The sequence below is a fragment of the Aeromonas sp. sif0611 genome, assembly GCF_019218845.1.
In the GTDB taxonomy this organism is placed as follows: Bacteria; Pseudomonadota; Gammaproteobacteria; order Enterobacterales; family Aeromonadaceae; genus Aeromonas; species Aeromonas media.
In genome coordinates this window covers 115343-346028 of the sequence record NZ_JAHUWU010000001.1, presented here as the reverse complement: position 1 = coordinate 346028, position 230686 = coordinate 115343, and the positions used below count along the sequence as shown (strand labels likewise).

General features: G+C 61.7%; 197 protein-coding genes, 6 tRNA genes, 2 other RNA genes and 1 pseudogene (2 of these 206 cut by a window edge). 133 read left to right on the top strand and 73 right to left on the bottom strand.

Going from position 1 to position 230686, the window contains the following annotated elements:
- From KW824_RS01515 to purF, 6 genes are all read left to right on the top strand, one after another.
- On the top strand, positions 1-2387 hold the 3' portion of the coding sequence (locus tag KW824_RS01515; RefSeq protein WP_218408680.1) for a DNA translocase FtsK. Its footprint begins 121 nt before the window's first position; the window shows 2387 of its 2508 coding nt (coding positions 122-2508); the start codon falls outside the window, past its left edge; its stop codon occupies positions 2385-2387.
- A 69-nt stretch (positions 2388-2456) separates the two neighbouring features.
- Positions 2457-3065 carry an outer membrane lipoprotein chaperone LolA gene (gene lolA, locus KW824_RS01510; protein WP_042650317.1) on the top strand — a complete coding sequence of 203 codons (609 nt, stop codon included), beginning with the start codon at positions 2457-2459 and terminating at the stop codon, positions 3063-3065.
- Positions 3066-3140: 75 nt separating this feature from the next.
- Complete coding sequence (locus KW824_RS01505) at positions 3141-4478, top strand: replication-associated recombination protein A (protein ID WP_218408679.1); 1338 nt, start codon at positions 3141-3143, stop codon at positions 4476-4478.
- Between the two features lie 288 nt (positions 4479-4766).
- Positions 4767-6062 (top strand): serine--tRNA ligase, encoded by a 1296-nt coding sequence (gene serS / locus KW824_RS01500; RefSeq protein ID WP_005325374.1) that lies wholly within the window; start codon positions 4767-4769, stop codon positions 6060-6062.
- A 188-nt stretch (positions 6063-6250) separates the two neighbouring features.
- Positions 6251-6742: a CvpA family protein gene (locus tag KW824_RS01495; RefSeq protein ID WP_005325372.1), complete on the top strand. Its 492-nt coding sequence runs from the start codon at positions 6251-6253 to the stop codon at positions 6740-6742.
- Positions 6743-6760: 18 nt separating this feature from the next.
- On the top strand, positions 6761-8281 hold the full coding sequence (purF, locus tag KW824_RS01490) for an amidophosphoribosyltransferase (protein WP_005325371.1): 1521 nt from the start codon (positions 6761-6763) through the stop codon (positions 8279-8281).
- Positions 8282-8370: 89 nt separating this feature from the next.
- Here purF and KW824_RS01485 read toward each other — a convergent pair whose 3' ends face one another.
- Together KW824_RS01485 and ascF are read right to left on the bottom strand one after the other, a co-directional pair.
- The gene (locus KW824_RS01485; protein WP_256351220.1) at positions 8371-9801 is read right to left on the bottom strand and encodes a 6-phospho-beta-glucosidase; all 1431 of its coding nucleotides are present in this window, start codon (positions 9799-9801) and stop codon (positions 8371-8373) included.
- Between the two features lie 33 nt (positions 9802-9834).
- Entirely contained in the window at positions 9835-11289 is a 1455-nt protein-coding gene (gene ascF / locus KW824_RS01480) for a PTS cellobiose/arbutin/salicin transporter subunit IIBC (RefSeq protein WP_218408678.1), read from the bottom strand.
- Between the two features lie 250 nt (positions 11290-11539).
- On the opposite strand from ascF, the gene KW824_RS01475 reads away from it, so the two are divergent.
- A complete protein-coding gene (locus KW824_RS01475) occupies positions 11540-12553 on the top strand; it encodes a LacI family DNA-binding transcriptional regulator (RefSeq protein WP_305730008.1) in 1014 nt (337 codons plus the stop codon).
- Between the two features lie 118 nt (positions 12554-12671).
- Positions 12672-13430: a tRNA-(ms[2]io[6]A)-hydroxylase gene (locus KW824_RS01470; RefSeq protein WP_042650321.1), complete on the top strand. Its 759-nt coding sequence runs from the start codon at positions 12672-12674 to the stop codon at positions 13428-13430.
- A gap of 145 nt (positions 13431-13575) precedes the next feature.
- On the opposite strand, the gene KW824_RS01465 is transcribed toward KW824_RS01470, so the two are convergent.
- From KW824_RS01465 to pspF, 6 genes are all read right to left on the bottom strand, one after another.
- Positions 13576-14361, bottom strand: coding sequence for an ATP-binding cassette domain-containing protein (locus KW824_RS01465; RefSeq protein WP_182310592.1), 786 nt, complete (start codon positions 14359-14361; stop codon positions 13576-13578).
- 235 nt (positions 14362-14596) lie between these two features.
- Positions 14597-15595 carry an oligopeptide/dipeptide ABC transporter ATP-binding protein gene (locus KW824_RS01460; RefSeq protein WP_005325353.1) on the bottom strand — a complete coding sequence of 333 codons (999 nt, stop codon included), beginning with the start codon at positions 15593-15595 and terminating at the stop codon, positions 14597-14599.
- Positions 15596-15715: 120 nt separating this feature from the next.
- Positions 15716-16609: an ABC transporter permease subunit gene (locus tag KW824_RS01455; protein ID WP_005325348.1), complete on the bottom strand. Its 894-nt coding sequence runs from the start codon at positions 16607-16609 to the stop codon at positions 15716-15718.
- 44 nt (positions 16610-16653) lie between these two features.
- The gene (locus KW824_RS01450; RefSeq protein WP_005325346.1) at positions 16654-17613 is read right to left on the bottom strand and encodes an ABC transporter permease subunit; all 960 of its coding nucleotides are present in this window, start codon (positions 17611-17613) and stop codon (positions 16654-16656) included.
- A 76-nt stretch (positions 17614-17689) separates the two neighbouring features.
- On the bottom strand, positions 17690-19285 hold the full coding sequence (gene sapA / locus KW824_RS01445) for an ABC transporter substrate-binding protein SapA (RefSeq protein ID WP_041205887.1): 1596 nt from the start codon (positions 19283-19285) through the stop codon (positions 17690-17692).
- A 160-nt stretch (positions 19286-19445) separates the two neighbouring features.
- Positions 19446-20489: a phage shock protein operon transcriptional activator gene (pspF, locus tag KW824_RS01440; RefSeq protein ID WP_218408677.1), complete on the bottom strand. Its 1044-nt coding sequence runs from the start codon at positions 20487-20489 to the stop codon at positions 19446-19448.
- 195 nt (positions 20490-20684) lie between these two features.
- Between pspF and pspA the strand changes: the two genes are divergently transcribed.
- The 12 genes from pspA (at position 20685) to hutW (ending at position 31791) form a co-directional block, all read left to right on the top strand.
- Positions 20685-21365, top strand: a complete 681-nt coding sequence (gene pspA / locus KW824_RS01435) for a phage shock protein PspA (protein ID WP_041205885.1) — start codon at positions 20685-20687, stop codon at positions 21363-21365.
- 3 nt (positions 21366-21368) lie between these two features.
- The gene (gene pspB / locus KW824_RS01430) at positions 21369-21605 is read left to right on the top strand and encodes an envelope stress response membrane protein PspB (RefSeq protein WP_161507256.1); all 237 of its coding nucleotides are present in this window, start codon (positions 21369-21371) and stop codon (positions 21603-21605) included.
- Complete coding sequence (pspC, locus tag KW824_RS01425) at positions 21602-22006, top strand: envelope stress response membrane protein PspC (RefSeq protein ID WP_218408676.1); 405 nt, start codon at positions 21602-21604, stop codon at positions 22004-22006. The genes pspB and pspC overlap by 4 nt, the downstream gene beginning before the upstream one ends.
- Positions 22007-22083: 77 nt before the next feature.
- A complete protein-coding gene (locus KW824_RS01420) occupies positions 22084-23490 on the top strand; it encodes a YcjX family protein (RefSeq protein WP_218408675.1) in 1407 nt (468 codons plus the stop codon).
- Positions 23491-23520: 30 nt separating this feature from the next.
- On the top strand, positions 23521-24552 hold the full coding sequence (locus KW824_RS01415) for a YcjF family protein (protein ID WP_218408674.1): 1032 nt from the start codon (positions 23521-23523) through the stop codon (positions 24550-24552).
- A 220-nt stretch (positions 24553-24772) separates the two neighbouring features.
- Complete coding sequence (gene phhA, locus KW824_RS01410) at positions 24773-25567, top strand: phenylalanine 4-monooxygenase (RefSeq protein WP_218408673.1); 795 nt, start codon at positions 24773-24775, stop codon at positions 25565-25567.
- Positions 25568-25615: 48 nt separating this feature from the next.
- The gene (locus KW824_RS01405; protein ID WP_161507251.1) at positions 25616-25954 is read left to right on the top strand and encodes a 4a-hydroxytetrahydrobiopterin dehydratase; all 339 of its coding nucleotides are present in this window, start codon (positions 25616-25618) and stop codon (positions 25952-25954) included.
- A gap of 146 nt (positions 25955-26100) precedes the next feature.
- Positions 26101-27648, top strand: a complete 1548-nt coding sequence (gene tyrR, locus KW824_RS01400) for a transcriptional regulator TyrR (protein ID WP_042650408.1) — start codon at positions 26101-26103, stop codon at positions 27646-27648.
- Between the two features lie 228 nt (positions 27649-27876).
- On the top strand, positions 27877-28392 hold the full coding sequence (locus tag KW824_RS01395; RefSeq protein WP_256351219.1) for a YfiR family protein: 516 nt from the start codon (positions 27877-27879) through the stop codon (positions 28390-28392).
- Positions 28389-29630 carry a diguanylate cyclase domain-containing protein gene (locus KW824_RS01390; RefSeq protein WP_218408671.1) on the top strand — a complete coding sequence of 414 codons (1242 nt, stop codon included), beginning with the start codon at positions 28389-28391 and terminating at the stop codon, positions 29628-29630. Before KW824_RS01395 ends, KW824_RS01390 begins: the two co-directional genes overlap by 4 nt.
- Before the next feature lie 28 nt (positions 29631-29658).
- On the top strand, positions 29659-30147 hold the full coding sequence (locus KW824_RS01385) for an OmpA family protein (RefSeq protein WP_218408670.1): 489 nt from the start codon (positions 29659-29661) through the stop codon (positions 30145-30147).
- A gap of 270 nt (positions 30148-30417) precedes the next feature.
- Entirely contained in the window at positions 30418-31791 is a 1374-nt protein-coding gene (gene hutW / locus KW824_RS01380) for a heme anaerobic degradation radical SAM methyltransferase ChuW/HutW (RefSeq protein ID WP_218408669.1), read from the top strand.
- A 54-nt stretch (positions 31792-31845) separates the two neighbouring features.
- On the opposite strand, the gene xseA is transcribed toward hutW, so the two are convergent.
- Together xseA and KW824_RS01370 are read right to left on the bottom strand one after the other, a co-directional pair.
- On the bottom strand, positions 31846-33210 hold the full coding sequence (gene xseA / locus KW824_RS01375; protein ID WP_218408668.1) for an exodeoxyribonuclease VII large subunit: 1365 nt from the start codon (positions 33208-33210) through the stop codon (positions 31846-31848).
- Positions 33211-33371: 161 nt separating this feature from the next.
- Positions 33372-34286 carry a DMT family transporter gene (locus tag KW824_RS01370; protein WP_218408667.1) on the bottom strand — a complete coding sequence of 305 codons (915 nt, stop codon included), beginning with the start codon at positions 34284-34286 and terminating at the stop codon, positions 33372-33374.
- 383 nt (positions 34287-34669) lie between these two features.
- On the opposite strand from KW824_RS01370, the gene KW824_RS01365 reads away from it, so the two are divergent.
- From KW824_RS01365 to KW824_RS01340, 6 genes are all read left to right on the top strand, one after another.
- The gene (locus KW824_RS01365; protein ID WP_256351218.1) at positions 34670-37876 is read left to right on the top strand and encodes an alpha-amylase family glycosyl hydrolase; all 3207 of its coding nucleotides are present in this window, start codon (positions 34670-34672) and stop codon (positions 37874-37876) included.
- A gap of 630 nt (positions 37877-38506) precedes the next feature.
- Complete coding sequence (locus KW824_RS01360; protein ID WP_218408666.1) at positions 38507-39142, top strand: YitT family protein; 636 nt, start codon at positions 38507-38509, stop codon at positions 39140-39142.
- Positions 39143-39417: 275 nt separating this feature from the next.
- A complete protein-coding gene (guaB, locus tag KW824_RS01355) occupies positions 39418-40881 on the top strand; it encodes an IMP dehydrogenase (protein ID WP_042650401.1) in 1464 nt (487 codons plus the stop codon).
- An 84-nt stretch (positions 40882-40965) separates the two neighbouring features.
- The gene (gene guaA, locus KW824_RS01350) at positions 40966-42555 is read left to right on the top strand and encodes a glutamine-hydrolyzing GMP synthase (protein WP_218408665.1); all 1590 of its coding nucleotides are present in this window, start codon (positions 40966-40968) and stop codon (positions 42553-42555) included.
- Between the two features lie 393 nt (positions 42556-42948).
- Positions 42949-43221: a hypothetical protein gene (locus KW824_RS01345; RefSeq protein WP_010633780.1), complete on the top strand. Its 273-nt coding sequence runs from the start codon at positions 42949-42951 to the stop codon at positions 43219-43221.
- 576 nt (positions 43222-43797) lie between these two features.
- Positions 43798-47451, top strand: a complete 3654-nt coding sequence (locus KW824_RS01340) for an ATP-binding protein (protein ID WP_256351217.1) — start codon at positions 43798-43800, stop codon at positions 47449-47451.
- Between the two features lie 28 nt (positions 47452-47479).
- Here KW824_RS01340 and KW824_RS01335 read toward each other — a convergent pair.
- A pseudogene (locus KW824_RS01335) lies at positions 47480-47873 on the bottom strand (methylated-DNA--[protein]-cysteine S-methyltransferase); the annotation flags it as partial.
- A 184-nt stretch (positions 47874-48057) separates the two neighbouring features.
- Between KW824_RS01335 and KW824_RS01330 the strand changes: the two are divergent.
- Together KW824_RS01330 and KW824_RS01325 are read left to right on the top strand one after the other, a co-directional pair.
- Positions 48058-49419 (top strand): leucine-rich repeat-containing protein kinase family protein, encoded by a 1362-nt coding sequence (locus KW824_RS01330; protein WP_218408664.1) that lies wholly within the window; start codon positions 48058-48060, stop codon positions 49417-49419.
- Positions 49420-49536: 117 nt separating this feature from the next.
- Positions 49537-50184, top strand: coding sequence for a thiopurine S-methyltransferase (locus KW824_RS01325; protein WP_218408663.1), 648 nt, complete (start codon positions 49537-49539; stop codon positions 50182-50184).
- Between the two features lie 300 nt (positions 50185-50484).
- Here the strand turns inward: KW824_RS01325 and KW824_RS01320 are convergent, their stop codons facing one another.
- The gene (locus KW824_RS01320) at positions 50485-53259 is read right to left on the bottom strand and encodes an insulinase family protein (RefSeq protein ID WP_218408662.1); all 2775 of its coding nucleotides are present in this window, start codon (positions 53257-53259) and stop codon (positions 50485-50487) included.
- Positions 53260-53421: 162 nt separating this feature from the next.
- Here KW824_RS01320 and sixA point away from each other — a divergent pair, with 162 nt between their 5' ends.
- The 3 genes from sixA to KW824_RS01305 all read left to right on the top strand — a co-directional run bounded on the left by sixA (position 53422) and on the right by KW824_RS01305 (position 55348).
- Positions 53422-53889, top strand: a complete 468-nt coding sequence (sixA, locus tag KW824_RS01315; RefSeq protein WP_218408661.1) for a phosphohistidine phosphatase SixA — start codon at positions 53422-53424, stop codon at positions 53887-53889.
- A gap of 133 nt (positions 53890-54022) precedes the next feature.
- The gene (locus tag KW824_RS01310; protein ID WP_005324080.1) at positions 54023-54229 is read left to right on the top strand and encodes a DUF1107 domain-containing protein; all 207 of its coding nucleotides are present in this window, start codon (positions 54023-54025) and stop codon (positions 54227-54229) included.
- Positions 54230-54427: 198 nt separating this feature from the next.
- Positions 54428-55348: a DMT family transporter gene (locus KW824_RS01305; protein ID WP_218408660.1), complete on the top strand. Its 921-nt coding sequence runs from the start codon at positions 54428-54430 to the stop codon at positions 55346-55348.
- Between the two features lie 49 nt (positions 55349-55397).
- Here KW824_RS01305 and KW824_RS01300 read toward each other — a convergent pair whose 3' ends face one another.
- Positions 55398-57014, bottom strand: a complete 1617-nt coding sequence (locus KW824_RS01300) for a peptide ABC transporter substrate-binding protein (RefSeq protein WP_218408659.1) — start codon at positions 57012-57014, stop codon at positions 55398-55400.
- 372 nt (positions 57015-57386) lie between these two features.
- Here KW824_RS01300 and fbp point away from each other — a divergent pair, with 372 nt between their 5' ends.
- Positions 57387-58421: a class 1 fructose-bisphosphatase gene (fbp, locus tag KW824_RS01295; RefSeq protein WP_042650393.1), complete on the top strand. Its 1035-nt coding sequence runs from the start codon at positions 57387-57389 to the stop codon at positions 58419-58421.
- 78 nt (positions 58422-58499) lie between these two features.
- On the opposite strand, the gene mfd is transcribed toward fbp, so the two are convergent.
- Positions 58500-61952 carry a transcription-repair coupling factor gene (mfd, locus tag KW824_RS01290; RefSeq protein ID WP_218409066.1) on the bottom strand — a complete coding sequence of 1151 codons (3453 nt, stop codon included), beginning with the start codon at positions 61950-61952 and terminating at the stop codon, positions 58500-58502.
- A 40-nt stretch (positions 61953-61992) separates the two neighbouring features.
- Positions 61993-62568 (bottom strand): PilZ domain-containing protein, encoded by a 576-nt coding sequence (locus KW824_RS01285; protein WP_218408658.1) that lies wholly within the window; start codon positions 62566-62568, stop codon positions 61993-61995.
- Between the two features lie 312 nt (positions 62569-62880).
- On the opposite strand from KW824_RS01285, the gene KW824_RS01280 reads away from it, so the two are divergent.
- From KW824_RS01280 to lolE, 3 genes are all read left to right on the top strand, one after another.
- Positions 62881-64116 carry a lipoprotein-releasing ABC transporter permease subunit gene (locus KW824_RS01280; protein WP_218408657.1) on the top strand — a complete coding sequence of 412 codons (1236 nt, stop codon included), beginning with the start codon at positions 62881-62883 and terminating at the stop codon, positions 64114-64116.
- Positions 64117-64213: 97 nt separating this feature from the next.
- The gene (lolD, locus tag KW824_RS01275; RefSeq protein WP_005324094.1) at positions 64214-64912 is read left to right on the top strand and encodes a lipoprotein-releasing ABC transporter ATP-binding protein LolD; all 699 of its coding nucleotides are present in this window, start codon (positions 64214-64216) and stop codon (positions 64910-64912) included.
- On the top strand, positions 64912-66153 hold the full coding sequence (gene lolE, locus KW824_RS01270; RefSeq protein ID WP_218408656.1) for a lipoprotein-releasing ABC transporter permease subunit LolE: 1242 nt from the start codon (positions 64912-64914) through the stop codon (positions 66151-66153). The genes lolD and lolE overlap by 1 nt, the downstream gene beginning before the upstream one ends.
- 100 nt (positions 66154-66253) lie before the next feature.
- On the opposite strand, the gene yfbR is transcribed toward lolE, so the two are convergent.
- Together yfbR and KW824_RS01260 are read right to left on the bottom strand one after the other, a co-directional pair.
- Complete coding sequence (gene yfbR / locus KW824_RS01265; RefSeq protein WP_218408655.1) at positions 66254-66844, bottom strand: 5'-deoxynucleotidase; 591 nt, start codon at positions 66842-66844, stop codon at positions 66254-66256.
- A 90-nt stretch (positions 66845-66934) separates the two neighbouring features.
- Positions 66935-67369 (bottom strand): YccF domain-containing protein, encoded by a 435-nt coding sequence (locus KW824_RS01260; RefSeq protein WP_041205872.1) that lies wholly within the window; start codon positions 67367-67369, stop codon positions 66935-66937.
- Between the two features lie 429 nt (positions 67370-67798).
- Between KW824_RS01260 and tig the strand changes: the two genes are divergently transcribed.
- From tig to ppiD, 6 genes are all read left to right on the top strand, one after another.
- A complete protein-coding gene (gene tig / locus KW824_RS01255; RefSeq protein ID WP_042650384.1) occupies positions 67799-69109 on the top strand; it encodes a trigger factor in 1311 nt (436 codons plus the stop codon).
- 86 nt (positions 69110-69195) lie between these two features.
- The gene (gene clpP / locus KW824_RS01250) at positions 69196-69819 is read left to right on the top strand and encodes an ATP-dependent Clp endopeptidase proteolytic subunit ClpP (protein WP_005324106.1); all 624 of its coding nucleotides are present in this window, start codon (positions 69196-69198) and stop codon (positions 69817-69819) included.
- A 70-nt stretch (positions 69820-69889) separates the two neighbouring features.
- Entirely contained in the window at positions 69890-71164 is a 1275-nt protein-coding gene (clpX, locus tag KW824_RS01245; RefSeq protein ID WP_005324108.1) for an ATP-dependent protease ATP-binding subunit ClpX, read from the top strand.
- A 140-nt stretch (positions 71165-71304) separates the two neighbouring features.
- Positions 71305-73659 carry an endopeptidase La gene (gene lon, locus KW824_RS01240; RefSeq protein WP_005324110.1) on the top strand — a complete coding sequence of 785 codons (2355 nt, stop codon included), beginning with the start codon at positions 71305-71307 and terminating at the stop codon, positions 73657-73659.
- Between the two features lie 240 nt (positions 73660-73899).
- Positions 73900-74172: a nucleoid-associated protein HU-beta gene (gene hupB / locus KW824_RS01235; protein ID WP_005315375.1), complete on the top strand. Its 273-nt coding sequence runs from the start codon at positions 73900-73902 to the stop codon at positions 74170-74172.
- 149 nt (positions 74173-74321) lie between these two features.
- Entirely contained in the window at positions 74322-76235 is a 1914-nt protein-coding gene (gene ppiD, locus KW824_RS01230) for a peptidylprolyl isomerase (RefSeq protein ID WP_218408654.1), read from the top strand.
- 275 nt (positions 76236-76510) lie between these two features.
- On the opposite strand, the gene KW824_RS01225 is transcribed toward ppiD, so the two are convergent.
- From KW824_RS01225 to KW824_RS01205, 5 genes are all read right to left on the bottom strand, one after another.
- On the bottom strand, positions 76511-78103 hold the full coding sequence (locus KW824_RS01225) for an ABC-F family ATPase (RefSeq protein WP_218408653.1): 1593 nt from the start codon (positions 78101-78103) through the stop codon (positions 76511-76513).
- A 211-nt stretch (positions 78104-78314) separates the two neighbouring features.
- Positions 78315-79970, bottom strand: coding sequence for a cation acetate symporter (locus tag KW824_RS01220; protein ID WP_218408652.1), 1656 nt, complete (start codon positions 79968-79970; stop codon positions 78315-78317).
- Positions 79967-80278, bottom strand: a complete 312-nt coding sequence (locus tag KW824_RS01215) for a DUF485 domain-containing protein (RefSeq protein WP_218408651.1) — start codon at positions 80276-80278, stop codon at positions 79967-79969. The genes KW824_RS01220 and KW824_RS01215 overlap by 4 nt, the downstream gene beginning before the upstream one ends.
- 107 nt (positions 80279-80385) lie before the next feature.
- On the bottom strand, positions 80386-81012 hold the full coding sequence (locus KW824_RS01210) for a 3'-5' exonuclease (protein WP_218408650.1): 627 nt from the start codon (positions 81010-81012) through the stop codon (positions 80386-80388).
- Positions 81013-81014: 2 nt separating this feature from the next.
- A complete protein-coding gene (locus KW824_RS01205; RefSeq protein WP_218408649.1) occupies positions 81015-82802 on the bottom strand; it encodes a putative nucleotidyltransferase substrate binding domain-containing protein in 1788 nt (595 codons plus the stop codon).
- A gap of 159 nt (positions 82803-82961) precedes the next feature.
- On the opposite strand from KW824_RS01205, the gene KW824_RS01200 reads away from it, so the two are divergent.
- Positions 82962-83768: a crotonase/enoyl-CoA hydratase family protein gene (locus KW824_RS01200; RefSeq protein ID WP_218408648.1), complete on the top strand. Its 807-nt coding sequence runs from the start codon at positions 82962-82964 to the stop codon at positions 83766-83768.
- A 69-nt stretch (positions 83769-83837) separates the two neighbouring features.
- Here the strand turns inward: KW824_RS01200 and KW824_RS01195 are convergent, their stop codons facing one another.
- Positions 83838-85337, bottom strand: coding sequence for a sodium:alanine symporter family protein (locus KW824_RS01195; RefSeq protein WP_041205868.1), 1500 nt, complete (start codon positions 85335-85337; stop codon positions 83838-83840).
- A gap of 306 nt (positions 85338-85643) precedes the next feature.
- Here KW824_RS01195 and KW824_RS01190 point away from each other — a divergent pair, with 306 nt between their 5' ends.
- Both KW824_RS01190 and KW824_RS01185 read left to right on the top strand, forming a co-directional pair.
- Complete coding sequence (locus KW824_RS01190) at positions 85644-86075, top strand: GNAT family N-acetyltransferase (protein ID WP_218408647.1); 432 nt, start codon at positions 85644-85646, stop codon at positions 86073-86075.
- Positions 86076-86094: 19 nt separating this feature from the next.
- Positions 86095-86904, top strand: a complete 810-nt coding sequence (locus KW824_RS01185) for a M90 family metallopeptidase (protein WP_218408646.1) — start codon at positions 86095-86097, stop codon at positions 86902-86904.
- A gap of 78 nt (positions 86905-86982) precedes the next feature.
- Here KW824_RS01185 and KW824_RS01180 read toward each other — a convergent pair whose 3' ends face one another.
- The 9 genes from KW824_RS01180 to KW824_RS01145 form a co-directional block, all read right to left on the bottom strand.
- The gene (locus KW824_RS01180) at positions 86983-87579 is read right to left on the bottom strand and encodes an acetate uptake transporter (protein ID WP_218408645.1); all 597 of its coding nucleotides are present in this window, start codon (positions 87577-87579) and stop codon (positions 86983-86985) included.
- 764 nt (positions 87580-88343) lie between these two features.
- Positions 88344-91247: a DUF748 domain-containing protein gene (locus KW824_RS01175; protein WP_218408644.1), complete on the bottom strand. Its 2904-nt coding sequence runs from the start codon at positions 91245-91247 to the stop codon at positions 88344-88346.
- Positions 91248-91515: 268 nt separating this feature from the next.
- Positions 91516-91929 (bottom strand): MerR family DNA-binding transcriptional regulator, encoded by a 414-nt coding sequence (locus KW824_RS01170; protein WP_041206952.1) that lies wholly within the window; start codon positions 91927-91929, stop codon positions 91516-91518.
- Positions 91930-92001: 72 nt separating this feature from the next.
- Positions 92002-92973: a hydroxymethylglutaryl-CoA lyase gene (locus KW824_RS01165; RefSeq protein ID WP_218408643.1), complete on the bottom strand. Its 972-nt coding sequence runs from the start codon at positions 92971-92973 to the stop codon at positions 92002-92004.
- Positions 92970-94931 (bottom strand): biotin carboxylase N-terminal domain-containing protein, encoded by a 1962-nt coding sequence (locus KW824_RS01160; RefSeq protein WP_218408642.1) that lies wholly within the window; start codon positions 94929-94931, stop codon positions 92970-92972. Before KW824_RS01160 ends, KW824_RS01165 begins: the two co-directional genes overlap by 4 nt.
- A complete protein-coding gene (locus KW824_RS20920; protein WP_256351215.1) occupies positions 94928-95062 on the bottom strand; it encodes a hypothetical protein in 135 nt (44 codons plus the stop codon). Before KW824_RS20920 ends, KW824_RS01160 begins: the two co-directional genes overlap by 4 nt.
- On the bottom strand, positions 95059-95913 hold the full coding sequence (locus KW824_RS01155; RefSeq protein ID WP_218408641.1) for an enoyl-CoA hydratase-related protein: 855 nt from the start codon (positions 95911-95913) through the stop codon (positions 95059-95061). The genes KW824_RS20920 and KW824_RS01155 overlap by 4 nt, the downstream gene beginning before the upstream one ends.
- A gap of 10 nt (positions 95914-95923) precedes the next feature.
- Positions 95924-97558 carry a carboxyl transferase domain-containing protein gene (locus KW824_RS01150; RefSeq protein WP_218408640.1) on the bottom strand — a complete coding sequence of 545 codons (1635 nt, stop codon included), beginning with the start codon at positions 97556-97558 and terminating at the stop codon, positions 95924-95926.
- Positions 97559-97613: 55 nt separating this feature from the next.
- Positions 97614-98762 (bottom strand): isovaleryl-CoA dehydrogenase, encoded by a 1149-nt coding sequence (locus tag KW824_RS01145; protein WP_218408639.1) that lies wholly within the window; start codon positions 98760-98762, stop codon positions 97614-97616.
- A 276-nt stretch (positions 98763-99038) separates the two neighbouring features.
- Here KW824_RS01145 and KW824_RS01140 point away from each other — a divergent pair, with 276 nt between their 5' ends.
- From KW824_RS01140 to KW824_RS01090, 11 genes are all read left to right on the top strand, one after another.
- Entirely contained in the window at positions 99039-100550 is a 1512-nt protein-coding gene (locus KW824_RS01140; RefSeq protein WP_218408638.1) for a CoA-acylating methylmalonate-semialdehyde dehydrogenase, read from the top strand.
- A gap of 80 nt (positions 100551-100630) precedes the next feature.
- Positions 100631-101788, top strand: a complete 1158-nt coding sequence (locus tag KW824_RS01135; protein WP_218408637.1) for an acyl-CoA dehydrogenase family protein — start codon at positions 100631-100633, stop codon at positions 101786-101788.
- A 115-nt stretch (positions 101789-101903) separates the two neighbouring features.
- The gene (locus KW824_RS01130) at positions 101904-102701 is read left to right on the top strand and encodes an enoyl-CoA hydratase (RefSeq protein WP_218408636.1); all 798 of its coding nucleotides are present in this window, start codon (positions 101904-101906) and stop codon (positions 102699-102701) included.
- On the top strand, positions 102694-103794 hold the full coding sequence (locus tag KW824_RS01125; RefSeq protein WP_218408635.1) for an enoyl-CoA hydratase/isomerase family protein: 1101 nt from the start codon (positions 102694-102696) through the stop codon (positions 103792-103794). Before KW824_RS01130 ends, KW824_RS01125 begins: the two co-directional genes overlap by 8 nt.
- A gap of 72 nt (positions 103795-103866) precedes the next feature.
- On the top strand, positions 103867-104787 hold the full coding sequence (mmsB, locus tag KW824_RS01120; protein ID WP_218408634.1) for a 3-hydroxyisobutyrate dehydrogenase: 921 nt from the start codon (positions 103867-103869) through the stop codon (positions 104785-104787).
- A 61-nt stretch (positions 104788-104848) separates the two neighbouring features.
- Positions 104849-105610, top strand: coding sequence for an SDR family oxidoreductase (locus KW824_RS01115; protein WP_182310621.1), 762 nt, complete (start codon positions 104849-104851; stop codon positions 105608-105610).
- Positions 105611-105997: 387 nt separating this feature from the next.
- On the top strand, positions 105998-107434 hold the full coding sequence (gene arcD / locus KW824_RS01110; protein ID WP_218408633.1) for an arginine-ornithine antiporter: 1437 nt from the start codon (positions 105998-106000) through the stop codon (positions 107432-107434).
- Between the two features lie 92 nt (positions 107435-107526).
- Positions 107527-108315, top strand: coding sequence for a sulfite exporter TauE/SafE family protein (locus KW824_RS01105; protein WP_043130725.1), 789 nt, complete (start codon positions 107527-107529; stop codon positions 108313-108315).
- Positions 108316-108417: 102 nt separating this feature from the next.
- An RNA gene (gene ffs / locus KW824_RS01100) (signal recognition particle sRNA small type) lies at positions 108418-108514 on the top strand.
- 97 nt (positions 108515-108611) lie between these two features.
- Positions 108612-109772, top strand: a complete 1161-nt coding sequence (locus tag KW824_RS01095; RefSeq protein ID WP_218408632.1) for a site-specific integrase — start codon at positions 108612-108614, stop codon at positions 109770-109772.
- 89 nt (positions 109773-109861) lie between these two features.
- Positions 109862-110707 (top strand): OST-HTH/LOTUS domain-containing protein, encoded by an 846-nt coding sequence (locus KW824_RS01090; RefSeq protein WP_218408631.1) that lies wholly within the window; start codon positions 109862-109864, stop codon positions 110705-110707.
- A gap of 31 nt (positions 110708-110738) precedes the next feature.
- Here KW824_RS01090 and KW824_RS01085 read toward each other — a convergent pair whose 3' ends face one another.
- Entirely contained in the window at positions 110739-111116 is a 378-nt protein-coding gene (locus tag KW824_RS01085) for a DUF2513 domain-containing protein (RefSeq protein WP_218408630.1), read from the bottom strand.
- A 2-nt stretch (positions 111117-111118) separates the two neighbouring features.
- Positions 111119-111445, bottom strand: a complete 327-nt coding sequence (locus tag KW824_RS01080) for a hypothetical protein (RefSeq protein WP_218408629.1) — start codon at positions 111443-111445, stop codon at positions 111119-111121.
- Positions 111446-112022: 577 nt separating this feature from the next.
- On the opposite strand from KW824_RS01080, the gene KW824_RS01075 reads away from it, so the two are divergent.
- The 7 genes from KW824_RS01075 to ffs (KW824_RS01045) all read left to right on the top strand — a co-directional run bounded on the left by KW824_RS01075 (position 112023) and on the right by ffs (KW824_RS01045) (position 117201).
- Positions 112023-112235, top strand: coding sequence for an Hha/YmoA family nucleoid-associated regulatory protein (locus KW824_RS01075; protein ID WP_010673871.1), 213 nt, complete (start codon positions 112023-112025; stop codon positions 112233-112235).
- Between the two features lie 13 nt (positions 112236-112248).
- Positions 112249-112821, top strand: coding sequence for a recombinase family protein (locus KW824_RS01070; RefSeq protein WP_218408628.1), 573 nt, complete (start codon positions 112249-112251; stop codon positions 112819-112821).
- Positions 112822-113811: 990 nt separating this feature from the next.
- A complete protein-coding gene (locus tag KW824_RS01065; protein WP_218408627.1) occupies positions 113812-114717 on the top strand; it encodes a ParB N-terminal domain-containing protein in 906 nt (301 codons plus the stop codon).
- 307 nt (positions 114718-115024) lie between these two features.
- Positions 115025-115693 (top strand): KilA-N domain-containing protein, encoded by a 669-nt coding sequence (locus KW824_RS01060; RefSeq protein ID WP_218408626.1) that lies wholly within the window; start codon positions 115025-115027, stop codon positions 115691-115693.
- 143 nt (positions 115694-115836) lie between these two features.
- A complete protein-coding gene (locus KW824_RS01055; protein ID WP_218408625.1) occupies positions 115837-116109 on the top strand; it encodes a hypothetical protein in 273 nt (90 codons plus the stop codon).
- A gap of 86 nt (positions 116110-116195) precedes the next feature.
- On the top strand, positions 116196-116780 hold the full coding sequence (locus KW824_RS01050; protein WP_218408624.1) for a hypothetical protein: 585 nt from the start codon (positions 116196-116198) through the stop codon (positions 116778-116780).
- Positions 116781-117107: 327 nt separating this feature from the next.
- An RNA gene (gene ffs / locus KW824_RS01045) (signal recognition particle sRNA small type) lies at positions 117108-117201 on the top strand.
- 353 nt (positions 117202-117554) lie between these two features.
- On the opposite strand, the gene yjfF is transcribed toward ffs (KW824_RS01045), so the two are convergent.
- The 5 genes from yjfF to KW824_RS01020 form a co-directional block, all read right to left on the bottom strand.
- The gene (gene yjfF, locus KW824_RS01040; protein ID WP_043129726.1) at positions 117555-118565 is read right to left on the bottom strand and encodes a galactofuranose ABC transporter, permease protein YjfF; all 1011 of its coding nucleotides are present in this window, start codon (positions 118563-118565) and stop codon (positions 117555-117557) included.
- Positions 118558-119580 (bottom strand): galactofuranose ABC transporter, ATP-binding protein YtfT, encoded by a 1023-nt coding sequence (ytfT, locus tag KW824_RS01035; RefSeq protein ID WP_218408623.1) that lies wholly within the window; start codon positions 119578-119580, stop codon positions 118558-118560. The genes yjfF and ytfT overlap by 8 nt, the downstream gene beginning before the upstream one ends.
- Before the next feature lies 1 nt (position 119581).
- On the bottom strand, positions 119582-121090 hold the full coding sequence (locus KW824_RS01030; protein WP_218408622.1) for a sugar ABC transporter ATP-binding protein: 1509 nt from the start codon (positions 121088-121090) through the stop codon (positions 119582-119584).
- Positions 121091-121179: 89 nt separating this feature from the next.
- The gene (gene ytfQ, locus KW824_RS01025) at positions 121180-122139 is read right to left on the bottom strand and encodes a galactofuranose ABC transporter, galactofuranose-binding protein YtfQ (RefSeq protein WP_182785553.1); all 960 of its coding nucleotides are present in this window, start codon (positions 122137-122139) and stop codon (positions 121180-121182) included.
- Positions 122140-122499: 360 nt separating this feature from the next.
- A complete protein-coding gene (locus KW824_RS01020) occupies positions 122500-123414 on the bottom strand; it encodes a LysR family transcriptional regulator (RefSeq protein ID WP_218408621.1) in 915 nt (304 codons plus the stop codon).
- Positions 123415-123544: 130 nt separating this feature from the next.
- Here KW824_RS01020 and KW824_RS01015 point away from each other — a divergent pair, with 130 nt between their 5' ends.
- Entirely contained in the window at positions 123545-124396 is an 852-nt protein-coding gene (locus KW824_RS01015) for a type 1 glutamine amidotransferase domain-containing protein (RefSeq protein WP_218408620.1), read from the top strand.
- A gap of 62 nt (positions 124397-124458) precedes the next feature.
- Here KW824_RS01015 and KW824_RS01010 read toward each other — a convergent pair whose 3' ends face one another.
- Complete coding sequence (locus KW824_RS01010) at positions 124459-125337, bottom strand: LysR family transcriptional regulator (RefSeq protein WP_218408619.1); 879 nt, start codon at positions 125335-125337, stop codon at positions 124459-124461.
- 159 nt (positions 125338-125496) lie between these two features.
- Between KW824_RS01010 and fdhD the strand changes: the two genes are divergently transcribed.
- From fdhD to KW824_RS00995, 3 genes are all read left to right on the top strand, one after another.
- A complete protein-coding gene (gene fdhD, locus KW824_RS01005) occupies positions 125497-126282 on the top strand; it encodes a formate dehydrogenase accessory sulfurtransferase FdhD (RefSeq protein ID WP_218408618.1) in 786 nt (261 codons plus the stop codon).
- Entirely contained in the window at positions 126266-128563 is a 2298-nt protein-coding gene (locus KW824_RS01000; protein WP_218408617.1) for an FdhF/YdeP family oxidoreductase, read from the top strand. Before fdhD ends, KW824_RS01000 begins: the two co-directional genes overlap by 17 nt.
- Before the next feature lie 262 nt (positions 128564-128825).
- Positions 128826-129953 (top strand): hypothetical protein, encoded by a 1128-nt coding sequence (locus tag KW824_RS00995; RefSeq protein WP_256351214.1) that lies wholly within the window; start codon positions 128826-128828, stop codon positions 129951-129953.
- A 12-nt stretch (positions 129954-129965) separates the two neighbouring features.
- Here the strand turns inward: KW824_RS00995 and KW824_RS00990 are convergent, their stop codons facing one another.
- Both KW824_RS00990 and KW824_RS00985 read right to left on the bottom strand, forming a co-directional pair.
- Positions 129966-131540 carry a sensor domain-containing diguanylate cyclase gene (locus KW824_RS00990; RefSeq protein WP_218408616.1) on the bottom strand — a complete coding sequence of 525 codons (1575 nt, stop codon included), beginning with the start codon at positions 131538-131540 and terminating at the stop codon, positions 129966-129968.
- Between the two features lie 134 nt (positions 131541-131674).
- Positions 131675-132577 (bottom strand): LysR family transcriptional regulator, encoded by a 903-nt coding sequence (locus tag KW824_RS00985; protein WP_218408615.1) that lies wholly within the window; start codon positions 132575-132577, stop codon positions 131675-131677.
- A 158-nt stretch (positions 132578-132735) separates the two neighbouring features.
- Here KW824_RS00985 and KW824_RS00980 point away from each other — a divergent pair, with 158 nt between their 5' ends.
- Positions 132736-134169, top strand: coding sequence for a glycoside hydrolase family 1 protein (locus KW824_RS00980; RefSeq protein ID WP_218408614.1), 1434 nt, complete (start codon positions 132736-132738; stop codon positions 134167-134169).
- Between the two features lie 88 nt (positions 134170-134257).
- Here KW824_RS00980 and KW824_RS00975 read toward each other — a convergent pair whose 3' ends face one another.
- A complete protein-coding gene (locus KW824_RS00975; RefSeq protein ID WP_218408613.1) occupies positions 134258-135016 on the bottom strand; it encodes an SDR family NAD(P)-dependent oxidoreductase in 759 nt (252 codons plus the stop codon).
- Between the two features lie 124 nt (positions 135017-135140).
- Between KW824_RS00975 and KW824_RS00970 the strand changes: the two genes are divergently transcribed.
- On the top strand, positions 135141-136064 hold the full coding sequence (locus KW824_RS00970; RefSeq protein WP_218408612.1) for a LysR family transcriptional regulator: 924 nt from the start codon (positions 135141-135143) through the stop codon (positions 136062-136064).
- Here the strand turns inward: KW824_RS00970 and KW824_RS00965 are convergent.
- Entirely contained in the window at positions 136044-137054 is a 1011-nt protein-coding gene (locus KW824_RS00965; RefSeq protein WP_005332060.1) for an AraC family transcriptional regulator, read from the bottom strand. The two genes, KW824_RS00970 and KW824_RS00965, sit on opposite strands and share 21 nt — an antisense overlap.
- 231 nt (positions 137055-137285) lie before the next feature.
- Between KW824_RS00965 and KW824_RS00960 the strand changes: the two genes are divergently transcribed.
- Both KW824_RS00960 and KW824_RS00955 read left to right on the top strand, forming a co-directional pair.
- The gene (locus tag KW824_RS00960; RefSeq protein WP_218408611.1) at positions 137286-139322 is read left to right on the top strand and encodes a glycoside hydrolase family 3 protein; all 2037 of its coding nucleotides are present in this window, start codon (positions 137286-137288) and stop codon (positions 139320-139322) included.
- Positions 139323-139823: 501 nt separating this feature from the next.
- A complete protein-coding gene (locus KW824_RS00955; protein WP_218408610.1) occupies positions 139824-140870 on the top strand; it encodes a sensor domain-containing diguanylate cyclase in 1047 nt (348 codons plus the stop codon).
- A 750-nt stretch (positions 140871-141620) separates the two neighbouring features.
- Here KW824_RS00955 and KW824_RS00950 read toward each other — a convergent pair.
- The 3 genes from KW824_RS00950 to KW824_RS00940 form a co-directional block, all read right to left on the bottom strand.
- Positions 141621-142127 carry a GNAT family N-acetyltransferase gene (locus KW824_RS00950; protein WP_171273875.1) on the bottom strand — a complete coding sequence of 169 codons (507 nt, stop codon included), beginning with the start codon at positions 142125-142127 and terminating at the stop codon, positions 141621-141623.
- A 101-nt stretch (positions 142128-142228) separates the two neighbouring features.
- A complete protein-coding gene (locus KW824_RS00945; protein WP_218408609.1) occupies positions 142229-142621 on the bottom strand; it encodes an NUDIX domain-containing protein in 393 nt (130 codons plus the stop codon).
- Entirely contained in the window at positions 142618-143190 is a 573-nt protein-coding gene (locus KW824_RS00940; protein ID WP_218408608.1) for a class IV adenylate cyclase, read from the bottom strand. Before KW824_RS00940 ends, KW824_RS00945 begins: the two co-directional genes overlap by 4 nt.
- Before the next feature lie 270 nt (positions 143191-143460).
- On the opposite strand from KW824_RS00940, the gene KW824_RS00935 reads away from it, so the two are divergent.
- The 4 genes from KW824_RS00935 (at position 143461) to KW824_RS00920 (ending at position 145757) form a co-directional block, all read left to right on the top strand.
- Positions 143461-144306: a DUF5718 family protein gene (locus tag KW824_RS00935; protein ID WP_005329304.1), complete on the top strand. Its 846-nt coding sequence runs from the start codon at positions 143461-143463 to the stop codon at positions 144304-144306.
- Positions 144307-144440: 134 nt separating this feature from the next.
- A complete protein-coding gene (locus KW824_RS00930; RefSeq protein WP_041206947.1) occupies positions 144441-144773 on the top strand; it encodes a YnfA family protein in 333 nt (110 codons plus the stop codon).
- Between the two features lie 38 nt (positions 144774-144811).
- Positions 144812-145267 (top strand): GNAT family N-acetyltransferase, encoded by a 456-nt coding sequence (locus KW824_RS00925; protein ID WP_218408607.1) that lies wholly within the window; start codon positions 144812-144814, stop codon positions 145265-145267.
- A gap of 49 nt (positions 145268-145316) precedes the next feature.
- Positions 145317-145757: an acetyltransferase gene (locus tag KW824_RS00920; protein ID WP_218408606.1), complete on the top strand. Its 441-nt coding sequence runs from the start codon at positions 145317-145319 to the stop codon at positions 145755-145757.
- A gap of 69 nt (positions 145758-145826) precedes the next feature.
- Here KW824_RS00920 and KW824_RS00915 read toward each other — a convergent pair whose 3' ends face one another.
- Positions 145827-147227 (bottom strand): DEAD/DEAH box helicase, encoded by a 1401-nt coding sequence (locus KW824_RS00915; protein WP_218408605.1) that lies wholly within the window; start codon positions 147225-147227, stop codon positions 145827-145829.
- Positions 147228-147500: 273 nt separating this feature from the next.
- Positions 147501-147977, bottom strand: coding sequence for a glutathione peroxidase (locus KW824_RS00910; RefSeq protein WP_218408604.1), 477 nt, complete (start codon positions 147975-147977; stop codon positions 147501-147503).
- 201 nt (positions 147978-148178) lie between these two features.
- Here KW824_RS00910 and KW824_RS00905 point away from each other — a divergent pair, with 201 nt between their 5' ends.
- Together KW824_RS00905 and KW824_RS00900 are read left to right on the top strand one after the other, a co-directional pair.
- A complete protein-coding gene (locus KW824_RS00905) occupies positions 148179-148787 on the top strand; it encodes a 2OG-Fe(II) oxygenase (protein ID WP_043129757.1) in 609 nt (202 codons plus the stop codon).
- A 212-nt stretch (positions 148788-148999) separates the two neighbouring features.
- Positions 149000-149986, top strand: coding sequence for a D-alanine--D-alanine ligase (locus tag KW824_RS00900; protein WP_139751622.1), 987 nt, complete (start codon positions 149000-149002; stop codon positions 149984-149986).
- A 174-nt stretch (positions 149987-150160) separates the two neighbouring features.
- Here the strand turns inward: KW824_RS00900 and KW824_RS00895 are convergent, their stop codons facing one another.
- Complete coding sequence (locus KW824_RS00895) at positions 150161-150589, bottom strand: VOC family protein (RefSeq protein WP_139751619.1); 429 nt, start codon at positions 150587-150589, stop codon at positions 150161-150163.
- 182 nt (positions 150590-150771) lie between these two features.
- On the opposite strand from KW824_RS00895, the gene KW824_RS00890 reads away from it, so the two are divergent.
- Together KW824_RS00890 and KW824_RS00885 are read left to right on the top strand one after the other, a co-directional pair.
- Positions 150772-151536 (top strand): tRNA-uridine aminocarboxypropyltransferase, encoded by a 765-nt coding sequence (locus tag KW824_RS00890; protein ID WP_182785538.1) that lies wholly within the window; start codon positions 150772-150774, stop codon positions 151534-151536.
- 300 nt (positions 151537-151836) lie between these two features.
- The gene (locus tag KW824_RS00885) at positions 151837-152616 is read left to right on the top strand and encodes a TSUP family transporter (protein ID WP_005329325.1); all 780 of its coding nucleotides are present in this window, start codon (positions 151837-151839) and stop codon (positions 152614-152616) included.
- A 7-nt stretch (positions 152617-152623) separates the two neighbouring features.
- Here the strand turns inward: KW824_RS00885 and KW824_RS00880 are convergent, their stop codons facing one another.
- On the bottom strand, positions 152624-153556 hold the full coding sequence (locus tag KW824_RS00880) for a LysR family transcriptional regulator (protein WP_218408603.1): 933 nt from the start codon (positions 153554-153556) through the stop codon (positions 152624-152626).
- A gap of 52 nt (positions 153557-153608) precedes the next feature.
- Positions 153609-154526: a DMT family transporter gene (locus KW824_RS00875; RefSeq protein ID WP_218408602.1), complete on the bottom strand. Its 918-nt coding sequence runs from the start codon at positions 154524-154526 to the stop codon at positions 153609-153611.
- 157 nt (positions 154527-154683) lie between these two features.
- On the opposite strand from KW824_RS00875, the gene KW824_RS00870 reads away from it, so the two are divergent.
- The 11 genes from KW824_RS00870 (at position 154684) to yjjG (ending at position 161872) form a co-directional block, all read left to right on the top strand.
- A complete protein-coding gene (locus tag KW824_RS00870) occupies positions 154684-155571 on the top strand; it encodes a helix-turn-helix domain-containing protein (protein WP_201035098.1) in 888 nt (295 codons plus the stop codon).
- 261 nt (positions 155572-155832) lie between these two features.
- Complete coding sequence (locus KW824_RS00865; RefSeq protein WP_042648114.1) at positions 155833-157467, top strand: ATP-dependent endonuclease; 1635 nt, start codon at positions 155833-155835, stop codon at positions 157465-157467.
- A gap of 102 nt (positions 157468-157569) precedes the next feature.
- A complete protein-coding gene (locus KW824_RS00860; RefSeq protein ID WP_218408601.1) occupies positions 157570-158289 on the top strand; it encodes a hypothetical protein in 720 nt (239 codons plus the stop codon).
- Between the two features lie 268 nt (positions 158290-158557).
- Positions 158558-158634: transfer RNA gene (locus KW824_RS00855), tRNA-Met, on the top strand.
- A 92-nt stretch (positions 158635-158726) separates the two neighbouring features.
- Positions 158727-158803 (top strand) — tRNA-Met (locus KW824_RS00850).
- Positions 158804-158905: 102 nt separating this feature from the next.
- Positions 158906-158982 (top strand) — tRNA-Met (locus KW824_RS00845).
- A gap of 102 nt (positions 158983-159084) precedes the next feature.
- Positions 159085-159161, top strand: a tRNA-Met gene (locus KW824_RS00840).
- 109 nt (positions 159162-159270) lie between these two features.
- Positions 159271-159346 (top strand) — tRNA-Met (locus tag KW824_RS00835).
- 110 nt (positions 159347-159456) lie between these two features.
- Positions 159457-159533: transfer RNA gene (locus KW824_RS00830), tRNA-Met, on the top strand.
- A gap of 144 nt (positions 159534-159677) precedes the next feature.
- Complete coding sequence (locus KW824_RS00825) at positions 159678-161162, top strand: leucyl aminopeptidase family protein (protein WP_218408600.1); 1485 nt, start codon at positions 159678-159680, stop codon at positions 161160-161162.
- Between the two features lie 29 nt (positions 161163-161191).
- Entirely contained in the window at positions 161192-161872 is a 681-nt protein-coding gene (yjjG, locus tag KW824_RS00820) for a pyrimidine 5'-nucleotidase (protein WP_218408599.1), read from the top strand.
- 71 nt (positions 161873-161943) lie between these two features.
- Here the strand turns inward: yjjG and KW824_RS00815 are convergent, their stop codons facing one another.
- The 4 genes from KW824_RS00815 to elyC all read right to left on the bottom strand — a co-directional run bounded on the left by KW824_RS00815 (position 161944) and on the right by elyC (position 167183).
- Positions 161944-163200: an amidohydrolase gene (locus KW824_RS00815; protein WP_218408598.1), complete on the bottom strand. Its 1257-nt coding sequence runs from the start codon at positions 163198-163200 to the stop codon at positions 161944-161946.
- A gap of 1211 nt (positions 163201-164411) precedes the next feature.
- Positions 164412-165383, bottom strand: coding sequence for a 6-phosphofructokinase (pfkA, locus tag KW824_RS00810; RefSeq protein ID WP_005326082.1), 972 nt, complete (start codon positions 165381-165383; stop codon positions 164412-164414).
- 138 nt (positions 165384-165521) lie between these two features.
- The gene (gene tpiA, locus KW824_RS00805; RefSeq protein ID WP_042650052.1) at positions 165522-166277 is read right to left on the bottom strand and encodes a triose-phosphate isomerase; all 756 of its coding nucleotides are present in this window, start codon (positions 166275-166277) and stop codon (positions 165522-165524) included.
- 135 nt (positions 166278-166412) lie between these two features.
- Entirely contained in the window at positions 166413-167183 is a 771-nt protein-coding gene (gene elyC, locus KW824_RS00800; protein WP_218409064.1) for an envelope biogenesis factor ElyC, read from the bottom strand.
- 338 nt (positions 167184-167521) lie between these two features.
- Here elyC and KW824_RS00795 point away from each other — a divergent pair, with 338 nt between their 5' ends.
- The 12 genes from KW824_RS00795 to KW824_RS00740 all read left to right on the top strand — a co-directional run bounded on the left by KW824_RS00795 (position 167522) and on the right by KW824_RS00740 (position 179850).
- Complete coding sequence (locus KW824_RS00795) at positions 167522-167989, top strand: type VI secretion system PAAR protein (RefSeq protein WP_218408597.1); 468 nt, start codon at positions 167522-167524, stop codon at positions 167987-167989.
- Between the two features lie 10 nt (positions 167990-167999).
- Positions 168000-168980: an S-type pyocin domain-containing protein gene (locus KW824_RS00790; protein WP_218408596.1), complete on the top strand. Its 981-nt coding sequence runs from the start codon at positions 168000-168002 to the stop codon at positions 168978-168980.
- On the top strand, positions 168977-169471 hold the full coding sequence (locus tag KW824_RS00785; protein WP_218408595.1) for a DUF6392 family protein: 495 nt from the start codon (positions 168977-168979) through the stop codon (positions 169469-169471). The genes KW824_RS00790 and KW824_RS00785 overlap by 4 nt, the downstream gene beginning before the upstream one ends.
- 190 nt (positions 169472-169661) lie before the next feature.
- The gene (locus tag KW824_RS00780; RefSeq protein WP_218408594.1) at positions 169662-169922 is read left to right on the top strand and encodes a hypothetical protein; all 261 of its coding nucleotides are present in this window, start codon (positions 169662-169664) and stop codon (positions 169920-169922) included.
- 112 nt (positions 169923-170034) lie between these two features.
- Positions 170035-170811 (top strand): tRNA uridine 5-oxyacetic acid(34) methyltransferase CmoM, encoded by a 777-nt coding sequence (cmoM, locus tag KW824_RS00775; RefSeq protein ID WP_218408593.1) that lies wholly within the window; start codon positions 170035-170037, stop codon positions 170809-170811.
- 115 nt (positions 170812-170926) lie between these two features.
- The gene (mukF, locus tag KW824_RS00770) at positions 170927-172246 is read left to right on the top strand and encodes a chromosome partition protein MukF (protein ID WP_218408592.1); all 1320 of its coding nucleotides are present in this window, start codon (positions 170927-170929) and stop codon (positions 172244-172246) included.
- On the top strand, positions 172227-172964 hold the full coding sequence (gene mukE, locus KW824_RS00765) for a chromosome partition protein MukE (protein WP_041205837.1): 738 nt from the start codon (positions 172227-172229) through the stop codon (positions 172962-172964). Before mukF ends, mukE begins: the two co-directional genes overlap by 20 nt.
- 45 nt (positions 172965-173009) lie before the next feature.
- Positions 173010-177437, top strand: coding sequence for a chromosome partition protein MukB (mukB, locus tag KW824_RS00760; protein WP_218408591.1), 4428 nt, complete (start codon positions 173010-173012; stop codon positions 177435-177437).
- A 170-nt stretch (positions 177438-177607) separates the two neighbouring features.
- Positions 177608-177997: a septal ring lytic transglycosylase RlpA family protein gene (locus KW824_RS00755; RefSeq protein ID WP_201035091.1), complete on the top strand. Its 390-nt coding sequence runs from the start codon at positions 177608-177610 to the stop codon at positions 177995-177997.
- Between the two features lie 191 nt (positions 177998-178188).
- Positions 178189-178689, top strand: coding sequence for a cupin domain-containing protein (locus tag KW824_RS00750; RefSeq protein WP_218408590.1), 501 nt, complete (start codon positions 178189-178191; stop codon positions 178687-178689).
- Between the two features lie 7 nt (positions 178690-178696).
- Positions 178697-179164 carry a GNAT family N-acetyltransferase gene (locus KW824_RS00745; protein ID WP_218408589.1) on the top strand — a complete coding sequence of 156 codons (468 nt, stop codon included), beginning with the start codon at positions 178697-178699 and terminating at the stop codon, positions 179162-179164.
- A gap of 194 nt (positions 179165-179358) precedes the next feature.
- Entirely contained in the window at positions 179359-179850 is a 492-nt protein-coding gene (locus tag KW824_RS00740; RefSeq protein WP_218408588.1) for a histidine phosphatase family protein, read from the top strand.
- Between the two features lie 115 nt (positions 179851-179965).
- Here the strand turns inward: KW824_RS00740 and KW824_RS00735 are convergent, their stop codons facing one another.
- Together KW824_RS00735 and KW824_RS00730 are read right to left on the bottom strand one after the other, a co-directional pair.
- Positions 179966-180556 (bottom strand): hypothetical protein, encoded by a 591-nt coding sequence (locus tag KW824_RS00735; protein ID WP_218408587.1) that lies wholly within the window; start codon positions 180554-180556, stop codon positions 179966-179968.
- 184 nt (positions 180557-180740) lie between these two features.
- A complete protein-coding gene (locus KW824_RS00730; RefSeq protein WP_005326065.1) occupies positions 180741-180944 on the bottom strand; it encodes a hypothetical protein in 204 nt (67 codons plus the stop codon).
- A gap of 203 nt (positions 180945-181147) precedes the next feature.
- Here KW824_RS00730 and KW824_RS00725 point away from each other — a divergent pair, with 203 nt between their 5' ends.
- Both KW824_RS00725 and KW824_RS00720 read left to right on the top strand, forming a co-directional pair.
- Positions 181148-182017 (top strand): PhzF family phenazine biosynthesis protein, encoded by an 870-nt coding sequence (locus KW824_RS00725; RefSeq protein ID WP_218408586.1) that lies wholly within the window; start codon positions 181148-181150, stop codon positions 182015-182017.
- Between the two features lie 50 nt (positions 182018-182067).
- Entirely contained in the window at positions 182068-183051 is a 984-nt protein-coding gene (locus KW824_RS00720) for a Wadjet anti-phage system protein JetD domain-containing protein (protein ID WP_218408585.1), read from the top strand.
- A gap of 104 nt (positions 183052-183155) precedes the next feature.
- Here the strand turns inward: KW824_RS00720 and KW824_RS00715 are convergent, their stop codons facing one another.
- Positions 183156-183791, bottom strand: a complete 636-nt coding sequence (locus tag KW824_RS00715; protein WP_005326056.1) for a LysE family translocator — start codon at positions 183789-183791, stop codon at positions 183156-183158.
- Positions 183792-184393: 602 nt separating this feature from the next.
- Positions 184394-184972 carry an alkylphosphonate utilization protein gene (locus tag KW824_RS00710; RefSeq protein ID WP_218408584.1) on the bottom strand — a complete coding sequence of 193 codons (579 nt, stop codon included), beginning with the start codon at positions 184970-184972 and terminating at the stop codon, positions 184394-184396.
- A gap of 190 nt (positions 184973-185162) precedes the next feature.
- Here KW824_RS00710 and KW824_RS00705 point away from each other — a divergent pair, with 190 nt between their 5' ends.
- From KW824_RS00705 to KW824_RS00675, 8 genes are all read left to right on the top strand, one after another.
- Positions 185163-186356 (top strand): methyltransferase, encoded by a 1194-nt coding sequence (locus KW824_RS00705; protein WP_218408583.1) that lies wholly within the window; start codon positions 185163-185165, stop codon positions 186354-186356.
- A gap of 161 nt (positions 186357-186517) precedes the next feature.
- Positions 186518-187963, top strand: coding sequence for a chitinase (locus KW824_RS00700; protein WP_218408582.1), 1446 nt, complete (start codon positions 186518-186520; stop codon positions 187961-187963).
- 141 nt (positions 187964-188104) lie between these two features.
- Positions 188105-188326 (top strand): VOC family protein, encoded by a 222-nt coding sequence (locus KW824_RS20915; RefSeq protein ID WP_256351210.1) that lies wholly within the window; start codon positions 188105-188107, stop codon positions 188324-188326.
- Between the two features lie 18 nt (positions 188327-188344).
- Positions 188345-188470 (top strand): hypothetical protein, encoded by a 126-nt coding sequence (locus tag KW824_RS20910; RefSeq protein ID WP_256351209.1) that lies wholly within the window; start codon positions 188345-188347, stop codon positions 188468-188470.
- 152 nt (positions 188471-188622) lie between these two features.
- The gene (locus KW824_RS00690) at positions 188623-189021 is read left to right on the top strand and encodes a GFA family protein (protein ID WP_218408581.1); all 399 of its coding nucleotides are present in this window, start codon (positions 188623-188625) and stop codon (positions 189019-189021) included.
- 30 nt (positions 189022-189051) lie between these two features.
- Positions 189052-189261: a DUF4287 domain-containing protein gene (locus KW824_RS00685; protein WP_218408580.1), complete on the top strand. Its 210-nt coding sequence runs from the start codon at positions 189052-189054 to the stop codon at positions 189259-189261.
- Positions 189262-189334: 73 nt separating this feature from the next.
- Complete coding sequence (locus tag KW824_RS00680) at positions 189335-189934, top strand: histidine phosphatase family protein (RefSeq protein ID WP_218408579.1); 600 nt, start codon at positions 189335-189337, stop codon at positions 189932-189934.
- A gap of 131 nt (positions 189935-190065) precedes the next feature.
- Positions 190066-190476, top strand: coding sequence for an SRPBCC family protein (locus KW824_RS00675; RefSeq protein WP_218408578.1), 411 nt, complete (start codon positions 190066-190068; stop codon positions 190474-190476).
- Positions 190477-190516: 40 nt separating this feature from the next.
- Here the strand turns inward: KW824_RS00675 and smrB are convergent, their stop codons facing one another.
- Complete coding sequence (smrB, locus tag KW824_RS00670; protein ID WP_042650147.1) at positions 190517-191041, bottom strand: endonuclease SmrB; 525 nt, start codon at positions 191039-191041, stop codon at positions 190517-190519.
- Positions 191042-191106: 65 nt separating this feature from the next.
- Between smrB and prmB the strand changes: the two genes are divergently transcribed.
- Together prmB and aroC are read left to right on the top strand one after the other, a co-directional pair.
- Complete coding sequence (prmB, locus tag KW824_RS00665) at positions 191107-192042, top strand: 50S ribosomal protein L3 N(5)-glutamine methyltransferase (protein ID WP_041206945.1); 936 nt, start codon at positions 191107-191109, stop codon at positions 192040-192042.
- 16 nt (positions 192043-192058) lie between these two features.
- Positions 192059-193147: a chorismate synthase gene (gene aroC, locus KW824_RS00660; protein WP_042650148.1), complete on the top strand. Its 1089-nt coding sequence runs from the start codon at positions 192059-192061 to the stop codon at positions 193145-193147.
- Positions 193148-193235: 88 nt separating this feature from the next.
- Here the strand turns inward: aroC and KW824_RS00655 are convergent, their stop codons facing one another.
- The gene (locus KW824_RS00655) at positions 193236-194048 is read right to left on the bottom strand and encodes a substrate-binding periplasmic protein (protein WP_371316586.1); all 813 of its coding nucleotides are present in this window, start codon (positions 194046-194048) and stop codon (positions 193236-193238) included.
- Positions 194049-194361: 313 nt separating this feature from the next.
- Here KW824_RS00655 and KW824_RS00650 point away from each other — a divergent pair, with 313 nt between their 5' ends.
- Positions 194362-195762 (top strand): DEAD/DEAH box helicase, encoded by a 1401-nt coding sequence (locus KW824_RS00650; protein ID WP_005326024.1) that lies wholly within the window; start codon positions 194362-194364, stop codon positions 195760-195762.
- A 94-nt stretch (positions 195763-195856) separates the two neighbouring features.
- Here KW824_RS00650 and KW824_RS00645 read toward each other — a convergent pair whose 3' ends face one another.
- The 3 genes from KW824_RS00645 to cra form a co-directional block, all read right to left on the bottom strand.
- Entirely contained in the window at positions 195857-196243 is a 387-nt protein-coding gene (locus KW824_RS00645) for an MAPEG family protein (protein ID WP_042650149.1), read from the bottom strand.
- 194 nt (positions 196244-196437) lie between these two features.
- Positions 196438-197631: an aromatic amino acid transport family protein gene (locus KW824_RS00640; protein WP_043131751.1), complete on the bottom strand. Its 1194-nt coding sequence runs from the start codon at positions 197629-197631 to the stop codon at positions 196438-196440.
- A 303-nt stretch (positions 197632-197934) separates the two neighbouring features.
- Entirely contained in the window at positions 197935-198933 is a 999-nt protein-coding gene (gene cra, locus KW824_RS00635; protein WP_218408577.1) for a catabolite repressor/activator, read from the bottom strand.
- 306 nt (positions 198934-199239) lie between these two features.
- Here cra and fruB point away from each other — a divergent pair, with 306 nt between their 5' ends.
- The 3 genes from fruB to fruA are packed head-to-tail and all read left to right on the top strand — an operon-like array spanning position 199240 to position 203062.
- A complete protein-coding gene (gene fruB, locus KW824_RS00630; protein ID WP_218408576.1) occupies positions 199240-200340 on the top strand; it encodes a fused PTS fructose transporter subunit IIA/HPr protein in 1101 nt (366 codons plus the stop codon).
- Positions 200340-201329 (top strand): 1-phosphofructokinase, encoded by a 990-nt coding sequence (gene pfkB / locus KW824_RS00625; RefSeq protein WP_218408575.1) that lies wholly within the window; start codon positions 200340-200342, stop codon positions 201327-201329. Before fruB ends, pfkB begins: the two co-directional genes overlap by 1 nt.
- Positions 201326-203062 carry a PTS fructose transporter subunit IIBC gene (gene fruA / locus KW824_RS00620; RefSeq protein WP_218408574.1) on the top strand — a complete coding sequence of 579 codons (1737 nt, stop codon included), beginning with the start codon at positions 201326-201328 and terminating at the stop codon, positions 203060-203062. Before pfkB ends, fruA begins: the two co-directional genes overlap by 4 nt.
- An 80-nt stretch (positions 203063-203142) precedes the next feature.
- Here the strand turns inward: fruA and KW824_RS00615 are convergent, their stop codons facing one another.
- Complete coding sequence (locus KW824_RS00615; protein WP_171273840.1) at positions 203143-203394, bottom strand: DUF1289 domain-containing protein; 252 nt, start codon at positions 203392-203394, stop codon at positions 203143-203145.
- A 150-nt stretch (positions 203395-203544) separates the two neighbouring features.
- Here KW824_RS00615 and mltA point away from each other — a divergent pair, with 150 nt between their 5' ends.
- A complete protein-coding gene (gene mltA / locus KW824_RS00610) occupies positions 203545-204696 on the top strand; it encodes a murein transglycosylase A (RefSeq protein ID WP_043131764.1) in 1152 nt (383 codons plus the stop codon).
- Positions 204697-204816: 120 nt separating this feature from the next.
- Here the strand turns inward: mltA and yfaE are convergent, their stop codons facing one another.
- The 5 genes from yfaE to ubiG form a co-directional block, all read right to left on the bottom strand.
- Positions 204817-205137: a class I ribonucleotide reductase maintenance protein YfaE gene (yfaE, locus tag KW824_RS00605; RefSeq protein WP_041205821.1), complete on the bottom strand. Its 321-nt coding sequence runs from the start codon at positions 205135-205137 to the stop codon at positions 204817-204819.
- Positions 205134-206267 (bottom strand): class Ia ribonucleoside-diphosphate reductase subunit beta, encoded by a 1134-nt coding sequence (gene nrdB, locus KW824_RS00600; protein ID WP_041205819.1) that lies wholly within the window; start codon positions 206265-206267, stop codon positions 205134-205136. The genes yfaE and nrdB overlap by 4 nt, the downstream gene beginning before the upstream one ends.
- An 83-nt stretch (positions 206268-206350) precedes the next feature.
- Entirely contained in the window at positions 206351-208618 is a 2268-nt protein-coding gene (gene nrdA, locus KW824_RS00595; RefSeq protein ID WP_005329715.1) for a class 1a ribonucleoside-diphosphate reductase subunit alpha, read from the bottom strand.
- Between the two features lie 539 nt (positions 208619-209157).
- Positions 209158-209841, bottom strand: a complete 684-nt coding sequence (locus tag KW824_RS00590; RefSeq protein WP_218408573.1) for an HAD family hydrolase — start codon at positions 209839-209841, stop codon at positions 209158-209160.
- Complete coding sequence (gene ubiG, locus KW824_RS00585) at positions 209841-210557, bottom strand: bifunctional 2-polyprenyl-6-hydroxyphenol methylase/3-demethylubiquinol 3-O-methyltransferase UbiG (protein WP_042650158.1); 717 nt, start codon at positions 210555-210557, stop codon at positions 209841-209843. Before ubiG ends, KW824_RS00590 begins: the two co-directional genes overlap by 1 nt.
- Positions 210558-210756: 199 nt before the next feature.
- Here ubiG and gyrA point away from each other — a divergent pair, with 199 nt between their 5' ends.
- Together gyrA and KW824_RS00575 are read left to right on the top strand one after the other, a co-directional pair.
- On the top strand, positions 210757-213546 hold the full coding sequence (gene gyrA / locus KW824_RS00580) for a DNA topoisomerase (ATP-hydrolyzing) subunit A (RefSeq protein WP_218408572.1): 2790 nt from the start codon (positions 210757-210759) through the stop codon (positions 213544-213546).
- Positions 213547-213815: 269 nt separating this feature from the next.
- Complete coding sequence (locus KW824_RS00575; RefSeq protein WP_218408571.1) at positions 213816-213986, top strand: hypothetical protein; 171 nt, start codon at positions 213816-213818, stop codon at positions 213984-213986.
- 78 nt (positions 213987-214064) lie between these two features.
- On the opposite strand, the gene KW824_RS00570 is transcribed toward KW824_RS00575, so the two are convergent.
- Positions 214065-215120, bottom strand: coding sequence for a PA0069 family radical SAM protein (locus tag KW824_RS00570; RefSeq protein ID WP_218408570.1), 1056 nt, complete (start codon positions 215118-215120; stop codon positions 214065-214067).
- A gap of 175 nt (positions 215121-215295) precedes the next feature.
- Between KW824_RS00570 and KW824_RS00565 the strand changes: the two genes are divergently transcribed.
- A complete protein-coding gene (locus KW824_RS00565) occupies positions 215296-215886 on the top strand; it encodes a tetratricopeptide repeat protein (protein WP_005329705.1) in 591 nt (196 codons plus the stop codon).
- A 4-nt stretch (positions 215887-215890) separates the two neighbouring features.
- Here KW824_RS00565 and KW824_RS00560 read toward each other — a convergent pair whose 3' ends face one another.
- Positions 215891-216103, bottom strand: a complete 213-nt coding sequence (locus tag KW824_RS00560) for a hypothetical protein (RefSeq protein WP_218408569.1) — start codon at positions 216101-216103, stop codon at positions 215891-215893.
- A 355-nt stretch (positions 216104-216458) separates the two neighbouring features.
- Here KW824_RS00560 and thrS point away from each other — a divergent pair, with 355 nt between their 5' ends.
- The 12 genes from thrS to KW824_RS00500 all read left to right on the top strand — a co-directional run.
- The gene (gene thrS, locus KW824_RS00555) at positions 216459-218387 is read left to right on the top strand and encodes a threonine--tRNA ligase (protein ID WP_218408568.1); all 1929 of its coding nucleotides are present in this window, start codon (positions 216459-216461) and stop codon (positions 218385-218387) included.
- 21 nt (positions 218388-218408) lie between these two features.
- Entirely contained in the window at positions 218409-218939 is a 531-nt protein-coding gene (gene infC / locus KW824_RS00550) for a translation initiation factor IF-3 (protein WP_205597183.1), read from the top strand.
- Positions 218940-219024: 85 nt separating this feature from the next.
- The gene (gene rpmI, locus KW824_RS00545; RefSeq protein ID WP_005315535.1) at positions 219025-219222 is read left to right on the top strand and encodes a 50S ribosomal protein L35; all 198 of its coding nucleotides are present in this window, start codon (positions 219025-219027) and stop codon (positions 219220-219222) included.
- A 14-nt stretch (positions 219223-219236) separates the two neighbouring features.
- Positions 219237-219593, top strand: coding sequence for a 50S ribosomal protein L20 (gene rplT, locus KW824_RS00540; protein WP_010674800.1), 357 nt, complete (start codon positions 219237-219239; stop codon positions 219591-219593).
- A 324-nt stretch (positions 219594-219917) separates the two neighbouring features.
- The gene (gene pheS, locus KW824_RS00535) at positions 219918-220901 is read left to right on the top strand and encodes a phenylalanine--tRNA ligase subunit alpha (RefSeq protein ID WP_005329694.1); all 984 of its coding nucleotides are present in this window, start codon (positions 219918-219920) and stop codon (positions 220899-220901) included.
- A gap of 12 nt (positions 220902-220913) precedes the next feature.
- Positions 220914-223301: a phenylalanine--tRNA ligase subunit beta gene (gene pheT / locus KW824_RS00530; protein WP_005329693.1), complete on the top strand. Its 2388-nt coding sequence runs from the start codon at positions 220914-220916 to the stop codon at positions 223299-223301.
- Positions 223302-223304: 3 nt separating this feature from the next.
- Positions 223305-223601, top strand: coding sequence for an integration host factor subunit alpha (ihfA, locus tag KW824_RS00525; protein ID WP_005300715.1), 297 nt, complete (start codon positions 223305-223307; stop codon positions 223599-223601).
- Positions 223602-223655: 54 nt separating this feature from the next.
- Positions 223656-227582 carry a response regulator gene (locus tag KW824_RS00520; RefSeq protein WP_218409062.1) on the top strand — a complete coding sequence of 1309 codons (3927 nt, stop codon included), beginning with the start codon at positions 223656-223658 and terminating at the stop codon, positions 227580-227582.
- Between the two features lies 1 nt (position 227583).
- Complete coding sequence (locus tag KW824_RS00515; protein WP_043131789.1) at positions 227584-228828, top strand: response regulator; 1245 nt, start codon at positions 227584-227586, stop codon at positions 228826-228828.
- A 3-nt stretch (positions 228829-228831) separates the two neighbouring features.
- Positions 228832-229446, top strand: coding sequence for a GNAT family N-acetyltransferase (locus tag KW824_RS00510; protein WP_218408567.1), 615 nt, complete (start codon positions 228832-228834; stop codon positions 229444-229446).
- A gap of 72 nt (positions 229447-229518) precedes the next feature.
- On the top strand, positions 229519-230292 hold the full coding sequence (gene cobB, locus KW824_RS00505; protein ID WP_171273835.1) for a Sir2 family NAD+-dependent deacetylase: 774 nt from the start codon (positions 229519-229521) through the stop codon (positions 230290-230292).
- A gap of 86 nt (positions 230293-230378) precedes the next feature.
- Positions 230379-230686: the 5' portion of a hypothetical protein gene (locus tag KW824_RS00500; RefSeq protein WP_218408566.1), read on the top strand. The gene runs 175 nt beyond the window's last position; 308 of the gene's 483 nt are visible here — the first part of the coding sequence; its start codon is at positions 230379-230381; its stop codon lies beyond the right edge, outside the window.

Sequence of the window (230686 nt, the reverse complement as noted above, 5' to 3'; positions counted from 1 at the left end):
CCGATCCCGGTTGGTCCCAAACCTCCTGGCAGGGAGAGGTGAAGAACCTCGCGGGCAGCGCCGGTGCCTGGCTCGCCGACATCACCATGTTCACCTTCGGGGCCTTCTCCTATCTGGTGCCCCCCTTGGTGGTACTGCTCGGCTGGAGCCTGTTCTGGCGCCCGAGCCGGCTGCTGGAGGTGGACTATCTCACCCTCTCGGTGCGCATCATCGGCTTTGTCCTGACGGTGCTCGGGATGTCCGCCATCGCCAGCATGAACTTCAATGACTTGCAGAATTTCTCCGCAGGCGGCCTAGTGGGGGACGTGATCGCCTCCGCCGTGGTGCCCCTGTTTGGCGGGGTCGGGGCCAACCTGATGCTGCTCTGCTTCGTGGCCACCGGCATCACCCTGTTCACCGGCTGGTCCTGGCTCACCATAGTCGAGCGGATCGGGGCCACCTGCACCGGCAGCGTCAGCGCCATCTACCATTTCCCGACAACCCTGGGTCGCTGGCTGACAGGCGGCTGGCGCCAGCCCCGTTTTGAGGGGCCGGATCCCCTGCTGGAAGGGGGTGTGGGCGCTCTCGATCTCGACGACGAAGAGGACGAGCCCCATAGCAGCTGGACGCGCAACCCCAAGGCCAAGGGGAGCCAGAAGTCAAAATCTGACGAATGGCTGCCGGAGCTCGATGACGACACCTTCCAGTTCGATCCGCAATTCGATGATGAAGAGGACGAGCCGGCGCCCGTGGCCAGACCCAAGCGCGCCGCCGTTGCCAATGCCCGCCGTCAGCCGGCCCTGGCCGATGACGGGGATGACGAACTCGATCTGCCCTGGGCAGAAGGGGAGGAAACTGCCGCCGCGCCTGCGGTGGCCGCACCGGTCAAGCCCAAGCGCCGTCCCCAGCCCGCCATGGCGCCGCTGCCGAGCATAGAGCTGCTCGACCGCCCGCCCGCCAAGACTCAGATGATGAGCAAGGACGAGCTGGACCGCATGGGCCGGCTGGTGGAGGCGAAACTCGCCGACTACAACGTGCAGGCAAAGGTGGTCGGCGTCTATCCGGGCCCCGTCATCACCCGCTTCGAGCTGGATCTGGCGCCGGGCATGAAGGCGAGCAAGATCACCAACCTCTCCCGGGATCTCGCCCGTTCCCTCTCCGCCAGCAGTGTGCGGGTGGTGGAGGTTATCCCGGGCAAGACCTTTGTCGGCATCGAGCTGCCCAACCGGGTGCGCCAGACCGTCTACCTGCGTGAGACCCTGGACTGCGAGGCCTTCTCTGGCAGCCACAATCCGCTGACCATGGGGCTGGGGCAGGACATCGCGGGGGAACCCGTGGTGGTGAACCTGGCCAAGATGCCTCACCTGCTGGTGGCCGGTACCACGGGCTCGGGCAAGTCGGTGGGGGTCAACACCATGATCATCTCCATGCTCTACAAGTCGACGCCGGACGATCTGCGCTTCATCATGATCGACCCCAAGATGCTGGAGCTCTCTGTCTACGAAGGTATCCCCCACCTGCTGACCGAGGTGGTCACCGACATGAAGGATGCCGCCAACGCCCTGCGCTGGTGCGTCGGCGAGATGGAGCGTCGCTACAAGCTGATGTCCGCGGTCGGGGTGCGCAACCTCAAGGGTTACAACGACAAGGTGCTGGCCGCGGCCGCCGAGGGCGAGCCCCTGCGGGATCCCTTGTGGCGTCCGGGTGACTCCATGGATCAGATGCCGCCTGAGCTGGAAAAACTGCCCCACATAGTGGTGGTGGTGGACGAATTCGCCGACATGATGATGATCGTCGGCAAGAAGGTGGAAGAGCTCATCGCCCGTATCGCCCAGAAGGCGCGGGCAGCCGGTATTCACCTCATTCTCGCGACCCAGCGCCCCTCTGTGGATGTCATCACCGGCCTCATCAAGGCCAACATCCCGACCCGGATCTCTTTCCAAGTGTCGAGCAAGATCGACTCCCGCACCATCCTGGATCAGGGCGGCGCCGAATCCCTGCTCGGCATGGGGGACATGCTCTACATGCCCGCCGGCACCTCCAACCCGACCCGGGTCCACGGCGCCTTCGTCGATGACCACGAGGTGCACAAGGTGGTGGCGGACTGGAAACTGCGCGGCGAGCCGAACTACATCGAGGAGATCCTCTCCGGTGAGTCGGATGGCGAGGGCGGTGGCGGCGAGTACAGCGGCGGTGGTGACGAGGAGCTGGATCCCTTGTTCGACGAGGCGGTCGCCTTCGTGGTGGAATCCCGCCGTGGCTCGACCTCCAGCGTGCAGCGCAAGTTCAAGATTGGTTACAACCGGGCGGCCCGTCTCATCGAGCAGATGGAAAACCAGGGCATCGTCAGCTCTCCGGGGGGCAACGGCCAGCGCGATGTGCTGGCACCGCCCCCGGTGCGTGATTAAGCCTTCATATCATCTTGGCCATGTCTGCGGACATGGCCTTTTATCTGACCCTCTTCAACGGGAATCGCGATGAAAAAAGCATTATTGATGGGTTCTGTACTGTTGCTTGCCAGCAGCCAGGTGTGGGCCGATGCGGCCAGCGATCTCAAGCAGAAGCTGACGGGTGTCAGCCTGTTTTCGGCCAAGTTTGCCCAGACCGTCTATGACAGCAAGGGCAAGGAGCTGCAGAAGGCGAGCGGCACCCTGCTGGTGCAGCGCCCCAACCGCTTCAACTGGCACACCACGACCCCGGACGAGAGCCTGATCGTGGCGGACGGCAAGGATGTGTGGGTCTATGACCCCTTCGTCGAGCAGGTCACCGCCCTCAAGATGAAGGATGCGGTACTCAACACCCCCTTCGTGCTCATCGCCGGCAACGATGTCGGGCTCTGGAAGAACTACGACGTGACCCAGGAAGGGGACGTCTACACAGTCACCAGCCGCAACAAGGACGAGCTGATCGCCTCCTTCCGCATCACCTTCGACCGTCAGAACAATATCAGCCGGTTCGACGTGAAAGAGGCTCAGGGGCAGTGGAGCGAATTCACCTTGAGCAGCTTCAACCGCAAGCCGGTGCTCAAGGGTAACGAGTTTGTGTTCAAGACGCCTGCGGGGGTCGCACTGGACGATCAGCGCTGATGAGCAGGCGGTCGCTGGATTTCTCGTCAGCCCGTCTGTCAACGGCGGCGGGCGTGATGCTGGGGGTCAATACAGATGAGTAACCTCTTATTGGATTTCTCGTCGGACTTTCGTCCGCTGGCGGCCAGGATGCGGCCGCAGGACCTGGATCAGTACATAGGCCAGCAGCACATCCTGGGGGCTGACAAGCCCCTGCGCAAGGCGATCCTGGCGGGGCACTGCCACTCCATGATCCTGTGGGGACCGCCCGGCACCGGCAAGACCACGCTGGCCGAGCTGATGGCCCACTACTGCCAGGCGGAGGTGGAGCGGCTCTCCGCGGTCACCTCCGGCATCAAGGAGATCCGGGCCGCCATCGACAAGGCGAAGGAGAACAGCTGGCGCGGGGTGCGTACCATCCTCTTCGTGGACGAGGTGCACCGCTTCAACAAGAGCCAGCAGGATGTGTTCCTGCCCCACATCGAAGACGGCACCATCACCTTCATCGGCGCCACCACCGAAAATCCCTCGTTCGAACTCAACAACGCACTGCTTTCCCGGGCCCGGGTCTACCTGCTCAAACGGCTGGAGGAGGAGGACATCCTCGCCATGCTCGATCAGGCGATGACAGACCCCCGTGGCCTCAACGATCCGAGTCTCACCTTTGCCCCCGGCGTCAAAGCGGCGCTGGCCAAAGCCGTGGATGGGGACGGGCGCAAGTCCCTCAACTACCTGGAGCTCTTGGCCGACATGGCCGAGGCCAATGGGACAGGGGAGAGGGTGATCGACAGCGCCCTGCTCGCCGCCGTGGTGGGGGAGCATGTGGCACGCTTTGACAAGGGCGGGGATCACTTCTACGACCTCATCTCGGCGGTGCACAAGTCCATTCGCGGCTCGGCGCCGGATGCGGCCCTCTACTGGTATGCCCGCATGGTAAGCGCCGGTTGCGATCCCCTCTACGTCGCCCGCCGCTTGCTGGCGATTGCCTCGGAAGATGTGGGCAATGCCGATCCCCGTGCCATGCAGGTGGCGCTGTCTGCCTGGGACTGTTTCCACCGCATAGGTCCGGCGGAAGGGGAGCGGGCCATCGCCCAGGCCATCGTTTACCTCGCCTGCGCCCCCAAGAGCAATGCGGTCTACACCGCCTGGAAGGCGGCGCTCAATGACGCCAAAAACCTGCCGGACTTCGAGGTGCCGCCGCACCTGCGCAACGCCCCTACCAAGCTGATGAGCGAGCTCGGCTATGGCGCCGAGTACCGCTACGCCCACGACGAGCCCGGCGCCTATGCCGCCGGCGAGGAGTACTTCCCACCAGAATTGGCCGGCAAGCACTACTACCAGCCCACCGATCGGGGCCTCGAGAAGCAGATCGCCCAGAAGCTCGATTACCTGCGCGAGCTGGACCGGCAGAGCCCGCGTCAAAGAGACAAGTAAAGGCACGTTGTCCGGGCAGCATGGCGATCCCTCGGATCGGCGAAGATAAGCCTGCTGATGCCGTCAAACTTGGCAAAAACGACAGCAATACGCCCTGTTCGGGCGGGGGGGCGGTCTGCTACACTGCCCCTCTGACCCCGCTTGTCTTGGCCTTGCACCATCTTCTTGATTTAGAAGGCCCGATTCCGAAGACATAGGGGTGCGCCAACCGATGTTAACTTCCGGATCTGTTTTCTCGCCAGGGCGGATGACCCAGGCCCAGATCCCATTAAAAAAAGTAGGTAAACCATGCTGGATCCCAAATATCTGCGCAGCGATATCGAAGAAGCTGCCGCTCGTCTGGCGACACGTGGCTACGCGCTGGACGTAGCGGCTGTCAATGCTCTGGAAGAGAAACGCAAGGATCTGCAGTCCCGTACCCAGGAGCTGCAGGCCGAGCGCAACGCCCGCTCCAAGTCCATCGGTGAGGCTGCCCGTCGCGGCGAAGATGTGGCTCCGCTCAAGGCCGAAGTGACCAAGATCAACGACGAGCTGGAGACCAGCAAGGTCGAGCTCGAGGCCCTGCTGGCCGACATCAAGGCCATCTCAGACGCCATCCCCAACCTGCCGAGCGACACCACCCCGGTGGGCCGCGACGAGAACGACAACGTGGAAGTGCGTCGCTGGGGCACCCCGCGCGAGTTCAGCTTCCCGGTGCGCGATCACATCGATCTGGGTGAAGCGGCCAAGGGCGTGGACTTCAAGAACGGCGTCAAGCTCTCCGGTGCCCGCTTCGTGGTGATGAAGGGTCAGATTGCCCGCCTGCACCGCGCGCTGGCCCAGTTCATGCTGGACCTGCACACCCTGCAGCACGGCTACACCGAATGCTACGTGCCCTATCTGGTCAACCCGGATAGCCTGTACGGCACCGGCCAGCTGCCGAAATTCTCTCAGGATCTGTTCAACACAGGTATCGAGGGCGAAGGGGAAGACGAAGGCAAGGTGCGCAAGTTCTCCCTCATTCCTACCTCCGAAGTGCCGCTCACCAACATGGCCCGCGACGAGATTTTCGATGAGCAGGAACTGCCCATCAAGATGACCGCCCACAGCCCCTGCTTCCGCTCCGAAGCCGGCTCTTATGGTCGTGACACCCGCGGTCTCATCCGCATGCACCAGTTCGACAAGGTCGAGATGGTCCAGCTGGTGCACCCGGAGAAGTCCTGGGATGCGCTGGAAGAGATGGTGGGTCACGCCGAGAAGGTGCTGCAACTGCTGGAGCTTCCGTATCGCGTGATGGCGCTCTGTACCGGTGACATGGGCTTCTGCGCCGCCAAGACCTACGATCTGGAAGTGTGGCTGCCGGCCCAGAACACCTACCGCGAGATCTCCTCCGTCTCCAACTGCACCGACTTCCAGGCGCGCCGCATGCAGGCCCGCGTGCGTGTCGACGGCAAGCCGCAACTGCTGCACACCCTGAACGGCTCCGGCCTGGCGGTAGGGCGCACCCTGGTGGCGGTGATCGAGAACTACCAGCAGGAAGACGGCCGTATCGCCATCCCGGCGGCGCTGCAGTCCTACATGGGTGGCCTGACTCACATCGGCTAAGTCCCTCTTGCTCAGCACAACGCCATGGCCATGCCATGGCGTTGTGCATTTGGGCGCCAGTCGCCCCCTCGGCAGGGGACGAGAGCGGTCTCCTTCGGCGCTCCATTGAACCTTTAACACATTTTTATCAAGCATTGCGCAATCGTTTTTGTTAGACTGCGCCGCAATTTCGCAGGACATCTTTTTCTATGGTCTGGATTGATTACGCCATCATCGGCATCGTCGGTTTTTCTGCCCTCATCAGCCTGGTGCGCGGCTTCCTGAAGGAAGCCATGTCCCTCGTCACCTGGTTCGTCGCCTTTTTTATTGCCAGCCATTTCTATCCGGATCTCGCCGTCTACTTCACCTCCTTCTCCGACGCCATGGTGCGCAACGGCCTCGCCATCGCCGCCCTGTTCGTGGCGACCCTGATCCTGGGGAGCGTGGTCAACTACGTGGTGGGCCTGCTGGTGGAAAAGACGGGACTCTCCGGCACCGACAGAGTGTTGGGGGTCTGTTTTGGCGCCATTCGCGGGGTACTGATCGTCAGTGCCCTGCTGTTTTTCATGGATACCTTCACCAGCCTCTCCCAGAGCGACTGGTGGGTGGCGTCCAAACTGGTTCCCGAGTTCAAGCCGGTGATCCAGTGGTTTTTCGGGTTCATGCTGAACTCGTCCAGTTTTCTTCAACAGGTACAGTGACTTCGAGGTAGCAAAGACATGTGCGGTATTGTCGGTATAGTTGGCACCACCCCCGTCAATCAGGCCCTCTACGACGCCTTGACGGTGTTGCAGCACAGGGGACAGGATGCCGCCGGGATCGTGACCATTGATAGTGGAAACTTCCGGCAACGCAAGGCCAACGGCCTGGTGAAGGATGTGTTTGAAGTGCGCCACATGCAGCGACTGAAGGGGCATATCGGCATAGGACATGTCAGATATCCCACCGCAGGCAGCTCCAGTGCCGCTGAAGCCCAACCTTTTTACGTGAACTCTCCCTACGGCATGGTGCTGGCCCATAACGGCAACCTCACCAACGCCAAGGATCTCAAGGAGCAGCAGTTCAAGGTGGCTCGCCGCCACATCAACACCACCTCGGATTCCGAAGTGCTGCTGAACGTGCTGGCCCACGAGCTGGATCTGTGCGACAAGATGGCGCTGCGGCCGGAAGACATCTTCTCTGCGGTGCGCAAGGTGCACCAGCAGATCCGCGGCGCCTATGCGGTGGTCTCGCTGGTGATTGGCCACGGTCTCATCGGCTTCCGCGATCCCAACGGCATCCGCCCGCTGATCCTGGGTCGTCGCGCTGACGAGCAGGGCCAGGTGGAGTACATGCTCGCCTCCGAGAGCGTGGCGCTTGACGCCATCGGCTTCGAGACGGTGCGTGACGTCGCTCCGGGCGAGGCCATCTACATCACAGAGCAGGGCCAGCTCTTCTCCGAGCAGTGTGCGGAAAACCCGCAGATGAGCTCCTGCATCTTCGAGTACGTCTACTTCGCCCGCCCCGATTCGTGCATCGACAAGGTCTCCGTCTATGCCGCCCGTCTCAACATGGGCCGCAAGCTGGGCAAGAAGATTGCACGGGAGTGGGAAGATCTCGACGTGGACGTGGTCATCCCCATCCCCGAGACCTCCTGTGACGTGGCGCTGGAAATCGCCCATACCCTGGGCCTGCCTTACCGTCAGGGCTTCGTGAAGAACCGCTACATAGGTCGTACCTTCATCATGCCGGGCCAGACCCAGCGCAAGAAGTCGGTGCGTCGCAAGCTCAACGCCATCAGCTCCGAATTCAAGGGCAAGAAGGTGTTGCTGGTGGATGACTCCATCGTCCGTGGCACCACCTCCGAGCAGATCATCCAGATGGCCCGTGAAGCAGGGGCGGCCAAGGTCTACTTCGCCTCGGCGGCACCGGAAATCCGCTTCCCCAACGTCTACGGCATCGACATGCCCACCGCCAACGAGCTGATCGCCCACGGCCGTGAAGTGGAAGAGGTGTGCAAGCTGATTGGCGCCGATGGTCTGATCTTCCAGGATCTGGAAGATCTGGAAGAGGCGGTGCGGGAGATCAACCCCGAGCTGCGCCACTTCGAGACCTCGGTGTTCAATGGCCACTACGTGACCTCGGACGTGGATCAGGGTTATCTGGACCACCTGAACGCCCTGCGCAGCGACGACAACAAGGCGGTGCGCGAGTGGCAGGAAGGAACCAGCAACCTGGAGATCTTCAACGAAGGCAGTTAAACGTTTTCTGATTGCCATCGTGATGAACAACAGGGGGGCCTAGGCCCCCCTGTTGCATTGATGCTCTTCCCGCCAGTAAGGGGAGGCCCTCAGGCCAGATCTTCCCCGTTGCTGGCGATGACCTTCTGGTACCACCAGAACGACTTCTTGCGCCTGCGCGCCAGGGTGCCCTGGCCAGCATCGTCCCTGTCCACGTGGACGAAGCCGTAGCGCTTGCTCATCTCGCCGGTGGAGGCGGAAACGAGATCGATGCAGCCCCAGCTGGTGTAGCCCAAGAGCGGTACCCCGTCTTCAATGGCATCCCCCATGGCGCGGATGTGCGCGCGCAGGTAGTCGATGCGATAGTCGTCCTCTATCTCGCCATCGGCGTTGATCTCGTCCACGGCTCCCAGGCCGTTCTCCACCAGGAACAGGGGTTTCTGGTAGCGATCGTACAGGCTGTTCATGGTGATGCGAAGGCCGAGCGGGTCTATGCCCCAGCCCCACTGGCTCACTTCGATGTGGGGGTTTCGCAGGGATTTGACCACGTTGGCGGCGCTGGTGTTGCCCGCGTTCATGTCGGCCGAGGCGCAGCGGGAGGCGTAGTAGCTGAAGGAGACGAAATCGACGGTGTGCTTCAGAACCTCATCATCCTCCGGCGCCTTGACGAGCTGGATCCCCTTCTCGCGAAACACCCGGGCCGCATAGGCCGGGTAGGCGCCTCTCGCCTGCACGTCGATGAACAGCAGGTTCTCCCGCTCCTTTTGCAGCGCGGCCCAGACATCTTCCGGCTTGCAGGAGTAGGGGTAGAAGCTGCCCCCCGCCAGCATGCAGCCCACCTGGTTGGCCGGGTTCACCTCGTGGGCAATTCGGGTCGCCAGGGCGCTCGCGACCAGCTCGTGGTGGGCGGCCTGATATTTGACCTGCTCCTGGTGCTCCCCTTCCTCGAACACCAGTCCGGCGCCGGAGAAGGGGCTGTGCAGCAGGATGTTGATCTCGTTGAAGGTGAGCCAGTACTTCACCAGGCCGTCGAATTGTTCGAAGCAGGTGCGGGCATAGCGGGTGAAAAAGTCCACCATCTGGCGGTTGCGCCAGGAGCCGTACTCCACCACCAGGTGCATGGGCACGTCGAAGTGGCACAGGGTCACCAGGGGCTCGATGTTGTACTTTCTGCACTCCTCGAATAGCGCCCGGTAGAAGGCGATGCCCTCGGGGTTGGGTTCTTTCTCGTCACCCCTGGGGTAGAGCCGGCTCCAGGCGATGGAGGTGCGAAACACGGTGAAGCCCATCTCTGCCATCAGGGCGATGTCTTCCTTGTAGCGGTGGTAGAAATCTATGGCCTCGTGGCTTGGGTAGAACTCGTCATCCCGCAGGATGAAGCGCTTCTCCTGGCCAAGCTTGACCGCCATGCGGTTGGCGCCATGGGGGATCATGTCGACCGTGGTCAGTCCTTTGCCCCCCTCGCGATGGCCGCCTTCCGCCTGGTTGGCGGCCAGGGCGCCGCCCCAGAGGAAATCCTGGGGAAATCTGGTTATCGCCATTGGTTACCTCTTGTCATGTCGGATGATATGAATTCACAGGCTGGCGGCCGGCTGGCCCGGCATGGCCGCGTCGGCCCGGGCTGGCGTCTGGGAAGACTGCTCCTGCACAGGTATGTCTTCAAAGCCCATCACCAGGGTCAGCACGAAGGAGAGCACCACGGAGAGCGCCATCACGGCGAACACCCAGGCGATGCTCATGGGGTTGGCCGGATCGAAGAACTGCACGCTGGTGAAGAGCCCGGGGGCCGCCATGGAGTGGCTGGCGAGCCCGGCCATGCCCGCGACGGCGCCGCAGATGAAACCGCTGATGAGGCTGGCGATGAGGGGGCGCTTCAATCGCAGGGCGACGCCGTAGAGGGCGGGTTCGGAGATCCCCGCCATGATGGCGGAGGCGGCCGCCGCCAGCGCAGTCTGGCGCAGCTCGGGGTTTTTGGTGCGCCAGGCGACGGCCAGGGAGGAGCCGCCGAGGGAGAGGTTGGCGCCTATCTCGGAGGGCATCACCATGCCTTCCTTGCCGGTCTCGGCGATGGTCTGAATGATGGTCGGGGTGAAGACGCGGTGCATGCCGGTCATCACCAACAGGGGCCAGAGCGCGCCCATGATGGCCACCGACAGCCAGCCGAGGTAGTCGTGAACCGTGTAGACCAGGCCCGAGATGGCGGTGCCAATCCAGATGCCGATGGGGCCGATGAGCAGGATGGCGAGTGGCGCCGCGATCAGCACTATCAGCATGGGCTTCAAGAAGTTCTTGGTCACCGCCGGGGTGATGCGATCGACCCAGCGCTCTATGTAGGAGAGGCACCAGGTCATGACCAGGGCCGGGATCACTGTGTAGGTGTATTTCACCGCGGTGACCGGGATCAGGGCGAAGGTCACCTGTTCCCCCTCGGCGGCCCTGGCCATCAGCTCGATGAAGCTGGGGTGCACCAGCACGCCGGCGATGGCGATGGCGAGCGACATATTGGTCTTGAACTTGGCGGCGGCGGAGGCAGCCACCATCAGGGGCAGGAAGAAGAAGGCGCCGTCACCGGCCACCGTGAGTATGGTGAGGGTCGAGGAGCCTTTCTCCAGCACGCCGGTCATCTCCAGCACCATGGCCAGCAGCTTGAGCATGGAGCCGCCGATGATGGCCGGGATGAGCGGCGACATGGTGCCGATCAGGGCGTCGAGGACGGCGGCGCCCATGCGCCGCAGGCTGAAACCTGGCTTGGCCGCTGGCACGTCTCCCTGTGCGCCTTCCGGCAACTGGGCAAGCACCTCGCGATAGGCGTGGGAGACCATGTTGCCGATGATCACCTGGCACTGGTTATCACTGCTGACCACCCCAAGTACCCCGGCAGTGGCCTTGAGCATTGGACTGTCCACCAGGGTGGGGTCTTGCAGCACGAAGCGCAGGCGCGTCATGCAGTGGGTCACGGCGACTATGTTGCCGGTTCCGCCGAGGGCCGTGATGACCTTGCCGGCCAGGGCCGCGTAGTTCTTTGACATCTAGTCGTATCCTTTTTACCAAATGAGGCCTGTCTAACCCCATCACTGACGACGGGAAGAACGGGAATGAAACTGCATTGTGGAACCGGTTCCACATAGCATGCGCAGTTTCATGCTCACAGACAAGACGGTCGCACCGCCATTGTGCAGAAGCGTGAATGGGATCACTGAAAGGGGGGGCCTGCGCCCATTCTCGTTAGCACAAGCGGGTCCCGTGCAGTACACTGCGGCCCGTCGAGAAGAGGGGAAGATGATGACGACTATGCTGGAGGTGGCGAAGCGGGCAGGGGTGTCGAAGGCGACTGTCTCCCGGGTGCTGTCGGGCAATGGCTATACCAGTCAGGAGACCCGGGATCGGGTGTTCCAGGCCATAGAGGAGAGCGGCTATCGCCCCAACCTGCTGGCCAGGCAGCTGGCCACCAAAAACACCCAGACCCTGGGGCTGGTGGTGACCAACACCCTCTATCACGGCGTCTATTTCAGCGAGTTGCTCTCCCACGCGGCGCGGCTGACCGAAGATCGGGGCCGCCAGCTGATCCTGGCCGACGGCAAGCACAGCGCCGAGGAGGAGCGACAGGCCATCCAGTACCTGCTCGACTCCCGCTGTGACGGCGTCATCATCTACCCGCGTTTTCTCAGCGTCGAGGAGATGGACGAGCTCATCGAGCAGCACTCCCAGCCCATCATGGTGCTCAACCGGCGGCTGCGGCGCCACCCGGCGCACTGCGTCTACTCCGATCAGCAGGCTGCCGCCGCGGCCGTGGTAGACAGGCTGGTCGGGATGGGGCACAGCGACATCGCCTTCATCACAGGCTCGGCGGATTCGCCGACTGGCATGGAGCGCCTCGCTGGCTACCGCGAGGCCCTTGCCCGGCACGGCATTCCCGTGCAAGAGGCGCTGATCGCCCCCGGCAAGTGGACCCCCGCCTGCGGCGCGGCCGCCGTCTCGACCCTGCTGGCGCGCGGGATGAGTTTCACTGCCCTGATCGCCAGCAACGATGACATGGCGATCGGTGCCATCAAGCAGTTGCACGAGTGCGGCGTGTCGGTGCCGGAGCAGGTCTCTGTGGTGGGGTTCGACGACATCGCCCTGGCTCCTTACGTCATTCCGTCGCTGGCCAGCGTCAAGATGCCGGTGACCGAGATGATCCAGGAGACCATCAACCGGTTGATCACCATGGTGGAGGAGGGGGAGCCCGAGGCGCTGCCCTCTTTCAGTGGCAAGCTGGTCCGGCGCGATTCCCTCAAGCGCCTGCTGGAGTGAGGCCGCCTCTGTGCTGGGCAGGCGGGGCGGGATCCGTTAGCATGGGCCCCCTTCGCGGGCCTCGCCCGCCGCATCAATATATGCCAATCAAGACCAACCAGAGAGTGCAAGAGTTCAGATGGATGACCTGCTAGCCCCCGTGCGCCAATTTCTGCATTGTGAGACCCCGGATGAGTGGGTGGAGATGGCGCGGGATCCCGCCCAATTGCCGACCCTGCTCATCGACCACGCCAACTGCGAGAACAAGGCCGCCCTGACGGCCCACAGCCTGGTTCGCCGCTACTGCCTGCCCAAGGAGAAGCGCCACCTGCTGCCCAAGCTCGAATTTTATCGTGAGCTGGATGCCATCCCAGAGAAGGCCGAGATCCTCGGCAAACGCACCATGGGCGAGTCCGACAGAAGCGTGTTCGCCGAGCTCGAGCGCAACCCCCTGCTGTTCCCCATGGTGCGGCTCATTCAAGAAGAGCTGCACCACTTCGAGCAGGTGCTGGAGATAATGCAGGCCCGCGGCATCCCCTACGGCCCCGTCACCGCCTCCCGCTATGCCCGCAGCCTGCTGGCCCACGTGCGCACCTACGAGCCGGCGGCCGTGGTGGACAAGATGATCATCGGCGCCTACATAGAGGCGCGCTCCTGCGAGCGCTTTGCGAAGATTGCCCCTCACCTGGACGAGGAGCTGGGCCGCTTCTATGTCTCCCTGCTGCGATCGGAGGCGCGCCACTACCAGGACTATCTGGCACTGGCCGAGCAATATGCCGGGGAGGATATCAGCGAGCGGATCGCCTTCTTTGGTCGTCTCGAAGCCGAACTTATCTGCTCACCGGACCCGCAATTCAGGTTCCATAGCGGCCTGCCTGTCAGATCTGACAGTTGTTGAGCCCAGAGGGGCTGCCTACTATCTCGGTGTTCCTACTACGAGCGACGCAATCACTTTTTTGAGCGCAATCCCCCGGCGACTGATGTGACATCAGGCCGGGTTTTTTTATGCCCGGCCCATGGGCTGGAGGGGGAACGGCTGGGGATCAGCGGCGGTATTCGTTGTTGTAGTTCTGGATGAGGCGGCGGGTCACGTCGTGCTGGGGATCGGCGAAGACCCGCAAGGTCTTGCCGCGCTCCACCACCCGGCCCTCGTGCATCACCAGCACCTCGTCGCTGATGTGGCTGACGATGCCCAGATCGTTGGCCACCAGCACATAGCTCAGCCCCATGGTCTCCTGCATCTCCAGCAGCAGGTTGATGATCTGGGAGCGCACCGAGATGTCCAGGGTGGAGAGTGCCTCATCCGCGACCACGATTTTCGGGTTGAGGATAAGCGCACGCGCCAACCCCACCCGCTGCTGCTGACCGGCGGAGAGCATCTGGGGATAGAAGAGGGCGTGATCCGCCAGCATGCCCACCATGCGCAGGGTCTGGATCACCTTCTCCCGACGCTCCTCCTCGCTCAGGGCCGTGTTGAGGCGCAGCGGCGTCTCCAGGATCTGGCCGACCCGAATTTTTCGGTTGAGCGAGGTATTGGGGTCCTGGAAGATCATCCGCAGCAGCTTGCAGCGGGTCTGATAGTCACCGTGGATCAGGGGCTGCCCCTCGATGGCGATCTCGCCGCCGCTCGGCTCTATCATGCCGGCCAGGATCCGCGCCAGCGTGCTCTTTCCCGAGCCCGCCTCTCCGACGATGGCCAGGGTCTGGCCCACCCCGAGATCAAACGACAGGGGCTTGATGGCCTCCACCGCCTGGCGCCTGAACAGGCCGGTGCGGTTCTGATAGGTCTTGCACAGGCCCCTGACCTGCAACAGGGCGGGTTCGATCACAGGCTGGGCTCCTTCATGACGACATTCACGTTCAGGCTCATTTCTTTGGCTCTTCCATGTTCAGCGGGAAGTGGCAGCTGGGGCATGGATGTCCCTTGGCCTTGCTGATTGGGCATGGGCTGGTGATGACTCGGGTTCATTTCTTCGGTTCTTCCATGTTCAAGGGGAAGTGGCAGTTTAGAAATGGATGTCCCTTGGCCTTGCTGATTGGGCATGGGCTGGTGATGACTCGGGCTCATTTCTTCGGCTCTTCCATGTTCAAGGGGAAGTGGCAGCTAAATTGGTGTCCCTTTACCTTGCTCATCAGCGGGGTCTGCACGCACTGCTTCTGGGCATAGGGACAGCGGGGGCCGAGGCGGCAGCCGATGGGCAGGTGCTGCAGGGGGGGGATCACCCCGGGCAGGGTCTCGAGCCGGGACTTGTGACGCACCAGCTTGTCGAAGTCGGGAATGGACTTGAGCAGGGCGTCCGTATAGGGGTGACGGGGGGATTCGAGGATCTGATCCCGGGTGCCCACTTCCACCATCTGGCCGCAGTACATGATGTTGATGGTGTCGGTCAGGTTGGCGATGGCGGCGATGTCGTTGCTGATGATGAGGATGGTGGTGTTGCCCAGCTTGTTCATCTTGTCCAGCAGCCGCAGGATCTGGGAGTGGGTGGTGGACTCCATGGCGCTGGTGGGCTCATCCGCCACCAGCAGCCGCGGCTGGTTGGCGATGGCCATGGCGATCATCACCTTCTGGCACATGCCATCCGACAGCTCGTGGGGATAGGCCCGCATCACCTTGCGGTGATCCTTGACCCCGACCCGGTGCAAGAGGGCGATGGCCCGCTTCTTGCGCCACTGGAAGCGCTGCCAGAACTTGCCGGCGAAGGCGCTGGTGGGGATGGCCTCTTCCAGCTGGGTGCCTATCTCCTCGGAGGGGTCGAGACAGCTGATGGGGTCCTGGAAGATCATGGCAATCTCCCGGCCCATGATGCGGCGCCGCTCCTTGGGGGCCATGGTCAGCAGGTCCATGTCGTTGAAGCGCATCCGGTCGGCGCGCACCGTCCAGTTGTCCTTCTGGATGCCGACGATCACCTTGGCTACCAGGCTCTTGCCCGAGCCCGATTCTCCTACCAGGCCGCGGATCTCCCCCTCGTTCAGGGTCAGGCTGACCCTGTCCACCGCCTTGACCTTACCCTGGGGGGTGTCGATCTCTATGGTCAGATTGCGTATATCAAGCAAGGGCATGATGATTTCCCCCTTTTAACGGCGCGAGGGTGACTGTATCGGCTCGTGACGGCAGGGCCTGAACGCTGTACCGGCGTGAACCCGGAACCATGAGGCTGCCTCTCTTCAATGATACCCCCATCAGTCGTTCCCCTCTTTAAGCGCTTCGCGAATGCCTTCACCCACCAGGTTGGTCACCAGCACGCTGAACAGAATGGCCATGCCCGGCAGGGTCACTGTCCAGGGGGCCAGATAGATGAGATCGCTCGAATCCGCCAGCATGGCGCCCCACTCCGGCTGGGGTGACTGGGCCCCGAGGCCGAGGAAACCCACCGCCGAGATATCCAGGATGGCGGCAGAGAGGGTACGGGTGGTCTGGGTCACCAGGGTTTCCACTATGTTCGGCAGTATGGCCAGACGCATGATCCGCAAGGGGGGGGAGCCGTCGAGGCGGCTCGCGATGATGTACTCCTTCTGCATCTCGGCGTGGACGGCGTTGTAGGTCGCCCGGATGAAAGGCGGTATCAACGCCAGCGTGATGGCGATCAGGGTGTTGAACAGCCCCGGCCCCAGGATGGCGACCACTATGATGGCCAGCAGCAGGGAGGGGATGGAGAGCAGGGTATCGAGCAGGTGATGGAGCACGCTCGACTTCACCCCCTTGCTCATGCCGCCGAGGATGCCGATGGCGGAGCCGACGAGGAGCGCTATCACCACTACCAGCAAGGCGTTGCCGAAGGTGAGGCGGGCCCCCACCACCAGGCGGGAGAGGATGTCGCGGCCCAGATCGTCGGTGCCGAGGAAGTAGTCAATGTTCCCCGTGCTGGCCCAGGAGGGGGCCAGCAGCAGGCGGCCGCTGTGCTGATCATCGATGCCGTAGGGCACCACCAAGGGGCCCACCAGGGTGATGAGCAGCAGCAGGCCGAAGCACCAGAGCCCCCCCATGGCCAGTGGATTGCGGCGATAGGAGGCCCAGGTCTGCTCCAGAGGGGAGAGGATCTTGAGCTCCGGATAGATGTTCGATTTATCGTGCATGATGCAGGCTCCAGCCCTGGCCCCAGTTCAGGCAATAAGCGAGTTCAGTCTTGTTTTGCATAGAGTTCTTTGCGTCGTGCCGGATACATGATGGTGGTCAGCAACTCGGTGCTGACGCTGATGAAGATGACGAAGCTGGCCACCACCAGGAAGGCGCCGCGGATGGCGGCATAGTCCTGCAGCGCTATGCTGCTCACCAGCCAGCGGCCGATCCCGGGCCAGTCGAACACCACCTCGGTGATCATGGCGGAGGTGAGCACGCTGCCGAGCTGCAGGCCGAGCAGCGGCAACACCGGCGGCAGGGCATTCTTGAGGCCGTGGCGCCAGACGATCTGGCGGCGGGAGAGGCCGCGGCTGGCGGCGGCCTTGATGTAGTTCTGCTTCATCACGTCGATGAGAGAGCTGCGCACGTGGCGGATCACCTCTGTGGTGGGCACCACGGCCAGCACCAGAGACGGCAGCACCAGGTGACGTAGGGCGTCATGCAGCGCCGCCTCGCGCCAGGGCTCCTGGCTCATCAGCACGTCGACGATGGCGATCCCCGTGATGGAGGGGACGTCGTAGAGCAGACTGATCTGACCCGAAGAGGGCAGCCAGCCGAGATCCAGGGAGAAGAACATCACCATCAGCAGCGCCAGCCAGAAGACGGGCACGGCGTAGCCGATGAGGCCGGCGGCCATGATGGAGAGATCCAGGCCGCGCCCTTGATAGAGGGCCGCCAGGGTCCCGAGCGGGATCCCCACCAGCAGCGAGATGGCAAAGGCCGCGAGACAGAGGGTCAGGGTCGCCGGGAAGTAGTGGCGGATCTCGTCCAGCACCGGCAGGCCGGAGACGCTGGAGAGGCCGAAATCCCCTTCGACGATGCGCTGCAGGAAGTCCGGGTAGCCGTGCCAGAAGTCCAGCACCTGGCCGATGAGGCGAAACTCCAGCAGGTAGGCCCCCAGCGTCAGCACCAGCAGGGTGATCACCAGCAGGGTGATGCGGCGCAGAATATAAAAAAACATGCTTATGCCTCCGTGCCGGGCTGCGTCGATGGGAAGGGAGGCCAGATGCCACCTGTGGGATGGATGTCAGCCATGTTCACTCCCGATGGGCCTGGTTGAAGGTGGTGCCGCCAAAGGGCATGAGGGTCAGCCCCTGGATGTCGCTGCGGCTCACCTGGGTGCGCAGGGCATGGGCCAGCGGGATGAGCGGCAACTGTTCGTTGAGCAGCGACTGGGCATAGTAATAGTTGCGCAAGCGGAACGCGAGTTGCGGGGTGGTTACCGCATCGTCCAGCAGTTGATCGAAGGCGGGGCTGCACCAGCGGCTGTAGTTGTTGCCCCGCTCGACGGCGGCGCAGCTCAGCAACTGGCGGAAGAAGTTGTCCGGGTCCGCGTTGTCGGCGATCCAGCCGGAGAGCAGGCTGTCATATTGTCCCTTGGCGAGCCGGGTCTCGATGACCGGCCAGGCCTGCTGCACTATCTTGAGCTTCACCCCTATCTTGGCGAGATCGCTGCGCATCAGCTGGGCGGTCTTGAGGCCGTCCGGGTTGTAAGGGCGGGCACCGGGCTGCACCAGTACCTGCATCTCGAACCCGTTCGGGTAGCCGGCATCCCTGAGCAGCTGACGGGCGAGCGTCAGGTCTGGCTTGCGCTGGGTCAGGGAGGGGTTGTAGCCCCAGGAGAGCGGCGGCAGCAGGCTGGCGGCAGGCTGGCCGGTCTCGAAATAGACCGCCTGAAGCAGGTTTTGCACGTTGATGGCGCTGGCCAGCGCCTGGCGCACCTGCACCTTGTTGAAGGGGGCCTTGCGGGTGTTGAGGGCGAGGAAGGCGACGTTCATGCCCGACTGTACCGACAGGTTGAGGTGAGCGTCCCTGTCGATCACCGACAGCTGGCTGGCGGAGGGGGTGCTCATCACGTCACACTCGCCGGTCAACAGCTTGGCGAGCCGCTTGGACGACTTGGGGGTGATGTCGTAGATGAGCTGCTCAATCTTCGCCTCGCCGCCCCAGTAGCCGGGGTGGCGCAGGTAGCGCACGAACTCGTTGTGACGGTACTCCTTGAAGCTGAAGGGCCCGGTACCGATGGGTTGGCTGTCCAGCAGCTCGGGGGTGCCGGCCTTGTCCATCTGCTCGCCATATTCGGCCGAGAGCACGATGGCGTAGTCGCTGGCCAGGGTCGCGAGGAAGGAGGCATCCGGCCGGTTCAGCTCGAACACCACCTCATGGGGGCCCTTCTTGTAGACCCGCTTGATGAGGCTGGTCAGCCCCAGGCTGTGAAAATAGGGGTACTCGCCACCCGAGATGCGGTGGAAGGGATGCTGTTCGTCCAGCAGGCGATGATAGGTGAACAACACGTCGTCGGCGTTGAAATGGCGTGTCGGATTGAACCAGGGGGTGTGATGGAAGGTCACGCCCTTGCGCAGGGTCAGGGTATAGGAGAGGCCATCTTCGCTGCTGCGCCAGTGGGTGGCGAGGCCCCCCTCGATGCTGAGGGTATTGGCATTGACCTCGAGCAGGCGATCGTAGAGCGGGCGGGCGCTGGCATCCAGGGTCGCCTCGGCATTGGCAAGCTGCGGGTTGAAGGATCTGGGCGCCCCGTCGGCACAATAGATGAGCCCGGTCCTGGAGGCATCGTCTTGTTTCTGACAGCCGGTGACCAGTACCAGGAGACCGAGCAGCAGTGGTGTGAGCATTCTCATGTTGGAACCATGTTTTCAGACAGAGTTGCCCGCCAGAGGGCGAGCGCGTTGCGGGATCCTGCCGGGCAGGGACTCCCATCGGGATGTGCGAACATCCCGTTCGTCAATTCCCTCGAGCAGCTGGCATTGGCTCCTGAAGGGGGATGGCTCGGGGTCAGTCGTTGTCCGCATTGCCATTGTTGTCATCCCCGTCGAGCAGCTGGTATTTACGCAGCATGCCCCTGAACTGGTGGTAGCTCAGGGTCAGCAATTGGGCGGCTTTGCGCTGATTATACTGGGATTGCTGCATCGCTTGCTTGAGTAAATTAATCTCGTATTCCGCGACCACTCCCTTGAGATCCAGCGGCAGGCTGATGGCCTGGGGGCCGCTTGTCGAGGCCGCCTCGCTGGCGACCGGGGACGGGGTGCCGGTCCGGGGGCGCCAGGGGGAGTCGAAGGGGTTGATCACCAGCTCAGAGAGCGGCAACTGCGGATTACCCTGACGATACAGGCTGCGCTCCACCACGTTCTTGAGCTCCCGCACGTTGCCGGGCCAGGGGTAGTCTTGCAACAACTGGGTCGCCTTGCGGGAGAAGCCGGCAAACAGCGGATACCCCAGCTCCCGGGTCATGCCGTGGGCGAAGTGCTCCGCCAGCATCAGTATGTCCTCCCGTCGCTCCCGCAGCGGGGGCAGGGTGATGACGTCGAAGGCCAGCCGGTCCAGCAGATCGTGACGAAACTGTCCCCGGGCCGCCAGCTGCGGCAGATCCTCGTTGGTGGCGCACACCAGGCGCACATCTACCTTGAGCGCCTTGGCACCGCCGACGCGCTCGAATTCACCGTACTCGATGACCCGCAGCAGCTTCTCCTGCACCCGGGCGCTGGTGGTGGCCAGCTCGTCGAGGAACAGGGTGCCGCCATCGGCTCGTTCGAACCGGCCCTGATGACGCTTGGCGGCGCCGGTGAAGGAGCCCGCCTCGTGGCCGAACAGCTCGGTTTCCAGCAGGCTCTCGCTCAAGGTGGCGCAGTTGATGGTGACAAAGCTTTGATCCCAGCGATCCGAGAGATAATGTAGGCGGTGGGCGATGAGCTCCTTGCCGGTCCCCCGCTCGCCGATAATAAGCACAGGTTTGCGCAGGGGGGCGAGTCGCGAGGTCTGCTCGATGATTTCTAGAAACGCGTTGGACTCACCCAACAGACTTTCCGTGGCCGTGGTCATCCTGATCCCTGTTCGTTGAAAAATCTGGTTAATCTTACCAAAAGTTGGTTATTTTTATCATCTCTTGTTCCGGGCATCTTGAAACTCATGGAGAGTGCCCATATAAATCAACAAGTTAATTATTGTTCCAGATTGGCACACAAGTTGCCATTGTCAATGGAGAAACAACCCAATGCCCATCACAGGAGTAGAACCATGAGTATTTTTTCCCGCCTGGCCGACATCATCAATTCCAATCTGACGTCCCTGCTCGACAAGGCCGAGGATCCCCAGAAGATGGTGCGCCTGATCATCCAGGAGATGGAAGATGAACTGGTGAAGGAGCGCTCCAACCTGGCCCGCTTCCTCGCCAACCAGAAAGAGATCGGCCGTCAGGTCAGCCGCCATCAGGAGCGGGTGAACGAATGGCAGGCCAAGGCCGAGCTGGCCCTGACCAAGGGGCGCGAGGATCTGGCCCGTGCCGCCCTCATAGAGAAGAACAAGCAGAGCGAGCTGGCCGAGGCGCTCTATCGCGAGCAGCAGGCTGTGGACAGCGGCATCGACAAGCTGGGCGACGAGATCCGCCAGCTGGAAGCCAAGCTCGAAGACGCCCGTGCCCGCCAGAAGGCGATGGCCATTCGCAGCGAAGCGGCCAGCAGCCGCCTGAACGTGCAAAGCCAGGTGGCCCGTGGCGACAGCCAGGCCGTGGTCAGCAAGTTCGAGCGCATGGAGCGTCGCATCGACGAGATGGAAGCCCGTGCCGATCTGGGACAGTCCGACAAGGCCCTGGCCCAGCAGTTTGCCGAGCTGGAAGCGGACGATCAGATCAGCAAAGAGCTCGAGGCCATGCGCCAGAAGCTGGGTCAAGGTGATACCACGCCGAAACAGGGGGAGTAACAGATGGAAGATCTGCTGGGTGTATTGATGGTTCCCATGGTGGTCTTCATGGTGGTGGTGGCCCCCATCTGGCTGGTGCTGCACTACCGCGCAAAGGGACGCATTGGCGCCGGTCTTGCCGATGACGAGCGTGAACAGCTGCAGGGGCTGCTGGTGCGTGCCGAGAAGATGCAGGAGCGGGTCGGCGCCCTGGAGTCGATTCTGGATGCGGAAGTGCCGGGCTGGAGGAACAAGGTATGACACAGTGGAGCAAAGAGGGGCGCAACCTCTATCGTGATCCCCAGCGCGGCAAGATAGCCGGCGTCTGCGCCGGCCTTGCCGACTACTTCGGAGTGGAGACCTGGATAGTGCGGCTGCTGGCCATCAGCGGCCTCATCTTCGCCGGTTTCATCACCTTCACCGCCTACGTTGCCGCCTGGTTTCTGCTCGACAAGAAGCCAGTTACCCTCTACGCCCAGGAGGATGCCGATTTTGCCGAGGTGCGCATGAAGGCGCGCAGCTGGCAGGCCGGTGTCACTCCCCATCAGGCGCTCGGTCGCATCGCCCAGGAGCTCGACGCGCTCGAGCCTAGGGTGCAGCGCCTCGAGAAGCTGGTGACCTCCAAGGAGTTCACCCTGCAGCGCGAGTTCAGCAGGCTGTAAGTGCCGCAAGGGCTGCGGGGCCATGGCCCCGGCCCTTATCCTCATGGTTCGGCTGTGACAGGAGAAAAAGACCCGCCTTGATACGCAACAAACTCGAACAGTCATGGTCTGTGCTGCAGCACAAGGCCTTTGAGGTGGTGAACCGGGCTCGGGATCGCCACATCCGGCTGGCGGTCACCGGCCTGTCGCGCAGCGGCAAGACTGCCTTCATCACGGCGCTGGTGAACCAGCTGGAGCACGCCGCCATCGACGGCCGTCTACCCCTGTGGGATGCCCATCGTCAGGGGCGGATCCTCGGCGCCCGCCGGGTTCCCCAGCAAAACGCTCACATCCCCACCTTTCCCTACGAGCGGGGCCTCGATGCCCTGTTTGGTGATCCCCCCGCCTGGCCAGAGCCGACCCGTGGGGTGGCCGAAGTGCGCCTGGAAATCCGCTACCGCACCCGCCATCCCTTGCGCCGGCACCTGGGGGAGATCTCCACCCTCTATGTGGATCTGGTGGACTACCCAGGCGAGTGGCTGCTGGACTTGCCGCTGCTGGATCTGAGCTACGAGCAGTGGAGCGAGCAGGTGGCAACCCAGTTGCGTCGCCCCGAGCTGCAGGCCCTGGCCGCCGACTGGCTGGCCCCCGGCTGGCAGGCCGAGCAAGCCTTCGAGGAGCGGCCGGCGAGCGAGTTGGCGGCACGTTACACCGACTATCTGCATGCCTGCAAGCAGGAGCTCGGGCTGCACCTCATCCAGCCGGGCCGTTTCGTGCTGCCGGGGGAGTATGCCGGGGCGCCGCTGCTGCAATTCGTGCCCTGGGTGTGGGACAAGCCAGCCCGGGAGCCCGCCGATGGCACCCTCTACGCCACCTTCAAGCAGCGATTCGAGCAGTACAAGCAGCATCTGGTGCAAGGCTTTTACGAGCAGCACTTCGCAGGCTTCGATCGCCAGATAGTGCTGGTGGACTGCCTGGCGCCCCTCAACGCCGGGGCCGCCAGCTTTGGCGACATGCAGCAGGCCATCGACCGCATCATGGAGAGCTTCGCCTATGGCAAGAGCAACTGGTGGCGCCGGCTGTTCTCTCCACGCATCGACAAGCTGTTGTTCGTGGCGAGCAAGGCCGATCACGTCACCCCGGAGCAGCACGGGCCCCTGGTCTCCCTGCTCCAGCATCTGGTGAGCAGCGGCCGGGGTCAGGCCCGCTTCGAGGGGATAGAGACCGAATGCCTGGCGCTGGCCGCCATCAAGGCCACCGAGGTGGGCAAGGGGGTCGCCAATGGTCGCGAGTTCCCGGCCATTCGCGGCACCAGTCTCGCCGGGGAGCCGCTCTTGCTCTTCCCGGGGGAGGTGCCACCCCATATTCCACCCGCTCAGTGGTGGAGCACCCAGGGCTTCGATTTTCAGGCATTTCGCCCGCTGCCCATGAGCGCCCATCAGGCGCTGCCCCATATCCGGTTGGACGCGGCACTGGAGTTCTTGCTCGGGGATCACCTCGAATAACCGGCGCCGCACCAAGGAGCAGACAACAAAATGAACGATCAGACAACACAGAAGGTGCCGCTGCAAGGCAAGGTGATCCTGGAGCCGACCCTGTCGGTGGCGAGCGAGACGCCGCCCCCGGCACCGGCCCAGCGGCTGGAAGAGGAGAGCTTCGAGCGACTCGAGGCGCTGGACGAGCTCACCGAGGTCGAACCCGCGCTCACTGTCAGGCCTCGCCGTCGTCATCGCCTGCTGGCCTGGGGGTTGGGGGCGGTCGGTCTGCTCTCCCTGGGCCAGTTTGGCGCCTTTCTCTACGACCAGTTTCTCACCACCCCGCTCTGGGGCGGCGCCTGGCTGCTGGCTTCGGGCCTGGTGGCGGTAGGCACGGCCGGCGTGGTCGGGCGCGAGTGGCTGCGGCTGCGCACCCTCAAGCGGCGCCAGGATGTGCGCTCAAGGGCCGAAGATCTGCTCGCCCATCAGGGGGTGGGGCAGGGGCAGGCATTCTGCGAGGCCCTGGCCGAAAAGAGCGGCGACAAGGGGCGGGAGGGATATAACAACTGGCTGGCCCAGCTCGACGAGAGCCACAGCGATCGGGAGGTGCTGACCCTCTACAGCCAGCTGGTGCTGGGGGAGCGGGATAAACTCGCCCAGGCCCGGGTCGCCAAGTGGTCGGGGGAGGCCGCCGTGCTGGTAGCCCTGAGCCCGCTCGCCACCGTCGACATGATGCTGATGCTCTGGCGCAACCTGCGGATGATCGAGGACATCGCCGATGTCTACGCCATCGAGCTCGGCTACTGGAGCCGCATTCGCCTCATCCGTCAGGTGTTTCGCAACATGCTTTATGCTGGCGCCACCGAGCTGGTGACCGAGGTGGGGATGGATCTGCTGGGGGCTGAGCTGACCGCCAAGCTCTCCGCCCGTGCGGCGCAAGGGGCGGGGGCCGGCCTGCTCACCGCTCGCCTTGGGCTGCGCACCATAGAGGCGTGCCGCCCGCTGCCCTGGTGTGCGGACGAGAAACCCAGGCTCGGGGAGCTGCGCAAGCGGCTTGTCGGCCAGCTGGCGGGCTATCTTCGCAAGTCATAGTGCCATTCAAGGGCGGGGATCACCCTGCTTGATCTCTCCATGTGCGGGCTATTTGCGCCACCACAGCGCCCCGGGAAAGCAGATCTGGATGTCACAAATTATTTACATCTGTGGCAGGCAGCCGACCTCGGGGTCGGCTGCTTTTTTGCTGGGCAAGCCGTTACAGTGATCCTGAAGAGCAACGACAAGGAGCCTCTAGGGGCGGGAGATGGCAGGGATCATGGCAAGTAGCTACACAGCACACCAACCGGACGAGCAGGGCGTCATCCACTACTCGGAGGAAGAGCAGGGGACCTGGCAGATCCTGATCGCGCGCCAGCTCGCGGCGCTCGAGGGCAAGGCCTGCGACGCATACCGGGCGGGGCTGGCTCGGCTCGCACTGCCTCGGGATCGCATCCCGCAACTGGGGGAGATCAACGCCGCCCTGACCCCCGTCACCGGCTGGTCGGTGGCCGCCGTGCCTGCCCTCATATCCTTCGATCGCTTCTTTGCCCTGCTCGCTGATCGCCAGTTTCCGGTGGCCACCTTCATCCGCCGCCGTGACGAGCTCGACTACCTGCAGGAGCCCGATATCTTCCACGAGATCTTCGGCCACTGCGCCATGCTGACCAACCCCGCCTTTGCCCACTTCACCCACCTCTATGGCCAGCTCGGACTCAACGCCAGCAAGGAGGATAGGGTCTATCTGGCGCGGCTCTACTGGTTCACCGTGGAGTTCGGGCTGGTGCAGGAGGGCGATGACCTGCGCATCTACGGCGGCGGCATCCTCTCCTCCATCGGCGAGACCGCCTATGCGCTTTCCGGGCAGCCGGTGCTGCAACCCTTCGATCTGCTGGAGGTGCTGCGCACTCCTTATCGCATCGACATCATGCAGCCCACCTATTTCGTGTTGCCGAACCTGGCGTGTCTCTACCGTCTGGGGCCACAGGAGATCATGGCGGCGGTGGCCGAGGCCCGTCGCCTCGGCCTGCGTCCGCCCCGTTTTTCCCCGGCCCCTGGCCGGCAGGCGAGCTGAACCCGTTTTCAACCCATTCCACAACATGATTGATGAAAGGAGTCCCGAATGTCTGAACTGGCAACCCAACGGTGCGAAGCGTGCCGCGCCGATGCCCCCAGGGTGACCGAGCAGGAGCTGAGCGAGCTGATGCACGCCATCCCCGACTGGCAGCCCCTGGTGGTGAACGGCGAGCTGCAACTGAGGCGCGAATTTGCCTTTCGCAACTTCAAGGAGGCGCTGGCCTTCACCAACCGGTTGGGGGAGCTGGCGGAGGCCGAGTTCCACCACCCGGCGATCCTGACCGAGTGGGGCAAGGTGACAGTGAGCTGGTGGACCCACAAGATAGGCGGCCTGCACCGCAATGACTTCATCATGGCGGCACGTACCGACGAGCTGCTGAGCTGAGATTCCGCGCCTCTGCATCCCCATTGAGAGGGGCTGCCCGGTGAAAACGGGGCAGGCCCGCATTTTTATGGGGGAGCGCTCGCACTGGCGGGATCGAGTCTGTATCATCCGGCTATTCAGAATGTTAGCTAGGAAGTGTGTGCCGAATGCGTCTTGAAGTCAGCTGTGAAGACCGTCTGGGCCTGACCCGGGAACTGCTCGACCGACTGGTGGAGCACAACATCGATCTGCGCGGCATCGAAATCGATACCTCAGGCATCATCTATCTCAATTTCCCCGAGCTGGAGTTTCGCGATTTCCAGCATCTGATGCCGGAGATCCGCCGCATTCCCGGCGTCTATGACGTCAAGACCATCCCCTACATGCCCTCCGAGCGAGAGCATCACGAGATAGAGGCCCTGCTCAAGGCGCTGCCGGATCTGGTCTTCTCCCTCGACAGCAAGGGACGGGTGACCCAGGCCAACCAGGCCGCCCTCACGACCCTGGCGCTGCCGCCGGAAGAGGTGCGCGGGGTGGCGCTCGCCTCCCTGGTCAAGGGTTTCTCCTTCGCCCGCTGGCTGGAGGCGAGCGAGATCAAGCCCCAGACCTGCAAACTCAGCCTCGGCGGTGAGGAGTACCTCGGCGATCTGATGCCGCTGTTCGTGGCAGAAGAGAAGGGCAAGCAAGCCTTGGCCGGCGCCGTGGTGGTGCTCAAATCCGCCCGCCGGGTCGGCATGCACTTCAGCGCGCTCCATGCGGTGGAGGTGGGAGGCTTCGAACACCTGCAGGCCGAGAGCCAGAAGATGAAAGAGGTGCTGGCCCAGGCCGCGAAACTCGCAATGCAGGATGCCCCCCTGCTCATCGTCGGCGAGACCGGCACCGGCAAGGAGCTGCTGGCCCGTGCCTGCCATGGCGCCAGCCTGAGATCCAGCCACCCCTTCATGGCTCTGAACTGCGCCGCCATGCCGGACAACGTGGCCGAGAGCGAGCTGTTTGGCTACGCCCCCGGCGCCTTTGGCAACAACACCGAGGGCAAGCGCGGGGTGCTGGAGCTGGCGAGCGGCGGCACCCTGATGCTGGACGAGATCGGCGACATGTCCCCCCATCTGCAGACCAAGTTCCTGCGGGTGCTGCAAGACGGGGTCTTTCGCCGGGTCGGGGACGAGCAGGAGGTGAGGGTCAACGTGCGCTTCATCTGCACCACCCAGAAGCAGTTGCTGGATCTGGTGCACGAGGGCAAGTTCCGGGAAGATCTCTACTACCGCCTCAATGTGCTGAGTCTGGCGCTGCCGCCGCTGCGCGAGCGCAAGGCGGACATCATGGCGCTGGCCCAGCAGTTCGTCTCCCGCTTCGCGATCGAGTTGCAGCGCCCGCGCCCGCGCTTTACCCGCAACATGGCAGAATACCTGACCGCCTACCGCTGGCCCGGCAACGTGCGCCAGCTGCGCAACTGCCTCTACCGGGCCATGACCCTGCTGGAAGGGGACGAACTCGGCCCCGAGCACGTTGACTTGCCGGTGGCGGCGGATGCCATGCCGCTCATCGACGAGTGGTTCGAAGGGGGGCTCGACGAGGCGGTGAAGCGCTTCGAGAGCCGGCTGCTGGAGCGGCTCTACCCGGCCTTCCCCTCTACCCGCCAACTGGCCAAGCGGCTCGGGGTCTCCCACACCGCCATCGCCAATAAGCTGCGCGAATACGGGATTGGTAAAAAGTAACTCCGAAGGCGGTGTGCACCCAGGACGCCCCTCCTGGTGTGGGCGGCCGCCATCGCTGCGACGCCAGATGACGCAGCCGGTGTGTGTCCGGATGGGGAGCCGCCGCGCGGCTGGTAAGCTCGGTGCGACTCCTCTCTGGCACTCCCTTCATGGGCGTCGGCCCATCCCGGTACCGACGTGGATTTAAGCGCGGGCATCATGCAGTTGTTTTGTTTCATCCGGATTTCCATGTGGTTGCTGCCACTGTGTTGCATGCTGGCACTGGCCAACGTGGCGATGGCCGCGACCTCGGCCGAGATCCGCAGCGACATGGTGCGTCAAACCGTGCTCGATATCCTCAGCTACACCCGTTGGCCCAGCGAGCCTGCCACACTGCGGCTCTGTGTCGCCGCGCCCACGGCATATGCGGCGTCGCTGCTGACCATCAGACAACAGGCCAATGGTCGCCCGGTCGATGTGCATCGCTACGAGCTCGACGACGAGGCGTTGTTTCGGCGCTGCGATGTGATCTATCTGGGAGTGCTGACCCCCGAGCAACGCCTCGCCCTGTTCGAGCGTCTGCATGGTCACGCCATCCTCAGCATCAGCGAGCAGAGCCGCGAGTGCATCGCCGATGCGGTGTTCTGTCTGCAGGCAGGGGAGCGGGTGCGCTTTCGGGTCAACCTGGATGCGCTGGCCCGCAGCGGCGTGCGGGTGCACCCGGCCGTGCTGAAGCTCGCCAGGGCGGATGAGGACGCGCGATGACAATCAATCACGCAAACCCTCGACTCACGCTGCGACAGAGCCTGGGGCGTACCCACATGATGATCTCCCTGACCGCCGTCTGCATGGCGGGCCTCTTCCTGACCATCACGGCGCTGCTGGCCCTGCGCCTCTATGCGGATCACAACCTCAAGCTGGTGGCGCGTGCCATCAGCTACACCACGGAGGCGGCCGTGGTGTTCGATGACAAGGATGCGGCCAAGGATGCCCTGGAGACTATCACCTCCCGGGAGGACATCGCCAGCGCCAGTATTCTGCTGCCCGACGGTCAGGTGCTGGCGAGCTGGCGGCGGGACATCACGACCCCCTGGACCAGCCTGGAACAGCAGTTGGCCCGCTTGATCCTGCCGGGGCCGGTGGAGCTCTCCATGGTGCGGGAGAACAAGGAGATTGCCCGGGTCCACCTGGTCGGTCACGGACAATACCTGTTGCGCTTTCTCTTGCAGACCCTGATGGCGACCCTGGTGTGCCTGTTGCTCAGCATCCTGGGGGCGCTCTATGTGGCGCGCCGGATGCAGCGTTCCATCACGGCACCCCTCAAGGCCCTGACCGAGGTTGCCTACAACGTCAGCCGCCAGCGTGCTCTCAAGCAGCGAGTACCGGCGGCCAACATCGCCGAACTGCACGCGCTCGGGGAAGACTTCAATTCCCTGCTCGACGAGCTGGAGGCCTGGCAGGCTCACCAGAAGCGGGAGAATGCCAGCCTGCTGCACCAGGCGACCCATGACCCTCTCACCGGTCTGCCCAACCGGGCGCTGTTCGAGGCGCGGCTGGAGCAAGCCATTCAGGCAGGACACACCCGGCATGAGCGGTTTGCCCTGCTCTATCTGGATTGCGACCGTTTCAAGCAGATCAATGACAACCTGGGCCATGCCATAGGTGACGAGGTGCTCATCGCGCTGGCGCGGCGGGTGCAGCATCAGCTCAGGCCCATGGATCTGGTGTGTCGATTGGGAGGGGATGAATTTGTCATCCTGCTCTCTCCGGTGCATCAGGAGAGTGAGGTACACGAGGTGATGATGCGGATCCAGCAGGCGATGACCACTCCTGTGGTCTTGAGCGATGGCCGCCATCTGCAGATAGGGGTGAGCGTCGGCTCCGCCCTCTACCCCGAACAGGGGGGGACGGCAGAAGCCCTGTTGCAATTCGCCGACGGTGCCATGTATGAATCCAAACGACAACGCAGGGAGGGTACCGGAGACCATAAGACAACCACTTGAAATTGAAAATAATGAAAGGACGAGAACAATGACTTTTTTCAACCTGATGAGAGCGGGTCTGTTCGCGCTCTTGCTCGGTGGTCTGGCGGCTTGCCAGAGCGCGCCCAAGGGCCTCACCGAGCAGCAGATCGCCGCACTCAAGGAGCAGGGGTTTCACCTGACCGACGAGGGCTGGACCCTGGATATCTCCAACAAGGTGCTCTTTGCCAACAACGTTGGGGCTCTCAATCCCGGCACCCGCCAGGTGGTGGAAGCCTTGGGCAGGGCCCTGATTGAGGTGGGTCTGAACCGGGCCCGGGTGGACGGTCACACCGACTCCACCGGCGAGGCGGCCTACAACCAGCAGCTCTCGTTGAAACGGGCCCAGTCCGTGGCCGAGGTGCTGGCATCTGTGGGCATGCCTGCGGCCAACCTGGACATCCGTGGACGCGGGGAAGAGGCGCCCATCGCCGATAACGGCACCGCCGCCGGGCGGGCGGAGAACCGCCGGGTCGCCATCATCATAGACAACGGCTGATCGGCCAACGCCCTGCATCAACTGCTATCATCCGGTTTTCCGGATCCCTTCGTTCGTTAGCCCGAATGCGTGTGTGCCACCACTCTCCCGCCGGAGAGTGGCTCTCTTCCTGCCACTCCTGCTGCGTGCTCTCGCTTTACATGCTCTCTCGTACCCAGATAGCGGGGGCGATGACGCCCTCTCAATGTCCCTGACTTGATCCAGCACAACACGGAGCTCAACTGATATTCGTTATCATTTGCATTATTTCCAGACGGTAACCTGCCAGTGATGACGCCACTATTCACCCCGACCATGACGGGGCTCGCCACCCCGGATCCCCTGAAGTTCGCCTTTGGTACCAAGACCTCGGCCCATGCCAGCCGGGGCGGCGCAGCCCCCTTGACGCTGGACGACCACGGCTGGCGAGCCTGGTGGCAGCGGCCGAGCGAGGCTCAGGAGCGGGCGATCTATATTCATGTTCCCTTCTGCCGCAAGCGCTGCAGCTTCTGCAACTTCTTCGAAAACGGCGCCAACCCGGCGCGCATGAGCCATTACATGGCGGCCCTGTGCGACGACCTGCAACGGGCCGCCGAGTCGCCCTTTGGCCAGAGCCGCCCCTTCTCGGCCATCTACGTGGGGGGCGGCACCCCGACCGACATGGCGGCGGCGGATCTGGGGCGACTGGCCAGGGCCATTCGCACCTTCCCCTTGACCCCGGATGCGGAACTGACCCTGGAGGGGCGGCTCAACGGTTTTGATGATGAGAAGTGGCAGACGGCCCTGGCGGGGGGCTTCAACCGCTTCTCGTTCGGGGTGCAGAGCTTCAACACAGAGGTACGCCAGCAGGCGGCCCGTTTCGACGACAGGGAGACACTGCTCGCCCGGCTGGGGGAGCTGACCCGGGATGACGCAGCCGTCATAGTGGCGGATCTCATCTTCGGCCTGCCGGGGCAGGATGATGCCCTGTGGCGCCAGGACATCGCGGACGTGATGGCCAGCGGTGTGCACGGGGTGGATCTCTACCAGCTCATCTCCATGCAGGGCACCAATCTGGATCGGGCGCAGGAGAAGGGCCGGCTCGGCTGGTGCGCCGATGGCCAGCAGCGGGCGGCCATGTATGCCTATGGCGCCCACACCCTGGAGCAGGGGGGCTGGCAGCGGCTCTCCTGCAGCCACTGGCGGCGCAGCGACGCCGAGCAGAGCCGCTACAACCAGATGGCCAAGCGCGGCGCCGAGATCCTCCCCTTCGGCGCGGGGGCGGGGGGCAACATCCATGGCCACGGTCTCATGTATGGCCGGGATCTGGCAGCCTGGCACGAGGCGCTGGCGGCCGGTCTGCGTGCCCCCGGCATGGTGATGAGGCCCAACCCCAACGCGCCCGTCGATGGCCTGCTGCGCGGTGGCCTCGATACCGGCTGGCTGGCCCTCGGGCGCTTGCCGTCCTCCTTGCGGACGCATCTGTTGCCGCTCTTTGAACGCTGGCAACAGCACGGCCTGGCCGAGCTGACCGGGGAGACACTGGCGCTGACCCTGGCGGGGCGCTTCTGGAACGTCAATCTGCAGGCGGGTCTGTTCGAGTATCTGCAGTCAAATCCCATGGGAGGGGAGGCGGCAACCCTCGCCGCTCATCCGGGCGGGGCCCGGCATCACTCGCGGGTGTAGTGGGCAGGGAGCAAAACGAGAAAGGAAAGGGGGCCGCTTGAAGGCCCCTTTTCGTCATGGATTGTGCACTTCCTCCACCCGCACCCGCAGGCTGCCCTCGGCGAGCGTGGTGACCAGTTGCTGGCCCGGGCTCACCTGGGCGGCGCGGCTGATGACCTCGCCACTGGGGGTACGGGTGATGGAGTAACCCCGCCCCAGGGTGGCCAGCGGGCTTATCCCGTCGAGGCGCGCACTCAGCATGGCGAGGCGGTGGGCGGCGAGATCCTGGCGCTTGTTCATCAGGGTATGGAGCCGCTCTTGTGCCAGCTGGTGACGACGCTTGCCAGCGGCCAGCAGTTTTTCCGGGCTCCTGGCCTGCAAGCGCAGTTCTAGGTTTGCAAGGCGCCGCTCCCCCTGATGCAGGCGCAGATTGAGCAGTTGCTGCAGGCGGCCGGACAACTCGTCCAGACGCTGGGACTGCTGCTCCAGTCGGCGCTTGGGGTCCTGATGGTCGAGCCGCTTTTGCAGCAGCACGAAGCCGTGGCGGGCGGCGGTCTGGCGCCGGGAGATGGCCTGCACCAGGCGCTGCTTGAGATGCACCAGGCGCTGGGCGCGGGCGCTCCTGTCCGGTGCTACCAGCTCGGCGGCGGCGGAGGGGGTGGGGGCGCGCAGATCAGCGGCGAAGTCGCTGATGGTGACGTCCACCTCGTGGCCCACGGCGCTCACCACCGGAATGGTGGAGTGGGCAATGGCGCGGGCCACCGCCTCCTCGTTGAAGCACCAGAGATCTTCCAGCGATCCGCCGCCGCGCCCGACGATGAGCACATCCACCTCGGCGCGGCGGTTGGCAAGAGTGATGGCCGCGACGATCTGGCCGATGGCGGCGCTGCCCTGCACCTGAGTCGGATAGATGAAGACCGGGAGATCCGGGGCGCGGCGCCCCAGCACCGTCAGCATGTCGTGCAGGGCGGCGCCGGTGGCCGAGGTGACCAGCCCCACGGCGCGCGGCTCGCGGGGGAGCGGGCGCTTGCGGCCCTCGTCGAACAGCCCCTCGGCGCCGAGGCGGCGCTTGAGCTCCTCGAAGCGCAGGGCCAGCATGCCGTCCCCGGCGGGTTGCATGGATTCGATGATGAGCTGGTAGTCGCCCCGGGGCTCATAGAGGGAGACCCGCGCCTGCACCAGCACCTGCATGCCATCTTGCGGCCGGAACGGCACTCGGCGGTTGTTGCCCTTGAACATGGCGCAGCGCACCTGGGCTGAGATGTCCTTGAGGGAGAAGTACCAGTGGCCCGAGCTTGGCATCGCCAGGTTGGAAAGCTCCCCAGTCAGCCACACCAGCCCCAGATCCTGCTCCAGTATCATGCGCACGGCGCTGTTGAGGCGGGTGACGGTGAAGATTTGCTGCTGCCTGCTCTGGCTGGATTCGTCGAGGTGGTTCAAGGCTGGCCCTGCTGCTGTGTCCGCCGGGGCGGGGAGAAAACGATGGGGCATATCTTACCCCAGTTCAGCCCATCCGCCGAGTCCGTGTCTGTGGCAGCAGCGGCATCTGGCACCAGTTTGGCTGTGTCAGACGCCGAGCCATGGGGTCCGGCAGACGGCAGTTAGCTCTGTGGCTGCGCCTTGGCCGGTTTGGCGGCTTTGCTCGGGCTCACCACCAGCCAGACCGCGAGACAGACGATGGCGCCGCCCGCCACGAAGCCGCCGGTGAGGGTCTCGCCGAGCACCAGATAGCCCCACAGTATGCCAAAGGGCGGGATCAGGAAGGTGACCGTCAGGGAGCGCAGGGGCCCGATATCGGCGATCAGCCTGAAGTAGATCAGATAGGCGAGGGCGGTGCAGATGAAGCCGACCGCCAGCACGCTGGCCCAGACGTCAGGCTGGGCCCAGTTGACGGTGGGGCCTGTCACCAGGGTGTAGCCGAAGAAGGGAAGCAGGAAGAGGCAGGCACCGAGCTGGCTGCCAAAGGCCACCAGCTTGGCGTCGAGGCCCCCCCGCTCACTGATCCAGCGCCGGGTGAGGAAGCCGGCGCAGCCATAGCAGGCGGTGGCGATGAGGCAGGCCAGCACGCCGATGGCCAGCTGACCGCTCAGGTCGACCTCCCCCGTAGTGGTGATGAGCCCTATGCCCATCAGCCCCAGCATGACGCCGCTCCACTTGCGCAAGGTCAGCGTCTCGTTGAAGAAGGAGAAGCCGATGAGGGCCCCCATCAGCGGTGTGGTGGCGTTGAGGATGGCGGAATAACCGGCGGGCAGCCAGAGCGCGGCGATGGCGTACATCAGGAAGGGCACGCCCGAGTTGATGATGCCGAGCACCATGATGGACTTGAGCTTGCCCTGAAACAACATGGGAGTGCGCAGCAGCAACAGCATGGCGGCGAGCCCGACCAGGGCGAAAAAGACCCGCAGGAAGGTGGTGTTGACCGAGCCGAAGGCGGGCGCGGCGATGCGCATGAACAGGAAGCTGGCGCCCCAGATGGCCGCCAGCGCCAGCAGCCGCACGTAATCCGATGTTCTCATCTTCTCTCCCTGAATGAACCGCCCTGCTGCCCGAGATGGCAAGGGGCCTTGCATCATGGCGGCAAGCGTCCCCAATGGCAACGGCCCAGAGCAGTAGGAAAGGCGCTGATAAGGTTCCCCGATGTGACCGCCACGGGCGGCGCGTCTATATCCTCCGGGTGGGGGACTTCCCCTTCACTCCCATACAAAGAAATGAAAGCGCTATCAATCACATACAGCCAATGGCGAGGTCGACATCGGTCACATTTTGCGCGTGTTGGCCATGAGTCGGTCACTCGGGACTCTAGACTGGTCGGGCTCATCCGAAGGCGGGACGTTGCGGATGGGGGAATGCCTGGGTACACAGGCGTCACACACAAAACAATGAAAATAAAGGACTATCAATGGCTAGATGGATACTCGCGGCCGGATTGTTGGGAACCCTGATCACGGCGCCGAGCACGGCGGCGGAATGGTTCTTCCGGGGCACCGCGAATGGATGGGCGGCGACCGCCATGACGTCGACGGACGGCGTCAACTTTGATACCTGCCAGCGCTTCGTGAGCGGGGACGCCAGCGGCGGCCCGCGCTTTAAAATCGACCGATACGGCAACTGGCAGCAGAGCTACCCGAGCGCCGACTACGCGGTCACTGCCAATACCTCCTATCAGATCCGCATCCATGCCGGCACCCAGGCCATCACCACCACGGCGGTGGCGAGTTGCGAGGCCGCAGGGTTTGCCAGCACGCTGCCGCAGCTCAATGTGCGCGGCACCTTCAATGGCTGGGCCAGCCTGCCCATGACGCTGGTGGCGGATCACCTGTGGCAGGCCGACGCCTACATGGATGGCAAGACCAACCAGCGGCTCAAGTTTGATCAGGCGGGGGACTGGGCCATCAACTTCGGCGACAGCAACGCCGATGGCGTGCTCGAGCGCAGCGGCGGCGACATCCTCTGGAGTGGCACCGGCAATGTTCGCTTCCAGGTCAACGACCAGACCCAGGTCTACAGCATCACGGCGCTCGGGGACGACAACCAGCCCCCCATCGCTGTCATCACCCCGGGGGGCATCCTGAATGTCGCTGTGGGGGATGCCGTGACCTTGAGCGGCAGCGACTCCACGGATCCCGACGGCCAGATAGCGAGCTATCTGTGGAGCAGCGGTGAGACCACGGAGAGTATCAGCGTCAACACAGCTCAGGCGGGCACCTTCACCTATGGCCTGACGGTCACCGACGATCAGGGGGCAAGGAGCAGCAGCAGCGTGAGCCTGGTGGTTGCCGCCGCCCAGACCGGCGGCAGCTGGTATTTCCGCGGCACCCCCAACAACTGGGGTCTGACCGCCATGACCAGCGAGGATGGAGTGACCTTCTGTACCGAGCAGACCTTTGGCAGCAGCAACCCCCGCTTCAAGATTGACCGCAAGGGGGACTGGACCGAGGCTTACCCGGCCCAGGACTACAAGGTGAGCGCCAACACCAGTTACCGCATCTGCTTCGACAACCAGGACAAGACGCTGGAGGCGGCACCGCTCGCCGGCGCCGACAATCAGGCGCCCACTGTGACCGCCACCCCGGCCCCGGGCAGCTATGTGGATAGCCAGTCCATCACCCTGGGAGTGAGCGACGATAACGACAGCGCCCCCGCCGTTCATTTCACCACGGACGGCAGCACCCCCACCACGGCATCCCCCCTCTACGCCGGTCAGGCCATTCTCGCCAGCGACAAGGGCAGCGGCACCGATCTGGTGATCCGCACCCTCGCCATCGACGCCAGCGGCAATCAAGGGGTGCAGAGCTTCAGCTATCAGATTGGCGAGACCCCGGTGGCGAGCGGCGATTTTCGCGCCGAGAGCATCTACTTCCTGCTGACCGCCCGTTTCTACGATGGGGATGGGAGCAACAACTACTACAATCGGGACCGCTACAAGGCGGGGGATCCTCACTGGCGTGGCGACTTCAAGGGGCTCATCGAGAAGCTCGACTACATCAAGGATCTCGGCTTCACCGCCATTTGGGTGACGCCGCCGGTGGAGAACCGCTCCGGCCTCGACTACCACGGCTATCACGCCTACGACTTCTACCGGGTCGATCCCCGTCTGGAGTCGCCGGGGGCCGGTTATCGCGAGTTCATCCAGGCTGCCCACGCCAAGGGGCTCAAGGTAATACAGGATGTGGTGATCAACCATTCGAGCCAGTACGGCCTGCGCGGGAAGACCTGGATCGATCGCCTGCCGGTCAAGTACTACGTGCCGGCAGGCTCCAGCCAGGGACTCATCAACAACGGCCCCTATCAGGGCAACCTCGGGGACTACGCCAGCGCCAACCGCTGTGACGACGACAACCCGGCGGCCCCCGACTGGTACAAGGCCCGCTGCCAGTCCGATCCGGTGGGCACCCAGCCCCTGGTGGACCCCAAGACCGGCGCCACAGTGCCGAGCGCAGGCTACAACCCGAACCGCTTCTTCGGCATCGACGCCCAGACCCTGGATCCCAGCTGGTATCACCTGGACGGCTTCATGTCAGGCGGCGACTGGGAGAGCCCGCTCGCCCTGCAGCGCAAGCACATGGCGGGGGATTGCATCGATCTCGCCACCGGCAACCAGAACGTCAAGGATTACCTCAACGGCGCCATCCACCAGTACCTCGACATGGGGGTCGACGCCATTCGCATCGATACCTTGAAGCACATCGAGCGGGACGAGCTGCTGACCTATGTCCACGATTGGCAGGCCCACAAGCCGGGGCTGTTCGTCTTTGGCGAGAACCTGGTCAAGGGCACCGGCTGGGGCTCTGAGCTGGCCAATGACAACGCCTCGGCGGTGATCCGCCCCTGGTGGTATACCCGCACCACGGCCAACCCGGCGGATCCCCGCGCAGGGGGTGATTCCGGCCTCTCGGTGCTGGACTTCTCCCTCTTCTCCACCTTCCGTGACAACGTCACCAAGGGGAGCTTTGGCGGGGTGGGGGGGATCTTTGGGATGGACTGGGTCTATGGCGATGCCACCAAGCTCATCACCTTCTTCCAGAACCACGACGTGGGGCCGGACAACGACTTCAAGTACCGCTACGGCGGGGAAGAGGGCAATGCGGCCATGACCTACAACCTGCTCTGGACGGCGCGGGGCATCCCGACCCTCTACTACGGGGAGGAGGTGATGTTCCAGGCCGGCAAGCCGCAAGACATCGACGGGGCCACCATGACGGTGGATCAGACCGGTCGCGCCTACTACGGCGACGTACTAGATAACCCGGCCACGCCGAGCCACCCGCTCTATCAGCACATCAAGCGCCTGAACCAGATCCGCAAGGCGGTGCCCGCCCTGCAGAAGGCGCCCATGAGCCAGGTGAACGAGTGGGGGAGCGGCATCAGCTTCGTGCGCGACCTGAGCGCTCAAGGCAGCTACGCCGCCGTGGGCCTCGCGGCCAACTCGGCCCAGCAGATAAGCCTGAGCGGCCTGAAGAACGGCACCTACAGGGACGCGGTAACCGGCGCGAGCCAGAGCGTCAGCAACGGCAGCCTGAGCTTCCAGGTGCCCGCCTACTCGGCGCGAGTCTGGGTGTTGAACGGCCCGGGCAAGGTGGGGATTGACGGCAAATACCTCAAATAAGGGAAGCCTGTCATGGTGTGCAGCGAGTCGGCCTTGGGGCCGACTTTTTTATGGCACCGAGGCGTGAAGCGGGGGATGAAGGTAGGTGCATCCCACCCTGGTCGCGCTGGGGGAGGCAAGCCCAGGGCCCAGAATTGCACGTCTTTGGTGCGTTTGCCCCGATGTGGTGCATTTCCTTGTTGTTTGCTCTTGAGCCCAATCCCGCAGAAACATGCCGTATCACCCCCATGGCTCCCTCCTGATGGGCATCTTACATGCTTTAAAGTGGCATTTAATCGGCATGATCCACCGAATAAACGGGTTAATCAGGAATGACCGCGACATGTTTTTGAGTGGATTGGGTAAACATGCTGATCCAGCAGGGTAGCCCATCCCCGGATTGGTATGTTCCATCTGTTTCTTGATGGCTATACGGAATTTAAATTCGATTTTTGATGGTATCTCGGACTCTTGTTTTGATTGGCGCTCTTTTTGCTGTGACTTGTCATGCCCATGATGGCGATGTCAGGGGCAGGGGGCCGCAAGGTCGGGGGTTGGTGTCAGCAGGCTGAATGCACCGCCGCCATCCGTGCCGGAGCGGCCTGGTTTTCGGGCAAGGGACGCCACAATCAATTCGTGTTAAGGAGTCATATGGAAGGTGAAATGACCATGCAGCCACTCTCTGTGGACAAGGGGCTGGCCCACAGCCTCAAGGACGATGTCTACGGCATGGTGCTTGGCGTCATGTTTATCGCAGTCGGCCTCAATCTGCTCAAGTGCGCCGGCATGATCACCGGCGGCATCGCGGGCATAGCCCTGCTGCTCGCCCATGTCAGCAGCCTGCCCATAGGGGTGCTCTTCTTCCTGGTCAACCTGCCCTTCCTGGTGTTTGGCTATGTCACCATGGGGCGGGCCTTCATGGTCAAGACGCTGATCGTCAACGTCGCCCTCTCGGCCGCCACCCAGGCGGTGCCGCTGCTCTTGACGGTGAGCTATGTCCATCCCCTGTTTTCGGCCCTGGTGGGGGGCACCTTCCTCGGCATGGGGGTCTTGTCCCTGGCCCGCCACAACGCCTCGGTGGGGGGCATAGGCGTGGTGACGCTCTGGCTGCAAAGGCGCACCGGCATCAATGAGGGAAAGAGCCAGATGGTGCTCGATGTGCTGGTGTTTGCGCTCTCCCTGCTCACCCTGCCGCTCTCTCTGCTGCTCTGGTCTACCTTAAGCGCACTCGCCATGAACGCCATGCTGATGAACTGGCACAAACCCGGTCGCTACCAGGGGGGCTGAGTGGTGGCCCCCTGCGGGGCGCGGGGGAGGGGAATTGTTAAAAAGTGACCCGAGGGGCGCTTCACCGGCATTTGGCTGCCAACGGCAAAAAAGATCATCTTGTCGCGAAAAAAGGCATGGTTACGCCTGAATTTATTGGTTTTTTGCCCCGTTGGTCGTATTAAATCGGGCTACGCCATAAAAAATTCAAAAAACTTCTTTACCACTGGCCAATGCATGAGTAAAATTTGTCGGCAATATTTTACACCCCCACTCCTCAACGGTGAGATATTGCCATGCTCAGGATTGCCAAAGAAGCGCTGACCTTCGACGATGTACTGTTGGTTCCAGCACACTCCACTGTTCTTCCGAATACCGCCGACCTGCGTACCAAGCTCACGTCTGCTATCTCCCTGAATATCCCGATGATTTCCGCTGCCATGGACACAGTGACCGAAGCCCGTCTGGCTATCGCACTGGCCCAGGAAGGCGGTATCGGCTTCATTCACAAGAACATGTCCATCGAGCAGCAGGCTGCCGAAGTGCGCAAGGTCAAGAAGTACGAGAGCGGCGTGGTCTCCGACCCCGTCACCGTACGCCCTGACATGACCATCGCCCAGATCAAGGAGCTGAGCCACAAGAACGGTTTCGCCGGTTACCCCGTGGTGACTGACGGCAACCAGCTGGTGGGCATCATCACCGGCCGTGATGTGCGCTTCGTGATCGATCTCTCCCAGACCGTTGAACAGATCATGACCCAGAAGGATCGTCTGGTCACCGTGCGTGAAGGAGCCCCTCGCGAAGAGGTGGTTGCCCTGATGCAGAAGCACCGTATCGAGAAGGTGCTGGTGGTGAACGCCGATTTCAAACTCAAGGGCATGATCACCGTTAAAGATTTCCAGAAAGCCGAACGCAAGCCGAACGCCTGTAAAGACGAGCGCGGCCGTCTGCGGGTCGGTGCCGCCGTCGGTGCCGGTGCCGGTAACGAAGAGCGCGTCGCCGCCCTGGTGGAAGCCGGTGTGGACGTGCTGCTGATTGACTCCTCCCATGGCCACTCCCAGGGCGTGCTGGATCGCATCAAGGCGACCCGTGATGCCTATCCTGACCTGCAAATCATCGGCGGCAACGTCGCCACCGCCGCTGGCGCCAAGGCGCTGGCCGCCGCCGGCGTCAATGCCGTCAAGGTCGGTATCGGCCCGGGCTCCATCTGTACTACCCGTATCGTGACCGGCGTGGGTGTGCCCCAGATCACCGCCATCTCCGACGCCGTCGACGCCCTGGAAGGCACTGGTATCCCGGTGATTGCCGATGGCGGCATCCGCTTCTCCGGTGACGTGGCCAAGGCCATCGCCGCCGGCGCAAGCTGCGTCATGGTGGGCTCCATGTTCGCCGGTACCGAAGAGGCACCGGGCGAGATCGAGCTCTACCAGGGCCGCTCCTTCAAGTCCTACCGCGGCATGGGCTCCCTGGGCGCCATGTCCAAGGGCTCCAGCGATCGCTACTTCCAGACCGACAACGCCGCCGATAAGCTGGTACCGGAAGGGATCGAAGGACGCGTGCCGTACAAGGGCCGCCTCAAAGAGATCATCCATCAGCAGATGGGTGGCCTGCGCTCCTCCATGGGCCTGACCGGCAGCGCCACCATAGACGACATGCGCACCAAGGCCGAGTTCGTGCGCATCTCGGGCGCCGGGATGAAAGAGTCCCACGTTCACGACGTGACCATCACCAAAGAAGCCCCCAACTACCGGATGGGCTGATAAAACGGGGCCCTGCGCCCCGTTTTTCCACCATTTTTTTATCCCATGCTTTTTGTGACAACATCAGCCTGATGCAGGAATAAAATGACTAAAGACATTCACGCCCACCGTATCCTTATCCTGGATTTTGGTTCCCAGTACACCCAGCTCATCGCCCGTCGCGTCCGTGAAATCGGCGTCTACTGCGAGCTGTGGGCCTGGGACGTAACCGAAGAGCAGATCCGCGAGTTCAATCCGAGCGGCATCATCCTCTCCGGCGGCCCGGAATCCGTGACCGAGGCGGGCAGCCCGCGCGCCCCCGAGTACGTGTTCAATGCCGGCGTGCCGGTGTTCGGCATCTGCTACGGCATGCAGACCATGTCCGAGCAGCTCGGCGGCAAGGTGCAGTCCTCCAACCTGCGTGAATTTGGTTATGCCCAGGTCGAAGTGCTGGGCCACTCCGGCAAGACCAGCGCCTTGCTGCGCAACATCGAAGACGCGATCAAAGACAACGGCCATGCTCTGCTGGACGTCTGGATGAGCCACGGCGACAAGGTCACCGAGATCCCGGCTGGCTTCACCACCATAGCCCAGACCGCGACTTGCCCCCATGCGGCCATGGCCGATGAGGCCCGTCGCTTCTACGGCGTGCAGTTCCACCCGGAAGTGACCCACACCCGCCAGGGTGCCCGCATGCTGGAGCACTTTGTCAAAGAGATCTGCGGCTGCGAATGCCTCTGGACCCCGGCCACCATCATCGACGACGCCGTTGTCCGCATCCGCGAGCAGGTGGGTGACGACGAGGTGATCCTGGGCCTCTCCGGCGGCGTGGACTCCTCCGTGGTTGCCATGCTGGTGCACCGCGCCATCGGTGATCGCCTCACCTGCGTCTTCGTGGACAACGGCCTGCTGCGCCTGAACGAAGGCACCCAGGTCATGGAGATGTTTGGCGATCACTTCGGCCTCAAGATCGTCAAGGTCGATGCCGAAGAGCGCTTCCTGTCAGCTCTCGCGGGCATCGACGAGCCGGAAGCCAAGCGCAAGACCATAGGTCGCGTCTTTGTGGAAGTGTTCGACGACGAAGCCAAGAAGCTCAAAAACGCCAAGTGGCTGGCGCAGGGCACCATCTACCCGGACGTCATCGAATCCGCTGCCAGCAAGACCGGCAAGGCCCACGTCATCAAGTCCCACCACAACGTCGGCGGCCTGCCGGAAGAGATGAAGATGGGTCTGGTGGAGCCGCTGCGCGAGCTGTTCAAGGACGAAGTGCGCCGTGTCGGCCTCGAACTCGGTCTGCCCTACGACATGCTCTACCGTCACCCCTTCCCGGGTCCGGGTCTGGGCGTGCGCGTGCTTGGCGAAGTGAAGAAAGAGTACTGCGATCTGCTGCGCAAGGCCGATGCGGTCTTTATCGAAGAGCTGCGCAAAGCCGACCTCTACAACCAGGTCAGCCAGGCGTTCGCCGTCTTCCTGCCGGTGCGCTCTGTTGGCGTCATGGGCGATGGCCGCAAATATGACTGGGTCATTGCGCTGCGCGCCGTCGAGACTATCGACTTCATGACCGCCCACTGGGCCCACCTGCCGTACGACTTCCTCGGCCACGTGTCGAATCGCATCATCAACGAGATCAACGGTATCTCCCGCGTGGTGTACGACGTCTCCGGCAAGCCGCCTGCAACCATTGAGTGGGAATAAAAGGTGTGGGAATAAGCGGCTAACGCCTCTCCCTGCGAACACGCAAAACTGTCAAAAAGGCGCCCTTGAGGCGCCTTTTCTTTTTCCAATCGTTTGCGCCCCACATCTTCGTTTTCCGAGCAGCTTTTTCACCGCTTTGCCCCTGTCATATGTGACAGGGGCATTTTCACTATCCCGCACCAGGTTCTCTCATGCCAATTGAGACCATTATCATCAGGCGCTCATGGCAAGGGGGAGGGCTGACTCACGAGCTGACAGCTGCGCAAACTGCCCATCGTCATCACGTCAAAGGGCAGTGATGACACCCCGGTGGAGTCCGGACACCACTTGAATCAACGGGGCGGAACCCGAACAGCCAAACGAGTAGGGACAAGAGATCACGGAGGGTTTGTTATGTCAGAACAAGCAGTGCTGTTGGGCGGATGGACTGCCTACCACAAGCTGAGCGCCAAGGATCAGGCGGTATTCAACCAGGCGCTGGAAGGATTTGTCGGGGTGCAGTACACCCCCTTTGAAGTCTCCACCCAGGTCGTCGCCGGCACCAACTACCGTTTCAAATGCAAAACCACGGTGCCGCTGCCCAACCCCATCCACGGAGAAGCCGTGGTGCAGATCTTCCAGTCCCTGGATGGGTCGGCCCATATCACCTCCATCACCCCGATCTGATTGGGTGGTGGGGCTAGGTGGGGAGGGGGAATAGCCCCTAACCGGTTCGACCCACATCTCAGTGATAAGAAAGACGCCTTAGGGCGTCTTTTCTTTTTCTATGGCTAGCAAGAACGTTGCCCTCAAAGCTGGACGCAACTGCGACTTGTAGATGCAATGATTCCGTCCTCGAAAGGTATTTAGCCCGATCTTCGGGCGTGGGCGAGTAATTTTTTGCCGGTCCTGGAAGGTCTTTCCCCATCCTGTCATCCGCTTTGTGGGTCTCCTTGTCTCGCCCAACGGAACGGACGAGCTGCCGCACACGGCATATCCCTATGCCACCTGCGGCTAAGCCACTGCGCTCGACTCGGCGGTTTGTAGGGGATCAATATCCTATCCATCAATGGCAAGGATGAGCTCGAACAATGGAAAGATGGGTGTCCCAATATCTTGTCTTGCAGCAATAAGCTTGTAAACAGTGTGTAGTTCAGTTGAAATGAATGAACTTCAGGGGGCGACTACCGAACTCCGACAATAGGGCATCATTAGAAATGGGCGGTAGCATGACCAAAGGTGAATTGAAAAAGTGGCGTTTGTATGTTTCCGTTTTTTAAGGGGGCGTTAATTCCGTATCATATGATAAAGACAATCACTTCTCTAACACGCAGGCTTGCTAATCGCCTTGATAGCGTAGTGTCTTGGCTGGAAAGTAAAGACCGCTCCGCCAACACTCCATCTAGGTTCGTGGACCTTGCGCCAACTGATGAGGCAGACAAGACGGGCGTGTATTCCGAAGCGATTCTGTTTGCTACAAACAATACGAAGGTCTCCAACATTGCTCTAACTGGCCCTTATGGCTCAGGAAAGAGTAGTATTATCCAATCCTTCTTACTGAAATATCGGCGGCCTGCGCTTCATATTTCTTTGGCTTCGTTCGTTCCCGAGACCGATTCGGAGGGAGGGAAGGTGAGCCGCCAAGAGATTGAGAGGAGTATTCTGCAACAGATGCTGTATGGGGCTGATGCAAACAGACTTCCGCTATCACGATTTAAAAGAATTCAGTCTCCAAGTGCATTGGCTATATTTAAATCTCTCTTCATAATGCTTGGTATTTTCTCGCTTTGGTACGTTATTCATCAGCGAGAATATATTGTAAGTGGCACTTACTTCACTCCATTCGAAATAAGCAATGGCATAAACATTGCCATATTTACTCTCGCAGTAGTATTTTTCTGGAGGGCGCTGCATCATTTTTATGTTGCTAGCTTCGGACTGTCACTAAAAAGCATCTCGTTAAAAGACATTGAAATAAAGCCAGCATGCGATGACCAAACCTCCATACTAAATAGGCACCTAGATGAAATTGTCTATTTTTTCCAATCAACAAATTACGATCTTGTGATTATTGAAGATCTAGACCGATTTGACAACGCAGATATCTTTGTAACGCTGCGTGAAATTAATAGCCTAGTGAACGAGAATGCTGGTGTAAAGCGCACCATCAGATTCCTCTACGCCCTGCGCGACGACATGTTTGTCAATACAGATAGAACAAAATTCTTCGAATTCATTATACCTGTCATACCGATCATTAACACATCGAATGCGATTGATATGGTATTGGCGCAAGGAAAGAGACTTGATCTAGATGGGCGTCTTGATCGGCAATTTCTGAGAGAGGTATCACGATATCTGAATGATCTTAGGTTGATTCAGAATATATTTAATGAATACGCTATTTATGTGGCTAATTTGGAGGCCGATGGAGAAAATCTTCTTGATGCTAATAAACTTCTCGCGGTCTTGATCTATAAGAATGTCTATCCAAGGGACTTTGAGAAGCTACACCGTGGCACAGGCAATCTTACTGAAATATTGAGCCTGAAAGATAAGTTAATTGAGTTAGGTGAAGCCGCCTATAGGGCTGAAATTACTGAAATCGAAAGGCAGTTTGAATTTTTCGAGCGACAAACACCTTCTAACCTAAGAGAGTTACGGCAAATATATGCTATGACTCTGGTAGAGAAGCTTCCGGCGAATGCAGCGAGCGTCAGTAATAATCAGCAAGTTTGGATTGAACTTCCTAATTTGGCCAGCAACGATGCATTCGAACAGTTGATAGATGCTTCACGTATATACTACCACACCAATAATGGTTACTCCCAAGCAATCAATATTTCAACATTACAAAGTGAAGTGGACTCTCAGAGATCCTATCTGCAACGCAAAGTGGAAATTGAAGGAAAGTCGATTGATTTTAGGAACAAAGGCTTGCACCGGATATACGACTTAAAATCAAAAATTGCAACGCTTCGCACAACGAAGCTCCATGAGCTGTTGCGCTTGGGTACCGATAATGTGCAGAATGTCTTCGATAATTTCGGAGAAAACGGGGAGCTTGCCCGTTTCCTTATATTGGAAGGCCATCTCGATGATACCTACTACCAATACACGTCACTCTTTCACTCAGGCCGCTTGTCACCTAATGATAATAAGTACCTGATTCAGATACGAGCATTTACCCCCCCCGTTCCAGTTTTTCCAATCGATAATCCACATGAAGTTATTGCAGCGATGCGAGATGAGGACTTCCGGCAAAACTATATCTTGAACGTTAAACTAGTTGATTGTCTCCTGAGCGATCTGGGTCGTTACCACAACCAGCTGCAGAAGCTTTTCGGGTTCCTTTCAACAGAGTTCGAGAGCTGCGAAGAATTTTTTGATATTTATTACTCGAGTGGCCACGATGTTGTAGGGCTACTTTCGGGGCTGGCCAATTTTTGGAAGGGTCTTGTCCCTGCAGCCATTGAGAGTACCAATAATATTTCCCACATAAACAAACTAGTTTCTAGCCTACCTGAAAGGCAGCTCGAAAACCTGGCAAAGGTTTTCGAAGAACTACCTTTATTTGTTTCGGGTAACCTCCTCGAAATTTTGATCAATTCACCTGAACTTGCACCAGAACGTCTTGTATGTCTTGGCTTTGATGTCAAAAATCTGGCCGCAATCAAAGAACATTTTGAGATTGTACGCGCTATGTTCGAGAAGGGGCGCTTCGAACTTACAATCGCCAATCTGGAGTACATCTATCAAGCCATTTTGGGAGAGAACGATCTCGAGCAGCTACGTGAGAGAAACTTTACAGCTATACGTTCGACGAATAACACAACCTTAATGACGCGGATCGAACACGATTTCGAACGCTACCTACATGATATCCTTGTGGTGCTTGAAGGGAATTCAAAGGAGGATGCCTCGGCTATTCTTGCCGTTATGCAGCATGAAGGACTTGATCAGGATGATCTACTGAAATTTCTTGGACGACAGACGACCTTGTTGCCAACGTTAGCGGATGTTCCAGAGATATTGCAGGCAACACTGTTCAAGTTAGGTTTGATCGAGCCAACTTGGTTGAACTGTCTATCTTTTATAGAAAGTAAAGAATTCGTGGCGGAGAGTTTAACAGGGTATCTTGACCGAGATACTGTCCGTACAGCTATCCTGAAACAGCCTATTCCTAGTGATGTTGATTCACAGAAACTGTGTCGCTTCCTCTTCAATGCCGGCTCTCTGTCTGACTCCGCCTATAAAGAATATATTCATGCTCTACCAAAGCCGTGCACAAAACTACCAGAAGGTTTTGCACCTGCAAAGCTTCGCATTCTGATTGATGAAGGTAAAATCATTTTCAGTAATGAGAGTCTTGATGCATTCGCTGGTAACAACGAGCTACAGGTTTTATTTGTAGCCGTAAACATCGATACATACCTTGAAGAGCCAGACGAGTTCGCTCTCGATGATGATTTTAGAGAAAATCTTCTTCTCGCTGAAATTGATAATAAAGCCAAGCTTAGGATTATTGATTTGATGAATCTGGAGGTACTTGTCAACCACCCTGAACGGTCGGCTCTCATCGGTCAAATTATTAACAGTACTGATGCCAACCTATCCAATATTAATAGTGGTGTTGCTCAATCCTTAGTCATTAACTCCATGCCTATTACGACGAAAATTTCACTCTTTAATAAATATCATTCTCTTATGACGGATGGTGAAGTACGTTTTGTCTTGGCAACTCTACCGAAGCCATATTCTGAAATAAAAGTCGGATATAATACTCCGGTATTGAAAAAAACTCCTGAGAATCAGGCTCTAGTCATATGGCTTGACTCAAGAAACATTATCTCGTCTTGGCGTGAGAACCCTATCTTCACTGACGAGATAAGAGTGAATCTTTATAGGCGCTTATAAGAGAAAAGGCTGATTGTAGAATCGGGTGCTACTCATACCTCGCCGCTTCCCAGGCGTGTATCGCCTGCTTGCGGGTCTCGCCCCAGTAATAGCCGCCAAGTTTGCCGTTTTGCTGGATGACTCTGTGGCAGGGGATCATCAAGGCGACGGGGTTGGCGCCCACCGCCAGCCCCACGGCGCGGGCGGCCTTGGGGTTGCCGATGGCGTTTGCCACCTGGGCGTAGCTCACCACCCTGGCTGGCGGGATCTCGAGCAGCGCCCGCCAGACGCTGATCTGAAAGTTGGTGCCACTTATATGCAGGGAAATTGAGCGAATCGGCGCCTTTGCTTTGCTAGAACATCTGGTTGATCCGCGTTTATGTACGTGACAGATCCTTTTGCAGCAGGGCCTTGGACCATCTGATCTGCAATTGCATCAGTGGCTTGCCAAGGCCCGCGTGCCATCAATCTTGGGTGACACGTTCGTGTGGCGATGCGGCGACCATCTGTAACAAAAGGGGCGATCTCTGGCATCAGTTCTTTATAATGCCCCTCCTTTGTGGCCGCCGGGCGAATGCTCGGCGGCGCCGTTGGCCGCGAGCCGACCACCCCGATAGAGACGATCCCATGCATACCCTGGAACAGCTGCGCGCAGGCGAACTCTGCGGCGCCCGCCACCTCAAACTTGCTGAAAACCTGACGGTGTTCCCCCCAGAGATCCTGAGCCTGAAAGAGACGCTGGAGGTGCTGGATCTCACCGGCAACGATCTGGATCGACTCCCTGACGAGCTGGCCGAATTCACCAGGCTGCGCATTATCTTCTGCTCCGAGAACCGCTTCACCGAGCTGCCCGAGGTGCTGGGGCGCTGCCCTGCACTCACCATGGTGGGGTTCAAGGCCAACCGGATCGCCACGGTTCCCGCCGCGTCACTGCCTGCGGGGCTGCGCTGGTTGATCCTGACTGACAACGCCATCGAACGGCTGCCGGACGAGCTGGGGCAGTGCGCCGCTCTGCAAAAGCTGATGCTCTCTGGCAACCGCCTGCGCGAGCTGCCGGCGAGCCTTGCCAACTGCCAGCGTTTGGAGCTGTTGCGCATCGCCGCCAACCGGCTGGCGGCGCTTCCCGACTGGCTGCTCGATTTGCCGCGCCTCGCCTGGCTGGCCTATGCAGGCAACCCCTTTAGCGACGAGCAGGAGCGCCGACTCGGCGAGACGACAGCCGCGGCCGAGATCCCCTGGCAGGCGTTGACGCTGGGGGAGCCACTGGGGCAGGGGGCGTCCGGGGTAATCCACAGCGCAGCACTGCGCTCCGATGAGGGGACGCAGGGGGTGGCAGTCAAGCTCTTCAAGGGGGTCATGACCAGCGATGGCCTGCCTCGCTGCGAGATGGCGGTGTCGCTCGCCGCAGGCAGGCATCCCAATCTCATCGGGGTGGCGGGCCGAGTCAGCGGCCACCCCTCTGGCATGCCGGCCCTGGTGATGACGCTGATAGACCCCGGGTTTGTCAACCTGGCGGGGCCGCCGAGCCTGGACTCCTGCACCCGGGATGTCTATCCGGCGGATCTGACCTTCACCCCGGCCGCGCTGCTTGCCATGGCACAGGGGGTGGCAAGCGCCGCGCTGCATCTGCACGGGCGGGGCATCCTGCACGGGGATCTCTACGCCCACAACCTGCTGCACTCTCTGCTGCACTCTGTTCAGGAACAGGGCCGGGTGCTGCTCGGGGATTTCGGCGCCGCCTCCTGTTATGACGGCGACGACCGCGAGCGGGCTGCCCGGCTCGAACGCCTGGAGGTCAGGGCCTTTGGCTGCCTGCTGGAGGAGCTGCTGACGCGCTGCCATCCCAGGGACGAGGCGCTTGGGGCGCTCCATTCACTGGCCGACGCGTGTCTGTTGGAGACTGTGTTGCAGCGCCCCTCGTTTGCACAGATTGCTGCCCGGATAGACGCCGTGGCCACCACCATGGCGGCTGAGCCCGCCTGCGCCTGAGTGCGGTCGGCTGGACGTCATCGGACCCTCGCTCCCTGTGCAGTGGACAACAAGGCTTGCGCCGTCCCGATGAAGTTGTGATATTGATGCATCAATGCAGATGACGAGAGGAAGATGATGGAAGCGGCGTTTTGGCATCAGAAGTGGAAAGAGAACCGGATTGGCTTTCATCAGGCAGATTTCAACCGCTGGCTGCAATCCTGGTGGTCGGCGCAGCAGCAGGGTGAGCCCGTGCTGGTGCCCCTGTGCGGCAAGTCCCGCGACCTGCTCTGGCTGAGCGGTCAGGGGCATCCGGTGGATGGTTTCGAGCTCTCCGAGCTCGCCATTACCCAGTTTTTTGACGAGAACAATCTGAGTGTAGAGACAAGCGAGGTGGGCCCTTATCGGTGTCACCGGCACGACGACCTGCGCATCTATCAGGGGGATTTCTTCGCCGCCCCCGAGCTTGGCCGCCGCTACCGGCTCGCCTATGACAGAGCCGCCCTCATCGCCCTGCCGACGGCCATGCGCCGCCAGTATGCGACCCTGATGAGCCGCCTTATCGAGGCGGGGGGGCAGGTGCTGCTGGTGACGCTCGAGTATCAGCCGGAGCAGCAGGTGCAGCCGCCGTTCTCGGTGGGAGAGATGGAGGTGCGCACCCTGTTCGAGCGCGATTTTAGCGTGGAGGTGCTGGGGCGCGCCGCCGAGCTGGATCACCCCAGGGTGCTCTCGGGGCAGCTCTCCTATTTCGATGAGGTGGCCTATCGCCTGATCCGTCGTGGCTGAGGTGACTGCGTGATCCCGCCACTGAAGAGGAAAAGCGCGCTTCTTTACCTCCTTTGACATAGATCAACGTGACAAATCGGGGGAATGCCTAAGATGAGGCTGTTTCTCAATCACTGCAGGTGTCGACCGATACGCTCTGGTTTGAACCATTCGGCCGTTCATCGACTCAGTGTCTGATTTTCACGCTCATGTTCACTTTTGGCGGCTCTGGTCGCAATTGACTATGGTTTTTCCAGCCGACCCTCAGGGGTCGGCTTTTTATTGCCCGCAATCTGCCGTGGGGAGGGAGTCGAGGCCTGATCAGGCCTCGAAGGTGGCGGCATTGAGCCGGAAGGCCCGGGGATCGTCGATGAACTGGCCGGTGATCCGCTCGTCGTGCTCGTGGCCCAGGCCATAGCTGCAGAGGATCAATCGATCCGAGGTGCGTGAGCGCAACTGGGTGATAAAGCGCACCAGATCGGCGCGGCTGAGTCTGCCCACCTCCTCGCGCACCCGTTCGCGCTGATCGAAGCCGAGATCCTTGTTGCCTATGCTGACCCAGAGCCGCTGGCCGCGGCTGCGCAAGTTGGCATCCCGCTCGCTGAGCTGGGCCTGCAGCCCCGCCTTGCTGTCCTGCCACTGCTGCTCGGTGAACTCCAGCATGGCCAGCGGGAAGAGATCGATGAACTCCTCCACCGCATCCAGCAGGATCTGCGGCCCCGCCACCGGCGACTGTATATAGAAGATGAGGCCGGGGTGGCGATTGAGGGGCAGGTTGCCGGCCCCCACCACGTAACCGAGCTGCTGGCGGGTGCGCAGCTCGTGGAAGAAGGTGGAGGACATGATGTGGTTGGCCAGGGTGAAGCAGGCGAGATCCCGCGCCCGGGTGGTGCGGGACTGGTAATAGACCAGCAGCGCCGAGTCTTCGTGTTCACACCCCTGCTCGCGAATGAGGGTGCCTCTGTCCTGAATGGAGATGAGGGGGCGGCGGGTCTCGGCACTGGGCTGGCTGCTGACGCCGAGGTGACGCTCCAGCAGGGCGGCCAGTTCAAGCGCCTCGGCGGCGGTCCAGTCGCCGTGCACCAGGGTCTCTATGTGCACCTCGGCAAAGAGCCGGGTGACGAAGTCGGGCATCTCGTCGAGTGCTATGGTGCGCAGGTGGCGCAGCAGTTGCTCGAACGGCGGGTTGTTCGGTTGCAGCAAACTGGTGAGCTGGTTGAACAGCTGGGAGATGGGCCTGGTCTTGGACTGGTTCTCCCAGTTGCGGATGAGCTGCTCCTTGATTTCGCTGAAGCGGGCCGGATCCGGGTAGCCCAGGGTACGGTTGCCGAGGATCATGTCGAGCAGCAGCGGCAACTTGTCGGCAAAGCCGCTCAGGTTGATGGTAAAGCCCCCCTGATGGGCATAGATCTGGTAGCCGAGCCCGGCGAGCTCGGCCGGGTAGGTGAGGGCATTGAGGTGATCCGTGAGCAGCTCCACCGCAAGCCTGGCCATGGCGATGTGGCGCGGGCTTCTGACCGCATGCTCGCTGTCGATGGAGATATAGAGGCTCCCCTTGGGCACCCCAAACAGGTGCTCGTGCAGATGCCAGAGCCGAAAACCGGGGCGGTCGACCAGACAGGCCGGCATGTCGGCGCTGAGGGCCGGCGTTCTGGCATCGAGGCGGCTGCTGATAAAGGGGTTGGGAGAGGGCAGGTGCAAGGCGGGATCCGGCTCGCTCTGCTGCCAGCGGATCTTCTCCGCCTCGGTGATGCTCTGGACGCTGTAGGGGGTCTGATACCAGCGGGCGAGGCGATCCGTGCTCACCTCCGGCGCCTGTATGGTCACCCGCAGGTTGTGGGGGGTCAGCTTGGCGAGGAAGCGCCGGATCAGGGGCTCATCGTACTCGCGCATCATGTAGTCGCCGTGGATCAGATCGTCCGGGGCATAGCTGAACAGGTTGAGCACGAGACCCGAGACGGTGTCGAGCGCCCGGCCCCGCTCCTGGAAGCGGAAGGCGGATTCCAGCACGCTGCGCTTCTCGTCATAACGCCAGGCCTGCAGGCCATCGCGTTCGATGAGCTTCAGGTAGCCGAACAGGTCGGCGATGATGTCGTCCACATGGGCAAGCCCGAGGGGAGTCAGGCCGAAGCTCACCCCAAAGTCCTTGAAGTTGGCACCGCTGATGCCACCTCCGGCGGCGAGCTGGTTGACCCAGCCTCTTGCCTTCAGCAGAGAGAGCAGGCTGCCTTCCCCTTCGTAGCCGATGAGGTGGCTCAGGAAGGTGAGGGGTTTCTTGTCGTAGAGCGCATCCACGCTCGGCAGCGGGAAGGTCAGCGCCAGTTTGCGGGTCTCCTTGACCGGGGCTATCTGGATGCGGATGCCGAGATCATCGAGCCGGTAGAGGGGGGCCGAGAGGGCAGGAGGCCCCAGGCGGCGATCCAGAATGGTGCCAAAGAAGCGATCACACCAGCCGAGCTGGGTTTCAATGGATGCCGGAGAGATCATCACCAGCGCCATGCGATCCGCACTATAGTGCGTTTCGTAGAACGCAATGAGGTCGGAGCGCAGATCCCGGCCGGGCAGGTCTGCCAACGTATCCAGGTTGCCGACCGAGAACTTGGAGAAGGGGTGGGCCGGATTGACCGTCTCCTTGTGCACCTGATAGCTGCGGCGCACGTCGTCTTGCAACTTGAGGCGGTATTCGGAGTCGACCGCGTTGCGCTCCTTGTCGACCCACTCGGGGGCGAAGGTGGGGCAGATGAAGAACTGGGAGAAGCGATCCAGCCCCGCTTCGAAGAAGCCGTTGTCGATGTCGAAGAAGAAGTTGGTGAACTCGGTGCCGGTCCAGGCGTTGTTGCTGCCCCCATGGCGGCTCATGAACTGCTGGTACTCGCCGGGTTTGGGATAAGTACGAGTACCGAGGAACAGCATATGCTCAAGGAAATGGGCCATGCCCTGGCGATCGACTGGGTCATCGAAGTGGCCGGTGTTGACAGCCAGGGAGGCGGCCGATTTATCGGTCTCGGGATCGCAGATCAACAAGACCCTGAGCCGGTTTGCCAGCTCCAGATAGTGATACCGCCGATGGTCGTTGGGACTGGCATATGGGCTCATTGGGGAGTGACTCGCGGTGAATTTATTTGAATTTAAACATGATTATCGACCCCGCTATCTCACGAGGCAAACCCTTTTCTGAGAGGTAGCGCAATTGTTTCCCCCTGCATGGCGGGGTAAGATCCCCCCGCTATTTAAACAGGCCCCCTGGGCGAGGTTGTAATGAAAATCTACATCATGCGTCATGGCCAGGCTGGCATGAACGCAAAGACTGATGAACAGCGTCCACTGACCGAGCAAGGCATCGAAGAGTCCATCCACATGGCGGGCTGGTTGGCCCCTCAGCTGACAGGCTCTCTGAGCCTGGTGATCCACAGCAACTACCTGCGTGCCAGACAGACCTGGCAGGCCATCTCTGCCGAGCTGCCCGAGGCCCTGAAGGTCGAGGAGAGCGGCGAGATCACCCCCTACGGGGATCCGGCTTTCGTGGCGAGTTATCTCACCGCGCTGTCGGCGACCCACGACAATATCCTGATGGTCAGTCACCTGCCTCTGGTCGGGTATCTGGTGCAAAGTCTCTGCCCGGCGGCAGGTGCGCCCATGTTTGCCACCTCGGGTCTGGCTTGTATCGAGTGGCAAGATGGCAAGGGGGTCTTGCTCTGGCTGGAAGGACCGCATACAATACGATAAAAGTTAATAAAAAGTTACAGATTGGTTTTTTGGGGAAGAGAGAGTCGATTTTTCCGGTTTTTTATACAAATTTAACGGAATTATCTCGCATAAGCTGCTGTCATACGGATACAACTGCAAGAGGTTGCAAACGATGAGAGTGTTCAAGAAGTACCTGCCACTGATGGTGGCAAAGCATGTCAAAACCTTCTTCAAGGGACGGATCTACATCCACGGCAGGGGGCGCTTCGATTTCCAGTCGGGCCTGCTGATGATGCCACTGCAAGCCGATATTCCCCATCGTCAGACGGTGCTCGAAGTCAACGAGTTGATATCGAGGCTGCACATGGATGCCGCTTGAGTTGCATCAGCATGGCCATCTCCCCCTCATGCCCGCCCTGTGCGGGCATGATTGTATCTGGGGCTGAGTGAAGCAGTTTGAGCCCGTTCAAGTCGATTTCCGGATGAGGTTGTCGCGCCCCGCATCAGTGCGCTTGCTTATCCTGTTTGCCTCTCTATACTCCCGCGAAATATCCGCCCCCTTTCTCTGGACATAGCGATGCCCCTTGCCTTTCTGTTCCCCTTCTCCTGCATGGCCATCTGGGCCGGCAACGGCATCGTCAGCAAGCTGGCGGTGGGGGTGCTCTCGCCGGCCGCTCTGGCCTGGTCCCGCTGGATGGTGGCGGCCCTGGTACTGACTCCTTTCCTCGCGCGGCGGGCCTGGCGCATGCGTGACCAGCTGCGGGCCGGTTTCTCCCGGCTGGCCATGCTGGCCCTGCTCGGCATGGTGTTGAACCAGACCTTCGGTTACTACGCGGCCCAGACCCTGGGGGCCACCGAGATCGGGCTGATGATGGGGCTGACCCCGCTGATGACGGTGCTGCTCAGCATCTGGCTGCTGCGCGAGCGCCCCACCTGGGGCGCACTGATAGGCGGTGTCATTTCCATCCTGGGGCTGGCCATCTTGCTGGGGCAGGGGGACCCGACCCGCTTGTTCACCCAGGGTATTCATATCGGCTCCGTCTACATGCTGCTCTCGGCGGCCACCTATGCGCTCTACAGCGTGCTGCTCAAGCGTTGGGATCTGGGGCTCGACAACTGGTCCATGCTCTACGGCCAGGTGCTCTGCAGCCTGCTGTTCCTCACCCCCTTCTACCTGCTGGTGGATGGTAAATGGCCGGATGGCAGCGCGCTCTGGCTCATCCTCTATGCGGGGATCCCGACCTCGGCCCTCTCACCCTGGCTCTGGATGCAGGGGATAGCCCTGCTGGGGGCCAGCCGCACCGCCATCTTCATGAACCTGTTGCCGGTGATGACGGCGGCGCTGGCCATCAGCTGGCTGGGGGAGCGGCTCACCAGTTATCACCTGATTGGTGGCGGCATGACACTGCTTGGCGTGCTGCTGGCGCAGCTGCTGGTCAAACCGGTGATGGTGCGGCGGCGGGCCCGGCTCGCGATGGCCACCTGCCGGGAAGATTAAAAAGAAAGACCGCCGAAAGGCGGTCTTTTTGTATGCGGGATAGCGAACCTTATTGCGCGGTCAGATAGAGGTCTTTCGAGTAGACCAGATCCTGCGGGTTCTGATAGGGGTAGCCCTTGATGTTGGGCTTGAGCAGGCGGGATTTGACGTAGAAGTAGACCGGAGCGATGGGGGCCTCCGCATCGATCAGGGCTTCGGCCTGTTGATAGAGCCGGTTGCGCTCGGCCGGATCTCTGGCGTCATGGGCCTTGGCCAGCAGGGCGTCATACTGCTTGTTGAACCACTTGCCGCTGTTGGCGCTGCTGCTGGAGGTCATGATGTCGAGGAAGGTGGAAGCATCGTTGTAATCCCCGTTCCAGGCGTAGCGGCTGACCCCGAAGTCTCCCTCGTTGAGGGCCGATACCATGGTCTTCCACTCCATGTTGTTGAGCTTGGCCTGGACGCCCAGGTTGTGCTTCCACATGGAGGAGATGGCCAGCGCTATCTTCTTGTGTCCCTCGTTGGTGTTGTAGAGGATATCCACGTCCAGGGGCTTGCCCGGGCCGTAGCCGGCCTCGCTCAGCAGCGCCTTGGCCTGGGTGATCCGCTCCTCTTTGCTCATCAGCTCGCTCGCCGGGCGCTTGAGTTCGAAGCCGTCCACAATGGGCGGTGTCAGGCTGAAGGCAGAGAGCTGGCCCTGTCCCAGGATCTTCTCGGTGATGGTGTCCCTGTCGATGGCAAGAGACAGCGCCTTGCGTACCTTGGGGTTATCGAACGGTTTGCGCTGGGTATTGAACACGTAGTAGTAGGTGGCCAGGGTCGGTACGCTCACCAGCTCCTGCGGACTCTGCTGCTTGAGCTGCTTGTACTGCTCCAGCGGATAGCTGGTGTAGTGCAGCTCGCCGGCGCGATAGCGGTTGTAGGCGGCAGTGTCGGAGACTATCTCCAGATAGAGCACCTTGTTTAGCACCGTATGCTGGTTGTCCCAGTAATAGGGGTTGCGCTCGGAGATGAGACGCTCGTTGGGAGTCCACTCCTTGAGCACGAAGGCGCCGTTGGAGACGATGTTGCCCGGCTTGACCCACTCATGTCCGAACTTCTCTATGGTCGCCCTGGGGGCCGGGAAGGTGGTGTAGTGGGAGAGGGTCTTCAGGAAGAAGGGCACCGGGTTCTTCAATGTGATCTGCAGGGTATGGGCGTCGAGTGCCTTGATGCCCAGCGCATCCGGGCTCTTCTTGCCCTGCACCACGTCACTGGCGTTGGTGACACCGGTCAGCTCGATGAACCAGGCATAGTTGGAGGCATTCTTGGGGTCCGCTGCCCGCTGCCAGCCATAGACGTAATCGGCTGCCGTCACCGGCTCGCCGTTGGACCACTTGGCATCGGGTCTCAGTTTGAAGGTGTAGACGGTGCCCGTGGGATCGAGCTCGTAGCTCAGGGCGCCGGCAGGCTGCAACTTGCCGTCGCCATCCAGGGTGTAGAGCCCCTCGAACAGATCGTTGACGATGTCGCTGCCTGCGGTCTCTTCCACCATCTGGGGGTCGATGGAGGCGGGTTCGGTGCCGATGTTGCGGATGAAGGTTTGCTGTTCTGCTGGCAGCAGCTTGGTACCGGCCGGTACCTGGGCCGCCAGCGCGGGGAGCGCGAGCAGGGCGGCAACCGCACCGGCAATGAGAGTCCTTTTCATTGAATATCCTTATGTTTTTTTGCTTCCAAAGCCAGAGCAGTGTGCGGGATTGATGGTGAGATCTCAAGAGGGGGACCGACTGGCATTGCGAGGCGGATGCCGGATGGGGAAGAGTGGAGACAGGAAGTGTGAAGTAGCATTCTCGTCACGAATTAACATGATGAAAGACGCCAATCGAAGCCCTTTTTTCAGCGCCGCATGTCGTACTGACGGGGTTTTCTGGTGATTTATACGCCGGCTTAATTCGCTGCAAAAACAAAAAACAGGCGTTACATTGGGTTACAAAATAACGCTGCCGAGGATCGGCACTTTTTTTGCCGACACTTGCAAACGTTTTCAACGGCCAACGGAAACGATCTTAAAGGAACAAGAATGCGAAACATGATCACCATGGGCGAGTTCATCGTCAAGAAACAGGCGGACTACCCTACCGCGACCGGCGAGCTGACCTCCTTGCTCAGCTCCATTCGCCTGGCCGCCAAGGTGGTGAACCGGGAGATCAACAAGGCGGGGCTGGCGGACATCATCGGTTCCATGGGGGCCGAAAACGTGCAGGGGGAGGTGCAGCAGAAGCTGGACGTCTACGCCAACGAGCGCTTCAAGGCGGCGTTGGAGGCCCGTGGCGAAGTGTGCGGCATGGCGTCCGAGGAGGAGGAGGACTTCGTCTCCTTCGATTCCGAGCTCTCCCGCCACTCCAAGTATGTGGTGCTGATCGATCCGCTCGACGGCTCTTCCAACATCGACGTCAACGTCTCGGTCGGGACCATCTTCTCCATCTATCGCCGGGTCAGCAAGCCGGGCGCCGGGGTGACCCTGGAGGACTTCCTGCAGCCGGGCAACCGTCAGGTGGCCGCCGGTTATGTTGTCTACGGCTCCTCCACCATGCTGGTCTACACCACGGGCTTTGGGGTCAACGGCTTTACCTACGACCCTTCCATCGGCTGCTTCTGCCTCTCCCACGAGAACATCCGCATTCCGGAGGAGGGCAAGATCTACTCCATCAACGAGGGCAACTACATCAAGTTCCCGGACGGGGTGAAGAAATACCTGAAATATTGCCAGGAGCGGGACGAGGCGACCCACAGGCCCTACACCTCCCGCTACATCGGCTCCCTGGTGTCGGATTTCCACCGCAATCTGCTCAAGGGCGGCATCTACATCTATCCGTCCGGCACCAACTCCCCGAACGGCAAGCTACGCCTGCTCTACGAGTGCAACCCCATGGCCTTCCTGGTGGAGCAGGCCGGTGGCAAGGCGTCCGACGGCTTTGGTCGCATCATGGATATCCAGCCCACGGCGCTGCACCAGCGTACCCCCTATTTCGTGGGCTCCACCAAGATGGTGGAGCGGGCCGAGGCCTTCATGCGGGAATTCTCCGCCCACGAGGATCCGGCCCGTCAGGGGTGATGCCAGGCGTGTCGCGGCGATAGCCACATAAAAAACGGGAGCCGATATGGCTCCCGTTTTGTTTGGCGCTCCTAGCCACTAGAGGCTGTGGCTGGCGAGATCCGTCAGCAGGGCATCCACCAGTTTCAGCCGCATGGCCCTGTCCTGGTTCGGCACCTGGAAGCGCAATCGGGTGGGTCCATCCATTTTATAGATACGTGGCTGCTCGGAGAGCAGTTTTACCAGATAGGTCGGGTTGACCTTGGTTTCCTGGGTGAAGTCCAGGTAGCCGCCGCGATCGCTCATCTCCACCCGGCGAATACCCAGGGCCGTGGCGCGCTGGCGGAAGGCCGCGATCTCCATCAGCGTCTTGGTCGGCTCTGGCAGCAGGCCGAAGCGATCGATGAGCTCCACCTTCAGCTCGCGCAGCTCCTGCTCGTCCACCGCGCTGGCGATGCGCTTGTACATGGACAGACGCATGTTGACGTCCGGGATGTAGTCGTCCGGCAACAGCGCCGGCAGGCGCAGCTCCACCTCGGTGTGCTGGCTCATCAGCTGTTCGAGCGACGGCTCCTTGCCGTGTTTGAGCGCCTCCACCGCCTGCTCCAGCATCTCCATGTAGAGGGTGAAGCCCACCGATTCGATCTGGCCGCTCTGATCGTCGCCGAGCAGCTCGCCCGCGCCCCGGATCTCCAGATCATGGGTGGCGAGCGCAAAACCGGCGCCGAGATCTTCGAGCGACGCGATCGCCTCCAGCCGCTTGGCCGCATCCTTGGTCATCAGCTTGGGATGGGGGGTGAGCAGATAGGCATAGGCCTGGTGGTGGGAACGGCCGACCCGGCCCCGCAACTGGTGCAACTGGGCCAGCCCCAGGTGATCCGCCCTGTCCATGATGATGGTGTTGGCGCTCGGCACGTCGATGCCGGTCTCTATGATGGTAGTGCACACCAGCAGGTTGAAGCGCTGGTGGTAGAAGTCCGACATGATGCGCTCAAGGTCGCGTTCGCGCATCTGGCCGTGGGCGATGCCGATGCGTGCCTCCGGCACCAGCTCCGCGAGATCGCTTGCGCACTTCTCTATGCTCTCCACGTCATTGTGCAGGTAGTAGACCTGACCGCCGCGCTTCAATTCCCGCAGCACCGCCTCGCGCACCACCGCTGGCTCGTGCTGGCGCACGAAGGTCTTGATGGCGAGCCGCTTGGCGGGCGGGGTAGCGATGATGGAGAGATCCCGCATGCCGGACATCGCCATGTTGAGGGTGCGCGGGATAGGTGTTGCCGTGAGCGTGAGGATATCCACGTCGGCGCGCAGCGCCTTGATCTTCTCCTTCTGGCGTACCCCGAATCTGTGCTCCTCGTCGACGATGAGCAGCCCCAGATCCTTGAAGGTGAGGTCGGAGCCGAGCAGCTTGTGGGTGCCAATGATGATGTCTACCTTGCCATCGGCCAGCTCCTTCAAGACGCTGGTTTGCTCCTTGGCGGAGCGGAAGCGGCTCAGCACCTCCACCCGCACCGGCCAGTTGGCGAAGCGATCGCGGAAGTTGTCGTAGTGCTGCTGGGCCAGCAGGGTGGTGGGCACCAGCACGGCCACTTGCTTGCCGCCGTGCACCGCCACGAAGGCCGCCCGCATGGCCACTTCTGTCTTGCCAAAGCCCACATCGCCGCACACCAGCCGGTCCATGCTCTTGGCCTGGCACATGTCCCCCAGCACCGCATTGATGGCATTGAGTTGATCCTCGGTCTCCTCGAACGGGAAGCTGGCGGCAAACTGGCGGTAGCTCTCCTTGTCGTGCTTGAAGGCAAAGCCGGCCCGGGCCGCGCGTATGGCATAGACGTCGAGTAGCTCGGCCGCCACGTCGCGCACCTTCTCCGCCGCCTTGCGCCGTGCCTTGACCCAGGCCTCGCCGCCGAGCTTGTGGCTGGGGGGGTTATCGGAACCCGTGTAACGGCTGATGAGGTGGAGGTTGGTGACCGGCACGAACAGCTTGTCGCCACCGGCGTATTCCAGGGTGAGGAACTCGGTGGGCAGGCCGCCGGCATCCAGGGTCTCGAGCCCGAGATAACGGCCGACCCCGTGATCCAGATGCACCACCGGCTGGCCCTGGGTCAGCTCGCCGAGGTTTCTGATCACCGCATCCGAGCTCAGGTTCTTGCTCTTCTCCCGCTGCCGCTTGCTTCTGATCTTGCCGCCGAGCAGCTCGGTCTCTGTGATGAGGGCCAGGGCCTCTGCCCCAGCGGGTTCCAGCAGGAAGCCCCGCTCCAGCGGGCTGACCAGCAGGCCATGGCGCGCCTTGCTCCCGACGAACTCATCGAGGGAGGCGAACTCCTTGGGTTGTAGCTTGATCCGCGCGAGCAGATCGCCTAGCCCCTCGCGCCGCCCCTCGGACTCCACCGCGAACAGGGTGCGGCCGGCAAAGCCTTGCAGGAACTGGCTGAGGGCCAGCAGGGGCTGCTCCTTGCTGTGATCGAGCTGCAAGTCGGGCAGGGGGGCGATGGGCAAGTCGTGCTGGCCCGTGCCGCCGTCGGTGGCGGCCTCCTGCAGGCGCACGGCGCCGTACTGACCAAGGGCCGCAAACAGCTGCTCCACCGGCAGGTAAATTTGCTGGGGAGGCAGCAGGGGGCGGGTATTGTCCCAGCGCCTGTCTTCATAGCGCTGGCCTATGTCGTTCCAGAAGCGCTGGGCCGCCGGGTAGATCTCCCCCACGGTGAGCAGCAGGGTGTTGTCTGGCAGGTAGTCAAACAGGCTGGCGGTCTGGCTGAAGAAGAGCGGCAGATAGTATTCGATGCCGGCGGGCCAGCGCCCCTTGCTCACCTCCTGATAGACGGAACCCTCGGCGCGCGACAGCTCGAACTGCTCGCGGAACTGACCGCGAAACAGCTCGATGGCGGCCTCGTCGGTGGGAAATTCCCGGGCGGGCAACAGGCTCACCGACTTGACCGGCTCGCTGGAGCGCTGGCTCTCGGGATCGAACGGGCGGATGGAGTCCACTTCGTCGTCGAAGAAGTCGATGCGATAGGGCCGGTTGCTGCCCATGGGGAAGAGATCCAGCAGGGAGCCGCGGGCGGCGAACTCGCCGTGCTCCAGCACCTGCTCCACCGCCACATAGCCCGCCTCGGCCAGCCGCCCCCGCAACTGTTGCAGGTTGAGGCGCTGGCCGCTGGTCACCATCAGGCTGTATTTGTCGAGATAGGCCTGGGGCGCGGTGCGCAGCATCAGGGTAGAGATGGGCACGATCAGCACGCCGCTGCTCATCTGCGGCAGCCTGTAGAGGGTCTCGAGGCGCTGGGAGATGATGTCCTGGTGGGGGGAGAAGGTGTCGTAGGGCAGGGTTTCCCAGTCCGGGAACATCAGCACCGGGCAGCCTTGGTCGGCCAGCAGGTACTGCAACTCCTGTTCGAGGCGCAGGGCACTCGGGGTATCGGCAGTCACCAGCAGGACGGGGCGGTTGGCCTCCCGGGTGAGGCGGGCGGCAACCAGCGCCAGGCTGCTGCCGACCAGCTGGCCCAGGGTCAATTTCTGGCCCGCTTTGGCGGGCAAGGCGGGGAGTTTCATTGGCATCGTTCGATTCTTTTAACGTTGACGTTGGCTGTGATTAGCGCTGACGCTCTTGGGCACGCAGTTTGAGCTGCTTGGATTGCACATGCAGACTGGCACGCACCAGCAGCTCCCTGTCATCCTCGCGGATCCGCACATAGTCGAGCACCACATGGGTGCCATGCTCGCCGGGCTCCCGCTGCTTGACTTCGCCATAGCAGTAGACGGCGGAGGCCTCTTCCCGCAGGAAGATCTTGAGCCGCACTATCTGGTGCAACTGCGGCGGCTCGCCGTGACTCTGGCGTGGGTGCAGGTAGGTGAGCTGGCCGGCGCCAAAGCGCAGGGTGTGGAAGCGATGTTCGGGGTGATCCTGCGCCGCCAGCACGAAGCCCATGATCATGTCGATCTTGCGGGACTGCTGGTTGATGATCTCCACCAGATCGTGCATTGACTCGTTCTGGTTGCGCAGCAGGCGGCTGCTCACCAGGTCGATGGAGGTGATGGCGGAGGCGATGCGAAAGGGCTCGGGCAGCTCGGCGTCAAGGGCCTCCAGCGTCGGCAGGTGAAAGTCGGCCGGCATGGGGATCACATTGACCGGCGTGGCATGGGTGACGCTGAAGAACTGTTCCTGCATGGAGGCTATCCCTTGTTGTCATAGACGATTTTTTATAGGCACTGTTGACCTTGCCCCGCCGCGGCGTCCCCGGCCTGGTGCGAGACGCCATCTCCAGCCGTCCCTGGGGCTCTCCCGTCACTGTGGGGGCGCAACATGGCGGCGGGGGCCTGCGCATTGGGTTAAACATGGCACCATGGGCTGCCTCTTGGGCTCAGGGGAATGGGCCATTGCGCCAGCTCCGGCGTCATCTGCTGCGGCAACGCGGCTTGCGTTGAGGCGTCAACAGACCCTATTATCCGGCATCTTATTTTGTTGGCAACGTAGATATCCTTGAAGACTGGACTTTTTCAGCCACTCTCGCTGGCCATAGGCCTGCGTTATGCAGGCTCGCGACGCAGTAACCGCTTCGTCTCCTTTATCTCCCTGTTTTCCACCTTTGGCATCGCCATCGGGGTTGCTGCCCTGATGGTGGTCATTTCGGTGATGAACGGGTTCGAGGGGCAGCTCAAGGGGCGCATTCTCGGGGTGATCCCCCACGTGGTGGTGACCAATCCGGCGGGGCGCATCGATACCCATCCGCCCGGTCTGCCCGATCTCGACAAGCTGCCCCACGTGGTGGCCACGGCCCCCATGCTCGACAGCGAAGGCATGTTGCAAAGCCCGGGCCAGCTCACCGGGGTGAGCGTGCAGGGGATAGATCCGGCCCGCTGGCCCAAGGATGACATCCTCCATGCCCAGATGCTGGGGGGGCGGCTGGACAGCCTGCAGCGCGGCCAATACCACATAGTGCTGGGGCAAGGGGTGGCCAACCGCCTCAAGGTCTCCATTGGTGACGAGGTCCGTCTCATCCTGACCGAAGGGACCCGCTTCACCCCCTTTGGCCGGGTTCCGGCCCAGCGGATCTTCACCGTCTCCGGCATCTTCGGGGTCGGCGCCGACGTGGACAGCCAGGTGGCGCTGATTGCCCTTGGAGACGCCCAGCGCCTGCTGCGCCTGCCCGAGGAGACAGTGGGAGGCATCCGCCTCTGGCTCGACGATCCCTTTGCCGCCGACCAGGTGGTGAAAACCGCGCTGCCGGACGGACTGGAGTGGCAGGATTGGCGCCGGGAGCGGGGTGAACTCTTCCAGGCGGTGGCCATGGAGAAACGCATGATGGGGCTGATGCTGGTGCTGATCATCGCGGTCGCCACCTTCAACATCCTCTCCGCCCTGGTGATGGTGGTCACCGACAAGGAAGGGGAGGTGGCCATACTGCGTACCATGGGCATGAGCGAGTCGGGGATCGTCAAGATTTTCATGGTGCTGGGGGCGTCGAGCGGCGTCATCGGCGCCCTGTTTGGCGGTCTGGCGGGGCTGGCCCTGTCGTTCGGACTCAACCCCCTGCTCGATGCGGTGGGGCTCAACCTCTATATGGCGGCGGGGGGCAGCGGTCTGCCGGTCATCGTCGAACCCGCCCAGGTCATGACCATCTTGCTGGGGGCCGTGCTGCTGAGCTTCAGTGCCACCCTCTATCCGGCGGCCCGTGCGGCCCGGGTCAAACCGGCCGAGGCATTACGTTATGAATAGCGCTGTGAATCCATCATCTTCTGTTGTTACCTCCGGTGCGAGTGCCGGCGTTGTGACTGGTGCCAATGTGGTCACTGGTATAAGTGGAGCCCCTGTTATGAATGAACCCCAGTCCTGTGAGCCTCTGCTGCGCTGTCAGGCCCTCAACCATGTCTATAAAGAGGGCAATCTGGAGACCCAGGTGCTCAAGGGGATAGATCTCTGCGTCGCCCCCGGCGAGATGCTGGCGGTGGTGGGGAGCTCGGGTTCGGGCAAGACCACCTTGCTGCACCTGATGGGGGCGCTGGACAACCCCTCGAGCGGCGCCGTGCTGTTCAAGGGGCAGGATATCCACCACTGGGACAGCAAGACCCAGGCCCGTTTTCGCAATCAGGAGCTGGGCTTCGTCTATCAGTTCCACCACCTGCTGGCCGAGTTCACCGCGTTGGAAAACACCGCCATGCCGCTGCTGATCGCCGGCGAGTCGGTGGCGAGCGCCACTGAGAAGGCGACCCGGATGCTGGGACGGGTGGGGCTCTCCCACCGTCTCAATCACCGGCCTTCCGAGCTGTCCGGTGGCGAGCGCCAGCGGGTGGCCATCGCCCGTGCCCTGGTCAACGAGCCGAGCCTGGTGCTGGCGGACGAGCCTACCGGCAACCTGGATCATGCCAGCGCCACTGCGGTGTACGAACTGCTCTGCGAGCTCAACCGGGAGCTGGGCACGGCCTTCGTGGTGGTCACCCATGACTTGAGCCTCGCTGCCAAGCTGCACCGCCGGGTGACCCTGGTGAGCGGCATCATGGCGGAGGTCGCCTGATGTTCAAGCCGCTGCCCCTCTTTCTGGGCCTGCGTTACAGCCGCTCCCGCCGTCGCAACGGCTTCATCGCCTTTATTTCCGCCTCTTCCCTCATCGGCATAGCCCTCGGGGTGATGGCCCTCATTCTTGGCCTCTCCGCCATGAACGGCTTCGAGCGGGAACTTAAAAACAGGGTGCTCTCTGTGGTGCCCCACGGGGAGCTCATCGGCATGGAGGCGCCCCTGCCTGACTGGCCGAGGCTTCGGGACTACCTGCTGGCCCAGCCCGGGATCGAGGCTGCGGCCCCGGTCATCCGCCTCGATGGCCTGCTGGAGCACGGCTCCGCCATCAAGGGGGTGCAGGTGCGCGCCGTGCTGCCAGAGCTCGAGGCGAACCTGTCGGATGCTGGCAACTACATGACGGGGCTGGGGTTTCGTGAACTCCAGGCGGGTGAGCACGGGGTGATTCTCGGCAAGACCATCGCCGACAAGCTGGGGGTCAAGATAGGTGACCCCGTGACCCTGCTGTTGCCCCAAGGGGGAGACGAGACGGGGATCAAGAATCCCCGGCGGGAGACCCTGACCGTGGTGGGGCTGCTGGAGATCGGCGGCCAGCTCGACGGCGTGCTTGGCTTCATGCACCTGACCGATGCCCAGTCCATCACCGGCATGGGCAGCGCGGTGGAAGGCTTCAGCCTCAAGGTGAACGACGTGCTCAAGGCGCAGTCCATCACGGTGGCGGCCGCCCGCAAATTCCCGCACTACGTCTACATCAGCAGCTGGATGAGCCGCCAGGGGTACCTCTATCAGGACATCCAGATGGTGCGCACCGTCATGTACGTGGTGATGCTGATGGTGGTGGCGGTGGCCTGCTTCAACATCGTCTCCACCCTGGTGATGGCGGTGAACGAGAAGCGCAGCGAGATCGCCATCCTGAAGACCATGGGGGCGAGCCCGGGCCAGATCCGGCTCACCTTCGTCATCCAGGGGATGGTGAACGGGGTGGCGGGGGCCTTGCTCGGTGCCCTGCTCGGCGGCCTGCTCTCCAGCAAGCTGACCCAGATCCTGAGCTCTATCGAACAGCTCATCGGCCATCGCTTCTTGAACCCGGACATCTACTTCATCGACTTCCTGCCGACCGAGCTGCATATGCAGGATCTGGTGATAGTGACCAGTGCCGCCATCCTGATGAGTCTGCTAGCCACCCTCTATCCCGCCTGGCGGGCGAGCGGTCTGGTGCCCTCCCGGGAGCTGGGTCACTGATCCGCGAGCCAGGTCTGCCAAGCCTGGCAAGATACTGAAAAAGAAGGGCCCGCCGGTCTGCACCGGCGGGCCCTTCTCTCTTCTGGTCGTTCCGACTGGCTTAGTGGGCGTTGAGCTCATCGAGGGGCAACGAGAAGCTCGCCACGAACACATCGATAAAGTAGCGCATGGCCGGGTTCATCCTGGCCTCCAGCATCTGCTCGAGGCGCTTGCGCGCGGGCTCGAACTCCCGGTTGCCTGCATTTATCTCCTCCAGGCACTTGGTATAGGCACAGAGGGTGTCGGCATCCTTCACCAGGCGGGCCAGGGCGTCGTCCTGGGCGCCGGAGTCGAGCAGGGGGCGAAAGTCTTCCACCAGCTCGGGGGGTAGCATGCCCAGCAGGCGCTGTTCGGCGGCGAGTTCAATCTTCTTGTACTCGCGGGCTATCTCGGGATTGAAATACTTGACGGGGGTGGGCAGATCGCCCGTCAGCACCTCGCTGCTGTCGTGGTAGAGGGCCATGACGGCGGCGTGGTTGGCATCCACCTTGCCATCAAACAGCCGGTTGCTGATGACGCCAAGGGCGTGGGCCACCATGGCCACCTGCAGGCTGTGCTCGGCGATGTTTTCCGGCTGTATGTTGCGCATCAGCGGCCAGCGGTAGATGAGCCGCATGCGGGCGAGGTTGGCGAAGAAGTGGCTGGGCAGCATGGAGGACCTCGAACTGGGGCAATGAAAAAGGGCAGACCCTAGTCTGCCCTTTTTTGACATCCCAGGCATAGCCTGGCGATGCATTCTTGCTTAGCGAATATAGCGACCGGATTCGGCCTCGTGGTTGGTCACCACCATCTGGCCTATGGGGGCCAGGGCAATCAGGGCCAGCTTGAGGTGCTGGATGCCGAACGGAATGCCGATGATGGTGACGAAGCAGGCCAGGGCCGAGGCGATGTGGCCGATGGCCAGCCAGATCCCGATCACCAGGAACCAGAGGATGTTGCCAATCATCCCGAGCGCACCTGTGCCGATGTCGCTCTGGCCGGTCATGCTCTTGCGGCTCACCGCCTGCTTGCCAAACGGGAAGAAGGTGAAGGTGCCGATGACGAAGCAGGAACGTCCCCAGGGGATCCCTATCAGGGAGACGAAGCAGAGCAGCCCGGCCAGCCACCAGGCCAGCCCCATGAAGACGCCTCCCAGTACGAACCAGAGCAGATTGAACAAGAAGCGGAAAAAGGACATGTGGGTCACTCCAGACTCATAAATTGGCAGTCACCATAGCGAGCGGCGCAGAGGGACGCAATGGCTGATGCGAGAAGGTGGACAATTTGGGTCGCAGACCCGCTGATCGGATGCACCCTGACGACGCAGGAAGATGAAAAAAGCATGGTGTGGCGCACAAAAGGGTGAGCAAGCGCAAATTATTGCGGACCGGATGCTTGAAGTAGGCGCCAGGCTTCCCCATATAGCAGGCAGTCATGCGCAAATTGTGCCGTCTGTGCCCCGGAGGGGGATGTGCGGCTCGACGCGACCAATGTGCGCCGCTATAATGTCGCGTCATATTTTCTCATCACAAAGACAGTCGTTGTCTTTATAAACAGGAAGACTCCGGGCTTTGCCCAGGGGCAATAAAGGGTCAGCACACAGTGCTGAGTTGAACGAGGTAAAAGAATGCAAGTTTCTGTAGAGACAACCCAAGGTCTGGAACGCCGTCTTACCATCACTGTACCGGCTGCTACCGTTGACGCTGCCGTGCGTAAAGAATTGAATGGCCTGGCCAAGACTCGTCGCATCGACGGTTTCCGTCCTGGCAAGGCTCCGGTTGCCATCATCAAGAAGATGTTCGGCGCCATGGCCCATGCCCGCGTTGCCGATGAAATGATGCAGAACAACTTCATCAAGGCCATCATCGAGAGCAAACTGAGCCCGGCCGGTGCCCCGACCATGGATCCGAAAGAGATCAAGGAAGGCCAGGATTTCGAATTCACCGCCACTTTCGAAGTGTACCCGGAGTTTGAAGTTGCCGGTCTCGAGAGCATCAAGGTTGAGAAACCGGTTGCCTCCGTCAAGGATGCCGACCTGGCCAACATGATCGACACCCTGCGTAAGCAGCACGCCACCTGGTCTGACGTCGATGCCGCTGCCGCCAATGGCATGCGTGTCACCCTGGACTTCGTCGGTTCCATCGACGGTGAAGAATTCGACGGTGGCAAGGCTGAAGGTTTCACTCTGGAACTGGGCGCCGGTCGCATGATCCCTGGCTTCGAAGACGCCATCCTGGGCAAGAAAGCGGGCGATGAGTTCACCATCGAGGTGACTTTCCCGGCTGACTACCACGCCGAAGCCCTGAAAGGCAAAGCGGCCAAGTTTGCCTCCAAGCTGATCAAGGTTGAAGAGCAGGTGCTGCCTGAGCTGACCGAAGAGTTCGTCAAGCGTTTTGGCATCGAAAGCGGCAGCGTTGAAGAGCTGAAGGCCGAAGTGCGCAAGAACATGGAGCGCGAACTGGCTCAAGCCCTCAAAAACAGCGTGAAAGAGCAAGTGCTGAACGGCCTGGTTGAAGCCAACCAGATCGATCTGCCGAAGGCTGCCGTTGCCCAGGAAATCGACGCCCTGCGTCAGCAAGCCCTGCAGCGTTTCGGTGGCTTCCAGGGCGGCAACGCTCCTGAACTGCCGGCCGAGCTGTTCCAGGCGCAAGCCGAGCGCCGCGTACGCGTCGGTCTGCTGCTGGGTGACGTCATCCGCACCAACGAGATCAAGGCTGACGACGCCCGTGTGACCAGCATCATCGAGTCCATGGCCACTGCCTACGAAGATCCGAAGGAAGTGATCGAGTACTACCAGAAGAACGAGCAGATGCTGAACGGCGTTCGTAACCTGGCAGTTGAAGATCAAGCCATCGACCTGATCCTGTCCAAGGCGCAAGTGACCGAGAAAGAAGTTGCCTTCGACGACGTGATCAACAAGTCCGGTGCCGCTGCCTAAGAACATTTGACTTAAGGTCAAAACTGTTAAGTATAATGGCTCGTGTGATCTCCACTCGGGCCATTTTATTTTAGGGACAATGCCTTATGTACAAGAACTATAACGATGTGACTGAATCCCCACGCAATGCGCTCATCCCTATGGTGGTCGAGCAGACGGCTAAGGGTGAGCGTTCCTACGACATCTATTCCCGTCTGCTCAAGGAGCGGGTGATCTTCCTGACCGGTCAGGTTGAGGATCACATGGCGAATCTGGTGGTGGCTCAGCTGCTGTTCCTGGAGTCCGAGAACCCGGATCAGGACATCAGCATCTACATCAACTCGCCGGGTGGTGCCGTCACTGCGGGGATGTCCATCTATGACACCATGCAGTTCATCAAACCGGATGTCAGCACCGTCTGCATGGGGCAGGCCTGCTCCATGGGCGCCTTCCTGCTGGCCGGCGGTGCCAAGGGCAAGCGTTTCTGTCTGCCTAACGCACGGGTGATGATCCACCAGCCGCTGGGCGGCTTCCAGGGCCAGGCATCTGACATCCAGATCCATGCCCAGGAGATCCTGAAAATCAAGAATACCCTGAACGATCGTCTGGCTTTCCATACCGGACAGGACATGGCCACCATAGAACGCGACACCGACCGTGACAATTTCATGTCGGCCGAGCAGGCTGTGGCCTATGGTCTGGTTGACGGCATCCTGAGCCAGCGCGGCTGAGCAGGGTATCCCGTCCTGTTGTAAACTCAACAGGACGATCCATCCTCTATTGATAAAACGAGGTCGCTGAATGACAGAGAAACGCAAGGGTGAGGGCGACAAGCTGCTTTATTGCTCTTTCTGCGGCAAAAGCCAGCATGAAGTGCGTAAGCTGATCGCTGGCCCTTCCGTCTACGTATGTGATGAGTGTGTCGAGCTGTGCAACGACATCATCCGCGAGGAGATCCGCGAGATCTCTCCCAAGCGCGATGGTAGCGAGCTGCCGACTCCTCATGAAATCCGTGCCCATCTGGACGACTACGTGATCGGGCAGGAGTACGCCAAGAAGGTGCTGGCAGTTGCCGTCTATAACCACTACAAGCGTCTGCGCAGCGGCAGCGAGTCCGGTGGTGTGGAGCTTGGCAAGTCCAACATCCTGCTGATTGGCCCGACCGGCAGCGGCAAGACCCTGCTGGCCGAGACGCTCGCCCGTCTGCTGGATGTACCCTTCACTATGGCCGATGCCACCACATTGACCGAAGCCGGTTATGTGGGCGAGGACGTGGAGAACATCATTCAGAAGTTGCTGCAAAAGTGCGACTATGACGTGGAGAAGGCCCAGCGCGGCATCGTCTACATCGACGAAATCGACAAGATCTCCCGCAAGTCGGACAACCCTTCCATCACCCGCGATGTGTCCGGGGAAGGGGTGCAGCAGGCACTGCTGAAGCTGATCGAAGGCACCATAGCCTCAGTGCCGCCGCAAGGTGGCCGCAAGCATCCGCAGCAGGAGTTCCTGCAGGTCGATACCTCCAAGATCCTCTTCATCTGTGGTGGCGCCTTCGCCGGCCTGGACAAGGTGATCGAGCAGCGTTCCGTCAAGGGGACCGGCATAGGGTTTGGCGCTGACGTCAAATCCAAGAATGCCAAGGCGACCTTAAGCGAGAACTTTGCCAAGGTGGAGCCGGAGGATCTGATCAAGTACGGTCTCATCCCCGAGTTCATCGGTCGTCTGCCGGTGGTGGCGACCCTCACCGAGCTGGACGAAGCGGCCCTCATCCAGATACTGAAAGAGCCGAAGAACGCACTGACCAAGCAGTACGCCGCGTTGTTTGCCCTGGAAGAGGTGGAGCTGGAGTTCCGTGACGACGCCCTGAACGCCATCGCCCGCAAGGCAATGGAGCGCAAGACCGGTGCCCGTGGCCTGAGATCCATCGTCGAAGCTGTATTGCTCGACACTATGTATGATCTGCCCTCCCTGGAAGGGGTCAGCAAGGTGGTGATCGACGAGACGGTGATCAAGGGGGACTCCGCGCCCCTGATGATCTACGACAATCCCGAGACACAGGCCGCTGCGTCAGAGTAACTGACTGATTTTTAATCACATAAAGGGGCATTTTGCCCCTTTCATGCTTTTTACGACCAAGGCGATTGAATCTCATCTTTGCGCCCCCATATACTCAGCCAAGCGCTTTGCCAACGGTATAACAAGCCGAGAGGACATATATGAACCTAGAGCGTTCAGAACGCATCGAGATTCCCGTCCTGCCTCTTCGTGACGTGGTGGTTTACCCCCACATGGTCATTCCACTCTTTGTGGGGCGGGAAAAATCCATTCGCTGTCTGGAAGCGGCCATGGAGCAGGACAAAAAAGTCCTGCTGGTGGCCCAGAAGGATGCGTCGACTGACGAGCCTACGGTGGAGGAGATCTTCTCCGTCGGGACAGTGGCCAACATTTTGCAGATGCTCAAGCTGCCTGACGGCACCGTCAAGGTGCTGGTGGAAGGGGGCCAGCGTGCCCGTCTTGAGCGGATGATCGATGACAAGGACTTCTTCGTCGGTGAGGCGCAGTACATAGCGTCTGCCCCCATCGAGGAGAAGGATCAGGATGTGCTGGTGCGCTCCGCCATCGGCCAGTTTGAAGGCTACATCAAGCTCAACAAGAAGATCCCGCCCGAGGTGCTGACCTCGATTTCGGCGATCGACGATGCGGCGCGCCTGGCGGACACCATGGCTGCCCACATGCCGCTCAAGCTCGAAGACAAACAGAAGGTGCTGGAAATCGCCTCTGTGTCCGAGCGCATCGAGTTTCTGATGGCCATGATGGAGTCGGAGATCGACCTTTTGCAGGTCGAGAAGCGCATCCGTTCCCGGGTCAAGAAGCAGATGGAGAAGAGCCAGCGGGAGTACTATCTCAACGAGCAGATGAAGGCCATCCAGAAAGAGCTGGGTGAGCTGGAAGACAGCCCGGACGAATTCGAAGCCCTCAATCGCAAGATTGACGAGGCGGGGATGCCGGACGATGCCCGTGAGAAGGCTCTGGCCGAGCTTGCCAAGCTGAAGATGATGTCCCCCATGTCCGCCGAAGCCACAGTGGTGCGCAGCTATGTGGACTGGATGGTGCAGGTGCCGTGGAAGGCCCGCTCCAAGGTCAAGAAGGATCTCGCCAAGGCACAAGAGGTGCTGGATTCGGATCACTATGGCCTGGACAAGGTCAAGGATCGCATCCTCGAGTACCTGGCGGTGCAGGCGCGGGTGAACAAGCTCAAGGGCCCTATCCTCTGTCTGGTCGGGCCTCCCGGTGTGGGCAAGACCTCGCTCGGTCAGTCCATCGCCAAGGCGACCGGTCGCAAGTACGTGCGCATGGCGCTCGGCGGCGTGCGTGACGAGGCGGAGATCCGCGGTCACCGTCGCACCTATATCGGCTCCATGCCCGGCAAGCTCATCCAGAAGATGGCGAAAGTTGGCGTGAAGAACCCGCTGTTCCTGCTCGACGAAATCGACAAGATGAGTTCGGACATGCGCGGCGATCCCGCGTCCGCCCTGCTGGAAGTGCTGGATCCCGAACAGAACAGCAGCTTCAACGATCACTATCTGGAAGTGGATTATGACCTGTCGGACGTGATGTTCGTGGCCACTTCCAACTCCATGAACATCCCGGGTCCGCTGCTGGACCGGATGGAAGTGATCCGTCTGTCCGGTTACACCGAGGACGAGAAGCTCAACATTGCCAAGCAGCATTTGCTGGCCAAGCAGATCCAGCGCAACGGTCTGAAAGAGTCCGAGATCACCATCGAAGACTCTGCCCTGATCGGCGTCATCCGCTATTACACCCGCGAGGCGGGGGTGCGTAGCCTGGAGCGCGAGATCTCCAAGATCTGTCGCAAGGCAGTCAAACGCATCCTGCTGGACAAGAGCATCAAGCATGTTCTGGTCAATCAGGAGAACCTCAAGGAGTTCCTCGGGGTACAGCGTTTCGACTACGGCAAGGCCACCGATCAGAATCAGGTAGGCCAGGTGTGCGGGCTGGCATGGACCGAAGTGGGGGGCGATCTGCTCACCATCGAGACCACCAACATGCCGGGCAAGGGCAAGCTCACCTATACCGGTTCCCTTGGTGACGTGATGCAGGAGTCCATCCAGGCTGCCATGACGGTGGTGCGGGCCCGTGCCGAGAAGCTGCGCATCAACGCGGACTTCTACGAGAAGCGCGACATCCACGTGCACGTGCCGGAAGGGGCGACCCCGAAAGACGGCCCGAGTGCCGGTATCGCCATGTGTACCGCCCTGGTCTCCAGCCTCACCGGCAACCCGGTGCGTGCCGACGTGGCCATGACCGGCGAGATCACCCTGCGCGGCGAGGTGCTGCCCATCGGGGGTCTCAAGGAGAAACTGCTGGCGGCTCACCGTGGCGGTATCAAGCGGGTGCTCATCCCGAAAGAGAACGAACGCGATCTCGAGGAGATCCCGGACAATGTCAAACAAGACCTTGAAATTTATCCGGTTCGCTGGATTGATGAGGTGCTTGCACTGGCGTTGCAGGACAATCCGCAGGGTTTCGAACGCGTTTCTGTCGTGTAAATGTTGATGCGCCGCAAATTTGGCGCATTCGGGGGGTGGTTAAGGCTTGCATGCACCGGATAACGGAAGTAGCCTTGACCACCGATCGGGTACTCATGATGAGTCGCAATGCGTGATGTGGCGCGGGTTTGCGCCAGATTGTCACTTGCAACTGATCAGGAGGCTTGTTATAAAACCTCCACTTGTTGTGGCCAGGGAAATCAGTGCCGCAGCGATGTTCGATAAAAGGGGAATATAAGAGTGAATAAATCTCAACTGATTGACAAGATTGCAGACGGTGCTGATATCTCCAAAGCTGCCGCTGGCCGTGCGCTGGATGCTTTCATTGACGCCGTGGGTGAAGCCCTGAAAGAGGGTGACCAGGTTGCTCTGGTTGGCTTCGGTACTTTCGCCGTTCGCGAGCGTGCCGCTCGTTCTGGCCGTAACCCGCAAACTGGTGCGACCATCGAAATCGCCGCCGGTAAAGTTCCTGCCTTCAAAGCCGGCAAGGCCCTGAAAGACGCGGTCAACTAAGCCGGGCGCTGATGTTCATCGGCTCCGACCTTGGTCGCTGACCAGACAAGTGAGAGGGCTCTCCCTCATACTGATTGACCAAGGCGCATCGCAATCGGTGCGCCTTTTCATTATTTACGCCCATCGAGTTCGGGAGCATAAGTACAAACATGATGTTGGATAAACTACGCGAAGGGGCGCAGGGCAAGGTAGCCAAGGTTATCTTGGGCCTGATCATCCTCTCCTTTGCCTTGGCCGGTGTAGGCAGCTACCTCAATGGCCCGGCACGTACCGCCCCCGCTACCGTCAACGGCAATGAGATCAGTGCCCCCGCACTGGGGAATGCCTATCGCAACGAGCGGGCCCGCATGGAATCCCAAATGGGTGAGGCCTTCAATCAGCTGGCCGCCAACCCCGACTACATGAAACAGTTCCGCCGCGGCGTGCTGGACCGGCTGATCGATCAGGCGCTGATCGATGACAAGGCCCGCTCCCTCGGCCTGCGCGTCAGCGACGAGCAGATCAAGCAGGCCATCGTGGAGATGCCGGAGTTTGCCGAGGACGGCAAGTTCAGCAACGATCGCTACCTGCAGCTGATCCGCCGCGCCGGCATGACGCCTGAGATGTTCCGCGACTCCCTGCGTCAGGACATGGTGCGCCAGCAACTGATGGGCGCCCTGCTGGGCTCCGAGTTCGCCCTCAAGGGCGAGGCCGAGCAGCTCGACAAACTCTACAACCAGACCCGGGACCTGCGCCTGGTGCGCCTGGCTGCCTCCGCCTACATGGGTGAGGTCGAGGTGAGCGACGCCGAGGTGGATCAGTTCTACAAGGCCAACAGCGGTCGCTTCATGAACGACGAGAAGGTCAAAGTTGACTACCTGCTGCTTGATGCCGCCAACCTCGGCAAGAACATCAAGGTCACCGAGCAGGATGCCCAGGATTACTACGATCAGCACCAGGACCTGTTCCAGCGTGCCGAGCGTCGCCGCGTGGCACACATCCTGATCCCCTTTGGCAAGGATGAGAAGGCGGCCGAGAAGCAGGCCGACGAGCTGCTGGCCAAGGTCAAGGGCGGTGAAGACTTCGCTACCCTGGCCAAGGCCAACTCCAGCGATACCTTCTCCGCCAAGAAGGGCGGCGAGCTGGACTGGTTCGAGAAAGGGGTGATGGATCCTGCCTTCGAGCAGGCGGCCTTTGCGCTGGCCAAGACTGGGGATCTTTCCGCAGTGGTGAAGAGTCCGTTTGGTTTCCACATCATCAAGCTGCTGGCCGTCGAGCCCGCCAAGACCAAGATGTTCGCCGATGTGATGAGCGAAACCATCAGCCGTCTGCAAGCGGACAAGGCCAAGGAGCTGTTCTTCGCCGAGCAGCAGAAGATGGCCGACAGCAGCTTCGAGAACCCGGACTCGCTGGATCTGACTGCCGAAGCCATGGGTCTGAAGGTGATCTCGTCTGATTACTTCAGCCAGGCCGATGCCCAGGCACCCCTCAATGATCCCAAGGTGCTTGCGGCTGCCTTCTCCGAGCAACTGCGCGACGAGAACACCAACTCCGACGTGATCGAGCTCTCCGATGGCAAGGCGCTGGTGCTGCACATCATGGGTCACCAGCCGAAAGCGGCCAAGCCGCTGGCGGAGATCAAGGATCAGGTCGTAGCAGCCATCAAGCATGAGAAGGCCAGCGAAGTAGCCCGTGGCAAGGCCCAGGGCCTGCTCGACAAGCTGCACGCCGGCGAGGACATCCAGGCCGATCTGACCGCCCTCGGGCTGAAGGTGGAGAGCCACAAGGGTGTCTCCCGCTTCGCCCAGGAGATGGATCAGAATCTGCTGGCCCAGGCGTTCCGCATGCCCCATCCGAAGGATGGCAAGCCGAGCGTCGAGCTGGTGGCCGAAACCAATGGCGATCGCGTAGTGGTGGCCCTGGACAAGGTCAATGTGACCAAGGAACCGTCCCAGATGGTGAGCCTGCTGCAAGGTCAGCTCGGTCAGGGCAAGGCTCAGGCCGACTACAAGTCGCTGATCGACGAGCTGCGCAAGGCGGCCAAGATCGAGTACTTCACCGACGTGGAGGCAACCGTCGAGTAATCGACTCACGCCCTCATTGAAAACGGCTCCCTGATGGAGCCGTTTTTTTATGTCCCGACCATGCTCCGCTCGGCAAGCTCGAGCGGACTGAGAGGGAAGGGGGTCAGGTGCGGATTCATGCAGCAGGGGGGGGAGGACAACACGCTGTTCTTGTTCCCCTCATCCTCAATCCTTCCCTTGCAGTGAGAGATGCATGCAGGGAGACGGGAGCACGGATACATAAAAAAACCGGCGCCACTGGCGCCGGTTTTACGATGAAAGACCCGGGGAAGGAGTTACACCACGCCCTGGCTGAGCAGGTAATCTTCGTAGGTGCCGCCGAAGTCGCGGATGCCGTTCTCGGTCAGTTCCATGATGCGGCTCGCCAGGGACGACACGAACTCACGGTCGTGGGAGACGAAGATCAGGGTGCCTTGGTACATCTCCAGCGCCAGGTTCAAGGATTCGATGGATTCCATGTCCAGGTGGTTGGTCGGCTCATCCATGATCAGGATGTTGGGGCGCTGCATCATCAGCTTGCCGAACAGCATGCGACCCTGTTCGCCACCGGAGAGCACCTTGACCGGCTTCTTGATGTCGTCCTGGGTGAACAGCAGACGACCCAGCACCGAGCGTACCGCCTGCTCGTCTTCGTTGGCCTGTTTCCACTGAGCCATCCAGTCGAACACGTTGAGGTCGGTGTCGAAATCGTCGGCGTGATCCTGGGCGTAGTAGCCGATCTGGGCGTTCTCGGACCACTTGATGGTACCGCTGTCCGGCGCCAGCTCGCCCATGAGGGTCTTGATCAGGGTGGACTTACCGATGCCGTTGGTACCCAGGATGGCGACCTTCTCACCCACTTCCAGCATCATGCTCAGGCCCTTGAACAGCGGCGCCTCACCATAACCCTTGGACACTCCTTCCACTTCCAGGATGTTGCGGTAGAGCTTTTTGTCCTGCTCGAAGCGGATGAAGGGGTTCTGACGGCTGGAGACCTTCACTTCTTCGATCTTGATCTTGTCGATCTGCTTGAGGCGGGAGGTCGCCTGGCTCGACTTGGAGGCGTTGGCACTGAAACGGGAGACGAAGGATTGCAGGTCGGCAATCTGGGCCTTCTTCTTGGCGTTGTCGGAGATCAGACGCTCGCGGGCCTGGGTGGCCGCCGTCATGTACTCGTCGTAGTTGCCCGGGTAGACGCGCAGCTCGCCGTAATCCAGATCCGCCATGTGGGTGCAGACGGAGTTCAGGAAGTGACGGTCGTGAGAGATGATGATCATGGTACTTTCACGATCGTTGAGCACCTGCTCCAACCAGCGGATGGTGTTGATGTCCAGGTTGTTGGTCGGTTCGTCCAGCAGCAGGATGTCGGGGTTGGAGAACAGCGCCTGTGCCAGCAGCACTCGCAGTTTCCAGCCAGGGGCCACTTCGCTCATGGGGCCGTTGTGCAGCTCGATGGGGATGCCGGCACCCAGCAGCAGCTCGCCGGCGCGGGATTCGGCGGTATAGCCGTCGTATTCTGCGACCAGGCCTTCCAGCTCGGCGGCCTTCATGTAGTCGTCGTCGGTGGCGTCGAGGTTGGCATAGATGGCATCGCGTTCGGCGATGGCGGCCCACAGCTCGCTATGGCCCATCATGACCACGTCCAGCACGCGCATCTCTTCGTAGGCGAACTGATCCTGGCGCAACTTACCGATGCGCTCGTTGACGTCCAGGCTCACATTACCGCCAGTGGGCTCCAGATCGCCGCCGAGGATCTTCATGAAGGTGGACTTGCCACAGCCGTTTGCGCCGATGAGGCCGTAGCGGTTGCCGCCGCCAAACTTGACGCTGATGTTCTCAAACAGCGGCTTGGCGCCGAACTGCATGGTGATGTTGTTGCTGCTTAACAAAGGAGATGTCCCGGGTTGTCTGTCAAATGGCGCGCATTATGGCACAGATCCCCCGAAAGTTTTAGCAAGAACTGTGATCGAGACCCATTGCAAGGGGGGAATGTGACGGGAAAGGCGCCACTCGCTGGTGGGCCGGGAAAGAGGCGGCGAGGGGGAATGCCCTGAATGAAAAAAGCCGGCACTGGGCCGGCTTGGGGGCGGTCAGACAACCTTAGTGGGCGGAGGCGCCGGAGGCACCGAGCCCGGTCTGGGAGCGGACGAACTGCGGGAAGAACTTCTGGTGTTCCTCGGAGGCGTTCTGGGACTTGTCGGTGACCGAGAAGAACCAGATCCCGATGAAGGCCAGCGCCATGGAGAAGAGCGCCGGGTATTCGTAGGGGAAGATCGCCTGCGCATGGCCCAGTACCTTCACCCACACGGTCGGGCCCAGGATCATCAGGGTCACGGCGCTGATAAGCCCCAGCCAGCCACCATAGACGGCGCCGCGGGTAGTGAGACGGGACCAGAACATGGAGAGGAAGAGCACCGGGAAGTTGCAGCTTGCCGCGATGGAGAAGGCCAGACCCACCATGAAGGCGATGTTCTGCTTCTCGAACAGGATGCCCAGGCCGATGGCCACCACTCCCAGCACTAGCGTGGTCATCTTGGAGACGCGCAGCTCGTCGGCTTCGTTGGCCTTGCCTTCCTTGATGACGCAGGCATAGAGGTCGTGGGAGACCGCAGAGGCGCCCGCCAGGGTCAACCCGGCGACTACGGCAAGGATGGTGGCGAAGGCCACGGCGGAGATGAAGCCGAGGAACAGGCTGCCCCCCACGGCATCGGCCAGATGGATGGCAGCCATGTTGGTGCCTCCCAGCAGGGCGCCGGTGGCGTCCTTGAAGTCCTGGTTGGTGCTGACCAGCAGGATGGCACCGAAGCCGATGATGAAGGTCAGGATGTAGAAGTAGCCGATGAAGCCGGTGGCATAGAACACCGATTTACGGGCTTCCTTGGCGTCGCTCACGGTGAAGAAACGCATCAGGATGTGGGGCAGGCCGGCGGTGCCGAACATCAGCGCCAGGCCGAGGGAGATGGCGGAGATGGGGTCGGCCACCAGACCGCCCGGGCTCATGATGGCGGCGCCATTGGCATGAACCTTGACGGCCTCGCTGAACAGGGCGCCGATGTCGAAGTTGACGGACTTCATCACCATGATGGCCATGAAGGAGGCGCCGGAGAGCAGCATGACCGCCTTGATGATCTGGACCCAGGTGGTGGCCAGCATGCCGCCGAACAGCACGTAGAGCACCATCAGGATGCCGACCAGCACCACGGCCACATGGTATTGCAGGCCGAACAGCAGCTCGATGAGCTTGCCGGCACCCACCATCTGGGCGATGAGGTAGAGGGCCACCACCACCAGGGAGCCGCTGGCGGAGAGGCTGCGCACCGAGGTCTGCTTGAGGCGGTAGGAGGCCACGTCGGCGAAGGTGTACTTGCCGAGGTTGCGCAGCCTTTCCGCTATCAGGAACAGGATGATGGGCCAGCCCACCAGGAAGCCGATGGAGTAGATGAGGCCGTCATAGCCGGAGGTGTAGACCAGGGCGGAGATGCCGAGGAAGGAGGCGGCGGACATGTAGTCACCGGCGATGGCCAGCCCGTTCTGGAAGCCGGTGATGCGCCCGCCGGCGGCATAGTAGTCGGAGGCCGAGCGGTTGCGCTTGGAGGCCCAGTAGGTGATGAACAGGGTAGCGGTCACGAAGACCACGAACATCACGATGGCCGAGATGTTGAGGGGCTGGCGTTGCACCTCGCCGGTCAGCGCATCGGCCGCCAGCAGGGGAGTGGAGACCAGGCCGGTGAGCAGCAGCAGAGACTTGCCTTTCATGATTGCACTCCCTTGAGGATCTTCTGGTTCAGCTCGTCAAACTCGCCGTTGGCGCGGAATACATAGACGCCGGTCAACACGAAGGAGGAGACGATGAGGCCTACACCAACCGGGATGCCGCGGGTGATGCTGGAACCTTCGCTGAGCGGAGTACCGAGCCAGCCCGGGGCAAAGGCGATGAGCAGGATGAACGCCAGGTAGAGCCCCAGCATCAGAATGGAGAGGGTCCAGGCGAAGCGCTGGCGTTTGCTGACCAGCTCCTGGAAGTTGGGATCTTGCTGGATCCTCAGATAACGTTGCTGTTCCATTGCAGTTCTCCGTGACGGTTGTGTCAGCTGTGATTGAAGGGTGTCCCTACCGAGCAGCAGACCTGCTCATGTAATCAAAATGTGAAGCAAATGTTATTTTCGGACAATTAGACTTTGGGATAAGCCAGAGGGCCACCCTGATGCAGGCGCAGAAAGATGAGGGCGGCGGCGGTGGCGTCACTCAGGGCGTCGTGCAGGGGCAGGGCCGGCAGTCCCAGATGCTGGCAGATGGCGGCCAGATGCAGATCGATGACGGCGTCAGGGTAGCGTCGGTAGAGGCGGTCATGATAGAGCCGGCTCACCTCCAGGCCGCGCTGGGGCAGGGTCAGCCCCCAGAGCCGCTGGCAGGCCAGGTTGAGAATGTGCAGGTCATAGGCGATGTGGTAACCCACCAGTTCACGGGGCCCGATGAAGGCAAGCAGCAGGCGCAGCGCGGCTTCCAGCGTCATGCCCTGTTGCAGATCCTGATGGCGCAGGCCGTGGATCACCACCGACTGCGCGCTCAGACTGGCCGGTGGCTGCACCCTGATGCTGAGGGCCTCTCCGGTCAACACCCGGTTGCCCTGGATGCGCACCGCGCCGATGGAGACGATCTCCGCCTTGGCAGGATCCAGGCTGGTGGTCTCGAAATCCAGCGCCACCCACTCCTCTCCTGGGGGGGGTGCAAAGAGCGGGGCAAACTCCCCGTCCTGGAAGCCTCTACCCAGCCAACGACGTCGCCAGCGGCGCAACATGGCTATTGCCTAAGACGAAAGTGCAAGGTGAGCCACTGCTGGAACTTCTTCACCTGATGCAGGGCATGGCGCAGCAGATCCCGCTCCCCGTGCGCGAGTTCGGTGACCAGTACCCGGCTGTTGCCATCCTTGAGCTGGCTGCGCAGCCGCAGCCGCACAAACAACCGGAAGGCTTCCGCTAGGTTGGCCCCATAGTCGGGGCTGAGGCGCCCCATGGCCACCAGGGCGTCAATCCGTCCCAGGGTCGAGGTCTCCAGCACTTCTGCCTCCAGGGCCAGCACCCGCAGGCCGTGCACCAGGGGGAAGAGGCCGCCCCGCTTGAGATCCAGCCCCTCGGGGGCCTGCTCCAGCCGGCCAAATAGGGTGAGAGGGGTGTGGAAGGCGACCGCCGCCCGGGCCATCTCCGCCAGCAGATCCGGCCTGTCGGCCAGGCACTGTCTCAGGTGGCGGGCGAGGGGAGTAAGCAGAGGACGATCCCCCATGATGGCCTGGGCATCGGCCAGGGTGGCGAGCCACAGCAGATCGGCCTCGCTGGCACGTACGCACGCCTGCTCTATCTCGTCCTGCCACTGTTGTGCGCCCTTCACCCAGTCCGGGTTGCTGACCATCACCCGCCCCGGGCAGGGGGGATAGCCCAGGCGCTCGAGCAGGGCGCTGAAGGCGGCCAGATCGGCCTGTCGAGCGGGCCAATCCAGGTCATCTTGCAGGATCAGGGCATTGTCCTGATCGGTCTTCTGGATCTGCTCGCCGCGTCCCTCCGAGCCCAGCATCAGCAGGCACACCTGCTCCTGCACCTCGGGGGGGATCACCAGGGCGAAGGCCTTGGCGATCAACTGCTCGTTGATGGTGGCGATGAGCTTCATCAGAAACAGGGTATGGATCCCCTGGGCAAACAGGGAGCGGGTCAGCTGTTGCTGCTCCCGTGCCACCGCCTCCAGTGCTGGCAAGCTGTCGGCTCGAGCGATGCGCAGGGTCAGCACATGGGAGTGGGTGGAGAAGAGCCCCAGCACCTGGGTCAGGTGAAGGATCCCCACCACCTCCTGCCCCTGCCAGATGACCAGCCGCTTGATGCGGTGGCGGGTCATCAGCAGCAGGGCATCGAACAGATAGCTGCCTTGCGCCAGGCCGATCAGGGGGGCCGGGGTCAGCACCGCGAGCGGCGCCGTCAGGGGCAGTCCCTTGAGGGTCAGGGCATGGAGCAGGGTCTTGCGGGTGGAGAGGCTCAGACTGCCGTCAGCGGCGGGATAGAGCAGGCAATCGGTGCCCCGGCTGGCCATGGCTTCGCTCGCGACCAGCAGGCTGGTCTGGCTGTCCAGTTGCAGGGCTGGCTGCAGATGACCGGGGTCGATGCGAGTCAGGATGAATTCCGCCAGGTTCTGTTGTCCGAGCTGGCCGCGCCGCTCCTGCTCTCGTTGGCGCTCGGCCAGGGTTGCGGTGAAATAGTGTGCGAAGGGGGGGTGCGCGTCGCACAGCGCCTGGAAGGTGTCGCGGGGGATCAGTTGGCAGAGGGTGTCTTCCAGGGCGCTGAAGCGATGGCGGCAGCGGCCATCGAACTGGGCACGCACGTCGAACATGTCCCCCACGCCATAGTCGCCGAAGGGCTGGTGGGGCGCCGACTCCTCCACCGCGCCCTTGATGACGAGATAGAGGCCGGCGGGCTCGTCCCCGGGGTGCAGCACCGTCTGACCGGCGCGAAAGTAGCAGATGCTGAGGCGCTGGCCGAGTTGTTCACGGGCAGCCACGTCCAGGCAGTCAAACGGCGGGCGGGCAAAATCGAACAGGAGTGACATGGCTATTCTCGGCCGTGAGCATGGGGCCAGTCTGGCAAAGGGGCTGGCGCGGGGCCAGCCGACTTTAGTCGCAGAGCGGGGCTGGCCTCCCTGTACCTGTCGATCACACTCTGGTAACGTTGTGGTATGACCAGTTTCGGCACAAGGAAGAGGAAGAAAATGGACAAGCCAAGGATCAGGTGCGAGATCCGGGACGGCATCGCCGAGGTGATGCTGACCCGGGGGGACAAGCTCAATGCGCTGGACAGGGCCATGTTTGGCTCCATCGACGAGACGCTGAACCAGTTGGCGCGGCAGAAGGGACTGCGGGCGGTGATCCTGCACGGCGAGGGGCGGGCGTTCTGCGCCGGGCTGGATGTGAAATCCATGCTGAGGCAGCCGGTGGCGGCCCTGGAAATATTGAGGCGCGAGGCGGATGAGGCGACCAACCTGGCCCAGCGGGTCGCCTACGGCTGGCACCAGTTGCCGGTGCCGGTGATCGCGGTGACTCAGGGGGTCTGTTTTGGCGGCGGCCTGCAGATCGCGCTCGGGGCCGATTTTCGCTTCAGCACCCCGGATTGCCGCTTCTCGGTGATGGAGATCAAGTGGGGCATCATCCCCGACATGAGTGGCAGCGTCACCCTGCGCAATCTGATGGGGGTGGACGTGGCCATGGAGCTGGCCATGAGTGGCCGCGAGCTGGATGCCCAGGAGGCCAGGGCGCTCGGGCTGGTGAGCCGGGTCTGCGAGGATCCCCTCGACGCGGCGCGGGAGTTCGCCAGGACCCTGATCACCAAGTCACCGGATGCGCTGGCGGGGATCAAGCAGCTCTACCATCAGGCCTGGGCCCGCAGCGATGAGGTGATGCTGAAAGAAGAGACCCGTTTGCAGCAGCAGATCCTGGGGCGTCCCAACCAGTGGCGGGCGACCCTCAACAGCCTGTTTCGCTGGCGCCTGCCGTTTGGACCCCGCCGCAACGCGCTCTGAGTTCGCATCACCAATGCAACGCAAATGAAAATGGCAGCCGAAGCTGCCATTTTGCATTGTGCCCTTTGATCACTTGGCAACGATATCCGGGTCTGCCTCGAAGGGATGGCCGGTTTGCTCGCGCATCAGGTTGACCTCGGCACGGTTGTCAATCCAGTAGTCGGCGTTCTTGATGCCGAGTTTCTCCGGGTGGAATACGGGATCAATTCCCTGCGCCAGCTGTGCCTCGTAATCCTTGAGGCAAGCGAAGGCCGGTTTTTGCAACATCAGGATGGCACCGATGTTGAGCCAGGCCATCAGACCGACTCCGATGTCACCGAGGCCCCAGGCCAGATCGGCGGTCTTGACGGTACCATAGACGGTGGCAGCCATCAGCGCGATCTTCAACAGGAAGGTGAGCCAGGGACGGTTAATCTTGCGGTTGATAAAGGCGATGTTGGTTTCGGCGATGTAGTAGTAGGCCACTATGGTGGTGAACGCGAAGAAGAACAGGGCGATGGCGACGAAGTAGTTGCCAAAGCCGGGCATCATGCTCTCCATGGCGGTCTGCACATAGCCGGGGCCGGCCGCGATGCCGGCGATGCCGGTATAGATGGCGGCACCGTCCGGTCCCTGTACGTTGTACAGGCCGGTAATCAGCAGCATGAAACCGGTGGCGGAGCAGACGAACAGGGTGTCAATGTAGACGGAGAACGCCTGCACCAGGCCTTGCTTGGCGGGGTGGCTTACCGCGGCGGCGGAGGAGGCGTGTGGCCCCGTGCCCTGTGCCGCTTCGTTGGAGTAAACGCCACGTTTGACACCCCACATGATGGCCAGACCCAGAATGGCACCGAAACCGGCTTCCATCCCGAAGGCGCTCTTCCAGATCAGCAGGATCACACCGGGCAGTTGGCCGATGTTGAGGGCGATGATGACGCAGGCGACGATGATGTAGCCAAGCGCCATGAAGGGCACCACAGTACTGGCGAAGTTGGCGATGCGTTTCACGCCGCCGAAGATGATGAAGCCGAGCAGCAGCGCCAGACCGGCGGCGGTGACGTTCGGATCGATGTCAAAGGCGGTCTGCAGGCTGGAGCCGATGGAGTTCGCTTGCACCCCCGGCAGCAGCACGCCACAGGCGAAGATGGTGGCGATGGCGAAGGTCCAGGCGTACCACTTCATGCCGAGCCCTTTCTCGATGTAGAAGGCCGGGCCGCCGCGGTACTCGCCGTTGATCTTCTCCTTGTAGACCTGACCCAGGGTGGACTCCACGAAGGCGGAGCTGGCGCCGAGGAAGGCGACCATCCACATCCAGAACAGGGCGCCCGGGCCCCCGAAGGTGATGGCGGTGGCGACACCGGCGATGTTACCGGTACCGACCCGACCGGCCAGCGTCATGGAGAGCGCCTGGAAGGAGGAGACACCGGCATCGTTGCCCTTGCCCTGGAACATCAGGCGTATCATGCCCTTCAAGTGACGCAGTTGCAGGAAACGGCTGCGCAGGGAGAAGTAGAGGCCCACCCCCAGGCACAGATAGATGAGCGCTGGGCTCCAAATCACGCCATTGATGGCATTGACGATCTCATTCATGTACAACAACTCCTTTGTTGCGCTGTCTTGGCGAGGTCTATATGCCTCGCTCCCTTAATATTGAAATATGCGGTGACCAAGGGGGTCACTCAGTATTGTGCGGGACTTTCGACTGGTTAGTCCGCGGGATTTAACATATCGGTTTGTATCGACCCTTCCTAGTGAAAAGTGTTGTCACTTTGTTAATTTGTGAATTGACATTAACAAATGGTGAATGGAACTGGACAAGATTCGGAACTTGCAGGTGCATGTTTTTCGTATCCAGGGTTCAGAGGGGATAATGCAAATGGGAGGCCAGGAGTGACAATGAAAGAAAATGACTGCACCATTCGTCTCGCCGAGCAGGGCGATGGCGCCCTGCTGTCAGCGCTGTTCGCGCAACTGGGGTATCCGACCCCGGTCGATGCGGTGGACGGGCGGCTGGCCGAACCCGATCCGGCCCGGGAGGTGCTGGTGGCCCTCTATCATGGGGAGATGGTCGGGGTGCTGGTATGGCATCGGTTGCAACCCATGCACCTTGCACCAGCCTGGGGCCTGATCTCGGCGCTGGTTATCGATGAAGGTGCAAGGGGCGGCGGCATGGGGGCCCGGCTGCTGGCGGCGGCCGAGGCGCGAGCGCTGGCCTCGGGTTGCAGCCAGCTGGAGCTCTCCAGCAGCCTCAAGCGCGAGGGGGCTCACCGCTTCTACCTGGCGCAAGGGTATGGCGAGCGGCCGAAACGGTTCGTGAAATTATTCTGATGTGGCATGAGGAGTCTGTGTGTTCTGGTCCAGGTTGAAAGCGGTATTCGGTCTTGCATCCCCTGCTGAGAGTCATGCCTTGGGAGCGCTGGAGTGGCAGCATGCCCTGGCGGCCGTGCCCATCTTGCAGGGCTTCTCCCGCGATGAAGAGCAGCAGCTGATCGAACTGGCCAGCCACTTCCTCTCCCGCAAGACGCTGACCCAGCTCGGGGTCGAGCTTACACCCCGTCAGCAGGGGGTGCTGGCCCTGCAGGCGGTGTTGCCCATACTGCATCTGGGGTTGGAGTGGTATCGCGGTTTTCACGAGGTGATCATCATCCCCGAACCCGTGACCCGCCGTCAGGAGGTGCAGGACGAGTTCGGGCTGGTGAGCGAGTTTGAAGAGGAGAACGCCGGCGAGTCCTGGCCCCAGGGACCCCTGGTGCTGGCCTGGAGCGAGTTGCAGCAGGATGGGGACTGGGATGGCTTCAACCTGGTGATCCACGAGCTGGCCCACAAGCTCGACATGCTGGGAGGGGATGCCGACGGGGGGCCGCCGCTCCCGAGCAGCATGGATCAGCGGCAATGGACCCAGGCGCTGCAGAGCGCGTTCGATGAGATGAATGCAGCGCTGGCCAGGGGAGAGGTAACGCAGATAGACCCCTATGCCGCCACGCACCCCGCCGAGTTCTTCGCGGTGTGCAGCGAGAGCTTCTTCACCGAGCCCCTGCGCCTGCGCGACACCTATCCGGCGGTATATGAGCAGTTCACCCGCTTCTACGGTCAGCAGCCTGCCGCCCGTTTTCCGGCCACCCGATTGCTGGCGGGAGATGGTGAGCTGCACAGCTGACTGGCGTCCCGGCGACAGAAAAACAAAAGGCACCCGAGGGTGCCTTTTGCATGGGCGCGAGCGCCGGGGCGCGGCAGATTATGCGGCAGCCTTGAGCTGGACTGCGGCGGCCTTCTTGTGATCGCCGATGGGCAGCACGGTGCGGCCGAACTGCTCGTTGATCACGGTGGCCATGGCCAGGTAGATGGCGCTGGCGCCGCAGATGATCCCTTCAAAACCAGCGATGGTGCCGATCACGGTGCTGCCGGTGAAGTCACGGGCGGCCAGCAGGAAGAACAGCACGGTCAAGGAGGCGAACACGAACTGCTTCACGCGCGGGAAGTTGACGGTGCCCACCAGCATGAAGAGGGTGAACATGCCCCACATCAGCAGGTACCAGCCCATGTAGGCGTGGGGAGTGGCTTCGGCCAGACCCATGGTCGGCATCACCAGCAGGAACACCAGGCTCCACCAGAAGGTGCCGTAGGAGATGAAGGCGGTGACACCGAAGGTGTTGCCACGCTTGAACTCCATGATGCCGGCGATGATCTGGGCCAGACCGCCATAGCACAGACCCATGGCCAGGATCATGGCGCTGATGGGGAAGAAACCTGCGTTATGGATGTTCAGCAGAATGGTGGTCATACCGAAACCCATCAGACCCAGAGGGGCAGGGTTGGCCAATTTTTCGCTCACGTGGCGTTCTCCAAAAATAGAGGTGGGGGTTGATAAAAGACGCGCGATTTTAGGCAGGCTCTCGGCCCCGAGCAAGGGGGTGAGGAGGCTAAATGGTAAAAAAATGACAGGAAATTTTAAGTGACCAACCATTCGTGTCATTCAGGTAGACGACGGGTGAATGGATAACGTTTTCAATGTTGCTTTTTTGTATGAAAGGCTCCCGAAATGAAAACGGGTAACAAAAGGAGCGTCTGCCGCGATGACCGGTTTGCGGGCCCACCGCGCGCTGGAACAAGCGATGCCTGGGTTGAAAATTCACCTCATATGCCATCAGACAAGAGGTGTTCAGCACCACTTGATCCTCTGGAACCCTCTGCTGATTGACGGCACAGCCCCGATGCCAGGCAGAGGCGCCCTCAGGACCGGGCAGGGGCGTGGTGCTGGTCCCGACACAGGAGACCGGCCAGCGGAGCCTGGAATCTTCCTTCAGGAAGCACGAGGAAAAGGAAGGCGTGCATATCTGCTGCCAACCGGCTTGAGGGGAGCGCAGGTTTACAGAGGCGGTCTGCTCACCACCTGGAAGCTGGCCTGTGTGGGAGCGCCGGATTTTCCACCCGCCCATGGGGTGGGTTGGTGCTTATGCGCAAAGGATGGTGCAGGGCCAAGGGCGTGTGGCCAGCAAGGAAGCAAGCAAAGAGGCGAGCAGAGAAGGGAGCAGAAAGAGGGGCAGAGAGCGCGAGCCAGAAGGGGGAATCCCCCCTTCGCGGGGCCATCACAGTGGCTCAATTATCCAGGGTGAGGACTACCTTGGCCTCCTTGTCGCTCTCCTTGACCTGGCTATCGAGCACGAACAGGCGATCCGGCGTGATGCCCTGGGTATCCACCAGGTACTCCTTGGTGTTCTGGGCACGGCGCATGGCGAGGTTGCGCAGGGACTTGGCGGTGATCAGCTGCTGGTCCCGCAGCAGGATCACCGCCTGGGTGCGCAGGGCACCGCTCCCTTCATCGAGTTGCAGCCGGTCGGCCAGGGTGCCGAGCTCTTCGTTGAACTTGGCCTCATAGGCCTCGGCCAGGGCACTCTGCAGGGCGGGGTCCTGCTCCAGCAGGGCGAGATCCACCGGGTTGCCGGTCAGCTTGGCCAGCACCCGCTCCAGCTTCTGGCGCTGCAAGATGGGGCGCTCCTCGTTGAAGTTGACCTTGCCGCGGATGTTCATGCTGAGCCTGGGCCTGTCTTTCAGTGCCTGAGCCAGGGTGGTCAGCTTGCTCTGCTGGCTCGGGGTGAGGGCGGGATCGCCGGGCAGGAAAGGAAGCTCATCGAGATCCTTGGTGCCCCCTGTCAGGGAAGCCAGCAGGGAGAAGGGGGAGGTGATGGCCTTGCTCAAGGTGTTGCCGAGCACGTCCCAGAAGATGTTGCCCAGGCTGAAATCCGGCTGATCCAGGTTGCCCTTCACCTTGAGGTTCATCTTGATGACGCCGCTGGCGTCGCTCAGCAGGGCGATGGCGAGCCCCAGCGGCAGATCCCTGGCCTGCTCGCTTTTGACCTTCTCGCCGAGTTGCAGCTTCTTGATGGTGATGTCGTTGTCTCCCTCCAGCCGGTTGCCTTGCAACTTGTAGTTGAGCTTCATGGAGAGCTGCCCCTTGTCGATGGCGTAGCCGGCATAGGTGCTGGAGTAAGGGGTGAAGGTGGTGAGCTCCAGGTTGTTGAAGGCCACGGCGACGTCGAGCACGGGATCGTCGATCAGCAGGTTGGCGCCCCCCCGGATGGTGACGGGGGCGTATCTGTCCACCTTGCCATGAAAGGCGAGCTCGGAGCGTTGGCCCGGTGTGTTGCTGATGTGGCGGTTCTGGCCCTCAAGGGAGGCGATGTCCACCACGAATTCCGGGCTCAGGCTGCGGTCGGCGAAACGCAGGTTGCCCTGGGTGGTGCGGACCTGGTCGATGAGGATATGCGGTGCGGGCGCGCTCTGTTTGCTGGCCGGTTGCGGCAGCAGCAACTGCTGGACGTTGGTGACGCCCGTTTCGCTTATCTCGATGCGGGCGAAGGGCTTGCTCAGCAGGATGTCGGCAATCTTCAGCTGCTGGCCGATGCCGTCATAGTGCAGCCCGCTCAGTTGCAGCTTCTCTATCTGCAGCAGGCGCTGGTTGTCGGCCCGATCCAGCACATCGAGCCCCTCGATGTCGAGCCCGCCACTGACGTCCAGCTTGCTGAGGGCCCCCTTGTCGTTGGTGGCCAGGTCCAGCCGGGTGCGGCTGGCAAGCATGCCGTCCCGCACGCTGATGCGCAGCAGATCCTGCAGGTAGGGCTGCGCCAGGGTGAGCGGCAGGCCCTGCTGCTTGAGGGTGCCGTTCAGGGCGAAGGGACTAAGATCCAGGGTGCCATCAATGGCCACCGTCGCCTGGGGAGGGAGTGTGCCGGTCAGGGTGAGGGGGCTGGGTTGGCCGGTCTGGCTGCCGAGGGGGCCCAGGGTGAGATCCAACCCGGAGAGATCCCGCAGCAGGGGCTTGCCGCTGCTGGACTCGGTCAGCTTGAGCGCCCCTTGGCTGATGCGGGCCTGTTTGAGTTGCCAGCGCCAGGGCTTGGCGGGTTTGGCCGGTTTCTTGTCCGGTTTGGGGGCTGGCTGGGGGATCAGAAGCTCCGCGAGGTCCAACTGCTGGTGGTGGTCGAGGACGGCGGTGACGGCGGGGGCCTTGAGAGTGGCGGTATCCAGCTCAAGGCTCTGCTTGCTGCCATCGACCCGGATCCCGGTCAGGGCCAGCTGGTTGAAGCGGGCAAATTCGCCGCCCTTTGCCCCCTTGAGCTGCCAGTTGGCCAGGGTCAGCCTGCCCTTGGCGATCTGCCATGCCAGACCCTGCTTGCCGGATGTGAGCCGATACGCCAGCTCGGCGCTGGCCTCTCCCCTGGCCAGTGTGGCCTTGACATAGGGTGCCCAAAGAGGAGCGAAGGGGGCGATCGCCAGCTTGCCGAGGCTGAGCTGCCCCTTGCCAGTCCCCGTGATGATGTTGAACTCGCCGTCGGCCTTGAGGGGACTCTTCTCATTGAGGGTCGCACTCAGCTGATAGCGGTTGAGGGCCGACGGCGCGCTGGAAAAATCGGGCAACTGCAGGGCGAGCTTGCCAAGGGTGAGGGGCGGCACCCAGCCCGGACTGCGCTGCTTGCGGCTATCCCGATAGTGAAATTGTCCCTGGACCAGGGCCAGTCTGCCGATGCTCACCACCAGGGGCTCGCCGGTCGATGCTGCCTGCTCCCTGGTTTGCAGGGAGTCGAGCAGGGGGGTCAGGGCCTCGGTCAGATTGAAGCGAACCTCTCCCTTGTTGTCCGCCAGACGCACAAGATCCACCTTGGGGGTGGTCAGGGTCAGCTCCTCCAGCACCAGGGCGCGCTGTTGCCAGCTCGCTTTCAAGGCGGGAATGACCTTCAGCTCTTCAAATGACACCAGGGGCTGCTGCCGCTCATCGAGCAGGGCGCTGGGCCCCAGGGTGAGGGAGGGAGAGCGCAGCCCGACCTCTATCTTCCCCAGGGTGAGCTGCAGACCATAATGGGTGGCGAGCCAGCCCGGCAGGTGGCGCTGGATGAGGTTGGGGGCTTGCCACAGCAAGATGGAGAGGGAAACGAGCAGGGCGGCGCAGAGATAGAGGGCGTAACGCAACAGGCGAGCGGGCAGAGGCTTGAGCATGATGGTCTCCATTGGATGCGCACATGGTAGCAATAAATCGGGCCCTGTTCATGGAAAGGACTCATGAGGTGCGCCGCACTCTGACCGCGTTGGGGAAATATTGCGCGATCCAGGCCAGGTTTCGCCCGTTGGCAAGCACCAAGGGTACCCAGGCATGCCGCGACTGACTGGTGTGGTGGGGTCATGGGGGTATTTTGCCAAGATCTGGGCCGGGGCTTGCCATATGGGATGCACCTTTGCGACATAGGGGACTCCGGGGGCGAGATGCCCCCAGATTCAGTCAATCCCCGTCGGTTTTCAAGCCGCTCAGCGACTGGATGCAGCGCTGCTCGGCGGCATCCAGCTCTGCCATCACCATCTGGATATCTTCGAGCTGCTGGCGCAGGGAGTGACGCCTGGCCTCGATGAGCTGGATCATGGAGTGCAGCTGCATCCGGCTCGAGCGGTCGGTGTCATACATGTCGAACAGCTCGCGGATCTCCGCCAGGCTGAAGCCGAGCCGCTTGCCACGCAGGGTCAATTTCAGGCGGATCCTGTCCTTGTGGCTGTAGATGCGGGTCTGCCCCTCCCGGGCCGGGGTGATCAGCCCCTCGTCCTCGTAGTAGCGGATGGTGCGCGGGGTGATGTCGAACTCCTGAGCCAGCTCGGAGATGCTGTAGGTTCTCTCCTTGCCGCAGAAACTGCCGCCTCTCATGGCCTGATCCTGCATGGGTCAACCTCCTGACATGACGACATGCTGCCGCTCTTCTCCCCGGTGGGGGCGCTTTCAGAGGTCATGGCACTCTCCTTGTGCTATCTCATCGAGTCCTGGCTGCAGCTCTCTGGCCCTGGCATGGAGCGCCTGCCCGACTCGCGAGCCGTTGGGACGGCCGAGCAGTTCGCTCACCCACTGACCGGTGGCGGCCAGCTTGTCGAGGTTTACCCCCGTACTCATGCCAAGGCCGTGCAGCAGATAGACCACCTCCTCCGAGGCGACGTTGCCGGAGGCCCCAGGGGCATAGGGGCAGCCACCCAGCCCTGCCACCGAGCAGTCTATGGTGCGGATGCCGCGCTCGAGTGCCGGCAACAGGTTGGCGAGCCCCTGGCCATAGGTGTCGTGAAAATGCACCGCGAGCCGGCCGGCCGGGACTTCGTGCAGCACCGCATCCAGCATGGGGGCGACGGTGCCCGGGGTGCCTATCCCTATGGTGTCGCCGAGGGATATCTCGTGGCAGCCGAGATCCAGCAGCCGCTCGGCCAGGGCGGCGACCCGTTTCGGGCGGGTCGGGCCGTCATAGGGACAGGCGATGACGGTGGAGAGGTAACCCCGCACCTTGATGCCGAGGCGGCGAGCCTCAGCCACCAGAGGGGCGAAGCGGATCAGTGACTCTTCGACGCCGATGCCGATGTTGGCGCGGGTGAAGCCGTCTGAGCAGGCGGTGAAGAGGCCAATCTCGTCGACCCTGGCCTGGATCGCGGCCTGCAGGCCCTGCAAATTGGGCACCAGGGCACCATAGCGGGTCGCTCCCTTGCGCGGCAGGGCCTTGAACAGTTCGGCGGAGTCCGCCATCTGCGGCACTCGTTTCGGGGAGACGAAGGCCCCCACCTCGATGCGCTGCAGGCCGCTCTCTGCGAGGCGGTTGATAAGCAGAAGCCGCTGCGCCAGCGACAACAGGCGGGGTTCGTTCTGCAGGCCATCCCGCGGCCCCACCTCCACCAGGCTGACCCTGTCGACGGGGGTGCCATGCTCCTTGCTCATGCTGCACCTCCCTCGGCGTTCTCTGTGCTCGGGTCGGCAAAGTGCACCAGGACGGCGCCCTGGCTCACCTGATCCCCCTGGCGGCAGGAGAGGGCTGTGATCACCCCCTCCTTGTCTGCTTTCAAGACGTGTTCCATCTTCATCGCCTCCAGCACCAGCAGGGATTGCCCCTTGCTGACGGATTGCCCGACCTCGACCAGCAGTGCCACCACCATGCCGTGCATGGGGGCCACGGCGCCCTGGGCCGTGTCGTGATCATGGTGTGGTCGATGGCGTTGATCATCGGCGGCGAAGGGAATGCGCCGGCCATCCAGCTGCAGCACGAAAGCCGCGTCTGCCGCCGGGGTGATGGGGCAGTGCACCCAGCGGCCCGCCCGCTGCAGGCGGATATGATCCACACCTAGCTCATAGGGGTAGGTTTCCCCTTGCCATGTGAGCCGACCGGCGCGCTCTGCAAGGGTCAGCACCCGGGCCTCCTCGCCGATCCGTACCGCCGCCGTCAGGCTTCTGAGGTCGCCCAGCCGAAAACCGGGGGCCTGCTGCCAGGGGGAGGGGCCGGTGCGGCTGGCGAGCCAGAGGGTGGCGAGCGGCCAGGCGAGGGTCGGGGTGGCCAGCGATTCGGTCGGAATGGGCCACTGGGTGTGGTGTGCCATGGCCAGTACGTCCGGCTCCTCGCACAGGCGCAGCAGCAGCGGGCCGTTGTGCACCAGGGGGCCGAGACTCAGGGCCGCCAGGGCATCGGCCAGCCTGGCGAAGGCCTCGGCCCGGCTCTGGCCGTGGGCGACCAGCTTGGCGATCATGGGATCGTAATAGGGGCTGACTTCATCGCCGGCGGCGACGCCGGTGTCGATGCGTACCCCCTGTGGCCAGTGCAGCCACTGGATGGGGCCGCTGGCGGGCAAGAAGCCTGCCCCTACGTCCTCGGCGTAGAGGCGCGCCTCCACCGCATGGCCGCGCAGCACTACCTCTTCCTGAGTCAGCGGCAGCGGCTTGCCCTCGGCGACCGCCAACTGCCAGGCCACCAGATCCTGGCCGGTGACGGCCTCGGTGACCGGGTGCTCCACCTGCAACCGGGTGTTCATCTCCATGAAGAAGAACTCGTCCCCGCACAGCAGAAATTCGATGGTACCGGCCCCCACATAGTCGATGGCCCGGGCGGCGGCCACGGCGGCCTCGCCCATGGCGCGGCGAAGCGTGGGTGCTATATCCGGCGCGGGGGCTTCTTCTATTACTTTCTGATGGCGGCGCTGTAAGGAGCAGTCCCTGTCCCCCAGGTAGATGGCGTTGCCGAGGGTATCGGCGAAGATCTGCACCTCCACATGACGGGCGCGGGCCAGGTAGCGCTCGAGCAGCACCCTGTCATCCCCGAAGGCGGCCAGGGCTTCTCGTTTCACCGCCGCCAACGCTTCGTCAAACTCGCCTGGCTGTTCGACCCGGCGCATCCCCTTGCCGCCGCCACCGCTGGCGGCCTTGATAAGGAGCGGGAAGCCGACCAGGTGCGCCTGATCACGCAACAGCGCCGTTCCCTGATCTGCGCCGTGATAGCCGGGCAGCACGGGGACGCCGGCCGCCTGCATCAGCGCCTTGGCGCCGGACTTGTCCCCCATGGCGAGGATGGCGGCGCCACTTGGGCCGATAAAGCGCAGCCCCTGGCTGGTGCAGGCGCTGGCAAAGTTGCTGTTCTCCGACAGAAAACCGTAGCCGGGGTGCACGGCGTCGGCCTCGGCCGCGTTGGCAATTTTCAGCACCTTGGCGGCGTCGAGGTAGCTCTCCCGCGCGGGGGCGGGCCCCAGGTGCCAGGCCTCGTCCGCTTCCCGCACATGCATGGCGCGAGCGTCGGCGTCCGAGTAGAGCGCGATGGTGTGAATGCCGAGGCGGCGTGCGGTCCGGATGATGCGCACGGCGATTTCGCCTCTATTGGCGATCAGCAGGCGTTTGATGGGAGCCTGATGTGTCATGTCTGCTCCTGGTGAATAAAGGCAAACTCGTTCATGAAGAGATCGAGGGGGGCAAGGCGTTGATCCGCCCCCCGGTTATCCTCGCCGCGGCTGGCGACAAGAAGGCGTTTGATGGGCTGGTATTGAGTCATGTTTCATCCTTGAAACGGGGGCGCCAGCTGGGGGGGCGCTTGTCGAAGAAGGCCTGCATCCCCTCCTGGGCTTCGAGTCCGACCCGTACCCGGGCTATGGTCTCGACGGTGATCTCTTCGTGTTGATGGCCGGGCTGGTGCTCGATGGCGGCCAGCAGCCGCTTGGTTTCCTTCATCGCCTCCGGGCCGTTGCGGCACAGCCGCATTCCCAAGGCCCGGCCCTCCGAGAGCAGCTGATCCGGCGTGCAGAGCCGGTGCGCCACGTTGAGGCGGCAGGCGGTGATGGCATCGAAGGGCTCGGCACTCAGCATGTAACGGCGGGCCTGACGCATTCCCATGGCGCGTACCACATAGGGGCTGATCACCGCAGGTACCAGCCCCAGGCTCACCTCTGAGAGACAGAAGCGGGCGTCGTCGCTGGCCAGTACGATGTCACAGGCACAGAGCAGACCGAGGGCCCCGCCATAGGCCGCCCCCTGCACCAGCGCCACGGTGGGGAAGGGGAGCTCGTCCAGGGCTTGCATCAGCCTGGCCAGTACCCGGGCATCTTCCCGGTTCTTTTCAAACGAGGTGGGATCGAAGTCGCCCTGAAGCTGGTTGCGCATCCAGTTGAGGTCGGCGCCAGCACAAAAGTGCCGGCCCTCTGCCCGCAGCAGCAGGACATGGGGGCGTTCTGCCAGCGGCTGGCCGTGGCGATGGGCCAGATCATCGAGGCAATCGAGCAGCTCCTGCATCAGATCGGCGTCGAGGACGTTGTGGCGTGCGGGGCGTGCCAACACCAGCTCAACCAGCGGACCGTGGCGCTCCAGCCGACAGCCTGCCAGGGGGTCATTGTACAGTGGGTCGGACATGTCGAACTCCTTACATCCGGAAGATGCCGTATTGCTCGGGCCCGGGATTGGCTCCCTGGCAAGCGGCCAGCGCCAGGGCCAGCACGGTGCGGCTATGGGCAGGATCGATCACGCCATCGTCCCAGAGCCTGGCGCTGGCGTAGTAGGGGTGACCCTGGCATTCATACTGTGCGATGACCGGGGCGCGGATGGCATCCGCCTCCTGCTCGTCCAGGGTCTTGCCGTCGGCCGCCAGCTTGTCCCGACGCACCTGCACCAGTACGTTGGCCGCCTGCTCGCCCCCCATGACGGAGATGCGGCTGTTGGGCCAGCTGAACAGAAAATCGGGCTCATAGGCGCGGCCGCACATGCCGTAGTTGCCTGCGCCGAAGCTGCCGCCGACGATCAGGGTGATCTTGGGTACCCGGCTGCAGGCCACGGCGGTGACCAGCTTGGCACCGTGCTTGGCGATCCCCTCCTTTTCCGCCTGACTGCCCACCATGAAGCCGGTGATGTTCTGCAGGAACAGCAGGGGAATGGCGCGTTTGTTGCACAGCTGGATAAAGTGGGCCCCTTTCTGGGCGCTGTCGCTGTGGAGTACGCCGTTGTTGGCGAGGATCCCCACGGGCATGCCCTGGATGCGGGCAAACCCAGTGACGAGCGTGGTGCCGAACAGCGCCTTGAATTCATCGAACACGGATCCATCCACCAGGCGGGCGATGAGTTCCCGGGCGTCATAGGAGCGCTTGAGGCTGGTGCCCACCAGGCCGTAGAGCTCCTCTATGGGATAGAGCGGTTCGTCGTAGGTTGGTGCTGAGTTTGCGAAGCCCAACACCGGAACATCTCTCGATTGCGAGGGGGGATCCCCAAGATTGCCAACCAGGGTGCGGGCGATAGCCAGGGCATGGGCATCGTCCTCGGCCAGGTGATCGGCCACCCCGGAGTGGGCGCAGTGCACCAGGGCGCCCCCCAGGGCCTCGGCGCTGATCTCCTCGCCGGTGGCGGCCTTGACCAGCGGCGGGCCCGCCAGAAAGATGGTGGCCTGCTCCCTGACCATGATCGACTCGTCCGCCATGGCGGGCACGTAGGCGCCGCCTGCGGTGCACAGCCCCATCACCACGGCCAGCTGGGGGATGTTCTGGGCCGACATGCGGGCCTGGTTATAGAAGATGCGGCCAAAATGGTCCCGGTCGGGGAACACCTCATCCTGCATCGGCAAGAAGGCACCGCCGGAATCCACCAGATAGAGGCAGGGGAGGCGCAGCCGCTCGGCGATGGCCTGGGCACGCAGGTGCTTTTTCACCGTGAGCGGGTAATAGGTGCCTCCCTTGACGGTGGCGTCGTTCACCACCAGCAGGCAGAGCCGACCCACAATCTGGCCCAATCCGGTGATGATGCCGGCGGCGGGCACCGGCTCGTCATAGACCTGCCAGGCGGCCAGCGCCGAGAGCTCGAGAAAGGGGGAGCCCGGGTCCAGCAGCTGGTTGATGCGCTCGCGGGGCAACAGCTTGCCGCGCCCCTGATGGCGGGCGTTGTTGGCCACGCCACCGCCCAGGGCTATCTCGGCGAGGCGGGCGTTGAGATCCTCGACCAGCCCCCGCATCGCTGCCTTGTTGGCGGCAAACTCGGCGCTGGTGGTATCCAGGCGGGAGTGGATCTGGCTCATGCGATCTCTCCCATCTGGTTGTTGTTGCCGATGGCAGGTGACAAAGGGAGCAGCATCATGCGTTATCTCCCATCAGCTCGCGGCCGATGAGCCAGCGGCGGATCTCGGAGGTGCCGGCGCCTATCTCGTAGAGCTTGGCGTCCCGCAGCAGACGACCGGTGGGGTATTCGTTGATATAGCCATTACCGCCGAGCAACTGGATGGCATCGAGTGCCATCTGGGTGGCGTTCTCGGCGGCAAAGAGGATGGCGGCGGCGCAATCCTTGCGGCTGGTATGGTTCTGGTCGCAGGCCGCAGCCACCGAGTAGACCAGGGCGCGGCTGCTGGCGAGCCGGGTATACATGTCGGCGAGCTTGCCCTGCACCAGCTGGAATTCGCCTATGGCCTGGCCGAACTGCTTGCGCTCGCGCACATAGGGCAGCACCACATCCATGCAGGCCTGCATGATGCCAAGGGGGCCGGCGGCCAGCACCACCCGCTCGTAGTCGAGGCCGCTCATCAGCACCCGGGCCCCGCCGTGCAGGGCGCCGAGCAGGTTCTCTGCCGGCACGGCGCAGTGGTCGAACACCAGCTCGCAGGTACTGGAGCCGCGCATGCCAAGCTTGTCGAGCTTCTGGGCCGTGGTGAATCCCGGGGTGCCCGCCTCGACGATGAAAGCGGAGATCCCCTTGGCCCCGGCGGCCGGATCGGTCTTGGCATAGATGACGAAGGTGTCGGCATCCGGACCGTTGGTGATCCACATCTTGTTGCCATTGAGCACGAAGTGATCGCCCTCGCGCACGGCGGTCAGGCGCATGCTGACCACGTCGGAGCCGGCCCCCGGCTCGCTCATGGCCAGCGCCCCCACGTGCTTGCCACTGACCAGATCAGGTAAATAGCGGGCTTTCTGATCAGGGGTGCCGTGGCGGTGGATCTGGTTGATGCAGAGGTTGGAGTGGGCGCCGTAGGAGAGGCCGACCGAGGCGCTGGCGCGGCTCACCTGCTCCATCACCAGCACATGGGCCAGATAGCCGAGGCCTACCCCGTCATACTCTTCCGCCACCGTGATGCCGTGCAACCCGAGCTCACCCATCTGTGGCCAGAGGTCGCGCGGGAAGGCGTTGCTCTGGTCAATCTCGGCGGCGCGCGGCGCTATGACTTGTTGGCAGAAGGCCTCGACCTGCTCGGTCAGGGCGCGGAGGGTTTCATCCATCAGGGCATGCATCCTTGCTCTCCTTGGTTTGTGGTGCTCACCGGTGCCACGCTCCCGAAAAAGGAGGGTTAACTGGTCAGTCCATTTGTGATTTAAGTTTACGTTAGCGTAAACGTAAATGAATTGTTAGTCTAAGGTAAATTCGTTGAGTGCCGACTGCAAGGGGCATTCCCCGTGCGGGCAAACACAAGGAGTGAGCAAGATGAGCAGCGAGTGCATCCGGCCTGCCGGTCTGCCTGAGGGGGCCTGGCGTAGTGCCAGCCAGTGTGCAGCCAAGGAGAGTGCGGCATGAGCCAATACCACACCCAGTACGGCGATCTGCCGCTCTATATTGGCGGCGAGGCGTACCCCTCCGCGAGCGAGGCGTGGATCGAGGTGACCAACCCGGCGGATCAGAGCCTGCTGGCGCGGGTGCCGAGGGCCACCGCCGAGGAAGTGGAGTTGGCCGTGCGCCGCGCTCACGACGCCTACCTGCTGTGGCGGGAGGTGCCGGCCCCCGAGCGGGCCCGGGTCATGTTCAACTATCAGCATCTGCTGAAAGTCCATCATGACGAGTTGGCGACCCTGCTGGCCCGGGAGACCGGCAAGAACCTGGCGGATGCCAAGGGGGACGTCTGGCGCGGCATCGAGGTGGTGGAGCAGGCCTGCGGCATTGCCAGCCAGACCATGGGGGAGACCATGGGCAACGTGGCGCGCCGGGTGGATGGCCACTCCTGGGTGCAGCCGCTGGGGGTCTGTGTCGGTATCACGCCGTTCAACTTCCCGGCCATGATACCGCTGTGGATGTTCCCGTTGGCGGTGGCTTGCGGCAACGGCTTTGTACTCAAGCCTTCCGAGCAGGATCCCCTGACCCCCATGCGCCTGGCCGAGCTGTTCACCGAGGCGGGGGCGCCAGCGGGCATCCTCTCGGTGGTGCACGGCGGCGCCGAGCAGGTGGATGCGCTGCTGAGTCATCCGGATGTGAAGGCGGTCAGCTTCGTCGGCTCGGCCCGGGTCGGGGCGCACGTCTATCGCACCGCCACCGAGCACCTCAAGCGCGCCCAGTGCTTCGTCGGCGCCAAGAACCACATGGTGATCATGCCGGATGCCAACAAGGCGCAGGTGCTGAGCAATCTGGTGGGGGCAGGGGTGGGCGCCGCCGGTCAGCGCTGCATGGCCATCAGCGTGGCGGTCTTCGTGGGCAGTGCCCGCGACTGGATCCCGGAGCTTGCCACCGAGTTTGCCAAGGTGAAACCCGGGGTCTGGCACGATCCGCAGGCGGCCTACGGCCCTCTTATCAGCCCGGAAGCCAAGGTACGAGTCGAGGGGCTGATCGAAGCAGGCATTGAGGAAGGGGCCGAGTGTCTGCTGGACGGCCGCTTCTGTGACGTGCCCGGCTACCCGGTGGGCAACTGGGTGGGGCCCACCCTGTTTCGCGGCGTGACCCCCAGGATGCGCATCTATCAGGAGGAGATCTTCGGCCCCGTGCTTGCCTGCCTGGAGGTGGAGAGCCTGGACGAGGCGCTGACCCTCATCAACACCAACCCCTACGGCAATGGCACCTCGATCTTCACCGGCTGCGGTGCCGCGGCCCGCAAGTTCCGTCACGAGGTAGCGGTGGGTCAGGTGGGGATCAACGTGCCCATCCCGGTGCCGCTGCCGTTCTTCTCCTTCACCGGCTGGCGTGGCTCCTTCTACGGGGATCTGCACGCCTACGGCAAGCAGGCGGTGCGCTTCTACACCGAGACCAAGACGGTGACCGAACGCTGGTTCGACGAGGACATTCCCAGCGGCCCCAACATGACTATCCACCTGCGTTGACGGCGGGATGCAGCAAATGATGTCCGGGCCATGGCACCGGGCACTCGGATTGAACGAACAAGCACAAGGAAGCGAACAAGATGGACTTTACCCTGACCGAGGATCAGCAGGCCTACATGGAGGCCGCCACCGCCTTTGCCAACGAGGCGCTCAAACCTCACGCCGCCCGCTGGGACAAAGAGCACGAGTTCCCCGTTGCCACCATCAAGGAGGCGGCTGCGCTCGGCTTTTGTGGCCTCTACACCCCTGAGCAGTACGGCGGGCTCGCCCTGCCGCGGCTCGACGCCAGTCTGGTCTTCGAGCGTCTGGCCATGGGCTGCACCTCCACCACGGCGTATCTGACCATCCACAACATGGTGAGCTGGATGCTGGGCACCTGGCTGCCGGCCGAGGTGGCGGCAGAGTGGGTGCCGAAGCTTGCCAGCGGCGAGCTGCTGGGCTCTTACTGCCTCACCGAACCGGGGGCGGGATCGGATGCCGCCGCCCTCAAGACCCGCGCCGTGCGCGATGGCGATGATTACCTGATCGAGGGCAGCAAGGTCTTCATCTCGGGGGCCGGCAGTACCGACGTGCTGGTGGTGATGGCTCGCACCGGTGGCGAGGGGTCGAAAGGGATCTCTGCCTTTATGGTGCCCGCCGACAGCCAGGGGGTTGTCTATGGCAAGGCGGAGGAGAAGATGGGCTGGAACAGCCAGCCCACCCGGGAGGTCGCCTTCAACGGGGTTCGCATTCCCGCCCGCTACCGCCTGGGGCAGGAGGGGGAGGGCTTCAGGTTTGCCATGCAGGCGCTGGATGGCGGGCGCATCAACATCGCGACCTGCTCGGTGGGCACTGCCCAGCAGGCCCTCGACGACGCCCTGGCCCATGTGCAGCAGCGCCAGCAATTTGGGCACCCGATCAGCGAATTCCAGAGCGTGCAGTTCCGCCTCGCCGACATGGTCACCGAGCTCGCTGCCGCCCGCCTGCTGGTGCGCCAGGCCGCCGCCAAGCTCGACAGCGGCAGCCCGGACAAGAGCGCCTGGTGCGCCATGGCCAAGCGCTTTGCCACCGACGTGGGCTATCGCGTCTGCGATGAGGCTCTGCAACTCTTTGGTGGCTATGGTTATATCCGCGAATACCCCCTCGAGCGTTACCTGCGCGACACCCGGGTACACCGCATTCTGGAAGGCACAAACGAAGTGATGCGGCTGATCATCGCCCGCCGCCTGCTGGGAGACCCGGGTCTGTCGCTGGAGTAGGGGGGCACTCTCTCTGACGGATGCAGTGCCGTCGTCAGGCTTTGTGAACCAGCCGAATTTAGGCGCCATTCAACCCTGTCATCATGGCGGCAGGTTTATTGACAAGGACAATGCAATGACAAGGATCAGGCTCGAATATCACGGTCACGTGGCCTACATCACCCTCGACCACCCGCCTGCCAACACCTGGACTCTGGCCAGCCTGCAAGCCTTCCTGCAGATGATGGTGGAGCTGGATGGTCGCCCCGACGTGGTGGCGCTGGTGATCCGCGGGGCGGGGGACAAGTTCTTCTGCGCTGGCGCCGATCTCAAGATGTTTGCCGACGGCGACCTGGAGCACGCTCGCGAGGTGGCAGAAGCCTTTGGTCGCGCCTTCGAGGCGCTGGCCCGCTTCCACGGTGTCAGCATCGCCGCCATCAATGGTTTTGCCATGGGAGGCGGGCTGGAAGTGGCTCTGGCCTGTGACATTCGCATCGCCGAGCAGCAGGCGCTGCTGGGACTGCCGGAAGCGTCGGTGGGCTTGCTGCCTTGCGCCGGCGGTACCCAGCGTCTCACCGAGCTGGTGGGCCCGGGTTGGGCCAAGCGGATGATCCTGTGCGGCGAGAAGGTGAGTGCCACCCTGGCCTACGAGATGGGGCTGGTGGAGGAGGTGGTGACCGAAGGACACGCCTGGACGGCGGCGCAGCAGATGGCGCAGCGGGTGGAGCGCCAGAGCCCGAGCGCCCTGCGTGCCTGCAAACGCCTCATCAACCAGGGGCGCAGCGGCCATAGAGATGCGGCGTTGCCGCTGGAGCGCAGCCTGTTCCTCGCGTTGTTTGACGATACCAACCAGCGCGAAGGGGTGGCCGCCTTCCTGGAGAAGCGGGCCCCCTGCTGGCACTATGACAAACCCAGTGGTGAGTCCCATGACTGACCCCGTGCGCGTCGCAACCCATCCCACGGCGGACGGGCACCTCATCGGCGTCTTGACGCTCGACAGCCCTGCCTCTCTCAATGCCCTGAGCCTTGAGATGATCCAGTGCCTGCAAGAGGCACTCACGGCGTGGGAGCAAGATCCTGCCATCGTCTGCGTGCTGTTGCAGGGGGCCGGGGAGAAGGCGTTTTGCGCCGGCGGTGACATTCGCTCCTTCTATTACCGCCGGCAGGAAGAGAGCGAACAGGCGCTCTTTGCCTATGCCCGCGATTTTTTTGAGCAGGAATACCGGCTCGATCACCACATCCACCGTTACACCAAACCCCTTGTCTGCGTGGCGGATGGCATCTGCATGGGGGGCGGTATCGGCCTGTTCGCCGGTGCCGATTTTCGGGTGGTGACCGAGCGGAGCCTGTTTGCCATGCCGGAGGTGACCATAGGCCTCTACCCGGACGTGGGCGCCAGCTGGTTCTTGAGCCGGATGCCTGGGCGACTCGGACTCTGGCTCGGGCTCACCGGCGCCCGCTTCAACGGGGCGGATGCCATCGGCCTGGGGCTGGCGGATCACGCCATGGCCAGCCGCGAGCGGGCCGAGCTGCTGCCACGGCTCGCCACCCTCGACTGGTCTGGTGTTGCCGACGCTGGCGAGCAGATTGAGGCGCTGCTGGCCGGTTTGCAGCGATCCCTCGGCCAGACGCTACCGACCCCCGTGCTTTTGCCCCACCAGGCTCGCATCAATGCACTGTTGGCGGGACGTACCTTGGAGGGGGTGCTGGCTAGGTTGCGTGAGGCTGAGCTTGGCGATGCGAATCTAGTTCAAGCGTGGGCAAACTGCTTAGACGGCAGCCCCATCAGCCGCGCCATCCTGTGGCGCCAGTACTGGGCGGCGCGCCGCCAGTCGCTGGCCGAGGTGTTTGCCGACGAACTGGCGCTCTCGGTCAACTGCGTGCTCAAGGGGGATTTCGTGGAAGGGGTGCGGGCACTGCTCATCGACAAGGACAAATCCCCCCGCTGGCAGCCGCCCCGGCCCGGTGCTGACTGGCTCGACGATTTCTATCGCTGGCCCGAGGGGAAAAATCCCCTGGCCTGCTGAGGGGCCAGCGCTGCCAGGCAAGGGACGCGCTGGCCGAAAGGCCGGATTACGAACGGAGCAAGGAGCAAACTGATGACAAGGATTGGATTTATCGGGCTCGGCAACATGGGGGGGCCCATGGCCGCGAACCTGGCCAGGGCGGGCCACGCCGTGCGCGTGTTTGACTTGATGCCGGAGAGTGTCGCCAAGGCGATCGCCGCTGGCTGTATCGCTGCCGGGGATGCCCGCGAGGCGGTCACCGGCTGCGATCTGGCCATCAGCATGCTGCCGGCTGGCGAGCATGTGCGCGGACTCTGGCTGGCAGAGGGAGGCGGCCAGGAGCTGCTGGGAGCGCTGCCGGCGGGGGCACAGGTGATCGACTGCTCCACCATAGACGTGGCCTCGGCCCGCGCGGTGGGAGACGCGGCAAAGGCGCGCGGCATCCGCTTCCTCGATGCCCCCGTCTCGGGCGGGGTGACCGGCGCCGCGGCGGGCACCCTTACCTTTATCGTCGGTGGCGAGTCCGCCGATTTTGAAGCGGCCAGGCCCATCCTGGCCTGCATGGGGCAGAACCTGTTCCATGCCGGGGCGCTCGGGGCGGGCCAGATCGCCAAGATGTGTAACAACATGCTGCTCGCCATCCACATGGCGGGCACCGCCGAGGCGCTGGCGCTCGGGGTCAAGGAGGGGCTGGATCCAGGCGTCCTCTCCACCATCATGAGCAAGAGCTCGGGCAACAACTGGAGCCTGGAACGCTACAACCCCTGGCCCGGGGTGATGGAGAACGCCCCCGCGTCGCGCGGGTATGAGGGGGGCTTCATGACCCGGCTGATGGTCAAGGATCTGGGGCTTGCCATGGCGCTGGCCGAGCACGCCCACAGCGCCGTGCCCATGGGGGCACTGGCCCGCAACCTGTTCAACCTGCACGCAAGCCAAGGCCGGGAGAGCAAGGATTTCTCCAGCATTCTCGAGCTCTATCTGGATAAATCCCAGGACAAGTCCGGCGCGATGTGACGCGGGATCCTGCCTTTCATTCTTCATCCCGTCATCCGGGTCCAGGCAAAAAGGAGCATTTATGGATATCACAGGAAAAGTCATCGCCATCACGGGGGCCGGGCGGGGGCTCGGTCGCGCCATCGCCCTGCGTCTGGCCAGTCAGGGGGCCGTGCTGGCCCTGATTGACGTCAACCGCGCCGATCTGGAGGTGACCGAGGCCGAGGTGCGCAGCCGGGATGGTCGCTGCGCCCTGTTCGTCTGCAACGTGGCGGATGAACCCGAGGTGGAGGCGACCTTTGCCGCTATTGAGGAGCAATTGGGTGCTCTGCATGGTTTGGTCAACTGTGCCGGCATATTGCGGGACGGCATGCTCATCAAGGTCAAAGAGGGAGCGCTGGTGGAGAAGATGAGCCTGGCCCAGTGGCAGGCGGTCATCGACGTCAATCTCACCGGTACCTTCCTCTGCGGACGCGAGGGAGCGGCCTTGATGGCGAAAGGGGGGCAGGGGGGCGTCATCATCAACATCTCTTCCATCGCCCGCGCCGGCAATATCGGTCAGAGCAACTATGCCGCCAGCAAGGCGGGGGTCGCCTCCCTGGTGGTGACCTGGGGGCGCGAACTGGCCCGCCACGGCATCCGGGTGATGGGCATCGCCCCCGGGGTCTTTGCCACCGACATGACGGCGGCCATGAAGCCCGAAGCCATGGCCCGGATGCAGCAGGCCATTCCGGTTGGCGCCCTGGGGCAGGGGGAGCAACTGGCCCAGACCGTGCAATTCATCCTCGCCAACGACTACCTGTCCGGCCGGATCATCGATCTCGACGGTGGCCTGCGACTCTGACCCCGGCGGCGATCCGCGACTGCCCCTTGCCACTGGCACAGGGGCATTTTTATTGCAGTTTCTGCCAAAAGACCTGCCTGAAGCCCAAGGTGGCACACTGCATGGGCATGCAGGGCTTCTTTGAAAAACAGGGCTGACATCATGGAAAAACGTGAAAGATCAACGGGTCTTTCTGAATTTGAACCAGCTCACAGGCCGGGTGAGTGAGTGCTGTAGAATTGCGCGCGGTCAAGGCGGTGTGTGATTGGCACTGCGAAGGATTGCGGTCGGAATAGTCATGCAATATAGTTGCCGCCTTTTTCACGGGGTACGGATTTATCACCCCTCCCATATCGCGCGCTGTATGAATACGGATGCTCAGTCGCCGCTTAATAAAACAGGTTTGAGATGGACAAGAAACTAGGGCTCGGCGCCCTCATTTCGCTGGTGATCGGCTCCATGGTCGGTGCCGGGGTCTTCAGTCTGCCACAAAACATCGCAGCGCACGCCAGCGCCGGGGCCGTCGCCCTGGGGTGGGCCATCACCGGGATCGGCATGATCTGCCTCGCCCTGGTCTACCAGAACCTCTCCATGCGTCGCCCGGATCTCGACGGGGGCATCTTCAGTTACGCCAAAGCCGGTTTCGGTGATTTCGTCGGCTTCAACGCCGCCTGGGGCTACTGGCTCTGCCAGCTGCTGGCCAACGTCTCCTACGCCATCGTGGTATTCAGCGCCCTGAGTTACTTCTTCGACACGCCGGACAACGTCATCTTCGGCGACGGCAACACCCCGGTCGCCATCACCCTCGCCTCCCTCCTCATCTGGTCGGTGCACGCCCTGGTGCTGCGCGGCATCCAGGTGGCGGCCCTGGTGAACATAGTCACCACCATCGCCAAGATGGTGCCCCTCATCGTCTTCTGCGTCGCCGTGTTGCTTGCCTTCAACATGGAGACCTTCACCCTGGACATCTGGGGGCAGGGCAACACCGAGCTTGGCTCCGTGATGGATCAGGTCAAGTCCACCATGAAGGTGACGCTCTGGGTCTTTATCGGTATCGAGGGGGCCGTGGTGGTCTCCGCCCGTGCCCGTCATCGCAAGGATGTAGGCCGTGCCACCGTACTGGCGCTGCTCGGCGCCCTGGCGCTCTACGTCATGGTGACCCTGTTCTCCCTCGGCGTGATGAACCAGCCGCAGCTGGCGGCCCTGAAGAATCCCTCCACCGCCATGATCCTGGAAGCCGTGGTCGGTCCCTGGGGCGCCTGGCTCATCAACATCGGTCTGGTGATCTCCGTGATGGGGGCCCTGCTGAGCTGGACAGTACTGGCGGCGGAAGTACCCTATATCGCAGGCAAGACAGGGGTCTTCCCGGCCTGGTTCGCCAAGGAGAACAAGAACGGCTCGCCCCAGGTGTCGCTGTGGTGCTCCACCTGTCTGGTGCAGGCCTTCCTCATCATCATCTACTTCCAGAGCAGCACCTACCTGGCGCTGGTCAACATCGCCACCTCGGCGGCTCTGGTGCCTTACGTCTTCTCCGGCGCTTATGGCCTCAAGCTGGCGATGCAGGGCACCACCTACGAGCACCAACCCCATCAGCGCAAGCGTGACCTGCTGTTGGCCCTGGTGGCCACCGTCTACGGTTGCTGGCTGGTCTATGCCGCCGGGGTGGAGTACCTGCTGCTGGTGGCGCTGCTCTACAGCCCGGGCATCTTCATCTACTGGAAGGCGCGCCAGCACCACGGCCTGCGCAGCCTCAACCGGCTGGAGCGGGGGATGACGGCGGCCCTGCTCGGTTGCGCCGTGCTGGCCTTCTACAAGGTGATGGACGGTACCATTCCCCTGCATTAATCGGCACAATACAGAGATGGCGCAACGCCATCTCTTTTTTTATGGGCAATGGCGGTCAAGTTGACCGCCATTTAGCTATATAAGGAATTTTTATGCTGTTTGTGGGTTATCTGGTGTTGGGGGCCTTCGCGGGCATGCTGGCGGGACTGTTCGGGATCGGCGGCGGGCTCATCATAGTGCCTGTGCTGGTGTTGAGTTTTCATGCCCAGGGGGTGGCGCCGGAGATCATTACCCATCTCGCGCTCGGTACCTCGCTGCCCACCATGATCTTCACCGGTTTCAGTTCCCTGCGGGCCCACCAGGAGGCGGGGGCGGTCGACTGGGTGATGATCCGCCGCCTGGGGGCGGGCATGCTCATCGGCGCCTGGCTCGGTGGCATGACTGCGAATCTGCTGAGCGCCAGCACCCTCAACATCATCATCGGCTGCTTCGCCTGGACCATGGCGCTGCAGATGGGGCTCAACCTCAGGCCCAAGGCGGAGCGCCACCTGCCAGGGCCGGTCGGTACCGGCATCGCGGGTGCCGTCATCGGCTGGCTCTCGGCACTGTTTGGCATCGGTGGCGGTTCCATGACGGTGCCTTATCTCAGCTGGAACAGCGTCCCCATGCGTAACGCCGTGGCGGCCTCCGCCGCCTGCAGCATGCCCATCGCCTTGGCAGGCAGTCTGAGTTACCTCTACGCCGGCTGGGGTCATACCGATCTGCCTGAGTGGAGTGTCGGCTACATCTACCTGCCGGCCCTGCTCGGTATCGTGCTGACCAGCACCCAGTTTGCCCGCGTCGGTGCCAGGCTGGCCCATAAACTTTCCCCCAAACGGCTCAAGCAGGCGTTCGCCCTGCTGATGCTGTTGGTGGGGGCAAAATTCATGCTGTTTAGCTGATCCATTCGGCAGATTGTTGAAAAATAAGGCGATCGGTTCGTCTCGGGGAAGAAAGCCATTGCATTGGCAGGCCAGTTTGCCTATTCTCCTCGCCGGTGGTCCTATTGGTCCTCTCGCATTGATAACTCGTCAACCTGGTCAGGACCGGAAGGTAGCAGCCAAGGCGGGGGACTCGAGTGCCGGGATGTGGCTGGTAGGGCCACCACCTGTTTCTGAAAATCAATAAGTTACAGCTAATAGCCCCCTTCAGACCTCTTGGTAATCCACTTTGTGTGGATGAATCAGGAGTCTTCTCTGTGAATCTCTGGCTCAGTCCTCAAGGTATCTGGTACTACCGCAAGGTGACAGTGCTCCCCTGTGGTCGCCGCAAAGACATCAAGAAATCTCTCCGTACTCGGGACAAGCTGGTCGCTCGTGAACAGGTGGCTAAGATGCTTGCCTGTGCGCGTTCTCGGGTAAAACCAGCGGCTGTCCAACCAGAACCCCAGCCAAACTCCCTGCCGGAGCCTCAGCGGCTACAGCAACAGACACCCTCAGCGGCCAATCCTGCTCCTAAGGCAGTCTCTGCTGCTCCTTCTGCCATTTCATCCCCTTTGCTTTCAGAGCTCAGTGAGCGTTATCTGAAAGAAAAGGCGCTCTCGTGGGCTCCCAAAGAACTAAGCAATCAGAAGAACTACATCGGCTACTTCATCAAGGCGCTGGGAGATAGATCTCCAACCGCGTACAGCAAGGCCGATGTGGTCAAGTTCAAAGACGAATTGCTGAACTCAGGCAAGAGTCCGACGACTATCAACAAGTATCTCCAGAAGCTCTCTTTGCTGTTCGTCTGGCTGGGTAATCACCACGAGGGCATCGTCAATCACTTTGCTGGGCTCAAGTTACAACGGGTCAAAGAGGTCAATGCTCGCAGTGGGTACACATCTGCGGAGAAAGAGCGGTTGATCCAGTGGGCGAAAGAACAGAAGCCATACCGCAAGTGGATAGCGTTGCTCGGCTTGTATACCGGAGCGAGAGCCAATGAGATTTGCCAGTTGTACGCAGATGATGTGCAGCAGGTCGACGAGGTATGGTGCTTGAACATCAGAGATAACCGGCCAGACCAGAAGCTCAAGACGGTCAACAGTGCCCGCCTGATCCCTATTCACTCTTGGCTGATTACTGGTGGTTTTATCGATTTCGTGCAGGAAAGGGCAGGGGGACGGTTGTTCCCTGAGTTACCTCATCGACAAGACGGTTACAGCCATCTCTGGGGGCAGTGGTTCAGTCGTCATCGCCCTGTAGACAAAGACTTCCATAGCCTGCGGCATACCGTGGCAACAGCGTTAAAAGATCATGGTGTACCGTTACAGTACGCAGCGGCGATCTTGGGGCATACCAATGGTGCCATCAGTTATGACAGGTACGGTGGTGGAGTAGCTGTTGAGAAGCTACAGGCAGCTATCGAAGTTGCACTATGAACGCGTTACATTGGTGAACATCTTAGTAGGTACTTCAACCCAAATAGCCACTATTAGCTGGACGCTAATGAGCACAAGGAAGACCTCCATTGGAACACCATAGGCATGACACGGCACAATCTGGTTTGAATGACCTGAAAGAGCAAATTGCGTTGGAGTACGGGCGATGTCTCCTCCAGTTGCAGCAGTTTGAATTGATGCTCAAAGCAGCCCTACCCACTCTAAAGGTGAGCGGGTTCTCCGATGAGTTAGCTCGTAACGTAGAACGTGACCGCCAGCTTCTAGGCGGAAAAACGCTGGGGCATTTGGTTGGTCAGTGGAGCCAAAGAACGACGTTGGAGAATGAGCAAGAAATTGATGATGACGCTCTAAACGGCCGAGCTTACTTCCGTGTCAGCTTTGGCCTAGAAGACGGGGAGTGGATGAATGAAAAGCTCAAACAGTTGGTCGAGTTACGAAATGAGCTGGTTCATCATTTTCTGTCACGTTTTGCATTGAACTCGGAGATTAGTTGCCAAGCTGCAATCAGCTATCTGTCTACAGCAGCCAGTACCATCAAGAGCAATAAGGATACGCTGATTTCCCTCCTGACTGCATTTGAAAACGGCAAGAAAGAAGTTTTCGAGTTTATTAACTCACCAGTCGGAAAGAGTCTCTATTACTACGGCGTTATCCCTGGTGAACCGATCTACAATTGGGAAAACACAACCATCGTCCAACAGCTGAAATTTACAGAGCACTCAATAGCTAAGGATAGCTGGGCCCAGTTAAATGAAGCCATCCGTAGTATCGGGCAAAGATGGCCAGATTTATCCCCCAAGCTGTACGGATGTCGTAGTTGGCGGGAGGTTATTCATCGTTCCCAGCTCTTCGAAGTAGATAAACGACCATCTCCCACTGGTTTGATGGTTTGGTATCGCACACGCGAGGCCTAAATTATTTTTCTAATTTCTACCGCTTACACACTCAGAACAGGAGAGAGGTAGCCACACTGCCTGCAACGGTTTTAATAAGATCAAAGGTCATGTCGAGCCCCTTGATTTTAAAGGTCTCTTTAGTCTTGTCCCAGACGGTATTGTTTCTGATTGCATCTAGAAACTCATGCCCAGTAGACGTAAGGCCACTGGCAGTAAAACCAGTTACAATGTTCACCCCAAGTCGATGATCCATTTCACCTCTGACAAGCCGGGCATCAATCAGAAGTCTCATGTGTTCTGCTATAACATACTGTTCGTCAAGGGTGCTTTTATTAAAATCTGATAGACGCAATAATCTTTTATGAAAAGAAACATCATCCTCTAGTTTTGTCATTATAAGTCGAATGGTTTCCCAATCTCTTTTCATTATTAATAATCCTTGTTGTTACCAACACTTAAGTATGGAAGGGTTTGTTTTTTATCACTTATCTTCTTGTGTTCTATAGCTTGCAATTGACAGTAAATGTAGCTCATTATTTTCTCGCAATCTGCCTTATCTATTTTTAATGACCAGCCGTCTTTCTCAGACACATGAATTCGAGATAGGGTGTGATCTTCATCGTATTTAAGATTTTGTATTGGTGTGCAAAGCTCGATTGTGTGGTCGTAATCTTTAAAACTTATTACTCCTGCATAATCAGAAACAGTTAGGGTAACGTCTAGAAATTTTAACTTCACAATAGCTATCTGAGTCATCAAAATCACCGTTTAATTTGATTTGTCTGGTGATCATACTTAAAGATTTAAATCATTTCGAGAGCTGTTCGCAAAATAAATCGAGAGACAAGATTGTAAAGTTTGTGTACAATCGAAGACATGTAATAAATAATACTAATTAGTGGCTTGAAATAGCTTAAAAAATAATAGCATACGGTAAATTCTGCAAAAAATCTTTGGAGGCATCTTGAATAACCAAGCCGCGCCGATTTCCCCCGTACCCCTCATTTTCCCAGCCAGCCGGTTGCCTCACCGTCCTCTTTTTCTCACTACCTGAGCGTCTGCCCGCTTCTCTCCTTGTCCTTACCCCAAGTAATCCTATTGCTCGCACGTAGGTGATTCCTTGCTTCTTCCTGTGGCCTCCTGCGGTGTGTCTCTGTCCTTCTATTTGTCTTATTTAAGTATACCCAGTGAGACGATTTTTCACGTGGGGGATTGACCGTCTCATTTCTGTTTCATAATCTAAGTCCCGTCGGATTAAGACCTTAATGTGACAGCGTGACACCGACAAGGACTCACGTTGAAGCAATAGGAAGAAGATGAAGGAGATTTCCGCATGAATGACTTGGTTATCAGGCTTCGCCGATTCAAGGACAGGAAGTCACTGGATAGAGTCGCCCCAAGGATGCTTGATAAGGCTGCTGCTACGGGCCTCCAAGAGGAGCTGAAGGTCATCGCAGCGATTGACCACCGGCAAGCAGAGATAGCTGCTGGAAGGCATTTTGATGCGGGGAAAGTCCCTATGACAGCTTGGGCATTGGTTGATTGAGTAGGAGAGAGTGATGGGACAGGTTATCGGTTATGCACGTGTGTCGTCTGTCGGTCAATCGCTGGATGTTCAACTGGATAAGCTGACAAAGGCCGGTTGTGAGCGTGTGTACCAAGAGAAGGTATCAGGGACCAGTACAGATGGCCGTGAGCAACTAGCCGAACTCCTGCGGTATGTCCGAGAGGGGGACGATGTGGTGATCACCAAGCTGGACCGTCTGGGCCGTTCTCTCGCTGACCTGCTGGACATTACGGAACAACTGGAAGCCAAGGGCGTGACCCTGCGTGTACTGGACCAGAACTTAGAGACGACGACAGCCCAAGGGAAGCTGATGTTCACCATGCTGGGTGCCTTTGCTGAGTTCGAGACGGCTCTACGCAAGGAGCGTCAGATGGAAGGTATCGCCAAAGCTAAGGCTGCGGGGAAGTACACAGGCAGGCCCAAGAGTATCGACGAGGTTGCAATCAAGGCGACCCTGTTGGAAGGCGGTAAGTCTCTGCGGGAAATTGCTACGCTTCATGGCGTCAGCCGAGCGACTGTCCATCGCCTATCAACAAGGATGCGAGAGGATGGGGAGCTGAGTTGATCGAGTGTGTCTATCGGTTGAGCCTGGGACCATCGAAAGGACCGATCACTGGGACTGTCCCAAATAACATTAGAGAAAGCTAATTTACCCTGACCAATAGAAAGAACTGATCGAGTGACCCACTTTGATCGAATCTTTCAATCTACCCCCGAGGCTGTTCACCGCGACACCTTGGGGGTTTGTCGTTTGGGAGGACTCGACGATGACCCTGCGCCTGTCCCTCTGGGCCTTTCTCATTGCCTCCCTTCCATCCGTGTCCCTGCTGTCTTCAGGCTTTCTCTGTGGACTTGTGAGATCGTGCAGGGGTGAGCGTGTGGGGTATCATGGGGGGGAATGCGTATGGTGATCAGAGAGATCGTCTGAGAGGCTATCTGGAAGGGACCAGAGGGGGAGCCTGGGGCCGAATCTGCGCTTGTTCGTCTGAATGCCCCTGTTTGTTGTCCGTGGGTCTGTCCCGAGGTCTGTACTCCCGACGATTATCCCGAAGACACCAATAAAACACCTTCCAGAGACCTCCAGAGCAGGGGCAATTGGAGCTAGTTACTTTTCCCTGACCATAGGGGGGGATACGAAAAGACCAATACTGAAAGACACCTTTAAGACACCCCAGATAACACCTCTCTTACCTTACTTACGTCAGGTATCTTCAGGATGGCCCATTGGCTGTCCTGTTGTCGCCTCTTACAGCCATTCCCCTGATCATTCCTAGGACAACCAAGTGAGCCCATTTAGGCATCCTCCAGACAGATGACCAATGGGGATCAACATCGACGCACTAGCGTCTGTCAGACCTATCCACGGTAATGGGAATACTGGGATTAGCTTTTCCCTTGAGACCCATGGCTTTTTCACCCACATCAGTACCGCTATAATCCCGATCCAATCTGAACCATCCCCAAGACCATTGCCCAGACCTTGTGTTAGTGGGTTTGGGTTTCCTTTGCCAGACGAGGCACAAAGTGGCTCGATTGATAATAGGAGAACGACAAAATGATAACTTCTGCGTTGAACATCGCGTCCATCAATCGGACATCCGACACACAGTTCCGTACAGAAATGAGCAAGGAACAAGTGGAAGGGCTGACCGATCTAATCGAACGTGGCGTTCAGTGGAAGACCCCAATCCAGGTGGCCCGAGTCGATGGTGTCTTGTTCCTCACCGACGGCTTCCACCGTGTCGAAGCGTATGAGGCAGCAGGGTACGCTGAGATCCCTGCCGGCCAGTACGAGATCGTCGAATGCGAGACTATGAATGAAGTAATCATGTTGTCCATGCGGGCCAATGCTGCACACGGTAACAAGAACACCACAGCAGATCGTGTACGAATGGTGGACAAGTTAATCCAGATGGATGAAAAGCGGTTCATGAAGAACCCGTTTCTGGTGAACATTGACGAAGTTATGGCTGCACTCCAGCTCACTAAAAAGCAGGCTCGCCTTGCAGTTGACCCCAAAAATTCAGAGCTGAAATCGAAGCGCTGGGTTGCAATCGTGAAGAGATACAAGCAGGGGATGAGTGGGAATGCTATTGCTAAGGAACTGCAAATTGGGCAATCCACAGTATCAGATGTTATTCGCGATATTATCGAAGATGAGCGCAATGATGAGCCAAAGATCCGTCCTGGCTCCATCTTCACCACTCCGATGACGGGCGTCGAGTACTACGCCAATTTGGCAGATCTTCGCGAAACAAATCCAGCAATGTACGAAGAAGAACTGAAGGTTGCACATGCCGAGTATAGGGCTCTAAAAGCTAACATCGATGCTCTTCAAGCCCAACTTGAAGTAGCCCAAGCCAAACATAAAGAGATTGAATCTAAGATGTCGCCTGACGAGATTATCGCTGCAAGAGCTCAGTGGGAATTGAGGCGAGCAGAGCGTTCAGCCAAGTCATAGTGCCTTTCCAAAAACTACAGCTACTAATAACAAGAGAGGGTCTTTCGAGTCTCTGTGTTGGTTGGAGATGTCTATCCACTACTCGATGAAAACTTGGAGGTCTGTGGCCTTACCGAAAATGCCCAAGGGGCAAATCCGGTAACTCAGCCTCCTTCCTTTCTGTTACTCCCATCCGGTGAAAAATCCCTGACCTTAGCAATACATCTGGCCATCTCTCGGTCAATGCTCGGGCATGTTTCGTGTATCTGAAGACTGTTCTGACGTGTTGGAGAGAGGGCCTAGGAGATTCACGCTGAGGAGTAATAAAATGCAAATTACATTTAACACCAATACCTATGTTATTCGCCATAATGCCGAAGGATTGCTATCTCTTACCGACATCGAGAAAGCTTGGCGTGATTCTGGTGGTTCGGGTGGCCAGCTCAGGAACTGGTTAACGAGCGATGATTACAAAAGGATGTCCTCTGAAATTCAGAAGACTACAACCCGTGGCCGGAATGCGGAGACCTGGGGTTGTAAACGAGCAGTCATCCTCTATGCCTCTTATTGCTCAGTAGCCTTTCAACTTGCTGTTGTGGATGCTTTCACTGAATTGACCGAAGGGGATACCTTCAAAGCGGCAGCAATAGCCGGGTCTGTTGCTGTATCCCCCGAGCTGATCGAGAAACATGACAACACGCGGCAAGCGCTGAATGACATGCTCCAAGAAAAGGGTATCTCTATGGGAGGCCATGCCTATGGGAACTTCTATCGGTTGGCCTGTAAGGCTGCCACTGGTTATGTGCCTACTGTACTCACAGGGAAGAATGGGACAGTCAAAGATTACCTGGTGGCCGCGGAACATCCCGAGTGTATGGCCGCCTTGATCGCCGCGATGGAGACGATCACCATGGGCCTGAAGGTCGGTCTGAATTATCACAAGGTCGCCGCCATGCTCAACGTAGAAACCACCAAGAACGTGGAGTACTTCGATTAATCAGTCCCCCGAAGATAAAGCCATCAATGGTGGACTTCAGGTCTTCCTCAATGAGGATTTGCCTTAAGACAGGCTCTTGAATCTGCGTGAACCAGCGGTATCATTAGAGCCCGTACGTTTATGACTTACGTAAGGAGGCCGCTATGCGAATCCCTTTGCCTGACTTTGACAAAGATCCCTACATGTACGCCCTTGTGCGTCTTGGCGGCATGTTAGAGGATGTCCGGGTTGGCTTCACTACCCTTGAGGAAGCTGTCCATTCGTATCTTGAAGAGAACGAGGATTTCCCGCTTGAATTACTCGCTCTTCTCTTCGGGGCAGACATTAAAGTGATCGAGGCCATGGCCGCGCGCTATGACCCCGATGCTGCCTTGGATGAAATCCTTGGCCCCATGGAAGGCATCCCCAACCACTAACTCTGCCTTAAGCTAGTCTCTAAGCCCGCTGCGCCTCCTAAGGTCCGGCGGGTTTTCTTTTTTCTACTAAATCCAAGAGGAACCCTGTGACCCCAACTTTCACCAAGAAGTATGGCTACAACACCTTCAACACTCCGAGTGTGATCGCCCAGTCCCCGTACCTGCTGGACCCCGACACCAAGTTCAACGCCGAAGGCGACCTGAAGTGCAACTTCACCGTCGAAGACAACGACTACTGGCGCGGCGTGATCGAGCAGTGCGAGTCCGACCTGAAGGAATACGCCGCTCAAGTCCACAAGGACACCGGCAAGAAACCGCGCCTGTCAGCCGATCTGCCGTGGGTAGAGAACGATGACGGCACCATTACCTTCAAGACCAAGCGCAAAGCCCAGATCACCCGCAAGAAGGACAAGAAGGTAATCGAGATCACCGTTCCCCAGTTCGATGCCAAGTGCCAGCCAATCATGCCGATGGTTGAGATCAGCGGTGGAGCCGCCATTAATCTGAATTTGGAGATCTATACCTGGGTTGTCATCAACAGAGCGGGAGTGTCTCTGCGCCCCCTAGCGGTGCAGGTATTGGAGCTGTATGAGAAAAGAGGTCCTAGGCGTGATGCCGATGAGTATGGCTTTGGCGTGGTGGAAGGGCCTGTACTCTTGAAGCCGTTCTGATTAGGTATCAAAGAAACGACATAGCCTCAGAGGCAGGTGCCAAGGTTACCAGTGGCGGATCTCGAATAGTCATAAGAGCTATGCATGCAAAGAGATCAGCACTTGGTAACAAGGCTCTCCACGTTTTTGCTGCGTTCCTTTCCGTTGATTTACTACGTGGTTTATCCCAGAGCTTGAGACCACAGGGGAGGGCAGTTATCATGGGCTCCTCAATTGCCCCTATAGCTACTCCACTTCATGTGGATTACTTTGGTCGGGTTAGTTGTTACATTTTGACTTTAGAAATCTTGTTGATGGCAATCAGTTCCATCCCCAAGTGCCTGATTTATTTGGGCTCGCATTGATAACTCGTCAACCTGGTCAGGACCGGAAGGTAGCAGCCAAGGCGGGGGACTCGAGTGCCGGGATGTGGCTGGTAGGGCCACCACCTGTTTATGCAATTCAATAAGTTAGCCTCCAATACCCCCTTCAGACCTCTTGGTAATCCACTTTGTGTGGACAAGAAGATGCTCGCCATCTGCCCCGCATTCCTTCTCTGTGTGCTTTTCGTTTCCTCTTCGCCTTGTTGTGATCCTGTTTTCTTCTCTTGGCAGTTGGCATTCGTCTGCGATGCCACCATGGCGTCTGGCCATCGCCGGTATGCCCGTTGTTTGAGGCGTTGTCGGATAACCCCGGCTCCTTGGTCTGTGGTTCTGAACCTGGCGGCGTGAGGTCGGCGCAATGCGTCCTGCTGGCATGCCACCGGGCCCGCGTATGGCGGGCCCGGTGGGGGTGTCACTCAAGGGGGATGGCGGCAACCTGGCGCTTGAAGGGGGTGGGCTTGTTGGCCTTGCGGTGTTCCGAGACCAGGATCAGCAGGCGCTGCAGGCCGATGAAGCAAAACAGCAGCAGGCCTATGATGATCTTGGTCCACCAGGAGCTGAGGGTGCCGTCGAAGTTGATGTAGGTCTGGATCAACCCCTGTATCAGCACCCCGAACAGGGAGCCGAAGACGGTGCCCACCCCGCCGCTCAACAGGGTGCCGCCGATGACCACGGCGGCGATGGCATCGAGTTCCACCCCGACGGCGGCGAGCGGGTAGCCCGCCGAGGTGTAGAGCGCGAACACGATGCCGGCCAGGGTCGCCAGGGTGGTGGAGAGCAGGTAGATGCGGATGGTGGTGTGGCGTACCGAGATCCCCATCAGGGCTGCCGAGGTGGCGTTGCCGCCGATGGCATAGACGTTGTTGCCAAAGCGGGTGCGGTTGGCGAGCAGGATGCCAAACACCACCACCGCCAGCATGATGAGGGCCAGCAGGCTGAGGCGCCCGCCCCCCGGCACCTTCCACGACAGGCTCGACAGGTAGGTGAAGGTGGGGTGATCGATGGGCAGGGACTGCTCCGAGATGAGGAAGCTGGCCCCCCGCAGGAAGAACATGCCCGCCAGGGTGATGATGAAGGCGGGGATCTTCAGGGTGTCGATGAGCCAGCCCATCAGGGCGCCGAAGCCTGCTCCCAGCACCAGCACCAGGGGGATGGCCAGCATGGGGCTGACCCCCAGATCCCCGATGAGCTTGGCCAGCAGCACGCCGGTGAAGGCGATGACGGCCCCCACCGACAGATCGATGCCCCCCGAGAGGATGACGAAGGTCATGCCCACCGCCACTATGCCGAGAAACGCATTGTCCGTCAGTATGTTGCAGATGATGCGGGTGGACATGAAGGCGGGGAAGGAGGCCAGGCAGAGCAGATAGCCCAGCACGAAGACCATGATGGTCACCATCAGGGGCAGGTTGCGTTTAAACATGGCGAGTCCCTCGCTGGAACAGGTGGTTGAGGGCCGGTGACTGCATGACCAGCACCGCCAGCACCACCATGGCCTTGACGATCTGGTTCCACTGGGGCTGGTAGCCGGAGAGCAGGATCCCGGTGTTCACTCCCTGGATGATCAGGATGCCGACCAGAGAGAGGGCGAGGTTGAAGCGCCCGCCCATCAGGGAGGTGCCCCCTATCACCACCGCCAGGATGGCGTCCATCTCCAGCCAGAGCCCGGCGTTGTTGGCATCGGCCCCGCGGATGTCGGCGGCGACTATCATGCCGGCGACGGCGGCCATCATGCCGCTCAGCAGGTAGGTGGCGATCACCACCATGGGGGTGTTGAGCCCGGCGTTCTTGGCGGCCCTGATGTTGATCCCCACCGCCTCGATGAAGAGGCCGAGGGCGGTGCGCTTGGTCAGCAGCCAGAGCAGCAGTGCCATCCCCAGAGTGATGATGACGGGGGTGGGCAGATAGAAGAGCGCGCCGCTGCCGATCCAGGCGAGGGCCTCGTTGTTGAAGGTGATGATCTGCCCCTCGGTGATGAGCTGGGCGATGCCCCGGCCCGCCACCATGAGGATCAGGGTCGCGACGATGGGCTGGATCTTGAACACCGCTACCAGCAAGCCGTTCCAGAGGCCGCACAGCAAGCCCACTCCGATGACGGAGGCGACGATGACCGGCAGGCTGTGACCGCCGGTGGCCAGGCTGGCCATGGTGGCCCCGCTGATGGCCATCACGGCGCCGACCGACAGATCGATGCCGCCGGTGGCGATCACCAGCGTCATGCCGAGGGCGAGCAGGGCCACCGGGGCGCAGCGGTTGAGGATGTCGATCAGGCTGCCAAACAGCCGGCCATCCTGAATGTGGATGGCGAAGAAGTTGTCGGCGACCAGGGCATTGATGAGCAGCACGCAGAGCAGGGCGGCGCACTGGGCCGAGCCCGTGGGCAGCGCTCTGCGGGGGCGCGCCGGCCCGCCAGGGAGGGGGAGAGTGGATGACGTCATATCAGGCCTCGCATGCAATGGCGTTCATGATGGCAGGGACGCTGAGGGCGTCCGTCGCAAGCTCTGCCACCTGTTTCCTGTCGCGCAGGACGATCACCCGGTCGGCATAACCCACCAGCTCCTCGAGCTCCGAGGAGATGACCAGCAGGGCCAGCCCGTTGGCGCAAAGGGATTCGATGAGCCGGATGATCTCGGCGTGGGCTCCCACATCGATGCCCCGGGTTGGCTCGTCCAGGATCAGGAACTGCGGCTTGGTCAGCAGCCAGCGGGCCAGCAACACCTTCTGCTGGTTACCCCCTGACAGGAACTGGATGGGCTGCTCCGGCCCCGGGGTCTTGATCGCCAGCTGCTCGATAAGGCGGGCGGCGATCTCGTCCTGCTCCTTGCGGGGCAGAGGGCGCAGCCAGCCCCGCTGGGCTTGCAGGGCAAGTACCATGTTCTCGCGCACCGAGGCCGAGGCGATGATGCCGGCGTTCTTGCGGTCCTCCGGGCAAAAGCCAAAGCCATGGGCGGCGGCCTGACGCGCACTGCGGATGGTCACCGGCTTGCCCCGCACCCGACACTCGCCGCCATCCCTTGCCACTATACCGAACATCAGCTCGGCGGTTTCGGTGCGACCCGACCCGAGCAGGCCGGCGAGACCCACTATCTCCCCAGGCATGACGTCGAGACTGAACGGGGCGATGACCCCGCGCTTGCCATAGTCCCTGAACGACACCATGGGCTGATTGCTGCGCAGCGTCTTGCCGGCCCGCTTGAGGGCATTGTCGTCCAGCTCGCGCCCCAGCATCATCTTGACCAGATCCAGTTGCGGCAGCGCGGCGGTATCGCGGGTACCGACCAGCTCGCCGTTGCGCAGCACAGTGATGCGATCGCTGATGGCGTAGACCTGATCGAGAAAATGGGTGATGAAGATGAGGCTCACCCCCTGGTCCCTCAGGTTCCCCATCAGGGAGAAGAGCATCTGCACCTCGCTGGCATCCAGACTCGCGGTGGGTTCATCGAGGATCAGGATCCTGGCGGACAGGGAGATGGCCCGGGCAATGGCCACTATCTGCTGCATGGCGACCGAATGGTGACCCAGGGGCAGTGTGACATCCATCTCGAAGCCGTATCCCGTCATGATGGCCTGGGCCTGCCGGGTCATGGCGGCTCGATCGATGAGGCCGAAGCGGCGGGGTTCGTGGCCGATGAAGAGGTTGTCAGCCACCGACATGTTCGGCAGCAGGTTGACCTCCTGATAGACGGTGCCTATCCCCAGGCGCTGGGCATGGGCGGTATCTGTCGGGGAGATGGGGACGCCATCGAGTTCGATACGGCCCCCGTCGGGCTGATAGACGCCGGTGAGGGTCTTGACCAGGGTGGATTTGCCGGCACCGTTCTCGCCGAGCAGCGCCATGATCTCTCCCCGACGTAGGGAGAAGTCCACCTGGTGCAGGGCACGCACCCCGGGAAAGGTCTTGCAGATCCCGCGGGCGTTCAACAGGACATCCTGATTGTTCTGTGACATGAAAATAGGCTCTCCGATATAACGCGCCATATCGCAACGTTGCCGATATGGCGTGTTATTTAACAGGCTGGCTCAGAGGGCGAGCGGCATTAATAACCCATGTCTTTTTTCAGCTCGAGCTGAGCCTCGGCACTTTCTGGCTCGAACAGAATAGACTCCGTCTTGATAAGTTTGGGGGGCTGGGTGCCATCTTTCTTATACGCCAGCAGGGCATCGAAGGCGGGGCCTGCCATATTCGGCGTCAATTCCACCGAGGCATTGGCTTCACCGGCCATCATCGCCTTGAAAATATCCGGCACACCATCGATGGAGATGATCTTGATATCCGTGCCCGGTTTCAGACCGGCTTCTTTAATAGCCTGAATGGCACCGATGGCCATGTCGTCGTTGTGGGCGTAGACGGCGCAAATATTCTTGCCGTTATTCTCCGCCTTGATGAAGCTCTCCATCACCTCCTTGCCCTTGCTGCGGGTAAAGTCCCCTGACTGGGTGCGGATGATCTTGATGGTGGGCACGGCCGCGACCGTATCGAGGAAGCCTTTCTTGCGATCCAGCGCCACGCTGGCCCCCACTGTGCCTTGCAATTCCACCACATTGCAGGCCTTGCCATCCTGCTGCTTGATGAGCCACTGGGCCGCCACGGCCCCTTCGTGGACGCTGTCTGCGGCGACCCCCGTCATGAAGAGGGCGTCATCTTTCACCGTGATATTGCGATCCAGCAGGAACACCGGGATCTCTGCCTCTTTTGCCTCCTGCAATACCGGATCCCAGCCGGTCTGTACCACGGGGGCAATAAAGATGGCATCGACGCCCTGGGCAATGAAGGAGCGAATGGCCTTGATCTGGTTCTCCTGTTTCTGCTGGGCATCGGCAATTTTCAGGGTGATGCCGCGTTTTTGTGCTTCGCTCTTGGCGACCGAGGTTTCCGCCGCCCGCCAGCCGGATTCAGAACCTATCTGGGAGAAGCCCACCGTCATCTCGGCAGAATATGCAGAGGCAGAGAGAATAAGGGTGCTGATAATGCCCGCCAGTTTCACTTTTTTATACATGTGACACTCCTTTGTGATGCATGGTGAAATAAACCAAAGCGACTCTGGTTTAATGGTACGGGTCAAGCGTATAGGCTCTTGGGTTTAACGACGGGAGATGGCTCACAGAAAATTTTCAGCAGCATGATGCTTCATACAAACAGCAGACAAGTTCATATATCAGGCAAGGGCTGCGTTGATTTATCTGCATATTTATTTCAGCAACCATTGTGTCCAGAGTCGGCGTTCACAGGTATGCACAATAGGGAAAGGACCCGACGGTGCGCCGGGTTGACGCGCGCAGCCCATGTACCCCGCAACGGGTGCACGGGGAAGAGGAGCAAGGGGCCTGGCCCCCGGCGGTGAGGCGGTGCCCTTGTCTCAGGGGCGCACCGCCGCCAGCAGGTAATCCACGAAGGCCCGCACCCGGGCAGAGAGGTGGCGGTGCTGGGGATAGAGGGCGTAGAAGGGGCGGGATCGCCCCGCAAAAGGCGCCATGACTTCCACCAGCTTGCCTTGGCGGAGCGCCTCTGCCGCCACGAAATGGTAGATCTGGAACAGACCCCCGCCAGCCACCGCCCAGCCAAGACCCGCCAGTACATCCTCCAGTACCCGCTGCCGACTGTGGACACTGACCTCGATGGGCAGCCCCTTCTCATCGATGAAGCTCCAGGGGAAGGGGCGCCCCGTGCTGGGGGTGATGAACTGGATCAGATCATGCTGGTGCAGTGCGGCCAGGGAGGTCGGTGGCGGGCGGCGAGCGGCATAGGCGGGAGAGCAGAAGACCCCGACGCTGGCCTCCTCCAGCTTGCGGGCGATCACCCGGGAGTCGCGCGGTTCACCCAGACGAATGGCAAGATCGTAACCGTCCTCCACGAAGTCGATGTTTCTGTTTGAGACATTGAGCTCCAGCTCGATCTCGGGATAGGCGGCCATGAAGCCCGGCAGCAGGGGCACCAGGCGATGGTGGGCATAGACGGTGCCCACGCTGACTCGCAGCAGCCCCTTGGGGTGACGCTGGCGGCCGGTGAGGGCCCGCTCGGCCTCGGCAATCTGATCGAGGGCCTGCTGGCATTGCGCCCGATACAGCTCACCGTCCTGGGTGAGGCGCACGCTGCGGGTGGTGCGATTGAAGAGTTTGACGCCGAGCCTGGCTTCGATGCGCTGGATGGAGCGGCTCACCGAGGCCGGCGTCACTCCCAGCACCTGCGCCGTGGCGGTGAAGCTGCCAAGCTCGGCCGCCTTGCAAAAGAGCTCTATGCTGCCGAGCTGAACGGGGTCGAAGGCACGGGACATATGTTCATCCATGTAAATAAACAAGTTCAATGGCGTCAGTTTATTCGCCACAAGGTAATCAGTAAATTCTTCATCCAGCGCGGCACCCTTGCCGTTTGAGTGATCACCGTCCATTCCAAGGAGTATCAAGATGAAGAACACCCTCAAGGTCCTGTTGGCGTCACTGCTGCTGGCAACCTCGGCCGCGGCGAGTGCGGCGCCCAGGGGAGAGGTCCTGGTCCTGCTCTCGAGCGAGACCACATTGCCGCTCAAAGCGGGCAAGACAATGACGTCCGGTTATTACCTCAATGAGCTCGGAGTGCCCGCCGCCGCCCTGCTGGACGCGGGCTATGACCTGACTCTGGTGACCCCGAAAGGAAACAGGCCCCAGGCCGACAAGAGTTCCATCGACCCCCAATACTTCGCTGGCAACCAGCAGGAGATGGGACGCATCGCATCTGTGGTGGACGGCCTGCTCACCCCCGGCAAGGTGAAATCCCTGAAGGAGGTGTTGCAAGCTGGTCCCGAGCGCTATGCCGGCCTGTTCATCCCCGGCGGCCACGCCCCTCTCATCGATCTCGCCACGGATCCCGAGGTGGGCACCCTGCTGCGCCACTTCCATGAAAGTCAGAAGCCCACGGCAGCCATCTGCCACGGCCCCATCGCGCTGCTGGCGGCGCAGGGGGATCCGGCCGGGTTCGAGCAGTCGGTCATCGCAGGCAAGGCGGACGGCGCCAAGGAGTGGATCTACGACGGTTACAAGATGACCATCTTCTCCGACGAGGAAGAGGCGGTGTTCGAAGGCTCGCTCAAGGGCGACAAGCTGCGCTACTACCCGGCGCAGGCCATGGCCCGGGCGGGTGGCAAGATGCAGTTCGTCGCCCCCTGGCAGCCCGGTGTGGTGATCGATCGCGAACTCATCACAGGTCAGAATCCCTTCTCCGATCACGCCCTGGCGAGCGCCTTTATTGCGGCGTTGGACAAGCAGCAAGGGGCGCGCTGACGCCAGGGGAGGCGTCAGGTTCTCGATCTCTATATTCAGGCAGCCCCGGGTGGGCTGCCTTTTCATGCTCCGGCTTCGGCGAGAAACGCCTTCATGGCGGGGGTGACGCTGTGCTTGCGGGTGATGAAGGCGATGGTGCCGGCGCTCGCATCGCTCAAGGGGTGGCAGGGCAGCCTGAAGAGTTGCTGGGCGGTGGCGGCGATACCGGCACTGACCACGGCGCAGCCCAGCCCGTGGCTCACCCCGTTGGCCAGGTGGAACAAAGAGTCTGTCTCCAGCACCACCCGCAGGCTGAGCTGCTGGCGGGCGGCGGCCTCGTCGAAATAGCGGCGAAACTGCATGGTGGCGCTCGGCAGGATCAGGGGCAGATCCTGCAAGTCCGCCAGCCTCAGGGGCTGGCTCGGGGAGAGGTGCGGGGGCAGGGGCCCCAGCAGCGCCATGGGGTTGGGGTGGCGCAACTGCACTTCGAGGGCGCGGCGCTGATGCTCGGTGAGCAGCTCGTCAAAGCCGAGGCCGATGTCGGTCTGGTGCAGATCCAGCTGCTCGAGCAGGGTGCCGTGGGTCATCACCGACAGGCGCAGGCGGACGTTGGGAAAGGCGTCGTTGAAGCGCTTGAGCAGCGGCATGATGTCGATGCTCGACTGGGGCACCATGCCGATGCGCAGGGTGCCAGATAGCGCGCCACCAAACAGGCTCAGCTCCTGGCGCATGGCGTCCTGCTCCAGCAACATGCGCTCGGCGTGGCGCAGCACCACTTCCCCCGCCTGGGTCAGCGCCACGAACTGGCTGTTGCGCACCACCAGCTCGGTGCCGAGGGATTTCTCCAGCGCCGTGATGCTGGCGGACAGGGTCGGCTGGGTGATGAAGCAGGCCTTGGCCGCCTTGGCGAAGTGACGGTGCTGGGCCAGCTCGTAGAAATAGTGCAACTGCTTGATGTTCATCGAAGAAGGGGCTTGGCATGGAGGATGGTCGACAAAGTTAATCAATCGACATCGCCATAGCAATAGAGGTTATCTATCGGTGAATAGATTTGTTTCATTGGTTTTGGGGGAACGACTTATCTAAACTTGAGGCCCGAATACAGCTTATAAGCGTCTCGCATGAACCCTTTCAATTCACGGTTGCCCAGGCTGGATGAGCTGGTGGAAGAGGTGGCCGTGTCCGTCAACATCAATGGCATCAACCACGCCGTCATGATGGCCACCCCGGACGATCTCGACGACTTCGCCATCGGCTTCCTGTTTGGCGAGGGGATCATAGGGGGCAACCACGATGTGCACGACATCCAGAGCACCCCGTCGGAGCAGGGGGTGGTGCTCGACATCACCATCGCCAACCGCTGTCTGGCGGCGCTGGGGAGACGCAAGCGCCGCCTGGCCGGGGCGAGCGGCTGCGGCATCTGCGGAGTGGAGGCCATCGAGCATGCGCTGCCCGAGCTCACCCCCCTGACCCCGGGCGCCCCCCTGGATCCCGCGCGTTTGCGGGACTTGCGCGAGCGCATCGCCCCCTGGCAGAACAAGGCCCGCCAGAGCGGCGCGCTCCATGCAGCCCTGGCGCTGGATGATCGCGGTGAGATCCTGGCCTGCCGGGAAGACATAGGCCGTCACAACGCCCTGGACAAGCTTATCGGCATGCAACTGCGCCAGCCCGTGCAGGCCGCCACCCTGATCATCACCAGCCGCTGCGGCAGCGAACTCATTCACAAGGCGGTGCAATTTGGCGCCGCCCACCTCATCAGCCTTGCGTCTCCCAGCCAGCTCGCGGTGCGACTGGCCCTGAAATACAACCTGACCCTCATTCATGTGCCCAGATCCGATGCCCCGGTCTGCTATGCCAGCCCCCGCGCCCTGGATCACGTTGGAGAACCCCATGTCCCGTCATATTGAAAAACCGGCCAAGGCCGGCGGCTTTTCCTCCCTGCAGTCCACCTTCAAGCAGGTGCTGCAGAGCCAGAAGACCCGGCAGAACATCAAGAACCTGCTGCGGGTCAACCAGACCGACGGCTTCGACTGCCCGGGCTGCGCCTGGGGTGACAACAAGCAGGGGGCCTTCCAGTTCTGCGAGAACGGCGCCAAGGCGGTGGCCTGGGAGTCCACCGGCAAGACGGTGGGGGCAGACTTCTTTGCCGAGCATTCGGTGCGCCGCCTCGCCACCCAGAGCGACTACTGGCTCGAATACCAGGGGCGCCTGACCGAGCCCCTGCGCTACAACCCGGCCACGGATCACTACGAGCCGATAAGCTGGGACCAGGCCTTTGCCCTCATCGCAGACAAGCTGAGCAGCCTGGCCAGCCCCGACGAGGTGGAGTTCTACACCTCGGGACGCGCCAGCAACGAGGCCTCCTACCTCTATCAGCTGTTTGGCCGCCTCTATGGCACCAACAACTTCCCGGACTGCTCCAACATGTGCCACGAGGCGAGCGGGGTGGGGCTCATCCAGTCCGTCGGGATTGGCAAGGGCACCGTGGTACTCGATGACTTCGACGCCGCCAAAGCCATCTTCGTCTTCGGCCAGAACCCGGGCACCAACCACCCGCGCATGATGAACGCCCTGCGCAAGGCGGCGCGCCAGGGGTGCCAGATAGTCACCTTCAACAACTTGAAAGAGGTGGCCCTCGAGCGCTTCGCGAGCCCCCAGAGCCCAGCGGAGCTGTTGACCCCGGCGGCCACCCGCATCAGTCACCAGTACCTCACGCCAAAGCTTGGTGGCGACATGGCGGCCATTCGCGGCATGGCGAAATACATCCTGGAGGAGCAGGGGGATCGCATCGATCTCGCCTTCATCGAGCAGCACACGGCGCACTTTGACGACTACCTGGCGCAGGTGAAGGCCACGGAGTGGGCGCAGATCGAGGCGCAATCCGGGCTCGGTCGCGAGGAGATCACCCGGGCGGCGCAGATCTTCGCACAGAGCGAGAGTGTGATCAGCTGCTGGGCCATGGGGATCACCCAGCACAAGCACTCGGTCGACACCATTCGCGAGATCGTCAACCTGCACCTGATGTGCGGCCAGATTGGCAAGCCGGGAGCCGGCCTCTGCCCGGTGCGCGGGCACAGCAACGTGCAGGGCAACCGCACCATGGGGATCAACGAAAAACCCAGCGCCGCCTTTATCGACCGGCTGGAGCGCCGCTTCCCGGTGGGCCTCAAGCGCACGCCGGGGCACAACGTCTACGAGGCCCTCAAGGCCCTCCATGGCGGCAAGAGCAAGGTGCTCATCTGCCTTGGGGGCAACCTGGCGGCCGCGGCGCCGGACACCGACTTCACCTATGAGGCGATGCGAAGGAGCGAGCTCAACGTGCAGATCAGCACCAAGCTCAACCGCAGCCACCTCATGGTCTCCAAGGATGCCCTGATCCTGCCCTGCCTCGGCCGCACCGAGCTCGACACCCAGCGCGCCGGGGTGCAGAAGATCACCGTGGAAGACACCTTCAGCATGGTGCACGCCTCCACCGGCATGAACGAGCCGGTCTCGCCGCTCTGTCTCTCCGAGATCGACATAGTCGCGCGCATGGCCGAGGCGACCCTCGGCAGCGATCGGGTGGACTGGTTTGCTCTGCGGGACGATTACGCCCTGCTGCGCAACCTCATCGCCGAGACCATCTCCGGCTTTGACGACTTCAACCGCCGCATCGAGGAGCCTTGCGGCTTCCACCTGGAGAACAGTGCCGCCCTGCTGCGCTGGAATACCGCGAGCGGGCGCGCCGAGTTTCGGGCGAGCCGGTTGCCGGATTCCATCCTGCCCGAGTGCACCAGCCACGCGGAGCAGATGCAGGATCAGCCCGTGCTGCTGCTCCAGAGCCTGCGCTCCCACGATCAGTACAACACCACCATCTACGGCATGGACGACCGCTACCGCGGCATCAAGGGGCGGCGCAACGTGGTCTTCATGAACGAGGAGGATGCCCGCCGCCTGGGGCTGGCCGAGGAGCAGCAGGTGGACATGACCGCCATCTGCAACGACGGGCGCGAGCGGGTGGTGCGGGGCTTTAGCGTCATCTTCTACGAGATCCCCAGGGGCAACATCGCCGCCTACTACCCGGAGACCAACCCCCTTGTGGCCATAGAGAGCATAGGGGAGGGCTCCTTCACCCCCACCTCCAAGTCGGTGCCGGTGCTGGTGACTCCAAGCCAGGCACAGGCCGCCAGCCTCGCCGTCAATCTGTAAGCGACTACGCCGACCCCCTGCCCAGGCAGGGGTTTTTTCATGTCCGGTATTCGCCCGGCGCCATCCTTTGGCGAAGCTGTACGGCGATTGTATGGCGCACCATCTTGCGGTGGCTGGGGGCGGGGGATGCCGCTATGCTGCGGCCCTCTCCCGGCCCCGCGATGCAAGGTGGCGGCCGGCAACCTGAACCTCGACGCGCCTGCCGGGCAGGGTGGCCTCGCGCTGCCGGTTTGCCGTGCGCGATCCTGTGCGGATATCACACATGCGCAATGCAATTTCCCCCCTGATGGCCGGCCTGGTCCTCACCCTGGCGGCCAGCCCCGCGATGGCGGCGGATCCCGCCGGTGTAGAGACGCAAACGCGTCAGGACGACAGCGAGGCGAAGGGAGCGGCCAAGCAGGGCGAGCGTTCTCCCTGGCTGTTCGTGCCCTTGTTGAGCTCCAGCCCCAAGCTGGACACGGCGGCAGGCATGATGGTGGGTTACCTGCACCAGTTCGATGAAGGCTCGCGCCCGTCGCTGTTTACCCTGTCCGGCAAGTACACCACCTCGGAATCCCTCATCACCAGCGCCTTTGCCAAGACGTCGTTCGGCGCGGATCACCACCGCATCGTCGGTGGCGTCATTCTTGGTGACATCAACAACAGCTACGAGGATTACCTCGGCACCGGCCATGCCCTCGAGACCAACGACAACTTCCGCTCCGCCTTCCTGCGTTACCTCTATCGGGTGGAGGGGGACTGGTTCGTCGGCGGCATGGCGGCGTACTCCAACTACGAGATACAGGGACAGGATCTGCAATCGGATCAGATCCTCGATGAGCTGGGGCTGGAGGGCTTCACCTCGGGGGGGTTGGGACTGGTGGTACAGCACGACTCCCGGGACTGCGACTTCAGTGCGACCCGGGGCTGGTACCTCAACGTCAACAACCTGGCCTACCGGGAAGGACTGGGGGGAGAAGCGGATTTTGACATCTACCGGGTCGACTACCGGGGCTACTGGAGTCACGGGGATGGCCATGTGCTCGCCTGGCGCAATCGCAACCAGTTCTCCCACAACGCACCGAGCGGCTCCTATTCCCCCATCTACCTGCGTGGCTACACCCCTGGGGAGTATCTGGGCCAGCACATGTCGGCGGTGGAGGTGGAGGAGCGCTACAAGCTTGCCGAACGCTGGACCCTCACAGCCTTCGCCGGGGTAGCCTGCCTGTACGGCGATGCCGTGAACGGGGAGTCCCTCGACTGTGGCGACCGCGACAACGTCTACCCCGCCTGGGGGGCTGGGATCCAGTATCTGCTCAAGCCGGAGGCGGGCATAGTCGCCAACCTCGAGTATGCCATGGGCAAGGACGACAACGCGGGCATCTATCTGAAGATGGGCTACAGCTTCTGATGCGGGGCTGTGTCAGGCGCCGGCCACCACCACGCAGTTTCTGCCTCTGTGCTTGGCCTGATAGAGCGCCTTGTCCGCCTGCTTGAGCACGGCACCGAGATCGCTGGCATCTCCCGGCCAGTGGGCAACCCCGAGGGAGATGGTGATGCGTCCGGCCTGCCCCATCTCGTGGCTCTCCACCGTCATCCGCAGCCGCTCGGCGATCCGCTCTGCCTGTACCCCGGAGACCCCGGGCAGCAGTAACAGGAACTCCTCGCCACCGCTGCGGCACAGGGCGGCATCGGCGCGCAGGTCCTGCTGCATCAGGGTCGCCAGGGAGACGATGACGGCGTCCCCGACGTCGTGGCCGAAGTGGTCATTGATGGTCTTGAAGTGATCGATATCGAGGGCGATGACCGCCAATGGCAGGGACTGCGCCTGATAGTCGTCCAGCATCTGCTGCATCGCCCGCCGGTTGAAGAGGCCCGTCATGGGATCGGTGTGACTGTCGTTGTGCAGCTTGTCGATCTTGGTGTTGAGCAGCCCCAGCCCCTTGAGGATGGCCTGCTTGAGCTGGGCCGCCTCGAAGTACCAGGCGCGGATGCTGGAGATGTTGGAGGCCGCCTCCTGCTGATCCATCAACCTTGCCCGGTTGGCCAGTTGCCGCAGGGGGCGGGAGATGACGGTGGCCGAGAGCCAGATGATGAAGAGGATGAAGAGGGTGACCGGGATCATCCCCTTCAGGATGTCGAGCATCTGCTGATCCAGCCCGGCCAGGGTGGCGTTGCGGGGGCGTTGGGCCACCACCCCCCAGCCAGCCCCGGTCACGGGGGCGAAGCCCGCCAGCATCTCTGTTCCCCGTGTGTTGAGCACGGCTTGTGCCCCTTGCTTCCCTTGCAGTACCTCGTCCACCACCGCATTGTCACTTATCTTCTGGCCGATGCGTTTGGGGTCCGGGTGATAGATCAGGGTCTTCAGCCGGTCGACCACGTAGAGGTAGGAGCCATCCTGGTAGTAGTGCTGGCCCAGCAGGCTGGAAAGCACGCTGGCAGACTGCAGGTAGATGCTGCCGGCGACAAAGCCGAGAAAGCGCCTGTCCGCCGAAAACACCGGGTAGGAGAGGCTGATGAGGTAGTTGCCCGAGAGGGAAACGAGAGGGTCCGAGATGAGTGGCTGCTGGCTGGCGAGACTCTGGCGGGCGCTGCGGGAGGTGAGCTTGGCCCCCTTGATCTTCAAGGTCTCGGGGGAGACGGCGACGACGACGGACTCGGTGTTCACGACGGCTACCGAGTTGAAGGTGTTGGTACGCTCGCGCAGCTGGGCCACCTCCTGCTCCAATCCCTTGACGTCATTGGCCTGCAGCAGCGGCGCCAGCTGGGTGGCGCTGTAGGCAAGCTGCCCCTGGGCCGCGCTCAGCATGGTGTCGGCGGAGGCGGCGAGCTTGGCGGCATAGACACGGTTGGCCTCCAGGGTACTGTCGATCAGCAGTTGTCGCTGTGCCTGATGGATGGCGTAGAAGCTGTTGCCGAAGGTGGCCAGCACGCCGAGCACGGCCAGGGCCAGGATGAGGCGATGGAGATCAAACCTCAGCAGCCAGTGGGATAGCATTGGAGAAACGAGTCCTTGTCGGTTGGCGCCGAACGCCGGGGCCATGGTGCAATTTTACGGGGGCTGCCCGCTCAAAAGCTACCGTTAATGTGGTTCTCGAACGATTCTGTCCTGCGCAAGGCGCCGTCGCCGCGCTATGGCTCGCTACCGCCTTGATCAGCCAGGGCGGTGAGGGCGGGATCACCGAGCTCGGCTACCGTCTGCCAGAAGGGGGCGATGAGGGGGTTATCCCCTCCCGGCGGGCGAATGAGGCCGATGATCCAGCTCGCCTCGGCCTCCCTGAGGGGCAGGGTGATCACGTCCGGGTGCTCTATGGTGGTGGAGGAGGGCACCAGGGTCCAGGCGATGCCCGCCGCCGCGGTGGCGATGCCGGCGGCGAAGTCGTTGACGTACTGGATCTCCTGAAACCTCAGTCCGCTCTGTGCCAGGTAGTGCACGAACTGATCGTGGAAGGAGGGGGCCTTGTCCCGGCGCAGGATGGCGAGCGGCTTGTCCAGCAGATCCGAGAGCCCCGTCACCCCCTGGTAGCCGGCGGGCAGCACGGCGACGAAATGGGCGCGCACCACGGGCAGCACTGGCCAGCCCTTGGGGGCGGGCAGGCGGCAGAAGCCGAGATCCAGCCTGCCTTCACTGAGCGCCAGCAACTGGTGATGGGTGGAGAGATCGTTGAGCTCGATGCCGACCCCGGGGCGGGTGGCCCGAAAACGGGCGATGGCGGCGGGCACCAGCAGCTTGGTGGCGACCCCGAAGCCGATGCGCAGGGTGCCGCCATTGCCCGCCAGCACATCGCGGGCGGTGCGGCCGAGCTGCTCGCTCTGGGCCACCAGGGCGCAGGCATCCCCGTAGAGGGCGCGTCCCAGGGGGGTGAGCCGGGTACTGCTGGCGTTGCGCTCGAACAGCTCGCCGCCAAACGCCACTTCCAGTCGCCGGATCTGCTTGCTCAGGGCCGACTGGGTGATGTGCTGGCGCGCCGCCGCCTGACCGAAGTGCAAGACCTCCCCCAGGGTGACGAAGGCCTTCAGATCCCGCAACTCCATCACGACTCCTTCATTCCTGTCTGGAATATTGAATGGCAAAAATTGTCATTGGACGGAATTCTAGAACTGTTCGATGCTGATGCCAATTCGTTTTGACGCCCGCCAGTGCCCTCAGGGGGAGAGGCGGCACCATCCTCAAGCAGCAGGAGACAAGCCAGATGCACCATCCCAAGTTCAACGACTTCCCCGCGGATTTCCTCTGGGGCGCCGCCTCAGCCGCCTACCAGGTGGAAGGGGCCTGGAACGAAGACGGCAAGGGCCCCTCGGTGTGGGATCTCTTCACCAAGTTGCCGGGCAAGACCTTCGAGGGCAGCAACGGTGACGTGGCGGTGGATCACTACCACCGCGTGGAAGAGGATGTGGCGCTGATGGCCGAGATGGGGCTCAAGGCCTACCGCTTCTCGGTGAGCTGGCCGCGCATCTTCCCCAATGGGCGCGGTGAGGTGAACGAGGCGGGGCTCGCCTTCTACGAGCGGCTCATCGACGCCCTGCTGGCCCACGGCATAGAGCCTGTGCTGACCCTCTATCACTGGGACTTGCCCCAGGCCCTGCAGGACGAGTACGGCGGCTGGGAAGACAGGCGCATCATCGACGACTTCGAGCGCTACTGCGTGACTCTCTATCAGCGCTTCGCCGGCAAGGTGAAGTACTGGGTGTCCCTCAACGAGCAGAACTACAACCTGACCAACGCCTACCAGCTCGGCACCCATCCGCCCGCCGTGCAGGACAGGAAGCGCTTCTTCGCCGCCAACCACATCGCGTTTCTCGCCAACGCCCGGGTCATCAAGGCGTTCCGCCAGCATGTGCCAAACGGCCTGATTGGCCCGAGCTTTGCCTACTCCCCCGCCTATCCGGCCTCCTGCGCCCCGAGCGACATGCTGGCGTTTGAAAACGCCGAGGAGTTCACCAACCTCTGGTGGCTGGATGCCTACTGCTTCGGTCGCTACCCCCAGGCGGCGCTCGCCTACCTGAGAGAAACAGGCGAGGCCCCCGAGATACTGCCAGGGGATCTCGAACTGCTGCGCGAAGGCACCCCCGACTACATAGGCGTCAACTACTACTACACCCTGACCTTCACCGACAATCCCCTCGGCGGTCAGACCATGCAGCGCATCAACACCACGGGGCAGAAGGGCACCACGCCGTCGAGCGGCGTTCCCGGTCTCTACAGGACCACCCCCAACCCGCACCTGGAGACCAGCAACTGGGACTGGGCCATCGATCCCACCGGGATGCGCATCGCCCTGCGTCGCCTCTCGTCCCGCTACGGCCTGCCGCTGATGATCACCGAGAACGGCCTCGGCGAGTTCGACAAGCTGACCGCGGACGGCCGGGTGCAGGATGACTACCGCATCGCCTATCTGCACAGCCACCTCAAGGCCTGCCAGGAGGCGATGCAGGACGGGGTAGCGCTCATCGGCTACTGCGCCTGGTCCTTCACCGACATCCTGAGCTGGCTCAACGGCTATCAGAAGCGCTACGGCTTCGTCTATGTGGAGCGCGACGAACAGGGGGGATCGCTGCGCCGCATCAAGAAGGAGAGTTTCCACTGGTACAGCCAGGTGATCGCCTCCGGTGGCAAGACGCTGTAACGACCTGTTCTGGCTCCTAAAAATACAGAAGGCCCCTCGCGGGGCCTTTTTCATGGCTGGTGGGCAGCGTCGCAGTGGAAATGACGGTCTAGATAAACATGCCTCCCGAGGCCTCGATGCGCTGGGCGGTGAGCCAGCGGCAGTCATCGGAGAGCAGGGCGGCGATGGCACCGCCGATGTCGTCGGGCTGGCCGACCCGGCCGAGCGCTGTCTGGCTCGCGATAAAGGCGTTGACTCCCTTGTCGTCGCGCACCACGCCGCCGCCAAAGTCGGTCTCGATGGCGCCGGGGGCCAGCACGTTGACGGCGATGCCGCGGGGGCCCAGCTCCTTGGCCAGATAGTGGGTCAGCACCTCCACGCCCCCCTTCATGGCGGCATAGGCGGCATAACCCGGCATGGCGAAGCGGGTGAGGCCGGTGGAGAGGTTGATGATGCGCCCGCCATCACGAAGCAGCGGCAGCAGCTTCTGGGTCAGGAAGAAGGTCCCCTTGAGGTGGATGTTGAGCAGGGTATCGAACTGCTCCTCCGTGGTCTTCTCGAAGCTGGCACGAATGCCGATCCCGGCGTTGTTGACCAGATAGTCGAACTGCGACCGTTGCCACTCCCGAGTGAGCAGTTGTTTCACCTCCTCTGCGAAGGCGACAAAGGAGGCGCTTACCCCCACATCCAGCGCCAGGGCATGGGCCTGAACCCCGAGCGCCCTGGTCTCGGCCACCACGGCCGCCGCCTCGTCGGCCTGGCTGCGGTAGGTGATGATGAGATCCACCCCCTTGGCCGCGAGGGCGAGGGCGCTGTGTTTGCCGAGGCCACGACTGGCGCCGGTGATGAGGGCGATGGGTCTGGTCATGGTGTGACTCCTGTGGGTGACAAGGGCTCGGTACGAGCCGACCGGATCACTGTATTGTTCCTTTATTGCCGGATAAATAGCGTGATAATGAAATCACTGTTCCGTTTGAAGAGACAATCAGGTCATGGATCAACTGGATGCGATGAAATTGTTCGTGCGGGTCGCCGAACTCGAGAGCTTTACCCGCTGCGCCGAGCAGCTGGGCATCCCCAAGGCGACCCTCTCCGCCGCCATCCGCAGGCTGGAGGAGCGCATGGGCACCCGGCTCCTGCTGCGCACCACCCGGCGGGTGCAGCTCACCACGGATGGCCAGCTCTGCTACGCCAGGTGCCGGGATCTGCTGGCGGACATGGAGGAGTTTAACGGCCTGTTTCGCCAGGGGGGCCAGATTTCGGGGCAGTTGCGGGTAGATATGCCAAGCCGGATGGCACGCCATCTGGTGATCCCGGCGCTGCCCGCCTTCCTGGCGCAGCACCCCGACTTGCAGCTGATGCTGAGCAGCACGGACAGGCGAGTGGATCTGGTGCGCGACGGCTTCGACTGCGTGGTGCGGGTGGGAGCGCTGGAGCCCTCCAGCCTGGTGGCGCGGCCGCTCGGCCACTATCGCCAGATCAACTGCGCCAGCGCCGCCTATCTGGCCCGTCACGGGGTGCCGCAGACCCTGGCGGATCTGGCCGGGCACCGGCTGGTCCATTATGGCTCCGGGCAGGGGCGCAGCGAGCCGGGCTTCGAGTACCAGCTGGAGGATGGCAGCCGCGCCCTCTTGCCGATGGCGGGGGCCCTGATGGTCAACGACAGCGAGACCTACCTGGCGGCGGCGCTGGCGGGGCTTGGCATCATACAGATGCCGAGGGTGGGGGTGGAGGGGCTGCTTGGGCGCGGCGAGCTGGTGAGTCTGTTACCCCGGTGGCAGGCGCCGCCGCTGCCCATCCACGCCCTCTATGCCCATCGCCGCCAGCTGGCGCCCAGGGTCCAGCTTTTCATCCACTGGCTGGCCGAGCTGCTCGCCAGAACCCTGGTCGAGGGATCAGAGCCGGCTGCGCCTTGAGCGGTATTCGCTGGGGGAGAGGGCGAATGCCTCCTTGAAGAAGCGGGTGAAGCTGCTCTGGCTGGCAAACCCGAGGCGCCCGCCCACCTCCTGCACCTGCAGGGCTGGGTCTTGCAGCAGCCGGCAGGCCTCCTCACGTCTCACCTGCTCCAGCAGGGCCGAGAAGTGGCACCCCTCCTCGCGCAGGTGGCGGTTGAGGGTCCAGCGAGTCAGCCTGAGAGTCTCGCAGACCCCCGCCAGCAGGGTGGGGGAGTCGACGCTCTCCTGCCAGAGCCGCTGACGGATGAGCCCGAGCACCCGCTCCCTGTAGTGGCTGCTCGGACGCAACAGCCGCATCTGGCTGTCTAGCTCCCCCAGCAGCAGGGGTTGCAGGGGGCCGTTGCAGCCGCCGTGGGCGAGATCGAGCAAGGCCGCGGGGAAACGCAGCTCAAAGCGCTCTCCCCGTTGCAGCCGCTCTCCCAGCCAGGCCCCCAGCTCGCGCCACAGTCTGGGCCGCACCGGAGTGGGCAACACCAGCTGGCCCTGGCCGGGGTGGTAGAACTGCAGCAGGGCATAGAGGTGACCGAGATTGGCCAGGCTACTCATGGCGATCACGTCCGGGTGATCGGACTCCGAATGGTAACTGAGCCTTGCCTCTCCCTCTTCCTCCCGCAGCACTATCCGATCGCACTCGCCGATGAGGGGGCGGTAGGCGAGAAAGAAGTGCAGGGCCTGGCGCAGGGTGGCGGCGTTGCAGCAGAGGCTCGCCAGCGGCAGGTAGTCGGCAAAGAGCCCCGCGAGCGAGGGGGGCGACCACTTGTGGGACATGTCCAGATGGGGGGCGACCCGGGTCAGCAGCCGGAAGTGGCGCTGGGCATCGATCCGCCCCTGGGGGAGCAGCAGCTCTTCTCTGGCAATACCGGCTTCTTGCAGGAGCTGGGCCGGATCCCGGCCCTCTCTCTGCCAGTGGTTGAGGCAGTGCAGGGCTATCCGGTTGGAGACTGTCTTCACGGCGAAAATCCTTGTCGGCGGTGGCCCACCATCATCCGCCAACGGCCATGAATTGCCGTGAGCCAGGTTCGGCTTCATGTTTCAGAAATGTAACCAAGGGTAACCCTGCAACCCTTTTCACACTTTTCGAACTTGCTCCCAACCGGCAATTCCCTGCACCCGCAGGGCAAGTGAGGCGGGCCGATTTTGCATACAGTGGCCATTCCGACACACACAAGGACGATAACAATAATGAAACACCACTCGCTCTCCCGAACCCGCGTCGCCCTCAGCATAGGGGCCCTGCTGCTGGCAGGGTGCAATGACAACGACTCCACCCCCAAGCCGGCGCAGCCCACCCTGGGCCACCGCACCGTCAGCCTGATCGAGCAGGATGGCCTGCAATTCAAGGATCTCGATGGCAGCGGCACCCTGACACCTTATGAAGATTGGCGCCTCGGCGCCGCCGAGCGGGCCCGGGATCTGGTGGGCAGGCTCTCCCTGGCCCAGAAGGCGGGCCTGATGATGCACGGCACCCTGGTGCTGGACGCAGACGGGCGGGTCAACCTCACCGCCATGGACAAGATGTTGCGCGAGGATGGCGTCAATACCTACATCACTCGCATGGCGGGGGATCCGGCGGCCATCGCCGACGACAACAACCGGCTGCAGGCCCTGCTGGAAGGGGTGGGGCTCGGCATCCCCATGACGGTGAGCACGGATCCCCGCAACCACTTCACCCATGATCCCAACGCCACCAGCATAGGCGCCGGGGCCTTCTCCCAGTGGCCCGAGACCTTGGGGCTCGCCGCCATCGGCGATGCCGCCCTGGTGCAGCGATTTGGCGACATCGCCCGTCAGGAGTACAGGGCCGTCGGCATTCACGAGGCCCTCTCTCCCCAGGCGGATCTCGCGACCGAGCCGCGCTGGGGCCGCATCAACGGCACCTTCGGCGAGGACAACCTGCTCGCCAAATCCCTGGTCAAGGCCTACATCGAGGGCTTCCAGCAGGGGAGCGACGGCATAGGCCCGGAGAGCGTGGTCACCGTGGTCAAGCACTTCGCCGGGGCAGGTCCTCAGAAAAACGGCCTGGATGCCCACAACCCCTGGGGCAAGGAGCAGGTCTACCCGGGCGGCCAGTTTGCCTATCACCTGGTGCCCTTCGAGGGGGCCTTCGAGGCCAGGGTGGGGGCAGTGATGCCCTATTACGCCCTGCCCGAGGGGCTGACCTACGAAGGGCAGACCATCGAGGAGGTGGGCTTTGGCTTCAACCGCCAGATCCTCACCGACTTGCTGCGGGGCCACTTCAAGTTCGACGGCGTGGTGCTGAGCGACTGGGGCATCGTCAACGACTGCGACAGCCGCTGCGAGCAGGGGCTGACCCAGGATGAGGTGACGGCGGGCGTCAGCCCCTGGACAGTGCCCTTTGGCATGTCCTGGGGGGTGGAGAAGCTCACCAAGGCCGAACGCTATGCCAAGGCCATCGACGCCGGGGTGGATCAGTTCGGCGGCGTGGAAGATCCCGCTCCCTTGCTGGCGGCGGTGCAGAGCGGCCTGGTGACCGAGGCGGCCATCACCACCTCGGCCGAGCGGATCCTGGAACAGAAGTTCGCCCTGGGACTGTTCGAGAACCCCTATGTGGATACCCAGGCCGCGGTGGCCCTGGTGGGCAAGGCCGAGTTCCAGCAGGAGGCCCAAGCCGCCCAGGCGGCGTCCCATGTGTTGCTGAAGAACGAGGGATCCCTGCTGCCGCTCAAGGCGGACGGCAAGCGGGTCTACCTGCATAACGTCAATGCCGAGGTGGCCGCGGCTAACGGTTACACCGTAGTGACTGAGCTGGCCCAGGCCGATCTCGCCATAGTGCGGGTCAATGCCCCGGGTGAGCAGGATCCCCGTTTCCCGTTTGGCAGCATCCACTTCGGTCAGCTTGGTTTTGCCAGCGCCGATCAGGTGGTGCAGGAGACGGCCCACGAGGGGGTCTACCGCGGGGCGGACGAGTACGCCGCCATCCAGAACATCGCGCAGGCCGGGGTGCCCATGGTGCTCTCCGTCTATCTGGACAGGCCCGCCATCCTGACCGAGGTGGCACCGGCAGCCCAGGTGCTGCTCGCCAACTTCGGTGCCCTGGATCAGGCGCTGTTCGACGTCATCAGCGGCAAGGCCAAGGCCAGTGGCAAGCTGCCCTTCGAGCTGCCCTCCAGCTGGCAGGCGGTGCAAAACCAGCACCCGGACGTGGCGAAGGACTCCGCGAACCCGCTCTACCCCTATGGTGCCGGTCTGGCCTATTGAGGGCGAGCCCGACATCCATCATCAAGGCGCCTGCGGGCGCCTTTTCCATGGGGATCATCCATGGGGCATAGCTGATTGCCCTGCCCGGGACAGGCGCCGCATCCTTGAGCACCCCACGAGGGGAGGGGCATGGGTCCTTTTTCCGGTTGGAGGATCCCGAGGTTTTGATCCGCGCGATGGCGGGGGCTGCGGGAGAGCGGGTTGTCGCCGATATGCGCGGACTTCTGTTCGGTATCAATGGCCATTGACGGGAACATGTCGGCAATCAGTTCACTGAATACCCTAGCTAAAGGTGAGATACGTTCTCAACTGATCTTTGCCATTAATGTTAATGATGTAGTTAATGGGGTGCTATTTGCTCAAAAATGGCAGGCATATAACAAACATTTCAGATCACTGTTAGTTGTTATACTCTTGAGCAGGAGCATATGGAGATGTCAGTGACTGCTATCCGGACTCCTGAAAGCTGCAAATTCAAATAGTAATAAAAAGCAGTGTGAGATGTACATGTATAATGAACGAACATTCGACCCCAATTTCTTATCTGAAATCGGCCCCGACAAGAATATCAATATCCCCGTTTCTTTTATCCAGGATCTTACCCAGGCTGCGTCACTTCAGGATGTACTGGATGTCATGGCTAATTGGATTTTCTATCTTTTTTCTGCGGAGCGGGCCAGCATAACAATCAAGGAAAATGATACCTCTTTGAAACTTTATTCCGTGATGGGAAGCAATGCCATACCAATGGAATCTCTGGTGCCGATAAAGGGCACTATGGTAGGACGAGTATTTTCAACCAGCATGTTGACCATATGCGATGACCTGAGCCAATCCAGTGATCTGGATTGTAATATCTTGTCCCGGTATGGCATGGGGTGTTGCATGGATGCGCCAATGATACAGGGGCTAGGGTGCATAGGGACGCTAAATGTAGCGCATCGGGAGAAAGCCTACTACACCTCTGAACATGCGATAATATTGCAATGTTTGGCGAATTGGCTTGCGCTTAATATACAATTGCATCTTCAATTTACCGAGATGGAATTGCAGGCATCGACAGATTACCTGACAGAAACGGCAAACCGAAGGGCCTTCATGAGTGAGGGTGAACGCAGGCTGATGATATCCAAATCGACCAATATACCTCTGGCCATCGGTATACTGGATCTGGATCATTTCAAGAGCCTCAATGACAAATATGGCCATGATGCCGGTGATTACGCCTTGAAAGAAGTCGCTAATGTTGTCAAGAAAAACATGAGAGCCGAGGATATCTTTGCCCGTATTGGTGGTGAAGAATTTGCAATGATTATTACGGGTCACCCTCCTGACAATCATGCAGACTTATTTGATAATATCCGGGCAGTTATTGAGGCACAGATCATTTATTATGATGGGGCGCCAATTAAATTAACCGCCAGTATAGGTTTTTCATCGCTGCTGCATCAGGATACGGAATTAAGCTCAATACTCAAACGGGCAGATGATGCGTTGTATGCTGCGAAAAGGAATGGCCGTAACCGGGTTGAATTCAACGATGGATAGCCTCCTCTGTACCGTTTTGGTTATGGATCGAGAGATGCTGCTATTGGGCTCGCATGAGCGAGAATAGCCGGTTTTTCCCCTGTACAGATCCGTATCATCCCTCCGCTGGTTTGATGGTGCAAAACCAGCATCCGGACGTGGCAAAGGACGCCGAGAGTCCCCCTGTCCCTAGGGTGCCGGCCTGGTCTATTGACAGGCAAGCGAGGCCATCGACCATCTCCGCTTGGGAAAGCAAAGAGTGATTTCAGCTATTCCTCGATGCATTAAGGGATATCATCCGCGACTGCGGGTGGTGTGCTGGCGGGTCGAAGGTTGTCACCAGCGCTGGAAAAGTGCAGGCACCCGGGTCGATGTGTCGAGAGTGCCGCGCCGGAGCGATATTGAGCACATGTGCGTCATCTTGGCGTTTATCGCGGTGTGGTTGCTACAACTGTGCGTTATCAGGGAGCGCAGCGTGGTGAAAAGGGGCTGAGCCCGAACGGCGGGCAGTGGCTGTGATTGAAGGTGGAGAAAACAGCATTACCGGCGGCGACACCGACCATGCATTGGGTCTGCAGGAGTCTGTCCATCCTGGGCGGCAGGAAAGACAGGAAACGAGCGGGAGGCCTCCATCGAAAGGTGATGGGAAGGATGGTTCAAGTTACAAACCATCCTTGAAGGCTAAGGGTGGGCCTTGTCTCTTGTCCACGACGCGTCGTGCTCAAGAGACCGGCCCGGGGCTGGTTTCGTTGGGCCGAAGGCTCGTGCCCCTCAGAGTTGTTTATAGAAGAACTGGGTCGCTGCCAGGGTGCCGTCCGCGTTGCGGGCGAAGTTCGGGATCTGGCCGGCCTCCTGGTAGCCCAGCTGGCGGTAGAGGGTGGAGGCGATGTCACCGACCCGGGTATCCAGTACCAGCAGGGTGCGCCCGGCCTCGCGGGCTCCTTGCTCCATGGCATTCATGAGGGCGCGGCCCACCCCCTTGCCGCGGGCCTGGCTGTGTACCATCAATTTTTCCACCTCGGCCCTGTGACCCCCGTTGGCCTTGGTGCACAGGGAGAGCTGCAGGGCGCCTACCAGATGGTGCTGATCGAAGGCCACCCAGAGCTTGCGCACCCCGTCGGCCAGCTCCCCTTCGATGCCTTGCCAGTACTCCAATCCCCGCTCTTCCTGCAGGGGAGGCAGGAAGCCCACCGAGGCGCCACTGGCCACGCAATCTTGCAGCAGGGTGATCAGCGCAGGCTTGATGCCTCTGGTGCTATCGACCTCAAGGATCTCCATTGAAACTCCTCTTCTTGTATTCGATTGCCAATCAATTCGGGATTAACAGTTCAATCTTGCTCTGTCAGCCGGAGCTAAAAGGCTGTCCACGAGTCATCTCCCTAACGGATCAAGCCCTGCTCTGCCAGCCATTGAAACAGCAGGCGGGAGACCGGCGAGATGTCATCCAGATGGCTGCTGTCCAGCCAGCGTAGCTCGGCGATCTCCGCCGAGGCGGTGGGGCTGCCGTCAGCCTCGCCGGTGTAGCAACGCAGATTGACATTCACCCCTTGCGGCTTGCCATCGGCCTGGGCGCTGAACTCGCAGGCGAGGCGCAGGGTCTCGGGTTTGAGGCTGACCGCCAGCTCCTCCGCTATCTCGCGCACCAGGGCCGCCTGGTCGCTCTCGCCCGGCTCACGCTTGCCGCCGGGGATGTAATAGAGGGCCTTGCCGTGGGAGCGTGCACAGAGCAGTTGCCCCTCCTTGAAGGTGAGCCAGGCGAGTTTGTCGATCATGGGGCTGATTCCTCTTGTAGAAGGTGGGCTGACTGCTCGCACAGGGTGCGATAGGAGCGGGTTTCCCGCATCTCGGGGCAGAGTCCCAGCCGGGCGGCCAGCGCCAGCAACTGCTCCCGGTAGACGGGCAGCGCGGTCTCCTCGTCGGTCATGATGGCGAGCTCGGCAAAATCGCCGATCCCGGCAAGGTGATCCACAGTGACGTGGAAGGGGCCAAGGAAGTAGATGCTGCGCCGCTTGTCGATGGTCAGCACCGGCTGGTAGCCCAGGGTGCACACCATGCTGATGGCCTTGTCCGAGTCCGTGATATTGACCGCCTCGCAGCGATCGGGCCCCGGTCCCTTGACGATCCAGAGCCGGATGCCGGAGGGGGCCATGGTGCGGATCACCAGGCTTTTCTGCTCCCTCGTCAGGGCGCGGTCCGCCGTGTCGAAGTAGCAGTCCTGCTCATAATTGTCCGCCACCATCACCTCGGGGCCGAGGGCCTCGAGGGAGCGGAGGAAGGCCGCGCTATCTGCCAGGCGGTATTTGAACTCCACCTCGAAGCGACCCTGAAAATGTGTGGTCATGGCTCGGCACCGGCACCCAAACGGAGAATGAATAGGGCAGACTAGCAAAAGCGCGGGGCTCGCCCAAGCACCGGGATCACAGCCTGGTGCCGACTGCTCTCTTTATGACCATCTGGTGAGGGAAAATCCGCCCTGGTGCACAGCTTGCGGCCGGGCAACTGGGCGCCGCCTGGGGGCTGTGCTCTAATAAGCTCCCTCTTTGGCGGTAGTGCTGCCGCCTTGAACATCGACAACGAGGCGGCGGCCCGGGCCGCGCCAATGGAGCCACAGATGCAGATCACCAGATTGAACCGCTTTATCGGATTGGGGGTGGCGGGCAACTTCGCCGGCCATCTGGAGCAGGCAGGGGAGGCGGCAGATTTCGTCGCCGTCAAGGTCGCGGACAAGGTTGCCCCCAAGGCGCTGTTCCCCTTCTATGTGCCGGATCATCCGGGCCAGCTCGGCGTCTTCCCATTGAGCGGTGAGGCCATCTTCCTGCCAGAGGCGGCGGTGAGCGGTGACGAGAAGGTGCAAATCGAACCCGAGGTGGCGCTCTGGTGCGAGCTGGAGTACGCAGGGGAGCAGGTGGTGGCCATCCATCCCAAGGCGTTCGGCGCCTACAACGACTGCTCCATCCGTCGCCCCAACGCCAAAAAGATCAGCGAGAAGAAGAACTGGGGGGAGGAGAGCAAGGGACTGGCGGCCACTCTGCTGCCCCTTGGCAGTTTTGCCCCGGGGTGCGAGCTAGACGACTATCGCATCGCCTGCTATCTGGAACGGGATGGCGAGCTGCATCCCTATGGGGTTGACAGTGCGGCGGTGGATTACAGCTACTTCCATCGGCAGCTGCTCGACTGGGCCATCGACAAGTTCAACCATCAGCAGGATGAGGGCCCGGCTGAGCATATCCAGGGGCTGCTGGCCCAGGCGGGGCACCCGGCCCATGCGCTCATCAGCATAGGGGCCACCCGCTACACCCCCTTCGGCGAGACCCACTTCCTCGCGCCTGGTGACACTTCCTGCGTGGTGGTCTACCCGGCCAGCCGTTACGGCGAGGCGGATATTCGCGAGGCCATTCGCTGCCGCACCTTTGGCCCGGATGTCTCTGCCCTGTTGCAGGCGGTCAGGGTTCGCTGATCTCTTCCTTCCCCCGCGCCCGTGGGGGAAGGTTTGCCACCTCTTCCTCTTCGCCAGCTGCGGCGCCTGGCTGACATACCGTCATGAGTTGTTTTAACATTCAGCCTCTGTCGCACCCCTGCTAGAGACCCATGATGCTGGAGTTCAAAACGATCGGGCTGTTTCTGATCACCGCAGTGGCCGAGATCGTCGGCTGCTATCTGCCCTATCTGTGGCTGACCCAGGGGCGGAGCCCCTGGTTGCTGCTGCCCGCGGGTCTGAGTCTTGCCCTCTTTGCCTGGCTGCTCTCCCTGCATCCGACCGCTGCCGGCCGTGTCTATGCCGCCTATGGGGGCGTCTATATCTTCGTGGCCATCCTCTGGCTCTGGGCGGTGGATGGCATCAGACCCACGCTGTGGGACTGGGTCGGCTCCGGGGTCGCCCTGACGGGCATGGCCATCATCATGTTTGCCCCCAGATCCGCATAGGGCGGCGCTGGGGAACACCGAAGATCAGGAGGGTTGTCATGGCGGTGATCAGAGCGTGCAGGGGGCAGGATCTGGCGGGTTTGCTCGGCCTTTACGCCGAGCTCAGGCCCCGGGATCCCGTGCTGACGCCATCGGTGGCGAGGGCGGCGCTCAGGCAGCTGCTGGCCGAGCCCGGGGTGCGGATCCTGGTGGCCGAGGTGGAGGGTCAGCTCGCCGCCACCTGCCAGCTCGGGGTGATCCCGACCCTGACCAACGGCGGCAGGCCCTTCGCCATCATAGAGCACGTGGTGACGGCGGCCCGTTTTCTGCGTCAGGGGTTGAGCCAGCGGGTATTGGCGCAGGCCCTGACCTGGGAGCTGGATTGCTACAAGGTGATGCTGCTGTCGGGGGAGGGACGCGAAGGGGCCCATCGCCTGTACGAAAAGCTGGGCTTCAAGGCCGGCATCGAGAAGGGCTTTGTCATCAAGCAGGCCGAAGCCAGGGCAACCCCCTGACGCTGGGCCCCGCATTGCCAACTTTTACCAGAGATTGAGTCACAACATCATGAAGATTGAACAAGCGCAAGCCGCGGATTACCAGGCCCTGATCGCTCTTTGGGAGGCCTCGGTGCGCGCCACCCATCACTTCCTGCAAGAGGCGGATATCATCGCCCTCAAACCCCTGATCCTGGAGCACTATTTTGCGGCAGTGGATCTGGTCTGCGCCAGGGGAGAGGAGGAGGAGATAGCCGGTTTTTGCGGCGTGCACGATGGCAACATTGAGATGCTCTTCATCGCCCCCGAGGCGAGAGGGAGCGGGGTCGGCCGCCTGCTGGTGGCCTACGCCATCAATCGGCAAGGGGCGAAAAGGGTGGATGTCAACGAGCAGAATGCCCAGGCCCTCGGCTTCTATCAGCACCTGGGTTTCGGGGTGACGGGGCGCTCCCCCCTGGATGGTCAGGGCAAGCCCTATCCCCTGCTGCACATGGCCTTGGCCGCCGAATAAGGGCGTCAGAGCATAAAAAAACCGCCCGAAGTGGGCGGTTTTTTTGTGTCAGGTCGGCAGGGGGTTGCCTCACTCCTCGCTGGAGTTGTCCTGATAGTCGTCGCGCTGGGCCTTGGGCAGGCGGCGCATGGGGGTGAAGCCGATGTCTTCCCCCACGACCTCGCGCTTGCGAGCCGGGGCCGGCTTCTTGGGGCCGTCCCCTTTGGCCTTGCCCTTGCCTTTGGCAGCGTCAGGCTTGCCCTTGGCATTGTTGCTCTTGGCGTTGGCATGGCCGCGGGCACGGGGCGGGTTTTGCACCGGCTTGCTGCCTGGCAGGGTCTGGCGGCTCGGTTTGCCGCTCGGCTCGTACCCTTCCATGATCTCCACTGTCAGGGATTGGCCGATCAGGGCCTCGATATCCTTGAGCTGGCCCAGCTCGTCCTGGCTCACCAGGGAGATGGCTTCGCCACCACGGCCGGCGCGGCCGGTGCGGCCGATGCGGTGGATGTAATCCTCCGCCATCTGGGGCAGCTCGAAGTTGATAACATGGGGCAGCTGATCGATGTCCAGGCCGCGTGCGGCGATGTCGGTGGCGACCAGCACCCGCACCTTGCCCTCGCGGAAATCGGCCAGCGCCCGGTTGCGGGCACCCTGGCTCTTGTCGCCGTGAATGGTGACCGTATTGAGGCCATCCTTTTGCATCTGCTGGGCGAGGCGGTCGGCGATCTGCTTGGTACGCACGAACACCAGCACCCGCTGCCAGTTGCCACGGCCGATCATGTGGGAGAGCATCTCGCGACGGCGTTCCCGGTCGACCTGGATGACGCGCTGGGTCACCTGATCGGCGGCGGTGTTGCTGGGATCCACCTCGATCAGGGTGGGGTCATTGAGCAGATCGTCCGCCAGCGCCTTGATGTCGTTTGAGAAGGTGGCGGAGAACAGCAGCGTCTGACGCTCTTCCGGCAGCGCATTCATGATGCGGCGAATGTCGGTGATGAAACCCATGTCGAGCATGCGATCCGCTTCATCCAGCACCAGCACTTCCAGGGCGCTCAGGGTGAGTGCCCCCTGGGTCAGCAGATCCAGCAGGCGGCCCGGGGTGGCGACCAGGATGTCGACCCCGAGCTTGATGGCGTCCAGGTTTGGCTTGATGCTGACCCCGCCATAGGCGATCAGGGTGCGGAACGGCAGATGATGGGCGTACTTGATGATGCTCTCGCCCACCTGGGCGGCGAGCTCCCGGGTCGGGGTCAGCACCAGGGCGCGGACCTGACGGCGGCCGCCACGGCCGTGGTTGGCCAGCAGACGGTGCAACATGGGCAGGGTGAAACCGGCCGTCTTGCCTGTCCCTGTCTGGGCGCCGCCCAGCACGTCCTGACCGGCCAGAATGGCCGGGATGGCTTGCTGCTGGATGGGGGTGGGCTGTTCGTAACCCAGCTCCTTGACGGCCCGCAGGATGTGCGGTGACAGACCCAGTTCATTGAATGACATGTTCGAGAGAAACTCCGAGCCTTGGGCTCAACGGGTGACGACAGCCTTGGCCCGTCACGACATGGAAGAAGGTGGGTAGCGGGTCAGGACATGGCCTGATCCCTTCAGGCCCGTCCCGCGGGCGCTACGACACGAAAAAGATAATGGGCGCGTAATATAGCAGAAGTGACGAGGACACGCAGTAACGGCGTCACGAATGAGGACCCGGAACACCGAGGGGCGGCCAACTGATGGGAGAGGGGCCACGCCAGCCTGTCGCACGGGGTGTCCCGCTCACAGCAGCGCCTGGATGGCCCCCGCCAGATCCTCGGGCTTGGTCTGGGGGGCGAAGCGGTCCACCACCCGGCCCTCGCGGTCGATCAGAAACTTGGTGAAGTTCCACTTGATGGCCTCGCTGCCGAGCAGCCCGGGCTTTTGCTGCTTGAGCCAGCGATAGAAGGGGTGGGCCTGCTCGCCGTTGACCTCGCACTTGGCCATCAGAGGGAAGCTCACCAGGTAATCGATTGAGCAGAACCTGGTTATCTCCTCGGCATCGCCGGGCTCCTGGTGGCCGAACTGATCGCAGGGAAAGCCCAGGATCACCAGTCCCGCCGGGCCAAACTGGCGATGAAGGGCCTCCAGCCCGGTATATTGGGGGGTGAAGCCGCAGCGGCTGGCCACGTTGACCACCAGCAGGACCTTCCCTTGCAAGGCGTCTCTCGGGAACTCGCTGCCATCGAGTCGTTGCAGGGGAATTGGGGGCAAGGGCATGGGGTTCTCCTGGGCCGTGGATGCAAGGGGAAGGCCCGTGTCGGGCGCTGCTTGCACGTTAACGGGCCCGGAGCGGCGGGGCAAGGGGAAACCACGACTGATCCTATTGATGGCGGGACTTCTCAAGAGAAGCAATCCGGTTTGTGCCAACAGGGGGAAGTCGCTACAAAGCGCACTCTCTCCACTCGCTGCGAGTCAATCTTGGACTATCAAGCCGTCATGGATGCCATTTACACCCGGGGATGGGTGATTGTGGATGATTTCTTAACCGCCGCCGAGGTGGATGCCTTGCGGGCCTGCCTGCCCGATGAGTGGCAACCTGCGGGGATAGGGCGGGAGGGGCTGCATCAGGGCAACCCGGAAATCCGCCGGGATCAGATCCACTGGCTGGATCCCGATCAGGGCGCCCCCGTGGCCGACTATCTGGCCCGCATGGAGTCCCTGCGTCTGGCGGCCAATCGCAACCTGATGCTGGGGCTGTTCGACTACGAGGCCCACTTCGCCCGCTACCGCCGCGGTGACTTCTATGCGACTCATCGCGACGCCTTTGCCGGACGATCCAACCGCCGTCTCACCTCGGTGTTCTACTTGAACAACGGCTGGCAGCCCCAGGCGGGGGGCGTGCTGCGGGTCTATGACAACGACGAGCAGTTTCTGATGGATGTCTCCCCCAAGGGGGGGCGCCTGGTGCTCTTCCTGTCGGAGGATTTTCCCCACGAGGTGCTGCCCGCGAGCGAGCAGCGCTACAGCATCGCCGGCTGGTTTCGGGTCAATGGCAATGGCGCCGGGCGGGTCGATCCCCCTCGCTGAGTCCGTTTCGTCCCGTTTTTGACACAGGCGCCGCTTTTTACGGGCCAGTATGGGGGGATGGCGTCCCCATCGGCTGACAAGGCTTCCTCTCCCTTGCTACACTGGCCGCACTTATGTTCGTATCTGGCTTCGCCCGTTGTTTGGTGCGCAGGTCGCGCAGCCGGATTTTCCCCGGCCATGACGAAGCCGCTTCTCCCAAGGGATAACATCTAATGAAGAACATGCATGTCTTGCTGCTGTGCGGCGGCGGTGGCGCCGAGCACGAAGTCTCTCTGCGCAGTGCCAATTTCCTCGAACAACAGCTCGGTCTTCTGCCTGGGGTCGAAGTGACCCGGGTCGAGATGTTCGCCGACCGCTGGCTCTCCGCCGACGGCCGCGAGTGCAAGCTGGGGCTGGACAAGCTGCTCTCCTTTGACAGCGTGGCCCGTCCGGTGGACTACGTGGTGCCCTGCATCCACGGCTATCCGGGTGAGACCGGCGATCTGCAATCCTTCCTCGAGCTGGCGGGCCTGCCCTATCTGGGGTGTGACGCCGAGGCGAGCAAGATCTGCTTCAACAAGATCAGCACCAAGCTGTGGCTCTCCGCCATCGGCATCCCCAACACCCCTTATCTGTTTTTGACCGAGCAGGGCGACGCGGCGCTCGCCGAGGCGAGAGCCGCGCTGGCCAAGTGGGGCAAGGTGTTTATCAAGGCGGCCTCGCAAGGGTCATCCGTGGGCTGCTACTCCGCCAGCAACGAGGCGGAGCTGGTGCAAGGGATCAAGGATGCCTTCGGTTACTCCGAGCAGGTGCTGATCGAGAAGGCGGTCAAGCCCCGCGAGCTGGAAGTGGCTGTCTACCAGTACGGTGACGAGCTGGTGGCCACCTATCCCGGGGAGATCTGCGTGCCTCAGGACAAGTTCTACACCTATGAGGAGAAGTACAGCAGTGCCAGCCATACCGAGACTGCGCTCAAGGCCGAAGGCCTGACCCAGGCCCAGTCTGACGCTATTCACGCATACTCCCTCAAGGCTTTCCGCCAGCTGAAGTTGACCCATCTGTCACGCATCGACTTCTTCCTGACCGAGGATGGCGAGATACTGCTCAACGAGATCAACACCTTCCCGGGCATGACCTCCATCTCCATGTTCCCGAAACTCTTGGAGCATCACGGCCACAGCTTCGCGGCCTTCCTCGAGCAGAATCTGCGCCCCGTCTGAGGGTGCCGACAAGGCATGTCAACAAGCGAGGGGCCCAAGGGCCCCTCTGTCGTTTCTGCGGTGTTGCATGGCCCTCAGGGCTGCTGGCAATCCCCGGGGAATGGAGTGAACAGCCAGATGTGCGCCCCTTGCGGATTGGCAATGAGCGCCAATGTAGCGCTGTCGTCATGACTCTCAGGGTTGCTGGCAATCCCCGGGGAAGGGAGTGAACAGCCAGATGTGCGCCCCTTGCGGATCGGCGATGAGCGCCATGCGCCCGACGGTGGGGATGTCCATGGCGGGCACCACCAGGCTGCCGCCATGCCGGGTCACTTTGGCCAGCCTGGCATCGACGTCATCGACCGCTATGTAGGTCGCCCAGTGGGGCGGCACGCCAGCCATCTGGGGGTTGTCCCGGGTGGACTGTACTCCGGCCACCGGTCGGCCATTGACCACCAGCATGGGGTAGTTGCCTCCCTCCATCTCCATGAGCTGGCTCTCCCAGCCGAGCACTTCGGCGTAGAAGCGGATCCCGGCCTCGCCATCCGGCACATAGAGCTCGTGCCAGGTAAAGGTGGATCCTTCGGCCAGGGCGTGCTCCCTGGCCATGTCTGGTTCTGCCATCTTGTCCTCCTTGTCCCATCGGCCTTCCCGTGCGTGGGATGATGGGATGAGGACCAAGTATAGAGCGGTGCGTCGGGCCTGTGCGCCTGGCTGGGCAGATGCCGCGCACCTTGCTCCCGGCAGACCCGCCCGCTACAATCTGCCCCCTTTTTCCCGCAGACCCTGTCGCCGAGCCGCGCCCCATGAAGCCCATTCCCGATCATGCCGTCAATCGCCTGCGCATCTGGCGCAAGAGCATCTCAACCCGTCCCTTTCTCGCCCGTGGCGGCAGCGTGCCCCGCTGCGAGGCCTGCCAGCTGCGTCATGCCTGGTGTGCCTGCGAGTGGCGCCCCGAGCTCAAGGCCGAAGCGGGCTTCTGCCTGCTGATGTATGACAGCGAGCCCATGAAGCCGTCCAATACCGGCCGTCTCATCGCAGACGTCTTGCCCCAGACCACCTGGGCCTTTCTCTGGAAGCGCACCCAGCCCCATCCCGAGTTGCTGGCCCTATTGGCGGATCCCGTCTGGCAGCCCTATGTGGTGTTTCCTGCCTGCGAGAAGAGCCCGGCCCGGGTGACCGAGCAGGTGGCCCTGGCCCCCGGCAAGAAGCCGCTCTTCATCCTGCTGGACGGCACCTGGCCCGAGGCGCGCAAGATGTTCAACATGAGCCCCTATCTGGATGGCTTCCCGGTGCTGTCGGTGCGGCCGGATGCACTCTCCACCTATGGCATGCGAGTCGCTCACTGTGATGAGCATCTGTGTACCGCCGAGGTGGCGGCCTGCGTGCTGGAGGTGGCCGGGGAGCTGCAGGCAGGGCAGGCGTTGCAGCACTGGTTCAATCTGTTCAGCAGCCGCTATATGGCGGGCCGGGTCAGCCGGGCTCCCGGCGAGGACGAGACCTCGCTGTTGCAGGCCCTGGAGACGATCAAGGGGGAGGTTGCCGAGCGGGGCGAGGCCGCGCTGGCTTAACCCTGTTCAGCAGCCGCTATATGGCGGGTCGGGTGAGTCGGGCTCCGGGCGAGGATGAAAGCTCGCTGTTACAGGCTCTTGAGGCGATCAAGTGGGAAGGCGCTGGACTGGCTGACCCTCTCCTGCAGGGATCGGACGCTGCCTGAGCCACCGGGGCAGACTGATGAAAATCAGGAATCAATTGGCTGCCATTGTTTCGTTAGCCTCATGAGCCCGCCCCCGTTAGGATAGCGACCTGCATTGTGCTCAAACAGGACACCCGGGATTGCCGCAGGTGGCCGCATCACACGAGGTTTATGGATGGAACTGGAACTGCTCACCCTGGTTGCCCTGTTCGGGGTCGCTCTCATCGCCGGCTTTATCGACGCCATCGCCGGAGGCGGCGGCCTGCTGACGGTGCCGGCCCTGCTTGCCACCGGTATGCCGCCCGCCCTGGTGCTTGGCACCAACAAGTTGCAGAGCAGTTTCGGCTCCTTCTCCGCCACCTGGTTCTATGCCCGCCGTGGGCTGCTGGAGTGGGGCATCATCTGGCCGGCAGTCATCTGCACCTTCATCGGGGCGGCCCTCGGCACCCTGGCGGTGCAGACCATAGATGCCGCCATCCTGGAGCGGCTGCTGCCCTTCCTGCTGGTGGCGTTCGCCTGTTACTTCTACTTCTCCCCCAGGGTGAGCGATGCGGAGAGTCAGCGCCGCCTCACCCCCATGATGTTCGCCCTGCTGGTGGGGGGCGGTGTCGGCTTCTATGATGGCTTCTTCGGTCCCGGCACCGGGTCCTTCTTTGCCATCGGCTTCGTGGCGCTGGCGGGCTTTGGCATGGCGCGGGCCACGGCCCACACCAAGTTGCTCAACTTCACCTCCAATATCGCCTCCCTGCTGTTCTTCGCGCTCGGTGGCAAGGTGGTGTGGAGCGTCGGCTTTTGCATGGCGCTGGGTCAGTTCATCGGGGCCCGCTTCGGTTCCAAGCTGGTGCTCAAGAAAGGGGTCAAGCTCATCAAGCCGCTGCTGGTGACCGTCTCCCTGGTGATGTCCGCCAAGCTGGTGTGGAGTCAGTACCCCGAGCTGTTCAGCTGGCTGGTCTGAGTCAGCGCTAGCCTTGGCTCACCCGGGCGAAATGGGCCCGGATCTCCTCGACCAACCGCTGGATCCGCGCCCGTTTCAGGCTGCTTGGGCGATAGACCAGGTGCAGTGGGCGCGCCAGCCCCGGCAGGGCGCGCGCCCGTTTCCCCTGCTCCCCCACCAGGGCTAGCAGACCGGCCGGCAACAGCACGGGGCCTATGCCGGCCTTGGCCAGCTCGATCAGCGCCAGGTAGGAGTCGAGCTCCATGGCTGGCACCAACCCGAGCGCGGCCAGGGGATCCCGCAGATAACGATTGGAGGGGTTCTCCAGATCCATGGTGAGTATCTTGCGCACCTTCTCCTGCGCCAATAATTCCTCATTCACCTCTGCCTCGCTCAGCTTGCCAGTCAATGTTGCTTGCAAGGCGATCTGATGATCCGGCTGCACCACCTCATCCCCATCGTCCCCCACCAGATAGAAGGGCTCTTCCAGCAGCAGCTCGGCGCACAGGCCGTGGCCGGGGGGCAGGCGACCGGCACAGATGCCGAGCAGGGCGTCCCCCCCGCGTACCCGCGTCAGGATCACCGGCGTATGGTGAGTGGAAAGGGCAAGGTGGGGATCCCGGCCCAGGTAGTCGTGCATGAAGCGTGCGAGGTAGCCCGCCAGCAGGGTCTCGGAGCAGGCGACAGGCAAGGGAGTCTTGTCGGTAAGGGTCTGGCTGTCTGCCAGCACCCCCTTCATCTCAGCGAGGCTCGGGGCTACCCGGGCGAGCAGCTCCCGGGCCTGGGGGGTGAGCCGGATCTGGCGGCCATCCGGCTCGATGAGCCGCTTGCCAAGGCGCTGCTCCAGCTGGGTGATGCGTTTGCTCACCGCCGACTGGCTGATATAGAGGCGGCTCGCGACCTTGGCCATGGTGCCCTCGCTCGCCAGCAGGCAGAGTGTCTCCAGCCCTTCCAGTAACATCGTCTCTCCGGTCATCCTCTGTAGGGAGCCGTTACCTTAGGGGCTGGTGGCATCAGGGGCAAGTACCGTTTGCAGCCCTCGATAACGGCCAGCGCCACGTCTTGACGGGCGGGGCGAAGATCACCAGGTTGCCGATGAGGCTCACCACCACCCCCATGATGGAGACCGTCTGCCAGACGAAACCCTCATACAGGGTGGAGAGGCTGAGCGCTACCAGGGGAAACAGCACGGTGGCATAGGCGGCCTTGCTGGCGCCGATGCGCCCCACCAGGGTGAGGTAGGCGGTGAAGGCGATGACGGAGCCGAAGATGGCCAGATAGACCATGGCCGCGAGGTAGCGGGGCTCGGTCGGCAGGGTCAGTGACTGACCGAGCACCATGACCCAGCCCAGCAGCAGCGCCACCCCGTACACCATGCCCCAGGGCACCATCTGCAACACCTGGTAACCCTGCCGCTGGCCACGGGCGGAGACAAGGTTCCCGAGGGAGAAGCAGAGGGTGCCGCCGCAGGCGAAGAGCAGCCCCTTCCAGCCGTTTGCACCCAGTTGCGCATCCGCCAGCACGGGCCAGAACAGCAACAGGGTACCAAATAGGCCCAGCAGCGACCCCTGCAACCAGCGCAGGCCGGGGCGCTTGCCCTCGAACAGCCAGAGGTTGAGGCCGTTGAAGATGCTGGCGCTGGCGAAGATCACCGCCGACAGACCGCTCGGTATATAGAGGGTGGCGTGGTAGAAGCAGAGAAAGTTGGTGGAGAAGAGCAGGGCGCCGAGCAGGGCCGCATAACGCTGTCCGGCCCAGGGCAGGCGAGGGAACCTGCCGCTTAACGTGAGCAGGGCAAACAGCGCCAGTGCCGCCAGGGCGAAGCGATAGAGCACCGAGACCTCGATGGGAATGGGACCGAGCTGCCAGGCGATGGCGATCCAGGTACTGCCCCAGATGAGGACGGTGGAAACATACAGCAGGAGATTCATAAGCGGATCCGATGAAAAGGAGAGTGACATGGGGATCAGCATGGATCGGACGGCGTGAGCTGGCTTGCACCATCTTGCGGTTTTTTGTGGCCGGCAGCAGCGCTTGGCGAGCCGCCGCGATAAGATGACGGCACGGGAACAAGGATGAGGCAGACAGGTGCAGCAGAGACGACAGGCGGGGGTGTTTGATGCCCTGGTCAGCACGGGGGCACGGCTGGAGGATTCCTGCTGGCTGGAGCCCGGGCTCGGGGTGGCCAGCTGGCGCAACCGCTACGATCAGACCCGCTACCACAAGCCGGGTCACCACACCATCAGCGTCTATCTGCAGGGGGGCGAGCAGACCGAGCGCCTCGACGGTCCCGGCGGCCATGGCGGTACCGGCAAGGTGTGCATCATGCCGGATCACCACAGATCCGAATGGCTGGTACGCGAGGAGTTTCGCTTCTTCCACCTCTACTTCACTCCCGCCCACTTCACCCGCATCGCCGAGCAGGTGTGCGACAAGGAGGGGCGCCACCTGGTGTTGCAGGACAAGACCTTCATCGAGGATCCCCAGGCCGCGGCCCTGGTGCAGGCACAGCTGATGAAGCTGGACTGGCAGCACGGGGTCGATCGCATGGCGCTCTCCCACGGCGCCTGGATGCTGATGTTGCACGCCTACCGTCACCATACCCGGGAGGCGCCCAGCCTGCCGGAGGTGCGGGGCGGCCTGGCGCCCGTCGTTGTCCGGCGGGTGCAGGAGTACCTGCTGTCCCACCTGGCGGACTCCGTGACCTTGAGCGATCTTGCCCGGGAGGCTGGCCTGAGCGAATACCATTTTGCCCGCATGTTCGGCCAGAGCCTGGGCTGCCCGCCTCATCGTTACCTGCTGGGACTCAGGCTCCAGCGAGCCAAGCAGCTGCTGGCAGGAAGCGATCCCCTGGCCAGCATCGCCGCCCAGTGCGGCTTCTCCTCCCAGGCCCACTTTGGCAATCGTTTTCGGGAGGCCTTTGGCCTGAGCCCGGGGCAGTGGCGCGCACAATTGTCATTCTCCTGTCACAGATAACGCTGAGACTCTGGGTAAAAGAGGTGTACCCTCTGCCTCTTACCCACAAAAAGGAATGCCCATTGAATCATCGCAAACGTCAGACCCGCACCCGCCACCTCTGGTTCAGCCACTGGAATGCTCCGCAAGACCGCATCTCTGTTCCCACCCCACCCGAACCCGCAGTGCCTCACAGTTCCCGCTGAAAACCCCAAGACCCGATAGGATTTTTCCGGCAACTTTGCCACTATTGCGCCATCAGGATGGACTGGATATGGCCGCATGTTTCTGGAACGCATTGAAGTCAAAGGTTTTCGCGGGATAAATCGGCTCTCGCTCGGGCTGGATCACACCACGGTTCTCATCGGTGAGAACGCCTGGGGCAAGTCCAGCCTGCTGCGTGCCCTCTGGTGCCTGCTGGGGGATGCCGAACCCTATCAATTCAGTCGCGATGATTTCCATCAGCCCGAAGACCCCGAGCTGAGCCCGTCGCGCACCCTGCAACTGGTGCTCACCTTCAGCGAGTACCGCCCCCAGATGTGCCAGCACTCCCGCCGATTGGCGCGCCTGGGTTCGGCCTGGATCCCCCACAAGGACAAGTTCCACCGGGTGCACTATCGCGCCAGCGCCGAACTGCAGGACGACGGCAGCGTGCAGAGCACCCATGACTTTCTCGATGGCATTGGCAAGAGCCTGGCCATCGACAACAACGAAGAGCTGGTGCGGCTGCTCATCACCATGAACCCGGTGTTCCGGCTGCGGGATGCCCGTACCGCCCGCGACGGCATAGAGCGGCTGCCTTGGGACGATCTCTCCGAGCAGCGACTCGGGGAGCTCGCCGGCAAGCTGACCGATGAGCCCCAGCGCATCGGCGAACCCGAGCTGAAAGAGGCGCTGCAGGCAGTACAGCAGTTGATGGAGCACTACTTCAGCGCCCTGGCCCCCATCAAACACAAGCCCCGCAGCCAGCGGGAGATAGTCAATCGCCCCATGACGCTGCGCAATCCCGGCAACTTGCAGGTGCTGCTGCGCAATGCGGACAACCGGGCCCTGCAACTGGCCATGGCGGGCATGGCCGCCATGCTGCTCCATGCCCGCGGCAACCGCGAGCTGGAGGAGGGGGCCAGGCCCATCCTGATGCTGGAAGATCCCGAGAGTCGCCTGCACCCCACCATGCTGGCACTGGCCTGGGGCCTGCTCGAGCAGTTGCCCGGTCAGAAGCTGCTCACCACCAACTCGGGGGACCTGCTCTCTTCCCTGCCGCTCAATCAGGTGCGCCGTCTGGTGCGACGCCAGCATGACATCCTCTGCCACCAGTTGGGGGGAGAACGTTACAGCAGCGATGACCTGCGCAAAATCGCCTTCCACGTGCGGATCAACAGACCCATGTCGATGTTTGCCCGCTGCTGGTTGCTGGTGGAGGGGGAGACAGAGATCTGGCTGCTTTCCGAGCTCGCCCAGATCTGTGGCTACAGCCTGCGGGCGGAGGGGGTGCGCATCATCGAGTTTGCCCAGTGCGGTCAGGCCCCCCTCATCAAAGTGGCCCGCGACTTCGGCATCGAGTGGCACCTGCTCACCGACGGTGACGAGGCGGGCGCCAAGTACGCGAGCTCGGCTCGTTCCCTGCTCAAGGGGGAGCGTGAACGGGACCGGCTGACCCAGCTGCCCTCGGCGGACATAGAGCACTACCTCTACCAGAACGGATTCGAGGCGGTGTTTCGGCGCGAGGCGGGTGTCGGTGGGCGCTCCACACTCAACGCCGGGCGCATCATCTCCAAGGCCATTCATCACCGCAGCAAGCCCGGCATGGCGCTGGCCGTGGTGGAGGAGGCGGAGCGCCTTGGCAGCGAACACATTCCCCCCATGCTCAAGCAGATGTTCGCGCGAGTGGTCGCCCTGGCCCGAGGCCAGAGCTAATCTCGCAGGCGTTGGGAATGGGGGCGGGTTTGGGTATACTCGCCCCTCATTTTTGTTGCCGGGGCCTCTTGGTCCTGTCCTCTGTTTGCTGCCGGAGACCCTATGTTCGTCCAACTTCCTTTTTGGCTCTTTTCCCTGACCGGCCTGATGGCCCTGGGGGCCTTGATCGCGCTCGGGATCGTCTTGTGGCGCGGGGATCTCTGCCCGGGCCAGCGCTCGCGGATCACCAACCAGCTCTTCTCCATCTGGGTGATCACCGGCCTCTCCCTGATGCTGGGAATTGAAGCCGGGGTGACCGGCTGGCTTCCCTGGTGTGGGGGCGCCGCCCTGATCCTGGGGATAGTGCTCTCCCTGGCCCAGTCCCGCCTCGAGGGCAAGCGTGCCATTCCCGCCACCCTGCTGTGGTTGCCCGCCATGCCGCTCGCTCTCTATGGCCTGGGTCTGCTGCAGATCCAGGGCTGGCTGAATGGTGTGCTGCAGATGGTGCTGCTGGGCTCGGCCTTTGCCCACCTGATGCTGCTGCGTGCCCGCCACCGCCTGCAGGCATTCAACCTGCTGCTGCCGCTGGCGGGGCTGTTGGCCGCCATGCTGAGCCTGATCTGGCTGGCGGTGCTGGTGAGCGGGCAGGACAATGGCGCCGGGCTCGATGCCCTGATCCCCGGGGTGCTGACCCAGGCGGGCTTGCTCATTGCCGCCCTGCTGCTCTGGTTCAGCCCTCTCTACCGGCAGCAGGAGACGGCCCCCGTGGTGTTGTCCGTGACCCTGTGCGGTCTCATCATCGCCCAGATAGCGGCGATCAGCGTGCTGCACCAGCTGGCCTGAGTCGCACAGTGGCAAGCCAGGGAGTAAGCCCGCGTCTGTATAGATGCGGGCTTTTTCATACATAGAGAGGGGTATGTGGCACGCCGGAGCCGGTAGCGCAGCCTGGCAGGCGAGGGCCTTGAGTGGCAAGGTCGGCACCTAGTTGACTGAAAAAACTACGGTTTGTTGCAAAAGAACACAACATGTGATGGTTTAATCCCCTGGTAAACTTTTTTTAGGATAATTACTTGCAATCTCAGCGTTGGAGCCTATTATTGGCGACCTCAGACGCGGGGTGGAGCAGCTCGGTAGCTCGTCGGGCTCATAACCCGAAGGTCGTCGGTTCAAATCCGGCCCCCGCAACCATCTGAGTGTCGACATCGACGACAACCTTCGGTTGATAGCTGATGAAGACGATTCGAACTGGCTACTGCTCGGCCACTTCGGAAAAATACGGACGCGGGGTGGAGCAGCTCGGTAGCTCGTCGGGCTCATAACCCGAAGGTCGTCAGTTCAAATCTGGCCCCCGCAACCAACTATTTGTGCTCATGGCAAGGCTGATGCCAAGCGGTGAACGTAAAGACAGCACACTACTTCTGCTCGGTAGTGCGCGGTGATAAAGGCAGTACAATTCGGACGCGGGGTGGAGCAGCTCGGTAGCTCGTCGGGCTCATAACCCGAAGGTCGTCAGTTCAAATCTGGCCCCCGCAACCAACTATTTGTGTTCATGGCAAGGCTGATGCCAAGCGGTGAACGTAAAGACAGCACACTACTTCTGCTCGGTAGTGCGCGGTGATGAAGGCAGTACAATTCGGACGCGGGGTGGAGCAGCTCGGTAGCTCGTCGGGCTCATAACCCGAAGGTCGTCAGTTCAAATCTGGCCCCCGCAACCAACAATTTGTTTTCATGGCTAGGTTTTGTACCGCAGCGATGAGACGAAGACGCAAGCTGCTACTGCTCGGCAACTTGCGGGAAGGTCCGGCAACGGACACACAATTCGGACGCGGGGTGGAGCAGCTCGGTAGCTCGTCGGGCTCATAACCCGAAGGTCGTCAGTTCAAATCTGGCCCCGCAACCAACTATTTGTTCTCATGGCAGGGTCTTGCACCGCAGCGATGAGACGAAGACGCAAGCTGCTACTGCTCGGCAACTTGCGGGCAAGGTCCGGCAACGGACACACAATTCGGACGCGGGGTGGAGCAGCTCGGTAGCTCGTCGGGCTCATAACCCGAAGGTCGTCGGTTCAAATCCGGCCCCCGCAACCAACTTGTCATCTATCCTCTCTTTATATCCATCTCGACTCCCTCGTGTATCACCCTGATCCAGCACATTAATTTATGTGGTGGCGATCCTTTGTCCCATTTGTTCGGTATCATTCTGGCTTCTGTTCATGGATGAGGCCTCTCCCTGTGATGCACGCTTTCAACTACCTTCCTCCCAAGATAACCATGCAGACCACCACCCTGAACGAGGTGATGGCGAGCGACATTCCCGTCAAACTGCTGCTGGTAGCCGAGACCGGGCGCGATGCCCTGCTGGCGCAGCCTGCCTTCGCCGGAGTGGCGTCCCAGATAGCCCTGGGTCTGCCGGCCCCTTACCGGCTGGCGGATGGCCTGGGTCTGCAACTGGTGCTCTTCGTGGACCCGGCGCCCGTTGTGGATCACCGGCTCTACAAGCAGATCCGCACCTGGACAGCCCCCCTCGCGGGTCTCAAGGTGGCGCAGCTGGCGCTGCACCTAGAGGGCTTCGATGAGGCGCCCCGGGCGCTGCTGGCCGAGCTGGTGCTCGCCACCCTGCTGGCAGCCGATGTGCCGCTGCCCACCCAGAAGCGCGCTGACGAGGCGCCCATCGGCTATCAGAGCCTGACCCTGTCTCCCCCCTGCGTCCTGGACCTGGCCCGCATCGAGGCCGAGGCGCAGGGCAACGGGCTGGCCCGTCACCTGGCCGTCCTGCCCGCCTCAGAACTCAATGCCGGCAGTTACCGTGCCTTCGCGCGGCAGCTGGCGCAACAGGAGGGTTGGCAGTGGCAGGAGTTCGACGAGGCGGCCCTCGCCAAGCTCGGTGCCGGCGCCTTCCTGGCGGTGGCCAGGGGCTCGGAGGACAACCAAGCTGCCATCGTCAGGCTCAGCTATTGCCCGGCCAATCCGGTGCGCCGCATCGCGCTGGTGGGCAAGGGGATCTGCCACGACTCCGGGGGCTATAACCTGAAAGTGGGTGGCAGCATGTATGGCATGCACCTGGACATGGGGGGCAGCGCGGTGGCGCTCGGAACCCTGCATGCCATCAGCCGGGCCAGGTTGCCCGTTGAGGTACACTGCTGGCTCGCCATCGCCGAGAACCACATAGGCCCCAAAGCCTATCGACCGGGGGAGGTGGTGACCGCCCTCAATGGCACCACCATAGAGGTGGTGGACACGGACGCCGAGGGGCGCATGGTGCTGGCGGATGCCCTGGCGCTCGCGGCCCAAGGGGAGCCCGATCTGCTGATCGACTACGCAACCCTGACCGGTGCCTGCAAGCGGGCACTCGGCAGCCGCTACAGCGGCGCCTTCACCAATCGCCCCGACTGGCTTCCCGAGCTGATACGCCTGGGGCAGCAGAGCGGTGAACGGATCTGGCCCTTCCCGCTGGACGAGGATTTCGATGACAACCTCGATAGCGAGTGGGCCGATCTGTTACAGTGCGCGCCGGGTAGCTCGCCGGATCACATCGATGCGGCCCGCTTCCTCAGCCGCTTCGTGCCCGGGCAGACACCCTGGTTGCACCTCGACTTGAGCGGTTTTCGCAACAAGGGGGGCAACGGCGTGGTCAGCAGCGAAGTGACCGGGTTTGGTGTCAGGCTGTCGCTGACCCTGCTCGCCAGCCCGCTCGGGATGGCCGAGCCCGCCACATGAATGGCCAAGAACAACCAATAAGGACAAGCGTGAAACAAGCAAGCTATGACTGGGTGCTGTTCGATCTGGACGAGACCCTGCTCGATTTCCCGGTCGCCCAGGCACTGGAACGCACCCTGCAGATCTATGGCGTGACGCCGACGCCCCCCAGGATGGCGGCCTATCACGAGCTGAACCACAGGCTGTGGCAGCAATACAACTCAGGTGAGATAGACGCCACCCAACTGCAGCAGACCCGTTTTTCGATGTTTGCCGAGCAGGTGAACGTGGCGCCCATGGCGATGAATGACACCTTCCTGCAGCAGATCATCGCCTTGAGCGTGCCGCTGGAGGGGGTGGAGGAGACCCTGCTGGCCCTGAAGAGCCGGGTCAGGATGGGGATCATCACCAATGGTTTCAGCCTGCCCCAGCGCGGTCGTCTCGACAAGCTGGGCTGGAACGAGTGGTTTGAGCCCCTCGTTATCTCCGACGAGGTGCAGGTGACCAAGCCGGCCGCCGCCATCTTCCAGCACGCCCTGGATCTGATGGGACAGCCGAGCCCGGCGCGGGTGCTGATGGTAGGGGACAACCCCAAGACCGACATCGCCGGTGCCGCCGCCCAGGGGCTGGCGACCTGCTGGTACAACCCTGCCCGCCAGCAGGGGCCCTGCGAGGCGACCCATGAGATCCATCACTTCGCCCACCTCTCTGACATAGTGCTGGGACGCTGAGCCCGGCGCCAGGCGACTTCGCAAAGACAAGAAAGGCAGCCCTCGGGCTGCCTTTTTCATCGGTGGCGTACTCAACTGCCGAGGCGGCTGAGCAGCCAGGCCTCGAGCAGCGCGACGCCGGGAGCCAGCACGGCCTCGTCGAAGTCGAACTCCGGATGGTGGTGAGGCGCCGCCAGATTGGCCCCCAGAATGAGGTAGGCGGCCTCACCGCCGTGTTGCTGCACCCGCTCGATGAGAAAACCGGCGTCCTCGCTGGCGCCGAAGCGGCGGGTGTGGATGGTCTCAAGCTTGAGCGCCTCGGCCAGCGGCACTATCTCCTCGAGCAGGGCCGGGCTGTTCTCTATGCCGATGGCTTCCCCCTGCTTGCGAATGAGGTAGCTGGCCCCCTGCATCATGGCGGCCCCTTCCACTATCTGCTGCACCTGGCCGAACATGTAGTCGTTGAGGGCCGGGGTCGCGCCACGGGTCTCTCCCTGCAGTCGGGCGTGACCCGGGATCACGTTGCGACCGCTGCCCCCATTGAGCTGGCCAATGTTGATGCGGGTCATGCCGTCCCGGTGGCGGGCAATGCCGAGCATGGCGGTGGTGGCCATGCAGGCCGCCGCCAGGGCATTGCTGCCGGCGTTGGGCTCGAGCCCCGCGTGAGCGGCGCGCCCCATAAATTCCACGTCAAATTTTGTTGAACAGAGAAACTCGGTGGGGTTGATCACCAGTTCGCCGCTGTTGGCGTGAATGCCGATGTGAAGCGCCAGCAGGGCATCCACGTCATCGAGCTGACCGCCCGCCGCCAGCGCCTTGCCGCCGCGGCATCCTTCCTCGGCAGGCTGGAAGAACAGCTTGATGCGACCGTTCAGACCATCGGCCAGGGCGGCGATCCGCTCGGCCAGCACCAGCCCGATGGCGGTGTGGCCATCGTGGGCGCAGGCGTGCATCCAGCCCGGGTTGGCGGAGTGCCAACCCTCCTGGCAGGGTTGGTGTGCCGGCTCCCGGCTCTCTTCCACTTCTACCGCATCGATGTCGAAGCGAAAGCCCAGGGTAGGGCCGGGGCGGCCGCTGTCCCAGACGCCCATCACCCCGGTGATCTCGTCGATGCGGGCCAGCCAGTCGGGGTGAGCCCCCTGACGCAGGGCACGCTCCTTCTGGGCTGCGACGTCTATCTCCCGTCCCATGATGAGGTTGCTGGCCAGCAGCTTGTCCCCCAGCATGACGGAAAAACCGAGTTCACAGAGATGGTGGGCGATGAGGGCACTAGTGCGAAATTCACACCAGGCGGCTTCGGGGAGACGGTGAAGGTCACGGCGCCAGTGGCGCAGAGCATCCTGAGTCATGGTGATTCCTGCATGGCAAATCCAGCGGACATTGTGACGGGCAGGGGGGCAAGAGTAAATCCCGCAGAGACAGATGCGGCAAGGGGAGCACTGAGGCTCCCCTTGCAAGAACGGCGATCATGACGTTCAGGTCGTTAAATGCTCACAGATGGCCAATAACTCCTGACTGGCATCCTGTTCCTGCGCAAGGCTTCAAAAAACCACCTTTGCGGGTGTTTTTGCGGCCTGGTGGCGCTATCAAGACGCAGGCCAAGCAGCTGCCTGACCGATTAACCGCCTTAGAGCTGTGCCAGCGAGGGCAGAGAGACGGCAACCAGAGTGAAAAACACGGTAAAAACGGCGGTAACAACGAACTCTTTCATTATTTTGTCTCCCTTGGCTGACTGATGATGAGACCAAGATACCACAATGACAGGGGATAACAATGAAAAATGTATTTATGTGGCAAAATTAAGTCGCTGGTGTCGTAGTGCTGTGTTTTTGTAATTTTGTGGGTGTTTTATCACCCATTCATGAGGTGGTGGATTTTTAGCATATGATATTTATCACTATGTTGTTTATATACAGTCACTTATGGTTTTTTGTTTGCGTTTTCTGATGGGGTTTGTACGAGGCCATTTTGATGATCATCAACTTTTGTGGCGATAAATGGCAGGGTGATGCGCCTGAAAGTGTCGCCAATGATGGGTTGGCTGGCTGGTAGCGCCATTTCCCTTATCCCATCATTTTTATCTGCCCGCCATGGGGTAAACCCAGTAATGACGGTGCTTTATCGCCATCACCTCCCGGCATAATTTCAATTCACCGGGGAAAACAGGGTAAAACATCAGGCATTCGGCAGGGAAAAGCCCCGCTGCCCCGCCCGCCGAGCCGCTCTTTTTGAATGGGCATCATGGTGGGAGAGGTGGGCTTTCATTCACAGATGCCCAGAGGTAAGTATGCAGAGACTGACACCCAGGCAAGGGGCCCCTGTCAGAGGAGCAGGGCGAGGGGGCAGAGTCTGCTGGAGAGGGGGAAACCTCAGTAGAGCGCGGCGACACGAAAGAGAACGCCTGTATCGCCGTCTATCAGGCAGAAGCACAACTGAGCAAGCTGGCTCGTTACAGGTCGGGGAGGGCGGTTGCCTGTGTTTGCCGGGGCACTGATGCAGGCATAAAAAAACCCTCCGATGGAGGGTTTTTGTTACAACAACCTGTCTGAAGCGCGATGGCTTAGAACAGGGTGGTGGAGAGATCGTACAGCTCCTGATCGAACGGGCGCTTGAGGTTCTCGATGCAGTCGATGATGTCGTGGTGCACCATCTCGTTGCCCTGGATCCCGACGCAGCGGCCACCCTGACCGGCCAGCAGCTGCTCGACGGCAAAGGCACCCATGCGGCTGGACATGATGCGATCGCGGGCGGTCGGCGAGCCGCCACGCTGGATGTGACCCAGTATGGTGGCGCGGGTTTCGCGGCCAGTCATGGCTTCGATGTCCTTGGCCAGGGCATTGACGTCGGTGACGTGCTCACAGATGGTGATGATGGCGTGCTTCTTGCCTTTGGCTTCGCCTTCCTTGATCTGTTGCAGCAGCTTCTCTTTGTCAAAAGCCACTTCCGGCACGATCACGTACTCGGCGCCACCGGCAACGGCGGCGGACATGGCCAGATCGCCACAGTGGCGGCCCATGATCTCGACCACGGAGATGCGGTGGTGGGAGCTGCAGGTGTCACGCAGACGGTCGATGGCGTCGACGACCACGTTCAGCGCGGTGTCAAAGCCGATGGTGAAGTCGGTACCGGCGATGTCGTTGTCGATGGTGCCCGGCAGACCGATGCAGGGGAAACCCTCTTCGGTCAGCTTCTTGGCACCCATGTAGGAGCCGTCACCACCGATCACCACCAGGGCATCGATGCCGTGTTTTTTAAGGTTCTCGATCGCCTCGGCACGCACTTTCGGGTCTTTGAAGGCGGGGAAACGGGCGGAGCCCAGGAAGGTACCGCCGCGGTTGACCACGTCGGAGACGCTGTGGCGCTCGAGCTTGACGATCCTGTCCTGATGCAGACCGAGGTAGCCATCATAGATGCCGTAGACTTCCAGGCCATGATGCAGACCGGCGCGCACCACGGCGCGAATGGCTGCGTTCATACCCGGTGCGTCACCACCACTGGTCAAAACACCAATACGTTTGATTTGTTTGGTCATGAGTGCCTCTGGATCTGAGTTGTCGAATATCAATATCTGAAAAATACGGCCAGCCGTTTTTACTATATCGGCTTTCCTATGGCAGAAGGGTCCATAGGAAAGCGATATCAAGAGAGGGGCCAGGCCCCTCTCTGCATCTTACTGGGCGGCGCCAGCGATGATCTGGGAGAAGTCGTCCACTTTCAGGGACGCACCACCCACCAGGCCACCGTCGATGTCCGGCTGACCGAACAGGTCGGCAGCGGTCGCGCCAGTGACGGAACCACCGTACAGGATCTGTACCTTGGCAGCCACGGCGCCGTCGAAACCGGCCAGGTACTGACGGATGTGAGCATGCACGGACTGAGCGATTTCCGGGGTAGCGGTCTTGCCGGTGCCGATGGCCCATACCGGCTCGTAAGCCACTACGGCGTTGGCGAAGGAGGCGATGCCGCAACGGTCGATGACGGCTTTGAGCTGGGTCTCAACCACGTTCTTGGTCACACCGGCTTCGAACTGCTCCAGGGTCTCACCGATGCACAGAACCGGTACCAGGCCAGCTTTCTGGATGGCTTCGTACTTGGCAGCCACCACGTCGTCGGTCTCTGCGTGCAGGGTGCGACGCTCGCTGTGGCCGACCAGGGAGTAGGTGCAACCGAAAGCTTTGAGCATGGAGGGGGCGTTCTCGCCGGTGAAGGCGCCGGACTCGTGAACGTCGGCGTTCTGGGCACCGTAAGCAATCTTGCTGCCAGCGGTCAGCTGTTCAACCAGACCCAAAAAGATAACCGGCGGGCAGACGGCGACTTGCACGGAAGGATGAGCGGCAGCAGCCGGGGTCAGTCCTTTGATCAGAGCTTCGACAGAAGCTTTGGTGCCGTTCAGTTTCCAGTTACCCATTACCAGGTGCTGTCTCATCTTCTCAATCTCCTAGGCATTTGATTGCGCAACATTATATGAATTGAACCGAGCCCAAGATAGCTGACCCGGCGGCAAATGACGTAATTTTTTTTCGCTTTCCTGATCCAAATCAGGAATGCAAGAACCGATCGCTCATTCGTTAACCTGCCCCCGCAAACGGGCCCACCATACCCCAATCCATTCGTGAATGGCAGCCTCGGAATACATCAGGTAGCGCCCCTTGGGCAGGTAGCTGTAGAGGGGTTGCGGCTCCTGACTCTGCTTGGCGGTATAGTCGGTGGGGGCCGGCACCGCATCGAGTCCCTGACCGCGATAGAGCACCATGGCCCGGGGCAGGTGGGTGGCCGAGCTTACCAGCGCCACCCGCTTGCCCTTGAGGTGGGCGCTGATGCTGACTGCCTCGTCGTGGGTGTCTTTGTTGTTTTCAAACAACGTCATTCGGGAGCGGGGGATGCCGAGGCCTGCCGCCATGCGGGCATTGACCTCGGCGTTGGAGAGGGGATCCCCCGACACATAGCCCGAGAAGACCAGCTCCGCTTGCGGGTAGGCCTGGGCCAGGCGCACCCCTTCCAGGGTGCGGGTCAGGGAGATGTTGTTCTGCCAGGCGCGTTCAGGCACTGCCGGATCGCTGACATGGCCGTTGCCGAGCACCACGATGGCGTCGATATGGGGATGCAGGCTCACCTCGAAGGGCGGATAGGTCTGCTCCAGGCTTCGCGCCAGTTCATAGCTGACGGGCCTCATCCCCATCAGGGTAATGAGGAGCAACGAGAAGGTGGCCAGCAGTTTGCCGGTTTTCTGAAAGCGGGTGAACCAGAGTAGCGCGAGCGCCAGCAACAATAAGGATAGGGAGAAGGGCAGCGGCATCAGCAGCTGGCCCAGCCACTTCTTGATCACAAACAAGTTCAATTCAAACACAGTGTTCTCCCATCAATTCCTTATTACATGCGATAGCTGGCATCAGGCGCTGGGGCACTTTATCAGATCCAGCGCCTGAATGATCTCGACACCTTAACTTTGGACTCGAACACCGTCAGCTCTCCAGAGAAGCAGTGTTATCGCGCCGACTTCACAATCACTATCAAAAAACAACTGGTGAAATTGCCGGTTGAATCCTTGCTACTTCTGCTCAGAATGGCCGGGGGTCAAAATGATCCTGGCCTTTTTCATTTTTGGGCAACCTCGGTATGCTTCGAACAGCTCAGCATGCCACCATGTAGTCGCATCAGTTGAGTCGTATTATGTCTAAGCATGCAGCCAAGGTCGGGAATATAGGAACCGACCACGATGGATTTCACCCCACGCCTATCATTGCCGGTTCTCCCGACGTTTTCATCGATGGCATCCCTGCCGCCAGGGTCGGAGACCCGTTGGCTCCACATGACAAGCCAAACCATCCCCCACACCCCCGCAAGATAGCGTCAGGTTCATCAACGGTATTCGTTAACGGTAAGCCCCTGGCCATCACAGGTGGCTCTGTTGACTGTGGTGGAGTGATCATCGGTTCGGGAACTGTGATAGTTGGCGATCAGTTCGAGAAGGTCGATTCAAATTTCATACCTCCCGTAATTGAGAAAGTCACTCCGTTCATTTTCGCGAAATCTAGCTCGGTGCCGCCGACAACCATTGAGGCGGCTACAAGTGCAGAGCCTCTCGCGATGTTCGGTAGAGCCGTGGTACTGGCTCCAATGCCATCTAAAGCCAAGTGAGGAGATGCTGATGTCTGGAGCCACAACCGCAAGTGCAACAACAGAAATTGCACTTGGGAGAATATCTGGCGCCTTGCCAAGTGAATTAGGGGCCTGGGCTCTGCGTTCTAGTGGGGCCGCTTCTGGGGCGTTTCTGATGGCATTTTGGCCATCAGACTTAGGGGATGGAACGCTCTACACGGATGCGCAGTTGCAGGCCATGAGCCGGGCTGCCACGCGGGTCCGTTTCAGATTCATTGAGGATGAACAGGGGCGGATGCAAGTGTATGGGATCCACACCAGCGCAGCATCTGGCATGGATTCAGTGCCTATCGTGCAGGCCCGGCAAGAAGGCAGTGCCGTTGTAGCAGTGGTTCCCGGTGGTCCCACTCTAACTTGGTACCCTGATAGCAGTGGCGAAGTGCCTGATGCCAGTAGTTACTATCCGGAGCGGGATGGCATGGATGTGTCGAACATTTTAGTTCGTCCCATCCCTGAGGCTCCAGATGCTGAGCTCGAGACATTCCCGGCAAGCGGGGATGACCTGGAAGATTGCATCATCACCTTCCCTGCATCATCAGGGGTTCCACCGTTATATCTGGTTTTCAGCAAGCCGCCGGTGAAATTACTGGAAGTCGATACCTACAGAGGATTTCAGGGGAGACCAAGAGCAGGCACTCATGCTGATCACATGCCATCAGCAGCGGCGATTGAACGCTATTTGCTTGAGACCTTTCCGGGGTTAACATCCTCAGAAATAGGAGGGCTTAAGAAGGATGTTGCAGCCTTAATAATTCCTGCCTCGGTTCACCAGAAATGTAGTGAAACCTATGGTGGAAGGAATACCTCTTTGCAGATTGAAAAAGACTCAAAGGACTTAAAAAAGGCCGTAGACAGCAACTTTGATATGGTTAAGAAGTGTTTGCTGGATGAAGGGTATGACAATGCTGAAATCGAGCGGGCAAGGCAGGAAATGCACCAAGTGAATAAAGAACAAGGGTGGTACAAATGACGGTGGATGCTAAAGCTTTAATCAATGGCCTTGGGCTCACATATGAGGCCATGCTCGAAGCCGAGATGATACCCTATAAGACGAAGCCAAAAGGGGATTCAGGTAGTCCGTATATTACGCTGAACATGGCAAAGGAAGGGGTATTTTTGACATTTGACCGAGTGTCGAGAAAACTCATCGAGGTCGATCTTGAGCTGATTAGAGAGGGGGATGATAAGTATGTATTCCCTAATGAGGTACCTTCTCCTCTATGGAGTGTTATGTTGCGCTCCGATGTAAGAGCCAAGTTTGGTGTACCTACAAACACCCTCCCACCTTACAGGCTTATAAATCGCGAGAAAGGTGGTACAGATCACTATGTCCTCGAGAAGGGAGGGAAAAAGGTGAGTATGTTGCTGAGCTATGACTTAGAACAGAGAGCAACTACTGTTGGTTTTAAACCAACAGAGCTTGTGCAGTGGAAGGAGCTGGATCCGTCTCTGCTGCTGTAGTTGCTAGTTCGGTGTCCCCCTGGATTATTCGTTTCTGCTATAGCAACAATTGAGGTCCCTCCAGCATCTGTTGAATGTTTTGCTGTAGCGCGTTAGCATCTCCCAAAGATGGCCAGAGTCCCCGTGACCCTGGCCGTTTTCATTTCTGGCCCGCCTCGTACGGGCTTTGTCGTTTCTAGAGGGGCGATGCATGGCGAAAGAAGAAGATCTCGCGACGGCTGCGGCTGCCGCGGGGGTGGCAAAGGGCGCGCCGCCAGTGGTGGCGTCCGGCATGACGCTGGCCGGGTACTCGCTCAATGACTGGGTGCTGGCCGCTACGTTGATGTGGATAGCGGTTCAGATGGGCTGGTTCATCTGGTCGAATATCATCAAGCCGCGCCGCCAGCTGGACAGTGCACGAACCATCGACCTACTCCAACCCCATATAGAGAATGAAACTCCCCGTCCTTGAGTTTTCAGCGGATCCGGGATGTGACAGAATACCCCTCTTTTTTCCTGTGGCCCAATCCTGTGTGGTTTCTCCCTAACACCCCCACAGCAGGGCGGCCGAAGATGAGTATGTCTTGAAGCAAGATCAGAGTTTTGACGGGCGCACCGACAAGTTCGCCCGCAACATTTACGACTCCACCAAGGGGCGCATCCGCACCGCCGTGGTGTGGAGCGACATCGAGGCCTGCCTGACGCGTCTTGGCAACCGGCCGCTGCGCATTTTGGATGCCGGCGGCGGCTTTGGCTATTTCGCCCAGAAGCTGGCGGCCATGGGCCACCAGGTGGAGCTGTGCGATCTGTCGGCAGAAATGCTGGATCTGGCCCGGGAGCAGATCGCCGAAAAGGGGCTGGAAGACAGAATTCGTCTCATCCATTGCCCCATCCAGGATCTCAAGCAACATGTGACCGGCACCTTCGATCTGGTGCTCTGTCACGCGGTGCTGGAGTGGCTCGTCGAGCCCCGTCAGACCCTGCTCGGTCTGTTCCCTTTCGTCAAGGCAGGGGGCATACTGTCGCTGCTTTTTTACAACCGTCACGGCCTCTTGTTCCAGAGCCTGGTAGTGGGCAATTTTGACTATGTGCGCCAGGGGCTGAACAAGAAGCGCCAGACCGCGCTTACGCCCACCAACCCCCAGTTGCCGGAACAGGTCTACGACTGGATAGGACGGGGGGGCCTCAAGATCATCGGCAAGACGGGGGTGCGGGTCATTCACGACTACATGCGCCACAAGCAGGATCAGGTCGAAAAGTTCGAGGATCTGCTGGTCATGGAGCAGCACTATTGCCGTCAGGAACCCTTTGTGTCCCTTGGGCGCTACATCCATGTGATGGCCCAGAAACCAGCCGGTTGAGACGAACCGGCGTGAATGTGATGCGGGATCGAGCCGTCGGGGTGCCACCGACCCCGGCCTATATCACCACGGCGGGCGAGTGACCCGTCGGTTATAACAACGAGATGATAACGTCATGATGAGTACATCCCGTACCCTGCCAGAGACGGTGGGATGGGTCAGACAGGAGGGGTTGTCCCTGAACCTCCCCACCGACAGGCTGGCCTTTCTGATCGCGATCAAGACACTCTCCGAGGATGAATCGGATCTGTCGGAAGCCGCGCTGCACGACGCCTTCGGTTACGTGAGCAACGCCTTCGGCCAGATGGACGAGACCCTCTCCGGTCGCGCCAACAACGCCATCAACGATCTCATCCGCCAGCAACTGCTGTCGCGCTTCACCACCGACATGGTGGCGGGAGAGAGCCTCTATCGCCTGTCGCGCCTTGGCATGAGCATCGTCGACTTCTTTCTGGAGAGTCGTCAGGTGGACTCCATCAAGCTCTCCATTTTGCTCGAACACCTTGCCGCCGAGCTCGACACCGCCCGCAAGGCGGCGCTTGAGACCAACACCCGCGAACAGTGGGATGCCGAGGTGCTGCCGCGCCTCTCCTTCTCTCTGGAAGAGACCCTGGGGCGCATCGATCTCACCCAGCGCGCCATGGACGAGCAGCAGAATCAGGTCAAGAACGAAATAGCGGCCCTGCTGACCCAGAACTGGGTCGACGCCATCCACAGTTGCGAGAAGCTGCTGCGCGAGACGGGCCAGACCCTGCGCGAGCTGCAAGACACCCTGGATGCCGCCGGTCACCGCCTGCAGGCGGGGCTGCTCAACATTCAGGAAGCGGCGCAAGGGCGCGACGATCTGTTCCATGTCGAGGAGCTGACCCATGCCCTGCAGGGGCGTCTGGACGTCATCACCTCCTGGGGCCAGCAGTGCATCGAGCTCTGGTCCCGCTATGACAGGCATGTCCACAAGTTCATCCGCAACGCCATCGACATGGACAAGAATCGTGCCTTCAGCCAGCGGCTGCGCGAATCCATTCGCAACTTCGAGCAGCACAACTTCTTGCTGCGGGTGGCCGAGGAGCCGCGCCTCCTGGAGCTGCGGGACGAAACCATCGCCATCCACGACGAGGAGGTGACCGGCGAGGTGCCCCTCGAGATGGAGTTCATGGAGATGGTGGATATCAATCAGGCGCTGGCAGAGCGCATCGAACGCTATCTGGCCCGCTATCCCGAGCAGGGGCAGCAGCTGGATCTCGCCGACGTGCTGCGCGAATACCTGCTCGATTTCCCGGCCCACACCCACTTCGACGTGGCGCGTCTGCTGATAGACCAGGCCGTGCGCCTCGGCCATGCCAGCGGTGAGCGCGAGCACCACCGCCAACCCGCATGGAAACCCATTAACCAAGCTGGATCCAAGGTTCAGGCCTATGTCATTGATCAATTCTGAGTTTCCCTTGCCGCTGCGGCTCGCAGAGGCCATCGCCAACCCCTTGTTTCCGCGCATCGACACCGCCCTGCGCTCGGGGCGCCATATCAGTGCCGACGATTTCGAACAGCATTCGGCGCTGGTGGAGTTTCATGGCGAGCTGGAGATCTTCTACGGCCGCTATCAGGTCGAACTCATCAAGGCGCCTGAGGGCTTCTTCTATCTGCGCCCGCGCCCCAGCGCCGACATCGGCACCACAGTGCTCTCCGAGCTCGATATGCTGGTGGGCAAGGTGCTCTGTTACCTCTATTTGAGCCCGGACCGGCTCGCCTCGGAAGGAGTCTTCACCATGGGCGAGTTGCAGGAGGAGGTACTCGGCCTCGCCGACGAGAAGCAACTGCTGCGCATGGTCAACAGCCGCTCCGGCGGCACCGATCTGGACAAGAAGAAGCTGCTGGAGAAGATCCGCACCTCCATGCGCCGCCTCAAGCGCCTCGGGATGATCACCGCCCTTGGCAATAGCGACAAATTCCGGGTCAACGAATCCGTGTTTCGCTTCGCCGCCGATGTGCGTTCCGACGAGGATCCCCGCGCCGTCCAGCTGCGGATGATCCAGGAAGGGGAGGCCATCTTCCACGACGACGAGATGCCGAGCAGCGATTCGCTGTTTGACGACATCGAGGGGGATTTGGATGAAGAGCAACTGGAGCTGGAGGTGGAAGATGATCTGCAACGTTAATGTTCTGGCACCGATGGCGTCTGCCGGTTTGATGGAGAGTGCGGCGTGAGAGGCAAATTCAAATCCCTGACCATGGTCAATTGGAACGGCTTCTTCGCCCGGACCTTCGATCTCGACCAGCTGGTCACCACCCTGTCCGGCGGCAACGGCGCGGGCAAGTCCACCACCATGGCAGCTTTCATCGCGGCCCTGATCCCGGATCAGTCCCTGCTCCACTTCCGTAACACCACTGAGGCGGGCTCCAGCAGTGCGTCCCGCGACAAGGGGCTCTACGGCAAGCTGCAGCGCGGTCACTGCTATTCCCTGTTGGAAGTGATGAACAGCCGCGAGCAGCGGATCTGGGTCGGCGTGCACCTGGAGCAGGTGGCCAACCGGGACAACAAGGTCAATATCACCCCCTTCGCCCTGGTGGACGTGCCAGAAAACCTGCAACCCACCGATCTGCTGCTGGAGAAGCTTGACGGTGGCAAGGGGCGGGTACGCGCCTTTACCGATCTGAAAGGGGCGGCCGCCGAGCTGGGGGCGCTGAAAGTCGCCAAATTCAATACGGTGACCGACTATCACAACTTCATGTTCGAGTTCGGCATCACCCCGAAGAAGCTTCGTGATCAAAAAGATCGCGGCAAGTTCTATCGCCTGATCGAGGCCTCCCTCTACGGCGGCATCTCCTCCTCCATCAGCCGTTCCCTGCGGGAATACCTGCTGCCGGAGAACTCCGGCGTGCGCAAGGCGTTCCAGGACATGGAGGCGGCCATCTACGAGAACCGCCGCACCCTGGAAGCCATCAAGGAGACGCAGGGTCAACGGGATCTGTTCAAGAACCTCATCACCGAGACCACCCACTACGTGGCGGCGGAGTATGTGCGGGGGGCCGCCGAGAAGAACCGTCTCTCCGAGCTGGCCCTCAAGGCCCGGTCCGAGCTTGCGGGCAAGCGCCGCCTGCTGGCCGAGGAGAAGCAGCGCGCCATCTATCTGGCGGACGAGGTGGATCAGCTCACCAACCGCGAGAAATTGCTGACCGACGAGCTGGAGTCCGCCGCCGAGCACCTGGCCAAGGTGATGGCGGCCGTGGCCCTGCAAAAGAAGATCGCCCTGTACCGCGCCGATCTGGCGGAGCTGGTCGACAAACTCGAACAACAGCAGGCGATCGTTGAAGAGATCCATTGTCAGCTGCTGGAGGTGGAAGAGCGCAAAGAGCTGGCCCAGGCCGAGGTAGACAGCCTCAAGACCCAGCTCGCCGACTACCAGCAGGCGCTGGACATTCAGCAGACCCGCGCCATTCAGTACCGTCAGGCGGTGCAGGCCCTCGATGCTGCCCGCGAGCAGTGCGAGCTGCCGGGGCTGAGTGCCGAACAGGCGAGCGACACCCTGCATCAGTTCCGCAGCGCCGAGCAGAGCCTCACCAGCCGAGTGCTGGGGGCCGAGCAACAGCTGGCGCTGGCCAAGGCGGCGGTGGCCGAGCACGAGGCGGCACTGGCGCTGCTGCTCAGCATTGCCCCCGAGACAGTGCGCGAGGCCGCCTGGCCCACGGCGCAGGCGCTGCTCAAGCGTCACATCGAAGACAAGGCCCGCATCGCGCAGGGACAGGGGCTGCGCGCCGCCCTGGCTCGCCTCGAGAAAGAGAGCGAAAGCCAGAAGAATCTCTTCAAGTTGCGCGACGAGCTGCAGCAGGCATCCGGTCAGCTGATCGCCAGCCAAGACGAGCTGGAGATCTTCCTCGAAGCCCAGCGCTCCCGTCAGGAAGAGCTGAGTGATCAGCAGGCGGAGGTGAATCAGCGCCGCGCCAGCCTCGAACATCAGGGCGCCCAGCTGGGCCGCGATATCGCGGAGCTCACCAGGCTGGCCCCGCGCTGGCTGAAATCCTTCGAGAAGCTCGAGCAACTGCGCGAGCAGAGCGGCCTGCCGCTCGCCACCGCCGAAGAACTTTCTTCCGGCATGCAGAGCGTGCTCGACAAGGAGCGCGAGTTCGAGCAAGAGAGCAACCGCATCGCGGCGCAGAAACAGGCGTTGGAGCTGCAAATTCGCAACCTGCAGCTGGGGGCTGGCGAGGCGGATCCGCGCCTGGCCCGCATCGCCGAGCAGGTGGGGGGGGTGCTGCTCTCCGATGTCTATGACGACATCTCCATCGACGATGCCCCTTACTACTCCGCGCTGTACGGCCCGGCCCGCAGCGCCCTGGTGGTGCTCGATCTTGAGGGCGCCATCGAGCGGCTGAAAAAACTGGACGATTGCCCGGAGGATATCTACCTCATCCAGGGCAACCCCGACTCCTTTGACGAAGATCTGGTCGAGGCTGACGAGCTCGGCGACGCCGTGCTGGTACGCACCAGCAAGCGTCAGGTGCGTTTCTCCCGCTACCCCGAGTTGCCGCTGTTTGGCCGCGCCGCCCGGGAAAAACGTATCGAGCAGCTCGACCTCGAGCGCGAGGGCCTCATCGAGGGCTACGCCAAGGCTGCCTTCGAGCAGCAGAAGTACCACCGCCTCTACGGGCATTTTCGCGACTTTATCGGCCAGCATCTGGACATCGCCTTCCGCCCGGATCCCGAGGCCGAAGTGGAAGCCAAGCAGGCTGAGCTGCGCAAGTTGCAAGGGGCCATGACCGAGTGCGACAAGCAGCTGGCCGAGGCCAAAGCGGCCGCAGCCCAGCTGACCCGCCATATCCAGCTGGTGCAGGGGATGCTGCCCTTTGCCCATCTGTTTGCGGAGGCCGACTTGGCCGCCCGTCTCGAGGCGGCTCACGCCGACGTGGAGGCGCTTAAAACAGCCGAAGCCTTTATCGCCAGGCACGGCAAGGCGCTGGAGAAGCTCGAGACCCTGGTGCAGGTGCTGCGCCAGGATCCGCAGGATCTCGCGGCTCTGCAGGCGGCGTATGATGAGGTGAGCGACCTGCTGGCCGAGCAGAAGCGCCGTTGCTACGCCCTCGATCAGCTGGTGGCCCGCCTGCCGCACTTTGCCTATCAGGATGCGCAAGACTTGCTCGGCAAAGCCTCCGAGATGAGCGAGCGGCTCAAAGAGAAGCTGAAAGCGGCCGAGCTGGCGGCCCGCACCGCCGGTGAACAGCACAAGCAGATAGCCCAGCGCCACACCGAGGCGTTGCAGCTGCGCACCGCGCTCGATTCCAGCGCATCGGCCAAGCGCCAGACCCTGACCGAGTTCGAGCAGGAGCTGGCGGCCATGGGGCTCACCCTGTCGGACGACATGGAAGAGAAGTCCCGCGCCCACAAGAAAGAGATCGAGGAGCTGCTGATCCGCACCCGTTCCCGTCGCACCAGCGCCGAGGCCCAACTGCAGGTAACCAAGCGAGAGATCGAATCCCTCGGTGGTCGTCTCAAGCTGGAGGGCAAGGACTACTACAGCGCCCGTAAATTCCTGGTGGGTCACAAGGCGAGCTGGTCGCGAGTGGTGCGACTGGCGCGGGAGACCGACGTCGAGAAGCGCCTCAACAAGCGCGAGCTGGCGTACCTCGACAGCGACGAGCTGCGCTCCATGTCGGACAAGGCCCTCGGTGCCCTGCGGGTTGCCGTGGCTCACGACGAAGCCCTGCGCGATGCGCTGCGTCTCTCCGAGGGCAACCGCAGCACCGAGCAGAAGGTCGCCTTCTACGTGCAGGTTTACCGTTACCTCAAGGATCGCATCCGCAACGACATCATCCGCTCGGATGATCCGGTGGAGGCCATCGAGGAGATGGAGATCGAGCTGGCGCGCCTCGCCGACGAGCTCAAGCAGCGGGAAAATCACCTGTCGCTCTCTTCCCACGAGGTGGCTGCCAAGATCACCAACATCATCCGCCGCGAGCAGAACCGCATCCGGGTGCTCAACCAGGGCCTGCAGAACATCGCCTTCGGCCTGGTGCGCGGGGTGCGCCTCAACGTCAACATCCGCGAGGCCCACACCCGTCTCTTGACCGCGCTCGCGGATCAGAGCGCCATGCACAACGATCTGTTCGCCGACAAGGAGCTCAGCTTCTCCGAGGCGATGGCCAAGCTGTTCCAGCGCCTGAACCCGCAGATAGAGCAGGGGGAGCGCAACTATCAGGTGATGGGTGATGTGCTGCTGGACTATCGCAACTACCTGGAGCTGGAGATAGAGGTGCAGCGTGGTGCCGATGGCTGGCTGCGTGCCGAGAGCGGGGCCCTCTCCACCGGCGAGGCGATCGGTACCGGTCAGGCCATCCTCTTGATGGTGCTGATCAGCTGGGAGGAGGAGTCCCGCCGCCTGCGCGGCAAGGACATCGCCCCCTGCCGCCTGCTGTTCCTGGACGAAGCGGCCCGTCTGGATGGCAAGTCCATCGCCACCCTGTTCGAGCTGTGCGAGCGGCAGGACATGCAGCTGCTTATCGCGGCGCCGGAGAACATCAGCCCGGAGAAGGGCACCACCTACAAGCTCATCCGCAAGGTGCAGGGCAAGCACGAGCACGTGCACGTGGTGGGGCTGCGGGGCTTCGGTTTCGCCGATGACAAGCTGATCGCCTGATCTCTTCCCCTGACAGGGGCTGACGGGTGGACACACAAACGGGAGGCTTGGGCCTCCCGTTTTCTATGGGAAATATGAGAGAGTAGGCTCCTGTTCGCGGGATCCAGACTGGTGATGAAGAGGGGGCTGCCATGGCACGTCGACCCGACATCGCATCGAGGGAATAAAACATGACGTGGAATCTACAAAAAGGGCTGCTGGCCTCCCTGTGCCTGCTGCTCGCGGCCTGCAGCAGCCAGCCTGATGCGGGCAGTGCGGGCAACTGGCGCGGTTATACCCAGACGGGGCTGGCTTCCTACTATGCCGATCGCTACCACAACAAGCGCACCGCCAGCGGCGAGCCTTACCAGAAGAGCGCCAACACCGCCGCCCACATGACGCTGCCCTTCGGCGCCATGGTGAGGGTGACCAATATCGCCAACGGCAAGAGCGTGGTGGTACGGGTCAATGACAGGGGCAACTTCCCGAGGGGGCGAGTGATCGATCTCTCAAGATCTGCGTTCAGCACCATAGGTAACACCCGCTCCGGCCTCATCAAGGTCAAGGTCGAGGTATTGTAGGGGCTGCAGCGGGGCGCCATAAGCTCCGCCCATCACACCGCTGGCAACGGCAAGACCCCGCTCTTCGCATCTCGGCGTTGACAGCCTCCAGCCTTCAGCCGTATCTGTGTGATTGCATGACTGCCTTCAGGCAGGCACCCGGCTGATCTCTTGCTGCCCCTTGCCAGGGCGCCCATACAGAGGTTGTTGAGATGACGCACCGCACGCCCATTCAAGCCACACAGATCCTGGAGAGTACGGCAAAGTCCCTCTATCCGGAGCCTTTTGCCTCTCTAGTCAAACACCGTACCAGGAGCAAACTGGGGGAGCACTTCGGTCTTGCGAATTTCGGGGTGAACCTGACGACCCTGGCGCCGGGGGCCATCTCGGCGCTCAAGCATCACCACAGCAAGCAGGATGAGTTTGTCTATGTGATCTCGGGGACGCCCACGCTGCGCTATGGAGAGGATGAGTACCCGATGTCGCCGGGGGAGTGCATTGGCTTCAAGGGCGGCAACGGCCTGGCCCACCAGTTGCTCAACTACGGTGAGGTGGACGCCGTCTATCTCGAAGTGGGCGACCGGCTGGCGGGGGACACAGTCCAATACCCTGACGACGATCTGGCCCTGGTGCAGGGCGCCGATGGCGCTTGGGTCGCCAGACACAAGGACGGGTCCCCCTATCAGGAGCCCCTCACTGTTGGGAAAGCATGATAAGCCTATGAAAATCATACCCTTGCACGAGGTGCGCGCAGAGGATCTTCTGCCCCTGCTCAACGACGAGACGCTGCGAAAGCACCTGATTGACCACCCTCCCTTTGATACCGCCAGAGTGCGCGCCTGGATGGATGAGAAGCGACGAATAGACGGGCTGCCCGGTTGCCGCGTGCGCGCCGTCCTCATCGATGGTGTCCTGGTGGGGTGGTGCGGCCTCCAGCCCGATGAGGAGGGGGTCGAGATTGCCATCGTGATCGCCAGGGCGGGTTGGGGCAGTGGGCTCGCCATCTTCCACGAGATGATGGGCTGGGCGCGCAGCATGGGCCATCAAGAGATCATCTTTCATCTGCTGGACACGCGTCCCCCATACAAAGCCCTCGCCAGGCGCGCCACCAGGGTGAAGAAGACGACACTCTCTGGGCACTCCTTCACCACCTATTACTTCTGCGTCGAGGCCTGGTGCAGATCGTGATGGCTAACCGCTGCCACCTGTTGCTCGCACTGTCAGTGCCCACACGTCGAGAGCCTGGTCACCCGAACTCAGTGCTCAGCTTGTCCGAGACTCCCGCGCAATGTGGCTTCGCTATGATTGACATGGCGACGTGACAGGCATGCAAACCCTGGCCGTCACTGGCGGACCGATGGGCGGTCGCTGCGGGAGGAGTCATGAAGAGAACGCTGATCCTGATGCGTCACGGCAAGTCGAGCTGGCAAGATGAGGCACTGCCTGACAGGGCGCGGCCGCTCGCCGAACGCGGTCTGCGTGACGCCCCCCTGATGGGCAGACGTCTGGCGCACACGGTAGGGTTGCCCGACCTTATCCTGTCGAGCCCCGCCTGTCGGGCCTTGTCGACGGCACGGCTTGTCGCCCATGAGCTGGGCTACCCGGCGAACGGGATTGTCATCGACGAGCGCCTCTACGGCAGCGATGTCGGGACCCTGCTTGCGGTGATGGATGAGCTTGAGGACGATCTGAGGTGCGTGATGCTCGTTGGTCACGATCCCGAGTTCACCGATCTTGCCCACTGTTTTTCCGGCAAGATCACCCGGATGCCGACCTGCGCCGTCGCCCGCTTCACCTTTGATGCTCCCTCCTGGTCGGCCGCTGTATCGCAAACGCCGGTGACGGCCGTGCTCGACTATCCGAAAAAGGGGTAAGTGAATAGCAAGAGGAAGTGCAGGGTTGCCGCTCACCGGGGGCTGGGAAAGCCATTGGCAAGTGATCAAGCAAGAAGGGGAGCCCAGGCTCCCCTTCACATTCCCGTGATGTTGTTTATTTGGCGGTGATCGGTCCCTTGGTGCCCGCATCGTTGTCGACCCAGCCATCTTCCCCCTTGAGGCGACGATCCCCCTGTATGCGATAGATGACCATGCCTTCCTTGAACACCAGGGCCCCGTCGGATTTCTTGGCCTTGACCTGCTTGTCGTTGACCCACACCTGATCCTTGCCATCGATGCGAATGGTGGCCACGGTGGCGCCCGTCTCGGGGAAGGTGGCGACCCAGTTGCCGGTGTAGGGGCTGGCGCTGGTGGCCACCGGGGCATCACCAAATCCGGCGGCCGCGTTCTCGGCCTGGGTCTTGTTGATGTCGCAGCCGCTGAGCTCGCTCACCTGGGTGCAGCCGGAGCGCTCCAGCTTCTGTGCGTAGCTCATGTTTAGACCGCCGTCCGTGGCCGGGACGGCAGCACCGAATCCCGCCTTGGCATTCTCCTCCTTGGTCTTGTGAATATCGCAGCCCTGGGCCTCGGTCACCTGAGTGCAGCCGGAGCGTTCCAGCTGCTGGGCATATTTTGCGTTGATGGCGTGAGCCGGCGCCATGCCAAGCAGGGTCAGGGTCACGAGCAAAGCAGCAGTTCTAGGCATAGTTAATCCCTCAAAGTGTGAGTCTTTCCGGTTCATCGCAGCCTTGACTGCCATGAGCAACAGCCTGTGTTTGCGGCAATATCCTGGGGGCGAGAGCCTGTCTCACGTTAGCACCTGTAACAGGTGTCGCACAGGAGGGCCGATTAATCTGTGCCATTCAGAGGGAGTCCGTGAACTTGTGGGCTCAGCTCTGGGGCACCCGGATCCCCTTGTCGAGATAGAGGCTGCTGTAGTGGGCACGATGGGTGACGAACATCACCTGGTGGCGGCTGCCGTCGGAGAGGATGACGAAATCCCCGGCCTGGGCCGGGCTTTGCAGCAAGATCTCGTGCTCGGGAGCCGTCAACTTGTCGACCTCTTCCCTGAACGTAAGGGTGTATGAATACATATGGCACTCCACTGCGGGCTCATATACAGACACGTCTTCCCAACTCTAGTTGTCAGTACCCGGATCCGCGGCGCTCAAGCGGCACCTGTGCGGACGATAATTTTATGGGTAAGCTGGGCCTCTGATGCGGGCGCCCGGGAAGGGACCGCAGGGATGAGCTTGTGAAAGCCACTTTTCGTGAAGCAAGAAGCCAAGGAGTTGTCATGACGGAGCTGGTCACTGAGTTGGTGCGGATCGCCGCCTTTTCCGACGGATCCCGGGGGGGTAATCCCGCCGGCGTCTGGATCGGGGCCCAACTGCCGACGGCGGAGGAGATGCAGCGGATCGCCGCAGAGGTTGGATTCTCGGAGACGGCCTTCGCCGCCCCGCTGCACGGTGAGGGGCAAGAGGCCTGCGGACGGCAATGGCGGGTGCGCTACTTCTCTCCCGAGGCGGAGGTGCCGTTTTGCGGCCATGCCACCATCGCCCTCGGGGTGGCGCTGGCGCGCCGCTTCGGGGCAGGGGATCATGCACTCTGTCTCAACCAGACCAAGATCCGGGTCTCGGGCTGGCAGGATGAGCAGGGGCAGTGGCAGGCGGCGTTGCAATCCCCGCCGACCCACAGCAAACCGGCGCCAGCGGATTTGATGCGCGAAGCCCTGGCGCTGTTTGGCTATGATGCGGCCAGCCTGGATCCCCGCATCCCCCCAGCGCTCATTCACGGTGGCGCCGATCATCTGGTGCTGGCGCTAAGCGATCGCGCAGCGCTCTCGGCCATGCACTATTCGCTGGCGCAGGGGCGCCTGCTGATGCGCCGCGAGGGCCTGGTGACCATGCTGTTGGTGCATGTGGCCGGGGATCGGCTGTTTCACACCCGCAATGCCTTCGCCTACGGCGGCGTCTATGAGGATCCGGCCACAGGCGCTGCAACCGCGGCCTTCGCCGGTTACCTGCGCGATCTGCACTGGCCCCACGGCGGTGCCATCGACATAGTGCAGGGGGAAGACATGGGCATGCCGTCGCGGCTGCATGCCGAGATCCCGGCCGAACCCGGCAGTGCTGTGCGGGTGTCCGGCGGGGCGCGCTGGATCTGAGCCGGCAGCACGGGCAATACCAGGTCAGTTGAGGCAGGCGGAGGGTGTCGATGGGGTTGTTCGAGCGAGCGGAGATCCGCGCCTTGAGCGAGAAGTTGCTGGCACTGGCGGTGGGGCAGGGGATCCTGCTCAACAGTGTCGCGGGGCGGGAGCTGGACGATATGTTGTGGCGGGTCGGCGGTGTGCAACCGGTGGGACGCAGTGCGCGCCGTCAGCTCACCGAGCGAGGCAGGGTGTTTTTAACGACCCAGCTCGCGCAAGCAGCAGAGGCGCAACCTTGGTCGGGGGAAGTCGCGTTGGCGGCATTGGGTTGTCAATTGCCCGCAGTCATCAACGGCGCCACCTTGAGCGGCCTCTGGCTGCGTGACTGCAAGGCCGTGCTATCGCCACCGCAGTTGGCGCGAGTCGCCGAACTGGGCTGCCAGGTGCTGACTGACGAGGCGATCCGGCTGCGTACCCTGACCTCGCTGAGCCTGATCGATAAAGAGGGACGACTCCACGACATGGCGCCCGTCATCAACCTGCTCGGGGAGCTCGCCTTGCCAGAGCGAGCCTTGACCGGGTTGCGAGGCATTGAGTGGCCGGGACGGCAGATAGTGACGGTGGAGAACAAGGGGGCCTTCGTGGATTATCCGCTACAGCCAGGTGAGCTGCTGCTCTATGTACCGGGCCGCAACACCGCATTGGCAAAACGGGTGATGCCTCTGTTGCCTGCGGCCATCCCCTGGGCCCACTTTGGCGACCTGGATCAGCGGGGGCTAGAGATCGCCGCCGAATTGGCCCAGGCCACCGGCCGGCCCTTGGCGCTCTGGCTACCCCGCAATCTGGCCGATTATCTCCCTCACTATGCCCGCCCCCTAAGCCTCCCGTCGGCAGGATCGCAGAGCAAGATCCCCTGGCAGAGCAATGCCTGGGAGAGGGTATCCGGCTCCGCATTGACAGAGGCGCTCAACTATTTAGCCCTGAACAAATGTTGGCTGGAACAAGAAGTGCTGGTGACCGCCAGGCACTGGCAGTCATGGCCATTGGAGTGAATATTGGCGTCATCGAGAAACAAAGAACCGCCGTCAGGCGGTTCTTTTCATGGTGCTGCGTTAACTTCCCGACCGATGGTATCCAGACAGGCACCCGTATCGGCTCAGGGTCGACCGCTGAGCAAGATGGCACCGCCGAGCGTGATGAACAGCCCGCCTGTGATGCGGCCGAACAGGCGCTGGCCGCTCCCCGGCTTTAAATAGTTGCCGGCGCGTCTGGCCAGGGCTACATAGCAGAGGTGCACCAGGCTGACGATGGCACAGATGGTCAGGTACATGATGAAGAACTGGATGGGCAGCGAGCTTTGGTGATCGAGAAACTGGGGCAGCAGCGCGCAGAGGAAGATGATGGTCTTGGGGTTGCTGGCCGACACCAGAAAGGCTTCCCGCAGCAGGGAGCCGTTGCTCCGTGATGGAGGACTGACGCCAACCCGTTGCGCCTCCTGACTCCCCGAGCCGGTCGCCCGCAGCGACTTGTAGCCGAGATAGATCAAGTAGCCACCGCCCGCCAGCTTGAGGGCGAGGAACAGGGGCGGCAAGGTCTGCAGCAGGGCCCCTACACCCATGGCAACCAGAAAGATGAGAATGCCCTGACAGAACAGATTCGCGCCTATGGTGAGCAGGGCCGGACGCCAGCCGAGCTGCAGGCCGTTTTTTACCACCAGCAGCACATTGGGCCCCGGGGTCAGGGTTGCCAGCAGATAGGCCAGCAGAAACAACATCCATGTATCCAGACTCATGATATCTCCTTCGTAAAGAGCACATCATGCTCCGCCCCAGGGGCCGCGTCCAGTGGCTGCTGCCGCCAGGATGTGGCTGTTTTTCAGGTGCTTAACCAAGCGCCAGTCCATTGGGGAAAGGGACGTCTGGAGACGTTGCCTGACTGGCGCAATAAAAAACCGCCCTCGGGCGGTTTATTTATGCTGCCGACCCTTATTTCAGGGCTTTCTTCAGCTTCTTGATCTTGCCTTCGTGCTTGGCAATCTTCTCCTGGCGGGCGGCGATTTTCTTCTTGATATCTTTCTTGCTGGCTTTGGCCATAGGTCGTGCTCCTTGTTTCAAGCGGACATCATGGGGTCATGATGTTCAGGATCTGTCCATGTGAAGAGTCCAGAGTGCCACATGAATTCCATCCGGGCCAGTGCTTCAGGGTGCCGGGAGTGGATCATCCTCTGACGGAAAATACGGCAAAGGGGTGGCTCGCTCATCGGGACTGGTTTGCAGGATAGCCCAGTTTCCCCGCGGCGCCATTTCGGCCGCGCCGACTTAGGCTTTGGCCCGGCAACAAAAAAGCGCCCCCGGGGGGCGCTTCTTGCATCATTCAAACCACAGGCCGAGGGGATCAGGCCTTCTTCAGGTAGGCCGCGACCAGCACTATCTGCACGCCGTTGACCTTGCCTTCGATGTGCAGCGGGTTGTTGGTGAGGCGAATGCCCTTGACCAGAGTGCCGCGCTTGGCGGTGAAGCCGCCGCCCTTGACCTCCAGATCCTTGATCAGGGTGACGGAATCCCCCTCCTGCAGCACGGCGCCGTTGGAGTCGACGGTGGGCACGCTGTCGTCATCGTCGCTTGCGTTGCCCGCTTCGGCCCAGGCCTTGGTCTCTTCTTCCATGTACATAATGTCCAGCATGTCCTGGGCCCAGATCTCGCCCCGGGCGGACAGAGCTTTAAGCTGGCGCCATGCCATCACTTGCACCGCCGGCACCTGGCTCCACATGCTGTCACCCAGGCAGCGCCAGTGGTTGACCTCGGTGGTGTCCGGCTGCTCTAGCTGGCCACGGCAGGTGGAACACAGCACCACGCTGTGGTCATCGTCACTGGCGGGGGAATGTGGCACCGGGAAGGCAGTCAGCGCATGTTCTGCGCCACACAGCTCACACTTGGCGTCCGCACGCGCTTGCAGGATGGCATTGATGGTCATGTTTTGGTTCCGTTCATATGGGTAAAACGACCCGCGTGGGCGAGTCGCGCTAATGAGGGGGCGGAATATAGCACAAGTCCCTGCTTTTTGTCAGGCTACCAGCAAGGGGTGGGCGGATACGCTGGCGAGTGCTTTTTGATGGCAGATCGCTAGAATGAGCCTCCCTTTTGGATAGCAGGACAAGCTCACCGTGCTGGCTCACCGTTTTCGACAACTGGACTGCTTGCTGACCGACGAGAGACGCTGGTGGCAATATCAGCCCTATCATCATCTGAGCCTGGCCTTCGCCGATGAGGCCCCCGAGCTTGCCACCTGCCTCAATGGCCTCAGCCTTGACGAGATAGCACGGCTCGACGCCGACATGGGCGCGCTTTGCACCCTGCTTGCACCCTGGATCCCGGCAGGGGCCGAGCTCCATGCCCTGAGCGAGCTAGACACCTTTGTCCCCGAACCCATTCACTGCGCCAGGGCCATGGCGATGTACATGCCGGGGCGCAAGCAGGCGCAGATAGAAGCCTTCACCGGCTGCCTGCCCGCCCATCAGGGCCCCTATCTGGAGTGGTGTGCCGGCAAGGGCCACCTGGGGCGCCTGGTCTCTCTGCACCGGGGGGCCGAGATCCTGAGCCTCGAATTGCAGCGCACGCTCTGCGAGGAGGGGCGGCAGCTCGCGGCGCGCGATGGTGCCCGCATGCAGTTTGTGGAGGCCGACGCCTTCGCCGCCGAGTCGGGGGCGCTCATCGCCCCGCACCATCACGCCATGGCGCTCCATGCCTGCGGTGAGCTGCATACCCATCTGCTGGAGCAGGTGGCCGAGCACGGTGCCCGGGGCGTGACCCTCTCCCCCTGTTGCTATCACCTGATCCGCACCAGCCATTACCGCCCCCTGTCGCAGGCCGCCAAGGCCAGCGCCCTGCACCTTGGCAAGAGCGACCTGAAGCTGCCGCTGCAGGAGACGGTGACCGGTGGTGCCCGCATCTCCCGCCTGCGCGAGCAGGAGGTGATCTGGCGTCTCGCCTTCGATTGCCTGCAGCGTGAGGTGCGCGGGGTGGATGAGTACCTGCCGGTGCCCAACCTGCAAAAGAGCCTGCTGGCGGGCAGTTTCGAGGCCTTCTGTGACTGGGCCGCCGAGCGCAAGGGAGTGGTGCTGCCTGGGGGGATAGATCATGGCGACTTCCTCGCCAGAGGGGAGCGGCGCTTTGGGGACGTCGCCCGCATGGAGTTGGTGCGCCATCTGTTTCGCCGTCCGCTGGAGATCTGGCTCGCCCTGGATCGGGCCCTCTTCCTCGAGGAGCAGGGCTACCGGGTCGAGCTGGGGACGTTTTGCGACAAACCCATGACACCTCGCAATCTGCTGATCCGGGCGGTGCGCGTTCAGACTGCATGAAGAGCGAGCGTGACGGGGTCAAAATGAGGCTGTAATACAGCTTCATCTGAGTGCAGAGTGAAATGGCTCACAAAATCGCCAAACTCTTAATTCTTGTCGTGAATTTAGTTGTCGGCATGCCTATGCTCGCCCTGACATTTTCAAGACAAGGATGGTTACCCATGTTCATGCTCAAGCGCACCACCTGGCTGGTTGCGGGGCTCTGCGCCTCGCCAGCTTATGCGGCCATGGCTATTCAGCCCGACCCACAAAATAGCGGTGGCTATGTGATTGCCGCCTCCGATATAGCGGCCGTTGAAAAGGCCAAGACGGCCAACCCCATGTACGGTATCTGGTCAAAGGCATTGGCCACCCGACCCAACATCCTGGTGGAGGCGATTGTGCCGAGGCGAGCCGACAACCCGGACAACGTCAAAAGGGTCGAGCGGGTCTTTAGCGAATCGGACTGGGACTTTCTGACCCAGATGGCGGCCCCTGAATATACCTATGAGCGCTTCTTGCGGGCGGTCGGCAAGTTCCCCGCCTTCTGCGGCGACTACACGGACGGGCGCAATGCGGACGCCATCTGCAAAAAATCCATCATCACCGCCTTCGCCCACTTCGCCCAGGAGACGGGCGGCCACATCGCCAGGGAGAATGTCTCCGACAATCCGCTGGGGCTCGAGGAGTGGCAGCAGGCGCTGGTGCATGTGCGCGAAATGGGCTGGGCCGAGGGGCAACTCGGCTATACCACCGGCTGTGGCCAGAATGACTGGCAGAACAGGAAATGGCCCTGCAGCACGGGACAGGGCTATTTTGGCCGTGGTGCGAAACAGCTCTCCTATCACTTCAACTACGGCGCCTTCTCCGAGGCGATGTTTGACGGCAACGCCACCGTGCTGTTGAACAACCCCGGTCTGGTGGCCGACTCCTGGCTCAACCTCGCCTCCGCCATCTGGTTCTTCCTGACGCCGCAAGCCCCCAAACCCGCGATGCTGCACGTCATCGACAGAACCTGGGTGCCCTCCCAGCGTGAGATTGCGGCCGGCATCGGCTATGGCTTTGGCACCACCATCAACGTCATCAACGGCGGCATAGAGTGTGGCGAGCAGAACAAGAACAAGGGGCAGCCGGTCAACCGCATCCGCTACTGGGAAGGGCTGGCCGCCCATTACGGGATCCCGCTGCTCCCGGACGAGAAGAACACCTGCTGGCAGCAGACCCCCTATGGCAGCCTCAACCTGAACGGCGCCACCGACGTGCTCTACACCAACTGGGACGGCAACTGGAAATATTATGCCGACAGGCCAGGTGGCTACTCGTTCGAGTGCGAGCTGGTGGGATTCCAGACCGCCTATTCGGCCCTGGTGCCGGGGGATTACGAGAAGTGCGTGACCAACGTCTACGGCTCCCACGCCAGCTGGCCCAAGGTACGGGTGGTCGCCAAACTCGATCCTGCGCCCGTTGATCCGACCGACCCGCCCGTGGGGGATGTGCCCGCCTGGGAGGCCAGCAAGGTCTACACCGCCGGCAACAAGGTGAGCCACAAGGGTGTCATCTATCAGGCCAAGTGGTGGACCCAGGGTAACGAGCCGGGCAAGGGAGATCCCTGGGCACCGGTGAACTGAGCCCGGTGAGGGCGCGTCATCAGTCATGATGGGGAAGGGGGGTGATGGGTCTCTCTTCCTCTCTTTCATGAGGACGGGCCCGCAGGCACATGGAACAAGTCGAGGGTGTTCGGGTGCTTATCTCGCACAGAGGAGTGACCCATGAATATCGCCATCCACTTTGAAATCCCGGTACAGGATCTGGAGAGGGCCATCCGCTTCTATGAGGCGCTCTTTGAGATAGCCCTCGAGCGGGTGCACATAGATGACAACGAGATGGCGCTGTTCCCGCTCCTTGACGGGGTGGCGGGCTGCTCCGGCGCCCTGGCAAAGGGAAGAGTCATGTGCCTAGCCTGGACGGCACCCGGGTCTATCTCCAGGTGACCTGACATCGAAGGGGCCATGGCCCGGGCTCTCGCATCGGGCGGAGTATGCCTCTATTCCGTCACCCGAGTGGTGGAGCGAGTCCGGGTGGCGGGATTCAGGGATTGCGAGGGCAATCGCATCGCCCTGCAGGAGCAGAGCTGAACCTGATGCCGATGAGGACATCCCTCGATGGGCCTGCCAAGTGGGGGGCAAGACCCCTCGGCAGTGGCGAAACCCCGGGGGAGCAGCTACTCATTTGATGCTAAATGCGGCCGGCATCCTGCCGGCTCGCACCTTGAAGAGAGGAGCTGGATATGCAAGGAACCTGTCTGTGCGGTGGGATCACCGTCTCGAGCGGCGATCAGAACGAGGTGAGCCTGTGCCATTGCGCCATGTGCCGGCGCTGGTCGGGTGGGCCCATGTTCGCGGTGCATGGTGGCAAGGGGGTCAGTTTCAAGGGGCTCAGCCCTGTGGCCTACCGCTCGTCCGAATGGGCGGAGCGCGGCTTCTGCCCCACCTGCGGCACCCACCTTTTCTACCATCTGCTGCCGACGGACGAGTACATCCTCTGTGCCGGCCTGTTTCAGGAACAGGGGTTCGAGCTCACCGGGCAGATCTTCATCGACGAGAAACCGGACTTCTACGAGCTGAAAAACGACACCCCGACCCTGACCGGGCAGCAGGTGTTCGAGCAGTTCGCCCCCAAGCCCTGAACCTGTCGCCACAACTCTGGAGAGCCAATCATGGATGAGCAACAGAAGGTGAGGGGGCCTGCCTCCTATTTCCCCTCCATCGAGAAAACCTATGGGCAGCCGATTGCCCACTGGCTGGCCCTGCTGGCGGGGCGGGAGGAGCGCAAACACATGGCGCTGGTGGCCTGGCTCAAGGCCGAGCACGGCATGGGCCACGGCTATGCCAATGCCCTGGTGGCCCACCATCTGGCGCAGGGTTGAACCGCCCGTATCGGCCCTGATCGCGTTCGTGTATCAGGGCTTTCGACCACTGCCGAAGAAACAAGGATAGAAGATGGAACTGGTGGTCATCCGCCATGGCGAAACCCGGGCCAATGCCGAGGGGCGCTATCTGGGGGCGTTGGATATGGGGCTCAACGAAACCGGATGGGAGCAGGTCGGCACGTTGGCGCAGGAGCTCTTCAGGGAGACGCCGTTTCAGCGCCTGTTGAGCTCCCCCCTGTTGCGTGCCAGACAGAGTGCCGAAGTGATTTCCCGTGCACTGGCATTGCCCGTTCAGGTTATCCCGGCCTTTCGTGAGCGGCACGTAGGGGTGTTCGAGGGACTGACGCAGGCAGAGGCGAGGATCCGTTACCCCGAGCTCTGGGCGCGCAACATCACCCGTCGTTGGGACGAGGCACCCACCGACGGTGAGTCGCTGGATGCCGTGATCGCACGGGTGTCGTCAGGGTTGATCACGCTCGCCGATGAGGCGCGGGGCGAGCGGGTATTGCTGGTGGCACACGGGGTGGTGGCCAAGGTGATCCGGGCCCTCACGAGCTCAGGTTTTGCCGACTTCTTCGAGTGGCAACTGCATAACGGCGGCAGACTGGTGGTCAATATTCCTCAGGCTCAGTCCCCGATCCGCTTTCACCGTCCGGCCGGGCAGGATTAACCCGCGTCTTGCCCTGCGCAGGCGGGGGAAGCCAGCCCTTCGTTGCCAAGGGAGCACCACGGGCACCACCGTCCACGAACGCCATCGTGCTTAACATGGGTATCGGGGATCGACTCAAGAGGAGAAGAGAGATGAAGATAAGCGTCAGTGTCCGGGTCGAACGGCCACTCGCTCTGGTATGGGAGGGGTGGAATACCCCCGCCAGCATCATGGCATGGAATGCAGCCTCCCCCGAGTGGCACTGCCCCGGCAGCCGGGTGGATCTGCGGATCGGCGGGCGTTTCTGCCACCGTATGGCCGCCCGGGATGGCAGCATGGGGTTCGATTTCGAGGGCACCTTCACCGAGGTGGTGCCGCCAACCTCCCTGGGTTACGTCATGGACGACGGTCGGGCCGTCAGGGTGCGGTTCGTGGAGGAACAGGGAGGCACCTGGGTGCACGAGGAGTTCGACGCCGAATCCGAACACAGCGGCGAGCAGCAGCGTGCCGGCTGGCAGAGCATACTCGACAACTTCAAACGCTATATGGAAAGCGCGCCCTGAGGCGCGCTTTTCGATCGACTATTTCCTGCCCGACGCCGGGTTACTCCTCGATATCCAGCAGTACCAGAATGGCGCTCTCGCCGCCCCATTCCCGCGGGGCTTGATGGAAGGCGCGCACATTGGGGTGCTGGGCCAGCCAGCTCGGGATGCGCTGTTTGAGCACGTGCTTGCCGATGCCGTGCATCACGGAGGCGACGTGAATGTTCTCCTTTTGGCACAGGGTGAGCAGGGCGGCCAGCTCCTGCTTGGCCTGGAGCTGACTCATGCCATGGAGATCCAGATAAATCTCCGGCGGATAGAGGCCGCGCTTGAGCTTTTTCAGCTCGAATTTTGACACGTCTTCACGCACAAAACGGGTCGGGCCCTCTTCGTCCAGATGAGGCTGGTACTCGTCGCTGAAAAAGTGGTCAACCCCAAGCTTTTCGCGGCTTTCACGCAGTTCGCGTTTCTGCTTGACCGGGCTTGAGGAGGCCCTTATGGTATCTTGCTTAATTTTCCGGGTACCTTTGACAGCATCACGAAACAGCAGGCTTTCCTCGTCTGTGGGTGAGGGCGTTTTTTTCATCAGGTACTCGTCTTGCTCGCTGTATAGAATTCTCGGGCCGGATATTACTCGACTTGGAGGTGGATTTGGACAAGATATTTATCGACGAGGTGGTTGCCGAAATGCACACCATCCAGGACATGTTGCGCTGGGCCATGAGTCGTTTCAACGACGCCGGGATCTTCTACGGACATGGTACCGACAACGCCTGGGATGAGGCCGTGCAACTGGTGCTACCCGCGTTACATCTGCCGCCAGACGTGGATCCCGGCATGCGCCACTCCCGCCTGACCACCAGCGAGCGCCACCGCATCGCCGAGCTCATCATCCGCCGGGTGCAGGAGCGGGTGCCTGCCGCCTACCTGACAAACAAGGCCTGGTACGCGGGTTGGGAGTTCTACGTGGACGAGCGGGTGCTCATTCCGCGCTCCCCCATCGCCGAGATGGTGGCCAACCGTTTCGCCCCCTTCCTGAAAGAGGAACCGACCCGGATCATGGACTTGTGCACCGGCTCCGGTTGCATCGCCATCATCATGGCCCATGAGTTCCCCCATGCGGAAGTGGATGCCATCGACATCAGCGTCGATGCCCTCAATGTGGCCGAGCGCAACATCAACGACCACGGCCTGGAGCAGCAGGTCATCCCGATCCGCTCCGATCTGATGCGCGATTTGCCCGCCGGCGACAAGTACGATCTCATCGTCTCCAACCCACCCTATGTGGACTCCGAGGACATGTCGGATCTGCCGGAAGAGTTTCGTCACGAGCCGGAGCTGGCCCTGGCGTCGGGCTCCGATGGCCTCAAGCTCACCAAGCGCATCCTGGCCAATGCCGCGGACTTCCTCAAGGATGACGGCGTGCTGGTGGTCGAGGTGGGCAACAGCATGATCCACCTGGAAGCCCAGTTCCCCGAGGTGCCCTTCACCTGGGTCGAGTTCGAGAACGGCGGTCACGGCGTGTTCGTGATGACCAAGGCAGAGCTCGAGCAGTACCAGGCCCATTTCGCGATTTACAAGAGCTAAGCAGCAAGGAGCACCCATGGCAGGGAATAGTTTTGGCCAACTCTTTCGTGTGACGACCTTTGGCGAGAGCCACGGCCTGGCGCTTGGCGCCGTGGTCGACGGCTGCCCCCCCGGGCTTGAGATAAGCGAAGCGGATCTGCAAATCGATCTGGACAGACGCAAGCCCGGCACCTCCCGTTACACGACCCAGCGCCGCGAGGCGGACGAGGTACGGATCCTGGCCGGGGTATTCGAGGGACGTACCACGGGCACCTCCATCGGACTGCTCATCGAGAACACCGATCAGCGCTCCAAGGACTACTCCGAGATCAAGGACCTGTTCCGCCCGGGCCACGCCGATTACACCTATCACCAGAAGTACGGCCAGCGTGACTACCGCGGCGGCGGCCGCTCCTCGGCCCGCGAGACCGCCATGCGGGTGGCGGCGGGGGCCATCGCCAAGAAGTACTTGAAGCAGATGCACGGCATCGAGATAGTGGGTTTTCTCTCACAGCTCGGTCCCATCAAGGCCGAGGCGTTTGACCAGAGCCAGATCGAGCAGAACCCCTTCTTCTTCCCCGATGCGGGCAAGCTGGAGGCCCTCGATGAGTACATGCGGGCCCTGAAAAAAGAGGGCAACAGCATAGGCGCCAAGGTGGCTGTCATTGCGCGCAACGTGCCGGTGGGCTTAGGGGAGCCTGTGTTCGACCGCCTCGACGCCGACATCGCCCACGCCATGATGGGCATCAATGCGGTGAAAGGGGTCGAGATAGGTGACGGCTTCGCGGTGGTGGAGCAAAAAGGCTCGGAGCATCGCGACGAGATGACCCCGGCAGGCTTTGCCAGCAACCATGCGGGCGGCATTCTGGGGGGCATCTCGTCCGGTCAGGATATCGTGGTGAGCATGGCGCTCAAGCCCACCTCCAGCATCACTGTGCCTGGCAAGACCATCAACACCAGCGGCGAGGCCACCGAGATGATCACCAAGGGTCGTCACGATCCTTGTGTCGGCATCCGTGCGGTGCCCATCGCCGAGGCCATGCTGGCCCTGGTGCTGATGGATCACCTGCTGCGCCACCGTGCCCAGAACCAGGGTGTGCATACCCAGACCCCGCTGTTGCGCTGATCTGCAAACAGCGCTGTTAGCTGATCACCATGCTCAGCAAAAAGGCGACCCCAGGGTCGCCTTTCTCGTTTGTGCGGTGTCGTCAGGATCAGTCCTGAGTGCTTTCCTCCCGGGGCTGGCTGCCATCGAAACGGCACTCCGGCGGGGCAAATGCCGTGTCCAAAGGGGGGAGGGCGGCGATGGCCGCATCGATGCGGGCGAGCTCCTCTTCGCTGACCGTCTCCCTGGCCAACATCAGGCTGACCGGCTGCTGGTGCAACAGCACCTGACACGAGGTGAACCCCTCTGCTCCTAGTTGGGCCAGCCGATGCCGGGCGTATTGCCACTCGATGATGACCCCATCGAGTCGCCGCGCCAGCAGGAGGGCGATCAGCCTGTCGTCCGAGTTGTATTCGCTCGCCTGCCGAAGGGAGGGGCAGGCGTCGCTCAGGGGCAGGGGACGGGTGCCCCGCAGCTTGCCAAGGCGCAGCCCGGTCTGCTGGCACAGGTCCGCAAGGTGCGTTATTCCCTGCCAGCGATCGGTGCTCCCGGGCGCAGGCTTATGGCTGAGCAGCACGAAGCTGGCGCGCCGGTACGGGGCCGAGAAGCGGGCAAAACGGGCCCGCTCCGGGGTCTTCAGGGCCCCCATGGCGACATCCAGTTGCTGGCGTGCCATGAGGTGAAGGGCCCGGGCCCAGGGGAGGTTGCGAAACGTGGGCTCAAGATCGGCGCCACGGAGGATCTGGCGGGTCAGTGTTACGTCCAGCCCGCCGAGTTCGCCACCGGCCTCGATCTGGCTGAAGGGGGGCCAGTGGCTCCAGGCCACCGACAGTGTCTCTTTGGCGCCCAGAGGCAGGCTCGGTGCAAACAGCAGGCCGAGGCTCAATGCGCAGTGAATAGCGGTCTGGATATGTTTCCTGATCAAGCAGAACCTCCCTGTTCTGTGTCGTGGATCCCTGAGTACGCGTCCCAAGATGGGGCGGGCCCTGGCGAGCGCCATCATCGCCATTCTGCCCCGCCATAGTGGGCTTTTCCACCCAGGCTGGGAGGCGCATCACATTTTTCTCGTGTAACGGCGCCAACTCCGTTAGACTGCGCCTCTATTCTTTCCCCTTTGCTCTGCTCCCCGGGGAAATCGTTGTTTTCTCTATAGGCCCAGATCCTGTGAGATGGCATCGGCTCAGCAGAGGAGCCCCACCACAGATCCCCGGCGCCCCTATCCCTAGCAGGTAACTATGAGTTTTACTTCCCTCGGTCTGGCCGAACCCTTGTTGCGTGCCGTTGCCGAGCAAGGCTACGACACCCCGTCTCCCATCCAGCAACAAGCGATCCCGGCCGTCCTGGCTGGCCGTGACCTGATGGCCGCCGCCCAGACCGGGACCGGCAAGACCGCAGGCTTTACCCTGCCGATGCTGCAGCGCCTCACCGAGAGCAAGCGCAAAGTGTCCCCTAACCGCATTCGTGCCCTGGTGTTGACACCGACCCGCGAGCTGGCCGCTCAGGTGGGTGAGAGTGTGCGCAACTACGGCAAGCACCTGCCAATCCGCAGCCACGTCGTCTTCGGCGGCGTCAGCATCAACCCGCAGATGATGGCAACCCGCCGTGGTCTGGACGTGCTGGTGGCCTGCCCGGGTCGACTGATGGATCTCTACAACCAGAACGCCGTCAAGTTCGACGAAGTCGAGATCCTGGTGCTGGATGAAGCGGACCGCATGCTCGATATGGGCTTCATCCGCGACATCCGCCGCATTCTGGCCCTGTTGCCGAAGAAGCGCCAGAACCTGCTGTTCTCCGCCACCTTCGCCGAGGAAATTCGCGAGTTGGCCACCGGCCTGCTGGATAACCCGGCGGTGATCGAAGTGGCCCCGCGCAACAGCACCGCCGAGCGTATCGAGCAGCTGGTGCACCCGTGCGACAAGGCCAACAAGATCGCGCTCTTGAGCCACCTGGTCACCAGCAACGACTGGCAGCAGGTACTGGTGTTCACCCGTACCAAGCACATGGCCAACCGTGTTGCCGAGACCCTCGACAAGAACGGCGTCAGCGCCGCCGCCATCCACGGCAACAAGAGCCAGGGTGCTCGTACCCGCGCCCTGGCCGGTTTCAAGGAAGGTAGCGTCAAGGTGCTGGTCGCGACCGACATCGCCGCCCGTGGTCTGGACATCGACAAGTTGCCGCAAGTGGTCAACTTCGAGCTGCCGAACGTGGCGGAAGACTATGTTCACCGCATCGGCCGTACTGGCCGCGCCGGCGCAGCCGGTCACGCCATCTCCCTGGTGGCCGCCGATGAAGGCAAGCTGATCAAGGCGATCGAGCGTCTGACCAAGCAGAACATCCCTTGCGAGCAGGTGGCCGGTTTTGAAGCCTCCCGCGAGACCCTCGATAACATCGCTCGTGGTATCGGCGCGCCGCTGCGCAAAGAGCCCCGCGATCCGAGCGAGCAGCGCCGTGCGCCGCGCCCGCAGGGTCAGGGCCAGCGTCAGGGTGCCGGTCGTTCTGCCTCCAATGGCAATGCAGGTGGTGCCCGTACCGGTAACGGTGGCAAACCCAAGCCGCAAGGTGGTCAGCGTCCCGCCGATGGCGCCGCCAAACCGGCCCAGGCTCGTCGTCCCCGCCGCGCCAGTCACAACCAGTAAGCGGCTCGGGAGCCAGGCTCCCCGGCTGTTCGGTTGCTAAAAAAGCCCCGCCAATCTGGCGGGGCTTTTCTCGTTCTGGCCGGCAGTGAAATGGTCAGGGAATGATTGCCGTGATCAGGATATGAGCCGCGCACACCAGGATCACGCCGAAGGTCAACCCCATCCCCACCACCCGGTAGCGGAAGTTCTCCGGCGTGCGGCTCATGCCAAAGGCGTGACAGAGGCGACCGCACAGCAAGCTGGCCCCCAGCAGATGGATGAGCCAGGGTGTCTGGCTGGAGGTTTCGACAAAATAAATGAGCAGCAGGGCCAGGGGAACATACTCGGCAAAGTTGGCGTGCACCCGCATGGCCCGCAGCATGGCGGGATCATCGCCATGCCCCAGCGCCACTCCCCGACGGTGGCGGGTGCGAATGGTACGCTCGCCGAGCAAGACAAAGAGCAAGGCGAGCAGGGCCGCGTAGATGGGCACTATGGTCATGATATCTGGCTCTCGAGTGGATGTGTTTGCCTGGATATTGCTTGGCGCCTCAATGGCTTGCCTCTGATGGTAGCAGCAGGATGTGGCGAGTGGCGCAACCAGCTGCCGAGGGCGCCTGGGACCAGATCACAAAAAGCCCTGCCAACTTATGCTGGCGGGGCTTTTCAATCTGGGGCATTCAAGGCGGGTAAGGATCAGAGCGCGGGCAGCATGCCGAGGCTAACGCTCACCTGGACGCCGACGATCAGCACCCCCATGGCGCCGGCGAGACCCAGCGCAACCACGCCGCCCGGAACCCGGTAATGGTGAGCGGCGGCCTGCTTGCGGCTCTGCCACACCAGAGCCACTGGCAGCAGCACCGCCAGCACCGCCAGGGCGATGGCGGCGTAACCCAGCGCCATGATGAAGCCCTGCGGGAAGTAGAGGGCAAACAGCAGGGGCGGCACGAAGGTGATCATGCCGGTCTGGCTGCGGCCCTGCCAGTTGTCCTTGCGGCGGGTCACCTTGGCCATGAAGTCAAACAGCCCCAGCGTCACCCCGAGGAAGGAGGTGGCGAGCGCCAAGTCAGCAAAGAGATGCATCGCCTGATTGAAGGCGGGCCAGTTCACCAGGTTGCCGACGCTGGCAAGCAGGCTGTCGAGCGCCCCGCCGGTCTGGATCAGGCTCTGCTGGCCGAGCAGGCCCAGAATCGCCACCTGCCACAGCACGTAGAGGATAAGCGGCAGGGCAGAGCCCCACACGAAGACTCGGCGTAACTGCTTGGGGCAGTCGCCGAGGTAGAGCATGACGCTCGGGATGGAGCCGTGGAAACCAAACGAGGTGAAGATGACCGGCAGCCCCGCCAGCAGCAAGCCCTGGCCGAGCGGCATGGAGAGCAGGTGCTGCCCCTCGGCGCGGGGCAGCAGCAGCGCCAGCACCCCTACCATGATCACCAGTTTGACGGTGAACATCAGTCGATTGAGGTAATCCACCTGCTTGGTGCCCACACACACCATGCCACCGAACAGCAGGGTGAAGGCCCAGGCCGCCTGCTCCTGGCTGACGGTGGTGCCCGCATCCGCCAGCGCCTGGGCCAGCAGGCTGCTGCCGCCGCTGATGTAGGCGGAGGCCAGCGAGTAGAACAGCATCAATATGCAGAAGGAGGCGATGCGCTTGCCCCAGGGGCCGAGCAGGTGATCCGCCAGCTGGTGTAGGTACCACTTGCCGGTATTGAGGCTGGCCTCCACCTGCAGCATGGCGGTGAAGGCCATCAGGGCCCAGAGCCCGATCATCAGCGCCAGGGTGGCGGGGCCGCCCAGAGACGAGGAGGCCAGTGGCAGGGCCAGCATGCCGGCGCCTATGGTGGTGCCGGCGATAAGCAGCGTACAACCCAGGGTTTTGGTATTCATGGTGTCCATCCAGATAGAGAAACTGCGTAGTAAAAAAAGCGTGCCAGTGGCGGTGTCAGCCAGGTGCCTTCGGGGGCGGGACCGGAGGCTAGCAATATCGGAGTGGACGCATCGTTACGAAAAATCCGTGGGTTGTAAAAGATGGTTGCCACGTTAACGGATCAAAAAAGTGGAAACAAGCCTGTAAAGGCGGATTTTGTACTGCGAGGTGGCAATAGGTGGAAATAAAAGATGACAGCAGACGGTGTTGACTGGTGGAAAAGCGCGCCGGCGTGGCAGGAGAGCGCCGGCACGTGAGGGGCGTCAGCGGCGACGCTTGAGGGTGCGGCTCACACAGTGCAGGCCAGCGCGGTAGTGGCCGTTGATGGCCTCGAAGGCGAGGGCAAGGGCCTGGGCAGCCAGGGCGTCGTGCTGCTGGGGCAGGGAGTTGATGCCAAAGGGGAGGAAGTCCAGCAGCCGATCATCCCCGAAGGTGGCCATGGCAATCTGGCTCATGTCGGCCTCCTGCTCCAGCAGATAGTCGAGCACTCCCTCCATCAATATGTAGGAGGTGGCGACCAGCGCCTCGGGCAACTGGCCGAGGCGCTGGTGCAGCTCTTTGATCAGGCGATAGCCCTCGGCGCGGGAGAAGTGGGCCCCCTCGCAGACATGGGGTGTCAGCAGGGCGGCGCTGGCGTGGCTGCTCAGCGCCTGCTCGAAACCGGCGCGGCGCTCCTGGCTGATCGTGAGGCCTGGCAGCGCGGTGATCAGCGCCACATGGTGAAGGGCGGGGCTGAGCAGGGAGGCGGTGAGATCGCAGCTCGCCTTCTGGTTTTCACTCGCTACCGTGATGAAGTGGTCGGCGGCCAGGGCCCGATCGATGGCCAGGATTTGCACGCCATGGGCCTGCTGCTCCCGATAGAAAGGATCTGCTGGCGGCAGGCAGCTCGCCACCAGCAGCGCATCCACATGGCGGCTGACCAGCATCCGGGCCAGCTCCTTCTCGGTATCCGGCTCGTCTTCCGAGCAGACGATCAGCAGCTGATAGCCCTGAGCTCGCGCCCCCTGCTCGAGGCGCTTGGCGAGCTTGGCATAGCTGGCATTCTCAAGGTCCGGCAGGATGAAACCCAGGGTCCTGGTCTGGCCGCCGCGCAGGGAGGCGGCGCGGCTGTCCGGCTGATAGTTGTGGGCATGGACCACGGCCATCACCTTGTCACGGGTGGCCTGGCTGATGCGATATTGATCCGCCTTGCCGTTGATCACATAGCTGGCGGTGGTACGCGAGACACCGGCCAGGGCGGCGATTTCATCCAGTTTCATCATATTGGCTCTGTTTGAGTTGCAAGGCCCGCGACGGTTTCAGGTGGGGGCACCGAAAAGTGTGCGCGGGATCATATCATTGAAAAGCACTCTCCGTGGGATCTTGAACAATTGGCTGAAACGATTCAGTCTTAGTGTAAGTGAAACGATTCAGCTTGTCAGTAAGCGATGAATGTTCGACCAGTAAATGCCGAGATGGCCTACCTGGGGGGAGATTCCCGTCTATTGTCAGCAGGCAAATTACCCGAAATCCAAGTTGAGTTGAGCCGGTGTACCGCGAGGCGAAGCCGGACCTGATGGAGAATCTCTATGTTGAAGTTGGCGCGACAGCAAATCCTGCTGGGACAATCGGTGGCAACCAAGGCGGACGCCATCGCCCTGCTGGCAGGCAAACTGACCGAAGCGGGTCTGGTGGAGGCCGGTTATGTGGACGGCATGCTGGCGCGGGAAGCCCAGCACGCCACCTACCTTGGCAGCGGCATCGCCATTCCCCACGGCACCACGGACACCCGCCATCTGGTCAAGAGCACCGGCGTCATGGTGGCCCAGTTCCCTCAGGGGATCGAATGGGATGAGGGGCAGATTGCCTATGTGGCCATCGGCATCGCCGCCAAGTCCGACGAGCATCTGGGCATCTTGCGCCAGCTCACCCATGTGCTGGGTGACGAGCAGGCCGCCGCGCAGTTGAGAGAGGCCACCGATGAAGAGACCATCATCAACATCCTGACCGGTGCAAGTGCGGCGAAAGAGGTGCAATACCTGACCCTGGCGGACTTCCCGGCCGACGATCGCGACCAGCTGCTGCTGGGAGCCGCCGCCCGCGCCAAATCCGCCGGCTGGGGTGAGGCCGCCATGGTGACCTCCCTGCTGGCAAGCGAGCCCGCCTATCTGGGGGATGGCGTCTGGCTGGCCCGCGCGCAAGCGGCCCAGACCGGCTGGGTGCTGGCGACCCCGAGCAGCACGCTGACTGCGGGTGAACTGCCGATCAGTGCCCTGCTGCTGCTGTGCGCCGCCGATGCGGGTCATCTGGCGCAGCTCGACAACCTGGCCAAGCTTGCCGCCGCCGGTCAGCTCGGGACGCTCGCAGGGAGCGACGGTCTGGCCATGCTGCAGGCAGGTCCGGCGAGCGGTCTCTCCGACACCTTCACCATCATCAACCCCCATGGCCTGCACGCTCGTCCGGGCGCCATGCTGGTCAAAGTGGCCAAGGAGTATGCATCCGACATTCGCGTGGCGAACCTGGATGGCAGCGGTGAAGCGGTCTCCGCCAAGAGCCTGATGAAGGTCATCGGTCTGGGTGTCAAGTGCGGTCACCGCCTTGCCTTCCGCGCCGAAGGGGCCGATGCCGAGGCGGCCCTCAAGGGGATAGGCGAGGCCATTGCCGCCGGTCTGGGCGAGGGGGCGCACTGATGGACATCGTTACCATCACCCTCAATCCGGCGCTGGATCTCACCGCCCGCCTGGGCGCCATGAGCCTCGGCGAGGTGAACCTGGTGAGCGAAGCCAACTTGCGCGCCGCGGGCAAGGGGATCAACGTCGCCATGGTGCTCAAAGACCTGGGTCGCGACGTGGGCCTGACCGGCTGGCTCGGGACTGACAATCAGCAGAGCTTCGTCTCCCTGTTTGAAGCGCGGGCCCTGGACGATCATTTCGTGCGCGTGGCAGGCAGCACCCGGATCAACGTGAAGATCTCCGAGCAATCTGGCCGGGTCACGGATCTCAATCTGCCGGGGCTCACCGTGCATCAGGCGGAAGTGGCCGCGCTGGAGGCCGAGATAGAGAAGCTGGCGCCACGCGCCGACTGGTTCGTGCTGGCGGGCAGCCTGCCCAAGGGGGTCGAGCCTGGCTACTGCGCCCGTCTCATCAGCCTGCTCAAGGCCAAAGGCAAGCAAGTGATCTTCGATTGCAGCGGCGTGGCCCTCACCGAAGGGATCAAGGCTGCGCCTACCCTGGTCAAACCCAATCTGGAGGAGCTTGAGCAGTGGGCAGGTCGCCCCGTAAAGACCCTCGCCGATCAGGCCGAGTGCGCGCGAGAGTTGCAGGCCGCGGGCATACCCCATGTGGTGATCTCCAATGGCGCTGACGGCCTGGTCTGGTTTGGCCCCGATGCCACCTGGCAGGCCATTCCGCCGCGCATGCAGGTGGTCAGCACCGTCGGTGCCGGCGACTCTCTGGTAGCGGGGCTGGCCCATGGCCTCAGCCTTGGCTGGGCGCCGGAGCAGACCCTGCGTCTGGCCACCGCCGTCTCTGCCTTGGCGGTGAGCCAGGTGGCGGTCGGCTTTGACGATATCAAGGTGCTCACCCCCTTACTCGAGCTGGTGCGCGTACAGCGTCTGGATGACCTGGCACCGGCTCAATCCAACCCCCTTTCGATGACACACTCAGGAGATGCCCAATGAAAGCAATTCTGGTTACGGCTTGCCCGGCGGGCATTGCCACCAGCTTTCTCGCTGCAAAACGGATAGAACAGCAGGCCAAACTGGCGGGCTGGGAGCTTATCCTCGATGTCGGCTCCAGCGTACAACCTCGCCAGGTTCCCTCGAAAGAGCAGATTGCCGCCGCCGAACTGGTGCTGGTAGTCGCAAGTGCCCCGGTGGATCTCGCCGCCTATGACGGCAAGCGCCTCTATCAGGGCAGCATGGATCTGGCGCTGCAGGATCCTGCCGCCCTGCTGGAGGCCGCCGCGAGCGGTGCCAGCCTCTATCGCCACCAGGCCGCGCCCGCCGTTGCCAATGCCGCCGCCAAGGCGGCCAGCGGTGCCAAGCGCATAGTTGCGGTCACTGCCTGTCCGACCGGGGTGGCCCACACCTTCATGTCGGCGGAAGCGCTGGAGACCATGGCCAAGCAGCTGGGTCATCAGGTCCGCGTCGAAACCCAGGGCTCGGTCGGTGCCCAGAACGCCCTGACCGCCGATGAGATCGCCGCCGCCGATCTGGTGTTCCTCGCCACCGACATCGAGGTGGACATGGCCCGCTTCGACGGCAAGCCCGTCTATCGCACCAGCACGGGCGCTGCCCTGAAGAAGACCCGCGCCGAGCTCGACAAGGCGTGGACAGAGGCGAAGACCTATCGTCACAATGGCGCTGCCGCGGCCAAGAAAGAGGAGAAGGCTGGCCCCTACAAGCACCTGCTGACCGGTGTCTCCTTCATGCTGCCCATGGTGGTGGCCGGTGGCCTCATCATCGCGCTCTCCTTCATCTTCGGTATCGAGGCGTTCAAGGAAGAGGGGACGCTCGCGGCGGCCCTGATGAAGATCGGCGGCGGCTCCGCCTTCGCCCTGATGATCCCGGTACTGGCCGGTTACATCGCCTACTCCATCGCCGACCGTCCGGGTCTCGCCCCCGGCATGATTGGCGGTATGCTGGCCAGTTCGCTCGGCGCCGGTTTCCTCGGCGGCATAGTCGCCGGTTTCCTCGCCGGTTACAGTGCCAAGTACCTGAGCGACAAGGTGCGCCTGCCGGTGACCCTGGAAGCGCTCAAGCCCATCCTCATCATTCCATTGGTGGCCAGCCTGTTTACCGGCCTCGTCATGATCTACGTGGTGGGCGGCCCAGTGGCCGGCATCATGAATGCCATGACCGAGTTCCTGAACAACATGGGCTCCGCCAACGCCGTGCTGCTGGGTGTCATCATCGGCGCCATGATGTGCTTCGACATGGGGGGGCCGGTCAACAAGGCGGCCTACGCCTTCGGGGTCGGCCTGCTCGCCTCCAAGACCTATGCCCCCATGGCTGCGGTGATGGCCGCCGGCATGGTGCCGGCCCTGGGGATGGGGATCGCCACCTTCCTGGCCAGCAAGAAGTTCATCAAGGCGGAGCAGGAAGCGGGCAAGGCCTCCTTCGTGCTGGGTCTGTGCTTCATCTCCGAGGGGGCCATCCCGTTTGCGGCCAAGGATCCGATGCGGGTCATCCCGGCCTGCATGGTGGGTGGTGCCCTGACCGGTGCGCTCTCCATGCTGTTCGGCTGCGAACTGGTGGCGCCCCACGGTGGCCTGTTCGTGCTCTTCATCCCGAACGCCATCAGCAACGTGCTGATGTATATCGTGGCGATTGCGGCGGGATCGCTGTTGACCGGCGTCTCCTACGCCATGCTCAAGCGCGGCGAGGAGCAGGCCAAGCTGGCAACGGCCTGATTGACGTCCATCCGACGAATGACAAGGCGGCCTGTAGGCCGCCTTTTGTTTTGGTGGGGTGGAGGAGGGCAGGGAAGGGGTCAGAAATCCCAGCCGGGTTGTGATGGCGGTTCGATGGGCTCACCCTCTCTGGCCTTGCGACGGGCGGCCTCGACCCGTGCCTTGCGGTTGCGGCACAGGCGCATCACCTCCTGCTGCTGGGCCGGGGTCATGGCGAGCCAGTTGAAGCGCTCTTCTCTACTGCGCAGGCACCCCTTGCAGTAGCCCTTGTTGTTCACTTCGCAGATCCCGACGCAGGGGCTCGTCAGGGGGAAGATTTCGAGCTGTTCCATCCACGCCCTCTCACATCTTGTCACCTTGTTATAACCCAGAAGATCCCCTTTGGAGAAATAGGGCGTCCGGGGGTGGATGGCGTTTGCTTTCCCCCGGCAAATTTGGCATCTTCCCCGCCGTGCAAGACGCTCGGTGTTATATGAGGACATATGAATAAACATGCGTACTGGCTGGCCGCCGCCGTGGTCGGGTTGGCCGGTTGTGCGGGCAACCCTGAACCGGTCAAGGTGCCCCAGAAGAAGGCGGGATCCGGATGTTTTCTGAACTGCGAGGTGCCGGAGAATCTGGGCAAGCAGTATCTGGATGGTGCCCTGCCAGGGGATCTGGTGCGGGTGGAGCGCGTCAACAGTCGCCAGCGTGCCGACTACAGCAAATTCGGCCCCCAGAGTCGGCTGGTGCTGGAGCGCTCCGGCAAGATGACCCGTCGTTATGGTGAGCTCTATCGCCAGCTTTCCCGCTGGGTGGCCAATGGCGGTGATCCTGCCTACATCACCCAGTACGGTATCAGCCTGGCCCAGCTCGGCGGCGCCGATCGCATGGGCAACGTGCTCTTTACCGGCTACTACTCGCCGGTGCTGGAAGTGCGCCACCGCCCGGATGCCAAGTACAAGTACCCCATCTATGCCATGCCCAAGTGCGGTGGCCGTTGCCCGAGCCGTGCCGAGATCCACCAGGGAGCGCTGGCCAACCGGGGGCTGGAGCTGGGTTACAGCAAGTCTCTTATCGACAACTTCCTGATGGACGTGCAGGGTTCAGGCTTCGTGCACTACGGGGATGACGACCGGCTGCAATACCTGGGTTACAGCGGCAAGAACGGCCACGGCTACGTGAGTATCGGCCGGGTGCTGATCGACCGGGGAGAGGTGCCCAAGGAGCAGATGTCCATGAAGGCCATCAAGGAGTGGGCCAACAGCAAGCCGGAGGAGAGCGTCAAGGAGTTGGTAGAGCAGAACCCGTCTTATGTCTTCTTCGAGCGTCGCCCCACCAATGACGTGATTGGCGCCGCTGGCATTCCGTTGCTACCGCTGGCGGCGGTGGCGGCCGACAAGACCCTGCTGCCGATGGGCACTCCCATCCTGGCGGAGGTGCCGCTGCTGGACAAAGCCGGCAACTGGACCGGCAAACACCAGTTGCGGCTCTTGATCGCATTGGATGTGGGCGGCGCGGTGAAGAGAGGACACCTGGATCTCTACCACGGCATGGGGGAGAAGGCCGGTGTGGCCGCGGGTCACTACAAGCACTTTGGCCGGGTCTGGAAGCTGGGCCTGCACCACGGGCCGACCGCCGCCCCCTGGCTGTGATCCTTTGATGGTACGGGCGTCTGCACAGGGCGCCCTTAAGAGAAGTTCAAGAAGCAAAAAAGCCGCCGGATTTGCTCCGGCGGCTTTTTATTGGCTGTGATTTGCCAGCCCGTAGTGGCGTCAACCCTTCTGGATGTCCAGCCGGATGGCACCCACCGGCTGGCAGCAGCAGGGCAGGCATTCCCCCTGGGAGACAAACGCCAGCGGCACGGCGGCGTAGTGCACCGAACCTGCCAGCAAGGGCGTGCGGCAGGCGCCGCAATAGCCGCTGCGGCACTGGAACTCCACGTGATGACCGTGGCGCTCCAGAGTCTCCAGCACGCTCTCGCCGGGATGGGCGTGCAGCACGCCATCCTGGGTATGCACCCGTGGCGAGCCTGCTTCGCTCTGCGCGGGGACCGCGTGCGGGGCAGGGGTCAGCGTGCCGGTGGCGTCACTCACAGCTCGAAGTCACCCAGGTCGTCTGCGTGCACTTCGCTGTCGATCTGGCCGACCAGATAGGAGCTCACCTCCACTTCTTGGGGCGCCACCTGCACGTTGTCGGAGGACAGCCAGGTGTTGATCCAGGGAATTGGGTTTTGCTTGGCACCAATGAAGGCGGGTTGCAGGCCGACCGCGCTCATGCGCAGGTTGGTGATGTATTCCACGTACTGGCAGAGGATGTCCTTGTTCAGGCCGATCATGGAGCCATCCTGGAACAGGTACTCGGCCCACTCTTTCTCCTGCTCGGCTGCTTCCTTGAAGATGTCGAAGCAGGCTTGCTCGCACTCGGCGGCAATCTCGGCCATCTCAGGATCGTCTAGGCCATTGCGCATCAGGTTCAGCATGTGCTGGGTGCCGGTCAGGTGGAGGGCTTCATCGCGGGCGATCATCTTGATGATCTTGGCGTTGCCTTCCATCAGTTCGCGCTCGGCGAAGGCAAACGAACAGGCGAAGCTGACGTAGAAGCGGATCGCCTCCAGGGCATTGACGCTCATCAGGCACAGATAGAGTTTCTTCTTCAGCTCGCGCAGGTTGATGGAGACCTCGCGGCCCGCCACGCGGTGGGTACCTTCACCGTGCAGGTGGTAGAGCGCGGTCGCCTCGATCAGATCGTCGTAGAAGTGGCTGATGGAGCCGGCACGCTTGAGGATCTGCTCGTTGGTCACGATATCGTCGAACACCTGCCCCGGGTTGTTGACGATGTTGCGGATGATGTGGGTGTAGGAGCGAGAGTGGATGGTCTCGGAGAAGGCCCAGGTCTCGATCCAGGTCTCCAGCTCTGGGATGGAGACCAGCGGCAGCAGCGCCACGTTCGGGCTGCGACCCTGGATGGAATCCAGCAGGGTCTGGTACTTCAGGTTGGAGATGAAGATGTGCTGCTCATGGGGTGGCAGGGCCTGATAGTCGATGCGATCGTGGGAGACATCCACCTCTTCCGGACGCCAGAAGAAGGAGAGTTGCTTCTCGATCAGCCGCTCGAAGATGTCGTGCTTTTGCTGATCATAACGGGCCACGTTGACCGACTGGCCGAAGAACATCGGCTCCTTGAGCTGGTCGTTTTGGGTCTGGCAGAACGTTGAATAAGCCATGGTGATTTGAATGTCTTGAATGAGAGGAGACAGGAGGGCGGGAGCTTCATGCTCCCGCCCGGTTCATCAGATCGTGCAGCGACTTATATTTTACAAGCCCCGCCGGCGCAACCGTCGTCTTGCAGATCGGTCTGGGCATCGTCCGCACCATCACGGGTGTTGTGATAGTAGAGGGTCTTGAGGCCGTATTTGTAGGCGGTCAGCAAGTCCTTGAGCAGCTGCTTCATCGGGACCTTGTTGCCTTCGAAACGGGCCGGATCGTAGTTGGTGTTGGCGGAGATCGCCTGATCCACAAACTTCTGCATGATGCCGACCAACTGCAGGTAGCCATCGACGCTCGGCTGTTTCCACAGCAGTTCGTACTGATCCTTCAGGCGGTGATACTCGGGCACCACCTGCTTGAGGATGCCGTCCTTGGAAGCCTTGACCGACACCAGGCCGCGCGGCGGCTCTATGCCGTTGGTAGCGTTGGAGATCTGGCTGGAGGTCTCGCTCGGCATCAGGGCGGTCAGGGTGGAGTTGCGCAGACCCACGGTCTTTATCTCTTCACGCAGGCTTTCCCAGTCCAGATGCAGCGGCTCGTTGCACAGCACATCGAGATCCTTTTTATAGGTATCGATGGGCAGGATCCCCTGGGCGTAGGTGGTCTCGTTGAAGGCCGGACAGGGGCCGAATTCGCGGGCCAGCTGCACGGAGGCCTTCAGCAGGTAGTACTGGATCGCCTCGAAGGTACGGTGAGTCAGTGCCAGACCGGAACCGTCGGAGTAGCGGGCACCATTCTTTGCCAGGTAGTAGGCGTAGTTGATGACGCCGATCCCCAGGGTGCGGCGGTTCATGCTGCCCTTCATCGCAGCCTTGAGCGGGTAGTCCTGATAGTCGAGCAGGGCATCCAGGGCGCGCACGGCGAGATCCGCCATCTCTTCCAGGTCTTCCAGCTTCTCGATGGCGCCGAGGTTGAAGGCAGACAAGGTGCACAGGGCGATCTCGCCCTCTTCGTCATCCACGTTGTTGAGCGGCTTGGTGGGCAGCGCAATCTCGAGGCAGAGGTTGGACTGACGCACCGGCGCCACGCTCGGATCGAACGGGCTGTGGGTGTTGCAGTGATCCACGTTCTGGATGTAGATGCGACCGGTGCCGGCGCGCTCCTGCATCATCAGGGAGAAGAGATCCACCGCCTTGAGGGTCTTCTTGCGAATGCTCGGATCCTGCTCGTATTTGACGTAGAGCTGCTCGAACTTGTCCTGATCCGCGAAGAAGGCGTCGTACAGACCCGGGGCATCGGACGGGGAGAACAGTGTGATGTCGCCGCCCTTGATCAGGCGCTGGTACATCAGCTTGTTGATCTGCACGCCGTAGTCCATGTGACGGACCCGGTTCTCTTCCACGCCGCGGTTGTTCTTCAGTACCAGCAGGCTCTCCACCTCTGTGTGCCACAGGGGGTAGAACAGGGTGGCGGCACCGCCGCGCACGCCGCCCTGTGAGCAGCACTTCACGGCAGTCTGGAAGTATTTGTAGAAGGGGATGCAGCCGGTGTGGAAGGCTTCGCCGCCACGGATGGGGCTGCCGAGACCCCGGATGCGACCGGCGTTGATACCGATGCCGGCGCGCTGGGAGACGTAACGGACGATGGCGCTGGCGGTGGCATTGATGGAGTCCAGGCTGTCATCGCACTCGATCAGCACGCAGGAGCTGAACTGACGGGTCGGGGTGCGAACGCCGCTCATGATGGGGGTAGGCAGCGAGATCTTGAAGGTCGAGACCGCATCGTAGAAGCGCTTGATGTAGTCCAGACGGGTATCTTTCGGATACTTGGAGAACAGGCAGGCCGCCACCAGGATGTAGAGGAACTGCGGGCTCTCGTAAATTTCGCCGGTGACCCGGTTCTGCACCAGGTACTTGCCTTCCAGCTGCTTGACCGCTGCGTAGGAGAAGTCCATGTCACGCCAGTGATCCAGGTAGCCGTTCAGCTCCTCGAATTCGGCCTGGGTGTAGTCGGTCAGCAGGTGCTTGTCATACTTGCCCATGTCCACCAGACGGGCGACGTGCTGGTAGAGGTGGGGCGGCTCGAACTGGCCGTACGCCTTCTTGCGCAGGTGGAAGATGGCCAGACGGGCGGCCATGTACTGGTAATCCGGGCTCTGTTCGGAGATCAGGTCAGCAGCGGCCTTGATGACGGTTTCGTGGATGTCGGCGGTACGGATACCGTCATAGAACTGGATGTGGGACTTGAGCTCAACCTGGGAGACCGACACGTTGTCGAGCTTCTCGGCGGCCCAGTCGAGCACACGGTGAATTTTATCCAGATCGATGGGTTCTTTGTGGCCGTTACGCTTCGTCACAAACAAGTTCATTGGCTGATGACCTTTAGTTGATTCCCGAAAAACCATGGCGCCACGCATCCAGGGCGCCATTCTCGATGGTGGCCTGGGGGCGAAGTGCGCCATGAATCACAAGATATAGTGTTATTTTAAATTCGAACTACAAGATAGTGAGGTCGACACCGCATTGCAATCTGTGGATAACGCATTAGCTGTGGATAAATTGTGGGTGTTCGGGCCCGAGTTAGTGACTGCTCACAGTGAGTGGGTTTTCATCCGTCCGATCCGGCAAATGCAAGTCTGATGATCGAAGATGGAAAATTTAAATAACTTTTTTTGCTTGCGAAAAGAGGGTGTTTTTACTAGCAAATTCAGCCTGGTTATCCCTTGTGCAGTCAGGGTCAAAAGCTGTCCGATCCCCGTTGGCGCACGGTTGTCACCACTTCGAAAAAGGGGGCACATCAGCGCCCCCTGTCATGACCATAGCGTGGCTCCAGGAGTGAGCGTCGTGCTCATCTGGCCACCCCCTGGCGTTAAAGTTGCCCCGATGATCCACCTATGCCGTGCCGTGTTTAGGTCAGCTCGTAGCGCAGCCAGTGGTGCAGCGCCTGCACGGTGTCAAACTGCAGATCTGCGCCCCAGTCGGCGGGATCCTCGTCATCGCTCAGATAGCCCCAGCCCGCCACCGCGGTGCGCATGCCGGCGTTGCGGCCCGCCTCGATGTCACGCACGTGATCCCCCACGTAGAGGCAATGGGTGGCGTCGACGCCCAGTTGCTCGCAGGCAAAGTACATGGGGGCGGGGTCTGGCTTGCGCACCGGCAGGGTATCGGCACTGACCGTCACGCCGCAGCTGGCAAGCTCGGGCAGGGCGGCCAGCAGCGGCTTCGTGAGAAAGCCCGGCTTGTTGGTGACGATGCCCCAGGGCAGCTTCTTCTCATCGAGCCATTCGATGAGATCCAGCATCCCCTCATAGGGGCGGGTGCCGACACAGAGGTTGGCCGCGTAATGGTCGAGCAGGGCGGTGCGCAAGCGCGTGGCGCCCAACTCTTCCAGCAGATCCTCCCCCAGACCCGCCTTGAGCAGCCCGAGCGCCCCGTGGGAGGTGGTCTGGCGGATGATGGCCTCGGGCAGGGGGGCAAAGCCTTCGCTCACCAGCACATGGTTGACGGCGGCGCCGAGATCAGGGGCCGTGTCGAGCAGGGTGCCGTCGAGATCGAACAGCACGCAGTGCAGGGGCGCCTTGTAGGTGCTCATCAGATGGCCTCCGGGCGCACGAAGGCCACCATGTAGTTGACGTCGACGTTTTTGCCGAGTTTGAAGCTGTTGGACAGCGGCGCGTAGTGAACGCCGCTCATGTCCCGTACCAGCAGGCCTGCGGCTTCCCCCATGCGACACAGCTCGGCAGGGGTGATGAACTTTTTGTGGTCGTGGGTACCCTTGGGCACCATCTTCAGCAAGTACTCGGCCCCCAGGATCATCATCAGGTAGGCTTTCGGGTTGCGATTGATGGTAGAGACGAACACCTTGCCGCCCGGTCGTACCAGGGTGGCGATGGCGCGCAGTACGGAGGCGGGATCCGGCACGTGTTCCAGCATCTCCATGCAGGTGACCACGTCATACTGGCCCGGGGCCTCGGCGGCATGAGCTTCGGCGGTCATCTGGCGATATTCGAGCTCTACACCCTGCTCCAGGGCATGAAGGCGGGCAACCCCGAGGGGCTCTTTGCCCATGTCGATGCCGGTCACGCGAGCCCCCCGGCGGGCCATGCTCTCGGAGAGGATGCCGCCGCCGCAGCCGATGTCGAGCACGCGTTTGCCAAACAGGCCGCCGCTCTTGTCGGTGATCCAGTCAAGGCGCACCGGGTTTATCTGATGCAGGGGTTTGAACTCGCCCTCCATGTCCCACCAGCGGGAGGCGATGGCTTCAAATTTGGCGATTTCTGTCAGATCGACATTGGCATCACTATTCATTTTTTGATGATCCTGTGGCAGGGCGCGCAGCGGGCAGGGCGCGCGCAATCTATTGTCCTGGCGGGCATTATAACGGACGGACTTGGTCACACCAGCCCGACGTGCTACCCGGATTTGTGGCTTAAGGTATTTGGCTCAGTGTGTTACCATGTCGCGCTGTTTAAGCCAAAGAACAACTAATTAGGGATTAAGGCTTTCTATGAGCGATCTGGCCAGAGAGATCACGCCGGTCAACATCGAAGAAGAGCTCAAGAGTTCCTATCTGGATTACGCCATGAGCGTGATCGTAGGACGAGCTCTGCCGGATGTGCGTGATGGCTTGAAACCGGTTCACCGCCGCGTTCTGTTTGCTATGAACGAGTTGGGGAACGACTGGAACAAGCCCTATAAGAAATCGGCCCGTGTGGTCGGTGACGTAATCGGTAAATATCACCCGCATGGCGACAGTGCCGTGTATGACACCATTGTCCGGATGGCGCAGGATTTCTCCATGCGTTACATGCTGGTCGATGGTCAGGGCAACTTCGGCTCGGTCGATGGCGACAACGCTGCGGCCATGCGTTACACCGAAGTGCGGATGGCGCGCATCTCCCACGAGTTGCTGGCCGATCTGGACAAAGAGACCGTGGACTGGGTGCCGAACTACGACGGCACCGAGATGATCCCGGCTGTCATGCCCACCAAGGTACCCACCCTGTTGATCAACGGCTCCTCCGGTATCGCGGTGGGCATGGCGACCAACATTCCTCCTCACAACCTCACCGAGATAGTCAACGGCTGTCTGGCGTTGATCGAGAATGGCGCCCTCACCATTGACGAGCTGATGACCTATGTCACCGGCCCGGATTTCCCCACCGGCGGCATCATCAATGGGCGCTCCGGCATCGTGCAGGCCTACCGGACCGGTCGCGGCTCCGTCTATGTGCGGGCCAAGGCCGAGGTGGAAGTGGACGAGAAGACGAGTCGCGAGACCATCATCGTTCACGAGATCCCCTATCAGGTGAACAAGGCACGGCTTATCGAGAAGATCGCCGAGCTGGTCAAAGAGAAGAAGGTCGAGGGCATCAGTGCCCTGCGCGATGAGTCTGATAAAGACGGCATGCGCATCGTTATCGAGATCAAGCGCGGCGAGTCCGGCGAGATTGTGCTGAACAATCTCTACAAGCACACCCAGATGCAGACCACGTTCGGCATCAACATGGTGGCGCTCGATAACAACCAGCCCAAGGTGATGAACCTCAAAGAGATCCTGGATGCCTTCCTGCTGCACCGCCGTGAAGTGGTGACCCGCAGGACTGTGTTCGAGCTGCGCAAGGCGCGGGATCGGGCGCACATCCTGGAAGGTCTGGCGGTGGCGCTGGCCAACATAGACCCCATCATCGAGCTCATTCGCCACAGTGCGACCCCGGCGGATGCGAAAGCAGGCCTGGTTGCCAAGGGCTGGGAACTCGGCAACGTGGCCGCCATGCTGGAAAAAGCGGGCGACGACGCGGCACGGCCGGAGTGGCTGGAGCCGGAGTTCGGGATCCGTGAAGGGCAGTACTTCCTGACCGAGATCCAGGCCCAGGCCATCCTTGACCTGCGTCTACACAAGCTGACCGGCCTCGAGCACGAGAAGATCCTGGAAGAGTACCAGTCTCTGCTGGATCTCATCGCCGAATTGCTGTTCATTCTGGCAAGCCCAGAACGGCTGATGGAAGTGATCCGCGATGAACTGCTGGCCGTGCGCGAGCAGTATGGCGACGAGCGTCGCACCGAGATCAGCATGTCCAGTGCCGAGATCAACATCGAAGATCTGATCACCCCGGAAGACGTGGTCGTGACCCTGTCTCACCAGGGCTATGTGAAGTATCAGCCGCTCTCCGACTACGAGGCCCAGCGCCGCGGTGGTCGTGGCAAGTCGGCCACCCGGATCAAGGAAGAGGACTTTGTGGAGCGTCTGCTGGTGGCCAACACCCACGACACCATTCTGTGCTTCTCCACCCGTGGCAAGGTCTACTGGCTCAAGGTCTATCAGCTGCCGGAAGCGTCCCGTGGCGCCCGTGGTCGTCCCATCATCAACCTGCTGCCGCTGGAAGAGGGTGAGCGCATCACCGCCATCCTGCCGGTGAAGGAATATGATGCCGAGAAGTACGTCTTCTTCGCCACCGCCAACGGTACCGTGAAGAAGACCAGCCTGTCCGACTTCAGCCGTCCGCTCTCCTCCGGTATTCGCGCCATCAACCTCAAAGAGGGTGATGAGCTGATCGGAGTGGATATCACCGACGGCAGCAACGAGATCATGCTCTTCTCCGATGCGGGCAAGGTCGTTCGCTTCAATGAAGGTAGCGGCCGCGCCGATGCAGCCGATGTGGATGCCAGCGATGACGTCGAGACCGACGACGACGCCGGCAACGACGAGGATGGCAGCGACAACGGCGAAGGTACTGAAGGCACTGAAGGCACCGAGAGCAAGGGTACCTTCAAGGGCGTGCGTCCCATGGGTCGTACCGCCGCCGGTGTGCGCGGCATCAAGCTGGGTGCCGGTGACAAGGTGGTCTCCCTCATCGTGCCGCGCGGGGTCGGTGCCATCCTCACCGCCACCGAGAACGGTTACGGCAAGCGTACCGCACTGGACGAGTACCCGACCAAGAGCCGTGGTACCCAGGGCGTTCGCTCCATCAAGGTGGACGAGCGCAACGGCAAGGTGATCGATGCGATCCAGGTCGAGGATACCGACCAGATCATGCTGATCACCAACGGCGGCACCCTGGTGCGAACCCGTGTTGCCGAGGTGAGCGTCATTGGCCGTAACACCGGCGGTGTGCGTCTGATCCGTACCGGTGAAGACGAGACTGTGGTCGGCCTGCAACGCATTGCCGAGAGCGACGAGGAAGAGAACGACATCGTGGCCGTTGACGGTGAGGTGTCCGAAGGCACTGATACCGCGCCAGATACCGGCTCTGCCGATGCAGGATCTGCTGAAGAAGGTGCTGCGAGCGACGAATAATCGCGCGTTTTCCACCATGAAAAAGAGCGACCCCAGGGTCGCTCTTTTTGTTGCTGCCGTTTGTCTCTGGCCGCGTGCCCCCAGCCTGATGGGTCAGCCTGATCCTGTTGCTGTACGCGTCGCTGATCACTCGCACCGCGAGCATTGCCGTACTCCTCCTTGTCCTCAATTCATCATGCCTGCGTCATCCCCCTGTCATGGGATGAGGCCAAGCTGCCCCTGTCGCACTCAACAGACTGCGACGCGCAGCCATCAAACAGGAGCACCTTATGACTAGCTGGGTAATGTGGGAGATCTGGTGGAGCCGGGTATGGGGCGAACATCAACCAGCATCGCTGGCAGGGGAGCATGAGGATGAAGTGGCCCATGAGCCGGCACGACTGCCCGCCGAATTGATCGCCCAAGGCAAGGCCACGCGCTCGCCTCGGCCAAGAGGGTGAGGCCCTGCTCGCCGGCATGGTTTGTGGTGTACCGGCGAAGGGGAGGCGTTGTGAGTGCGGTTGATGCTGCCCCGGCGATCAGAACAGGCGCAGCTGCTCGTTGGGGCGAATGAAGGCAGAGGTGTTGAGCGCGATATGGCGCTTGCCCAGTTGCAGCCGCTTGCTGATGAGCCGAAAGCGCTGGGCGAGCAAGTCGGCGAATTGCCCCTCTCCGCGCATGCGAGTCCCGAAGGCGGGGCTGTTGAGCGCCCCCCCTCTGCTTGCCCGCAACTGGTTCAGGATGGCCTCCTTCTGGCCGGGGTAGTGCTCTTCCAGCCAGTCGCAAAATAGGGTGGTCAGCTCGTGGGGCAGTCTCAGCAGGATATAGTCGGCGCAGCCGGCGCCTGCCTCCACGGCGCCCTTGATGATCTGCTCCAGCTCGGGCTCGTTGAGCCGCGGGATCATGGGGGCCGCCAGCACTCCCACAGGTATCCCGGCCTGTGCCAGCTTCTCGATGACCTTGAGCCGACCCGCTCCCGTGCTGGCGCGGGGCTCCAGCTGTCGCCTCAGCGTCTCGTTCAGGGTGGTGACCGACACCATCACCTGGCAGAGCCCCTCCCGGGCCAGCTCGGCCAGCAGATCGAGATCGCGCAATATCATGGCGCTCTTGGTGATGATCCCCACCGGATGGCGATGAGCCAGCATCACCTCCAGCAGCTCGCGGGTGAGACGATAGTGGTGCTCTATGGGTTGGTAGGGATCGGTATTGGCCCCGAGCACTATGGTCTGCGGCTGATAGGTTGGTTTGGCAAACTCCCGGCGCAGCAGCGCGGCAGCGTTCACCTTGGCAAACAGCCGGGTCTCGAAATCCAGGCCGGGGGAGAGCTCCAGATAGGCGTGGCTGGGTCTGGCGTAGCAGTAGATGCAGCCATGCTCGCACCCCTGATAGGGGTTGATGGAGCGGCCGAAGGGGACGTCCGGCGAGAGATTGTGGCTGATGATGCTCTTGGCCTGGATCTCCCGCACCTCGGTTCGGGGTTGGGACGCACGAAATGCCGCCTCCCATTCCACGGCCTGCCAGCCATCGTCGACGACATCGATCTGCGGGCCGCTGAAACGGTGCTCGATATTGTGGGTGCTGCCTCGTCCTGCCATCTCATCACACCGAGTACTGTTTATACATACAGTTATTTTGCTCGAGATAGTGCCAAACATCAAGTCCGGCCACTCTTCCCTTATTTCACTCGGTCAAAGAACGGGATCTCCTGCTTGATCTGTCGCTACATTTCGTTTACATAGACAAAATGCGAACTGGATCACGGAAATCATCATGAGCCCCACCACTTACCGCTGGCTGTTTATCGCCGTCATTGCCCTGGTCGCCTGGCGTCAGCTCCCGCTCTCCACCGAGCAGGAGCTGGCGGCGGCCAACCGCGCCTGGCGGGTGGGTCACTTCGAGCAGGCGACCGGTATCTGGCAGCCGCTGGCCGAGCAGGGCCAGCCTAGGGCGCAGGCCCTGATGGGATGGAGCCATGAGCTGGGGCAGGGGAGCGAGCAGGATCTGGTGCAGGCCATCCGCCTCTATCGCCAGTCCGCCGAGGCGGGAGATGCATTTGGCCAGTACCGGCTGGCGGAGCTTTATCTGCGCGGGGTAGGGGTGCCACGGGATCTGCGTATCGCCTTTCACTGGATGGAGCGAGCGGCCCGCAACGGGGACGTGCCCGCCATGCTCAAGGTGGGTGTGCTGCATCTGATGGGGGCCAACGGTCGGGTCGACATGGCCGAGGCCAAGCAGTGGCTCTATCAGGCCTCGCAAAAGGGCAACAAGCTGGCGTTGACGGTATTGCAGGAGCTGGCGCTGGCCGAGGAGGGTCGCAGCGCCTTCGATTTCAATGGCCAGTCACTGCTGGGGAAGGGTTAGCCCCTCAGCGGCTGGCAGTGATCTTGCCCGGTGTCACGTCGGTGACGTAGAGGGTGCTGCGATCGGCGCTGTGCACTATGCTGCATACCTCGCGCTTGCTGCCATCACTCAGGATCACCAGCTCTCCGAGATGAACGGGGCAGTGTGTCGTCAACAGGTGATCCGGGTGGACAATCTTCTCCGCATGCTCCGGAAACGAAATGTCATAGGTGTACATCATGCTCTCCTTGTTCAGGCAGACGCCTCACTGGAACCCTAGCACACAGAGGGCGAGGTGGGACCCACATCGCATGTGCATCGTTCCGGTGCCTCTGTTGACGCCTCTCCTCGCTTCCACTTTCCATGGTATACAAAATCGGCAAGGCAACTTGTCTGAGTCGTGACGTCTGATACAATCCTCCGCTGTACCTGTCCATTGATGGCCTTGCACACCCAAGAGGGTGTGTACCACTTCTGCGTACCAACCGTATTGTGAACGGTGAAACTCGGGAGTGAACTGCTTGAAATGAAAGGTTTTCTCCAACCTGCATGTGCCCTTTGGTAGGGGGCACCACTGTATAAGGAAACACCGAATGCCAATCATTACTCTGCCTGACGGCAGCCAACGTCAATTTCCCCACGCCGTTTCCGTCATGGACGTCGCCGCTGACATAGGTCCGGGCCTCGCCAAGGCGTGCATTGCCGGCCGTGTGAACGGTGAACTGGTGGATGCTTGCGAGCTGATCGAAGCCGATGCCTCCCTGGCCATCATCACCGCCAAAGACGAAGACGGTCTGGACATCCTGCGCCACTCCTGTGCTCACCTGCTGGGTCATGCCATCAAGCAACTCTGGCCCCAGACCAAGATGGCCATCGGTCCTGTCATCGACAACGGTTTCTACTACGACGTTGATCTCGACCGCACCCTGACCGATGAAGATCTGGCTGCCCTGGAAGAGCGCATGCTGGCGCTGGCCGCCAAGGATTACGACGTCGTCAAGAAGAAGGTTTCCTGGCAGGAGGCGCGCGACGTGTTCGAGGCCCGCGGCGAGACCTACAAGGTCGAGATCCTGGATCAGAACATCGCCCGTGATGACCAGCCCGGTCTGTATCATCACGAAGAGTACATCGACATGTGCCGCGGCCCTCACGTGCCGAACATGCGTCACTGCCACCACTTCAAGCTGCAGAAGATGTCCGGTGCTTACTGGCGTGGCGACTCCAACAACAAGATGCTGCAGCGCATCTATGGTACCGCCTGGGCCGACAAGAAGCAGCTCAAGGCCTACCTGCAGCGTCTCGAGGAGGCCGCCAAGCGCGACCACCGCAAGATTGGCAAGCAGCTCGACCTGTACCACATGCAGGAAGAAGCCCCCGGCATGGTGTTCTGGCACAACGATGGCTGGACTATCTTCCGCGAGCTGGAAACTTTCATCCGCGGCAAGCTCAAGGAGTACGATTATCAGGAGGTGAAAGGCCCCTTCATGATGGATCGCGTGCTGTGGGAGCGTTCCGGCCACTGGGAAAAATATGCCCAGGCCATGTTCACCACCCAGTCCGAGAATCGCGAGTACGCCATCAAGCCGATGAACTGCCCGGGTCACGTGCAGATCTTCAACCAGGGCCTGAAGTCCTATCGGGACCTGCCCCTACGCATGGCCGAGTTCGGCTCCTGCCACCGCAACGAGCCCTCAGGCTCCCTGCACGGTCTGATGCGGGTGCGCGGCTTTACTCAGGATGACGCCCACATCTTCTGTACCGAAGATCAGATCATGGAAGAGGTGTCGGCCTGTATTCGTATGGTCTATGACGTCTACGGCACCTTTGGCTTCGAAAACATTGTGGTCAAGCTATCCACCCGTCCCGAGCAGCGCATCGGTTCCGATGAAGCCTGGGATCGCGCGGAAGCCGCCCTGGCGGAAGCCCTGGTGCTCAACGGCCTGAAGTACGATCTGCAGCCGGGGGAGGGTGCTTTCTACGGTCCCAAGATCGAATTCACCCTGCACGATTGTCTTGATCGTGCCTGGCAGTGTGGTACCGTGCAGCTCGATTTTGCCTTGCCGGGCCGTCTTGGCGCCACTTATGTGGGCGAAGACAACGAACGTCACGTACCTGTGATGATCCACCGGGCCATCCTCGGGTCTCTTGAGCGTTTCATCGGTATCCTGACCGAAGAATACGCTGGACTGTTCCCGACCTGGCTGGCACCGACTCAGGCCGTGGTCATGAATATCACGGATAATCAGGCCGATTATGCGGTGAAAGTTGCCAAGGCATTGAATGATGCGGGCCTTCGCGCAAAAGCGGACTTGAGAAATGAGAAGATTGGCTTTAAAATCCGCGAGCATACTTTGAAGCGAGTGCCTTTCATGCTGGTCTGCGGCGATAAAGAAGTAGAAGCCGGCAAGATTGCAGTACGGACTCGTAAAGGGGCTGACCTGGGTTCTTATCCTGTTGAAGAGCTGATAGCTCTGTTAACCCAGGAAGTTCAGACCCGCGGACAAAAGAAAGTGGAGGAATAAGCTATAAAAGGCGGAAAAAAACTGGGCAAGCAACCGCAAGCCCGCGCTCACCGGATCAATGAAGAGATCCGTCTGAAAGAAGTTCGTCTGACTGGTTTGGACGGTGAGGCCATTGGTATCACCACCATCCAGGATGCCCTGAACTTGGCCCTTGAAGCCGGAGTGGATCTGGTCGAGATCAGTCCTAACGCTGAGCCGCCCGTTTGCCGAATCATGGATTACGGCAAATTCCTCTACGAAAAGAGCAAGACCACCAAAGAACAGAAGAAAAAGCAGAAAGTCGTCCAGGTAAAGGAAATCAAATTCCGTCCTGGCACTGACGAAGGCGACTATCAGGTAAAACTACGCAACCTGGTTCGCTTTCTGGAAGACGGGGACAAGGCGAAGGTCACCCTGCGCTTCCGTGGTCGTGAAATGGCCCACCAGGATCTTGGTATCAAGGTTCTGGAGCGAGTCAAGAACGATCTGGAAGAGTTGGCCGTAGTCGAGTCGTTCCCGAAAGTCGAAGGCCGTCAAGCTGTGATGGTCCTCGCACCCAAGAAGAAATCTTAAGGCCCACAAGAAATTGACTCATGGGCTCGCCCCATGAGTCGGTTCGCCTTGCGATTTTGTTGTCACTCACAATGCGGAGTATGAAATGCCGAAGATGAAAACCAACCGGGGTGCTGCAAAGCGCTTCAAGAAGACTGGCTCAGGTCGCTTCAAGTGCAAGCACAACCACCTGCGTCACATCCTGACCAAGAAGAGCAGTAAGCGTAAGCGTAAGCTGGGGCCGAAGTTCATGGTTTCTGCTGCCGACCACAAACGTGTTGTCGCTTGTCTGCCGTACGCATAAGGGGGATGTGAAAAATGCCAAGAGTTAAACGTGGTGTGACTGCTCGCGCTCGTCACAAGAAAGTAATGAAAGCCGCCAAGGGTTACTACGGCGCCCGTTCCCGTGTCTACCGCGTAGCGGTACAAGCGGTAACCAAAGCTGGTCAGTATGCCTACCGTGACCGTCGCCAGAAGAAGCGTCAGTTCCGTCAGCTGTGGATTGCGCGTATCAACGCTGCAGCCCGTCAGAACGGTCTGTCCTACAGCCGTCTGATCGACGGTCTGAAGAAGGCTTCTATCGAGATCGATCGCAAGATCCTGTCCGATATCGCCGTTCACGACAAGCTGGCTTTCACCGCCCTGGTTGAAAAGGCCAAAGCAGCTCTGGTTTAATCCGGTTCTGTTATGAAAGATAAAAGGAGGCTCAGGCCTCCTTTTTTGTTGTCCGTTTTTTACTTTCGACCCTGTTTGCCACACAGCGCATCAGCTGTGGTTGCTGACGTGAAAATGTCTGATATGCCAACAAACTGCTACAGGTATTCAATATTTTAAGCGAGTGAGAAGGACGACTTGAGACTCGCTTGATATAACAAAATGATTTATAGGGAGAAAAGCCCGCCGTAACTATGGTCAGCGAAGGGGCTTTTTTTGTATTATTCCCCTCTTGACCTTATTTAGCCTACAGGCTCCTGTTTCGGGAGTGGTGACGAGGAAGACATGCAACAGCTTGAAGAAGTAGTCGGCCAGGCCAAGGCCGAAATTGAGGGCGTGAGCGACATCGCCGCCCTCGACGAAATCCGGGTCAAATATCTGGGTAAAAAGGGCTTTTTTACCGAGCAGATGAAGGGCCTGGGTGCTCTGTCTGCTGAAGAGCGTCCCGCCGCGGGCGCCGTGATCAACCAGGCCAAGCAGCTGGTTCAAGATGCCTTGAACGCGCGTCGTGACGCCCTCGAAGTTGCCGTGCTGAACCAGAAGCTGGCCGCCGAGACCATCGACATCAGCCTGCCGGGTCGTCGCATCGAGAACGGTGGCCTGCACCCGGTGACTCGCACCATTGAACGCATCGAGCGCCTGTTTGGCGAGATGGGTTTCAAGGTCGAGCGCGGTCCCGAGATTGAAGATGGCTTCCACAACTTCGATGCGCTGAACATTCCGGCTCATCATCCGGCGCGTACCGATCACGATACCTTCTACTTCAATCCTGACCTGATGCTGCGTACCCACACCTCCGGTGTGCAGATCCGCACCATGCAGCAGCAACAGCCGCCGATCCGCATCATAGCGCCGGGCCGTGTCTATCGTAACGACTACGACATGACCCACACCCCGATGTTCCACCAGGTCGAAGGCCTGCTGGTCGACGAGCATGCCAGCTTTACCGAGCTGAAGGGCATCCTGCACGACTTCCTGCGTAACTACTTCGAGGAAGACCTGACCATTCGCTTCCGTCCTTCCTACTTCCCGTTCACCGAACCGAGCGCCGAAGTAGACGTGATGGGCAAGAACGGCAAGTGGCTGGAGGTGTTGGGCTGCGGCATGGTGCACCCGAACGTGCTGCGTTCGGTCGGCATCGATCCGGAAAAATACTCCGGCTTTGCCTTCGGCATGGGCGTTGAGCGCCTCACCATGCTGCGCTACGGGGTCAATGACCTGCGTGCCTTCTTCGAAAACGACCTGCGCTTCCTCAAGCAGTTCAAGTAAGGGCGAGAGAACATGAAATTCAGTAAATCCTGGGTGATGGAGTGGGTCCGCACCGAGTTGAGTGACAACGCGCTGGCCGAGCAGATCACCATGGCCGGTCTGGAAGTGGACGCCGTGGAAGCGGTGGCTGGCCAGTTCAACAATGTGGTGGTGGGTGAGGTGGTCGAGTGCGCCCAGCATCCGGACGCAGACAAGCTGCGGGTGACCAAGGTCAACGTGGGTGAGGCCGAGCTGCTGGACATCGTCTGCGGCGCGCCGAACTGCCGCGCCGGCCTGAAAGTCTGCGTGGCCAAAGTAGGGGCGACCCTGCCGGGTGATTTCACCATCAAGAAGGCCAAGCTGCGTGGCCAGCCGTCTCACGGCATGCTCTGCTCCTTCAGCGAGTTGGGTATCGATGTCGAAGCCGATGGCATCATCGAGCTGCCGCTTGATGCGCCTATCGGGACCGATATCCGCGAATACCTCGCACTCAACGACGTCAGCATCGACGTGGATCTGACCCCGAACCGTGCCGATTGCCTCGGTATCGCGGGGCTCGCTCGTGAAATCGGCGTGCTCAACAGCGTTGACGTGGTCGAGCCGACCTGGGCGCCGGCTGTTGCAACTATTGATGCGACCTTCCCGATCCGGGTTGAAGCAACCGCCGATTGCCCCCGTTATCTGGGCCGCGTCATCAAGGGGCTGAACCTGCACGCCATGAGCCCGCTCTGGATGCAAGAGAAGCTGCGCCGTGGCGGTATTCGTTCCATCGACGCCATCGTCGACATCACCAACTACCTGCTGCTGGAATACGGTCAGCCGATGCACGCCTTCGATCTGGCCAAGCTGGAAGGGGAACTGGTGGTGCGCCGCGCCCGTAGCGATGAGCCGATGACTCTGCTCGATGGCAACGAGGTGAAGCTCAAAGAGACCACGCTCGTTATCGCAGACGCCCAAGGCCCTGCCTGCATGGCCGGCATCTTCGGCGGCGATCGCACCGGTGTGTCCGAGACCACCACCGACATCCTGCTGGAGTGCGCCTTCTTCGCGCCGCTCTCCATCACCGGCCGTGCCCGTGCCTACGGCCTGCACACCGACTCCTCCCACCGCTTCGAGCGCGGGGTGGATCCGGAACTGCAGACCAAGGTGATGGACCGTGCTACCCGTCTGCTGCTAGATATCTGCGGTGGTGAAGCCGGTCCGGTCATCGAGGTCAAATCCGATGCCCATCTACCCAAGTCTGCCCCCATCAAGCTGCGTCGCGCCAAGCTCGACAAGGTGATCGGCATCAGCGTGGCGGATGCACAGGTGGTCGAGATCCTGACCCGTCTCGGCATGCAGGTCACTGTGGATGCCGACGGTTGGACCGCGCTGGCGCCCTCCTGGCGTTTCGACATTGCCATTGAAGAAGACCTCATCGAGGAAGTGGCCCGCATCTACGGCTATAACAACATCCCGAACCTGAAACCGGCGGCCTCTCTGGCCATGGTTGAGCAGGCAGAAGGGCAGGTGACCTTGAAGCGGGTGCGCGACCTGCTGGTCGATCGCGGTTTCCAGGAAGCGATCACCTACAGCTTCGTGGATCCCAAGGCTCAGCAGACCCTGTTCCCCCAGAGCGATGCCATCGTGCTGCCGAACCCCATCTCGGTCGAGATGTCCGCCATGCGCGTCTCCCTATTCCCGGGTCTGGTGCAGGCTGTGGTCTACAACCAGAATCGCCAGCAGGGTCGTGTGCGTCTGTTCGAGCAGGGCCTGCGTTTCATCAAGGACGCGAGCGCCGAGAACGGCATCCGTCAGGAGCCCATGCTGGCCGGCATCATCACCGGCAACCAGAGCGACGAGCACTGGGACGTCAAGAGCCGTGGCAGCGACTTCTTTGATTTGAAAGGGGATCTGGAAGCGGTATTGGATCTCACCGCCGAAGGGGCCACCTTCAGCTTCGAGCGTACCGAGCACAGCGCCCTGCACCCGGGTCAGAGTGCCGTTATCCTGCGCAATGGCGCCGTCATCGGCCATATCGGCGTGATCCACCCTAGCCTCGAGAAGAAGCTGGGACTCAAGAGCCGCGCCGTGATGTTCGAGCTGGAGCTGGACAAGCTGACCCCTGCCAAGGTGCCGGTTGCAGCCGAAGTATCCCGCTTCCCGGCCAACCGTCGTGATATCGCCGTGGTGGTAGATCGTCAAGTTCTGGCAGGCGACGTACTGGCAGTAATTAAAAAAGTTGGCGGAAATCAGTTAGTTGGAATAAACTTGTTCGACGTATACCAGGGTGCTGGTATGGCAGAGGACAAGAAGAGCCTGGCCATCAGTCTAGTGTTGCAAGACACCCAGCGCACCCTGGAGGAGAAAGAGATTGCCGAGACCGTAGACAATGTCGTGCGGGCCCTTGGTGAAGAGTTGAATGCATCCTTGAGGGATTGATCTATGGCGCTTACCAAAGCCGACATTGCAGAGCACCTGTTCACCCAGCTCGGGATGAGCAAGCGTGAAGCCAAAGACATGGTGGAAGCCTTCTTTGAGGAAATCAGACAGGCGCTCGAGCGCGGTGAACAAGTCAAAATTTCAGGCTTCGGTAACTTTGATCTTCGTGAGAAGAACCAGCGTCCTGGACGTAACCCAAAGACGGGTGAGGATATTCCCATCAGCGCCCGTCGTGTGGTGACCTTCCGGCCTGGCCAGAAGCTCAAGGCCAGGGTAGAAAATGTTGAACCCAACGAGTAAAAGAAAGCCAGGCAAATGCCTGGCTTTTGCGTTTCTATGATAAAGACCCTATTTCTGCTCGGTGCGCTGCTGGCCCTGCCGCTGCGTGCCGCCATGCTCCCCCTGTCAGCCGAGACCCAGGCGTATGTCGATACGCTCACCGAGCTGACTTTTTGTTACCCGGTCCTGCAGCGTCCACCCTATCTGGAGGAACAGGGGGGGTTGCTCATCGATCAGATGAAACGACTGGCCCTGCAACTGCCGGTGCCGCTGCGCTTCGAAAAATTGCCAAACTGGACGGCAACTCTGCAGGGCTTGCAGCACGGGCAGTGTGATCTCATCCCCCATGTGGGACCTGCTAGGGAGACCCTGCCCGGTACGGCCTTGAGCCGTGCCATGCTGGAGGCGGAGTCCGCCATCCTTTATCGGGGGGAGCTCGAGCAGGCGACCTTCCTGGTCTCGCCCATCTGGCAGGCAGAGGAGACCCTGCAGCGGCTCTATCCCCACTCTTCCCAGTTGCGCCTGACGGATGCGGAGAACTGGTATGGGGCTCTGGTGGCGGGCAGAGGCAGCGCCTACCTCGGCGACTATCTGCAACTGCGCTATCTGATGCGGGAGTTCCCGGATGAGGGGCTGCGCTTGCGGCGGTTGCGCAGCGACGATCTGGTGATCAGCTACCGGCTGATGATGGGCGACAGGCCGCAATTGCACGAGCTGATAGACACGGCGATCCGCTTCCTGCCACCGGGTAACCTCTACCGGGATCTGGGGCGCTATCTGCCCCAGAGCGAGCAGGACATCAATCCCTTGCACTTCACCGACAAGGAGCAGGCCTGGCTGGTCGGTAGCGCGCGCACCATCAAGCTGGTGGCGGATCCCGGCTTCATGCCCTATAGCGGCGTCAATCAGCAGGGTGAGCTCGTCGGCTGGAGCGGCGATGTGCTGCGGGAAGTGAGCCGCCAGACGGGGCTGAACTTCGAGCTCATCCCCGTGACAAGCAAGGAGGAGGCGCTGGCCAGGTTGCGCAGCGGGGAGGCCGCCATGATGGCCGGTCTGCTGGAGTCTCCGACCCTGCACGAGGAGTTCGAGTTCACCCGTGCGGTGGCAACCAGTCGCTATGCCCTGGTCAGCCGCAAGCGGGGGGCTTATCAAGCCCTTGCCGAGGTCAAGGGCAAGGTGGTCGTGCCTCGTATGCTCTACGACACCAGCCTGCTGGCCCGGTTCGGGCAACACGACTGGGCGGTGACCGACAACCTGCAGCAAGGGTTGGCTGCGGTGCAGAGCGGTGAGGCCGATGCCATGCTTGCCGAGCTCTATCAACTGCAATATCCGCTGCGCAACAACCAGCTGAGTGAGCTGAGCATCACGGAGCTGCCGGAGGTGTTTGGCCTCGGCTTTGCCATCAGGCGGGATCAGCCAAGGCTCGCCGGGGTGCTGGAGCAGAGCCTGATGACGATTAACGACAGGCAGGTGAGCGAGCTGGTACAACGTTGGCGGCGCCTCGTCCTGAACCAGCAAGAGGGGGTCAGTTACGGATTCTGGCTTGGCTCTGTCCTGTTGGCGCTCTTGATCAGCGCGGCAGTGATCTGGTCAGTCTGGCGCTCCCGTCAGCAGCTGGCCCAGGAGGCGCGCGAGCGTCATAAGGCCGAGCAGGCGTTGGCGCTGGAGAGCAAGTTCAGGGAGTCCCTGTTCCAGGCGTTGCCCGTTCCCGTGTTTTTGCGCAATGACAAGGGGGAGGTGATCAAGCGCAACAAGCGGGCCAAACGGATGGAGGCGCGTTACGCCACCGATCTCGTCCTGCCGTCTCCCCAGTTGCAAGGGGCTGAAGGGGAGATCGCCTTGCGGGATCAGGTTTACTCCTATGCCCAGATCCCGCTGCGCCTGGGACCCCAGGCGCCCGCCGGGGACCTCATCGCCCTGTCCGACATCAGCGCCTTGCGCGAGCGCACCCGCTTGCTGCGCCAGGCGGAGCGCCGCCTGCGGGCCCTCACCAATACGGTGCCCGGAGTGGTGCTGCAGTTCACCCTGCTCGGAGGGGCCATCACCCGGGTGGAGTTTGTCAGTCGCGGCAGCCATGAGCTGCTGGGGCTGGCCAGTCAGCAGATCCGCCTCAATCCCAACGAGGCGCTCACCCGCATCTCGCACCAGGACAGGCGGGAGATGCGGGCTCCCATGCTGGCCATGTTGCAGGCCGGGCGCCCCTTCTCCCACCTGCTGCGCTACCAGCATCCGGGCAAGGGCACGCGCTGGCTGCAGTTCTCCGGCAGAGGGCGCCGGCAGGGGGAGGGGTGGCGTGTCTTTGGGGTGGTGCAGGATGTGACCAACCGGGTCGAGCAGGAGCACTCCCTGCAACTCTCCCACGAGCAGGCCCAGCAGGCCGTGCTCGCCAAGGGACGCTTCCTCGCCGCCGTGAGTCACGAGATCCGCACCCCCATGAACGCCATCCTGGGTCTGCTGGAATGGCTGGATCAGACCGAGCTCTCTGCGGAGCAGGCCTCGGTGCTGGCGCACGTCAGGCAGGCAGGCAACGAATTGCTCGGGCTGCTCAACGACGTGCTCGACTTCAGCCGCAACGAGAGTCGCCAACTGCGGCTCTCCCTGCAGCCGACCGATCTGGTGGAGCTGTGCGAGCATGTGGCGGCGGTGCACTGGTCCAAGGCGCGTTCCAAACGCCTGCAACTGCGTCTCAACCTGGACCCGACGCTGCCCGCCCTGATGGCGCTGGATCCTCACCGGGTGCAGCAGGTGCTGCACAACCTGCTCTCCAACGCCATCAAGTTCAGCGAGCGGGGCGAGGTGGTGCTGTGGGCCCGCCGGCACGGGGAGTGGATCTGGTGCGGGGTAGATGACGAGGGGCCCGGCATCAGTGCCGAGTTGTTGCCTCGGCTGTTCCTGCCCTTCGAGCAGGGGGAGGAATTGGGACAGCTCAGGGCCCAGGGTACCGGTCTGGGGCTGGCCATCTGTCGTCAGTTGATGGAGCAGATGGGAGGGAACATCCGGTTCGAGCCGGTGGCCACCGGTGGCAGCCGCTTCATTTGCGCTTGGCCACTCAGGCAGGTGCAGGAGAAGGCGCCCTGGCAGCCAAGGTTCAAACAGATTTCTCTGCAGCTCCCCCCCGAGGCGCTGGCATACATGCGGGCCTGGCTCGCCGAGTTTGGCGTGACCGAGGAGGCGACGGCGCCCGCTCTTGCCGTCACCCTGGATGAGCAGGGGTTGAGTGCCTGGTCCTGGCAGGGAGAGCCCTGGATCCCGGGCTCTGTGGTGAGCCTGCTGCAACCCAGGTTGGTTCAGGGGAGCGGGGAGGTCGCGGGTCTGCCGGGAGCCGGTATGCGTGTCCTCTTGGTGGAAGATCACGAGGTGAACCGGGTGTTGATCAGCATGCAGCTGAGTCAGCTGGGAGCCCGGGTATTGAGCGCCGCCAATGGCCGTCTGGCGCTGGACATCCTGCAATCGGAATCGGTGGATCTGGTGCTGACCGACCTGCAGATGCCGGTGATGGACGGTGCCGAGCTGTGCCGGCAGTTGCGGGCTTCGGCGCGCTGGCAGCAGTTGCCCGTTTATGTGATCACCGCCGATCTCAGCGAGCAGGCGGCGCAACGTCTGGCCGATTGTGGTTGCCAGGGCCATCTGGACAAACCCGTCCTGTTGAAGGAGCTGGCCACCTTGCTGCGCACCGTCTCGGGTCGCAGCAGTGTGCCTCTGGCGGAGGAGGCGGCCGTCAATGCCACGCCCATGACGACCTTGCTCAATCCGGCACTCATCAATCTCTACCTGGTGTCGGCTCGCCAGGATCTGGCCGACATTGAGGGGTGCGTCACGGCAGGGGATGAAGGCGCCCTCAATACGGCTTTACACAAGATGAAAGGGGCCGCCAAAATGGTGGGGGCCGCCGCCTTGGTTCAGGTGATCGAACGCTGGCAGCGAGCCCCCGGGCAACCCTTGGTGGAAGAATTGAAGCAGGCCGTGGAAGAAGTCTGCCGGCAACTGGGCGAGAGAGCATGAGATGATCATCACAGATGAAGAGTTATTGGCGTTGCTGGAGTCTGATGTCAGCCAGGAACCCGTATTTCACCCCGTCAGCGTCTATGCCCTGGACGCTGTCTCACACCGGGCGGCAAAGGAGGCGGGCTTGCCGGCCTATGCCAGCCTGCACCGTACCCGACCCGACGCGAGCTGGCAGTGGGAGGGGTTGTTCGCCGCCGGGGCCATCGCCCTGTTCGATCCCGCCTCCCATGCGGGAACCGACTATCTGCCGCGGCTGCAGACCCCAGGGGTGGGGATCTATCGCCTGTCTGATCCCTGGCTTGAGGGGGTGGAGGCTCGGGAGCAGGGGTGGAGGGATTGGCTCGCCCAGCTCCAGATCCTGCTGCTCGAGGATCATCCCTTCCAGGGAGCCTGCATCCAGCAGGAGATCCAGGCGCTGGGACTGCCCTGCCACTGGGTGCAGGACGGCGAGGGTTGCCTGCAGGTGCTGGAAGAGGGGGACGTGGGACTGCTGGTCTGCGATCTCAGTCTGGCGGAGCAGGATGCCATCAGTCTCTTGATGAACCACCCCCAGTACCGTCGTTTGCCCATCATATTGCTGTCCGCCCACGATCAGACCCTGATTGACGGGGCCAGACGCCTGCTGCACGACGCCGGCTTCAACGTGCTGGCCGCGCTGGCCAAACCGCTACAGAGCGACGATCTGCTGCGTCTGCTCAAGACGCTTTATCTGGGGCCGCAGCGTCAACGCAGACTGGGTGGCTTGAAGCGTACCATTCGCAGCTGGCAGGGAGAGGCGCGGGGTCAGCTTGGTTTGCTGGCGGATGCGGCCTCTTGCCCTCTGCCGGTCTGGCTGGCCGTGAGCAGCCTGCCCCCGCACTGGGAGCCCCTCAAGGCATGGCTGGAGCAGCATGGCCGGCAGGCGAGCGAGCTGACCCTGGTCATCCACCGGCGGGATCACCTGCTGAGCCAGGCGGATCGCTTCGCCCTGGTGTTGCAGGCGAGTCTGGCGGGGGCCAGGCTCGCCCTGCTGCTCGACAGTGCCCAGCATCTGCCTTTCGATCAACTGGAGCGATTGCCGCTCCAGAGCCTGCTGCTGGGGCAGCATCTGTTGCCGGAGCTGGAGGCCATGGCTGCGGACTCCCTGCTGGCCCGTTTCATCCAGCGGGCCCGCGAACTGGGCATGGCCCTCTATCTCGACGATCCCTTCAACCTGCAGGATGCCGCCCAGTGGCAGGATCGCGGCATGGCGGGGCGCTGGTAGCCCGTGCCGCGCTATCTTTGCTGGCCTCCCGATGAGGCGCGCCTGCACCGGGCACTGGCGGGTTGGGTGCATCCCGGCTCACGGGCATCCTTGCCCTTGATGATGGACGTGGGCGGCATCCCCTGCCGGTTGCAGGAGCTGGCAGGGTCCGATCCCGAACGCTTGAAGGCGGCCTATGAGGCGCTGAGCGAACAGAGTGTCTACCTGCGTTTCATGCGCGCCAAACAGCCAGTCACCGCCGAGCAGCTCGCCTTCTTTCTCGATTATCCCAGAGCGCCCCAGATAGGGCTGCTGCTCACCGACGAACAGGGGCGGCCACTGGCCATGGCCCAGTCCATCCGACGGCGCCTGCATCCCGACAGGGCGGAGTTCTCCTGCATTGTTGCGGATCATTTTCAGCATCGGGGCGCCGGGCGCCGCCTCTTGGTGGCGCTGGCCCTGCTGGCGCGCGGGGAGGGGATACGCGAGTGGACCGCCGAGGTGCTCGGACAGAATCGTCCCATGCTGGCACTGCTGAAGGGGTTGGGGCTCCCGCTCACCCTGGTGACGGGCCGGGATATGGTGTTTGTCCGGCTGGACTTGAGCGTCCTTGATACCCTGATGCCCCGACATGCATAAGACCAAGGGCGAATGTGCCGGGCCGACCTGCTGTGCTAAGGTCAGCCTGTCACCCGTTGGAGGAAATCAACCATGGTGCAGTCAGCCAAACATATCGTGATCCTCACCGGCGCCGGCATCTCGGCCGAATCTGGTATCAAGACCTTTCGGGCCTGCGACGGCCTGTGGGAGGAGCACAGGGTGGAAGACGTGGCCACCCCGGAGGGCTACGCACGGGATCCTGAGCTGGTGCAACGCTTTTACAACGCACGGCGCCATCAGTTGCAACGAGTCGAGATCCACCCCAATCCCGCCCATTATGCCCTCGCACGCCTCGAGCGCCTGCTGCCGGGTCGCGTGACCCTGGTCACCCAGAACATCGACAACCTGCACGAGAGCGCCGGCAGCAAGAACCTCATTCACATGCACGGAGAGCTGCTCAAGGCCCGTTGCCCGGTTTCCGGGCAGGTGATCGAGTGGCGCGGGGAGCTTCATCAGGAGGAGCTCTGCTCCTGCTGCCAGTTGCCCCAGCCGTTGCGGCCTCATGTGGTCTGGTTTGGCGAGATGCCGCTCGGACTGGATCGCATCTACTCGGCGCTGGCGCAATGCGATCTCTTCATCTCCATCGGCACCTCGGGAGCCGTCTATCCAGCAGCGGGGTTTGTGCATGAGGCGGGCCTCAACGGTGCTCACACGGTCGAGCTCAACCTGGAGCCGAGCGAGGTTGGCAGCCAGTTTGACGAGAAGCGCTATGGCCCTGCCTCCCTGCTGGTGCCGGCTTTCGTGGACGAATTGTTGCAAAGCTGCGGCATACACCAGCCCAAACAGATCGACGGTCATAACTGGATGGAGATGCGTGGACCATAGCCTATTGAGTCACAACATAGTTGCATTGACTCAATGAAGCCGCCACACTGACCCGTAAAATAGAGGACGCAGCTGGCGCAAGGTATATGGACATTTTCAAGCGTGGGACCGTTTTTCTTCTGCTGGTGCTGACAACGTTCAGCACTCAGGCCGCCGCTTCCTCACCTCTGTTGCTGCTGATCCTGCCAGACAAGCGGGAGATCCCTCTGGATGAGGCGACACTGGCCGCCTTGCCGCAGACCGAGTTCGAGACGTCGACCCCCTGGACCGTCGGGGTTCACCGTTATCGTGGCCCGACCCTGAAGGCGATGCTGATGGCTCAGGGGCTCAAGGATGTCACTCAAGTCCGGGTGACCGGCCTCAATGACTATCAACAACAGTTCAATCTTGCCCG

Coding starts and splice junctions, on each gene's coding strand:
- KW824_RS00935 (WP_005329304.1), top strand. CDS start 143,461: ATGCAGATCACCAGATTGAACCGCTTTATCGGATTGGGGGTGGCGGGC.
- KW824_RS01325 (WP_218408663.1), top strand. CDS start 49,537: ATGGAAGCGGCGTTTTGGCATCAGAAGTGGAAAGAGAACCGGATTGGC.
- KW824_RS00565 (WP_005329705.1), top strand. CDS start 215,296: ATGAGCCCCACCACTTACCGCTGGCTGTTTATCGCCGTCATTGCCCTG.
- KW824_RS01345 (WP_010633780.1), top strand. CDS start 42,949: ATGTCAGAACAAGCAGTGCTGTTGGGCGGATGGACTGCCTACCACAAG.
- KW824_RS20910 (WP_256351209.1), top strand. CDS start 188,345: ATGGCCCGGGCTCTCGCATCGGGCGGAGTATGCCTCTATTCCGTCACC.
- KW824_RS01075 (WP_010673871.1), top strand. CDS start 112,023: ATGAATGACTTGGTTATCAGGCTTCGCCGATTCAAGGACAGGAAGTCA.
- KW824_RS01030 (WP_218408622.1), bottom strand. CDS start 121,090: ATGTCACAGAACAATCAGGATGTCCTGTTGAACGCCCGCGGGATCTGC.
- rpmI (WP_005315535.1), top strand. CDS start 219,025: ATGCCGAAGATGAAAACCAACCGGGGTGCTGCAAAGCGCTTCAAGAAG.
- ubiG (WP_042650158.1), bottom strand. CDS start 210,557: ATGAATAGTGATGCCAATGTCGATCTGACAGAAATCGCCAAATTTGAA.
- clpP (WP_005324106.1), top strand. CDS start 69,196: ATGTACAAGAACTATAACGATGTGACTGAATCCCCACGCAATGCGCTC.
- fdhD (WP_218408618.1), top strand. CDS start 125,497: ATGAACCCTTTCAATTCACGGTTGCCCAGGCTGGATGAGCTGGTGGAA.
- KW824_RS01020 (WP_218408621.1), bottom strand. CDS start 123,414: ATGTCCCGTGCCTTCGACCCCGTTCAGCTCGGCAGCATAGAGCTCTTT.
- pspC (WP_218408676.1), top strand. CDS start 21,602: ATGACACAGTGGAGCAAAGAGGGGCGCAACCTCTATCGTGATCCCCAG.
- lolA (WP_042650317.1), top strand. CDS start 2,457: ATGAAAAAAGCATTATTGATGGGTTCTGTACTGTTGCTTGCCAGCAGC.
- KW824_RS00575 (WP_218408571.1), top strand. CDS start 213,816: ATGACTAGCTGGGTAATGTGGGAGATCTGGTGGAGCCGGGTATGGGGC.
- KW824_RS00685 (WP_218408580.1), top strand. CDS start 189,052: ATGGATGAGCAACAGAAGGTGAGGGGGCCTGCCTCCTATTTCCCCTCC.
- KW824_RS00680 (WP_218408579.1), top strand. CDS start 189,335: ATGGAACTGGTGGTCATCCGCCATGGCGAAACCCGGGCCAATGCCGAG.
- KW824_RS01330 (WP_218408664.1), top strand. CDS start 48,058: ATGCATACCCTGGAACAGCTGCGCGCAGGCGAACTCTGCGGCGCCCGC.
- KW824_RS01300 (WP_218408659.1), bottom strand. CDS start 57,014: ATGAAAAGGACTCTCATTGCCGGTGCGGTTGCCGCCCTGCTCGCGCTC.
- pfkA (WP_005326082.1), bottom strand. CDS start 165,383: ATGACCAAACAAATCAAACGTATTGGTGTTTTGACCAGTGGTGGTGAC.
- mukE (WP_041205837.1), top strand. CDS start 172,227: ATGTCATTGATCAATTCTGAGTTTCCCTTGCCGCTGCGGCTCGCAGAG.
- fbp (WP_042650393.1), top strand. CDS start 57,387: ATGCGAAACATGATCACCATGGGCGAGTTCATCGTCAAGAAACAGGCG.
- KW824_RS01150 (WP_218408640.1), bottom strand. CDS start 97,558: ATGAGCCAGATCCACTCCCGCCTGGATACCACCAGCGCCGAGTTTGCC.
- KW824_RS00790 (WP_218408596.1), top strand. CDS start 168,000: ATGTCTGGAGCCACAACCGCAAGTGCAACAACAGAAATTGCACTTGGG.
- pheS (WP_005329694.1), top strand. CDS start 219,918: ATGCAACAGCTTGAAGAAGTAGTCGGCCAGGCCAAGGCCGAAATTGAG.
- KW824_RS00730 (WP_005326065.1), bottom strand. CDS start 180,944: ATGTATTCATACACCCTTACGTTCAGGGAAGAGGTCGACAAGTTGACG.
- fruA (WP_218408574.1), top strand. CDS start 201,326: ATGAAAGCAATTCTGGTTACGGCTTGCCCGGCGGGCATTGCCACCAGC.
- KW824_RS00910 (WP_218408604.1), bottom strand. CDS start 147,977: ATGCCCTTGCCCCCAATTCCCCTGCAACGACTCGATGGCAGCGAGTTC.
- arcD (WP_218408633.1), top strand. CDS start 105,998: ATGGACAAGAAACTAGGGCTCGGCGCCCTCATTTCGCTGGTGATCGGC.
- KW824_RS01175 (WP_218408644.1), bottom strand. CDS start 91,247: ATGGAGACCATCATGCTCAAGCCTCTGCCCGCTCGCCTGTTGCGTTAC.
- KW824_RS00675 (WP_218408578.1), top strand. CDS start 190,066: ATGAAGATAAGCGTCAGTGTCCGGGTCGAACGGCCACTCGCTCTGGTA.
- KW824_RS01210 (WP_218408650.1), bottom strand. CDS start 81,012: ATGTTGCGCCGCTGGCGACGTCGTTGGCTGGGTAGAGGCTTCCAGGAC.
- KW824_RS01135 (WP_218408637.1), top strand. CDS start 100,631: ATGGACTTTACCCTGACCGAGGATCAGCAGGCCTACATGGAGGCCGCC.
- KW824_RS01390 (WP_218408671.1), top strand. CDS start 28,389: ATGACAATCAATCACGCAAACCCTCGACTCACGCTGCGACAGAGCCTG.
- KW824_RS00920 (WP_218408606.1), top strand. CDS start 145,317: ATGAAGATTGAACAAGCGCAAGCCGCGGATTACCAGGCCCTGATCGCT.
- KW824_RS01215 (WP_218408651.1), bottom strand. CDS start 80,278: ATGGAACAGCAACGTTATCTGAGGATCCAGCAAGATCCCAACTTCCAG.
- KW824_RS00890 (WP_182785538.1), top strand. CDS start 150,772: ATGAAGCCCATTCCCGATCATGCCGTCAATCGCCTGCGCATCTGGCGC.
- KW824_RS00985 (WP_218408615.1), bottom strand. CDS start 132,577: ATGGAGTTGCGGGATCTGAAGGCCTTCGTCACCCTGGGGGAGGTCTTG.
- KW824_RS01415 (WP_218408674.1), top strand. CDS start 23,521: ATGAACGATCAGACAACACAGAAGGTGCCGCTGCAAGGCAAGGTGATC.
- mukF (WP_218408592.1), top strand. CDS start 170,927: ATGATGAGTACATCCCGTACCCTGCCAGAGACGGTGGGATGGGTCAGA.
- ppiD (WP_218408654.1), top strand. CDS start 74,322: ATGATGTTGGATAAACTACGCGAAGGGGCGCAGGGCAAGGTAGCCAAG.
- KW824_RS00780 (WP_218408594.1), top strand. CDS start 169,662: ATGGCGAAAGAAGAAGATCTCGCGACGGCTGCGGCTGCCGCGGGGGTG.
- KW824_RS01505 (WP_218408679.1), top strand. CDS start 3,141: ATGAGTAACCTCTTATTGGATTTCTCGTCGGACTTTCGTCCGCTGGCG.
- KW824_RS00590 (WP_218408573.1), bottom strand. CDS start 209,841: ATGAGCACCTACAAGGCGCCCCTGCACTGCGTGCTGTTCGATCTCGAC.
- guaB (WP_042650401.1), top strand. CDS start 39,418: ATGCTCAGGATTGCCAAAGAAGCGCTGACCTTCGACGATGTACTGTTG.
- lolE (WP_218408656.1), top strand. CDS start 64,912: ATGTTCAAGCCGCTGCCCCTCTTTCTGGGCCTGCGTTACAGCCGCTCC.
- KW824_RS01165 (WP_218408643.1), bottom strand. CDS start 92,973: ATGAGCAAGGAGCATGGCACCCCCGTCGACAGGGTCAGCCTGGTGGAG.
- KW824_RS00900 (WP_139751622.1), top strand. CDS start 149,000: ATGAAGAACATGCATGTCTTGCTGCTGTGCGGCGGCGGTGGCGCCGAG.
- KW824_RS01365 (WP_256351218.1), top strand. CDS start 34,670: ATGGCTAGATGGATACTCGCGGCCGGATTGTTGGGAACCCTGATCACG.
- mfd (WP_218409066.1), bottom strand. CDS start 61,952: ATGAAACTCCCCGCCTTGCCCGCCAAAGCGGGCCAGAAATTGACCCTG.
- KW824_RS01140 (WP_218408638.1), top strand. CDS start 99,039: ATGAGCCAATACCACACCCAGTACGGCGATCTGCCGCTCTATATTGGC.
- KW824_RS01450 (WP_005325346.1), bottom strand. CDS start 17,613: ATGTTTTTTTATATTCTGCGCCGCATCACCCTGCTGGTGATCACCCTG.
- KW824_RS00895 (WP_139751619.1), bottom strand. CDS start 150,589: ATGGCAGAACCAGACATGGCCAGGGAGCACGCCCTGGCCGAAGGATCC.
- serS (WP_005325374.1), top strand. CDS start 4,767: ATGCTGGATCCCAAATATCTGCGCAGCGATATCGAAGAAGCTGCCGCT.
- sapA (WP_041205887.1), bottom strand. CDS start 19,285: ATGCTCACACCACTGCTGCTCGGTCTCCTGGTACTGGTCACCGGCTGT.
- KW824_RS01000 (WP_218408617.1), top strand. CDS start 126,266: ATGTCCCGTCATATTGAAAAACCGGCCAAGGCCGGCGGCTTTTCCTCC.
- KW824_RS01455 (WP_005325348.1), bottom strand. CDS start 16,609: ATGCACGATAAATCGAACATCTATCCGGAGCTCAAGATCCTCTCCCCT.
- KW824_RS00650 (WP_005326024.1), top strand. CDS start 194,362: ATGAGTTTTACTTCCCTCGGTCTGGCCGAACCCTTGTTGCGTGCCGTT.
- KW824_RS00750 (WP_218408590.1), top strand. CDS start 178,189: ATGACGCACCGCACGCCCATTCAAGCCACACAGATCCTGGAGAGTACG.
- KW824_RS00615 (WP_171273840.1), bottom strand. CDS start 203,394: ATGGAACAGCTCGAAATCTTCCCCCTGACGAGCCCCTGCGTCGGGATC.
- KW824_RS00955 (WP_218408610.1), top strand. CDS start 139,824: ATGTACATGTATAATGAACGAACATTCGACCCCAATTTCTTATCTGAA.
- KW824_RS00785 (WP_218408595.1), top strand. CDS start 168,977: ATGACGGTGGATGCTAAAGCTTTAATCAATGGCCTTGGGCTCACATAT.
- KW824_RS00740 (WP_218408588.1), top strand. CDS start 179,359: ATGAAGAGAACGCTGATCCTGATGCGTCACGGCAAGTCGAGCTGGCAA.
- KW824_RS00815 (WP_218408598.1), bottom strand. CDS start 163,200: ATGACTCAGGATGCTCTGCGCCACTGGCGCCGTGACCTTCACCGTCTC.
- smrB (WP_042650147.1), bottom strand. CDS start 191,041: ATGAAAAAAACGCCCTCACCCACAGACGAGGAAAGCCTGCTGTTTCGT.
- aroC (WP_042650148.1), top strand. CDS start 192,059: ATGGCAGGGAATAGTTTTGGCCAACTCTTTCGTGTGACGACCTTTGGC.
- KW824_RS00915 (WP_218408605.1), bottom strand. CDS start 147,227: ATGTCATTCAATGAACTGGGTCTGTCACCGCACATCCTGCGGGCCGTC.
- KW824_RS00710 (WP_218408584.1), bottom strand. CDS start 184,972: ATGACCATCAATGCCATCCTGCAAGCGCGTGCGGACGCCAAGTGTGAG.
- gyrA (WP_218408572.1), top strand. CDS start 210,757: ATGAGCGATCTGGCCAGAGAGATCACGCCGGTCAACATCGAAGAAGAG.
- KW824_RS00725 (WP_218408586.1), top strand. CDS start 181,148: ATGACGGAGCTGGTCACTGAGTTGGTGCGGATCGCCGCCTTTTCCGAC.
- tpiA (WP_042650052.1), bottom strand. CDS start 166,277: ATGAGACAGCACCTGGTAATGGGTAACTGGAAACTGAACGGCACCAAA.
- KW824_RS20920 (WP_256351215.1), bottom strand. CDS start 95,062: ATGACTCAATACCAGCCCATCAAACGCCTTCTTGTCGCCAGCCGCGGC.
- KW824_RS01190 (WP_218408647.1), top strand. CDS start 85,644: ATGAAAGAAAATGACTGCACCATTCGTCTCGCCGAGCAGGGCGATGGC.
- KW824_RS00560 (WP_218408569.1), bottom strand. CDS start 216,103: ATGTACACCTATGACATTTCGTTTCCGGAGCATGCGGAGAAGATTGTC.
- rplT (WP_010674800.1), top strand. CDS start 219,237: ATGCCAAGAGTTAAACGTGGTGTGACTGCTCGCGCTCGTCACAAGAAA.
- KW824_RS01395 (WP_256351219.1), top strand. CDS start 27,877: ATGTGGTTGCTGCCACTGTGTTGCATGCTGGCACTGGCCAACGTGGCG.
- KW824_RS00515 (WP_043131789.1), top strand. CDS start 227,584: ATGATCATCACAGATGAAGAGTTATTGGCGTTGCTGGAGTCTGATGTC.
- hutW (WP_218408669.1), top strand. CDS start 30,418: ATGACGCCACTATTCACCCCGACCATGACGGGGCTCGCCACCCCGGAT.
- phhA (WP_218408673.1), top strand. CDS start 24,773: ATGGCAAGTAGCTACACAGCACACCAACCGGACGAGCAGGGCGTCATC.
- purF (WP_005325371.1), top strand. CDS start 6,761: ATGTGCGGTATTGTCGGTATAGTTGGCACCACCCCCGTCAATCAGGCC.
- KW824_RS00940 (WP_218408608.1), bottom strand. CDS start 143,190: ATGACCACACATTTTCAGGGTCGCTTCGAGGTGGAGTTCAAATACCGC.
- KW824_RS01340 (WP_256351217.1), top strand. CDS start 43,798: ATGTTTCCGTTTTTTAAGGGGGCGTTAATTCCGTATCATATGATAAAG.
- pspA (WP_041205885.1), top strand. CDS start 20,685: ATGAGTATTTTTTCCCGCCTGGCCGACATCATCAATTCCAATCTGACG.
- KW824_RS00865 (WP_042648114.1), top strand. CDS start 155,833: ATGTTTCTGGAACGCATTGAAGTCAAAGGTTTTCGCGGGATAAATCGG.
- sixA (WP_218408661.1), top strand. CDS start 53,422: ATGAAAATCTACATCATGCGTCATGGCCAGGCTGGCATGAACGCAAAG.
- guaA (WP_218408665.1), top strand. CDS start 40,966: ATGACTAAAGACATTCACGCCCACCGTATCCTTATCCTGGATTTTGGT.
- KW824_RS01105 (WP_043130725.1), top strand. CDS start 107,527: ATGCTGTTTGTGGGTTATCTGGTGTTGGGGGCCTTCGCGGGCATGCTG.
- KW824_RS00945 (WP_218408609.1), bottom strand. CDS start 142,621: ATGATCGACAAACTCGCCTGGCTCACCTTCAAGGAGGGGCAACTGCTC.
- KW824_RS00745 (WP_218408589.1), top strand. CDS start 178,697: ATGAAAATCATACCCTTGCACGAGGTGCGCGCAGAGGATCTTCTGCCC.
- KW824_RS01125 (WP_218408635.1), top strand. CDS start 102,694: ATGACTGACCCCGTGCGCGTCGCAACCCATCCCACGGCGGACGGGCAC.
- lolD (WP_005324094.1), top strand. CDS start 64,214: ATGAATGAACCCCAGTCCTGTGAGCCTCTGCTGCGCTGTCAGGCCCTC.
- KW824_RS01055 (WP_218408625.1), top strand. CDS start 115,837: ATGCGAATCCCTTTGCCTGACTTTGACAAAGATCCCTACATGTACGCC.
- KW824_RS00990 (WP_218408616.1), bottom strand. CDS start 131,540: ATGCTATCCCACTGGCTGCTGAGGTTTGATCTCCATCGCCTCATCCTG.
- KW824_RS00880 (WP_218408603.1), bottom strand. CDS start 153,556: ATGTTACTGGAAGGGCTGGAGACACTCTGCCTGCTGGCGAGCGAGGGC.
- yfbR (WP_218408655.1), bottom strand. CDS start 66,844: ATGCTGCCCAGCCACTTCTTCGCCAACCTCGCCCGCATGCGGCTCATC.
- thrS (WP_218408568.1), top strand. CDS start 216,459: ATGCCAATCATTACTCTGCCTGACGGCAGCCAACGTCAATTTCCCCAC.
- KW824_RS00970 (WP_218408612.1), top strand. CDS start 135,141: ATGGATCAACTGGATGCGATGAAATTGTTCGTGCGGGTCGCCGAACTC.
- KW824_RS01160 (WP_218408642.1), bottom strand. CDS start 94,931: ATGACACATCAGGCTCCCATCAAACGCCTGCTGATCGCCAATAGAGGC.
- KW824_RS00860 (WP_218408601.1), top strand. CDS start 157,570: ATGTTCGTCCAACTTCCTTTTTGGCTCTTTTCCCTGACCGGCCTGATG.
- KW824_RS01220 (WP_218408652.1), bottom strand. CDS start 79,970: ATGAAAGGCAAGTCTCTGCTGCTGCTCACCGGCCTGGTCTCCACTCCC.
- KW824_RS00715 (WP_005326056.1), bottom strand. CDS start 183,791: ATGAGTCTGGATACATGGATGTTGTTTCTGCTGGCCTATCTGCTGGCA.
- mltA (WP_043131764.1), top strand. CDS start 203,545: ATGAATAAACATGCGTACTGGCTGGCCGCCGCCGTGGTCGGGTTGGCC.
- KW824_RS01360 (WP_218408666.1), top strand. CDS start 38,507: ATGGAAGGTGAAATGACCATGCAGCCACTCTCTGTGGACAAGGGGCTG.
- KW824_RS00755 (WP_201035091.1), top strand. CDS start 177,608: ATGACGTGGAATCTACAAAAAGGGCTGCTGGCCTCCCTGTGCCTGCTG.
- KW824_RS01195 (WP_041205868.1), bottom strand. CDS start 85,337: ATGAATGAGATCGTCAATGCCATCAATGGCGTGATTTGGAGCCCAGCG.
- fruB (WP_218408576.1), top strand. CDS start 199,240: ATGTTGAAGTTGGCGCGACAGCAAATCCTGCTGGGACAATCGGTGGCA.
- KW824_RS01130 (WP_218408636.1), top strand. CDS start 101,904: ATGACAAGGATCAGGCTCGAATATCACGGTCACGTGGCCTACATCACC.
- KW824_RS00930 (WP_041206947.1), top strand. CDS start 144,441: ATGCTGGAGTTCAAAACGATCGGGCTGTTTCTGATCACCGCAGTGGCC.
- KW824_RS01370 (WP_218408667.1), bottom strand. CDS start 34,286: ATGAGAACATCGGATTACGTGCGGCTGCTGGCGCTGGCGGCCATCTGG.
- cra (WP_218408577.1), bottom strand. CDS start 198,933: ATGATGAAACTGGATGAAATCGCCGCCCTGGCCGGTGTCTCGCGTACC.
- KW824_RS00980 (WP_218408614.1), top strand. CDS start 132,736: ATGCACCATCCCAAGTTCAACGACTTCCCCGCGGATTTCCTCTGGGGC.
- KW824_RS00735 (WP_218408587.1), bottom strand. CDS start 180,556: ATGCCTAGAACTGCTGCTTTGCTCGTGACCCTGACCCTGCTTGGCATG.
- KW824_RS01080 (WP_218408629.1), bottom strand. CDS start 111,445: ATGACTCAGATAGCTATTGTGAAGTTAAAATTTCTAGACGTTACCCTA.
- KW824_RS00925 (WP_218408607.1), top strand. CDS start 144,812: ATGGCGGTGATCAGAGCGTGCAGGGGGCAGGATCTGGCGGGTTTGCTC.
- KW824_RS01070 (WP_218408628.1), top strand. CDS start 112,249: ATGGGACAGGTTATCGGTTATGCACGTGTGTCGTCTGTCGGTCAATCG.
- KW824_RS00975 (WP_218408613.1), bottom strand. CDS start 135,016: ATGACCAGACCCATCGCCCTCATCACCGGCGCCAGTCGTGGCCTCGGC.
- ytfT (WP_218408623.1), bottom strand. CDS start 119,580: ATGACGTCATCCACTCTCCCCCTCCCTGGCGGGCCGGCGCGCCCCCGC.
- KW824_RS00875 (WP_218408602.1), bottom strand. CDS start 154,526: ATGAATCTCCTGCTGTATGTTTCCACCGTCCTCATCTGGGGCAGTACC.
- KW824_RS01085 (WP_218408630.1), bottom strand. CDS start 111,116: ATGAAAAGAGATTGGGAAACCATTCGACTTATAATGACAAAACTAGAG.
- KW824_RS20915 (WP_256351210.1), top strand. CDS start 188,105: ATGAATATCGCCATCCACTTTGAAATCCCGGTACAGGATCTGGAGAGG.
- cobB (WP_171273835.1), top strand. CDS start 229,519: ATGGTGCAGTCAGCCAAACATATCGTGATCCTCACCGGCGCCGGCATC.
- KW824_RS01060 (WP_218408626.1), top strand. CDS start 115,025: ATGCAAATTACATTTAACACCAATACCTATGTTATTCGCCATAATGCC.
- KW824_RS00720 (WP_218408585.1), top strand. CDS start 182,068: ATGGGGTTGTTCGAGCGAGCGGAGATCCGCGCCTTGAGCGAGAAGTTG.
- KW824_RS01260 (WP_041205872.1), bottom strand. CDS start 67,369: ATGTCCTTTTTCCGCTTCTTGTTCAATCTGCTCTGGTTCGTACTGGGA.
- pfkB (WP_218408575.1), top strand. CDS start 200,340: ATGGACATCGTTACCATCACCCTCAATCCGGCGCTGGATCTCACCGCC.
- KW824_RS01145 (WP_218408639.1), bottom strand. CDS start 98,762: ATGCATGCCCTGATGGATGAAACCCTCCGCGCCCTGACCGAGCAGGTC.
- pspF (WP_218408677.1), bottom strand. CDS start 20,489: ATGACCACGGCCACGGAAAGTCTGTTGGGTGAGTCCAACGCGTTTCTA.
- nrdA (WP_005329715.1), bottom strand. CDS start 208,618: ATGAACTTGTTTGTGACGAAGCGTAACGGCCACAAAGAACCCATCGAT.
- KW824_RS01200 (WP_218408648.1), top strand. CDS start 82,962: ATGGACAAGCCAAGGATCAGGTGCGAGATCCGGGACGGCATCGCCGAG.
- yjfF (WP_043129726.1), bottom strand. CDS start 118,565: ATGTTTAAACGCAACCTGCCCCTGATGGTGACCATCATGGTCTTCGTG.
- KW824_RS01310 (WP_005324080.1), top strand. CDS start 54,023: ATGAGAGTGTTCAAGAAGTACCTGCCACTGATGGTGGCAAAGCATGTC.
- KW824_RS01405 (WP_161507251.1), top strand. CDS start 25,616: ATGTCTGAACTGGCAACCCAACGGTGCGAAGCGTGCCGCGCCGATGCC.
- KW824_RS01065 (WP_218408627.1), top strand. CDS start 113,812: ATGATAACTTCTGCGTTGAACATCGCGTCCATCAATCGGACATCCGAC.
- KW824_RS01475 (WP_305730008.1), top strand. CDS start 11,540: ATGATGACGACTATGCTGGAGGTGGCGAAGCGGGCAGGGGTGTCGAAG.
- KW824_RS00960 (WP_218408611.1), top strand. CDS start 137,286: ATGAAACACCACTCGCTCTCCCGAACCCGCGTCGCCCTCAGCATAGGG.
- KW824_RS01205 (WP_218408649.1), bottom strand. CDS start 82,802: ATGTCACTCCTGTTCGATTTTGCCCGCCCGCCGTTTGACTGCCTGGAC.
- KW824_RS00885 (WP_005329325.1), top strand. CDS start 151,837: ATGGAACTGGAACTGCTCACCCTGGTTGCCCTGTTCGGGGTCGCTCTC.
- nrdB (WP_041205819.1), bottom strand. CDS start 206,267: ATGGCTTATTCAACGTTCTGCCAGACCCAAAACGACCAGCTCAAGGAG.
- KW824_RS00645 (WP_042650149.1), bottom strand. CDS start 196,243: ATGACCATAGTGCCCATCTACGCGGCCCTGCTCGCCTTGCTCTTTGTC.
- KW824_RS00700 (WP_218408582.1), top strand. CDS start 186,518: ATGTTCATGCTCAAGCGCACCACCTGGCTGGTTGCGGGGCTCTGCGCC.
- KW824_RS01170 (WP_041206952.1), bottom strand. CDS start 91,929: ATGAGAGGCGGCAGTTTCTGCGGCAAGGAGAGAACCTACAGCATCTCC.
- ascF (WP_218408678.1), bottom strand. CDS start 11,289: ATGTCAAAGAACTACGCGGCCCTGGCCGGCAAGGTCATCACGGCCCTC.
- KW824_RS01010 (WP_218408619.1), bottom strand. CDS start 125,337: ATGAACATCAAGCAGTTGCACTATTTCTACGAGCTGGCCCAGCACCGT.
- KW824_RS00950 (WP_171273875.1), bottom strand. CDS start 142,127: ATGGAGATCCTTGAGGTCGATAGCACCAGAGGCATCAAGCCTGCGCTG.
- KW824_RS00995 (WP_256351214.1), top strand. CDS start 128,826: ATGCGCAATGCAATTTCCCCCCTGATGGCCGGCCTGGTCCTCACCCTG.
- KW824_RS00640 (WP_043131751.1), bottom strand. CDS start 197,631: ATGAATACCAAAACCCTGGGTTGTACGCTGCTTATCGCCGGCACCACC.
- KW824_RS01470 (WP_042650321.1), top strand. CDS start 12,672: ATGGATGACCTGCTAGCCCCCGTGCGCCAATTTCTGCATTGTGAGACC.
- ytfQ (WP_182785553.1), bottom strand. CDS start 122,139: ATGTATAAAAAAGTGAAACTGGCGGGCATTATCAGCACCCTTATTCTC.
- KW824_RS01115 (WP_182310621.1), top strand. CDS start 104,849: ATGGATATCACAGGAAAAGTCATCGCCATCACGGGGGCCGGGCGGGGG.
- KW824_RS01320 (WP_218408662.1), bottom strand. CDS start 53,259: ATGAGCCCATATGCCAGTCCCAACGACCATCGGCGGTATCACTATCTG.
- pspB (WP_161507256.1), top strand. CDS start 21,369: ATGGAAGATCTGCTGGGTGTATTGATGGTTCCCATGGTGGTCTTCATG.
- KW824_RS01155 (WP_218408641.1), bottom strand. CDS start 95,913: ATGTCCGACCCACTGTACAATGACCCCCTGGCAGGCTGTCGGCTGGAG.
- KW824_RS01015 (WP_218408620.1), top strand. CDS start 123,545: ATGAAGAACACCCTCAAGGTCCTGTTGGCGTCACTGCTGCTGGCAACC.
- KW824_RS01495 (WP_005325372.1), top strand. CDS start 6,251: ATGGTCTGGATTGATTACGCCATCATCGGCATCGTCGGTTTTTCTGCC.
- KW824_RS01460 (WP_005325353.1), bottom strand. CDS start 15,595: ATGCCCTTGCTTGATATACGCAATCTGACCATAGAGATCGACACCCCC.
- clpX (WP_005324108.1), top strand. CDS start 69,890: ATGACAGAGAAACGCAAGGGTGAGGGCGACAAGCTGCTTTATTGCTCT.
- KW824_RS01485 (WP_256351220.1), bottom strand. CDS start 9,801: ATGGCGATAACCAGATTTCCCCAGGATTTCCTCTGGGGCGGCGCCCTG.
- ihfA (WP_005300715.1), top strand. CDS start 223,305: ATGGCGCTTACCAAAGCCGACATTGCAGAGCACCTGTTCACCCAGCTC.
- KW824_RS00690 (WP_218408581.1), top strand. CDS start 188,623: ATGCAAGGAACCTGTCTGTGCGGTGGGATCACCGTCTCGAGCGGCGAT.
- tig (WP_042650384.1), top strand. CDS start 67,799: ATGCAAGTTTCTGTAGAGACAACCCAAGGTCTGGAACGCCGTCTTACC.
- KW824_RS01385 (WP_218408670.1), top strand. CDS start 29,659: ATGACTTTTTTCAACCTGATGAGAGCGGGTCTGTTCGCGCTCTTGCTC.
- mmsB (WP_218408634.1), top strand. CDS start 103,867: ATGACAAGGATTGGATTTATCGGGCTCGGCAACATGGGGGGGCCCATG.
- lon (WP_005324110.1), top strand. CDS start 71,305: ATGAACCTAGAGCGTTCAGAACGCATCGAGATTCCCGTCCTGCCTCTT.
- KW824_RS00570 (WP_218408570.1), bottom strand. CDS start 215,120: ATGGCAGGACGAGGCAGCACCCACAATATCGAGCACCGTTTCAGCGGC.
- KW824_RS00795 (WP_218408597.1), top strand. CDS start 167,522: ATGTCTAAGCATGCAGCCAAGGTCGGGAATATAGGAACCGACCACGAT.
- pheT (WP_005329693.1), top strand. CDS start 220,914: ATGAAATTCAGTAAATCCTGGGTGATGGAGTGGGTCCGCACCGAGTTG.
- KW824_RS01285 (WP_218408658.1), bottom strand. CDS start 62,568: ATGCAGGAACAGTTCTTCAGCGTCACCCATGCCACGCCGGTCAATGTG.
- KW824_RS01305 (WP_218408660.1), top strand. CDS start 54,428: ATGCCCCTTGCCTTTCTGTTCCCCTTCTCCTGCATGGCCATCTGGGCC.
- tyrR (WP_042650408.1), top strand. CDS start 26,101: ATGCGTCTTGAAGTCAGCTGTGAAGACCGTCTGGGCCTGACCCGGGAA.